Below are 166,193 nucleotides of genomic sequence, written 5' to 3' on the forward strand. Positions count from 1 at the left end.
GAAGTCCGGCATGGGCGTCGCGGGGTTGCGCTCGATGGCTTCCGCTACCGTGCTCAGGCGCACACCTGGCTCATCGGCAAGGGCAGCATACAGTGCTCTGAGAAACGGCGCTCCTCCCTCTGGGTAGAACTCCCATGCGTTCTCTCCATCCAGGATGATCGAGAGGACACCGGGTCTGTCGAGAGCATCGCGGATCGAGCGGACACTGTCCAGGAACTGCCCGACAGCATGTTCTTTTGTCAGGGAGGCATACCAGAAACCTATGGCGTCGGAGAGTCCCCTGTCTCGGAACACCATGGTGACTTCTCCCGCCCTGGTCTGTGCCCGGTAGGGGCGGTACAACACCCGATGCGGCTCGTCAGGGAGCTCCCGCAGCAGAATCTCCTCATCGGTGGCGGTCCAGGAGAAACCCGCGCGAGCGATCTCGGCCACAGCGTTCTGGGACACACTTCCCTCGGAGGGCCAGCACCCGCGCACTCGCTGGTGTAGCAGGTCTTCGACAGTCTTCTTGCCGAGCTCGAGCTGCATGAAGGCATCCTCAGGGTGGCGGAAACCAGGCTGTGGGAACGGAGTGTCCTGAACGGAGCGGGCGACGTCGGTGTCGATGAGGAGGGGGATGATAGGGTGTGCGAAGGGTGACGTCGCCAGTTCGACCTGGCCGGACGCGGCAAGCCTCGCCAACCTGGGAAGGAAGTTTCGCACAAGTTCCTGCTGAGCATTGACAAGGGCTGTGCGGTCCTCCTCGGTATAGTCACGGGATTTCGCCAGAAGTGTCCGATCCACCAGACCTGCCTGGAGGTCAGCGCTGCATGTCCAGGCAAGTATGAACTTGCACTGAAGGTCGCGCAGATCCTGTTCGGACCAGGAGTCGGGAGGCTCGTTCCTCAGACGGTACAGCTCTGTATAGCGGGCGTCGGGGTCGATGATGCGTTCACGGTTGACATCCAAAAACAGGGTGATCAGCCGCATTCGCTGGTCCATGCCTAGCTTTGTGACAGGGGTCGATGTCAGCTCAAGCCACTCGTCGCTGGACCTGCCATGCGCGTATGCGTCAAGCTGTGTCGCCAGGACCGGGGTGATGTTGATGGTGACGTGCACGGCAGGTTGTTCCTCCAGGAGCTCGAGCATCATCGCGTAGTTGCGTGCGCAGTGAAGCCGAGTCCACGGAAGCAGTGCTGTTCCCGACGTGAGATCCTGATACTGTGGCTGGTGGAAGTGCCACAGGAAGCATACAGAGAGCAACTCTGGCATGGTCAGGAGCGTCCGTGTCTCGTTCGGTTTCCGCCAGCTGCGTGTGTATCCTGTAGTATCGCAGCAGGCCACAAGGGCTGGCTTGCCCGGCGCTGAGCAGACATTCCGCGTGCTACACCTCGCGTCCGATGCTGGGGCGCGCAGGCGTATGCATATGAGATTGTCTGTCGGGATCCAATCATCAGGCTCATCGTGGAGGCTGGTCCTCTCAGGCAAGGTACTGCTGGATCATCTTCTCCGTGACGCCGCGATGTTTGGCGACGTCGGCATAGAACCATCCGCTGGTACGTACCGTCCTCTCCAGCGTGGAGTAGTCCACTGCGACGATACCGAATTTCGCGCTCAGGCCCTCGATCCACTCGAAGTTGTCCATCAGGGACCAGTGATAGTAGCGCTGTATATCGATACCGTCTTCGATGAGCCGGCTCACTTGGAGAAGGTGGTCGTAGATGTACCTGGTTCGAAAGGCGTCCTTGGTGTCGGCCGTGCCATTTTCGGTGATGAAGATGGGGGTATGGTAGCGGTCCCAATACTTCTTGCAGACACGATACAGCCCCTCAGGGTACAGCTCCCACCCAAGGTCGTTCTTCTGGCTGTCTTCGCGTACTTCAAGCCTGCCCAGCGGGTTCGCGGACTTGCCGGAACAGTCGACGATGTCGCGCGTATAGTAGTTGACGCCGAGGAAATCGAAGTAGCGACCCTCGCCAAGAGGGTATCCGCCGCCCAGCGGCGAGAGGAACCTTCCCTCGCACATCCCTGTGACAAAAAGCTCCTGGAAAAGCCTTTCGTACATGCCTGCCGCCCACCGTTCGCGACCGTTGCCATGTTTGGGATCGAACAGCCTGAGGTGATTGGCGACGCCAACCATCGTATCATTGTAGCCATTGGAGGCACGCACCTGATGGATCTTGCGATAGGACTTGATGTGTGCCGCGATCATGTTACGAGTGCCCCTGAAGTACTTGGTGATACTGATGTCGCTCGGCGGCCATCCACCCATGACGTATCCCGTCGCGAGGTAGACATTCGGCTCGTTGATGGTGCACCAGTCGCTCACGAGGTCGCCAAGGTTCTCGACGACATAAGCGGTATACCGCTCGAACAGATCGACTACGTCCGGGTTGACCCAGGCACCCGCGTCCTCGAGCCACAACGGGTTTGAGAAATGATGCAGCGTGACAAGAGGCCAGATTCCGGCGTTCACCAGTTGCTGTATCTCGAGACGATAGTGGCCCATGGCGTTCTTATCGAACTGCCCCCGCGCCGGCTCGATGCGGCTCCACTCCAGACTCATCCGATAGGTCTGCTGATGGAGCTGCTTCATGAGTGCAATGTCTTCAGTCACTCTGTTCCAGTGATCGTCAGCTACAATGCAGCTGCTGCCATCCTTGACATGACCGGTCTGAACCCAGCGATACCAGCTGTTGTTGCGATCACCACCCTCGATCTGCAGCGAAGCTGTCGCTGTGCCCAGCAGAAAACTCTCTGGCAATGCAAATGGTTCCATGGTCATACCTCCTTGTCTGGTGCTGCTGCCGTCAGTAGTATGCCTGAATCAACCGGCCGCGCAACTCGCGCCAGGGGCACTCGCAAGACCGTGTGAACGCCCTGCCGCTCTGGGGTTGCAGCTACCCCGTTCACGGTCCATCGAAGGGATACGTCAGGGACGCCGATCAGGGCTTCGCCATCGAGTCGGGCGGTGTCGAACCGCTGGAATGCTATGGAGGTTTCGTGGCACTCGAAGTGTGCGACATCGAGTCCCGGGAACAGATGGGTCGTCGTTCCAAGGAGTTCAACACTGTTCCCCTCTGCCTTTCGGAGGCAGGTCGAATCGAAGGGAAGGAGTTGCAGAGGCTCTCGTCCATCGATCAGGTGCCCATTGTAGTAGTATATACCTGGATCCAGGTTTATCGTGGCAGGCCGGGATCCCAGGTTGGCAGCGACGACGTATGTGGCGTTCTCTGCGTGCAAGGTCAAGCGCCATGCCTCGCCAAATGGTCTGGCCTCGTCGACGGTCTTCGCAGAGAACGGAAACTGTGAAAGATACTGCCTGAGCTGTGCATCTGTATAGGATGAGATGTCGTCTGATGTGAAGACGAGGCCCCCCATTGCCTCGTTCACAAGGAACAGTGTGCGGCGCTGTGCCTCCGTCAGGCTGTTTCCGGTGTCGCGGAGGATGGTGACGTCCGGATCGTTCCAGAAGGCCATTCCGTTCAGATGCCTTCGGCTGATCGTGTTTCGCAGCGCGCAGACTGTCGATACCCGCTCGCGGTAGTGAATCGTCGAGAGCAGGCGGTCCTCCCATTTCAGGGCGACATCTCCGCTGATTCGGCAGAAGTCGACCTGTCCAAATGCAGGGCCGAGTGGGACGCCACATCCCAGAATGAGGTTATCCCCGATGATGTCGCGCAGGAACTGCATGGATTCGGACATGACTTGGCCTCGCGTCTTGCCCTCAGGGGCTTTGCGACAGGCGGCGTACAGGAAGTCGAGCTTGACCAGGTCGAAGTGCCAGGTGTGCAGGACCAGGTTGAAGACATCGCGGAGATAGGAGCGAACGGCCGGGTTCGCCACATCAAGCGAGTAGAAGAAACCGCTCCAGCCCGGGTTGTAACCAGCCTTGACGGGGTTTCCGTGGTTCTCCTTAAGGAACCAGTCGGGATGCTCGCGCAGCAGGTCAGATGTCTCCTCGGCGATGAAGGGGGCCAGCCACAAGCCAGCCTTATAGCCACGCCCGTGGATTGCATCGGCCATAACCCCCATCCCGTCCGGGAACTTGGCGTTGGTTTTCAGCCAGTCGCCGACAGCATGTTGCCACCCGTCGTCGATCTGGAAGGCATCGAGAGGGACCTCGTGGTCGCTGAGAGCGTTGAGGTTGTGTCGGATGATTTCCTGTGTGATGCCCGTGTAGTAGTTGTACCAGCTTGTCCAGCCGGTCAGGGGTGGCGTCCGGAGGCGCCGGAGACCAAGGAGGTCGAAATAGCGGCCGAACGTCTCGCGGTCCGTTCCAGTTCCCACATACACGTCGTACAGGACATATGGTTCAGTTGGTGTGACACCTCCGCATTCCTTCTGGAGTGTGACCCTTCCTGCGGAGGCGGTGACCGTCACCAGCGTGAACCCTGTATGCTCGGCCAGTGAACCAAACAAGGTCAGAAGATCAGGTTCGGTCCGAACGTATCCATAGGTCCAGCCATGGAAACGCCCGGGAAAGCCGGGGTTCGTGACGTATTCGTAATCGCCGTACATGGAACACCGTGAGCGGGCCAGCCTGTTGAGCGAAGGGATACGATCCCTGGGTCCCATCTCACGTGATTCTGTCCACGTCTGGTAGCCATTCACGAAGACGCGGCTGGACGGTGGAACAGCAACGGGGACTCGCAGTTCTGCTGTAAGCAGCTTCACCGTGGTGCGAGGGGTCACGGTGATGGTCCAGTGCTCTCCGGGAGCAGTTGTACTTATGGTCGGCGCAATGACGAGGTCATCATTTTCCGCTGGCCCGTCCAGGTCGAAGTTCAAGGTCTTGACAACTGCCCCGCGACGATAGGTCAGTTTTCCCCTTACATTCTCCATTCTACCCCTTCCTGGTCGTTTCGTGGACACCATCAGCCGCGTGTGTCACATAGAATGCAGGTTCCAAACCAGTCGCTGCCAGGTAGGCGGATTGAACCAAAGCGGTGAAGTCTGGAATCTCGGCCTGCTCGACGAGCGCGATTGCACACCCTCCGAAACCGGCGCCCGTCATGCGGGCTCCCAGACATCCTGGAGTCTGAAGTGCCGCACTTACGATCGCATCGAGATGTGGTCCGGTCACTTCATAGTCATCTCGAAGCGACGCGTGAGACTCCGTAAGCAGTCTCCCGAATGCGGCCAGGTCGCCGGCTGCCAGCACGCGACAGGCCTGTTCCACCCGTACCTGCTCAGAGATGACATGACGTGCTCTTCGCCGTAGCACCGGGTCCGAAACGTGGCACAGTACATCGCTCCATAGAGCGTGGACAAGGCCGTTCCGGGGCGCGTCTGCCCCGAGAAGTTGAAGAACGGCATCGCACTCGGCTCTCCGTTCATTGTACTTCGAATCGGCCAGTCGCCGCTGTCTGGACGTGTTCATGATGACCAGAGCGTGTGCCCCCAGGGCAACAGGCACATAATGGTATTCCTGCGATTCGCAGTCGAGCAGCAGGGCGCAGTCCTCCTTGCCGAGCGCGACGGCGAACTGATCCATGATGCCGCAATTGACCCCGATAAACTGGTTCTCTGCCTTCTGGCAGAGCAGGGCGATGGCCCTGAGGTCGCTCGCGGGGGCTTTCGCGAGTGCGAGAAAGGAAAACGCGGTCAATACTTCCATGGCCGCAGAGGACGAAAGTCCGGCTCCCTGCGGGAGTGTCGTGGTGAACAAGACATCAGTTCCTTTCAGATCGACTCCTTGAAGAAAGAGCTCGCGGAGGACGCCCGCGGGATAGTTCCCCCAGCCACGGGCAGGGTCGGGTTCGATGGGTCGGTCGAGGTCGATCTCGACGGCCAGTGGGTCATCCGATGAGTGGAGTCTGACGAGATGGTCGGAGCGGAGCCGGCAGGCTGCCGCAATCCCTAGCGTGACCGCCGCGGGCATGACCAGACCGCCGTTGTAGTCGATGTGTTCTCCGATAAGATTTGCTCGGCCGGGAGCGAAAAAGGACCGGACCTCATGGTCCCCGGGACCGTAGAGGTGCACGAACTCCTGGGCAAGGAACGGAGGCATGCTCACGGTTTCACTATGGTCTGCTCGAATTTCCTGCATGCTGCCGCAAGAGCCGGTGCAGTGTCCTCCACGCGCAGAGGATTGCATGCTGCCCACGCGCCCATCTCTGAGGAGGCGTAGTATTTCACGGTTGTCTCGCCCCGGAGTGGAGGGTAGAACTCGATGTGAAAGTGATATGACTCCTCGCAGCCGACATCTTCCGGGCTGTTCACCGGTATCTGGTGAATGCACATCATGTATGGGAACCGCCGGGAGAACAAGAGGTCGAACCCTCCTGTGAGGGTCTTGAGCATGCGGGCGAGGTCCGTCCGTTCCGAGGGCGTGAAGTCGAGGAAGGATCCCTTGTGCGCACGGCTCGCGACAAAGACACCATATGGATAGTCGGTGAACGAAGGGATATACGCCACGAAACTCTCGTTCGCCAAGATGACGCGCCGGCCATCCGACACCTCGTCGCGGGTAAGGTCGCAGAACAGGCAGCTTCCATGTTCATCATGCCAGACACGTGCACTCTCCAACTCTGTCCGGATCTTCAACGGGACAAATGGATAGGCGTAGAGCTGTCCATGGGGGTGCCGCATAGTGACGCCGACTTCCTCGCCACGATTCTCGAAGGGAAAGATGTACTTGATGCGAGGATCGCTGGAGAGAATCCGTTGCCTCTCAGTCCAGAGTTCCACCAGACGCGTCAGATGCGTGACGCTCAGGTCGTGGAGACTGACATCGTGCTGCGGAGAGTACAGGATGACCTCGCACTTGCCATAGTTGGGCGCAACCGGCGATAGCTCTGATCCGACTGCGTCGGGTTCGTCGGGATCCGTCGTCAGTGCCGGGAAGTCATTGTCGTATTCAAGAACATCGTAGGTGGACGGGACGTTGCCCGATCCAGGGCAGAAAGGACAGCCATCGGTGCGCAGGTTGGGCCGTTCCTGCCTGTTGCCTGCCACCATCGTCCATGTGCGCAGAAGTGGATTCCATCGTAGTTCCGCCATCGTGGTCCTCCTGTCTCGCTACCGTGCCGCAGCACTGGCTTTTCATCATGCAGTATAGCCTAACGTCTTCATTGGTACAGGCCGGGCGATACTGTCTGCTTGTTCATGCAACCCGTGCAGGCTATACTAATATTATATAATCCAGTATGTGCTGAAGAGGTGGAGGGGATGATGAGTGGAACGGTTCTCGTGACTGGTGGTGCCGGCTACATTGGATCGCACACTGTACGGAAACTAGTACGCAACGACTATCAGGTCGCTGTGTTCGACAACCTTTCCAAAGGGCACCGCTGGGCCGTTCCACAGGATGTCCCGCTTATTGTCGGCGACATCGCGGACACGGCTCACGTCGCGATGACCATTCGGCAGTTCCACGTGACGAGCATCATCCACTTCGCAGCCTTCAGTCTTGTCGGCGAATCGATGATTGAGCCTCGCGCCTACTACACGAACAATGTGATCGGTACACTGCATCTTCTCGACGCCATGCGTGCAACCGGTGTAGACCGCATCGTCTTCTCCAGCTCGGCTGCTGTCTATGGAGAGCCGGCCAGCGTTCCAATAGGCGAGGACAGCGCTTTGGTGCCGACCAATGTCTATGGGCGCACCAAGGTAGTCATCGAGGGAATCCTGCATGACTACATGGTGGCATACGGGCTGCGTTCGGTCTCACTGCGATACTTCAACGCCGCCGGAGCCGATCCCAATGGCGGGATTGGCGAGGACCATGATCCGGAGACGCATCTGATACCTCTGGTGCTACAGGCTGCAGCCGGCCGGAGATCGTCGGTGACCGTGTTCGGAAACGATTACCCGACGGCTGACGGCACCTGCGTCCGGGACTACGTCCATGTGAATGATCTTGCAGATGCCCATGTTCTCGCCCTGGAGTCACTCGAGCGACAGACGGAGGCGATGTATAATCTGGGAAACGGTGAAGGATTCTCCGTGAGACAGATCATCGAGACTGCCCAGCGGATCGTGGGGCACGACATACCGATTCTTGAGGCAGGCCGGCGTGCGGGGGACCCTGCAGTGCTCATCGCCGGCAATCGGCGCGCATGCAGAGAACTGGGATGGACGCCTCAGTTGGCGGACCTCGATGCAATTGTGCGGACCGCCTGGAACTGGGAGCAGCATCGGCCGATCCGCTAGTCATGCATGACGATGATGTCCGGCTCCTTTCCATTTATTCTTTGACCGGCCCAGGTAATGCCGTAGAATACATAGACGGCAAGACGCCAGACCGACCCGAAAACTGATCCTCGGAGGCACGAATGCGTGGCCAGTACGTCTCGTTAGCCATGAACCTCGTCATTGGGCTGTCCTTTTTCCTGTATGGTATGAAACTCCTTGGGGACGGGCTTCAGAAAGCGGCCGGGGACTCTCTCAGACGCATCCTGCAGGCTCTCACGAACAAACCAATTCGTGGAGTGCTGGTCGGTATGGTGGTCACGGGCATCATCCAGAGTAGCGGAGCCACTACCGTCATGGTCGTTGGGTTTGCCAACGCTGGGCTGATGACGCTGAGGCAGGCCATGGGTGTCATCTTCGGTGCCAACATCGGCACGACCATTACAGCCCAGATCATCGTGCTCAAGCTGGACAAGCTTGTGTGGCTCTTCATGCTGGTCGGCGTTATGATGGAGTTCTTTGTCAAGCGCAAGACCAGCAAGGCTGTCGGCGAGGCCATCCTCGGCTTCGGCATCCTGTTCTTCGGCCTCTACTTCATGGCGGACACCCTCGCGCCGCTCAAGGACAGTCAGGCCTTCATCAACTTCCTGGTACGGTTTGGTCAGGTTCCCATCCTGGGCGTCGCGGCTGGAGCCGTGTTCACGGCGCTCATCCAGAGTTCGTCGGTGAGTACCAGCCTCGTCGTGGCCCTGGCGATGAAAGGAATGATCACGCTGCCGTCGTCTATCGCCCTGATCCTGGGAGCCAACATCGGGACGACCGTGACTGCGGGGCTTGCAAGTATCGGTGCTAACATTACCAGCAGACGAGCGGCACTCACACACTTCCTCTTCAACTTCATAGGCACGGTCATTATGTTCCCATTCCTCAAACCGTTTGCCAAGCTCGTGGAACTGACGGCAGTATCTCTGCCACATCAGGTGGCCAACGCGCACACGATGTTCAACGTGATCATGACCATCATTGCCCTGATTTTCATCAACCCGTTCGAGAAGCTGGTTATGCAGCTTCTGCCGTCCAAGGAGAAGGAGGTCGAAACACGGATCGTCCAGTTTATCGACGAGCGAGTACTTGCGACGCCGTCCGTGGCCCTCTCCCAGGCGACGCAGGAGCTCTACCGTATGGGCCGTATTGCATATGAGATGGTGGACAACTGTAGAATCGCCCTCTTCGAGAACCGCATGAACCTCCTCGAGAACGTACTCGGCAACGAGGAACTGGTGAACTCCATGCAGAAGGAGATCACCGGGTATCTCACGAAGATCACCGAACACGACCTCTCCGAGGCACAGGGCACGCGTGTCATGGCCCTGATGCATGCAGTCAATGACATCGAACGCGTTGGCGACCACGCCACCAACCTCGTCGAACTCATCCAGATCAAGGACGACAAGAGGCTGAAGTTCAACAATGGTACACAGGACGATCTGAAGGCTGAGTTTGCCCATGTCCTTGCGACACTGGATGAGGCCATGACAGCGTTGCGCGACTATGACTCCGAGCGGGCCAAGCACGTGAAGGAGATGGAGGACCGCTGCGACCTGATGACGAAGGAATGCATGTTCCGCAATATCTCCAGGCTGAACGCGCATGAGGTGGATCCGCAGGTCGGTGTCATCGTCGTGGATCTGTTCACGAACCTTGAGCGCATCTCAGACCACTCCGACAACATAGCGGACGTCGTCCTGGGCGTGTACTAGGCGTCCTTCGTTCAGGTGTACGGTGAGCCCCTGCCTTGCAGGCGGGGGCTTCTCATTTCGAGAGGGCTCGCGTCGACTGTGTCACAAACTCGGAGAGAGTATGCTCCTGACTTCAGCGAACACTTCGTCGATGTTGCGCTCAATGGATTCCATACCTCGAACGACCTCGCCCATCGTCCCGCGGTTGATAGATACGACTGGGCCGCTGCTGAACTGTGGCAGCATTGCGGCAGGATAGACGGTCAGCGACGTTCCAATGGCCAGAAACAAGTCTGCATGGCGAGCTTCCGATTCCGCTTCATCCATGCCTTGAACTGCCTCGCCGTAGAAGACGATATCCGGCTTGATCACGCCATTACAGCAGTCGCAATGGGGAACCTCCTCAGCGAGAATCTTATGTTTGAGTTTGTCATACGAGTAGCCGTGTCCGCACCCTCTGCAATGCCCCCGCTGAAAGCTGCCGTGGACCTCGATGACATTCCTGCTGCCCGCTTTCTGGTGCAATCCGTCGATGTTCTGGGTGATCACAGACTGGAGCAGGCCTTGCTGCTCGAGTTCGGCCAGGAATACATGGGTCTGTGTCGGCTGGACACGGTCGACCGTCGTCAGGAAGTCACGGGCGAATGCGAAGAAGATGCGGGGATCTGTGTCGAACCAGTCGATGTCGAAGGTCTTCTCGGGATCATACCGGTGGGTCACGTAGAGCCCGTTCGGCCCTCGGAAGTCTGGGATGCCTGCTGCCGTCGAGATCCCTGCGCCGGTCAGCGCAACGATGTGATGCGACTTTTGGATGAGTCCTGCCAGTTTCTGTGTATTCATCATGGTTTTCTTCCTCGCTGCTGCGATGTACAAGACGGAGCCGTTCGGTCCCGGCCTCTGACGTATATGCTACAGTATAGCGTGATGGCTACGTCCGGTTCTGTTCCGGGAACAATAACATTGCCTGCAGGTCTCTTGCGTTCTGCACCGCCTGACCCCGGTGGCAGTTGTTGGTCATGATGAACATCAGCGGAGCACTTGCAGCCATGGTGCGGATGGACGGAAGCATCTGCTCCAGCTCCTCCTTCGAGTAGAGGTAGTCATACCGGAGCTCTCTGCTCGCGCCGAACCAGTTTGGATTGCGTCCGTGCAGCCGGAGATAGGCAACGTCGCTGGTGACGGCCGGGACCAGGGGCAGGAGATTGCGCAATTGCGGCTCGTCGACGGCGACATAGCCGAGGTGTTCCTGCCGGAGGAACGTCAGGGCATCTCCGTTGTGCCAGCTTTGGTCACGGAACTCGATAGACAGAGGCAGTCGGGGCAGCAGGTCGCGGGTCGTCAAGAGGAACCTTCGGTTTTCCGGAGTATCTCGGAACCATGGCGGATACTGGAGGACAACAGTTCCCAGGCGGCCTGCGTCAGCCATCGGTGTCACTGCTTCCCAGAACGCAGTAAACGCAGGTGCCAGGGCGGCGGCGTTCTTGAGTCCCGAGGCCAGGTCAGGGAACGCAGGACGCCCCGGAGCGGCCGGCTTCGTCGCGTTCCATACTTCGTGCGTCATGCTTCGATGTGCCTTCACGGTGAAGAGAAAACCGGGCGGTGTCTTCTGAATGAGGGCCTCAATCAGAGAAATGGCAGGCATGTGGTAGAAGCTGCTGTCCAGCTCGACCGCGTTGAAGCCGAGCGTGCGGGCGTAGTAGACAAGATAGAGCGAGGGGCGCAGGTTGGGAGGGTAGATGACACCTTTCCAGTCAGGGAACGAATATCCACACGTGCCGATACGTATCTCTGCATTCATGGCCACGGTTCCTCCTCGGGCTGCTCTGCCACCATCGCCGGCGGTTCCTCTGTCAGTGTACCGTCCGCTAGCGAATAGTACAGAAGGGCCTCGCGCTCAGGTGGTGCAAGTTTGTTCTTGACCACGCGTACCCGCACCGCAAAAGAAGATGGGTCTCCTTCGTCCATGGCCAGCTGTTCCTGCGTCGTTTTCAGACGCAATGAGGCGAAACTGCGCAAGGCGCCTCCGCCAATGGAAGCAACCGATGCAGGAACAGCCATCAGGTAGCTTCGACTGAGAAAAAGCATGACACAGTGTCGACGCGCGACCAACGTCGTGAGCTTGCGCAGTGTGCGTCCGACCATCTCGGCGCGTGCCATGTTGAACGGCATGCCTACAGGCCGGCGTGACGGATTCATGACGATCGCTGAATCCATGACCAGCAAGTCGATGTCGGCCCGTTCCAGAAGTATGGCGGCCATGTCTACAGCGTCTTCCGCTGTATGTGGTTCAAGCAGCAGAATGTCCCGTGCCGATGGACCAGGGTCCAGTGGCAGTTTGGCCGTCAGGCTGTGTTCCAGATCTATCCAGACGACGGTCAGTCCCAGAGCGGCCGTATTCAGGCAACAAGCCAGTGCAAGAGCCGACTTTCCGGAACTGGCTGTTCCGAACAGTTCCGTGATACGTCCACGCGGATAGCCGCCAATGCCGGTGATGTGATCTATTGCAGGAATACCGCTCCCAAGAACTGTTGTGGGCGCGGTGAACTGTCGGTGAACGATTTCAAGCACATTCCCGGCCAAGGGGGACCTCCTCGACGCCGGGGATGAACCGCAACCCCTCCAGCCGCTTGACGAGTACTGTGGGGCTACCCTCGGTATTCTGAAGTTCGCCGTACAGGCGCATCATGCGGTTCTGCTTGAGCGCCGCCGCGTACCTGCGCTGCGCATCCTCGAACATGACGGCTTCCACCATGCCGTCTTCGTCCTCCAGCGTGATGAAGAAAACGCGTTTTCCGGACTTGGTGGGTGGAGTCTGGATGCGAACGACGACTCCACGTACCCATACGTTGGACCCATGTGGCCATGTGCGCAGCTGAGTACTGCGCAGGGCGGGCGCTCGTGCCTGCACGGGCGTGGGTGCGTCCATGACGTCTGCGGTGGCCAGGTCGAGCAGGACGGCCAGGCTTGCTGATACCGGATAACCGATACCTGCTATCTCCCCCAGGATGACACGTAACTGCAGGTGGGGACTGACATTCATGATGCGTTCGATCTCATCGGGGTCCAGCCCAAGGTCGGTCGCGACCGCCACGGGCGTGCCAAGGTCATCGAAAGCTCCGGCCAGCACCAGGCGCTGCAGGGTTCGCCGGTTGGCCCGTGTCCGGTCCCTGAAGTCGATCACTGAATCGAAGGGTCGTTTCTCCCGCGCGGTCATGATGGAGATCGCGTCCTTTGCGGACAGCGTGCTGAACAGGTTCAGCCCGAGCCGCACTGTCATGCCATGTGCGGTCGTCCGGATCATGCTGCGCGTCACCAGGGGTTTCTCGATCAGAACATGACAGCGGCGTGCTTCGTCCAGCAGGATGAATGGGGGGTAGAACCCCACAGGCATCGCATTGAGCAGCCCTGCAGTGTACTGGGCCGGCCAGTGCGTTTTGAGGTAAGCGGTGCGATATGCCAGCAATCCAAATGAAGCAGCGTGCCCCTTGTTGAATCCGTAGCTGGCGAAGCTCTTGAGCTGGTCGTAGATACGCTGAGCTGTTTCTGGGTCGGTACCTTTGGTGGCAGCGCGTTCCAGAAAGATCCTCTCGAATCGGGCCAGTTCTGCCTTGGGTGTGTGCTCCGTCATGGTGCGCCGCAGAACGTCTGCTTCAGAGAGAGACAGGTCTGCAACGGTATTGGCGACCTGCAGGACCTGTTCCTGGAAGACGATGACGCCATATGTCTCTTTCAGGACCGGCTCCAGGCGTGGGTCTTCGAACGTCATCGGAACCTTGCCGTTTCTCCTGGCCAGGTACAACTTGTCCATGTTCATTGCCATGGGGCCGGGGCGAAACAGCGAAACATTAGCCATGATATCGGTGTAGCAGACGGGCTGCAACTTGAGCAGCAGGTTGCGCATGCCTGGCGATTCAAGCTGGAAAACACCCAGCGTGCGAGCTTCACGCAGCAGGCGATAGGTCGGCTGGTCGTCCATGGGGATGGTCGACAGGCTGATGTCTGTACCTGTTTCGGCCCGGACCATCGCGGTTGCGTCCACTGCGGCGGACAGGGTGCGCAATCCCAGCAGATCCATCTTGACCAGGCCCAGACGCTCGACGTCGTCCTTGTCATACTGCGTCATGAGATAACCAGTACCTGATGGTTCGAGGGGGACCAGGTCAGTGAGAGGGAAGGGGGCTATGATCAACCCCGCCAGGTGGGTAGACAGCGTGCGGGGTAGCCCCATGATGCGCTCGGCCAGGGATATCCAGCGTTCGATGCTCCCATAGGGGAACGTGGCCAGCTCGGGCAGCCTGGCGATGACCTCGCTGATGCGGCGGTGACTGTACCAGGGCAGAAGCCGGGTAGCATCGTCGACTTCTTCTTTGCTGTACCCCAATGCTTTGCCTACGTCGCGAAAAGCACCGCGGATATTATACGTGTTCACGTTGGCTACGCGGCAAACCCTGTCCTCACCATATACGGCAAACAATTCGGACACGACCTCGTCCCGGCGCAATGCGTCGAAATCGATATCCACGTCGGGCAGGCTCTTGCGCCCCTCGTTGAGGAACCGCTCAAACAGCAGGTTGCACTGGATGGGATCGACCTGCGTGGCATCGATGCAGTAGCAGATGATGGAATTGGTTCCTGAGCCACGCCCGGAGTAGGCGACTCCTTTGCGCCGTGCTATTTCGATGATGTCACGTACGATGAGAAAGTACTCATCCATATGCAGGTGCCGGATGATGCTCAGTTCGTGCTCGATGCGCTCCTCCACGGCTGTGGTGACGATGCCGTACTTTTCCCAGGCGCCGGTATAGACGATATCGCGGAGACTGCGTGTCGCCGTTAGTACCGAGCTGGGAGTCTTGAACCCGTCCAGAGGCAGTTCCACCTGGCATTCCGCCGCGACGTGTCCGCTGGCGGCCAGTGCCTCGGGCCAGTCTGCGAACAGTTCTTGCATCTCGTCTGCTCCCCTGAACCAGTTCTCGGCGTTGACGTGGGACTGCCTGCTGCGGGCGTCGACATCTTCCAGCGAACCAATGGCCAGCAGCATCTCGCGTACCTCTGCATCGACGCGGTGCAGATGAGTAACGCCGCCGGTGGCGCAGGCGGGCACACCGGTTTCATCGGATAATTGGCGCATGCGGTACAGCAGGCGTGTGGAGTCGGCAAACATGGGGTTCTGAACGTCGAGATACAGGCTGTTCTGGAAGAGCGCACGCATCTCCTGCAGCAGGCGACGTGCCTTGCGTGGATAGCGTGTCGACAGAGACTGGTAGAGCAGGCTCTCGGGACTGCCATACAACGCGACCAGGTGGCCGGCGTACGGAGCCAGCTGCTCAAGAGTCAGGCCCGGATGGGCGCGACCATGAGCCTGGGCACAGGTCACCAGACGACAAAGGTTGCGATATCCCTCCAGATCGCGGGCCAGGACGACGACGTAATCGTCTGGCTCATCGCTGAGCAGTGTCAGTTCGCTGCCAAAAACAGGAGTGACTCCAGCCGAACGCACCGCATGGTCGAAGCGGATGGCGCCGGCCAGGGTATTGCTGTCGGTGATGGCACAGGATGAGTAGCATAGTTCGCGACTGCGTTGTGCCAGACCTTCGATACGGATGGGGCTCTCATGAAAGCTGAAACCCGTGTGAAGGTGCAGATGGACAAAGGACATGCCGGGCCGCTCATAGTGTCTCTGTCAATCCATCAGCCGGACCATATACCAGTGTCGATGGACGTTGTCTCTCGCGACAGTTGCTATCATCTTGTCGTCGCTCATGATTGTGTAGTAGGTTGCATCCTCCGTATGGTCGGAGGTAAACCGTCCACTGGCCCACATCTTGAGGACACGGTCTACATGTTTGACCTCGCCACGGAAAACGAAGGCGGCAAGACGGCCGTCTCGTTCCTCGACGTAAAGCAACGGCAGCTTGTCAGGCAGGGTTGGTGAGACCTTGAAACCAGATGTGGAATTCATGTATTCCTCCTCAGGACAGATGCTCGCGGACAAGGCCAACAACCTTGCCAATAATACTGACGTCGCTGGTGACAGGAATAGGACGGTACGCGGGGTTGGCCGGCATGAGAAAGATACCGTCATCTCCCTCGCGCAGCTTCTTAACGGTCGCCTCGTCTCCAAACAGTGCTACAACGATGTCGCCATTGTCTGCGGTCTGCTGTTTGTGAACGACGACGATATCCCCGGGTACGATGTGTTCGTCGATCATTGAGTCTCCTTTGACCTTGAGGCCAAAGTAATCGGCAGTTGAGAGCGTCGGTGGGGTGACAAAGATCCACTTCTCGATGTTCTCCTCGGCCAGGATGGGGGTACCGGCCGCGACAGTGCCCAGCACCGGTATCATCAGCGATGGGGTAGCCGGCGTACCCTTGATGAGGTCCGGCTGAGGGAGGTACCCTTTGCGTTCGAGTGTCTTGACGTATACGACGACCGAGTTGAGGGAATTAAATCCAAAGTGGCGCCGTACATCCTCCAAGCTGGGACGGAACCCTGTCTGGCGTGCGCGTGCCTCGATGAATTCCAGAACAGCTTGCTGTTTGCTGGTCAGTTCTTCCATCATCCACCTCCACTGTACTGTAGATACTACATATGTAGTGTATACACTATGCTATAAAAATGCAATAGGTAGGCGAAAGCAAATGATCAGGATGAGAAATGTATGCAACAACGCCGGGCACGTGATGTGCCCGGCGTTGTCATCAACTGACAGGACGTTTGCAGAGGGCTACAGGTAGCGGTTGTACCTCCCTGCGGCACCCTCCAAGTCCAGGCTGATGAAGCACTTCATGATGACTTCCCTCCTACGAGAGCTGTCACTCCCTGAATGGGGTCCGCTCGGAGTTCGTCTGCCACTGCCGAAGCAGCTCTCTGCAGATACTCAGTGCTTCCATGCCCAGCCCTTCTCCGCATGCCGTGAGCAGTCTGGCGATGGTTTCGCGCGAGGTGTCTGTGTCCACACGCATGTTCTGAAGGAACTTGTCCACTGCCATGGCCTGTTTTTCCAGTGGCAGGACGGCCGTCTGGACTTCGGCGATGCGCTTGGCATAGTCGCTGTCGACCGCGGTCACAAAGAGACGGAACGTCCAGAATGCGGAGCTCATGTCGAGATAGTCGGGGTCTCCCGCGGTGTAGGGGTCCGGGTATCCAGGAGCAATTTCCATCATAGCCAGTGGATACCACGGCGTGTAGGGAAGCTCGTCGGGAATCCCGGAGGCTCGCCAGATAGTCACGGACTGTGGCCCAAGGGTATGGCTTCTCAGTTCGGTTACAGAGGATTCCTGTGTGGTCCAGACCGAAATCGGGCGCATGGTGGTCTGAGCCACGTTTTTGTGGAAGCTGCCACTCATTTCCAGAGCCTGCCGGGTAGACTGCCCGTGGGGTGCGACGCAACGCAGGCACGCCATGATATCATCAAGGGACACGAGGTGCTGTGGTGCGCATGAAAACGGCATGTTGTCCAGCGGAAACTCTTGTCCGGTGAGCAGGAAGAGCCCGGTTTGCTGCCGGCTGGTGCTTAATGGAGAAGCATTGATCTGGGGCGGTCCGTAGGCCCTCTTAAAATCGAAAGGTTCTGCCTCTGTGGGACCGTACCACTCGCGCTGTATGGCATGGGTCTCCAGATCCGCCGACGCCAGGAACCGGTCTGTGTTTGCCAAGTCGACCTGACGGGAGATGAAATAGTTTGGCAGGACGATAACCGCATCGTCGGGAACGCGTTCCGCCAGCCATGCGTGACCCCCGGGTATCTGAAGGACCCACGCCTCATGCTGGTCCGCGATCGTGATGATACGAGCATCGCAGTAGCCAAATGCTTCAATAAGTCGGCCAGCCAGCAGGACGCCCTCACGGGCGGAGTGGGCCTGTTCGGCGACCAGTTGTGGCAGGAAGTGACCGATGCCGCCCCGTTCCAGCTCAGGCTGCTCTTCACGTGTGCCTGCGGCACTGTCGCAGCATATGCTGACTCCCTCGCTGTTGAGAAAGCTGTCTGCGAAGTCCTGTCCGACCAGCTCTGTCCAGTCGTAGGCCAGGGTGTCCTCAGGAACAGGAAGTTCCAGAGAGGTGTGTGGCTCGCGGTACAGCAGCGTTCCGTCTCTCAACCGCGTAGCAGCAGGATGTTCACCGGCCTTGACGATGTGGTGACGCACGACCAGTCGGTTCGCGTCATCTTCATTGTGACCGACGACAATGCAACCCGACTGCGATGCAGACCGGCCGACGACAATCGTCGTGCAGTCCAGTTCATCGCCTTCAGGTCCAGACAGGCGCATCAACACTGCTCCAGTGTCCGCAGGGCATCGGCGATACGGGTCAGTCCCTCCTGCACCGTCGAGCGTGGGCAGGCGATGTTCATGCGCGCGAAACCTTCGCCGCCGGGACCAAAGACGTAACCCTCGTCCAGACCGACTCTGGCCTTCTCGCGCAGGAAGTCCGAAAGCTGATGGACGTCCATGCCAAGCGCTCGGAAGTCCAGCCACATAAGATACGTTCCCTCAATGGGCATGACCTTGACCTGTGGCATGTGGTCCTGTACAAACAGGCGGACATACATTACGTTGCCTCCTATGTAGTGCAGCACCTGGGTGAGCCAGTCGTCGCCCTCCCGGAACGAGGCTTCCAGGGCAGTGTACCCGAATGGTGTGACACTGCCCGCGGCTCCGTTGATGCGGTGTTGCATCGCTGCGCGCATCTTGGGGTTGGGAACAATGGTGAAGCTGGTGGCCAGACCCGCAAGATTGAACGTCTTTGACGGTGCCATGCACACGATGCTGTTCTGCTCCAGCTCGGGGCTCAGAGAGGCAAACGGGACGTGGCGCGAACCATTCAGTAGCAGTTCGCAGTGTATTTCGTCGGAAACGACGATCGCATCGTTGGCCAGGGCGATCTCCCCGACAGCCATCAGCTCGTCCCGTGACCAGACACGGCCTACGGGATTGTGTGGGCTGCACAGGATGATCATCTTCGTGCGTGAGGGGCACGTCGACATGCCGGATGTCCGTGGCTGGAAGACGTCTTTCAACCCATCGAGATCCATCACGTACCCGTGGCCGTCCCACTGCAGTTGGTTGTTGGCGACTTGACAGCCATTCTCACGGACGGTAGACCAGAAAGGGAAGTAGACTGGGCTCTGAAGGACGACTTCGTCCCCCGGGCTCGTGAACGTACGTACCGCAGCATGCAGAGCAGGCATGACGCCAGGGGTGAACAGCAGCCACTCAGGATCGACCTTCCACTGGTAGTTGCACCACAGGCGCTGCGTAATGGCCTCCAGGACCGACGGACTTGCACATGAGTAGCCGTAGCACTCGTGCTGGGCACGCCGTATCAGTGCTTCAGTGACCGGTTTTGGTATCGGGAAGTCCATGTCTGCCACCCACATCGGCAAGACGTCCTCACTCCCAAAGACGGTACAGCTCTGATCCCACTTGACGCAACCCGTGTTGTGTCGTTCAATCCCGCGTTCGAAGTCATAGTTCATTTTCCTCTCCTTTTTCCGGTATGCCGCCATCACATCGACGTGTCTGACAGGGGCGACCGTGCCTGCAGGCAATCCATGCAAGTATACCAGCTTTTTTGGCTGGGTGTCACCGTCGGGAAGTTTGGACGTGGCACAGCCCGCTGGACTCTGTGTCGGTCTGTGTAACGACGTTGGCATGTTCGATGACATGAAGGCGTGCGGGTCGACGCCGAAGGAGTTCGATCCCGCAGGAATCCGGAGTTAGAAGCGCAGCAAGCCCGTGACCGCGAAAGCGGTCAGGGTAGAAACTATCGTGATACCGGCGCCCGTGCAAAGCTGCCCCAGTGTGTGCTCCTTGATATTGATCTTGGCTATGGCGACGAGGACGAGCAGGAGGTATGAAATTGCACCTGGCCAACCATACCTGATGGTGATGGCCGTTGCAGGGCCTGATACGCCGGCTGCGTGACCAGAAGCTTTGTAGCGCAGAAGGTTGATGATCACGAGACCGACGACCGTGAACATGTAAGACAGCATCAGCGCCAGGAAGAGACGTGCTTGGCGGAAGAAGACAACCATGACGATGGTTCCGATCATGTAGCCCACGATGCTCAGGACGAAGGCCACCTTGCGTTCACCTTTATAATCGCCAGGGTGGCGCACCATGTGGAACCATGCACTCAGCGGGATGAGGCCGATGCACACGACTCCCGTGAGGCATGCTCCAAGGTTCCGATTCGGTCTGTCCATGAGAAAGAAAAAGACAAACGTCAGAACAGCGACGACAGGTGCGTCCAGGAGGTACGTCCACAAGCGCATTCGTTTTGTTCGGCTCAGCATGATGGCACTCCTTTCTTCACCTCAGACCGTGTTCGGCCAAGTACTTCCTCTCCTTCTCTCGGTGCACGACGGTGAGATGGGTCTTGATCTTTTCCCAGCTGGGACCATCAAGGGGATACCAGCGGAGGATGACTGCGCAGGCGAGCAGAAGCAGGGTAGGCACGAGGAACCATGCTCGCACGATGCCGGCTTCAGCCGAGGCGCTCTGCATGCCCTTTGCCAATGACTGGTCATAGCCTGCTCGTGACAGGAACCCCAGGAAGGTGGCTTGTGCAAGGCTCATGGCAGGCTTGGTGACGAAACTGTTGACACCAGCATACGTGCCCTCGCGCCGCAGCCCTGTTGTATATTCGTCCGCGTCGATGACATCACCATTCATCAGTGGAATGAGGTACATGCCACCGGCAAAGCCCACGCCGATCAACAGAAAGGCGACCATCATCGGAATGAGCTGGTGAGGGGACAGGAGACCGACGATGCACCCGATGCCGAACATGGAAGCGAATACGCGCACGCAGCGTTTGACACCCCAGGCATCACGACGGTTGAGGAATAGCACCAGGCCCAGGACTGCCCCGACAAAGAGCGAGCCAAGAGTGAGGGCGGCCCCCGTGCTCTTTGCGACGCCCATGCTCACCTCGTCATAGTAGTAGTAGATGCCCTGCATGAGCTGGTTCTGGACATAAATGACGGTGAAACTGATGGACTCGAACACGACAAATGACTTGTTGCGGAAGCAGGCACCCAGAGACTTCCAGAAGTTGAACTGTTCCTCTTCCTGCTGGAAGTGGTTCTCCTTGTAGAAGAAGGTGCTGGTATAGATGACCGCTGCCATGAGGATGCCAAGACCGATCATGATGAGTCGGTACGGTGTGGCATCCTGGCCGGGTCCCGGCTGGATGAGTCCAATTGCGATGGGAAAGGCAGTGGAAATGAGGCTGAAGCCGATCTTCCAGATGAAAATGCTGCTTCGTGCCTTGTTGGAGACTGCCATTTCATACGGCATGATGTAGACAGCAGTTGCAATAGCCGTATAGAAGGCATCAAACAGGAACATGCCGATTAGCATCTGGATGAACAATGCCGTCTGATTGCCCTTGAACCCAGGCAGGACTATCCAGAAGACTGCAAAGGCGACTGCGTACAGGGGTGCCCCATACCGGATGTAGGGAATACGGCGCCCAAGTCTGCTCCTGGTCCGGTCGCTGATGTACCCGAACAGTGGGTCGTTGCAGGCGTTCCAGATTCCGAAGAGCAGCCACACGATGGAGGCAAGGCGTGGGGCCAGTCCCATGATGCGCGTGAAGTAGTAGGTCAGTGCTGCGCCTTCGGCGATCGAACAGAGGATAGCGGTGGCGCCGTCAGCCGCTGACACCCAGATGCGGCTGTGGACTGGGACAGACTCTTCGTGAAGCATTTCCCCCGATACAGGTCCTGGAACTTCTCCAGCGCTTTGTATGCTTGCGCTCTCGAGCCCCAGTTGGTTATTCCTCTTGTTTTCCATATCGGCGCCTCCGCTTGTGGGTTCCATCAGACCCCAGGATACGGCTATTATAGCAGCCTAACGGTTTGTGTTACCGGCAAGCACGGGACTTGGCAGAAAAAACGACCAGATGTCAAATCAGCCTGTCGCCTGTGTCCCGCGGCTCCCACGAAACAGGAAGGTCAACACGAACCCTGCGATAAATCCTCCGATGTGTGCCATGTAAGCTACCCCACCCGTGTCTGCTGTTCCGGCAATCGAACCGACACCGCTGAAAAACTGGAGGGCGATCCAGAGGCCAATGACTATCAGCGCGGGTACTTGAACCACTTGTTGGCCCTGCAATACTCTGATCTTTCCCTGTGGAAACAGCAAAACGTAGCCAGCGAGCACACCAGCGATCGCTCCGGAGGCTCCCAGATTCGGTACCTTTGATCCGACGCTGAACGCCAACTGCGCAAAAGTCGCGGCAAGCCCACAGAGCAGGTAGAAGATCGCGAACTTCATGTGCCCGAAACGATCTTCGACATTGTCGCCGAAGATCCATAGGTAAAGCATGTTGCCTCCCAAATGAACCCAGCCGGCATGCATGAACATAGAAGTGAAGAGGGTCAAGAAATCAGCGCCGGGGTTGGCGAGGAAGCGGCTGGGAACGAAAGCCCACTTCATGATAAAGGCGTCACCGCCACTCAGCTCCACCAGGAAGAACAGGACGTTCAGAGCGATCAGGGCATACGTGACCAGCGGAACAGTTCTGCGAGAGGAATTATCGTCACCGATTGGGAACATGAGATTTGCCTCCTTGTTACTCTGGTTGGATTTGTCAAAGCTTCCGTCAAGATGAGTCTAGCATTTTTCTAGGAAAGTGATCTACTCGCGATCAGCCACCCATGAAGTGCAGCAGAGAAAGGTTGGTGCATGCTGTGTTAGCTGCGCAGAGGTCTTATCTTGGCCCATGACTGGATTCGAGATTCAACAGGTATTGCTTGCGCCACAACCCACCACCATAGCCGGTGAGGTTACCATCTGCCCCAATGACTCTGTGACACGGAATGATGATGGCTATTCGATTATCGCCATTCGCTCTTGCAACTGCCCGGACCGCATTGGGAAGACCTATGGTTTCGGCCTGTTCTTTGTAAGAACGCGTTGAACCGTACGGTATCGTCTGCAATGCGGTCCATACTCTTTGCTGAAATGGTGTTCCTGGCAGCACCAGGGGAACATCAAATTCTCTTCTCTTTCCAGAAAAATACTCTTCTAATTGACTGCTCAACCTGTCAAAGTGTTTGCAGAAACCAGGAACACATTCGGCGTTCAACAACTTGCTCAATCTCTCCAATTGGGTCTCCAGCATTCTTCTGTCAACAAATTCCAATAGGCAGATTCCATCATCGGTAGCCCCTGCCAGCATTGGCCCTAAAGGGGTCAAGATCCTTGTTGTCGCAATGAGTTGACTCTCCTGGCTCTTGCTCGGAGAAAAGCCGGTCGTTTTCTTGAACGAGTCTGCAAAACCACTCAACGATTCATAACCAGACTCAAGAGCTGCCCCGGTAACGCTTTCTCCATGCTTGATTCTTCCAAACGCTTGCCCGATCCTCAAGGCACGCAAATATGCCTGGAAAGTCATTTCATGATGTCTCTTGAACCAGTAACTAACGCGGCTGGGATCTAAACCCCTTGCCCGCAAGTCACTATCCCTTAGTCTGATCAATGGATCATCATTGATTTCAGCCAACAGTGGTTTAAGCCAGTCAGGAGCAGCCCCATTATATTCCAGGGGAGTACAGACTTTACATGGCCTATAGCCAGCCAAGAGCGCGTCATGCGCCGAAGCAAAAAACTCGACGTTTGCTCGCTTTGGTTTTCGCGCAGTGCAGGTGGAACGGCAAAATATTCCCGTGGTTTTGACTCCAACCACGAATATCCCCTCGAAATTGCTGTCTCTGTTGACCAACGCCGAATACAATATTTCGCTGTCGGGTAATGAGTGATTCATGGATTCACCTTTCCTCTTCTCAAATGTTGTAGCTTGGACCATTTTGATCCACGGCCATTATGCAACTATTTGAAAGTACCGACAACCGACAACCGAACAATCATTTCTGGGGGTTCGCGGATATACTGAACGCAACCGTTAGACAGCCAATCACCCCTTGCACGATCTACTTGTTAGCACTTTCGACCGCTAGACTTGAGTCCTATCTTCGCCAACAGATCAGGCCGATCTTCCAGCGGGCACAACGATGTCGCTGAACTGCGCTGTTCCTTTTTCGTCCGAAAGACACCAGTAGTCTGTCTTCCTTCATCTCCGTTTTCTCATGAGTTTACGAGGCCAGTTCATCTCCAGTTCAGATGAGTCGATGCGGGACCGGCAGTATTCTGTGATCCTTCACGTACATTTTCAGACGAGTCGACGGAGCCAGCTCACGTGCATTCTAGATGGATCGATGCGAGTTTGCATTTCCTGCTATTCATCTATGATTCTTGAAGGAGGTGGAGAAACTATTATGGAGACAGGTAAAGAAGCAAGGGTCGAATTCAAGAAGGTAGTAAAGAAAGAAGTCAAGAAAGTTGACAGAGAAGTCAAAAAGGCCGGAAAAGAAGTTAAGAAAGCTGGAAAGAAGTTGTAAAGAAGGTTCCTGCGAAGAAAGCAGCGAAACAGTAATTCAAAGAGAAGATACTTAGAAGAGGAATGGCACTTTTGCGCCATTCCTCTTTTTTGTCTAGAAAGATTGAATACACCTTCCCCAGGGGGATTCCTCTCATTCTCTCCTTGGAAGAACATTGTTGTAAGTGTCGAAAGAGTAAAATTGACACAGTAGTAAGATAAGGTCAAAATAGAAAACACAATGGATATATCCAAAGTGACTGATTATCTATACGCGGGCTCCAGAGTCGACAAGGAACATGCCGATGAATTGAAGGTATTCAGTTTTGATCTGATTACTCCCATCTCGACCAAGAAACTGCTGGTGGGGGTTGAAGCAGTCTTTCCCATTATTCAAATCAAAGCGTTTGAAAAATGTCTGCAGACAAGGTAGTTGCTATGGAAAAGAAGATAAAGAAAATCCGCATCATCATTAACCCCGCCGCCGGAACGGGAGGATCAATTCTGCCCGTTTTCAATCTGTCCATGAAAGAAGCTGGCACTAAGTGGGAAGCATCGATCACGCACCAGGCGGGCGACGCGATCAAGTTTGCCAAGGCCGCCGTCAAAGAAGGAGTGGATGCCCTCGCCGTCTACGGCGGGGACGGCACACTCATGGAGGCAATCAGCGGTCTGATGGGATCAGATATCCCTTTGGCCATTCTGCCGGGAGGATCGGCAAATGTCATGGCCGAGGAACTTGGCATCCCCAAAGATCTTAAGGCAGCCTGCGCGCTCATGACTCAAGTTCCGCTGACAGTGAAAACCATAGATGTGGGGCAGTTTGGTGACCGCTATTTCATTCTAGGAATAGCCCTTGGTTTTGGAGCGGAGATGATTAAGGGTGCGGACCGTGAGACCAAGAACAGGATTGGAATCTTTGCCTACTTTCTTTCAGCGGCCACGGCACTGAAGAAAACCAAGAAAGCCGTCTACCATCTGAAAATCGATGGGCAAAAGCACGAAGTTCAAGGCTTGACTTGTATTATTGCGAATGTAGGGAATCTCGGGTTCAGTAACATATCTTACGACAAGCACATAAATGTCAGCGATGGGCTCTTGGACGTTGTTGTCGTACGAAAGGCGAATCTCAGTCTGTTCAAGCTTCTGGCCGTCACCTTACTCAAACGGGAGCGTCCGGACAATTTGGAACTGGTGGAGCACTGGCAAGGCAAAGAGATCAGCGTTTCCTCAAGCCCCAGACAAACGGTTCAATGTGATGGCGAAGTATTGAAAGAAATGCCTCTTCATATCAAGATCATTCCACAGGCGATCAAGGTTTTGGTTCCTAAGAAGAAGGATAACGTCATCGAATAGACGTCTTTACTGAGTGCCTTTTCGGAACTGCGTCTGATAGAGGCTGGCATACAGCCCGCCTTGCGCCAGCAAAGTGGCGTGATTGCCGCTCTCCACAATTCTCCCTCGATCGATGACCAGAATCAGGTCCGCAGCCAGGATGGTGCTTAGCCGGTGGGCTATGACAATGCTAGTGCGTTGTGCCATCACAAAGCCAAGTGCATCCTGAATCAGAGCTTCAGATTCACTATCCAGGCTGCTGGTAGCTTCATCCAGCACCAGAATGCGTGGATTCTTGAGGATCACACGCGCCAGCGCAATCCGCTGCTTCTCGCCGCCGCTCAAGCGATAACCGCGCTCGCCGACGATCGTATCGTACCCTTCTGGGAGCGCATGGATGAATTCGTGAATATTGGCCACCCGGCAGGCCGTTTCGAGTTCTTCCTGGCTGGCATTCAACCGGGCATATTGCAGGTTGGTGCGGATAGTATCGTGAAACAGATACGTTTCCTGGGTGACCATGCCGATTTGCGCCGAGAGTGATTCGAGCGTCAAGTCACGCAGATCGTGACCATCAATGCGAATGATCCCGACAGTTGGGTCATACAGACGGGGGATGAGATACGTGAGGGTCGTTTTACCCGCGCCGCTCGGACCCACTAGTGCTACAAGCTGCCCGGGCGCAGCCCTGAAATTGACGTTTTCCAACGCAGTACTACGCGCTTGGCTGCGCGGGGCAGTTTCCTCGTCCTCAGCGCTTGTCCGTGCCCCCGAGAGAACCGCAGTGACGTTATCCATACTGCCATAGCGGCGGACATCACTGAGTAGGTTTTCGTCACCGGCTTCGTAGTTGAACGAGACATTGTCAAAAATAATCTCACCCTGGATGTTTTGGAGCACAACCGCATCCGGTTTTTCAGCGATATCGACAGGCAGGTCAATCACTTCGAACACGCGCTCAAAGCTGACCATCGAGGTGGCAAACTCCACAGGCGCATTTGAAAGCCCTTGCAGCGCACCATACAGGTTGCCCAGATACGCCCCAAAGGCCACAATTGTTCCGACGGTGAAAGCACCCTTGATGACAAAATAGCCACCCAGCCCATATACCAAGGCGGTGCCCACCGCACTGATCAGACCGATGATTGTTATGAAGATCGATCCAGTAGATGTTCGTTGCACCCCTAGGTCGCGCACCTGCGCTGCCCGTTGGCCAAAACGGGCAACTTCCAACTGCTGGCGACCAAACAGCTTTACAAGCAGTGCACCGCCAATATTGAGCGTCTCGTTCATCATGGCGTTCATCTGCGCGTTGGCTTCCATCTGTCTGCGGGCCATGTCGCGCAGGCGGGTGCCCAACAGGCGCGCCGCTAAGATGAACAAAGGCAGAATCGCCACACTGATCAATGTCAACCGCCATTCGAGTGTCAGCATGATCGTCAATACCGCCGCTGCCTGGATGATCTGGGTGACAATATCGACAACAGTACTGCTGATAGCATCTTGCGCCCCCAGCACATCGTTGTTCAGGCGGCTCATTAACTCGCCAACTTTGGTGTTGGTGAAGAAGCGCAGCGACATGCGTTGCAGATTGGCATACAACCCCAGGCGCAAATCATAGATCAAGCCCTCGCCAACACGCGAGTTTATGCGCCGCTGGTTCACCTTGATTACACCACTCAAAGCTGGGATCAGAAGTAGTGCCATAGCCAGTAGTATCAACCGGCTAACGTTCCCAGCCGGGATGGTGTTGTCAATCAAGTCACGCAAGACGAGCGGTGTCAGCAGCATCAAACCCGTGTTTGCCAGGACCAGCAGTAGCGTACCGCCGATCAGCCAGCGGTAGGGTTTGGCGTAGTGCAGCACCCGCTTGAGCAGTTGCCAGGTAATCTTCGGTTTTTCATCAGGAGCATTGATCATGCCCCGCATACCACTGTGAAATGCCATTGCATAACCTCGTCGGTCTGAAGTCTTTGTTCTGATGATTATCCCACCCTTTGATGGGGTGTCTAGTCTGTGGGACGGGTCCCGTCCTCCCAGGCATCATTACTTGTGACTTCTGGCGACAGAATGACGCATCGGAGGCAAGCATGAGAAGGGATGCTGTAGAGTGCTCCGTGACGTGAGCTCCGAGGCCATGGACAGACTTGAATCAGCCACATAGTGGCATCACGCTCAGAGGCCAACGAGCCTGAAAGGCTCTCCGGCGCCACGACCGGGCGAGGAGAGTCGGTGAGGTCTGAAGGAGGTAATGAAAATGTAGTATTGACGCAGTGGTGGAGATAGGGGGCGAACAGGCACTGGGGCAACCCATCCATGACGCTACCAAGCAAGCTGGTCTTGGAGGCGGTTCTCAGTGCCGGTGACTGTTTTCGGTGAGCGTGGCGTTTCCATTATGGGCGCTCAGGTCTCGTCTAGGGGTAGGATCAGACGAAGGTGATCCCGATTGATATGCGGTCCGGAAGTGGACCACTCGTAGGATGCCGTGGCACCGTGGTAGCTCCCGAGGCCATTCACCCTGAGCAGAACGCTTGACCGTTGTCAGGCGCGCGGGTATGATAGTATCGTGAGCAAAAGAAAGAGCCCGAAGTAGGCCTGTACTATGAAACAACCCGTCCGTTTTGTCTTGACGTTGGTTCTGTGCCTCATTCTGAGTCTTTCGGGTGTACTGGCTGGTACCCCTGCTGCATGGGCAGCAGATACCGGGACCTGGACACAACTGCCGCTGTACGAACGCCGACTTCTGTGTCTTGCCATCGACTCGCTCACCCCGTCCACCTTGTATGCCGGTACTGGTGGTAGTGGCGTCTTCTGCTCCACCGATAGTGGCACCACTTGGACCGCAGTGAATACCGGACTCACCGATCCGTGGATCTGGTCCCTTGCCGTTAACCCCCTCACCCCGACCACCCTGTACGCAGGGACCGATGGTCACGGTGTCTTCCGCTCCACGAACAGCGGCACTACCTGGACCGCAGTGAATACCGGACTCACCAATCCGCATGTCAGCTCCCTTGCCATCCATNNGTGGCGTCTTCCGCTCCACGAACGGCGGCACTACCTGGACGATGGCAAACACCGGGCTTACCAATCCGTGGATCTGGTCCCTTGCCGTTAACCCCCTCACCCCATCCACCCTGTATGCTGGTACCGTAGGTGGTGTCTTCCGCTCCACGAACGACGGCACCACCTGGATCGCGGTGAATACTGGACTCACCGATCTGTGGGTTCTCTCTCTTGCCATCAATCCCCTCACTCCCTCCACCTTGTTTGCCGGTACTGCTGGCAGTGGCGTCTTCCGATCTACCAATAACGGCACCACCTGGACCGCTGTGAATACTGGACTCACCGATCCGTGGATCTGGTCCCTTGCTATCAATCCCCTCACTCCCTCCATCCTGTACACCGGTACTGGTGGTAGTGGCGTCTTCCGGTATGAAGCTATGTCTTCCTATGCGCTCACGACTACTACGTGGCCGTCTGCCGGCGGCTCGATCGAGAGGTCTCCCGATGTTCTGTCGTATGCTGCTGGCACGGTCGTCACCCTCACCGCCATCCCTGCCGCCGGCTACACCTTCACTGGCTGGTCCGGTGACCTCAGCGACACCGCGAACCCCACGACCGTCAGGATGGATGTCAACAAGACCATCACCGCTATCTTCGACATCGACACATACACCCTCACGGTCAACGTGTCCGGTTCCGGGTCAGTCGCCAAGTTCCCGGACCAGGCTACCTACAGCCATGGCACTTCAGTACAACTGATCGCCACTCCTGACGCCGGATGGGCGTTCACTGGATGGACTGAAGATCTCACAACTGTCACGAACCCGGTAACTCTCATTGTGAGCCGCACGCAGTCCATTGTCGCGCAGTTCGAGCTAGTGGCTCCCTCCTTGACATCATCGCTGCGCATCGTTGTCGTTGGAGAGGGGTCCGTCGTACGTTCCCCTGAGCGTGACCTGTTCGACCCGATTGAGACCGTTGAACTTCGAGCGGTCCCAGCCACGGGCTGGACATTCACCGAGTGGACAGGGGATCTAAGTGGTACCATCCCAATGGCACGACTTCCCATGACCAGTTCCAAGGTGGTTGTTGCGGCCTTTGAACAGCTTCCCGAAGAGAAAATATGGAACGTCGCCATCAGTAGTGGAACAAATGGAAAGGTCGCTCCCACGGGGACACAGACGGTGAAGGATGGGGGCATCCTGCGCATCGAGATTCAGCCGAATGCCGGGTATCAGATCGACAAGCTCTTGGTTGATAGCGTATCAGTGTCCTTGTCATCGACTGCAGCCCAGTCCTACAACCTGGGGCCTGTTACAACAAACCGTCAGGTGCAGTGCAGCTTCGTGGCAGTTCCAGTCGTTCCGAAGAGCCGTGTGGTTCGTCTCTCCATCGGATCGACGTGGCTGACGGTGGATGGGCAGCAGACTGGGCTGGACGCCGCCCCCGTGATCCAGAACAACAGAACGCTCCTTCCCATCCGCGCGATCGTGGAAGCGTTTGGCGGAACCATCGAGTGGCATGCAGAACTGCGCGTCGTTACCATGTACCTGAACGGTCACGAAGTCAGTCTCCAGATTGGAAACGGACAGGGATACGTCAACGGTGTGCAGACAGCGATTGACGTATCCGACTCGAAGGTCGTTCCAATCATCATATCCGGGAGGACGTTGCTGCCGCTCCGGTTCGTCGCGGAAAACCTTGGACTTCAGGTGGAGTGGAATCCTGCCACGCGAACCGTAACGGTGCAGGGCTGATGTGTCGCCCTCACTGAGGAAATCTACGAGTTCCGCGATGACTGGTCGGCAGGGATTCCGAGTAGGCGGGACTCCCGTCTAGTATGTGGTGGTACCACCCCAACGGTGTTGGCTGGCCGGCACCGGGGTATGTCAGGGCTCAGGGTACTTGTGACAGGATGCTTGGATGCACGGGGTCTCCAGACATGTTGTCATCTCAGGTGAGCCTCTTGATGAACTCCCCCGCGGACAGAATCTCGAATGGCCGGAAAGGCATCAACTGGCATGTCCGCTGCAGATCGACGCCAGATGTGGCAAGAAGATCTGCGACCACGCTGAGAACACAGTACTGCCGATCGTATGAGTCTCCATTTGCCCAGAGCGTGCCATTCTTGAAGTGCCTTGAAGTGTGTGCATACGAGTACGCCACGTAAGCAGAAGCGAACGAGTGGGGGTTGTTCTTCTTTAGATGAGCTCGAGTCCTTGATGATACCCGACGCGGTTACTCCCAGGATCGAGCGAGACCTGAATTTCGCCCCAACCCTCTTCAAGAACCTGAACGTCTGAATCGGCCCAGAGGAGCGTTTGTTTTGGGTCCTCTGTGATGAAGATGCCAACCACGGGGCTCGTCAACGGGCAGAGGGGCAGGGGCTGAACCATGCGGCCCCTGCCTTGTATGTGTGAGTAGTTCAGTGCAGAATCTGGCGCAAGGCGAAGCATGGGAGCAGACTCCACGTCGGCAGCCTGCTCAACCTCTGTGGAGCAGCTGTTGTATCTTTTTCAGCAGCTGGTCCAGCTCGTACGGCTTGCCCAGGAACCCTTGGACACTGCTCTCTGCGAGCATCTGCTTGACGGTGTCGTTGGAGGTGTACCCGGAGTTCAGCAGGATGGGGACTGTGGGGTCCAGGGTCCGGATGGCGTGCACGATTTCGCCGCTGGTCATGCCCGGCATGGTCATGTCGAGCAGGACGAGGTCGATGTCCGTCGGGTGATCCAGTAGGACCTTTAAGGCTGATGCTCCGTCCGGTGCTGTCAAGACCGTATATCCGCTCCTGCTCAGGAGAGCTTGTGCGACCGCGAGCACGACCGGCTCATCCTCGACCACCAGGAGCGTTCCCCCACGTACGTCCACAGAGAGGGGGCTGGGAGTGAAAGACTGTGTGGGTTCTTCCAGGCATCGTGGCAGGTAGATATCGAAGGTCGCCCCCGAACATATTTGTTCAATGCCCCCGAGGATGTTCTTCCCATCCAGGGGGTGCTTCTGAGGGGTGTTCTTTCCGGCACCATCGGTGGATACTGCCGTGATCCAACCGCCGGCCTGCTTGACGGCACCGTAGACGACGGAAAGTCCTAGCCCCGTTCCGGACCCCACCGGTTTCGTCGTATAGAAGGGTTCAAAGAGATGCTGCATGACCTCCGAAGACATTCCAGGACCTGTATCGGTGACGCTGAGATGGACGAACTCACCCGCGCGCGCAAGAAGATGGTCCTGGACATATTCTTGTCCCACGACTTCGTTTCTGGCCCTGATGGTCAGTGTCCCCTTGCCCTTCATGGCGTCGCGTGCGTTCACTGCAAGGTTGAGCAGGATCTGCGTCATCTGTGACTGGTCCAGCAGGACGTTCCAGACTGTCTGCTCATAGTCGCGGACGATCTCCAGGGTAGCCGGCAGCGACTGCTTCAGGATGTCCAGTGTCGTGTCGATGGCCTCTGCCATGTCGAGGGGCACGGCTGTCACCACTGCCTTGCGGCTGAAGGTGAGTAGGCCCTTTGCCAGGTCGGCGGCCTGGTGGGCGGCGGCCTCCACCGCATTCAGGTTGGCAACCAGCGGGTCGGATGCCGGCAGGTCGCTCCGCATGATGGCCGTGTTGCCCAGGATGCCCGTCAGCAGGTTGTTGAAGTCGTGCGCTACCCCACCTGCCAGCTGGCCGATGGCGTCCATCTTCTGCGATTGCTGCAACTGCGCCTGCAAGGCCACCGTCTCTTCTTCGGCGCGCTTGCGGTTGGTGATGTCACGTACGACCGAGACACAGCCGATGATGGTACGCTGGGCATCCCGCACAGGCGAGGCGTTGACCAGGCGATACCGCAACTCACCACTGAGCGGGAGTCGGACGATCTCTTCCTGGTCAGTGACGGTTTCTCCCTCAAGGGCCCGCAGAGGAGGAGCCTCTTGGACGGGTCGCGGGCTGCCGTCGGGGCGGAACACTTCAAGGCTCTCTGCGAATTGTTGAATATCGGTGTTGATCGCGCTTTTCAGAGAGAACGTCTCGCAGGCTGCAGGGTTCGCCAACGTGAAATGCGCGGTCGTGTCAGCAAACCAAACCTCGTCCGACATGCTGTCGAGCAAGCGGTCCTGCATGTCTTTGTCCGCTTGCACCTGCCTCAGCAGGGACCGGATATCCTCTTCCGCCCGCTTGCGCTCAGTGACAACTGCGCCCACAAGCAAGCCAACGATACAATTGACGATCATCAGCAGTTGTAGTTCGCCCAAGTGTGCGAGGTCGAGTCGAAAAAACCACATCGCTAGCATCACCCCGAAATTCAACACTACGATTCCGGTGGTGACTCCCTTGAAGCCGTGATCGAGGGCAATCCAGATGAGCGGCAAGGTAATAAGATACATGGGCCGAAACTCATCCAGGCCGCGCGCGCCAAAGACCCAGTAGAACATAAACGCGATGGTGAACGCTTGTCCAATGACAGAGAGCGTTGGACGCGGAAATGACCAGCGGGCGGGGGACCTGACCGGCTGTGCTTCCGCAAACTGTTTCAGCCGGGGCATCGCATGGATAAGCAGAAAGGGTGTGATGGTCAGGACGCCGACCGTCTCACCAATCCACCAGATGAAAATCGCGCGCAGGACTTCATTGCGCGGCATATCACTGCTCAAGGCGGAACTCGAAACGGAAAGTACGGCAAGAAGCGCTGAAACAAATACAGCCGTGACAATCAACCAGGTCACGTCGCGCGATTTTCGCAGCTGCCAATCGAAGCGAATTCGGTGGCGCAGGAACGCGGTGGCAACGCCATAAATCGAAGATATAATGAGCGCCCACAATAGAAGCAGGTAGGGGGGTTGAGGCATGTGATAGATGAATACACTGCTAATGAGTAAGGTGATCGTCACAGCGGGTGTGAATCCCTCCCCGAACACCAACAGCAGGGCGTAAGTTAGCCCAGCGGGCGGATACCAGGCGACAATCCCACGGAGTTCTTCAAACTGACGTGAAATAAGGTCGAGAATGATGAACGCGCACAAGTATGCGACAACAATCAACGCAGTGCGCAATAGCGGGCGCGGGTTGCGGCGCGCAAACATGGCGGTCATCCCCGCTTCTCCGCAACCATTTTCAGAAACTCCTTCACGTCAATCGGTTTGGTCAGGCAGGCGTTCTCCCCAGCTGCCAGCAGGACGATCTTGGAATTCATGATGCGCCTTTCAGGGTGAAATAGAATGTCGTACCCTGTCCCACCCGCGCGTTGGGCCAGACGCGCCCGCCGTGGTGGCGGACCTCGGTAATGCCCCTGGCCGTGCCAGCGACTGTGCTTGTGCATATTCTCTGCATTCGCAGCTCCTGAAGTTTCCTTGACTTCGTCGAGTAGCGGTTTGCTTGCCACACGCGCAAAAAATGCGGAGTCCGTACGATTCTGCTCTCAGGATAGTCGTGGCACGGATTGGGTCAAGTGCTCGCATCCACTCACCGAGAATGGACGTGGACTGTCTCTGCAACCTCATGAGAATAGATATGTGAAAGATGACAGAACACCCCTCGTCCTTTGGACCAGGGAGGAGCAGAGGGAACGGAGCTCACGTTGGTCAAGGACCAGGAGTGTCCACTACCTGGACGTGTGCGTTATGGCCCGACCTGCTGGTATGCCCATTCCAGGATCGCGTCGCCTTTCAGCTCGACGATCGTATCAAAGTCAGCACGGACACGCCGTTCCATAGTAGGAGAAGAATCCCTCACAAAATGGGCTTCTTGGTTTCCGAGGTGCCCGGCGTCAACTCAGGATCGCTTCCTGCCGGCCTTTCGTTTCAGTCTTCGCATAAGCATAACGCCCGCGGTACAGGCTCCGGTATTCGAGGATCCTGGATACCTGCTTCGGCTGCAACTGCATCCCTCGCCAAGTCGTGCTTTCCTTGTTCAACGCGTCCGCAATCTCGTGCAGGGTCCATCGCTGGCCTCTCAAGGCGAACACCTTCTTGACGATCTCGACCTGGCGTTCGTCGACGACAAGCTGGTGACCATAAGAGGCATAGCCGAATTGCGGCAGTCCTCCAGAGTATCCTCCTGTCTTGACCTTCTCTCGTCTTCCGCCACTCATGCGCGAGTTGATCCTCGACCGCTCAAATTCAGAGAATGCGCCCATCACCGAACGAATGAGCCTCGCGGTGTCTTGCTCCTATTCTCCCATAGGCTCCGCGACCGAGATCACCTGCATGCCGAGCTTCTGCAATTCGTCCGTGGTCATCAGCTGGAGACGTTCACCGGCTGCTGCGGAGCCATGTGCGCGATGGCATGGCTGTTGCAGCGCCAGTATAGGCTCAGTCACGGGAAGGGGGCACAGAGATTCTCACCGATCCCGACCTGCACAAGGCGATGCTGCTGATGCGTGCGGCATGCATCTCTTGCGACCGCCTGCATCCCGACGACGATTGGGAGTTCCCTGAGTACATGAAAGAGCCGGTGCCGTGACAGGGCACTGAACTTCGCATAACGGTACTGTTGATGACCCTGTCGAAGGACAAAGGTGTCAGGTGGTGGCAATTGTCGGGGATATTGCGAAGAAGTACCATGCTCTAGAGTGAGTCCCAGAGGGGCTCGAGACTACGTGTGGAGATAGGGGGATGAACCACGCTGCCGAACACCCTCGACGACGTCTGAGAGTGCGGTCGTGGACGCCTTTGCAGATGTGTTGTTGAAGGTTCAGTCGCTCAGTGGTCGCCAGAGGCGGACACGCGCGTTGCTCGTGAACACCGAGGTTATGAGGTCGTCGCAGGTATCCCCGTTGTCTCTGGAATCGGCTTGGACGGCACGGCAGAGGTGATATTCCTCGCGCGAGGAAGACAGTGGTGGAAGTACGGAAAGTCTGAATTATGGCAAGACAGAACCCACAGGGTTAGCAGCCACAGATGAACTGCCTGCCCTGCGGGCCAACGCGCAATAATCTATGTGAAGTTCCAAGGCTAGGATAGGCGCAAATTCGTGCTTAGACGTGTACTGTCACTCGGTCTCCGCAAGAAACCATTTTCTCCGTGGGGAGGGTACTTACAGCCCTAGTTCGACCTTCATTTTGTTCAATTCCTCATCTACCGAGGCGGTGCCCTTCGTGGCGTACTTTTCTTCCAATGCTTTTGCTGCGTCAATCGGCTTCATATTCAGGTCAGCCATAGCGTTTGCCTCGTCCAGCATCTTGTTCGCCTTGTCCTCCATGCGGCCAAAAGCGTTCATTGCACCTTCGGTTCTTCCTATGGCCGTGGTGGCCTCATTCAGCGTCTCTTGGGTTTTTGCCACGGTAACCTTGGCCTTGATCATCTCGCGGCGGGATTTCAGGGCGTCAATATCAGACGCGAGTTTATCGTGCATCTGACGCATCTTTACTGCGTTCTCATGGGCTGCTGCATAGGCCGTCATAAGACCCGCGCCGACGTTTTCAAGCTCCTGTTTCTTGGCGATGAACACACGGGCATCGCCTTCGTTTCCAGCCACCAGGGCCTTCTTGGCAAAGTCCGCATACTTAGCAGCCTCTGCCTGATTCTCATCTACCAGACGCTTCGTACGCGTCTCTTCGGCCATAACCCCGGCAGTACTACGCTTGACCTCCGCCAGATCCTCCATCATATCGCGCAAGGACTGGTCGATCATCTTGGACGGATCTTCCATCTTGTCTATCAGTGCGTTGATGTTTGCCTTGATAATGTCGTTAAACCTGTCCAGAATAGCCATTGTCTTGCCTCCTTAGATTTTAATGATCCGGTTTCCCTTGGTTGTCTTCGTACTTCTTCGTGAGTTCTTCCGCCTCCGTATCTCCGAATTTTTCCAGCGGTGTCTTGAGCATTTCCTCCGTCTGCTTCGCCTCCAGATTCTTCTGGTTTATTGCACGTCTCCACCAAGCGAACATTATGATCATCAGAACAACGACGCCCAGAACGACGAACACAATAATCCAGGGCGATCTTGTTACCTCCATGATGCGATCCGCCGCATCGCTGAAGGCTTTGCTGAAGAAGGCCCCTTCCGACAAATTGCTGTCGTAGTAGTACCGATCGACATAATCAAGCAGAATATTCGCGGCCTCGTTGTCAATAACGGTTTTGGCCTGTGTACCACAGACATACCTGTCCATGTAGCTGTTGTCATACTCGAAGAATACCAGAAGCAAATGAGCTTCATCGGTAAATAACTTGTCATACAGACTGTTTGCAGCTTTATCGAGGTCACTGGCCGTGGGAGAATGCGAACCATTGATCGTATCCGTAATATACAGGTAGGGCTGCACGCCGGTCTTCTGATAGAAGTGCTTCAGGCCCGCGAGAAGCTGTGTCTGATTGTCAATCCATCCCAGCTGGTCGGTGTAATAGCCGGTTTCATTCACAGAACCCCGTGGCAGCGCCTTGCGTGCCACGGTAGATTTCATAATCTCCGTACTTCCTCCGGAGCTATTTGAAACAGAGCCTGAATGGGATGCAGTAATCGCAGCGATAGCAATCCCGATGACAATCAGAACGACAATCAGCGTAAGGCAGCCGCATCCCCTTGAACGACCGCCTCCATAGCTGCGTCCGCCACCAAAAGGAACCCCGCTTGGCCTGCTGTTGCCGAGAGAAGGACCTGCAGGACCGCCGCCGAAGAAGCCGCCGAAGCCGCCGCCGAAGGAGTCGCCACTGCGCCTGCTGCCGAAGCCGCCACCGAAGGGTCCGCCGAAGCCGCCACCGCTTCTGCCGCCGGAGGAGTCACCGCTGCGTCTGCTGCCGAAAGAAGGGCCTCCAGAGCTACCGCCGAAGGAGCCGCTGCTGCGTCCGCCACTTGTGGAGCCGCTGCTGCGTCCGCCACTGCTCCTGCTCCCACCACCGGACCCGCCGCTACTTCTGCCACCGGAGCCGCCGCCTCTACCCATTGCTTCCTACCTCCGTTCAGGAATAGATACCTAATTGCAATCTATCATAAGCGTAGAATCATGTCAATTCATACTGCTATTGGCATGGGTGGTTGAGTGCACGTGACGCAGTCTTCTCCACGCATCTATGCTGCAAGCAACAAGGGAACACCGGACCTGCGGTGGAGATGGGGGCGAACAGGCCCTCCTGCGAACCATCGACACTACTACTGCTCAAGCTGATTCTGGAGGCGGTCCACTCCACTTGGGAGAATGGGCGGACTTCTGTCGACAACGCGCTCACCGCATAGAGAGCCGCCTTCTCTATGTAGCAGAGAAGGCGGCCTGCGTGCAGGGAGGCAATGGTCGGTTCACAGCAGGCACCTGCGATGAAGATGTCATGCTCACTCCGTGCGCAATGCCTCCACTGGATCCATTTTCGACGCCATGAGTGCTGGAATGTGACCGCCGAGAACGGTAAGAACCGTGCTGATGGCTATCAGGAGTACAGCCTGCAGTATTTGCAGGTTCGCAACGCCGCTGAGGCCGGTCAGGTGAAGCAGAATGGCATTGATGGGTATGGTGAGAAGCCAGGCAATTGCGATCCCGAGGGCACCGGAGCTTACACCGAGAATGAACGTTTCGGCATCGAAAACACGGGTGATGTCTTTCTTTCTTGCGCCTAGCGAACGCAGAACGCCGATCTCCTTGGTGCGCTCGAGTACAGAAGTGTAGGTGATAATAGAAATCATGATCAGACTGACGATAAGCGAGATCGCAGCAAATGCAATCAGGACACTTGTGATGGCGTCCATGATGCCACCTGTCAGTTTGGTCACCGTACCTGCCAGATCGGTATAGACCACTTGGTCTTTGATAGCTTTGCCATTGTTATACGCGTCGAGGTAGGAGATTACGGCCGTCTTGTCTGCGAAATTCCTTGGATACACCATGACCATGAAGGGAGTAGCGTCGCCGCCGAGGTAGGACAGGAAGGAGGCCTTCGTTTCCTTGTCCATGGGTTGCATGGTGATGACGTTGTTGCTGCTCGCCTTTTGGGCCTTGACGATGGCAGAACTTGCATCACTGTCGACGACCATTTGCGACAGCTCGTCGCTGTACGCGATACCAGATCCGAGGATCCCGACTTTGACGTCCTGCTTCTGACGGACGATGCCGACGATCTTCACTGTGATGCCTTTATCGGAAGCGTACATTGCGTGGTAATCGTTGTTGGGGAGATATGAACCGAATTTCGTCTGGACGTAGTAGTCGTCGTTGCATATGATCTTGAACTCCGTGCCGACGATGTCCGTGAACTTAATGCTGGTCAGTCCCTCAGTCTTGAATCCAAGATCTTTCAGAGCATTGAGGTCAATGGTGTTCTTGGAATCCACGACAAGTACGAGGTCGGTTGCGCTTTGTGGATATACGCCCGCAAGCAAGTCATAGTTCTTGGAAAGATAGGATCCGTCGCTTTCTTTCAGTTCCTTGGGATAGGAAGAAAGCCCGATGCTGCTCATACTTGTCACATTTGCCATGCTTGTCATGGTTGACGCGGCTGTGGCCCCTTGGCCACTGCTCATGGACGCCAGGACGCTGTTGAGCGATACAGGTGTGACCGTGCCATTGACATCCCTCAGCATGTTCATGCCGACGATACGCGTGTATCCGACGTTGCTGCAGATGGTCGGGTCAATCTTGTTCACGTAGTTCATGTACGCGTCAGTGAAGACGTTCGTGTGGACAATCGTTGTTTTCGCCGGATCGGAGAGATAGACCTCGTCAGAATTGGCATCCGCTGTTGTTGTGCCCAGCAGCTTCTCTTTCATGAGGTTCTGCATGGTTGCCACATTTGCGGCATCGATCTCCGCGCTTGACTGTGTCATGATGATCGGGAACTCGGCCATGGTGTTGCCTTGAAAATGGTCTATCTGTGTCTTGAATCCAGTTGAAAGGCTGAGGATCACGGCGATGCCTATGATGCCGATGCTGGATGCAATGACGGTCAACGCTGTTCTTCCCTTCTTCGTCCTCAGGTTGTTGAAGGAGAGCTTCAGCGCCGTCAAGAAGCTCATGCTGGTCTTCTTGAGCGAAAAACTGTCCGGTTTCGGCCTCTCTTCATGAGGGTGGGTGTCGGAGATGATCTTGCCGTCCTGGAAACGAATGACCCTGAGGGCATATTTCTCCGCGATCTCAGGATTGTGGGTGACCACGATGACCAGACGGTTCTTTGCCAGCTCTTTGATGAGGTCCATGATCTGCATGCTCGTGACCGTGTCCAGAGCGCCTGTCGGCTCGTCGCAAAGCAGGATTTCTGGATTGTTGACGAGTGCTCTCGCGATGGCGACACGCTGCATCTGCCCGCCGGATAGCTGGTTTGGCCTCTTGTTCAGATGGTCCGTGAGGTCGACCTGGTCCAGGACCTGCAGTGCCCTTTTTTGCCGTTCCTCCGCCGGAACACCGCTGAGCGTCATGCCGAGTTCGACGTTGGCGACGATGCTCAGGTGCGAGATCAGATTGTAGCTTTGGAACACGAAGCCTATGGCACTGTTGCGATAAGCGTCCCAGTCGTCTTCTTTGAAATCGGATGTCTTCTTGCCCTTGATGATCAGTTCGCCCGAGTCATAGCGGTCAAGGCCGCCGATGATATTGAGGAAGGTTGTCTTGCCGGAGCCGCTCTTGCCGAGAATCGCTACAAAATCTCTCTCGCGGAACGCAACGCTCATGTCATCGAGAGCCCTTGTTTCGGTGTCACCCACGTGGTAGGTCTTCCTGATGTTTCTCAGTTCAAGCATAGCTAGTTTGCTCCTTGTTCTTCATGAAGCCGCGCTTCAGCAGCTCAAGCTTCTGGCGGTATTTCTGCATCGCTTTCTCGCAGTCTGATATGTTCAGGAATACTTCCTCCGTTGCGTCCCGACAGATAGTCAGGAGGATATCAAGCATGTTTGTGAAATCATGCTCGTCGCGCACGTCGAGCATGTTGAAATCGATGAGCGGTTTCAGCTCTTCCAACACATTCTTCGCGCTGGTATCCCTTGGAATCTTGAAATAGAAGCTACTGTCTACCTTGATGTCAGCAAACAGGTTCCTGCAGAAGCTGTTTGCTTCTTCCATGACGAAGCGGATCATGGAGTCGAGAATACCGACGAACGCCGCGAATATGTCGCCATCGCCGGCACGAAGGCTCGCTTTCACTTGTTCGAGCATTAGCCTCTGATAGTCCAGAAGAATGAACCCGAGCATATCGTCTTTGTCAGCGAAGTACTGATAGAAGCTTCCTCTCGGAATTCCCGCGGCTTGTACGATCTTATTGATGGACACCTTGTCAAACGGCGCTCTCGAGAACTCATCCTTGATAGCACGGATGATCTTCTCCCTTTTCTCTTCTGGCAGATTCAGAAACGTAGATGTTGGCAAAACACACCTCTCCCCATGACAACATGTCATATGACAAGCTGTCATTATATGAGACGGGTCGTGGCTGTCAATTGAGGACTTGTATGGAACTTTGTGAACGACAAGACACCTCTAGCTCCCGAATGACGCAACAGGGCGGGGGAGGGGGAGTCGATGGTGGTCGGACGTGTTGTTGGAGACGCAGTATTGATACACGTGATGGAGATAGGGGCCATTGACAGCATTGGCGTCCAGCAGGATGCCTCCTACGGATTGTTGCTCAGCCTGCTGCCGCACCTTCCTTCAGATGCTGAACGACGGCCTTCGAAGCAGAGGAATGCGCAACGACGGAGAAGAGCAAGAGCGTGAGAAACTGAGTATCGAGTACCAGATGCACGCGGTAGGTGGTTCGTCAGCCACTGCAAGTAGCTGAGGGTGGGGTCCGAAAGTTGATGCCCCTCGAAATGTTATCTTGCACTTGAGGAGAAGCCATATGCAACTTCTACCGCAAGGAATCGCAGCAACCCTTCCGCCGCTCTATGCGACAGAAGAAACTCCTGTCGAACAGAGAGTTCTCTATGTCAAGTTCTTCGACCCCCTACACCCAATGGACCTAGTATGCCTGCGAATATGACCCGAAGGAGCGTCTGTTCTTTGGGTACGTCGTCGGCCAGGAGAAGTAATGGGGGTACTTCAGCCTTGAGGAGCTTGAGTCATTGAAGATGTCCGACGGTCTCACTCCCAGGATTGACCGGGACCTGGACTTTCGTCCAGCTCCATTCTCCAGCCTCGTTATCTGAATCATCTTCTCGAAGTGTCGGTCTCTGACGCCCCCCCGTGGACTTGGTGGGTCGAGGCGGAGGGCAGGCCGTGGGGGCTCGGCTGGGTGCTCACCGTCACGGACTGTGCCACCGGCCGGACCGAGGCGGGGCCGTATGCACGAACGCAGAAGTGTACGCGCTTGCTGCACTGGGGTATTGTCTTCGCCGGTACCCAGGTCACGCCCCCTCTGATTGCATGTATTATCATCTGGCCAAAATGTCATTTTGAAAACGCGCTCGAATCTCTATTGATATCACAAAATGTTCACGATATGCTTGTGATATGTCACAGATATATTGATTACTTGAGAAGGTTCTACGCGTATGGTTATACCGTATTGACATTACGAGATCTTGGCAAAAAGGAGATTCCGTACTTATGGTTGCATTGTATCCAGACTTCTACAACGACGTATTTGGCCCAATTATGCAACCTGGCTCCAGTTCACATATGGCTGCGCCGTGCAGAATGGGTTACATGTGTAACTCCCTTTTGGGTGAAGATGTCAAAGAGATCCTTGTCAAGTTGGATACCGAGGGCTCGTTTGCTGGAACATTCGGTCTGATGAATGAAGACCTTGGTATGTTGGCAGGTGCACTGGGGGATCTCCCCGATGATGAGAGGCTTTTCAGCACCAAATCCTATTGCAGAAACAATGGTATCAAGTATGAATTTGATTTCTGCGCTATGAAGGAGAGCCCCCACATCAATGCTGTCAAATTCATCCTGACGGGAGTAAGCGGGAAAACGTCAACCTTGGTCGCTAATTCGACCGGCGGCGGCATGGTGGAAACCGTTCTCGTAAACGGCTATCCCTATACTGGCAAGGGCGACACCTACGTTGTCCTTGTTTTTGACAAGGACAGAAAATTGTCCTTCAAAGAGCTGGCGACACAGCTTGCAGGCAGACTCGACATATTGGAGGAAGGCGCCTCCGATACAGATGATAAGGGCATCCTCTACTGGTATAGAACGCCGGATGACCCCTCCAAGGATTTCCTGAAGGAAGTTGTGGGAGACGTCGATTTTGCCGTTATGAAGCCGGTTCTTCCGGTGATTACCCGGAGGGACAAGAAGGAACAGCTTTTTGACACCGTCACCGATTGGCGCCGTCTCGCCGAGGAGCAAGGCAAGGGCCTTTATGAAGTAGCCCTCGACTACCAGATGGCCGCCTCAGGTTGGACCAGAGAACAGGTCATCGATTACATGAAGAACGTGCGTGCTAAGATGCACCGCCAGACCCACGCCATCTACGATGAAGACGTCAAGCCGTTGGAAACCCCGTATTCCGGATACCATTACAAGCAGTGGTCCGAGTATATCGCGACCGGCAAACGTTTTTCCGGTAATGCGATCAACAAGGCCATCTATTACGCATTGGCTGCCACAACGACCATCCCAGGCGTACATATCGTTCCCGGCCCCATGGGCACTGGCGGGGGATTTGTGTATTCCGCCCTGTGTGCGGTCAAAGAGGAGTTCGGTTATTCTGATGAAGATCTGCTGAAAGGCCTGTTCATAGCGGCGGGAATAGGCGCAATCTGCTATACCCGCACCGGTCCCACCGGCGAGGTCATCGGCTGCACCGGCGAATGCGGCGTCTGCTGCGCTATGGCCGCAGCCGGCGTAGCTGAAATGGCCGGTTCCACCCCTGAGCAGGTTGAAGCCGCCGCCTCACTGGCTTTGCAGACGACTGTCGGCTGGCCCTGTGACCCTATCCCCGGCGGAAAAATGCAGCCCTGCTTAAGTAGAGTCATCACCGTGGTCACCATGGCAATTACCTTCGCGGAATTCGCAAGGTCCGGCAGAGACCCTGTCCTGCCCTTCCACGAGGTTGTGGACGTAGCCGACAAGATTGGCCGAGGCCTTTCCGGAGACCTGCTCTGTACATCTCGCGGCGGTCATTGTGCCGCTCCTACCGCGCAACAATGTATCCAGGCCATCAATGAGTGGCATCGGCAACAATAGAACGCGATAATAAGAGGAGGTAGTCGAGATGGAAGAGATTGTAGGAACCAAGACACACGCCAATTGGCGTAGTAATTTGGGGGCGGTTCTGGCCACGGCGGGCTTCTCTATCGGTTTTGGTAACATATGGCGTTTTCCGTATCTGACCGGCACCAATGGCGGCGGAGCATTCAACATTCGTTGCTGCATATTCCCGCTCGAATGAAAAAATGTGTTGACGTACGCTGTTTGTGACCGGTCGAACGTTAGAAGTCTCGATGGCACTTCAACATTCCATGTATAGGTATTCCTACCATAGTTCCATGCGAAAGTCTTGCTTTGAGTTACAGTCGTACTCGTATACTGAAGCGAGAGAACGTCATGGTGTGCTGATGTCGTTCCCGCAGAACCATAGCTAGTAGGAAAAACGACAAACAGGATGAGAACTAAGACCAGAAACCATACGGTCTTTTTCACAGGACATCCCCTTTTTGTGTTTGTACGGTTAATGACCATCCACCCCCGGCTTCAATAACCTTCTGGATCGCAACCGGAACGTTCGACAGAAGATCATATCCCGTGGCGGCTTCGATAGCGTCAACACTTGTCAGGTATGCCTGCCATTTCGAATCGATGCTGTTGATATTCGGCGTATCGATGGCAATGACGCGGGTGCTTGTTGTAATGCGGCTCAGATCTTTGGTTCCATCAGTCAACACAACCGCTACCTTCCAAATATATGCCGGCACCGTAACGTGTCCGCTATCAATCGTCGTTTGATAACTGCTTGAACCCGTCCCCCCTATGCCGTAGGACCCCATGACGACATAAACTTCATTCCCCTGCGTTACTAAACTACGGAGATAACTCTCGAAGTTATTCCACGTTTGCTGATTATTGGTAGGGGCCTGCGGTATCATGTTCGTCATCAGGAAGGTCGATGAATTGGCGGCAACAGTGGACGTTCTGTCTGCTGATGGACAATTGTGCCCACGATCGAAACCACTGCCGGAATAACCGTTCGCTTGCACCTGATACCAACCAGCAGGGAGGGTGCTATCAGCACGAAAATCATCCTTCCTCGGAGTAGACCCCAACGATGAGCTGCCAACATACCAGCTCACCCAGTTCGGTTCACCACGGTCCCGGTTATAGGACAGAACGTAATACCCGCTGTCCATCAGATAGTTATCGGGAGATGAGCTGCTGTCATGCACGGCATTGCTCGGATTACCCAGGAGCAAATTGCTTCCATCGGCAGGCAATGCAACTGTTGATTTCGAGTAGGTAAGCGTGATCATCCTGGTCATCGCGTCGTATTGAACGTCGATACCCAAGGATTCTGCGACAAACCGGAGAGGGAGCATCGTCCGCCCGTTCGTGATGACAGGCACAACCGCAGAGTTTGCAGCATCGATCGCAAGGGTGGTGCCGTTCAGCGATGCCTGTGGCTTGTCAATCCAGAGGTCGAGAGAATCCTTCCCCAGCGTGGCGGTGACTTTGCGTGTAGAGGACTCCCAGGCAGCGGATCCCCCAAACGCTTCGATGACGGCGCGAATAGGCACTAGCGTCCGTCCTTCGACGATGACGGGCGTGGTTCCTTGAGCATCGATCGGTTGCTGCACTCCGTTGATGGACATGGACGCGTTCCCGATCCACAGCTTGACCGTCGTTGACGACAAGGCCGTGGCTGTCGACGCGCCAAGGAGATCCTTCGACGGGCAACCTCCGGTGAGCTTGAGCGTGCAGTTGCGCGCAGTCTCGGATTGACTCGTGACCAAGTGCGATCGGTCTTGCACAATTCGCTGTTTGCCGGCAAGATTTCCTATGACAGGCGCGGGAAGAAGGGCACGCGCATCCCGTACACGAAGTGGACATACGTCGATTACCTGGGCATCGAGCCGATTCTCGAGTTCGATGAATGGCTTCGCCTGCAGCAAGAACTTGGCACGCGTTCTGACAGGAGAGAGGGGCTTACGTTGCCCCTCTTCGGCAGGACGATCTACTGCACGAAGTGCAAACATCTCCTGAGCGCTCACGGGAGTTCGAAGCGCAACAAGACTGAGTATGCGTGCCAGACCGCCGGAAATGGGCAGAAGGCTTGCGGAGCTCAGTTGTTGGAACACAACCTGCTTCCGGTGTTTCTCCGGAAACTCAGCGAGGAATTGCGCCACTTCGTGCCCAAGTTCGATGGTGCCGACCGGCTGGCTGAGACAGACAGGAAGATCGCCAAGCACGACAGGGACATCACTCAGCTCGAGGGAAGACTTGCGATTCCGGAGGTTTCCGTCGAGAAGGTGAGGGATCGCATTGCCGTGCTCAGGACGTTGAAGCATGAGGCACTGCAGGAACGGGCGGAAATCGAGGAGGAAAAGGCGCAGCTGGAGGAGGTGACGAATGTGCTGGCGAATTTCGAGCCATTCTTTCACAGTCTTGACCGAAAAAGCCAGCTGGAAGTCGTGCATCGATTCGCAAGACGCATCGACCTGGGAGTTACTAACATAGTTATCCACTGGAGATTCTCGGAAAATGAGTACCAGGTGCCTCGGCTGGAAGTCAGTCCCAGAACGAGAAAGAGAGGTGTAAGGGGTCGAGTGGTGGAGATAGGGGGAGTTTACCCATTAGGCGTCCACTTCAATCATCCCGCCAAGGTCGTTTTGGACTCGTTACCTTGTGCCCCTTCTCAATGGGAAAGCTGCCGAAGAAACGGCAGAAGTCAAAGCACAAAACTAAGACTTCTCCAAGAAGGCATTGCGATCGCTAGGTGGTGGTGTGCTGCATGAATGCTTCGTATGCCGCAGCAAGTCTTAACTAGCCAAGCGGTCGTGCCCGTCAGGACGAGTTTAGCTTCGCCCGGGCTGTGGGATGGTGTAGTTCTGTCAGCAGAACGAAGAGGGGGCCTAAAAGGAAGGGTAATTGGCATTTCTCTCGACGTTGTCTTTGGGGACGAGCGGTTTACGGAAGGACTCGACGAGAACCAGCCCAGCGCCCACAAGACTCATGATCGCACCGATGGGATATGCATACATGGCAACTCCCCACGATGCGGCAGCGGGGGCTTCAACATTGGCAGCCAAAAGGAACAGTGCAATCATACCGCACAGTGTCAACACAGAAGCACCGTACATGAATCTGCGGTAGCGGCTCTTGCTGAGGAGAGCGCCGAGTGCCGCCAGTCCGCTTCCGAGTCCAGGAAGGAAGTCGAACGCGAGCAAGAGTGCAAGGGCAAACCAACCAGATACGCGGAGCGTGAGATTGCCGAGTGCAACCTCGATTGGTATCATGGCGAGCTCGACGATGCAAAGGATACGTGACCACACCATGCGCTTGTTCATGGAAACACCTCTTGGGAGAGCCCCGCACCTATGTCGTCTCGACAGTATCATCGGAGACAGGCGCTCTGCGGAGGGACTCGCGGCTGACAAGCACAGCGCCCACACAACTTATGATAAGACCGAGGGGATATGCGAAGCAGAAGATTGCCGACCATGGAGCGCGGGATTTATCATAGAAGACAAGGAGCAGTGCTGCGATCATACCGCACACTGTCAGCACAAGAGCCACATACAGGAACTTGCGGTAGCGGCTCTTGCCGAGAAAAGCGCCGAGTGCCGGCAGCCCGCTGCCAGCAAGAATGAAGGTGTAGAAAATGACGAGAAACAATCCGGGGGCCGGGCCCACCACCCAAAGAGAGCCGAGGAACATCAAAATCACGACTGGCATCATGACAAGCCCGCTGACGCTCACCTGAGCTGACCACCACCGCCTGCGCGTGCTCACCGAGACGCCTCCCAACGCAGGCGTCGGTGCACTGGGGGACTCGAAGAGCACGAGCACGGCACCAGTGAGACTCGCCATCAGGCCAAGCCAGTAGATCTCAGGCAAGTATGTTCTGAACCAGAGGGAATAGGTAATCCACGCCGACACACTAATCACTACAAGTCCAAGTACACCGTACGCGAATCTGCGGTACCGGCTCTTGCCGAGAAAAGCACTGAGTGCGACCAGTCCGCTTCCAGACAACAGGCAGAGCTCAGACATGCTGTCACGACGGAGTCCGATCCAAAACGAACGACCACCGAGTGCACTCACAACGATGCCAGCAATGCACAGGATACGTGACCACAACATGCGCTTGTTTATGGAACCGCCTCCTCCGCTGATGAACACCCGTCTCCTTGGCCTACCGAATTGGGACTAGATGACGGGATTGCGAGACACTTGCTCCAAAATGCCGCGCTAGCACGGCCACATTTGACCAATCGGTCACCGGACTACCAGTGAGAGAGCCACTTACTGCTTACTACCAAGAGTAGTCGCGATCCGCAGAAATGCCAACAGAAACGAGAGAGTAGTATCGGGGCTGTCTCTTGAGTGAAAGACAGCGTGAGTTGGTTCCGCTCAAGTGATGGGGGTTATGTTCGGCACGCCTTCTGCACGGTTACCCCCGGGCCCCGCATGTCCCTCCAGATAAGAATGTGACCCTTCCAAGAGGACATCGACACGACGAACAAGATTGTCCAAGCTTTGAAGTGTGTTGGTGTCCGTGTCCTCGACCATATTATCGTGGGGCTCATCGGGATTGCGGCTTACCTTATGCTGACCGCAGCAGCGGCTTTGTAGGCAGCAAGATAGCGTTGGAGGGTCCCCACGCACTGAGAAGAGGTCTACTGGTTGGAGCCGACGTATGACAGGTTGCGACAACAAGCACGATACGACACGTTCCTGCCCAATACCGCGTACAAGTCAAGGGCTCGTCGTCAATATGAATTATGCATGTGCTGAACGCGCCCGGGCCTTGTCGGCGTGGCTCAATGGCAAGGACTGGACGGCTGATTCACTCGATATCAGACATGCCGCTCTCGGTGGAACACTTTATGCTACGCCTCCAACCGTTCCCTTCTTGCGCTGAGGTCCAGATTATCTTCTAGGTCCCTGGGTAGGTTATCGTTATCGTTTGCGTACTTGGATCCCAGTTAACTGCTGCACCGAGGTTTTTTGCCACAAACCCCAAGGGAAGCATGGTCCTGCCGTTGATGATTTCGGGCACAACTCTGCTGTTGCTTGGGTCAATCGGAGTGTTCACGGCGTTCACCTTTGCAGCATTCCTTCCGATCCAGAGTTCAACAATGCTGCCACCAAGAGTTGCAGCAACCTTCTTCTGTGTTGGATTCCAGACAATTGTTCCGCCGAGTGCTTCAATGATAGCTCTAATAGGAAGCAACGTCCTGGCATCCTTGATGACAGGAGGCGAGTCCAAGGTTCTTGAGACTCCATTAACGGTACAAGCAGACTTCCCAATGTGGAGCACAACTACAGTTCTAGGTACAGACTTGAACACACCGCCGAATGTCCCAGCGTATAGAGTGGCCGTCTTCGTTGGGTCAATGACAAGAGAGTTTACATTAGTGTTGGTTAAGCCAGCATTGAGTTGAGTCCAGGTTCTCCCCCCGTTCGTGGATTTGAATACACCGCCACCAACTGTCTGTCCCTTGTAGGTTCCTGCTGCATAGACTACCTGGGTGTTCGTTGGATCAACAGCAACAGAGTCTGCAATAGTATTAGCTAAGCCAGTGTTCATTTGAGTCCAGGTTGACCCTCCATTTGTGGACTTGAAGACGCCATCGTATGTTCCCGCATAGATTACCTGGGTATTCGTTGGGTCAATGACAAGAGAGCGTACAATAGTCGCGCCCAAGCCAGCTTGAATCCAGGCAGTACCGCCATTGGTTGACTTGAATACACCGCCACCAACAGTCTGTCCATTGTAAGTTCCTGCATAGATTACCTGAGTGTTTGTAGGGTCAATGACAAGAGAATCTACATAAGGGTAGATCAACCCAGCGTTCGTCTGAGTCCAGGTTGATCCTCCATCCGTTGACTTGTACACACCACCCTCACCATTTGGTCCAGAATGAGCACCTGCGTAGACCGTCTGAGTATTTGCAGGGTCTACAGCAAGGGAGTGCACGTCAACATTGGGTAGCCCGGCGTTGCCTCGAGTCCAGGTTGATCCTCCATTCGTTGACTTGAACACCCCGCCACCGAATGTCTTCCCCGTAAAGGTAACCGCTGCATAGACCACCTGAGTCGTCCGTGGGTCTATGACAAGTGAGTTTACTGCAGTATCTGCTAGGCCAGCATTCACGTGAGTCCAGGCTAGTCCTCCGTTCGTTGACTTGAATGCGCCGACATCTGTTCCTGCATAGACCACCTGGGCGTTCGTTGGGTCAATGGCAAGAGACCAGACAGCCCCACTGTACAATCCGTTGTTCACCGGGATCCATCGAGAGGTTTCGTCTGCTCCTGCAATATCCACACCCGATGACGCTTGGAGCAAAGACGAGATCATCAAGAAGCTCAACAAGACTGCGGCACATCTCTTCATCTGGCGCCCCCTGCTTATCCCTTCACATGTCCTATGACCATTGTAGCCTTCTCCTGGAATCTGGCCAATGCAGCATTGACATCAGTATCATGCCTGCCAGGCAAGAGCATCCTCCTCTAGCTTGCTGGGCCGCATCGCAGCTATGTCCTTCCGGCTCTTCCATGTGTCGGGGCGTGCCGCCACCTGTGCTGTCAGTGCGGTGCGTCACAGGGGCGGAATCACGTCAGTTCCCGTAATCCCTGCTCGAGGCAGGGGGCAAGTAGTACGTGTGGAATCGAGTTGCCGCAGTCAATTGGGATCGGAGGATGGGTCACAAATGTAGTACTCATACGTTGGTGGAGCCGAGAGGGATTGACTGGTCGTCACGACCACTTCTGGATGCTCTCATGAGTGCTCTCCACCGTCGGTCGGCCGAGACCGCTGTGGTGTGCGGTCGTCGAGGCAAGTGACGCTGCAGGAAGCGCGTAGACCACCTGTCGTCCTGGACGTCATCGCTCACAACTGTCGAGGCACCGCATCCGCAGACGGCCTGTGTGCTGAAACCGGTACCAATGCGGCTGTCAGGGCCATCCTCTGAATGGAACGAATGGCTTGACAATTGTTGCCTTGCTCACCATACTATTAATAGTGTACTGACCAAGAGCAGTGTCTCGCGATCAACGCCGACGTCCAAAGGAGGCCGTGACGATGAGACCAATCATCCGTATCGTCTTGATCCTTGTTCTGTGTTTCATCGTGATCGTTCCCGGCGTCCACGTAGGTATCCCCTCTGTACGGGCAGCAGATACAGAGACCTGGACACAACTCCCGCTGTACGGAGGTGCGATATTATGTCTTGCCGTCAACCCTGCTGCCCCTTCGACCCTCTACGCTGGCACCTCGGGCGATCTCTTCCGCTCCACGGACAACGGTGCCACATGGAGCGCAGCGAGTCCAGGGATCACTGATCTGTCCGTCCTGTCTCTTGTCCCCAACCCTGTCATGTCCTTTGTCATCGACCCTGTCACCCCCTCCACCCTGTACGCCGGCACGAATAGTGGTCTCTTCCGCTCCACGGACAGTGGCACAACATGGACGGCCGTGAACAGCGGGCTCACGAATCTGGGGGTAATCGCCCTTGCCATCAACCCCGTCACCCCGTCGACTGTGTATGCTAGCACCTGGAATGGTGTCTTCCGCTCCATGGACAGTGGCAGCCACTGGACCACAGTGAACACGGGGTCCGCGAATCTGTCAGTCCGCACTTTCGCCGTTGACCCCATTGCCCCTGCTACCGTGTACGCGGGCGCCTATGATGGTGTCTTCCGCTCCACGAACGGTGGTGGTGTCTGGACAAAGGTGAACACTGGTCTTGGCAATCTGGGGGTCTCCTGCCTTGCCATCGACCCTGCCACCCCCTCCACCCTGTACGCTGCGACAGATGGCGGCGGCGTCTTTTGCTCCACGGACCGCGGCACCACGTGGACCGCCGTGAACACGGGTCTGACCGACCAGATGATGTTTGTCTCGTCTCTTGCCATTGACCCCGTTACGCCTTCCACCCTGTACGCTGGCACGGAGAGTGGCGTCTTTCGCTCGACGGACAGCGGCAGCCACTGGACCGCCGTGAACACGGGTCTCGCCGATCGGGCGATCTTTTGCCTTGCCATCAACCTTGCCACCCCCTCCACCTTGTATGCCGGCACGGGCGGTGGCGGTGGTGGTGTCTTTCGCTCGACGGACAGCGGCAGCCACTGGACCGCGGTGAGCAAGGGGATCGCCGGTCAGTCTGTCCTGTCTCTCGCCATCGACCCTGCCGTCCCTTCGACCCTGTATGTGGGCACCTGGGGCGATCTCTTCCGCTCCACGGACGGCGGCAGCCGCTGGACCGCAGTAAACACGGGGCTCGCCGGCCAGATGATCACGGCGCTTGTCATCGACCCTGCTGCCCCTTCCACCCTCTACGCCGGCACAGGCGCTGGGGTTTTCCGCTCCACAAACGCTGGCTCGACGTGGACCGCGATGAACATGGGCTTTACGAGTCTGGGGGTCTACGCTCTTGCCATCGACCTGGCCACCCCTTCTACCCTGTACGCTGGCACAAATGGCGGCGTCTTCCGCTCCACGGACGGCGGCGTGACGTGGACCGACGTGAACACCGGTCTCACCAGTCAGGAGATCATGGCTCTTGCCATCGACCCTTCTGCCCCCTCCACCGTGTATGCCGGCAGCCACGATGGTGGCGTTTTCCGCTTCACGGACAGCGGCAGCCACTGGACCGCGGTGAACACGGGCCTTACCGGTCAGATGATCTTGGCCCTTGTCATCGACCCTTCCGCCCCTTCCATTCTGTATGCTGCCGCTGGCGGTGGTGGCGTCTTCCGCTCCACGGACAGCGGTACGACGTGGACTGCGATGAACACGGGCCTTACCAGTCAGGTGATCCGGGTCCTTGCCATCAACCCTGCCACTCCCTCCACCCTGTACGCCGGCACGTACGGTGGTGGCGTCTTCTGCTCGACGGACCGCGGCGCGACGTGGACTGCGATGAACGCAGGTCTCGCCAAGCAGGTGATCCGAGCCCTCGTCATCGACCCTGCTGGTCCTTCCACCCTGTACGCTGGCACCGAGGGTCATGGCGTCTTCCGGTATGCATATCCGACCGTCGTCGTCACGCGCCCCACCAACTATGCCCCTGTTGTGCTTATCCTACTCTTCTTTTTGGTCGGTGCCTGCCTGTTTTCGCTCCTTGCTTGGCAGAAGCAAGCCAACAAGAGATCCGGCGTACCCAAAGATGATAAAAGCAGCTAGTACATGCCATAGACGGACAAACATTCCCGCATTCAGAACAAGGAGGACCCACGCCAACATGTTGACGAAGAACCCGGCAAACCAGATGCTTCTTGGATAGGCCCTTGCTATGAACAGGCATACGAGGAAGTCGTAGGCAGAAATGACTGCAAATAGTTCAAGTTGGGTTACGGGAAAGGGTGAATAATCGGAAATCCCAAGTCCGAACAGTAGAGACGACAAAACGAGTCCTGCCAGTCCGAACAGCATGGAGATTCTGATAGCCTTCCTGTCAGAAACGATGTCTTCCGGTTTCTTCGTCCTGTGGTTCATCAACACGACAACACCAGTAATGATCACTCCTAGAAGGAGGAGTCTTAGCAGGAGACCAGGTATTCCCATCGTGTCTCGCCTCCCTTCGTGGTTGGCACTCTCTTCGCATTGCCCGCAGGTCTATCTTGGAGCATTATACCATCAAGAAGCCTGACATGGGTATCACGAAGAAGGAAACCAGGACGAGGACATCCCCCGTGTCAAACCGGCAAACTCTTCAACTAGAGTCATGGAAGGCGCAACAGACGTACGGTCAAGATGTCACATCAGAGTCTCGTGCGAGGATTCTTGCATCTCGGGAAGCCGGTATTGAAGCTCCTGTTGAAGCACAATGTGGTCAGGTGGGGGCGAATGTCGGGGAGAAGCCGCAGAAGTGGCATGCTCCAGAGTGAGTCCCGGAGCTGCTTTAGAGTACGTGGTGGAGATAGGGGCGCTGAACTACGCCGCCGAACACCCCTCAGCCGAACCCGGGAGCGCCGTCGTGGGCGCTCTTGCAGACGCCTTGCTCGGTGTTCAGTCTCCGAGTGGCCACTAGGTTTCGCTGCATCGTTCGTGAGGTATCGGGGTCGGACTGAGTCTCCAGGAACTGCCGTTTACCTGTAGCCTGTGGAAAACTGCTTGACTGTTCAGCAGACGGGCCTTCGCCACACTTTCCAGTGCAACATCGCCCCACGAATTGTCCAATATCGGGCACGCCACGGTAGAACTGCCTGACTGCGACTGCTTCATGGCCCTTCCTCTGGAATGAGGGGGCGACTGATTGCCGCGAGGGCCTCGTGGCTCATTCTGCCTTGTCCGACGAGTTCGTTTCCAGCTCTTCTCACCGCATCCAAGACAGCTTCCCCGTCTTGCGTGACCTTGTCGTCGACCTTCATCGCATCCGAGTGAGGCCTGAGAACTGCTCCCGCGAACTCGACGCTCGCATCTTCGGCTAGCTCCTTGACGATGCGCACGACCGTGTCGCAGTTTTCAACCTCCCGCCACCCACTTGTCGCGACAAGCACGATCTTCTGGATGCCGACGTCTTCACGAAACCTGGCTCGCGTACGCCCTTGGCGTCTCTCCAACTTTGGTTCGATAAGAGGCATGAGCCTGTTGACCACGTTCTGCATGTCACCTGGCAAAGGAACATAGACCGGGGTCGCCAGGATGAGGACATCGGCGGCCTTCAGCTTTGGATAGAGCAATTGCATGTCATCCTGGACACAGCATGCTCCGTGGCCGTCGTTCCAGCAGTACATCACCCCACAGCTGCATGGTTTGACCTTCAAACGGCTCGCATAGACTAGCTCGACTTCAGATCCAGCGTCCGTCATGCCTTGGATGAACGAAGCGAGAACCAAAGCGGTATTCCCCTTCTGCATTTGGGGGCTGCCATTGATCGCCACTGCTCTTATCATGATCGCCTCCCGTGATCACCAAAAACTGGACTCCTGAGAAAGGCTCCACACTCACAGTCTACTGCAATTATACTCGCCTGCAGTGTCAATACGAGAGATCAAAGAAGCATCCACGGAGTCTCTTCACGATTAGGGGGCCGGCGTCGTGGCAGGAGTCTGCTGCTGGGGGATATCGCAGGGAGTAATGGACGGGACGATGACACAGGCATCGCGGACGTTCCTGTCTTGATTGGTCACCATAGATGGACGGAGCGAGCGGTAGTCGGGGAGTTCGAAGGGTGGTACTGGAAACGCAGTATTGATGCGGTCGTGGTGGAGATAGGGGGAACAGGCAGTCCCCCGATCCATCTGTGTCGCTGATGTTGAAGCTGATCTTGGAGGTAGTCATCGGCGTTGCTGACTGTCCGCGCAGGAAGGATAGGTGAAGTCCTCGCAGGAACTCGAGCCCTCAAGGCTCTGGTTAGGCGCATCCGGTGAGGGATAGCCAAATCAAGCTGAACGGACGGTCAAATTCGCAATCTCGAGAGGGCTCCGTATGGCACGACCCCTCCCTTGGCAGATCGCGTCAGACGAGTCCTTCTCTCTTGCTGTTCCATAGACTCCAGGAATCTTGATAGAGGGCGCGAGACCTCCCAGGAAAGGAACATAAGAGATCTGAGTTGTGCAGCAATCTCTTAGAGGGTTGCCTATGATACTTCTTGGCACCTCTCAACTTCAGAACGATCCAGTTTCCGCTTTCAAAATATGTCGTAGAATGTGTGAAAGAGGAGAAGCAGCTTATCAGAGGAATTTGGCAATTGAGAATGCTCCTAAAGATATCTTAATGGGGAGGTGGGAATGAAAACTGATGTCGAATACTTGCGGTTTATGTGGCCCATGAGACACTTTCTCATTAGCTGTGGAGATATAGACGACAAGTCAAACATTATTGCAGCCAGTTTTTGCATGCCTGTTTCAAAGGAGCCCCCACTTATAGCATGCGCTATTGGAACGAAGGCTTACTCCTCAGAGTTAATAGAACGCACCAAGGAATTCATCGTAAATGTCCCCACAAAGGAACTGCAAGCAACGATCTCTTACTGCGGTTACCATTCAGGGCGCGAGCTAGATAAGTTTAGGGAAACAGGTCTAACACCTAAAGCTGCACGGAGAGTAAGAGCCCCAATTATTGAGGAGTGTGTAGCTCATATGGAATGCAAAGTAGTGCAGCAATTTGAGACAGGCGACAAACATCTCTTTATTGGCGAAGTGATCGAGGCATACGCAGACGAAAGGGTTGTAAGAGGAGAAAAGAAGATTGAATATGCTGTAGGCGATTTTCCATCCAAGGTTTATGGCATAAGGTCTAAGAAGCTGTAAGGGTCAAGACTATTCCCTGCTCCATAAACCCCAGGAATCTTGACAGCGGGCGCAGGGACGCCTACATATTCGATGGCTTGGGTGATCTTGTTGGTGGTGTCGATGTCCTCCTTGGAGGGGTCCGTCTCTTATGTGGAGTGACGTGCCGAACCCCTTCCGAGCGATGAGCTGTGAGGCGTACTGAAGATGACACCCGCCCCTGACAGAACCAGTCCATACGGTCTTTGACTGGGAAAGCAGCCCAGATGCGACTGTCCCGTTCCTGTTGGCATTTCTGCGGATCGCGACTACTCTTGGTAGTAAGTAGTAAGTGGCTCTCTCGCCGGTGGTCCGGTGACCGATTGGTCGAATGTGGCCATGCTGACGCGGCATCCTGGTGCGTACATCTCAAGGTTCTGTGATCCGGTCCCGATTCAGTAGGCCAAGGAGTCCCGTGCTCGTCAGCGGGGAGGTGGTTTCGTGAACAAGCGCATGTTGTGGTCACGCATCTTGACCGTCATCGGAGTTGTTGCCCTGTTGATTGGAGCTCTCGATCCTCTGGAAGGTTCGCTCCTCATCGTTCCCGCCACCGCAGTGATTGCCCTCAGCGCTTATCTTGCTAGGAGCCGCTTCCGCCGACTTGCCTACTGGGGCTTTGGACTCACCGCGATCGGCGTGGGCTGGATGTTCATCATCAGTGCTCTCGGGGGGTTCGGCGGCGAGACCGGGCGATCGATGTGGTGGACACTCACTCTTCTGCCGTATCCCGTTGGCTGGATCCTGTCTGTCATTACTGGTGTGCGCCTGTTGATCGAGTGGAACCGATCGCGGGGAATGGAATCCGTCCTGCGCGGAGACTAACTGGCAAGATGACTACATGGTCAAATGTGACAAGAGCGTGTGGTGACCGAAGGTGGACATGTCTGCATCACGAAAGGGTGCATGGATGAACCTGAAAGGACTTCCACTGAGCTCATGGTCTGGGGCCCTAGTTCTCGTCCTTTATCTGGGACTGGTCATGGTATCTTACTCGGCCTACCCATCGTCGTTCGGACCGGGCAATTGGCTCAGCGATCTCGGGGATAAGAGCCTGAACCCCGACGGTGCAGTGTACTATCGCCTGGCACCAATCCTGGCCGGCCTCGCTCTCATGCTCTTCTTCGTAGGACTGAAAGACTGGCATGGAGGCAAGAGAAGCAAGCCGAGAATACTTATGAGCATAGCTCAATCGTTCGGAGTCCTGGGTTCTTTCGCCCTTATCATGACCGGGTGGTTCTCCAAGGACAATCCCGTTCCGCACTTGCGCTGGTCCATAGCAGGTAGTTACATGTGTTTTGGTGCTGTCGTCCTCGTTGGCATTGCACTGCTCTGCTATACAAGTGTGCCAAAACTCTTCAGCATCTTCTGTTTCCTATCGGCAGCTGTTGCCATCACCTCTGCGACCTATCGCAAGGCCCCCTGGCTGGAATGGCTCGCGGTATTCATGTTGATGATCTTCGTTGCGTCGGTGTCTTACCTGACACACAGGCACGTGAACCAAGGGCAGTGAGCACTGAAGCGGATTGACCGGGTCCTAGCTACTCTCTAGAGCCTCCATTCCATCATCCATACGGGCCTGAGATAAGGTCAGGCGAGGTGACAAATACACGATAGATACAGGGCGAACCTGCAGTGGAAAACCGTAACAAGGGAACACGTCCCAGCCACACGTTCGAGGGTCGGGTCTGACAGGTCAAGGATCGGATGCCTTTGTAGTAACCCTTGAGAGAGGAGCGGTCGGGAAGAGGCCTTGACTGGGATGTATCCAGCCGGACCATTTCCTTCACTTGGCCGCTCTGGAAGGCACTTGTTCGCTATGGCAACAGAATCTATACGGTCTCCTTGACACAAGATGGGCTCAAGGTATAGACTTCCTTATACGTCAAGAATCTCAAAGGAGCGCTTCGCATGAAAACAATTCGCATTGCAAATGGGGAGATTCAGGCATCCGAGATTTCACTTGGATGCATGAGACTACCTGGCCTATCTGGCAAGGAAGCGGAAGTTTTTGTTCAGACTGCTTTGGACGAAGGCATCAATTTCTTCGACCATGCAGATATTTACGCCGGCGGTAAGTCTGAGGAGTTGTTCGCACGGGCAATTCACATGAGTCCGGCTGTCCGTGAAAAAATACTGCTCCAGACAAAATGTGGCATATGCCAGCACGATGGAAGCAACATTTACTATGATTTTTCCAAAGAGCATATTCTGGAATCGGTTGATGGCAGCCTAAAACGGTTGAATACCGATTACGTTGATGTCTTGCTGCTCCACCGCCCCGACGCATTAGCAGATCCACAAGAAGTGGCTGAGGCGTTTGATATCCTGCACAACAATGGGAAAGTCCGATACTTTGGCGTAAGCAATGAAAAACCTATGCAGATTGAATTGCTCAACAGGTACCTGAATCAGAAACTCGTCGTCAATCAGCTGCAACTGAGCATTACCAACGCGACGATGATCAGCAACGGCATGAACGTGAACATGCAAAATGACAGTGCCGTTGACAGGGATAGCAGCATTCTCGACTATTGCCGCTTGAAAGACATTACCATTCAGGCATGGTCGCCATTCCAGTATGGTATGTTCGCAGGTGCGTTTCTCGATAATGAGAAGTTCCCGGAACTCAATCTCAAGATCGATGAACTCGCCAAGATCAAAGGGGTGCCGAATACTGCGATCGCTATTGCCTGGATTCTACGCCACCCCGCTAAAATACAGCCCATTGTCGGAACAACAAGCGCGGCTCGACTGAAAGATATCTGCAAAGGGTCCACATTTGAATTAACAAGGCAAGAGTGGTACGAAATCTACCGCGCGGCAGGCAATGTCGTGCCATAAGACATTCCGATGTTGATGCGGCACATGATATTGTGTGATTGAGGAGGCAATAAAGCAATGAACGCCAGTGGACTTATTGACGATCTTGTTGCCAATCTCACTGATTGGCGCGGCGCTACGCTTGCCAGTATCAGGAGGATTATCCATGAAGCTGATCCCGATATAGTAGAGGAGTGGAAATGGATGGGAACTCCAGCATGGTCCCACGATGGGACAGTCTGTATTGCCAATGCCTTCAAGGACAAAGTAAAGCTAACCTTCTCTCAGGGAGCGAGCCTTGCTGATCCTGACAAGCTGTTCAATAACGGACTCACAGGCAAGCAATGGAGAACCATTGACATTTACAAGGACGACAAGATCAATGAGAGATCGCTAAAGGTCCTTATCCATGATGCCGTAGGCTACAATCATTCCGCGGTGCAATCTACAAACCGGCCTCACGCGACACGAGGCGACCCGAAGAAGAAACCAGAGAAGTAGATACTCTAACATCGCGACACCTACGCATGGCTGGACGAACATCCCGATGTTGTATCCAACGTGGAGTTACTAACATAGTTGTGCACTGGCGATTTTCGGAAGACGTGTGTGAGGGGACTCGATCTGAAGTGAGTCCAAAAGCGAGAAAAAGGGGTGGTGGTAGTCGTGTGGTGGAGATAGGGGCGAACAGGCAGTCCTGCGATCCATCTGTGTCGCTGATGTTGAAGCTGGTCTTGGACGTAGTGAAGGGCGTTGCTGCCTGCTTCCACGGGAAGGACTATACGCGTGGTGAGCACTGGATTCCCGGCAAGAGCGAGGATTAGGTGCCGGGGGCCGGAGAGTTGACTCCATTCCGTGGAACGATGATAATGAACACGAAGCTGAGAGTTCTGAGTGCTTGGAGCGAACCAAGCACTCTGTCTGGGCGCACGGGAGTGGCTCGCTCGTTTCGTTCGCTGGTATCGCCTCGTACATCGTCACAGCGCACAACGATTCGTCACCCCTCGCCAGTTCCATACCGGACAGGCAACCGACATCCTGGGGAAGCGACACGCCCTCTACGAAGCTGCGAAGGCCATGAATCCCCTACGATGGACACGACATACCCGGAACTGGACACCACATACCGAAGTCTGGTTGAATCCTGTAAGAGAAACCTTGACTAGAAGCGACAACTATCTTGACACCTACCGCAAGTTACCCTATAACATTATTAAGAAATTCAAAACAGTTGGAGGTAGTCTTATGAGTCTGCTAGTCGCGAAGAACATTACAAAAATATACGGTGGACAAAAAAACGCTAGTTCGATGCAGGCTCTAAACGGTATTGACTTAACCATTGAGGAAGGAGAATTTGTTGGAATAATGGGACCTTCGGGAAGTGGTAAAACGACCCTCCTCAATATATTAAGTGGTATTTTAAAGCCCAATACAGGGGTTGTAGAAATAAACGGAAAATCCATCCTGGAATTGAGTTCCAATGAAATTGCACTGTTTAGAAGACAAAGTATGGGAGTTGTCTTTCAAGATTTCAATCTATTGGACAGCCTGACAATAAGGGAGAACATTGTACTCCCTATGATCTTAGGCAAAAAGGGCCTTGTTGAGATACGGGCGAAAACAGAAGAGGTAATGTCTCTTTTTGATATTGAGTCTATTGCAGAAAAATATCCCTATAACGTTTCGGGAGGGCAACAACAACGAGCTGCAGTCAGCAGAGCACTTGTCAATGATCCTGACATAATCTTCGCAGATGAACCTACGGGTAATCTTGACTCGAAATCTTCAAAGGCAGTTATGGAGTGTTTCGAAAAGCTGACTAATGTACAAAAGAAGACTCTCATGATTGTCACGCATGATCCATTTGCTGCAAGCTACTGTAAACGTATCGTATTTATCAAGGACGGCAGTATCAATATGGAAATAGTCAGCAATGGAGATCGAAGAGCGTTCTTCAATCGTATTCTTGATACGCTTGCTGTTATAGGAGGTGACCGGAGTGAGTCTTAGCAGGATAATTCTCAAGAATATTCGGGCTAACATTCGCAACTATGTTTCCTATTTCTTGTCAAGCAGCTTTTCGATCATGCTATTCTTTATCTATTCTACCCTTCTTTTTAGTGATACTATTGCAACATCACAGGATTACAAGGGACTTTCAAAAATCTTCCTTATGACTCTCGTTGCAATTGTGGCTTTTTCAATTTTCTTCATTAGTTATGCTCACACAACCTTTATGAAATCGCGAAGCAAAGAGTTTGGAGTATTTTCCATTTTAGGAATGACCCGAAATGACCTCATAAGGACAATTCTCATAGAGAATAGCTTGATATTTGCTGCCTCAACGTTGACAGGAATACTCTCAGGAATAGTCTTCTCAAGGCTATTTCAAACGGTTGTGTTCAAAATCCTTGGGATACAGCAGTTTGACTTCAATCTTACAGAAAGGCCCTTCGTTGTGACGATCGCTTCCTTTGCTGCCATTTTCCTATTTGTCATCGTTCAAAGCGCATTCCATATTGCAGGCCTCGACATATCCAGACTGATAACGGAGTCAAAGAGAAACGAAATAGAGACTGGCACCACGCCCTTATCCGGAGTGTTTGGGATCCTTTGTCTGGGGATATCCTTCATACTGCTCCATATGATAACTGAACAAAGCAAAGGACTAGCAGTAAACGGCTATCTGTATGCTTCGTACATTATCCTTCTCTTCACTGGTGTGTACTTAGTGATTTCGGGTTTTTCCGGTATCCTGTTGTCATTTTGGAAGAATAGCAAACTATATTATAGTAACCTGCTTTTCACAAGCGAAATCAATCATCATTACAGACAAGACAAGAGGATAATCTTCGTCTTAAGCATCTTAACTTCAATCGTAATCGTGATGTGTACCACGGCATTTGCATTCTACCATTTGTCCGACGAGTCAGTAAGTGCAAGTCAAAAAAACGATATCGAATATGTACAATTGGGGAACATCAATAAACTGGATGAGGATAAGCTCAATGAAACATTAAGAGACTCAAGTGACACTCTGCTCAACAAAGGGGCTTACGAGTTTATCCAACTTACTCATGGAAATATGAAAGCCGGTATGAGTATTCCTGTCGTATCTGTGGACATTTATGAGGCTGCAATGAATGGAAGAATCGAAATCGAAAAAGGCCATGCATTGATGATTTTGCCTCCATTACAACTTTTTAGTTCCAATGGATTGCAACAAAAACAAGTAGAACTTACAGATGGTTCTCATTCCTTTTCGTATACCATTATGGATTCTGCTCGTTTAGAATGGATTGCCGGAACAGTGGTTTTGCCTTATGAAGAGGCAATTGTCCTGAACAATGATGACTATGCCCTTATGAAGAGTAAAGTCAGCGAAGCCCTTGTTGGAGTCTATCATGTGTTCAATTTCACTGATTGGAAGAATACACAGGGGATAACCAAGGGAATTCGAGATGAACTAGCTAAGGCGAATATCGATAAACAGCTAAGTCCTAAAGAACAAGAATTGTCATTAGGGCTAACTGTCTCTTCAAAGAAGGAAATCTCTGATGTTTTTAGGAAGGGCTATGCGTTATTCATTTTCAGTACTGTATTCATTGGCGTGTTATTTTTCATTGCCTCAGGTGGCATACTCTACTTTAAACAATTCGCAGAACTTGATGCAGCCAAAGTGAAATTCAGAAAGGTCTATAGACTTGGTATAGCAGATAGAGAAATATCTCGTGTCATTTCACAAGAATTTGCATTAAGCTTTTATACACCGATTCTCATAGGCGGAATCATAAGTATTGCCTTGCTTTACCTCTTGATTGATGTTGCAAATGCTCAACATATCCAAGGTGTATTCATATCAACGGGCGTTTCTGTTCTAGCTGGGTACGCTCTGGTTCAATCTCTTTTCTATCTCTTAGCAAGAAGGAACTATATTCGTGGAGTTCTACGAGATATTTCATGAACTTCTACGAATCTGTTTCCATCAGCCCCTCTATTCTACGGAGACAGTTCTCGCGTCTGGTAATTAGGATCTATCTTATTGAAACAAGGCATAGAGAGTGTTATATCTCTATGCCTTTGTGTTTTTAGTCAGCAATTTAGCTTCAAAATGGCATCTATTCCGTCAACTCACCCCTAAAGTCTTTCAACCGACACCTATTTCATCAACTCACCCTACATAAGAAAGTTCAATCGACATCAATTATGTCATCTCACCGCAGTCTGAGATTGTTCTCCTGACCCGACTGTACCAGGCGCTGCACCTAGAGGTGAGCTGGTTCCTTCCCAGCCAGAAGCTCCTCCACAAGGTCAGGACCGGGAGCCACGTCACCAAGGTGTACGACACGGCACAGACACCGTGCGTCAGGATGCTGGCACGGATGGACGTGTCCGAAGAGACAAAGAGACGCCTCTTGGCCACGCGTGCGAAGCTGGACTTGACGAGCCTGCACCATGAGATTCTCCTCTGTCAGGAGCACCTGGACGAAATCGCCAAAAGGAGATAATCCCTGGTCGTCAAGAAACGCGGCAACTACGCGCATATTCTAGATGAGTCTACGGCCTGATTGTTCACGTACATCCTACATGAGTTGACACGGATGGACAAATGTGATAGAAGAATAAAACAGTTGGAGGAATCAATGTCTGCAAATAGCCGTATATTAAATCCTAGATGGGCAAGAACGGGGGTGCTTGGATCTGTTATCGCTATTCCAATTCTTGCTGTGCTTGAGTCCCCGCCTCCGATTGGCTTCGAGACCAGGCCACAAGGTGACGTCTCGCACTTCCGGGTGGCCCTTCTTCCTGGTATTCTGGTCACCGAGACAGCAACTATCCTGCTGGTTTTCAAACGCCCGCAACTTGGGGCAACATTGGCTATCGTCGCAGCTGTTCTCAATATTCTCCAGGTTTTCGGCGGCCAATTGCACCTGATGCAACCCCGAGTTGCGCCCTTTGGCTATTTGATGCTTGAGTACTCGGTTGGATTGTTCGCCATGGCTCTTGCCTATATTGCCTGCACTGTTCATCAGGAAAGGACAAATCAATGAATCTGAAAAAGCTCCCTATGAGCTCAGTGTCTGGAGCCTTGGTCCTCGTTCTCTATGTGGGGTTGGCAAAGATATCCTACTTGCTTTATCCGTCGTTTTTTGGGCCACGTGGGAATTGGCTTAGCGATTTGGGGAGCAATCAGTTGAATCCCCATGGTGCAATTTACTACCGCCTGGCAGGAATTCTGGGCGGTCTCGTTCTCATGTTCTTCTTCATAGGACTAAAGGACTGGTACAAAGGTCAGAAAGATAAGTCGAGAATATTCATGACTATTGCCCAATTGTTTGGAGTGTTAACTTCTCTCGCTTTTGCCATGACCGGGTTCTTCTCTGAGGACAACCTTGTTCCTCACTCATTTTGGTCAGTAACCAATTACATCTGCTTTGGTACTGCCGCATTTTTCGTGGGTTTTGCATTGCTGTATCACAAGGACGTGCCCAGGCTTTTCAGCGTTTTCTGTTTCATATTGGCAATTGTGGACATTGTTTCTGGCGTCTATGGCAAAACTTACTGGCTGGAATGGCTAGTGGTGTTTATGTTGTTAGTATTTGTTGCATCAGTGTCTTACATAACAAATAGACATCTGAAACAAGGGCGATGAGTACTAAACAGCATCGATAGAGTTCTAGGTATTGTATTGAGTTCTTGATACATTATTCATGTAAGACACCAACTCTTTTTTCGTTGGGCTGTCCTATTTGTGTTGTCTCATTTTGGCGCAATATCGTTAGAATCTCTAGTAGCGGGCAAGGTAGGAGGTGGTGGGTTCAAGACCGCCGTAGCTCTCCAATATTCGCATGATGGAACTAGTCATCGTATAATAGGCGACAAGCCGTCATGAACGAGGTGCGAGCGTAATATCTCTATGGGTCGAAGCACGAGAAGTCGAGGATCCTGGACGGGTTCGTGGTCCTGACGCATCTTAACCATTCGTACCGACGCAGCACCCCGAAGGCGAGGGGAGGTGCAGGGCAAGGGTCCCGTGCATCGCCCCCCCGGCATCCGTGTACACGGCTAAGGTTCGTCGCTGTGGACCTGGTGACACATGAAGGCTGTGCAGCCGGAGGAGAGTATGCCTGCGCCCTGGACATCACCGACGTCGCAACAGGATGGACCGAGACCAGGGCCGTGCGGAACAAGAGTCAGGAACATGTTGTCATTGCACTGAGCCGCATACGCAGCAACCTCCCGGCCCTGGTACTGCACTCGGATAAAGGGAGCGAGTTCATCAACGACCAGTTGGGACGGTCCTGCGATGCCCATTGCATCCGCTTCGCGCGTTCCCGTCCCTGGGGGGAATGGACCGACTCTCCTTGACAAGTTCCCGCACTCACGTACAATCATCGACGGAACAGACATTGGCCGATGGCCGGAAGGGAGGAACCTCAATGACTACCTATGAAGAAGTACTTGCTGCAGGGGGCGACTCCTGGATTGCTGCCGACTGAACTCCTGACCTGATCAGTGTCAACGGAGTCTGTCCTGCGTCCGGCAGGTCTGCCGGAGTCCAGTCGTCGTCAGTACAACTCCTCGAGCGCCCTCTCCGCTATCCGTGCGTGGTTTGCCACGCACCCCATGATCCATGTCCATCATTGGAGGTAGAAGAGATGCATTTGGCAGCGCTTGGGTGGGATGACTATTTCTCACGACAATTCGAGAGTCTTGAACGCGATGGGCTCGTACCGGCGCGCATCGTTGAACAGCACAAGAACGGGTACATCGCATATGGGGAGCACGGAGAGTGGCAGGCCGAAGTCACGGGACGATTCCTGCACGTCCTAGCAGGGAGCGTCGGCTTTCCTGCCGTCGGTGACTGGGTAGGTCTCCAGCCGCTTCCGAACGAAGACCGGGCGCTGATCCACGCTTTTCTGCGTCGCAGGACGCAATTTGTAAGGAAGGTCGCCGGCTCGGGCATCGAGGAGCAGGTCGTCGCCTCAAACGTCGACGTCGTATTCCTCGTGACAGGGCTGGATGGCAACTTCAACCTGAGGCGCATCGAGCGCTACCTGACCGAAGCGTGGTCAAGCGGTGCACAGCCGGTCGTCGTGCTCAACAAGGCCGACCTGTGCGACGACGTCGCGGCTTGTATCAGATCTGTCGAGGCGGTCGCCCCCGGTGCCGCCGTGCACGCAGTAAGCGCCGCACGGAACGAGGGCGTGGACGTTGTGCGAAGCTACCTTACTCCCGGACGTACGATTGCATTCCTTGGTTCCTCCGGCGTGGGGAAGTCGACCATCATCAACCGCCTGCTGGGCGAGGACCGCCAGAAGGTGCAGGCAGTCAGTAACGCTGTAGGGAAGGGGCGGCATACGACGACCAGCAGATCGCTCCTGCTTCACCCTGACGGTGGGATGATCATCGACACGCCTGGCATGCGTGAACTCCAGTTGTGGGCGAGCGAAGGCGATGTCGAGCAGAGCTTCACGGACATCGAACTGCTGGCGGGCAAGTGCAGGTTCGGCGACTGCACGCACTCCACCGAGCCCGGATGTGCCGTCACAGCAGCCGTGGAGGACGGTTCACTAGACGAAGACCGATATCGGAACTACATGAAACTGCAGAAAGAGGTCCGACGACTTCAGCGGTTCCAGGAATTGCGGGAGCACACACGGGGAGACGGAGACCTCAGCAGGGTGCACGGCACGAGGCGGACCGTGGAACGGATTCGCGAGCCCATCCGAGGACAGCGCGACTTCGACAGGGTGAGCATTGTGGACAGAGACGAATTATGACACACAAGGAAGAGACCGTCGGACAGACAACATTGGTCGGAGTGGCACGCCGCAACGGCGTGCCACCGGACGACCTCATGGAACCGTCTGGAGGCTGGCTCAACCACATCTACGGGCTCAAGCGCAGGGGCGCGAAGTATGTTCTGCACGTTTCTCCGGCTGCTGTCCGCCCCTCTGAGCTGGTCAAGCCGAAGCGGACTGGATCAGCCACCTGGTTGACGTCGGAATGCAGTGATTACCTATTGAGCGCTTCAAATTCACCTCTCAACATCGAATAGTACAGTGTTCCACTTAGGGTTCCATTCGGATTCTTCTTGTTTTCGCGGAAATGGCCTTCTCTTGTCATTCCACACCGTTCCGCCACGCGGCAGCTCCGGATATTTGTGTCATCGCATTCCAAACGGACACGGTGAGCTTCCAGGTTCTCAAAGATGAACCGCAGCGTCCCTTTGACAGCTTCGGTCACATATCCTCGGCCTTCGTGGTCCACATCCGCGAAGTAGCCGACTTCGAACTCCGGCAGATCCCATGTGATCGGACCGATATAGACTTGGGCGACGAACTCGTCGCTCCTTTTGTCGAAAACGCCCAGAAAGAAGCAATTCCGGGCCACCCAGGCGGCGGCTAGGTTTCGGACCACGATTTCCGCATCTTCTTTGCTCTGGATGTTCATCACGGCATTCTCTGATTCGTATTGCATGAGATGGGCATGATTCTTCTGGCTCATGGTGTAGAACCAGGGACCATCACCAGCCTGATAGCAGCGCAGACAGAGCCGCTCTGTCTCGAAGCGCGCGGGAAGATCAAGAAGTAGTCTATGCACGGAATGCCTCCTCAGCCCTGTTTGGCTGTACGTGCCTGTGGAGAGTGTGGATTGCATGCCATCTCATTCTCCTTTGGAGTCTTCTGTCCTCCGGCGGGGGAGACGGATTTCTTGCTGCAACGAAAGAGCGTCCTGTGATTCATGCGAACCACAGATAGAATGGGTGACAATGATTTCTAGTGGTTCTAGTAATTGCCCCATCGTCTGGCAAACGACAATCGGTGTTTCTCCATCTTCTGTGGCTAGGACTGTTGTTACCGAATATCTTCCAGTGTACCATGCATCCCATACTCCGCACCCCGAGACGATATCCATCTGCCGATCCATGCCTGTCTGGCTTGCGCAAACAAGGCCAGGGAGACAACATCACCCTCAAGTGTAGTATATCGGGCTTAAGAGAAAAGCGAGACGCATCGACCTGGGAGTTACTAACATAGTCATCCACTGGAGATTCTCGGAAGATGAGTGCAAGGTGCCTCGGCTGGAAGTCAGTCCCAGAACGAGAAAGAGAGGTGAAAGGGGTCGAGTGGTGGAGATCGGGGCCTTGAACCGATGTGGCGACATTGCGAAACGGCGCTCGGGTGCATCCAGACTGCTCGAAAGCACAGGACTCGAACACCATGAAGCAGGACTAGCCCCAGCGCCGTGACGCTTGAATCAGTCCGCGTACTTGAATACCTGGCAGCGAGGATTAGTTACCTTTCATCCAGAAGCTGATTATCTGAATGAGACCGAAGTGTCCGTGCTTGGCGCAGGGGGATGCAGAGCGAAATCCTCCATGCTGCGGCCTGGTGTAGCCCGGGATTGTCTGCTTGAAGACTGTCTCGTCCGGAAGTCTATCCAACGACGGCTTCGCTTCTGCGTGCAGGCCGATGCTTGCGGGTTCATGAGCCGGCCGAGAAGAGCGGCGCCAAGTGATGACGGAAGACTAGGGCAAAGCACGATATCACCCGATACTAGCGGGCAGTCCGTGAAATTCAAGAGATGTGCCAAGGACATAGTATCGATGCAATGGGCAGTCTGGCAAATAGAGATGCCAGTTGATCACACATTCTGCAAGTAATACTTCTGCAACATATATCAATGGATATAGAGATTTTCCATTGACGCTTGACAGCACATTTTCCTTTTGCTAATATATCAATGGATAAATAGATATTCATTCAGTTTGCTAGGCAGAGAACGACGGCATACTTACGTATGCCCAAGACGACAACAACACAAAACGCTAATTAATCAGGGCTGAGGCGGGTCGCGTTCGACTCCCCTCAACTTAAGAAGGAAGGGATACGGATGACCGAAAACATGACTGCCCAGTCCGCTAGCTTTGGAATGGGTACAGTGATAACCCACAGAGTCTTCGGAGGGCAGACAGAAGAAGCACTTCAGGCCGCAATAGGGGAAACTGTGAGGCTCGAAAGAATGCTGAGCCGATTTAGATCGGAAAGTGAAATAGGCAGGATCAACAGTTCTGCAGGTATTAGATACGAAAAAGTGAGCAGCGAAACGTTTGAGGTACTATCTGGGGCAGTTGAATTTTCAAAATGCTGTCAAGGCTCCTTTGATGTAACTATTGGGCCTCTAGTTACTTTATGGAACATATACGAAGGTGTATCAGAGCCTCCGCCCAGATCTAGGATAGAAAAGGCTATTCCTCTTGTAGACTATACCGATGTGGCTTTTGACTATCATACAAAATCGGTTGGCCTCAAAAAGGCAGGACAGTCAATTGATCTAGGAGGAATAGGAAAAGGATATGCCGCGGACAAAGTCATAGACGTCTTCAAGAAATACGGTATTTCATCGGCTTTTACAAATTTCGGAGGAAATGTGGCTACTGTCGGGGCTAGGCCTGACGGATCTCCGTGGCGGGTTGGCATCCAGCATCCGCGACAAGAGGACAAATTGATTGGAGTGGTCTCTGTGGTAAACAAGTCAGTTGTTACATCTGGTGACTATCAGCGATACTTCATTGATAGCCATGGAAGGAGGTATCACCATATCTTGGATCCAGCTACCGGATATCCATGCGAAACAGGGCTTGTCAGTGTTACCGTGGTTTCGGACAGCTCTATGGCTGCTGACGCGCTGTCAACCATATTGTTCACAGTGGGGATGAACAGGGGGATTGAACTCCTCAAATCCTTCCCCGGAACGGAAGCAATTCTTATTGATATGAACTTGCTGGTTCACGTTACACGAGCTCTCAGAGACTGCTTTCAGACGACTGAAGGCAGAAGAATAGATGTATTGGATAATTAGCCTGGAGGGTTTACCATGAAGACGGCAGTCATTTCGTACTCATTAACCGGTAACAACGAAGCTTTAGCCAACAGTATCGCTGAAGAACTTGCAGTGGAGCATATCAGAATTACAGAACCTAAACCTCGGACTATGGGTTCAATTGTCCTAGACACGATCTTTAACAGAACACCGCAGGTACAACCAATGTCCAGCAGACTAGAAAACTATGATTTGATCCTCTTTTGTGGACCGGTTTGGCTGGGACAGGTGGCGACACCGCTTCGTGCATACTTGAAGTATCTCAAGACAGATCTACGTAGATATGCCTTCATTTCAATAAGTGGTGGGGCCGATGGCGCGAATACGAAACTGGCAGGTGAGCTGAAGAAAAGAGTTGGGAGAGAACCTATTGCACTCATCGATCTGCATATCGCTGATCTATTGCCTCCTGACCCGAAACCTGTTCGTAAAGATACGTCAGCCTATCGAATAAGTGACGGAGACATTGAGAAACTGACTGGTACAATTGTGAAAACTGTGCGAGAAGCAATTTCGAATTGGCAGTGAGTAGATTGTAGAGTAATAGTGAGGTAGAGATGAAGAGGAGAAGCAAAATGCCAGGATGGATTGTAGCTCTGATAGTAATGGCTGTTTTGGGTATAGGTGGAGGAATCGGCTGGTCGTTTTTAGCCAAGGAGCATAACGAAGCAAGAAATCTCACTTTTGGTGCCATGGACTTCGGTAATCTGAATGACGGCATCTATGTTGGGGAATATGAGGGCGGGATGTACAAATGGAGAGCCAACAAAGTCCAGGTCACGGTATCATCAGGCAAGATTTCTGACATTAAACTATTAAGTTCTTCAGATCCGGGTAACAAAAATGCACAGCAGGATGTGCTCTACGACAGGGTAATCAAAGAACAGTCATTGCAGGTGGATGTCATCAGCGGCGCAACCCTTACATCTAAAGCCTATCTCCGGGCGGTTGAGAACGCACTCAAACAAGCGCAAAAATAGCGGGAATCCACCAATTCTCGGAGAAGTCTGTGCAGGTGAAAGTGACCCTGCGATGATTGACTACATATTCAGATGGTCGAATTGGGATTACTCAGGGATTTGGCAGCTTCGACTGCATTGGTTGCCGAACCGGCAGAATCGGATTTGCCTAAGTAGAACTTAAGAGATCCCCAAGAACTCAGTCTTGCTTTGGTAGCAATTGTCGCAACATCATCAAAAGACTGATGCTCGCTGGAGAAATCCGGCGGGCATCTTCTTCTACCTAATATGAGTGGTGGAGCAGAGGGCGCCCGAACGCCTGACTCCCGTCGCGAGCGCGGCTCTTCAGCTGTAGAAGTGGGGGGGGGGGTCGCTGGTGGTCAATGGGAGATGCCGAAAACGTAGTATTGATACGGTCGTGGTGGAGATAGGGGGGATTGGTGGGTCCTCACGACTCTCTGTTCATGCGCTAGTTAGCGCACTTCGGATGCGGTCGTCGGCGACAGGTTATGGGTGGCGAGAGCAGGTCAACCGGTTGGGAGCCAGGTGGAGGTAGAACAACGGTGGTTGTGTGGCGGAGATAGGGGGCAATCGTTGGGTCTCACGACCACCTGCCGGTCGGTTGTCTGCGATGATTGCGATGATCAATAAGGCGCATTTGCAGCTGATTGCAGAACAAAGAAAGACAGCGCTGTGGATAGGGAGAAAGACGCTCGCGCACCTGTGGACTGCTTGAAGGCGCAGAACTCAAGCACTCTGAAGTACGATCGAGGCTAGGAGGCCGGGGTTTGAACCAGCTCGTGTACTTGAGTACCTGACTGGTCGGATGGGTACTTCACATCGGGGACTTGATCACCTGGCTAGATCTATCTTGGTCAGAGTTCTTCGGTCTCGGAAGCCGGTGGTTTGCACAAGAAACGCCACGGACAACATGGTCAGAAAGCCCGCGTGATTGAGCGCGGTATCTGGAATCGAGCGATGTTGTCAGTGGAGTAGGGTGCTGGCATTCTCGTCAGATTGGGGAAGGGTGTGGCGGGGCGATTGTCAGTCGGAAATGGCGCAAATGTCAGTCTGAGGGCGGCTCTACTCCATTACACCAACAGTGTTACACCAACAGTGTTACACCAACAGTGCAATGGAGATAGAATTGGTCGGAGCTCGCATGCGAATTCTGAGCTGACGAGTCTCGACAACAATTCGGCGACGGTGTGGCCACAAATCGCAAAGAGTCATCGGCGAGACCATAGATTCGGAGGTCGGGCGCACTTTTCGGCAATAGACCCGGGAGATGCAAGACCGGTCCGAGATGCCTAGATCGTATCCGTTCCTGCATCTCTGATCCATACTGCCATGACGGGATCCACGAGGCGCCACTCCTTCTGCTCACGTTCAATGAGGTCCAGTACCTCGAGAGTCTTCATGGCCTTCGCCATGCCTGATGCAGACAGACCATATTGCTGCAGGTATTCGTGTGCCAAGGGCTGCGCCGTAGGATCAATGGCAAGACTGTTCAGCGCCCGTCGCTGGACGGGGGTAAGTCCCATCCACGTGGCTTGGAGGAATGATGTCTCGGAATGGATCAGTTTATTCCATGCTGCATCGATGATTTCGTCAGTGCAAGCGGTCTCTGTCATGTTCCAGATAATGCCTGCGAGCTCTTGGACGTAGATGGGGTATCCGGCAGCACGGTCATAGATGGCAGAAGCCATAGCGGGACTGCACGTCTTGCCAGTATTGGAGAACTTCTGAACAATGTAGGGGACGAAGTCGGCGCTGCCGATCCTATCGAGTGTCAGAAAGGTGGAGCTGCCGTAGAAGGGTCGATTCTTGCCAAACATGTCCATGAGCAGTTGCCGTCGGCTGCCTACATAGACGAAGGAGACGTCTTTCTGCATCGAAATGTGCTCACGCAGCGTTCCCTCAATCCTTTTTGACTCTGGGAGCGTACTTATTTCCTGAAACTCGTCGAACACACAGCAGGCCTTCCTGTGGTTCTTCTGAACGTAGCTGAGCAGACTTGCCATGATATCATCAAGCCCTGCGGCAGGCGATGTCCCGGGCGTCATGGCGGCAGAAACACTCATCTCATTCTGACGTACAGTGAAGGTCACCGTGAAGCTCCCGAACAGGTTCGTAAGGCGTTTCTTGAAACTGCTCGGAGATGCCCCACGTCCGATGCCAGCGATGACCGCTCTTGCCAGCTTCATGACGAAGTCCTGCTCTGAGAGAACAGAGAAGAAGTCGGCATAGACCGTCAGAAAGTCCTGTTCGTGAAGGAGCACAATAGCGCGGCGGGTGAGAGACGTCTTTCCGTAGCGGCGGGGAGAACTCAGAACGACGCTCTGTCCGCTCAGGACAAGATTTTCCAGCTGTGCTAGCTCCTTTGTCCTATCACAGAAATCGGCACCATCCGCAACGGTGGTGATGAACGGATTGCTCGTCCTTGAGCTTCTCTGCATGGCCAATTCCTCCATTACGCGAATAGCGTTACGCCGATAGTGTTACACTAACAGCGTTACACCAATAGTGTAATGACAGAGATGAGTCGCGCAAGTCTATGTGAGGACCCCGCAACAGGCAAATTGCACGGATCCAATTGGTGTGCCCGCGTGTACGACGCCAATCATCGGCGTCCTTGAGCGTGAGAATTGATTTGCAGTCGCACACATGGTTCAGACGGTGACGTGATGGATTCCACAATGTCGGCGGGAAGTGATACACTAAAATGTAGCTGCATGCAGTATTAGGAGGGGGATGGTCTCATGAGTATGCCGTACTGGGAATACTTCTTGGCAATCGAGCAGGATCTGGAGAAATGCACTAGGTACGTCCAATTCGATGTGAGGAACTACAAGGCCTATTCACTGGAATTCGCCAGAATCATCGTGGCTAGCGGAGCCGAATGTGATACCGTCATGAAATCGCTGTGCAACTCCATTGATGATTCCGAAGATCCAGACAGTATTGGCTGGTATTTCCCCATAGTGAGTTCAGCGTACCCCAGGTTCACTGAGTATGAGATCAACATACCGCGATATGGATTGTCCTTCATGCCTTGGAAGGGTTGGTCTCCGACCGATAGCCCTGATTGGTGGAAGAGTGCCTACAACAAGATCAAGCACGAAAGAGACCAGCACTTTGAGAGTGCGAACCTGGAGAATGCCATTCTGGCCACGGCTGCACTCTTGTCCACGTTGCTGTACTACTACGTGCAACTACGGTCGAAGGAGGAGGAGTCAAAGTGGACGACCTTCATCGACATTGACTATCTGCAATCGCCGAGGCTGCTCTCTCCCAAGCACTACGACAGGTTGTGGCAGGGGGCGGATATTCTGTGGGATTACGATATTCTGCGGTAACCAGAGGACAGCCAATCGCGGAAGTCACTCCCATCGAGGAGTTCTGCGGTACGCGCTGTGGAGCGGATTCAGCACCTGTTCTCGTATCAGCGTTCACATGGCAACACTGACACGGTAGTGCTGGCGAGTCGATCGAGCTCGAGAGAAGTGCCGCTGGTGTACCAACGATGTCTGTGGTGGAGGCATGGAGAAGAATGAGCAGAATCATTAGTGAACTGGAACTGGATCAATGGGTCAGGAATCATCCGACGCCTGCAGAGAGCGCGGTTCCGGAGCTTCTGTTGCGTCTCGTCAGACAGTCCTGCCCGGGTGCCATCGAGAGACGCATCCCGATTGGCGACAGCATCGATCAACCTGGGCTCGATGGCATCCTTGTCACAGAGAGTGGTTTTGGCGCTTTCGTACCGAGAGGAAGATCCTGCTGGGAGATTGGGACCGGAGCGGATACAACAGCGAAGGCGACAGAGGACTACTCCAAACGAACCACCGAGAAGAACACGTCGGTTCCGGAGGACATAAGGGTGGAATCGACTTTTGTCTTTGTCTCGCCTCTTTCGGCACAGCGAGGTTGGCGAAGGGAATCCCAGTCAGAATGGCTGGCACAGCGAAGAGAACGGCACGAGTGGGCTGATGTCCGAATCCTTGACGGAACCGGGATTGTTGATTGGCTGGAAGATTTCCCGGAAGTCGAGTTGTGGCTCGCAGGACAAATGGGGATTCATGTTGACCAGATCGAGCTCCCAAGTCAACGTTGGGAGAGGTTGTCTTCTGTTGGCGGCCACCGGCTCGTACCAGAACTGTATCTTGCAGGTCGTGAAGCCGTCTCGATCGCGCTGACAAAGGCGTTTGCCCATGAGCAAAAACAGTTGGAGATTGACACCCATTTCCCCGGTGAAGCAGTGGATTTCGTGTCAGCTTTCATCGCGTCGAAGGAAGCAGGTGGAGAAGAACCGGCGCTTGATCAGTGCCTGATTGTCTCCGGAAGAGAAGCTTTTGACGAGATTGCGGGACTTGAGACAACCAGGGTGTTGGTTCTCGACTTCCCGTTCGGTGACGACAGCACGATGACGTCTGCCATCGCACAAGCAGAATCGAAAGGAAATGTCGTTGTGTATGAAGGAATACCGGGAGGGGAAGAAGACTGGCAAAGGGTGCTTCTGGCGAAGCCACGCAGGCATGCGATTGAAGAGAATCTTGTGAAGGCTGGTTACTCAGAAGAGCGAGCTCGGTTACTGGCACAGCAGAGTGATCAGAATCTGAGCGCTCTGCTCAGGCTGATTCAGGGCGTTGCAGCTACACCCGAATGGTCTCGCAGCGGAGAGGCTGCTGACCTCGCCTTGGCTCAGCTGGCAGGTGGATGGCATGAGGGTTTGCCGGCTGACAAGGCGGCAGTAGAAGAACTGTCAGGCAGGGACTACGCGACCTGGGCGGCGAGACTCAGTGGATCATCGGTCAGCGAAGAAGCCCGATCGTCCGGAAGGGAAAGGTGTGGCAATTCGCCGCACGCTATGAGGGCTGGCGGTGTCTGGGCCGGCTGATTCACGATGAGGATCTTGGCAGGTTTCAGAAAGTCGCCATCGATGTCCTGAGTGAGCGGGATCCGCAATTCGACCTTCCGCCAGACAAGCGATTTGCAGCATCGATGTATGGCAAGACGCTCACGCATTCTTCCGAACTAAGGAAAGGGTTATCGGAGACGTTGGCGCTCCTCGGGAGCTACCCGAACGTGCTTACGTCATGCTCAGCGGGAAGCGCCGAGGGGACCACCACTCTCGTCGTCAGGGACGTTCTGTCAGGGGCAGGTTGGGACCGATGGGCAAGCGATGATGATGTTCTGCCGCTCCTCTCCGAAGCTGCGCCATTGGAGTTTCTAGATGTGGTGGACAAGGCTCTTCGCGTGTCGCCATGCCCTTTCGATTCTGTCTTTGCTCAAGAGGGGAAGGACCTGCTGACCGGAAGGAACTACATGACCGGTCTCCTCTGGGCGCTTGAAGGACTCGCATGGAATCGGGACTACTTCTCAAGAGTAGTGAGCATCCTGGGTGAACTGGCGCAACGCGATCCATCAGGAAACTCAGCGAACCGTGCAGCCAATTCCTTGGTGAGCATACTTCTGCCGTGGCTGCCCCAAACGACTGCTGCACTCGACCAGAAGAGAACAGCAGTTGAGGCCTTGTGCACGGCCCAACCGGGAGTTGCCTGGAGTCTTCTTCTCGCATTGCTTCCATCAACGCGCCAGGCCTCCTGGCCCTCTCACCGCCCTGTTTGGCAGACAGGGTGGATCCCTGACGACTGGCGCAGGGGCGTGACAACACGGGAGTACTGGGATGCAGTGACTACATACGCTGGACTCGCAGTGCGCATGGCGAAAGGTGACCTGCACCGGCTTGCCGAATTGCTGGATCATGTGGACAGTCTGCCGCCCCAGACCTCAGACGATGTACTTGAGTATGTCATCTCGGATGCGGTCAGGTTGTTGCCTGAAGAGACCAGAGTGGACCTCTGGAACCGACTGATGAAGTTGACCGGCGAGAGCATCAGAGCACAAAGATCCCAACAACCAACGGACCAGAAGGTGCTGGAGAAGGTCAAAATGGCTGCAGAGAAGATCGGTCCGGTGTCTCCTTTCTACCGATATCAGCGCCTCTTCACTGACCGAGCACATGAGCTTTTCGATGGTCAAGGAAGCTACGAAGAGCAACGAAAACGCGTTGATCAAGAGCAACAGAAAGCTGTCAACGAAGTATACGGAGCCGACGGCTATGACGGTCTGCTCAGATTCGTCCGCGCTGCCCAGTCGCCGTCCCGGGTCGGATCTGCTCTGGGAGCTTGTGCTGATAGCATGATTGATGCACAAATCCTCCCCTCGTTGTTGGACTCCAAGGATTCTGCGATGGAACAGTTCCTCGGCAGTCTCATATGGCGTAGGCACTTTGTGCTTGGCTGGGAATGGGCCGATGCTCTCGATGTCCGCTCTTGGACCCCCGATCAAAAGGCTCAATTCCTGGCGTATCTTCCCTTTGCGCCAGAAGCCTGGGAACGTGTCTCAAAGTGGTTAGGAGAAGACGAGTCCAGATACTGGATGAAGACTTCCGCGGAACCACGTGAAAGTGACACTGGGCTTGGAGAAGCCGCTGAAAACCTGCTTCGGGTTGGCCGCCCATTGGCTGCCCTGAGATGCCTTGAACACCTAGCCGTCGACAAGAAGGCGGTTGGCGGCCAGCTGGTTGTTCGCACGCTGAATGCAGCTGCGAGCTCCTCCGAGAAGCCCCACCAAGACGATGGATACGCTATCGTCCAGCTGATTGAGGTGCTGCAGAACGATCTCACCGTGGAACGGGCAGATGTTGCCAGAATTGAATGGCTGTTTCTGCCTCTCCTTGAAGGCGGGCAGCACAGAGTGCTTGACCGCGAATTGGCGAAGAATCCCGGCTTGTTCTGCGAAGTAGTACAGATGGCATTCCGGTCTGGGAAGGAGGCGGATGCGCCTCGCAACCTGAATCAGCAGCAGCAGCACATGGCAGAGAATGGTTTTCGACTGCTCACTGAATGGCGAATTCCACCTGGACTGCACGAGGATGGTACATTTCATGGGGAAGAGTTGCTTTCTTGGTGGAACGATGTGAAGGCGAGGTGCGCGGAATCCGGTCGTCTAGAGGTCGCCTTGGACATCGTCGGTCAAGTCCTTGTTCATGTTCCTCCGGATCCTGACGGCTTCTGGATCGACAAGTCTGTTGCGCAAGCGCTTGACCAGAATGACGAGAGCGCTGAGTGCCTTCGTTCCGGGTTTGGCAGCGCAGTGATCAACTCACGAGGCGTCTATTGGGGGAACCCTTCAGGCGAGGATGAAAGAGCCCTGGCAGCCAAGTACCGTCAGCAGGCCAGTGATCTGAATATGGAGGGACTCCCTCGCTTGGCAGCGACCTTGCAGGGAATTGCGAAGAGGTACGACCAGGAAGCGGGGGAAGTCGTGACACGCCATGAGTCGGAAGAGTAGTTGACATGAGGAACCTCCGTTGTCAGACTACCAAGAGAAATGACCGTGGTGTCGGTCTTCCGGCAGCCAATTGTGTAGCCGGATGAATGATCCGTAGAGGAGGGGGTGTCGAAATTAACATGAACTCTGTCGGTTCAGCGGACACATGCGTTGCCGATTTTCGAAAGCGCTGGAGCATGACCCAGGTTCCAGCAGAGGCAATTGAGGACTTTCGAAACAGAGCATTCGGCAGCATCAAGGAAGCCCTCGGAGGCTTGATACTAGATGATTCGTCGATATCGGACGCGTTCCTCCACGCGTTGGGGGAACCGGTGTCATCGGATGATTGGGGGTACATCAACAAGCCGACGGAGACGCCACTCTGGCACGCCCTAGAGCGAAGAACTACGCTTCCCGAATTCGTTCTTGGACTTGAGGTCCTGTTTCACATCGGATTGGATGGTCGCGCGCAACAGGAATTGGCGAGGCTGTTGCGCAAGGACATTGTGGCTTCGGGAGTATCAGTCTCATGTGCCGAGAGCAATGGCTACGTCACTTTCTACCCGGAAGGGGCACGGTTGCTTGACGAGCAGGTCATCAACGCTGATCTCACCTGGCTTGGTGCCTACCCGGAGGCTCTGAAGGCTTTTTCCGAGGCCCTCAGTGTGTACGGCTCGTCCAGCCAGCACAGACACATGCTCGATTGCCTTAGAGTGTGTATTGAAGAGCTAGCTAGGAAGTTGTTGGGGAATGATCTGTCCCTGGAGAAGAACACCGTCGGCTTGTTGGCGCTTCTTGGGCCCGTGCTAAGCAAAGAGACGCGGAACATGACTCGCGTGCTGCTCGACTACTACACCAGATACCAGAACGAACACGTCAAGCACCACGATGACTGGACGCCAGTCGAGGTTGCATTCATCCTGTATCTCACTGCGACGTTCGTCTACCTGCTGATTGCGGCGCGTCGGGAAGATGGCCATGACTAGCAATGCGACCGCATCGTGACCGGATCAGAGCGGACGGTCGGTGCTCAAGAAGCATGTGGGACTGCAGCTGATTGCGTTGCTCTCACGGGACGCTGCTGTGACATCAGACTAGTACTGTTCTGGAAGACCTCGCACGACAATGGCAGGCTACGGGGTTTAAGCGTTGCGTATCGCCATGCTTGAGCGGAAGCTCAATGGGTCCAGCCCGAAATCATCTTGTAGAGGGTGTCAAGGAACCGATTGAGACCGGGTTCGATTAGGACAGCCAGGCGCATAGAGGAACACAGGAGAACTATTGCGGTCACCGTCGCTACGAGTCCAAGCAGCCTCTTGTTCTTGCGGAGAGGACTCCTTCTCACTGCTGGCACGGCAAAGCCAAAGAGTACGACACCGAAAATGGTTGCGGCGATCGGATAGACGAGGAAGTATCTCCATATGTCCCTGTAGTCCACGAAGAAGTCGAGAAGCAGCAACAGGACAGCGAGTGTCAGTATGCCCTTGAACAGCATAACCTTCATACTGTCGCTCTGCGAGGGGAACCGGGTCCACAACTCGACGCACAGGATCAGCACGAGTGTCGTAAACAGAAACGTGACAACATACGCGAACCACCGGATTCCCAGTTGCCCCGTGAAGAAGGAGATGGCAGTGAAGACACCGATGACCTCGATGATCTTCTGGTTAGTCTCTAGGAGCTCCGAAAGAGTGGCAGTCGCGACGGATTTCGGTGCGGCATGATCTGCAACGGTGGTGCCCTGAGAGAGGACTGTCTCCGGCTCGCATTTGGTCGGCGCGGTTAACGGAAGGCTCTCCGGGTCGGGAGCAACTATAGCCTTCTTGGGATTCCGCGTTATCAACGTCGACAAGAGCACCAGAGAGCCAACAGCGGTGACAATACAGCCCAGGCAGGACAACGGCCTCTTCTTGGTCAACTTGCGTCTCCTTGATCGCGACACTGGCCCGCGCTCTGCTCTTATCGGGATTGCCTTCGTGCGTGATCTTCATTAGTATGACGATGAGGTCGCTTTCCACAACTACTGGCGCTGATAGTACTCGTAGTGCTCACGCCTGAGTGTGTCGGACGGAGTGGAAGTGTCTGAAACCGCCCTGACAGACTTGACCTGGGTCGACGTGGTGAGTAGTGGATCTACGATTCTCGAATGTTCAGGATTGATGCCCCTATTGAAGCACAAAGTGGTCGGGTGAGGGCGAGAGCTGGGGAGAAATCGTGAAAGAGTCTTGCTCCAGAGTTAGTCCTAGAGCGGCTTTGGAGTACGTGGTGGAGATAGGGGCGAACAGGCAGTCCTGCGATCCATCGGCATTGCTAATGTTGAAGCTGATGTTGGAGGTGGTCCTTGGTATCTCGTCTGGCGTGACAGAGCGTCGAAGCAGAGATGTGCCAAGTCTTCTGTCCCAGACAATCCAGAACCGAGAACCGTGAGGGACCGACCAGCCAGCAGCTGTAGTCAGGCGACCCCTTTACTGCGTCGTGTACACACTGTGTCCAGCGCCATAGTAGGCTTCATAGACGTGCTGGAACACGGCGGAGGACTTCTGCTCGAACAGCTGTGGCGTGTAGGCCTTTGGTAGGCCCTGGTCCAGCAGCTTCTCGATAGTCACTCGTACCGCGGCTCGGGATTGCTGACGTTTGCGCCAATCAAGCACCAGCTTCGCCTCTTTGAGCGTGACCAGCAGTTTCCGGGCAGTTACCTTCACCTTATCGCGGTCGGCAGCGCCCATATCAATAGGTGGCTTGGTCAAGAGATCGAAGACTGCCAGCTCTTCTTCACTTAGTTGCTCGCTCACGCCCCGTCGTTCTTCCTCGCTCAGCTCCCTGTTGAAAGCATCCAGTTGATGAAAGAACTCCTCGGCGTTGAGACTGCCAGCGTTGTATGCGTCGATCATCGCCTGGAACCGCTCCACATAGTCCATGCGCGTGCGGTTAAGTCGCACCATACCCACGAGTTTCTGTGCCACTGCGCCTTTCAGCTTCTCGTTGAGCGTGCGCTTGTGGCCTGTCTTGAACTGCTCCGCCAGCTTCTCGAAGTCGATCTTGCTCAGGTCGACGAAACGCTCGTAGTCGTCGGCAGCACTTGCCTTGACGACGTAGCCCTCAGCAGCAATCGACTGGTCAAGTAGACCCTCCACATCCTGCATGACCTCAGAGATGTCTGCAGGCGGTATCAGAGCCCGGATCTTGTAGGCAATGACCTCAACGGGATTCACTTCTGCGGCAAACTCCTGCGCAGACGGATCGGGCAGCACGGCCTGGAGAAGACGCTGGACGCTGTTGGCAAGATCAAGATAGCGGCGCTTGACCTCTTCGGACGTGACTAGTGCCTCTACCGCGTCATCAAGCAAGCCGACCCGCGAGAAGCCTTGGGCGCTCTGGATGGCCGTGAGACTCACTCCCCGTTCCTGACACAAGCTACGGGTTTCTGCGAGCGACTGTCGCAATGCCGCCACCAGCGCAGCCTTGTCCTCTACCGGTTTGTCGCCCCCCTTGCCTGCACCATAGATGGCCAGGGCGGCCTCCAGGTTGCGAAAAACCCCCACGTAGTCCACAATGAGGCCGCTCACCTTGCCAGGATAGACCCGGTTGGCTCGAGCGATCGTCTGCATCAGTGTGTGGTTGCGCATCGGCTTGTCGAGGTAGATGGTCGAACAGTTCGGCACGTCAAACCCGGTCATCCACATCGCGCAGACGAACACCAGACGGAAGGGGTCCTCCGGATCCTTGAACTTCGTTTCCAGGTCCTCCTCGACTATGCGTTTGCGGTGTGGACGGATGTCCAGCCCCTTCTCTGCCATATCGGCGATCTCGTTCTGCCCCTGAGAGACGACCACTGCCATGTCTGTTTCCTGCATCCGTGCGATCTGTTGTTCGATCTCCTGTCGAGTAAGATCATCGGCCACAGCCAGCTGTGCCGTCAACTGCGCAATCTTACTAGCCCAGTGCCTCTTCACCTTGTCGTACATGCGAATGGCCGTGGCTTTGTCGATCGAGACGACCATGGCCTTGCCCTGGAAGCCCCGGCCTGTGAAATGTGCCACCAAGTCTTTCGCCACCGATTCTAGCCGATCGTCACGGGTGATCAGGTGGTACTCGCGCGCGAACTCTCGTTCCAACGCCTTCTCCTGGCCCTCATCCAGTTCCGCCTCTTCCAACAACCGCTCCATATCCTCATTGAGGTTGTCATTGACCAGCTGCAGTTCAGGAATGCGATTTTCGTAGTAGAGAGGAACCGTCGCATGATCGATCACCGATTGCTGGAAGTCGTAGACGCTGACATAGTCCCCGAATACCTGGCGGGTCTTCTCCTCGCCGACGATCAGTGGCGTGCCGGTGAAAGCCAGAAAAGAAGCGTTGGGCAGGGCCGTGCGCATGTTCAACGCCAAGGTGTCGTACTGGCTGCGGTGTGCCTCATCCGTGATGACGATGATGTCGCTGCGCTCCGACAGTACCGGGTGCGGTTCGCCTTGTTCGGTGCGAAACTTGTGGATCAGCGTGAACACGTAACGGTGGTCTTCAGTGAGAAGTCTCCGCAGATGCATGCTGCTTTCCGCTTGGGCGTGGGCTTCGGTCACAACCCCAGCCGAGGCGAAGCTCTTGTAGATCTGAGCATCCAGTTCCTGGCGGTCCGTTACCACCACGAAGGTCCAGTTGCCCGGTATCTTCCGTAGTACCTTCTGGGCGAAGAACATCATCGACACGCTCTTGCCGCTGCCCTGCGTGTGCCAGAAGACCCCCAGCTTGCCCTTGCGTTGCCGAATATCGGTCAGCGCTTCCAGCGCGTTATTGACTCCCAGGTACTGGTGGTTCTTGGCCGTCAGTTTGATCAGTCCGCCGCGTACCTCCTGGAAGAGGGTGAAGTTCTCCACCAGGTCCAACAGCCGCGTCGGATCGCAGACGCCACGGAGCATGGTTTCCAGTGACACTTGTCCCGTCTCGCCTTCGCTGTCGATCTTCTTCCATTCGGCGAAGTGCTCCCAGCCCGCGGTCACGCTGCCCACGCGGCTCTCACTCCCATTGGAGAGGATGATCAGAGCGTTGGGCCAGAACAACTGTGAGATCGTGTCCTTGTAGTCACGCAGATTGTCGGCGAATGCGGTCTCCAGACGGCGGTGGGCAGCTTTCAACTCGATGAACACGAGTGGAAGGCCGTTGACAAAGCCCACCAGGTCGGCCCGGCGCGTGTACATCTCCCCGGTGACCCAAAACTGCGAACAGAACAGCAAGTCGTTGTTGGTCGGCTCTTCCCAATCAATTATGTGCACGACTTCTACCGTTTCGCCGTCCCCCTCGGGATTGGGAACAGGGACGCCCACGCCGCTCTTCAGCAAGTGGTAGATCTCGCGGTTGGCAGCCACCAGGCTCATGCGTGAACGGTCACGGGTCAACTCCTCGATGGCCTGATCGATAGCCTCGGGCGATGCATCCGGATTGAGCCGCCGCAGGGCAGGTCGCAACCGTTTGGTGAGAATGACCTCGGCTCGAGTTTCACGACCGAGCGTGCTCGCGCCATGGTCGAACTCATGGTAGGCGTTGAGTGTCTCCCAACCCAGTCCTGCCAGCAGGTCGACGGCGGGCCGCTCTACCAAGGCGTCCTCCGTGTAGCCGGCGGGGCTCATGATTGCGATTCCTTATCAGAGTTTTCAAGAATACTGCGTCCAGTCGCGGTGGTGCGATACCGTTGCTTCGAGCTGCGGGGTTTGTCAGGAATGGTCATCTCAATAAGACCGGCACTTATGAGCGGATTGATGACTTGGTCCCTGAACTTGGTCCTGTTGGTTCGACCGGCAAGTACCAGCAACTCGCCTATTGAACTGTCTTGCAGGCATTTGTCGAGGATTCGAACTTGGTCCCGACTTGGTCCCGACTTGGTCCCGACTTGCGGGGCGGATTCCACCGTCTCATGGGCCTCTTCATGTCCGGCAACAGCAACAATCGGCCGGAACACGGCCGTGAAGAACCCATCCATGGCAAACACCGGTTCTGGATACCCCTGCTCCCTGGCCCCTTCACGCATCCGCCGAATACCCGTACCAGCCTTCTCGATAAAAGCGATGCGGTGCAGCAGATCCGCAATCAGCGGGTTGCGGCGCACGCTCTTGCTTCCGAGATCTTCGGGAAGCATCCCCTTTGGGAGACCGCCGGGACTCGATATTTCGATGCGATCCTCGTAAATCTCGACAAAGACATTGGCTCCCTCTATGAACCAGTCCCGGTGCATGACAGCATTAGTGATGGCCTCGCGCAGTGCGGCCACGGGATATTCTGGAATCTCCTCACGCTGGAGCTTCTCGATCCGGTAGGCCGTGCGGGTGTTGCGCTCGATGAACCGCAGACTGTCCTCGATGTCGGCGACAACGCCCCCGGCAAAATCCTTGCGGTCCAGAATATGAACCTTGCTCGTTCCCATGAACAGCAGACAGGTGACATAGGCCTGATTGAAGAACCGTCGCGGCTCACGGGCAAAGAAAAGCACCCCTGCGTTGTGGAAGAGCAGCTTGCCGCCCGAGCGTTCTGCCGCCTCGATGTTCACCAGGATGTCCTCCACCGAGCCGCCTTGGGAGATCGTGCTCTTCCGCAGCCAGTCGCTGAATTTATCCGGATCGAAATCATCAGGATAGCGGAAGCGCGTGCAAATGGATGAATCGAAGCGGATGGCTCCAACCTGTTGGAAGAGATCACGGATCTCTTCGCGGGAGAGCTTCTGACTCATGGCACCTTGCCGCACGAAGAAACCATCGCTGCATTGCACCGGTTTCGCGTCACTCTCGCGGACCGTCACCGCGGTTACCTCGCCAATGCGCTGAAGCAGGATCTTTATCGGCGGATCGCAGTTGCGGGCAATGTCCTGGATCTGGGCGCGCAACCTGTTGCTATCTGCAATGCCCCGAACAGTACCATCATCCCGGACGCCAAGCAGGATCCGGCCGCCAACGGTGTTGGCGAAAGCAACAAGCTCGCGGGCGAAGGAATCGGACAGCGCTTCCTTGTACTCTAGAGTGACCCCCTCGCCCTCCTGGAGTAGTATGGCAAGATCAGCGGCTGTCATGCTGAGGTCCCCTCGGGAACTGCGATGTCTAGGTCTGCCACGTCTATCTCGCCGGAGACGAGTCGGGGTAGCAGTAGATCTCTGGTACGGCGGAGGATTAGGTTTTGCTGCTGAAGAGTCAGCATAAGCTCCATGAAGTCCGTCGCAGCATGTCCGAACTGCTGAACGATCTCTCGGGGAGGGCAGATCGTAAGGATGCGACTCAGGCCATCATTCGTCAGTGAGCGCTGCGTGGCCCCGGTGCAGTACCGGTCCTTTTCCTGGTGGAATTCCCTTGATGCTATCGTCAGGAACAAGAACGGAAGAGAATCCTCGTCAGCCGCTACGAATCCCGCAAAACCCGAAGAGAGCATAGCATTCGCGGCCAAGGCAGCGTTGGGCCTCGCTACTGCAAGCACTTTGTATGTCTCCTGCATCCGCGCAAACCAGACTGAGTTGAGTAGTGGCTGCTTCTGTGCCCGACTTGGCTTCTGCTTATACGCGTAGTCGACACCGTCGCTGACTATCGTGATTCCATCGATGTCCGCTGTGGCATGGTACCGCTTCGTGCCCACGTAGGGCCCAACGTTCTGATCGATGAAGTTCCAGTTGCCGTTGTCCATCGCGCCCTTCACTTCCCAGCCCTCTGGAATCTGGCCGAGAGGAGAGTCTATGAAACGAGCATCCTGGCCACCAGGATAACGGAACTTGACGAACCACTCGCGGTAGAGATTCTGCGCCATGTCCTCAAGAATCTCGATTCGCCGAAGGTCATTCTCGATCAGACTTTCATAGGGCAAGAGAATGCCGGCGATTTTGCTTTGGTCTGCAACATCCGGTAATGGAAGCTTGATATGAGCGATGCTCTTGAGACTGATAGTAGGCTGTGATGCTCCGCCCACCAAGGAGTCGATCTGTTGCCTGACAAACGGCGTATTGAGACAGCAGTATAGAAAGTACGGGACCGATCTGCCCGGGTCGGGTGTTATGCACACCGTGTTCTGACCCAAACAGAATTCCTGCTCTCGATCAACAAAGCACGAGTTGCCATATGAACCGACTCTTGAGAAGAGAATATCGCTGGCTCGGGGCCTGTGACGTTCGATGAACTCTTGGTAGGTCTCATCCTGAACCTTCAACGTTCTCGACAAGTCGAGGAAACCACGCTTGATGTCCGTCACTCTAACCATGGGATACCCGTCCTCAGAATATGCAGGGGTCTTGTGCAGACAGTCCCACAGGGTAGCAATGGAACCAAGTTCTGCCTCTGGATATGCCATGTTTACCCAACTATCCTTGCCACGTTCTCGGCAATCCGCTCCTGCAACTCAAGGGCCTCGGTATTGAGAGCTTCCAGTTCCTCGTTCTGCTCCTCCAGCCATTCCCTGAAGTCAGAGTGCTCTTCCGCTCGGGTGGCCGCGCCTACGTATCGCGCGGGGTTCAGACACCAGCTCTGTGCTTCGATCTCGGATATCGTCGCGACCTTGCACAGGCCCAGCACGTCGGCATACTTGCGATCAGGGAAGTACTCTGCCATCAATTTCGCGCTGTCGTGCAGCTCCTCTGGCTGCTCTCCTCGGTAGAGTCGGGCAATGTTGGCCAGAAACTCTATCTGCGCCAGAGTCCAGTCGCGGTGAGCACGGTCAATCTGGCGGTAGAGGTGGCGAGCGTCGATGAAGAGCACGTTGTCCGCCCGAACAGTCTTGTGCTTGCTCTTATCCAGGAACCAGAGTGTACAGGGCAGAATCACGGTATAAAAGAAGTTGGGGGCAACTGCTACCATCACATCGACCGCTCGAGCCTCGACCAGTTGCCTGCGAATTTCGAGCTCGGAGCCTCTGGCATCAGCAGCCGAGTTGGCCATGACAAATCCAGCGCGACCGCTGCCATTGAGGGCACTGTAGAACAGCTGGATCCAGAGGTAGTTGGCATTGTCTGCCCTAGGTAGACCAAAGGGAAAGCGCGGGTCGTTCTTGAGCCGATCCTTGTCTACTCCATTCACGTTGAAGGGTGGATTGGCCATGACGAAATCGAACTTGCCGCTAGAATGGTGCAAGTCTTCGTAGTAGGTGTTCCCTTCCCTAATGTCACCAGCTAAGCCATGCACGGCTAGGTTCATCTTGGCCAGACGCACCGTCTCGGACACCTTTTCCTGCCCATAGATACTCAGTTCAGCATTGGGGTTCTTCTTGCGTCCCTCAACGAAGCGCGCGCTCTGCACAAACATGCCGCCAGACCCACTGGCTGGGTCGAACAGGAGACCGCGGTAGGGTTCGATGATGTTGACGATGAGTTGGACGATGGCAGTAGGAGTGAAGAACTCGCCACCCTTTTGACCCTCGCTCATGGCGAATTGGCCAAGGAAGTACTCATAGACCTTGCCGAAGGCGTCCCCCTCAATGTCCGTGGGGATGGAATTCATGGCCTTGAGCAATTCCTTGAGCAGGGCGTTGTCAAAGCGGTTGTAGGTCTTGGGCAGCACGTCCTTGAGGTCGGGGTTCTCCGCCTCGATGGCGCGCATGGCATCGTTAATGGCCGCGCCGATGTTGGTCCCTTCCGGCAGTCGGATCAGCGTCGAGAAACGCGCCGCGTCGGGCAGATAAAGCACGCCTCTTTCCTGATAGTCCACCGGTCCGACCTTCCGCCGGCCGCCGCCTTGACCGGCCAATTCCTTCGCCGCCGACTGGAATTTGTGATCGGCATAGCGCAGAAAGACCAGCCCCAACACCGGGACGGCGTATTCCGAGGACTTCAGCCTGGAATTGGCTCGCAGTTCATCGGCTGCTCCCCACAGGCGGGATTCAATGTTGTTGCCATTATGATTCACGACGCCCCCTCGGTAGATTGGAACTCCTTTGGAGTATAGCACTGCACAGCGGAAACGCGCACATGAGAAGGTCCCACGGAATGGGGATGGAGAGACCCCACATTTGGTCTGGATCTGAGTCAGTCGCTGGTCGGAACGTAGGATCGGAATGGGACACTTACAGACTATACTGGTGCATACGACAACGGGCTTGAGTGTCTGCGGTTGTCTGCCCCGAGTCGCGGACAACGTACCGTCAGGTTCGCTGACGATTCAGGGCTGGAGTAAGGTTCAGCAGAATGCATGGGGCGCGGCAACATCCATTGGTTTCTAGACCGAAGGAGGACCAGTGTTCGGAATTGGACCATTCACGATGCTTGACTGTGCTGATTGCCAGCGGGGACAGTCACTCTCACTGTCCCCCGAAGAAGCCGACCGTTCGCGGAAAGACATGAGAACCTTCCTTGCCAGCAACTGGCGTTGCCCCGTATGCGGCAAGGAATGGTCGGTCCAGGAGGCCATGATCCAAGGATTAATCAGCAGCCACCAGGGCGCTTCAATGAATGTGGTAGGCAACATACTTCTTCATGGAAAGACAACTGTTGCCACGGGGATAGAGAGAGTGGTCGAGCTTGCCCAAGAAGTACCTCTGATTCTTGGCGTGAACTTCACGCCGTGGGGCAAGTATGCCAGGCTTGGTTGGGTTTCAGCCGGTAAGGACAAGTTCATCATTACCAGCTCGACTATTACAGCAACGGCCGGTCAGGATCCGAAGAGATATGCAGGGCTTGGAGAAGAGCTGGACGTAGATTGGATGTTGAGTGGGAGATCGAACTGGAGCAACCTAGACGTTCCGGTCTGGCAAATCGTTCTCATTCAGGCCAGAGAACAGCTGGACCGAAAAGGGTATAGCCTGTCTATTCTTAGCAGCGTCGTCGCTTTGGAGGCCTTTGTGGGCGCAATTATCACCGGCGCGTTTCATGATGCTGGAGTCGAGAAGAAGGTCTCGGATATTGTTTTGGAGCATACATCTGGCATTACCCGAAAGATTGACTCCTTGCTGCCAAGCATTGCTGGGATCTCGCTCAAGAAGTCAGGACTACGAGGCCGCTTGGGAGATGTGATCGAACGTCGAAACGAGATCGTACATGGTGACGTAGCAGAGTCAACAGAAGGGGATGCGCGCGAGGCATTTGAGGTATGCGTGCGCACCATATTTCATCTACTTGTCCAATCCTTGAATGCAGACGCAACACGCTCGGCGAGAGAACAGCGGCTTCGCAGCAAATCGGCTAGTGGAGACCTCGGCATGGAGTCGCGAGCTTGATAATACCTGGGCGTACACGGCACATGGCGCACGGCCTATTGCCGACACCGTATCGTCTTGGTTTCGCCTAGTGTCTCATAGCAGTCAGTGCCAAATCCAAATCGGATACTAGAGAGGCACCTCGTTCACTAGGAAACGAGGAAAACGGAAGGTTCGGAGAAGCTACTTGTCTTTTCGCTTTGCTCGCAGTATATTGCTGTGCAGGCAGAACATCGAGAAACTGGAAAGCGGAGGAGAGAGTGCTTGGCAACTACAGAGCGTACTGCGACGAAAGCAGTCATCTCGAACACGATGGACTCCGTGCTATGGGCCTTGGGGTTCTGTGGTGCCCTGAAGAAAAGACAGGAGAGGCAAACCATGCAATCCTGGAACTGAAACGAGTCCACGGCATTGCTCAGACAGCTGAACTCAAGTGGACAAGAGTGTCCCCAGCGAAACTGGATTTCTACCAAGCGCTCATAGACTACTTCCTCAATACCACATACCTGAACCTTCGGGTACTAATTGTTCCGGACAAGTCTGTGCTGAACCACGCTGCATGGCACCAGACACACGACGATTGGTACTACAAGATGTACTATGTCGCCCTGAAACATGTGCTCCAAAGATGCCTGAGCTGTGATGTCTTCCTAGACTACAAGGACACTCATGGTGGGCCCAAAGTCCGCAAGCTGAGAAAGTATCTCGCAGGCGTAGTCTCGAGTAGCATTGCCGTCCAGACAGTGCGGTCCGATGAAGTCCCCCTGGTGCAACTCGTGGATCTACTGCTCGGTGCCGTAACGGCCGCGAATCGCGGTGACGTAGCCAGCGCCGCGAAGCTTGCACTGATCGAGCAACTTCGCCGGGGATTGCACAGTGACCTGCGAACCGAAAGCAGCTACAGTGCAACGAAGTTCAACATGTTCCTATGGCCCTCGTCTTGAATCGGCTTCCCTGGCTTCCAGCGATGTTGCCGCCGCGAGGATGTGGGCAAACTTGGGAGAACTACTTGATCCCCGTCCTGCGTGCCTACTCGGAAGATTTCGCATCGACTTGTCCACTATGCCACGGGAAGCCGGTGGCTCCGTTTTACCGCCGCAGTCCAAGTGTCTCTGGGTATGAAGGCGGATTCTGGCACCTTGTTACCGATGATCCTCCGATTCCGCATGACCATGATGAGGCACATCGAGTGTTGTCTGAGGATCGTTGCCGAACCATCAAGTGGCCCCGCCCAACCATCGAACACATTGACAGCGGGGTGCCTTTGGTGTGGCTCCAGAGAATCAGCGGAGGAATGAGGACTCATGTACTGCTACGAGATGTTCCCTATTTGGTGGTGCTGGAGGAAGATGTGAACGTCGTCTATCTCACGACCGCCTATCCGGTTACACGTAAACATACGCTGGAGCAGCTACTAGACCGGTACAACCAGTACGGAAGACCATAAAAAAACGCACACCGCAAAGCGGTGGCGTAACTCCTTCTACACATGGTAGATGAGCTACTAGTACTTGTACACCAGTTTTTAGAATTGTCAACTACCACAAGCACCCTCAGCCAATCTGCCTGAGGCACTTCCTCGAGAAGCCAGTCCTTGCGCTCAAAGCATTATGGAAACGGTTCTGCAAGATGAAGGCGCAGAACAGAACTGCCGTGAACATCAACGGTCTTTCACCTCGGCCCATTCAGATCCTAGACTAAGTGCGGTGCTAGGCGCAACCCAATCGCTTCTTCATAATCGTGAGAAAACGTCGAAAAGGGAAGTCGAAGTCTGTGACGTAATTCAAGGTTTACGTTATGGGCGACATACATACGGATACGATAGAAGGTTTTTTGGAGTCTGCTAAAGCGTGGCATTTCAGGAGTCTATCATGCTGTCTCTGACAAGTATCTTCAATCTTACCTAAATAGATACAGTTTCCAGTATGATCACAGAGAAGATAAGACCCCGATGTTTACTACGATGCTCAAACGAGTGTAACCTACTTTTTAATTCGACGACAAACCTTGCCTAAATCACGCTCAGCATCTCTCTTGTTGGAAGGTTGTCCTTGGTCAATGGTTGCCTGTGAAGACAATCCTTCAGTCAATCCATCATGAATATTGCTCGGCAAATATGCGGCTATGTTGTGACCTTTACTTACCTCAAGCCATTGCTGGGTACTAACTCCATTTGTTAAGCCTGGCATTTTATTCTACCTCCGATTTGATTGTCTCACCCTTGATTTTCTTCTGCTGTATTGGTCTGAAGCCATCGGTGCGGGTGATAGTAGCTAAATCTATGGCTCCGCCAACACCCCGTATACCCACTTGCCATGTTTGAATCTTCATAGTAGTTCGTATTAAGAAGATAGATAAGTCAACACAATCCTGTAGTGGCAAGAATTGATAGGGAATCTGTACGCTTAATGGCTTGAGTGCATTTTCCAGGGTAGTGGTTTGGATATCAGATAGGTTTAGTGCTGCTTTTACTAAAGCAACTAAGTTCGGGTCAAACCCTTGTAACAGACGGTCCGTGAATTCCCGTTGTCCACCCCATACAGGTCCAAACATACCTGGGTCGCTATCCCATTCCTTTGGGGTTGGGCCTGACGGGATATCCACTTCAAATACCCGTCCATAGGGCGCATCTTTATCAAATCCACCTACCAAGAAGACTATATCGGGTATCGTCTTGTTCTGAGGCATATTTGCGGCTGTCCACTGAGTCATAAAGAACTCGCTCAATTTCCCTGCAAATTCTGTCACTGACAAACGTTCCTTTGTCTCTTGATTCAATTTAGCTTCAAACTCAGGTAGCAAGCTATGTGCTGTCCGAGGTGCTGCTAAACCAATAGCTCCTAATCCATAGGTAACTGCCGCAACAAAATCTTGCCCCTTCACCTTGAGTAGTTTAGTAGCATTATCGTAACTAGCAGGAAGTAACATAGCTTGCTGTTGAAGTTGACCAGGTTGGACTTGAGTAGTTAATGTTACTCTGCTATCAGCCGCCAAGACTATGCCCTCTGCACCTTTGAAGGCTATACCCAATGACATATTACTCCCCCTTTCTTGCTCTAGCAAAGAGTTTACCATATAACTATATCACAGATTTCTCAACACTGTCTCGTTTAATCTCGTTTCTAACCCAAGCCCTACCTACTCTGGTGGAATAGTTACAAAAGTGATGGACTGTCCGTGGATGCAAGGCGTGACGTCGGGTATACGGTGGGGCCGGACCGGAAAGCCAAGCGGTGATGACGTAGGATCGCAGCGCACACGTCCGGGAGGTGACATTTCCCGGTCTGCATGCATAGCAGGGCGGCCTCTCGCATGGGCTGCCCTTGTTTCTTCGCTGGTACTGTCCCGGGAGATGTCGCGCCCGCTTCTAAGGGAGTGCCAATTGATGAGATCAGCACCCAGAGGTATGCTGATATGGTGAAGGGTCTCCTTGAAGGGGCCCGGACTGCACACCCATAAAGACAGGGAAAGGGTTCGGAGGCTGACAGACACGCGGATTCGTTGCGCCCATCCTATCCTAGCGGAGCAGGAGACTAGGCCGTCACAAGGAGGCATGACATGGCAACTTGGCTATTTCAAGGGAATCCGAAGTTATGGGATATGAACAAAGACCTTGAGCAGCACAGGAAGACTGCGTGGGACGTTCGACAGCGCAGCCTCCTTGGGCAGATGCACGTTGGTGACTCCGTCTACCTTTGGAGATCAGAGGGAGGAAGGACGGGAACCGGAGGCGTGGTAGCTCATGGAGTTCTGACAAGTGAGCCACGTTCACGCATCGGATATGACTATCCGTGGGTCCGGCTAGTTCTTGACGACGTGCGTCTCACCGAGGAAATCGGAGCCCTTCCGAGAACAATACTCGTGCTGGATGCAGTGCTGGCGAAATTGGGCGTCATTGTCATAGCTCGGCGCACGAACTATCGCCTCACCAGCGAGCAGGCACGCACTCTCGACCAGCTCTGGCTCGCTCGCAGGCAATACTGATCTGACCCGAGGCGCACCTTCTGCTCTGCTCACCAATCTATGAGGAAGGAGGTCTCTCACAGGGACCGCTTAGTTCTATGTCCAGCGGAGAATCGGGCGCTATGCCTACGCGAAGACTGAAACGAAACGCCAGCAGGAAGCGATCCTGCACTAACGGCGGACACCTCGGGAAACGAAGAAGCCCGTCTCTAGGGCGACAAATTGAGTCGCCACATATGCCATTTGGTCAGCACATCTGCAACTGCGTTGCAGCATATGTGGGTTCGGCGAGACACTCCTCAGCCGGCCCGTCCGGCTATATGCAATTCACAATTGATGCTACAGTAGTTCTCAGACATGGGGGAACCGAAGCTTTTTGGACACAGTCGTCGAGGGAGGCAACATGACACGTAAACGCAGCAATCAGGAATACGCAGACATAGTTCTGCGTATTCTCTACACAAAAGACATTGGAGTGAGGGTGCGCGGGATGGATGATCTCCTGCGACTCGCAAAGTCCAAACTTGACAATGCCGACGAACGTACGCTCATGAATATCGTGGGGTCTTCTGAGGGCCTGTTGGGACAAGGGCTTGTTGATTGTAAGACCCTCGAGGGGAATGGAACTGGAATCGTCGCCATCAGAAACATCGAACTGACAAACGCTGGCCGAGAATACGTCAGCCGGAACTTGCCATCGTCCAAGATGCATGCACTGTTAGGGTGGGTGACAACCAATATTCTCGGAGCCTCAATTAGCACAGCAGTTGGAATGCTGGTCGGATGGTTCCTCAGAGGGTTGATTAGGCCGTAGGCGCCTACTCTCAAGAACTTGGCAGCGTGCGTTTGTCGCGTGGTAAGCAAGAATACGATGGCCGTACCAGCAGGTTGCCGGACACAGTGATAACTGCTCTCTACTATTGGGCCCATTCCTTCAGTAAGGGTCTGGCGCTTGTTGAACTCAACGGGAAATGGGGTTATATCGACACCAAAGGGGCCCTCGTCATACCGGGTGTCTATGACAAAGTGTGTGGCTTCTCGGAGGGTTTTGCGTCGGTCAAACTCAATGGCCGATATGGTCGTATCGACACGAAAGGGAACGAGGCGCCGATGTCCGGATCCAGGGCAGAATACTATCTTAGGGAAGGAATGGAGTAGCAGTTGGGACCCAGTGCTGAAATCAAAGCCGCTTCCTCGTTGTGACCAAGGCGGCCCTCAGATTCGTTCGTTGCGCAAGTGCCATTTCCTGGAACGGTTTGCTAGCCGTGTTCTTCCTTAGAATTCTCCTTTATCGTGAGCATCTTTTGGGGATCGGCCTATTCTGGCTAACAAGTAGTCAATGCTCGTGCCGAAGGTCTCCTCGCACGAACGATAGTAGCGTTCAGTGATCCGCTTCCTGGGCATATCCTGCACATAGCGGGCAGGATGAACAAGATTCCTTAACTCTCGAACCACAACCGCATAATCGCCAATGCCTGCTTTCTTGCTGCTCCATTGTTCGCCGTAAGTGAGTCCTGATGGCAACCATTCCATTTTGCGGGCAATGTCCACGAGGTCAAATAACCCCCAGTCGACGACGGCAAGCTGCTTCTTATGACTTCGCGGTATAAGCTCAACCGGGATATCATCATAATAGCAGTCGCATATTGCCAGCAAGGCGCCTTCCAAAGCAGCGCCGATCATCATGCAGGCAGCAAGGTGCACCGGCAGTGGCACATTTCTCGGCTTGCCTCTTGTAGACTCCTACAACCCGCAGCAGTTCGTTATACTGGTCATCCGGCATGACGAGCTCGGATGGTTGCGTGCCTTCAGTCAAAGGCTGGGGTTTAGGGTCCAGTTCGTTAGGTCCTTCCATAGGTCATGCCTCCCCCAGCATTGACTCTTCCTCTCCCTAAACTCGGGAGAGTGTGGCTTGGATCTTCTTCTCGAAGCGAGTGATCAGTTCATGGTTAGCCGCGACCAGCGACTAACCGGAACGGCTCGAGCCATCATATCGAACTCTGTGCCAGGATTGCGAAACAGTCAGCCCCACGTACGTGCACTCATCGTCTTGTCAGATAAGTTTTCTTACGTAGGAGAGCTTGTACTACCGCGGCAACCGGTACCGTATCGTCAGCGTGGCTCCATTCCCTTTCGGTGGCTCGGCGACGAGGATATCACCACTCTGCATGGCTTGTCTCATGACGCTGCAGCAGATCGGCATGCGATGATTTGGCCCCGGATATCCTCCTACCCTCCGGTGTAGGTCACCAGACGTCATGTCGACGTACCCACCTCGAGAAGAAGAAAAGATGCTGTAGAGCTCACTTCGAAAGTCGTCTGCATTTGGCATATGCTCCCCCAGAGATTGACATGAGACGTATCTACTTCACATGCTAGCTACCTTGGCCTCATCGTCAAGCAAGAGTGGGGTCAATTCCAGGGAGTCTTCTGAAACGGCACTGCACTTTGGCCGTAAGTGAGCGATTCTAGCCCCATAGCGGAGATCTCAACGTATCTCGTGCATGGCAACAGGGTACGACATCAGAATTGACCTGAAATCGACACAGGACATCGAAGACCCGCTCTCTCCAAGGAAGTGCGCAGCTCTCCAGAGTGGTCTTGACAGGTCAGTTGACTGTCCTATTCTGTAATTGTACGACGCGGTGATTTATTAAGGCTACTTGCATCCGCGGGTTCTACAAATGTGCTAAACGCCGGGACAGGAGTTGATGTTCTGACCTTGCTTTGGCGCGCAAGGTTTTTTGCTTTTCCTGGACTGCACTGCAGTCCGGCGGCGATTTATGGCAACTTGCAGCCGCCTCACCAACCTGCTAAAAATGCCGTGGCTCCCTTGCCACGTCTTTGCGGCAGGGGAGCCGTTTTCGGTTCTCCTGGTGAGACTCGCTGCACCTGATGACACAAGGAGGCAGTGACATGCACCAAGAACCGAGATTCTCCGCGACGTCCACGAACCAAGGTAGTGCGGCATGATCTCCCCGGACACGTCTGTCGTTCTGCCGGGACCATGGCCACATCCGCCGGTGTTCCCGTATCTGGTAACAAGGCTTGTGGCAGCACTGTACCATGTGATGGTTCTGCCGACCATCGGCGAGGAAGCTCTGCTCGCCGTCGCTATCTCCCAAGCATTGGCCAACGAGCTGGATACCTGTCTCGTCCTGGGGCCTGACCGTTGTATCTACCTTACAAATGGTCAGTGCCGCCTTTCGAGCAGCATCCCCACCGACGGGATACTCATGACGGGAAGTCTCAAGCCTTCACGTCGCGTCAGTGCCTGGATGCCAACAGATGCAACGTATCCCGCACGGGTGGCCATCCTAGCCGAATCCATCAGCAGCCATCCCGTCTCAGGTGCCATCATGGGCGACCTCACGAAGGGTGGGAGGCAGGCAACTGCCGAGGACCTTACGAGACTCGGTGGTCTCGATGCAGGTGCTCCAGGGGTTCCAAACGGGCTGGTGCTGTGCCCAGTCTGTCACGAGTATCACGGTGAGTGTCTGGATCCCAGTCCGGTCTTCCAGGGACGCGAGATGACCGTGCACTGCCTCTGTGACAACGGGAACAGGTGTGCACGGTGTGGTGGTCGCCTGTCCGAGCGCAAGCTCAACGCCAACTACTACAAGCCGGCGGATGGCAACATCTGGCACGTACCCGGCTTCGCAGCTCTCGGTCACCAATGTGTCCCTGGGGACGCCATGGTGTCCTAAATGAGAGCCGCCAAGAGGACCGGAGCCTGCTGGGCGGCCATGGCACGTGTGCTACTGGGATGATGCCGTTGAATCGGATGATTAGCGTCAGAGAAGACAAGGAGGCCACGAGACATGAGAAGATGGATACTGGAGCGCATCCTATCGAACATGTACGACATTGAGGCCGTCATTGGCTACCGCCTTGCTCCGGATTGCCCCTACATCATCATTGCGACGTTTACCGATCGGAGAGATGCGGACGTCTTCATGGCCGCCGCGGACAGAAGTATGGAGATCGGTACCTACACGCTTCTCAACATTGAGGACTAGGAGGTCCCTATGGATAGCAGCGCAAAACGTAACGCGGCTTCAGATGACCTGGGTGAGCTGTTCGAGCGGACGGTTGGCGACCCTGCCGAGATGGGGTTCATCAAGGCCATCGACCGGAAGTCGTTGACGTTCAACTATGCGGACGTCGTGACCGATGAACCCAGGGTGGCGAAGATCACCCCGGCCGACGTCATCGACTACTACTGGAACTACCGGGGGAGCCATGGGTTCGAGGCCAGTGTCCGTTACCTCGGGTCCAAGATGCTCGGGGACTGGCGCCCCATCGATGAACTCGCGAGCATGTGTCTGGAATGGTTCAAGGTCTCCTGCCGGTCTGAAATGGAACACGCTGCAGCCAAGCACGGCATGACACTCATCTCCTAAGGAGGCGGAATCATGGGAGACCGTATCTCGATTCAATTCCAAACTGGCCAAGAGCGTAGCGTGACTTTGTTCTCACACTGGGGTGGGGAGACGATGCCCAGATACGTCCGTCAGTTCGATGCAGAAGTGCTCAAGAAGTGCAGGGGAGACAGCTATCCCCTGGACTGTATGGAACCGAACACCGTTATGGTTGCCTTCATTGCTTGGCTGTTTCGTGGCGCGGAGAACGACGAAGTCCCGACTCATGGTTACTACCTCGGGAAGGATAGAAGCGACGGCGACAATAGCGACAACGGCAACTACGTCTATGCGTGCGTTCCGGACAAGGGCATCATAGCCATAACGATCGAAACAGAAGACTGGGCCACGCATGTTTGGACCGCAGAAGATGCACCCGAAGCCATGGACACAAGAAGGGGGATCACATGACTGAAGAAGGAAAGCTATACATCCCTATGAACAGCTCGGCTAAGCTGATGGTTGAAGGCGAGGAAGAGAGGATCGAGCATCAGAAACGCCTGGATCTCATCGAGCTCGAGATCAACAAGATTCAGACTCTTCCCGCAGGGTACTGGCCTGACGAGTGGCGGAAGCATCTGGGCAGACTCTCGACCTGTGGTGCTGCGCTTCTCCACCTGATGGTCGACGAGGAGCAAGCACACGCGTTCGACAAGCGTGCCTACGAGGCTGTCGATGCCATCGAGGAGGTATTCCGGGACATTGAGACAGCCACGTTCACGATAACCAAGGCTCCCCCGGCGAAGGACGATGTGGCCGCCGAACGGCACAGGTTCTCGTCGTAGAAAGAACTGGTACGGGCGCTATCGTCCGTTCGGTTACCAAGGAGTCGTATGTCGCCTGTTCACCTTGATCGCTAGGGAAACCGTGCCTGCCAGGACTACTTCAGCTTCACGAGGGCAGGGATGGTGTAGCTCTGTCCGAAGAACGAATAGGGGGCCTAGAAGGAAGGATACATGGCATCCAGGATAACGAACAGGACTAACAGAGCTGTCGTCAGGAAGGCGAATAGCCAGAGGACGCGGTGCCGGCCCTTGCCGAGAAAAGCGCCGAGTGCCACCAGTCCGCTGCCGATTACAGGAAGAAGGAGCATGGCGAGTACGAGTACGCTGGTGACCCCACCATATCGCCAGTTGTAGCCATGGAGGGCGTACCCGAAAAGCAAGACAGGCATGCTTGTCATCACGACAAGCCCCATGATGCTCAGGATACGTGACCACAACATGCGCTTGTTCATGGAACCGCCTCCTGGGAGAACTGTCACTCCCGCTCTTACGTTGCCTCGACGTTCTCCTTGGGGACAGGCGGTCTGCGGAACGACTCGACAATGACAAGCACAGCGCCTACAAGACTCATGATAAGACCGATGGGATATGTCAACGCGACAAATACCCACCATGGAGCGGCGTCAACATAGAAGTTGAGCGCAAGGAAAACGGTGGTCAGACCGCACACTGTCAGCCCAAGAGCCCCATACAGGAGTTTGCGGTGGTGGCTCTTGCCCAGAAGAGCCCCGAGTGCTGCCAACCCGCTGCCAGCAAGAATGGAGACATAAAAAATGATGGAAATGAGCGACTCCAAGAGTGACTGGTTCGGTGCCACCTCAACCGGTGGCAGCTTTCCGCCCCCCCACATCCCTAGGCCGACGAACGTGACAATGTCGATTGGCATCATGGCAAGCCCGATGACGCACAGGATACGTGACCACAACATGCGCTTGTTCATGGAACCACTTCCCAGGAGAAACGGTCGCTCCCACCCTTAGGTTGCATCGACGTTGTCTTTGGGGATGAGCGGTTTACGGAAGGACTCGACGAGAACCAGCCCAGCGCCCACAAGACTCATGATCGCACCGATGGGATATGCATACACGGCAACTCCCCACGATGCGGCAGCGGGAGCTTCAACATTGGCACCCACAAGGAACAGTGCAATTATGCCGCACAGTGTCAGCACAGAAGCACAGTACATGAATCTGCGGTAGCGGCTGTTGCCGAGGAAAGCGCCGAGGGCCACCAGTCCGCTTCCGAGTCCAGGAAGGAAGGAACCCGCGAGCAAGAGTGCGGTGGCAAACCAACCGGATACGCGGAACGTGAGATTGGCGAGTACAACCTCGATTGGTATCATGGCGAGCTCGACGATGCAAAGGATACGTGACCACACCATGCGCTTGTTCATGGAACTGCCTCCCGGGAGAGCCCTCTTCTAGGTTTCCCCGACACTGTCTTTGGGGGTACGTGGTCTGCGGCAGGGCTCGACGATGACAACCAGAGCGCCCACAAGACTCATGATCCCACCGATGGGATATGCGTACGTGACAAATGCCCACCGTGGGTTGGGCCCGTTGATTGACTCAGTCAATAGGCCGAGGTAGACGAAGAAGCCTACGATCAGACCGCATGCTGTCAGCACGAGAGCCGCATAGAGCAACTTGCGGTAGCGGCTGTTGCCGAGAAAGGCGCCCAGTGCCACGAGCGCGCTTCCAGGAAGAGTGAGCCCGGTGAGCAACAGCCAACGAGGAGATCTGGGGTCGAACACGCCAGTGAAGACGTCCATGGCAGTCCCGATTGCGAGCGCGCCGGGCAACAAATCATGATAGTATCCGGTGCTCAGGGTATCGACGACGTACACGATAGCCCCGCCCGCCATCATGACAAACCCGACGACACACAGGATACGTGACCACAACATGCGCTTGTTCATGGAACCACCTCCTGGTAGAAACGGTCGTTCCCGCACCTATACTGTCCCGACACCATCCTGGGAGACAGGCGCTCTGCGGAAGGACTCGATGAGGACAAGCACAGCGCCCACACAACTCATGATCAAACCGATGGGATATGTGAAGCAGAAGACTTCCCACCATGGAGCGGCCAGATAAGTGTACTTGTCCATGAGGACGAGCGTGGTGGTCAGACCGCACGCGGTAAGCGCAAGAGCAACATACAGGAATCTGCGGTAGCGGCTCTTGACGAGATAGGCGCCGAGTGCGGCCAGTCCGCTTCCAGCAAGCATGATGGCGCCAATGAGAGCACAAGGAATCAGGTTCCACCCATCCTGCCGCCACACCTTCTGAAGCGGCAATAGAAGCCAACCGATCACATACGGGAATACGGGGTAGTCACTCTTGACGAGATAGGCGCCGAGTGCCATCATGGCAGGCCCGACGAAGGTCACCGTGCGTGACCACCATCTCCGCGTGTTCATCGGAACGTCCTCCGCATAGAGGAACTCAAAGAGGACGAGCGCGGCACCGGCGAGACTCGCCCCCACGCCGATAGTCCAGACCAGATGCAAGGGACGCGCTGGAAACACAGGCTCGGCCGCAGAAATCTCTGGCCACCAAGAATACCTGTCCTCCAAGACCCAAAGCGCAATCCGCGCCGACAGCCCGATGGCTCCAACTCCAAGCGCACCGAGCACGAGTGCTCGGTGCCGGGTCTTGCCGAGAAAGGCACTGAGTGCCACGAGTCCGATTCCAGACAACACGTACAGCACAGACAAGCCCTCTCCGGGCTCAATGATACCTAGTAGAATCGCAACGATGCCGGGGAGCACCAGGATACGTGACCAGGATCTGCGCTCATTCATGGAACCACCTCCTCCGCAGACAAGTACGCGACTCCTCGGGCTAATGACTCGGGACTACATCACAGAACCTTGAGCTGCATATACCCGCCTGCCGCATCAGCACGGCCACATTCGACCAATCGGTCCCCGGACCACCGGCGAGAGAGTGACGCACTACTTACTACCAAGAGTAGTCACGATCCGCAGAAATGCCAATAGAAATGGGATGTGAGCATACGGGCACTTCATGTAGTCGGCACCATGATGGAAATGCCCTGCTGATAGTACAGAGACTGTGTGTGCAGCACGTCTGCGGTTGGGTCACCCGCAAGGGCCCCGTATGTCACTCCAGATAAGAGACGGACCCCAGCAAGACACGAGGATCTCCTCGGCTAGTTGAAGACCGACCCTTTCGGGACTTCTGTGCTCCACGTCGACCAGGTAGATGTGCCCGCCGTCGAGATTCCCGGAGTCTATGGAGCAGCAAGGAAGAAGGGGGTTCTCTGACGCGATTTGCAGGGGGAGTCGTATCGTACGGCATGCCTCCCGAGACTGCGAATCTGACCGTCCATTTGACCTGCTTTGCCTATGCTTCTCATGGAACGAGCTCGTCTCTGGCCTGAGGATGCTCCGATCGGTCCAGGTTTACTCGGTGAGGGGAAACCCAAAGAGGAAGAAGGAGACGTAGGAGGGGAAACCTTAAGGAAGAGGAAGGTGCAGAGGATCCCAGAAGATATGGGATGGGATCAGGGTACTCGTCTGTACTGGTCTGAGCTTTCCTGCTGTTGGGCTCCAGCACCCGCAGGGCGACCGAGTGCTCTGCTCCGGATTGACCAGGTGGTCAATGTGAGTCGGTCCGCCCCACTGGTTGTTTCCAAGGATCATAGCACGGTCCAGTCATTCTTCTCGTTGAGGATCGACTTCTCTCTAGTCGACATCTTCGCAGAAACAAGTTATCCACAGGCCTTTGCAGAGTGCGCTTGTGATCGGGGTCGTAGCTTGCCACGTTCGAAAACTACCGTTTGCGGAGGATGAAACGAGAGGCAATCGTCAGCAATCATCAGCATGTGCCGGTTTCGCCCATGTTCGCTTCTCTCGCTCATCTCGATTGTTAAGTGATTGCATGTCCATGCCAAGGCAGGAAGCGTCGACTTTGTAGTGCATTCCCTAACATATGCAGCATGCATAAACGGCATGCATAAACAGCGGCTCTGGGGGCATGCGAGGCTGAGCACGCACTTGACATCTCTGTGCTTGACAGAAAAGTACTTGACATCCACGTACTTGACCTCTACGAGTATGACCCCTACGTACTGGACATCAATCCGATAGGCCTGACAATAGGCTCATGAAGATAACATTGAAGTCGAAGGTCAGCACGCTCGAGGGGTACAGCTACGGCGAACGCGAAGCCGGGAGTACCCTCAGAAACACTCTGCCGCCGCCACGAGCGAAGACTAAGACTTCACGTCCCGGAGACCACCCGCATAGCCATTCTGCATCTGGTGTCCCCCTCGTCGATCCCGGCACGACGAGTAGAATACGGAAATGAGCTCGTCCCTGAGAGGGCCGTCATGAGGGTCGAGGCTCCGTTCGTCCAGGTTCCCTTCTCGCTCTTCCGCGGTGAAACAAAACTCAATGGGACTGCAAAGATCGTCTGGATTGCCCTAGCGACCCGTGCCAATGAAGAGGGGCTGTCCTATCCATCCATGAAGACCCTGTCAGTGGATGCTGGAGTTCCTGAGCGGACTGTTTACAGGGCGCTCGACATCCTTAAGAAGAGCGGATGGCTCAAGATGACGGGACGCAATGGCAGGCCGTCTCTTTACCGTCTGATTGTCCCCCATGTCCCTCATTGGCTCAAGAGTGGGGACGTTTTCATGCCTTTACAGAACGCAGCCTCTATGCCGTCTTCAAGTACTACCCCTGTCATAGTGGCAGAGGTAGACCGTCAAAGTGGCATCCATACTGATTCTACGGTATCACCCCTGCCACCCAGGCAGGCCACTCCTGCCACAGTGGCAGACAATCCATATCCAGTATCTATATCCAATAAGACCAATCGAGGGATTTCTGGAAAAGGGAATGAACCCAAGCAAAGACAAACCGCAGACTTTGCAGCTTCATTCGATTATGTCGAAGGCCGGTTCGTCCTGGGCGCAGACGCCCGCCGGAAACTGGAAGAAGACCATCCGAACGTCGACCTCAATGCGACCCTGAAGCAGATTGAAGCCCGGGTCCTTGGCAATAAGAGAGCGCAGCCTATCAAGAACGTCCTGGCCTACCTGGAGACGTGTCTGTCGAAGCCCGGAGGCTGTGTCATAAAGAAGGGTGCGCTCGTTACCTTGAATGATGGCAGTTCCCTGCGCGTGAAGACGTACACCACCGATGAGCTGGAACAGGTCGAGCAGAGGGAAAAGACCCGGGAGACGAGGCCCCTCAGCAAGGCCGAGGAAGAGGTGCTGTCGAAATGGAGGAACCGATGAGCGACGACGCGCAGGTCGAAGTCAAAGTTCCATACGACGAACGTGCCGAGACAGCCTTACTAGGGGACTGCCTGAGCGACGACAAAAAGAGTTCCTGCTATCTTCAGACGAAGACTGAGATTGCAGCCGACGACTTCTATCTGACGGAACATGTCGACATTGCCCGTGCGATCGAGGCCGTTGTCAGCTCCGGGAAACGAGCGGACCCTGTCACGGTTGGCGCGGAATTGACGAAGCAGGGCAAACTCGACTCAGTTGGAGGATATGCCTATCTCCAGAAGCTTATCGACCTCCACTATACGGACGCCGACAGCGGAACCTATGCCGATATCATCAAGGACATGGCGCGGAGGCGTAGCATTGCTCGAGCTACCCGAGATGTCTACGAACAGAGCTTCAACCTGGCTATTCCGCTCTCTTCTCTGCGCGAAGCCCTGTCTCAGGTTCTGGTCGACGGGAGTGAGACGAGAAGCCGGAAGATGTTCGACTCGTGCCAGGAAGAACTGACTCGAGTGGTGGACAGGGAAAAGCTAAAAGAGGAGCGGGAGTCCTCGCCAAGATCACGGATCAAGGCTCTCGACGAGATCATCGACAGGTTCCGTCCTGAGAGACTGGGGATCCTTGCAGGTGCGCCCAGTACTGGCAAGTCTTCCCTTGCTGGCTGGATTGTGCTCAAGAATGCTGCCTCCGATCGGCACATTCCCTGCGGGTTCGTTTCCCTCGAGATGCCGGAGGGAGAGGTGCTGCAAAGGCTGGTCGCCGGGGAAGCTGGAGTCGAGAACGGGGAGATCGACCGTCCGAACGTGAGCGATCAGACACTGAAGGCATACCAGACAGCACTCAACACGCTCTCCAGCCTCCCTGTCTATATTGTCGACTCAACTAGGTGCCAGGCCACAGAGGACGAGGTCCTGAACATGGTCCAGCTGATGGCGGTCGTCGACGGCTGCAAGTTGATCGTCGTCGACTATCTCCAGCTGATTCACTCGACAAAGGGAAACGTGACCAGAGCAGAGGAGCTTTCCCGTCTCGCAGCCCGTCTGAAGACGACGGCTGTGCGCCTGGGTGTCTACATCCTCGCGGTGTCCCAGGTCTCCCGGGAGGCTGTCAAGCAAGGGAACGCGTTGACGATGCAGGACCTCAAAGACTCGAGCGGACTCGAGCAGGCAGCGGACGACATCATCCTCCTGTCAGAAGCGGACGGATCGACGGACGAGCGGGGAATCCTGCTTTGCATCGTCGACAAGCATCGCTCCGGGAAGAGGGGCCGCTGTGGGGTCGAGTTCGACAAACAGCATCAGACATGGAGTTCGACGGGTGGCGCGCCCGCTCTCGAGGAGGGAAAGCATGACCGGGCATAGAGCCTATGGCTGGGAAGCCTTGAAGTCGGAATACATTACGAGTGGAGACGACATGACGCTCTTGTCCCTGGCTGCAAAGGCTGGAGTCTCCCTGAAACTTCTCTCCCGTCGAGCGGAAGTGGAGAACTGGGAATGGGTACAGGCCCGCTATCGTCAGTGCATGGGCTGTGTTCAAGAGACCGACATCCCGGAACGCAGGAGCGCCCGCCGTGTTTGACGTTCTGTGGACTAGGACCAGACGAAGGCCACTTCATTGCGAGGGTGAAGGTCAGCCATGAATCGGCAGCTCAAGTCCGAACTTAGCGAAGGCCTTACTGAGTTTCTGCTGGCCGTGATTGTCCAGGAAAGCAGACGAAGTGCGAGTGTCGTAGGGTTGGTGTGTGGAAGCGACGGCCAAGATACACCTGTCATGCAGGGAGTGGAACCCATCTCTACGGAAATCTGTATGGAGAGGCGATCGGTCGATGCAACCAAGTCTTAGCATGATCACGAATCAGGCGAGTCATCGTCTGAAGTGACTCAGGAAGACATATGATGATGCGGGTGTGCTCTGGCGAAGATGGACGACGAGGCGTTAGCGGGTTTGTCACCCTGTACGTTATGTTTGTCCAGACGGGCATAGGTCTTGCACTAGTGTGGAATGCCAGATATCCTTGTTTAGAAGAAGTGTGGTCTGTTCCACGTGATGACGCAAGGAGCGACTTCGCATGAGTTCACAATCGACTGAATGGGCTTCCACAATGCATGCTAAAGAGACTGATAGCATACGATGCGCGATCTACACGCGGGTCAGTACTGCAGAACAGGCCAGCGACGGTGTGTCGTTGGAGATGCAGAGGAACCATGCGGAAGCGTTCGCTGTAGCCAAAGACTGGCCTGTATACCAGTGCTATGAAGACGCCGGCTGGTCCGGCGGCAAGATTGAGAGACCTGCGCTCAACCGAATGATGAAGGATGCCGAAGCGGGCAGATTCTCTGTCGTCCTCGTCTACAAGGTTGACAGGCTCTCAAGAGTAGTGCCTCACTTGTTCGCACTCTGTGACAGACTGGAGGCCCACAATGTGGGATTCGTCTCTGTCACACAACCCTTCGATACCACGACTGTAGCGGGGAAGATGATGTTTGGAATGCTGGCCGTTATCGCTGGATTTGAGCGGGGTCAGATCATCGAGCGAACGGTGGACGCTGAGGCGCGAATGAAGGAACTGGGCACCTTGGTCTGCGGACCGGCTCCATTCGGCTTCAAGCACGAAGACAAGAAGCTACTGTATGACCCTGAGACTCTCCCGGTTGCGAAGGAGATCCTGCGCCGTTCGGGATCCGGTGAGCCTGAACGGAAGGTTGCACATAGCCTAGGGTTGACGCGCGACCAGGTACGCTCGGTGCTGCACAACTCACTGTTTGCCGGGAAGATTGCCTATGACAAGCGCGGCAAGAACGGTACGCGAGTTGGATACAACAAGTGGACCTACGTGGACTACGCTGGCATTGAACCGATTCTCGAATTCGATGACTGGCTTCGTCTGCAGCAGGAACTTGCCCTTCGCTCTGATAGAAGTGAAGGGTCAACGCTGCCCCTCTTCGGTAGGATGATCTACTGCACGAAGTGCAAACATCTCCTGAGCGCTCACGGGAGCTCGAAGCGCAACAAGACCGAGTATGCGTGCCAGAGCGCTGGAAACGGGCAGAAGGCCTGTGGAGCTCAGTTGCTGGAACACAACCTACTTCCGGTGTTTGTCAGCAAGCTCAGCGAGGAGCTGTGCCACTTCGTGCCCAAGTTCGATGGTGCCGACCGGCTGGTCGAGATCGATAGGAAGATCGCCAAGTACGACAGAGACATAACTCAGCTCGAGGGAAGACTTGCCATTCCAGAGGTTTCCGTTGAGAAGGTGAGGGAGCGCATTGCTGTGCTTAGGACGTTGAAGCATGAAGCACTGCAGGAACGGGCGGAAATCGGGAAGGAAAAGGCGCAGTTGGAAGAGGTGAAGAATGTGCTGGCGAATTTCGAGCCATTCTTTCTCAGCCTTGACCGTGCAAGCCAGCTGGAAGTGGTGCATCGATTTGCGAGACGCATCGATCTGGGAGTTACTAACATAGTTATCCACTGGAGATTCTCGGAAAATGAGTGCAAGGTGCCTCGTCTGGAAGTCAGTCCCAGAGCGAGAAAAGCAGGTGTAAGGGGTCGAGTGGTGGAGATAGGGGGGCTCGAACCCCCGACCTCCTGCATGCCATGCAGGCGCTCTCCCAGCTGAGCTATATCCCCACGTCTTGGAAACGAACAGTCAAAGTATATCGGGAAGGTCCGGAGTGTCAACCGCAGAAATTGCCATTCGCGTTGCTGGCTGGTCGTGCTACCATGAGTCTGTAACCGAAGACGACTGAGAGGTGAGACATGCGGGCAGTGGTGCAACGAGTGAGCAGTGCGTCGGTCACCGTGGACGGCAAAGACGTTGGGCATATTGGAGCAGGGTTGCTCGTGCTGCTGGGTGTGGCTCCCGACGATGGCCCTGACGACACGGCATTCATGGTGCGCAAGTTAAGTGGCCTGCGAATCTTCGCAGACGCAGACGGTCTGATGAACCGCTCGGTGTCAGACATCAAGGGATCCTTTCTCGTCGTCAGCCAGTTCACGCTCTATGGAGACGCGACTCGTGGGAACAGGCCCAGCTTCACGGGTGCTGCTCCGGGAGCGTATGCAGATGAGGTCTATCAGGACGTATGCAAAGGACTGCGGAACCAGGGATTCGACGTGCAAAACGGAGTCTTCGGGGCGCACATGGAGGTCAGGCTGGTGAACGACGGTCCGGTCACCATCATCATCGAGACGGACAGCCGCAAGAAGCGAGTGGAGTAACGCGGACAGCTTCGTAAACGAGAAGCCGGGGGCAATCGCCCCGGCTTCAATCAATGTTGGTACAGACCTGACGAACTAGCGCGACGCGTTGGCGCGAGCGACAGCCGTCTCCATGACCGCGAAGGCTTCTTCCAGCTGCTCGTCGGTGATCTCAAGCGAGACGAGCATGCGAATGCAGTTGCCATAGATGCCTGAGCCAGCGACAAGAACGCCGTTGTGCAGGCTTTCCTTGATGATCTGGCCGTTCAACTGAGTCGCGGGTTCCCGCGTCGTGCGGTCCTTGACGAACTCAAGGGCCTGCATGGCGCCCATGCCACGGACATCGCCAATGATCTCGTACTTCTCCTTCCAGGCATCCCAGTGACTGCGAATGAGCTTGCCAAGGGCAACAGCGCGGTCGAGCAGATGCTCGTCCTCGATGATGTCGATGACTTCGCTGGCCGCACGGCATGCAACAGGATTGCCGACGTACGTGCCACCGATGCTGCTGCCTGGCAGCTTGTCCATGATGTCTTTCCGGGCGATGACTGCTGACAGCGGCATACCGGCTGCCAGGGATTTGGCTGAGCAGATGATGTCCGGGACAACGTTCCAGTTCTCGATGGAGAAGAACTTGCCGGTACGGCCCACACCGGCCTGGATTTCATCGACGACGAGAAGGATGCCGTACTTCTCGGAGACCTCGCGCAGCATCTCGAGGAAACCATCAGTCGGGACGCGGAATCCACCCTCACCCTGAACGGGTTCGACGACGAAGCATGCGACCGTCGAAGGGTCAACGTAGGTCATCAGCAGCTTTTCCCACTCGTCAATCCTGATGGACGGATGATAGGGGGTGACGAATGGCATGCGATAGACGTCCGGCGCGAAGGGGCCAAACCCATCCTTGTAGGGCTTCGCCTTATGCGTCATGGTCATCGTGAGGAGCGTGCGTCCGTGGAATGCACGGTCGAACACGACGACGCCGGTCCGGCCGGTGACATGGCGGGAAATCTTGACGGCGTTCTCGATGGCCTCGGCGCCATTGTTGAACAGAGCTACCGACTTCTCGAAGTCGCCAGGAGCGAGTCTGGCAAGCTTCTCGCAAACGGTGAGGTACGGCTCGTATGGGACTGACGTGAAGTCCGTGTGCAGGAAGTGATCCGCCTGATCCTTGATGGCCGCGATAACACGAGGATGCGAGTGGCCCACCGCCATGCAGCCCCAGCCGCCGGTAAGGTCGATAAAGGTGTTGCCGTCGACGTCGGTTACCAGTGCTCCATGTCCTTCAGCGATCCAGGCGGGCGACAGAGCGTCGCACATTGGTGCCGCAACGACCCTGGCCTCCCTCTTGGCAAGCTCGATGGATTTCGGTCCAGGGATTGCCGTCTTGAGTGATATGAACGTTCCCATGAGAACCTCCCTTTCCTCCTCGACGAAAACGGCTTCATGCTTCGCGTTCTCGGGTACTCTCAGGATATGGAGGCGGCGACCCTTGTCAACGAAGTCCGTACCGATGTCCGGTCTTGGACCCATTTCTGAGCTTTTCGGTCCTCTCCTTTCCGTGTGCGGGCGTTGTCTGGCCCTCGGAGAGACATATTGTCTGTCTCCTGTTTCGGACTATCATTGGGTAGTCTCCGGCGCGCATTAGATGCCGGTCGAGCTGCTCTAGATCATGAATGAGGAGGCCTGACTATGCTCATACTGGGACACAGGGGGGAGCCTCGACTGGCTCCCGAGAATACGGTGGCTTCGTTCGCGCTTGTACGCAACGATCTGGACCACGGTGTCGACGGTGCCGAATGCGATGTTCAGATGACGAAGGACGGAGAACTGGTTGTCATCCACGACGAGAAGGTCGACAGGACCACGGACGGCCATGGCTGGGTGAAGGATTTCACACTGCAGGAGATCCGTAAACTCGATGCTGGCGTTCGGTTTCCCGGACCCTTGCACCACGAGCCGATTCCTACAATGCGGGAAGTCTTCGAGGTCTTCGACGGGACACGGGCGACGCTCAACGTCGAGCTCAAGAATTCGGAGATCGCGTACGCGGGGATGGAGGAACGACTGCTGGAACTGGCAAGCAGGTACTCGTTGAATGTCGTCTACTCTTCATTCAATGTCCAGAGCATGGGAGTCATCCGGAAGCTGGACGCCAAAGCACGGACTGGGCTGCTGTATGCACCGTGGCTGATCAAGGCTCCAGACGTGGTCGCAGCTGCTCGTGAGCAAGGCGCCAACGCAATCCATCCGTACGTTCTCAACACCCTCGACGGGCTTATTCGTGAAGTACACGAGGCTGGTCTGGCAATTGCGCCATGGACCGTCGACCTGAGCGTGCTCGTGCGTCATTTTGTGGCCTCGGGGGTCGAGACCGTCATCAGCAATGACCCGCGCATGGCGGCGGAGGCTGTTGCCGGAGAGAGGGGATGATGCTTGATCTGATTGTTCGTAACGCGAGGCTCCGTGTGAGTGGGCCGCTGATCGACATTGGCGTCCGGGACGGTCTGTTTGTGGGCGTTCAGCCCAGGCTGCCTGCGGAGGCGTCAGAAACCATCGATGCGGCCGGATGTTTCGTGACACCTCCGTTTGTCGAGTCGCACGTCCACCTCGATACGACGCTCACGGCGGGCGAACCCAGATGGAACGAGAGCGGAACGCTGTTCGAGGGGATCGAATGCTGGTCCGAACGGAAGGCGCTGCTCACCGAAGAGGATGTCGTGCGTCGTGCCACAAAGGCGATCGAGTGGCAGGTTTCGCATGGTATCCTGCACATCCGGTCGCATGTAGATATCTGTGATCCGAAGTTGACTGCGCTCCGGGCGCTGATCGAAGTCAGGCGCGTCATGGCGCCATTCGTCGACATTCAGCTGGTGGCGTTCCCGCAGGACGGTATTCTGGGGTTCGAGGGCGGGGCAGTGCTGCTTGAAGAGGCCCTGCGTCTTGGTGCGGATGCTGTTGGAGGGATCCCTCACTATGAACTGACACGTGAGGACGGTGTCGAGTCTCTGAAGATCATCTTTGCGCTGGCTGAGAAGTATGGGAAGCTGATCGACGTGCACTGCGACGAGATCGACGATGAACAATCTCGCTTTGTCGAGGTCATGTCGGCTCTGGCTCTGCGTACGGGGATGCGCGACCGGGTTACCGCAAGCCACACAACGGCCATGCACAGCTACAATGGGGCGTATGCATCGAAACTCCTGAGATTCTGCGCAAAGAGCGGCATCAACTTCGTCGCGAATCCCCTGGTGAACATCCACTTGCAGGGACGGTTCGACACGTATCCCAAGCGGCGTGGTCTGACGCGGGTCAAGGAGATGGCGGCCATGGGCATCAATGTCAGCCTTGGTCATGACGACATTCTTGACCCCTGGTATCCAATGGGGACCGGGAGCATGCTGGACGTGGCACATATGGCCGTGCATGTCGCCCAGATGACGGGACGGGAGGAAATGCGTTCCGTTTTTCACATGGTAACGGATGCCGGAGCTCGTACGCTGCACGTTCAGGATTCCTACGGCATTGAGGCGGGCAAGCCGGCTGACCTGGTTATTCTGGATGCTCTCGACGAGCTGGATGCCTTGCGACGACAATCCGTCGCCCGAGTTGTACTGAGCAAGGGAAAAGTCGTCGCACGAACGACGCCGGCCGAAACCACCGTTTTCCTGCAGGGCACTTCACATCCGATCGACTACCTGCGATAGCGAGAACAGTAGACTGGATTCCAGGTTGTGCGACCAGACAGCTGGCTCACCCAAGAGCCGGCTGTCAGCATTCCGAGGCAGCGAGGGCGCTAGAGGCCCAGTGATAGCTCGAACTGCGAGACAGTCATGATCTCCACTCCCATGGCAGCCAAGTCTCTGAGGTTGGACAGCTGGATCTCGTCCGTCTGGGACGCAGTGGCATCTGAGAGTACGGTCGTTGCATAGTCCAGCGAGAGAGCGTCGTTTGCTGTCGCACGTATGCAGTTGGGAGTCTGCACGCCGGTAAGGATTAATCTATGGGTGCCGAGCCGGCGCAGGAGCGCGTCAAGGTCGGTCGCGAAAAATGCCGACCATCGGGTCTTGACGACAGTGAAATCCCCGGAGGTGGGCGCAAGCTGAGGCAATTCTTCTGCTCCGGGAGTTCCGGCAACCAGAAACCCTCCCGTCTCCGCGAAGAGCGCTCGCCGACTCTGGTCGACGTCTATGCCCGTGGCCCGATGCCGGCGCGTTGCATGGATAATCGACGCATTGGCGGACCGAGCAGCTTTCAGTGCTCTCTGGAGATTCGGTACCATAGCGGGGCCGCCTGCAACAAACAGCGGCGATGCCGGAGACAGAAAGTCCTGCTGCATATCGATGACAAGTACTGCAACATCAGTAATGTTCACTGGTTCCTCCTCGGCAGGCCACAACTATGTGGCCAGTATATGCGTTTTGGCTCGCCACTCCACGTGAACATTATGCATCCTTGCAGTTTTTCGTTGCATAACTATAATTCGCTTACCGAAGAAAAGACCGAAGGAGGTGCAGCTTTGCCCTTCAGGAAAGGAGCCGTATGATTCTTGTTCAGGGAGGTACGATCCTCACTGTCACGGACGGCGTCACCGAGGGCCATTCCAACTACCCAGCCAAGTACCCGCGGATCTCACTGGGCCTTCTTGTTGGTCGCGGCATCTCTCCTGAGCAGGCTCTTGGGTCCGTCACAAGCGTTCCAGCCGGGACCCTTGGGCTCGACGGGTATGGCGAGATACGTTCTGGGTCTGTCGCTGACCTGGCGTTGTTCAAAGCGCAGCCATGGGAGCCCGAAGGAGTGACCGAACGCACGTTCGTCGGTGGAAACGAGGTGTACGCTCGCTCGTAAGCCGGTAAGAGCAAGGGCCCCGGAAGGGGCCCTTGCTTCTCTCGAGGACTTGCCGCCGACGCTAGGGCGTTGGCGGCAGATTGTTGTCTCGATAGTGGTCCATGAAGCGGTCGCGCATGCCATTGGCATAGTTGCGGAGCCGTTGCCGTTGCGCCCGGACGTGGAACTGATTGCCCTTGATGAGGACTGAGGCTGCAAGGGCGACGACGATGACGTAGTCAGGATACCACGGCTTGTGGAGGACAATCCAGATGGCGGCAGGGACAGCCCCAATTGCTGAGATGAACGGAGAGAAGTGCACCTTGGCTTTAATACGGGGAACGAGCTTCCAGATGACACCGGCGATAGCCGCAAACGGAAGTGCCCACAGGATCGCCACCGGGTATCCCTGCAGCAGAATCCCCAGGGTTGTCGCGACACCGCCTCCACCTCTGAACTGGAAGAAGACTGGCCAGTTGTGCCCGACGATGACGGCCGTGAACGAGACAATCGGGACCCACGAGGGGATTGACATGGAATGTAGGACGAGGCTGAGCACATAGCCCTTCATGACATCAAGCAGCCCAACAGTGAGGCCATAACCCCAACCATACTGGCGGACACTCCCCGAAACGCCAGGGTTGTCCTTCAGTCGAATATCCTCGTGTTTGACCAGGAAGCTGAGGACAAGGCCCCAGCAAATAGAACCCCACAGGTACGATGTCAAGACCAATGCCCCGTACTTGAGCCAGATGTTCATCAGGATCCTCCTGACCGTTACTCGATGTCTGAATACATTACCAGCGATTCGCTCCCACTCGCAGCCTCAGTTTATATCAATGTTCCGGCTTGTAAAGCAGGCTCTTGCCGGTATACTTTTCTGCACGCTGCGCTGCGCTCGCCCAGCGATGACCATCGTTGTTTCTGGTGTTGCCTGTGATGCCACAGTTGTCGTGGAGGTCGTATGGGCTTCTGGACAGTTTTCGTTATTGCGGTGGGGCTTTCGATGGACGCGTTCGCCGTGTCTGTGGCGAACGGGTGCCGGATAAAGCGAGTGACTCTGCGCGATGCGTTGTGGTCAGGCTGGTGGTTTGGTGGGTTTCAGATGCTCATGCCCGTGCTGGGCTGGCTCGGGGGCCTCGTGCTCAGAGACCTTATCCAGAGCTTCGGCCATTGGGTTGCATTTGGTCTTCTCGTGTTCGTCGGCGGCAAGATGCTTGTCGAAGCCGTGCGTGGTGGAAAACATGAGGGCGAGGGCGAGGCAGAGAGGCGCAGCACGCGCGACATGCTGGTCCTTGCCATCGCTACAAGTATCGACGCTTTGGCGGTTGGTCTGAGTTTGTCGATACTGCGAGTATCGATCTGGTGGCCTGCCTTGCTTATTGGGTTGGTGACATTCGCGTTCTCGCTGGCAGGCACTCTCCTGGGTTGCACCGTCGGAAAGCTGGTCAAGGGCAAGGCTGAGATTGTGGGTGGCCTTGTCCTTATTGGTATTGGGATCAGGATATTACTGCAGGGGTTGCACTAGAACGGATCGCTGCGCAAAGAAAGGAGACTTACATATGGCACATACGTTGTTCAATGATGAGTACAAGTATCACATCAAGGTGAAGCAGGGTGATGTTGGCAGGTACGTTCTGTTGCCTGGTGACCCCGGTCGCTGCGAAGTCATCGCCAGGTGGTTCGACAACCCGGTGAAGGTTGCCCAAAACAGGGAGTATGTCACATATACGGGAACTCTCCTGGGCGAGAAAGTCTCGGTGACGTCGACCGGAATCGGAGGTCCATCGACCGCCATTGCAGTCGAAGAACTCGCGATGGTCGGCGCGGAAACATTCATACGCGTCGGAACGTCAGGCGCAATGCAGCCCGCAATCGGCGTTGGAGATCTGGCGATCGTCACAGCTGCGATCCGCGACGAAGGGACGACCAGGCAGTACATGCCCATCGAATTTCCGGCAGTCGCCGACATTGATGTCACGCTAGCACTCAGAGCTGCGGCCGAAAAACTGGGTCTTACGTTTCACCTTGGTGTATCTCAATCGAAAGACTCGTTCTACGGCGAGGTTGAGCCTGACCGCCAGCCACTTGCAGAGGAGTTGAACGCGCGTCGCAGGGCCTGGATTGCCGGCGGAGCCGTGTGTTCGGAGATGGAGGCTGCCACAGTGTTTGTGGTATCGAGCATTCTTCACAAGCGTGCCGGTGGCGTCATGCTCATCGTCAACAACCAGTTTGCAGAGGGCGGACACGAATCCCATCATCCGATATTGGACCGGCTCATATCGACCGGAATCGAAGCGATCAAACTGCTCATCGAAGAGGACCGTGTTGTCCGTCGCTGAGTAACGTTTCTGCGTAGGAATCGCAGGCCCTGGGTTCGATGCCGGGGCCCATTCCGACGCTGGGATAGACTGCAGTTCTTACTCTGTTTTTCGCTCGGCTGGGATGTAACCGTCCCCGCTTCCGTCGGTCTGTCGTGGCCCAATACCACAACTAATCCGCGCTTGTTCCGCTGAGTTGAAAAGACTTCTTCAACGCTATCAACGACAGCCTGGTGACGCCGCTATGTGGCGTCAACTATCTCGAGAGCCGGTCAACCGCCTCCCAGGAACGGGATGATGAAAACCGTATCTTCCTCCTGCAGTTTGGTGTTGTAGGGCCTACGCTGTCCGTTGACAAGCACGAAGCCTGCACGGTCGCGGTCAATGCCCAATGCTGCAAGCAGGCCGGCGACATCTGTTCCGGTCGGCACTTGGACTTCGTGCAGGTCTCCGACCTGATCGGCGACAATGGCATGCAGTTTGAGCTTTATGAGCATCCAGTCCCCTCAACAGTCGTAATACAGCTCGAATTCTTTGGGATGAGGCAGGCGGCGGAGCGCTTCTGCTTCGTTCTTCTCCTTGTAGGAGCAGAACGCTTCAACAAATGCAGGAGGGAAAACGCCGTCTCGTGTCAGGAAGTCACTGCCACGTCTCAGGGCTGCGAAGGCTTCGGAAAGCGAGGTCGGAAGCACCGGAATCCTGCGGACAATTTTCTCGGGTAGTTTCTCAATGTCCCCTGTGTATGGGCCGAGATGAAGCGCTGTCGGGTCCGTTTCCTTCTCGATGCCATCGAGTCCCGCAAGAAGCATTGCGCTAATGGCGAGGTAGACGTTGGTCGTGGCATCCGGGGGGCGGAACTCGATGCGTTTTTCTGCCGCCGTATCCGCATAGATGGGGATGCGAACCGCCGCGGTGCGATTGCCCAGCGAGAAGAACGCCCGGATGGGGGCCTCGAATCCCGGAACGAGCCTCTTGTAGCTTATCGTAGAAGGGTTTGTGATACCGAGAAGAGCCGACGCGTTGCTGAGAATGCCGCCGATGTAGTGAACGGCGAGCGGCGACAGGTCGTAGGGTTCTCCTCCCTTCTGGTAGAACGTTGGTTGTCCTTTCTTGGTCAAATATTGATGGAAGTGCATTCCTGTCCCGGCCTGACCGGCAATCGGTTTGGGCATGAAGGTTGCCGTCATTCCCATCTGCCGGGCAAGATTCTTGGCGAAGTACTTGATCTTCTGCGACGCGTCGCCCATGGCGCGTGGCGTGCAGGGCATAACCTCAAGCTCGATCTGGCCGGCTTCCCCGGCCTCATGATGGTGATAGCGGACGGTTACCCCGACATTTTCCAGCATCTGAACGAGTGTGCTTCGATAGTCGAAGAGGCGGTCGAGTGGCTGCTCTGCATGGTATCCTCGTCCGTGGCGGATCGCGTAGCCCTGGAGTTGTGAGTTGTCGAGCGATACCGTGCTGCCCGTTTCTGCGCTCTCGATCGAGAAGAAACAGGTGGTCTCCGAGGACTTGAAATCGACATTCTGGAAGACATAGAACTCGAACTCGGGGGCAAACCAAGCCGTATCGGCATACCCTTTGGACTTCAGCAAGGCTTCAGCCTGTTCTGCGATAAATCGAGGGTCGAGGGCAAAGCGTCGATGGGTGTGGGGCTCAAGGATGTCACAGAAGACTGCAACAGTAGGGACTTTGGCAAATGGGTCCACGAACGCTGTCGACCGGTCCAGACGCAGGAGCATGTCGCTGCGCTCAACCGACGCGAATCCAGGGATGCTGGAACCGTCGAAAGCCACCCCCTGAGTCAGGAACCGCTCGTCGACGCGGGACAGAGGAACCGTCACATGATGCAGGCCGCCGAACAGGTCCGTGAATTTCAGGTCGACCTGAGCGATCTCGTGTTCTCTCGCGTAGTTCAGAAACTTCTGAAGCGTTTTCATACCTCTACCTCCAGAGAAGCTGCCGGCTGGACGTGATCCGCGGCGCGACACTAACGTGCCATGAGGTGCGCCGCTATTGTATTCTGCCTGGCCACCAGAGCCCGAATGTCAATATTCGTGAACTGGCCGTTCTCGATGAGAACCTTGCCGTTGACCATGTTGAGACTGACCTGCTTGGCGTCGCACATGACCGGTGCTGTGAAGGGGTCGTGCAGGCCGCCGGCGAACTCGAGAGTGTCGAGATCCCACATGATCAGATCGGCCGCTTTCCCGACCTCGATGCTGCCGATGTCCGAGTCCATGTGTAAGACTCGGGCGCCGCCCATGCTGGCCATAGCCAGAGCTTCGCGCGACGTAAGTGCGCCGGCTCCGTATTTCACCCGCTGGAGCAACATCGCCAGGCGTACCTCACCGATGAATGAACTGGTATCGTTGCTGGCACTGCCGTCGACGCCCAGGCCGATGCGCATGTTTGTTTGCTTCATGACCGTCACGGGAGCGATGCCGGAGCCGAGGCGCATATTGCTGGCAGGGCAATGGGCCATGCCGCACTCATGCTCGGACAGCTTGCAGATGTCGGCGTCGGACGCCCAGACGATGTGGGCGAACCAGGAGCGAGGAGTAAGCCAGTTGACCTCCCCCATGTAGTCGACTGGACGGAAGCCAAATGTCTGGAGACAGAATTCTTCTTCATCCTGTGTTTCGGCAAGATGCGTATGGATGAGCACATCCTCTTTCTCGGCCAGAGCTGCCGTCTGCTTCATCAGGTCTGTCGTGACTGAGAAGGGGGAGCACGGGGCCAGAGCAATGCGGGTCATTGCATACCGACTGCGGTCGTGGTACTGATGGATGACACGTTCGGACTCCGCCAGAATCTCCTCATCCGTCTGCACTACGCTGTCAGGAGGTAGTCCCCCATCTTTCTTGCTGAGCGACATACTGCCACGTGTGGGATGGAAGCGCACGCCGACATCGCGAGCCGCACATATTTCAGCGTCGATGATAGCGTTATTGCCATACGGATACAGATAGAGGTGGTCGGTCGTCGTCGTGACGCCTGTCTTCAGCATCTCGCAAATGCCGATCTGAGCACTTGTATAGACAGCCTGTTCGTCGATGTACTTCCAGTGTTCATAGAGGAACGTCAGCCAGTCGAACAGCTTGGCATGTTCGACCTGAGGAACGTTCCGAAACAGCGTCTGGTAGAGGTGATGGTGGGTGTTGACGAAGCCCGGCATCATCAGCATGTGCTGGCCTGAGACGACGCGGTCCGCGGGAGTATCAAGGACAGGTACCCCTGTGCCAATGGACGTGATGACATTGTCGTCGACGACCACATATGCATCTTTGAGTTCCTGTCGAAGAGCATTGCCCGTCATCAGGAAGGCGATGTCTGTGATGAGTGTTCGCATGAACAGCCTCCGTTAGTTCCTTTCTATTGTACCGCCATTGGGGCCGCAATCAACGCGCAGTCCGCTTGCTTCCATTGCCACAGCATCTTGCTATAATCGGAACAGAATATGTTGTCGTGACAAGGATAGGAGGTCGCATGAAGCACATCATCGTCAAGCCTGAGAGTTGTACGGGATGCCGTTTGTGCCAGCTCACATGCTCGGCCCAGAACTTCAGGCTCAACACACACAAGTCTGCTCGCGTGGGGATCGTGCCCCGTTTTCCAGAGGGCTATTTCGAGGTTCATCTCTGCAACCAGTGCGGTGTCTGCCAATCTGCATGTCTGGTTGAAGCGATTCTTGTCGATGCGAACGGAGCCTATGTGATCGACGATTCCAAGTGCATCGATTGCGGAGCTTGTGTAGACAGCTGCCCGCAGAAAGCGATCTTCAGGTCACCCGCAAGTCCGCATCCCTACATGTGCAATCTTTGTGGGGCCTGTGTGCCAAACTGTGCGGCGCAAGCTCTGAGTTGGGAGGAAGAGCGATGATAAATGGTTATGGTGGCTCGATACTGCGTGTCGACCTGACCACTAGGTCGGTCAAGCGAGAGCCCGTGACGCCCGAGTTGGCTCACGATTGGCTCGGCGGTCGTGCATGGATCGCAAAGTACATGTATGAGGAGCTTCCTGCGGGTGTGGATCCGCTCAGCGCAGCAAACAAGGTGTTTGTAGCAACGGGGCCTCTCTCGGGTACGTTGTGGCCTTCCAGTGCCAAGATTGTGTGGGGCACTAAGTCTCCGCTGACGGGAGGCTACATCGACAGCAACATGGGTGGCCTGATCATGGCGGAACTCAAGTACGCTGGCTTGGACATGATCATCCTTGAGGGTGCTTCGGCAATCCCGGTGTACCTCTGTATCGAAGACGACAAGGTCGAGGTACGTGACGCCTCCGGCTACTGGGGCGAGGGTTCCGTTGACACTGAGTACGCACTGAAGCGCGATCTCGGGGAGGACTTCCAGATTGCGACTATTGGCCCCGCTGGCGAGAATTTGGTGAAGTTCGCATGCATTACCCATGACGTAGGACGTCAGGCAGGCCGAGGGGGAATCGGGGCGGTTCTGGGCTCAAAGAAGCTCAAGGCAATCGCTGTGCGTGGAACGAAGCCAATCCCGGTCGCTGACATCGAGGGCCTCCGGAAGCACACGACCTCCGTCATCGACTTCATCAAGAATACGGCGTTCTTCCCGACCTTCTCCAAGTATGGCACGACGGATGTCACGGACTGGTGTGACAGCGTCGGAGTCATCCCTGTCAACAACTTCCAGCATGCGCAGTACCCCAAGAAGGACCGTATCAATGGCAAGTACATGCGAGAGCAGATATATGTACGCGACAAGGGCTGCTATGCGTGTCCTCTGGGCTGTTCCACCTACACATATTCGAAGAAATACGATGTCCATGTCGAAGGCCCCGAGTACGAGACGATCGGTCTGATGGGCTCCAATCTCGGCATGGACAGTATCGAGGAAATTGCCGTGCTGAACGCCGATGTCGACAATCTCGGCATGGACTCCATCTCTTCTGGATCGGCGGTAGCTTTTGCGATGGAACTGTATCAACGGGGGATCTTGACAAAGGAAGATTTCGGTGGATTGGAGATGACATGGGGAAACGTGCATGCTGCACGCGCATTCCTGAGGCTCATCGCTGCTCGGCAGGGTATCGGGGCGACATTTGCAGAAGGAGCTCTTGCTGCTGCGCGCATCATCGGCAAGGGTACTGAGAAATATGTCGTTCAGGTAAAAGGACTGGACTATTCCGCCTATGATACACATGCTGCCCCTGCCATGATGCTTGCATACATGACCTCAGACATCGGAGCCCAGCACACACGCGCCTGGGCGATCGTCCAGGACATCACCATGGGGCGCGGCTCCACTGAAGGGAAGGGACAGGTGGTCTATGATTTGCAGCACCTGCGTCCTCTCATGGAAGTGCTGGGCGTCTGTCGCTTCCCGTGGCTCGAGGTGAAGGTCCCCTGGGAGGACTACGTCACCGCGCTGAACCTGGTCACTGGACAGCACTACACGACGGAGGGGCTGTTCGCCTTCAGCGAAAAGGTGTGGAACCTGACGCGAGCGTTCTGGACCCGTGAGGTCGATGGGTTTGGACGTGCCTGGGACCAGCCGCCGGCCAAAATGTATGAGGAGATGCCTGATGGGCCCACGAAGGGCGCTCGCGTGACGCAGGAGATGGTGGACCAGCTCCTTGACGGTTACTACCAGGCGTACCGCTGGGATCAGAACGGCCTGCCGACAGCCCAGAGGCTGCGTGACGTCGGTCTCGGTTCTGTGGCAGACGATCTGGTGAGGCGGGGACGGATCTCAGACTGAGTCCCTGTGTGAAGCTGGAATCCGAAGACGCCCAGGCAGATACCTGGGCGTTCATCACATTGCGAGAGTGGAGTGTCGGTCTACTTGCGAGCCACCGCACCGAAGAAGATCTGCCAGGCAAGCGCTGACTTGGCGACGAGTGAGAGGAGGACATACATGCGTTCGCCGAAGATGTAGTCGCGCCACTTCCCAACCTTCCGGTACTGCAGGACCATGTTGATGGCGAAGCAATTGAAGAAAACGAAGATAGTGCCAAGGATGTAGTAGACGAAGGTGGGGATTGTCCCTGTTGCGCTGGCTGCAGCACTGAAGAAGTACATGCAGATGACGACCCAGGGGACCAGGCCGACGATCGAGCCGAAGATGAACGATGTCCAGTTAGTCCGCGCCGTCGTCTGGTTGTGCAGTTCCATCATGAGTCCGAACAGGTTCATGGCTGCATTGAGGAAGAAGATCATGATGGCGCTGGAAAGGTCGTACATGCCGGACAATTCGGCGATGATGACGATCATGACGGACGAGCTCAATGCGTACTCATACCATCGGATGTAGTTGATGCCATGCCGCAGGTTTGCCTTGTACCAGTCAAACACACCGGGAAAGACGGTCACAAAGTGGGCGATCGCCGACAGCAGGAGAAACACGGCAATTGCCGGACCCAGTCGAAAGGTGCCAAGTGTTGCCGGAGTAGGGACGGGCATTCCTCCTGGCCCGCCCGCCTTGAGATAGTCGGTCGTGATGGGTACTGTCAGTCCCTTCCCCCAGCCGAGAATGACGATGAAGATTGCCTGTCCAAGGTGCAGAAGACCCATGAGGCCGTTGTAGATGCGCAGCCGGTTGAGGTCATACGATGAATGCTGTGATTCTTGTCTGTCTCCCCCCATTGCTTGCCTCCTAATGTTAGAAATACTAAGAATACTATTACGATGATTATAGTAAACCATGAAATCTTTGTCAAGGGGGATGTGCAGAACTGTTTTCACTGGAATGGTGCCGAAGGAGGGAATTGAACCCACACGGGTGTTACCCCGGCAGATTTTGAGTCTGCTGCGTCTGCCAGTTCCGCCACTTCGGCACGGCCCTATTATACGTGCGGGCCGAGAGCTGTCAAACTGGTGCTCACACCGCAGCAGGCTGGCACCGGCTCCTATGCACAGCGGCTTAGATTCGTATAATGGCTTTATGGATGACATGCCGAAGCTCGCACAGACTATCGATCAGGTCGTGGCGGGGCGAACCGACCTGTACGAGTCCATTGTGCGCTACTATGAGGGATTCGTCTTCTCGGTGGCCCTTCGCGTGACCTTCGATCGTGATCTGGCCTATGACGTCACACAGGAGACCTTTCTGAAGTTGTACAGGAGCCTCTCCAAGTTCCGGGGGCAGTCGCGGCTGTCGTCATACTTGTATCGCATTGCCACGAATGCCGGCATCGACGCCGCGCGCAAACGGTCCCAGCACCCGGTGAGTTCCGGCGATGCCCAAGCTGATCTGCTGACGGTCGAGGCTCCACAGACTGCCAGCGATGGTCCAGATAGAGAAGAGGTCAAGTTCGCTCTTCGAGCCGCTTTGCAGAAGATCGACCCTGTGTTCAGGGCGGCCTTTGCCCTCGTCGACCTGGACGGCCTGAGCTATGAAGATGCGGCCTTCAGGCTCGGAGTTCCAGTGGGGACCGTCAAGAGCAGAGTATTCCGTGCCCGTGGTGAGCTGCGTAAACTCCTGTCGGGAACCTTGGGGCGTTGAGCACGTCTTATGGATGGTGACAAGTGATGAGACATGACATGAGAATAACCAGTGAGATAATGATTGACAACGAGGAGCCCCTTGAGCTGTCGGCGGCCATGCGGAGCGAAGTATCCGAACTGTTTGCACCGATGGATCGCTCATTGGCCGGCTCCGTCACAGCCGTCATTGGCATGCGCCGCTCGCGTCGTCGCCTGCTTCAGGGCCTATGGCTTGGATTCTCGCCAGTCATGGCGATTGTCATCGTAGCGGTGCTGTATGTCGGTGGTGCCGTCCTGCCGCGTACGCTGTCACTTGCCACATCAGGCGCAGCACTACTCGCTCCGAATCCAGAGTTCCGCATCGCGGACGCTACTCCCAAGGGGTTTTTCGGCTCTCAGGGCAGCGCAGTTCTTGGAACTGCGCCATCCTTTCGCGTCATGCTTGAGGGCGATATCGCGCGCAGGCAGCTCCTGGCAATGTGGCTTAGAGTCAGGCATGTGGATGCAGCGCTTGAACTCGAGACTGCCGTTCGAGGGAGCGAGGTCACCTTGACGCTGGAGCCTGATGAGGTCCGAACATTCGCTTCCCTCATGGCGCTTCATGGGTTCATCGGGCAGGAGCCTTCAGGTCTCCATGTAGTTGCGCGCTTTTCACCGGAGACGTGGGCGTCCAGCCTGGGCACTTCGTCGTTGGTCATCTGTCTTATTCCATGAACACTTGGCGCTCGCGCGCCCATTCCGGATAGGGAGGCACGTATGACTAAATCTCCGAGAGTATGTCGTTTCTTTGCGCTGATTCTCGTCGTCGCTGTCATGGGGATGGGCGTCAGCGGATGCGCGAAGCGTGCTGCTGTCTCGCCCGGGTTCAACAGTGCGACATCCGGTAGCGTCCAGAACAAGGGTACTTCGGTTGGGGCCGCTGGCACGGAGTCCTTGGCTCCGGCCGTAACCACGACGGCCGATCAACAGGCCTTGACGGACCGCAAGATCATCTTCGACGCTAGCCTCAGCCTTGACGTCGTCGACGCCGAAAAGGCCTTCACTAGCTGCGAGGCCCTTGCTGCAAAGTACGGCGGTTTCGTGGCAGAGTCATCGCTCCAGAAATCGGACACTCAAGTGCTTGCGACCGCCGTACTGCGCGTGCCTTCGGCAAGAGTGACTCAGCTCATGAGCGATCTCGCCGGGCTCGGCACTGTTACGAGCCGCAGCAGTGGTTCGGAGGACGTTACCTCGCAGTACATCGACATCCAGGCACGCCTCAAGGTCCTTCGGGCAGAAGAAGAGCAGCTAGTAGGATTCCTGAAGAAAGCGACGAATATCAAGGATATGCTGGCAGTTCAGGAACAGCTGGGTTCGGTTCGCACGGAGATCGAACAGTACGAGGGGCAACAGCGCTATATGGACAACGCCACGTCGCTCGCTACGGTCACTGTTCAGCTCACACAGACGACCGAGGCCTTCGTTGCCCCCCGAGGTTTTGGATCGGCGTTTGTCCAGTCCCTTGCCCGGTTTGGACACGGACTGGCTGCCTTCTGGACATGGCTTGGCGGCTCTGCCGTCTTCATAACTTTCTATGGACTTCTCATCTGGGCACTTGCATGGATTATCCTCAGGCTGAGGAAGCATCGCTCGCACAGGAGCCTGCCACCGCAGAACTGACCAAACGACAGATCGCCCTACCACTAGCCGAGGCTCCAGGGCCTCGGCTTTCTGCATGTTCCCTCCACCCTCAGCGAGAGAACGCTTCCAGAAGAGAGGCTCCATGCCGACCTGAGAGTATGAATCTTGCGTACAGACTCAAGCGACCTATAGTTAAAGCGTGGCTAAGAGGAATCTATTCGGAACGGACGGTGTCCGAGGTGTCGTGAACACCCAAATCACGTCCAAACTTGCCTTGTCCCTGGGAGCGGCTGCATCCATTTACTTCGATGGACGCCTTGCTCAGCGGACAAATCGTACGATTGCCATCGCATGGGATCCACGTGTCTCGTCGGAGATGCTTGCCGCGGCACTCGGTGCCGGCTTCATGGAGACGGGTGTGTCCGTGGACTACCTGGGAGTATTGCCGACACCGGGACTCGCCCTTATTCTGGCTCGTGACACACGGTACATGGCGGGTGCCATGATCTCCGCGTCACATAATCCTCCGGAGTACAATGGGATCAAGTTCTTTGGCCCTGGGGGTCACAAGTTGGCAGACGCTGACGAAGAGACGATCGAGGGCAACCTTGGTCTCGTCGAACTCGGCAATCCTTCAAGAGTGCATGGTGACGAAGTGGGTGGCGCTCACAGAGTCGAGAATGCGCGCGAGGAATACATGGCCTTCGTGAGGCAGAATAACCCAGGGCTGTCGCTCGAGGGGATCAGGATCGTGGTCGATGGCGCTCATGGGGCAACAAGCTATACGACACCGGCGCTGCTGCGGCAGTTGGGTGCGCAGGTGATCGAGATGAACACAGACCAGGATGGCAAGCTCATCAACAAGGACTGCGGATCCACACATCCTGGCGCCGTGGCTACGCGGGTGGTGGCTGAGAAGGCGGATGTGGGCGTCGCCCATGACGGTGACGGCGACCGGGTCATCATGGTCGACCGCATCGGGCGCCGTGTCTCCGGAGATGTCATGTTGTACGTCATGGCTCTGGGATTGGCGGGAGAGGGCCGACTCACCGGAAACACGGTCGTCGGAACAGTTCTAACCAACCTTGGTCTGGAGAAGGCACTGGAACCTCATGGGATCAGGCTCGAACGGACAAGCGTTGGAGACCGCTATATTCTGGACCGCCTGAACGAGGGCGGTTTCGTGCTTGGCGGCGAGGAATCGGGACACATCATCAATATGTACCAGAACGTGACGGGCGATGGTCTGGCGACCACCCTGGCAGTGCTGGGATATCTTGTCAGGACTGGGCGCGACCTGTCAGAGATTGTCGACGAGGTCGAGCTGTATCCTCAGATTGCCGAGAATGTCAGGGTGAAAGACAACTCCATTGCTTCATGTCCGGAGTTTGTGGCTGCGGTCGAAGCGGCGCGCATGGAGTTGGGCAATGCTGCCAGACTTGTCGTGCGGCCCTCGGGGACAGAACCCCTGGTGCGGATCTTCCTGGAGGGCAAGGACACTGAACGTCTGACGGCGCTGGCAGACCGGCTGAAGTGCGTCCTGTTGTCGGCTAGTCAGCAAGGAGAGGAGTGACATGTGTGGAATCATCGGGTACGTTGGGCCTCGTAAGGTAGTCCCTGTCATCATCGAGGGTCTGCGCAAGCTCGAATATCGAGGGTACGACTCCGCAGGCATGGCCATTCTCGAGAAGGGGGAGCTGGTCGTCGTGAAGAAACGTGGCAAGCTCAAAGCTCTCGAGGAGGCCATCGAGGGGAAGGAGTATACTGCCACCACCGGAATGGGACACACGCGATGGGCCACGCACGGCAGGGTTGAGGACAGGAATGCTCATCCACACGTGGATTGCAAGGGCGCGATCGCCGTTATCCACAACGGCATCATCGAGAACTACCAGGTACTCCGAGATGGTCTGATCGAGAAAGGGCACGTGTTTGTGTCCGAGACCGACACTGAGGTCATCGCTCACCTTATGGAGGAGCAGATCGACGCAGGCGCGGACCTGCTCGATGCAGCGCGGAAGACTGCTTTGCAGCTCGACGGAGCCTTCGCGTTCCTCGTGCTGGCCAAGGCGTTCCCTGGTCGTATCGTGGCAGTCCGCAGGTTATCCCCTCTGGTGCTCGGCGTTGGCGTTGGGGAGATGATTCTCGGTTCGGATACCCCGGCACTCCTGGAGTACACGCACCGGATCATTCCACTGCACGACGGAGATATCGTCGAGATCAACGACAAGGGATACGCGTTCTATTCTCTTGAAGATGGGCACGCTTTCGATCGGACGCCAATGACCGTTCAGTGGAATGCCGCCGCCGCCGAGAAGCAGGGCTACAAGCATTTCATGTTGAAGGAAATTCATGAACAGCCGGTCGTCATCAGGGATACGCTATATGGACGGATCGATATCGAGAGTGGACACGTGGAGCTGGAGGAATTCCAGGGCCAGCCGGTTCCCGACCATATCTCGATTGTGGCCGCAGGGACGTCGTACCATGCATCGCGCGTAGGCAAGTACCTTCTGGAGGAACTGGCGCGTATCCCGACCGAGGTGAGCTTCAGCAGCGAGTACCGCTATCAGCGACCCATTGTTCGTCCAGGGACGATGGGGATTGCTGTCACGCAGTCGGGAGAAACGATTGACACGCTCGCTGCGCTTCGGCTTCAACGGAGTCTTGGTGCCAAGGTTGTCGCCATCACAAATCGACCGGAGAGCACCGTTTCGCGCGAGTCGGATGTGACGTTCGTTACTCAGGCGGGCCTCGAGATCGGCGTTGCAGCCACGAAGTCGTTCATGGCCCAGCTCATTGCTTTCTATCTCATAGCTCTCAATTTTGGACAGCGCAACGGCACGCTCGATGCAGAGACGTCAGCGCACTATGCGTCTCAGCTGTCCAGTCTCAGCCAGAAGTGTGAGCAGGTGCTCGAATATGCCGGCATCATGGAGACGATCGCGCGCAAGTTCTACAAAGTCCATGACATGATTTATGTTGGGCGCGGTGTCAACTACCCCATTGCATTGGAGGGCGCGCTTAAGATGAAGGAGATCAGCTATATCCATGCAGAAGGATACGCTGCGGGAGAACTCAAGCATGGTCCCATTGCCCTGCTGGACGAGGACGTGCCCGTGGTGGGCATCCTTCCCAAGGGAGCGCTGTACGAGAAAATCTACTCGAATCTGCAGGAGTCCATCGCGCGCGATTCCCCCCTGGTGGTATTGGCCGACAGGAAGGACAAGAGAGCACAGGCCATCGCTACGGACTTCATCCCGATGCCGCCGGTCGAAGAGTTGTTCTCTCCGGTCATCTACTCGTTGCCGCTTCAGCTACTGGCGTACTACACTGCTGATGGCAAGGGCCTGGACGTGGACCAGCCGCGAAATCTTGCCAAGAGCGTAACGGTGGAATAGTTGAGCTCTGAGACCTGTTTTGTGAGGCGCTGAGCCAAAGGCCGGCCTTGTACAGGGTTGGCCTTTCTGCTATACTTGCCGACGTGCGCGCCCGTGGCCCAACTGGATAAGGCGATGGCCTCCGGAGCCGTAGATTACAGGTTCAAATCCTGTCGGGCGCACCAGCAGCGTGACGCTGCATCCAAATCGGCCTCGAAGCTCTTCGGGCGCGATTGTCTTGTCTCCCGCGGCGCAGACTGTGTCAAAATGAGCTAATGACACACTTTAGAGAATTCATGCGCAGGGATACATGCCTGTACATGGCCCCTTTAGTGATATATTGCAAGAATAGCTTGTTTGCATTTTGAGGGAGTGGTCGTTATGGGTAGAAAACTGTTCTGCGAAATATCACCGACAACGTATGAGATATCTGTCTTCAAGAACATATTGGTAAGAGATGTGAAGAACATCTTTTCTTCTCAAGAATTCGCGACCAGCAAAATGGATGCCCTGTTGCCTGTCTTGATTTACAGGAACAAGTCCTTAATGCGTAGAGTGCTTGGGAATGTTGATCCTCTGCTACAGGAAAATAAGGTGCAAAACCTGGGTTTGTCCGCCCCGAAGGTTACGAATGTCCTCATCCGTCCGGGACAGATTTTTTCCTTTTGGAAGCTGGCCGGAAGGTGTAGCAAGAAGGAAGGCTATAGGAAGGGGCTTGTTATTAGTTCCGGAAAAGTGTCTGAAGGAATCGGTGGGGGAATGTGTCAATTCACAAACCTGATCCACTTCATAGTATTACATTCACCCATGGATATTGTCGAACACCACCATCATGATGGAATGGATCTGTTCCCCGATTTTGGCAGGCAGATTCCTTTTGGAACAGGAACATCAATCATGTACAACTACCTGGATTATCGCTTCAAAAACAGTACAGATACTACATTTCAGCTCATTACATATGTTACAGACAAGTACTTATGTGGAGAACTACGTGCGAACAAGCCTTTGGATGCCCGATATCATATTAGGACGGAAAATGAGTATTTCTCAAGGGAAGGCGATACTGTGTATAGAAACGGTCTCGTTTTCAGAGAACAAATAGATGAGAAAACGGGCAATCTTCTCCTAAAGGAACTAATTAAGAAGAATCATGCGATGGTAATGTATGATATCGATGATAAGAAGATTGTTCACGATGCAAAATGAGTGTTTTACGGTAGCTGCATCCAAATGAGCAATAAGGACAACCTCCTTCTGGTCTCACAGCCTCTCACATTCTGTGGTCTACAGCAGTAGCATCTTCTCTCACGCTGCAAATGCAAAGCGCGGGCGACTAGTCCAGTTGTTCTTCTTGGGCCAACACTGACCACACGCTCGACCAAGCAGGCCAAACCAATAATACCGAGTATTGGTTCCAGGGATTTGGAGAGTAGGCGCCGAGGAGACATCCCCGCAACTATGAATGGCGGCGACTCGTACGTACTTCTTGTCGTGAGGGCTTTGTGGCGCGTCGGTTGTTGTCGTTGGTGCTTCGCTCTACTATTTGGCTGAGTCTCGACAATTCCGCGAGCAAGAGCTTCCATCTGGATTCGCCCAGGTGCACCAGACTTCCTTTTGAGGAAATGACTTCCTCCTTAAGCTGTAAACATGCGGGAAGAACGGTGGCTCCAAATCTTGAACCGTCAAAACTTCTTCCTCTGTGGGGGTCCGTGGCCTAGTTGTGCCAAGCCTGGACTTGCTCAGAGCCGGTCCCAGTTGGCCAAGGGGTGTCTGAAAGGCCATGTTCTAGCGAAGTCACCGTTCGAGGCGATGCGGTCGGCACCAACGATGACCTTGGTGATCCTCTGATGCGACAGCAAAAACCCCCAGAATCAATCAGAAGCGAAAATGGGGAAGAAACCTTGACTTTTCCCAATAATTCTGCTAGAATAAATTAAAGAAAGGAGGAAGTTCTGGAGTATCAATTGCAACCACATTTTTGAAGTCAGGATGTCATCATGTCTCCTTGAGGAGTAGTGATGAACGACCCAAGAGTGGATTTCGTCAAGCAAGTGCTCGACCAGTATGCGCATTGGTTTGAAGAGCCCGGTCGTATGGATCTGGCCCAGATGACCAGCAAGAACTACCCGTATTCGACGCTGTTCTCTCCGATTCAGGTGAACCGACTGACATTGAAGAATCGCATCGTGATGGGCCCGATGGGCAATATCTCCATGGCCGAAGAGATGGGCCGCCCCAGCAACAAGATGATTCAGTACTTCGCCGACCGCGCCCGCGGCGGCGCCGGACTGCTTACTTCTGGTCTCGTGCCTATTTCGCAGGCCGTTGACCCCACGGTCACGGAGCGTGGCAACAAATCCTATTTCCCGCGCATCGACAGCTCACGCACAGTCTTTTCTGGTTGGCGCGACTTGGCCGAATCAGTACACGCCTATGGCTGTCGTTTCTTCATCCAGCTCACCGCAGGTCTTGGCCGTGTGGGCTCGCCCGAGTCGCTGCTAACCAAGTTCAGAATGCCGGTCTCAGCCTCCTGGAACCCCAATTTCTACATTCCGGGAATTCCCTGCCGGCCCCTGACTGACGGCGAATGCCGCACCATCATCAAAGCTGCCGGGCAGGGCGCAGCAGACGCCAAAGCCGCCACTATTGACGGTGTCTATTTGCACGGCCATGAAGGCTATCTGCTTGAGCAAATGACCAACCCCGCCTTCAACCGCCGCAAACTGGGCCGCTTCGCCAACTGGCAGAATTTCGGCCTGGATATGGTCAAAGTGGTTCGCAAACGCGTTGGACTCAACTTCCCCATCATGTACCGTATCGACCTCTCGCTGGCCTTGAATGAAACGTACGGCAACCGCATGGACACTGTTGCTTCATTGAGGAAATTCAAGAAAGAACGTACTGTTGCGGAAACCCTCGAGTACATGGTCAACCTTGTTAAGGCTGGGGTCGATCTCTTTGATGTGGATCTCGGTTGTTATGATAACTGGTGGCTTCCTCATCCGCCCAACTCGATGCCCTCCGGTTGCTTCCTGCCGGTTTCTCGACTTGTCAAAGAATGGTTTGCACGCGAAAAGGTGCTCAGCAACGCCGGTCTTCCCGTGCCTATCGTGGCCGTTGGCAAGTTGGGCTACCCCGATCTGGCCGAGCAGGCGCTGCGTAACGGCGAATGCGACATGATCATGCTGGCCCGTCCGCTTCTGGCGGATGCTGAATGGCCGAACAAGGCTTACGCCGGCAACGTAATGGATATTTGCCCGTGCATTGGTGACCAGGAAGGCTGCATCAATGAATTCGTCGAGGGCGGACATCTACAATGCTCGGTGAACCCGCGGACCGGTTTTGAAGATGTCTATGTGCGCGAGCTCGCCCCTACGTCTTCCCCCAAGAAGGTGGCGATCATTGGTGCCGGCCCTGCCGGTATTCTTTGCGCCATCACTGCTGCTCACCGCAGACATAGAGTAGCGCTTTTTGAGAAGACCGATCGTGTTGGTGGCATGCTCGTCCCTGGATCAGTAGCGAAGATCAAATATGAGGTCAAGAACTACCTGGTTTACCTGGAGCATCAGCTCAAAGCCTGCCAGGAGAAATATGACCTTACCGTTGAGCTCAACAGCGAAGTCACCCCTGAGTCATTGAAAGGCAAGGGCTTCGATACCGTGGTGGTAAGCGTGGGCGGCAGCGCCGTCACGCCCAGGCTGCCCGGTGTGGAACAACAGAATGTCATTCAGGCCATTGACCTCTTCCGCAAACCGGAGCTGGCCGCAAAGGCGCGGAATGTGGTCGTGGTCGGCGCCGGTGCTGTGGGCTGTGAAGCGGCTCAATTCCTGTCTGCTGAGCTGGGCAAGAAGGTCACGGTGGTTGAGATGCTGCCCACCATCATGCCCGGCTTGTGCACTGCCAATCGTGGACATTTGATTCACGAACTTGAGAATCTGGGCGTGCTATTGTGGAACTGCACCAAACTACTATCTATTGAGGGCAACAACGTCAAGTTGGCACGCAACGTTTCTGCCACCGTGCCTGATCCCTATGTCACGTGGACGCCGCTCCTCCCCGAGAATATCAGCAATCCGTTCGCCAAACCGATCAAAGAAGAGATCGAAGAACAGACTATACCAGCAGAACTGGTCGTGCTGGCCATGGGCCTGCGCTCTGGACGCGCCTTCTACGAAGCCTGCGTAACCACGCAAGCCGCCCCTGAGGTCATCCAGTTGGGTGATACATTCCAAATTGGCCGCGTCTTTGAAGCCGTCAAATCTGGGTCTCTAGTCGGACGCAACCTTTGAGGATAAGGAGAATCATGACTGACTCTAAGATGAATCTCACTCCTGAAGAACAAGCCATCCTCGATGGAAAACAGGGCTCGGTGCTTGCCAAGGCGATGAAATCTGTTGTCCTCTATGGCGAGGCTTTTGGCGCTGGCAAACTGGTTGATATCGTGGGTGACCAGCATATGGTGACCTCTTTTGGCGCCAACACCATCAAACCCTACTTCTCCATGATGGATGAGTTGATCCATGCCGGGCTGAAAACGCGCCATCCCTTCACTGTGGATCCCCGCCCGATCGAATACGAAGCCGTCAACGTGAACCCGCTGCAGAAGCTGGTCAACAAACTGGTCTTCGGCAAACAGGCTGATTATGAAAAGCAGTTGAAGGCTCTGGGTCTCAGAAATGGGAATGCTTTCACCTGCACCTGCTATCTCCCCGAAGTCGGCAACACTCCCAAGAAGGGCGCGATGTTGGCCTGGTCTGAGTCTTCTGCAGTAGTGTTCGCCAACTCTGTACTGGGGGCACGTACCAACCGTAACTCGTCCGGCATCGACATTTTGTGCGCCATTCTGGGAAAAGCTCCTTTCTTCGGGTTCTTGACTGATGAAGGCCGCCAAGCCACCTGGAAGATCGAGATCAAGACCAGCAAGCGTCCGAATGCTCAGCTTCTTGGTAGCGCCATCGGCCTCAAGGTGATGGAAGCAGTCCCCTATATTACTGGTCTGGATCGCTTCCTTGGCAAAGAACTGACCCCTGAAGTCGAAGCCTTTCTCAAAGACATGGGCGCGGCCACCGCTTCGAATGGAGCCGTCGGTCTGTATCATGTTGAAAACGTGACCCCCGAGGCCAAAGAGTCTGGTGACAGACTGCTGGCCAAAGGCTACAGGACTTACGCGATCGATGATGCCGAGCTTGAACGGGTGCGTGCCAGTTACCCGGTGCTTTGGAGCAACCTGAACGCCGTTCCAAGACGGGCCTTCATCGGCTGCCCGCACCTCAACCATTACCAGTTGCAGAACTGGATTGAGCGCATTTCCGGTGTCCTCAAAGAACACGGCCTGACGCGCACGAAGATGCCAGTCGCCCTTTCTACGGCCCCCGATATTGCCGATCTCTTCCGCAACGACCCGGCAATACGGGCAAAACTGACTGCTATGAATATCTCGATCACCACCATCTGCCCGTTGATGTATATGAATAACCCATTGTGCGCGAGAGAACCCATCGCCACCAATTCGAACAAACTGCGCACCTATTCCACTGCGCGCTTCTTCCTGGATGACGAGATCGTCGAGCTGATGTGTACCGGCTCCGTCAGGCAAGGAGAGAAAACAGCATGAGCAGAACATTTAAAGGACGCCCCCTCCTCGCTGGCGCTTGCCAGGGCGAAGCCTTGGTCACTCACGGCGGATTGAACACTCTAGCCTCCTACGAGAGGGCCCTGGTCTTGCATAGCAAGAATGCAGTCTGTTCTGACCAGAACAACCCTGACCTGTACAAGAAAGATATGGCCGGAAAGATCATCTGTCTGCCGCAGACGATCGGCTCTACGACTGGCGGCCTTGTGTTGATGACAGTCTGCAGCGTGGGCAGCCAGCCCAAGGCGCTGCTTTTCGCCAATCATATCGATTCACTGGCTGCGGCCGGCGTGATCCTTTCAGACATCTGGGTGGGCAGACGCATCGTCGTCGTTGATCAACTTGGCCCGGACTTCTTATCCGCGGTTGAGAGCGGCCAGACGATTTCGATTGCCGAAGACGGAACTGTAACCGCGAGCTAAGGCATACCACACAAGAAATGCCAGGGTGTGACTATTCTCAAACACACCTTGGCCATGTTTGGGTCACTCATACTTAGTTCTCGAATGCCGATTCTGGCAACTCAATGCTGTTCGTCCGACCTTTGACTAGCATGGGCAGAAGCAGGAGACTGTCCATGAGCTTCAGAGCTGGTCGACGTGGCACTGCACGTACTCGCGGCAATGGCAGCCAGTTTGGTCAGTTCATGGAGGATTCGCTTCCAATCCAAGTCTTTCGGGTGCATCAGCCTTGATTTGTCTTCAATCTCCTGCGGTAGCCTGTGCCGTTCACCTCCTCGTGCGGAGTTCTATTGCTGACAGGGGCATCTCTCACTGGCGGAGTTGCCGATTCGGGATCGATGCAGCTGTCAACTGGATACTGTCGACTGAGAAGCCTCAGGCACTTGCCCGAGGTCTTTTGTGTGTATAATGAGGGCCGTTACTGTCGATGCATCCAAGGAGTAGCCGTGAAGAAGCTTGTCATAGCAGAGAAGCCGAGTGTGGCCGAGCAACTTGCTGCGGTCATCGATCACTGCAAGAAGGGCCGTGACTATTACGAAGGCGAACACTACATAGTCTCGTGGGCAGTAGGTCATCTTGTTGGATTGGCAGAACCCGAAGACTATAACAAGAAGTACAAGCAATGGCTGCTGTCCTACCTGCCGATCATCCCTGAGGCGTTCAGGTTCTCTGTTCTCGAGGGTGCTGAGGCGCGTTTCAACGCACTCAAGAAGCTGATTGTTTCCAAAGAAGTGGACGAAGTCATCAACGCGTGCGATGCAGGTCGCGAGGGAGAGTTGATCTTCCGCAACATCTATGCACAGGCCGAGGGGAAGAAACCTTCATCACGCTTGTGGCTGTCCTCTTACACAGATGAGAGCATCCGTGATGGATTCAAGCACATCCGTCCCGAATCTGGATATGATGACCTGGGCAGGGCGGCGCTGGCCCGTTCTGAGGCAGACTGGCTGGTCGGTATTAACGCCACCCGGGGACTGACGAGGCGCAACGGGTCGCTCGTAACGGTAGGGCGTGTGCAGACACCGGTTCTGGCGCTCATCGCGAAGCGCGAGAAGGAAGTGCAGGCATTCACACCCGTGCCCTATTTCGAGGTCGAGGCCGAGTTCAAAGTCACGCCGAACGGTGAGCCCACCTATTCAGGACTGTGGCATCGGGGATCCGAGAGCAGACTCACAGACCAGACAGCCGCCCAAGCTGTCGCCACGAAGTGCTCGGGGCACAAAGGGGTGGTTGCGTCGGTTGCTCAGAAAGAGAACCGCATGCAGGTACCCTATCTGTATGATCTTGGACTGCTGCAGCGAGAAGCAAACGGGTTGAACGGTTTGAGCGCGAGCCGCACGCTCAGGGCAGCACAGTCTCTCTATGAAGAGAAACGCGCCATAACGTATCCGAGAACAGACAGCAAGTATCTGCCCAAGGCGCTTCGCAAGGAAGTCGTTACGGTACTCGGCGATCTGGGGGCAGGGGAATACGCCCCGTACGTGCAACATGTGCAGCGTGAGGGATGGAAGATGCGGTCCTTCGTGTTCAACGACGAGAAAGTCAGCGACCACTATGCCATTATTCCGACTGGCACGCGGCTGAACCGAAGCACACTCTCTCATGACGAGAGCGTGGTCTATGACCTCGTTGTACGCCGGTTCCTCGAACAGTTCTACCCTGAAGCAGTTCTGATGCTTACCCGTGTCGAGACAGTCGTCGAGGGCGAGACATTTGGAAGTGACGGTAGAGTCGTGAAGTCCTCGGGATGGTTGGAGGTCGCCCCACGCGAGGCCGACAGCAAGGACTTGCCAGATCTGAAGGAGAAGCTGAGCGTCCAGGCGTTCAGGGTTGAGAGCGAACGCAAGCTGACCAAGGCTCCCCCGCGGTTTACGGACGCGTCCATTATTGCTGCCATGGAGACGGCAGGGAAGCTGGTCGATGACGAGGAACTGGCGGAGGCAATGAAAGAACGCGGCCTGGGGACTCCTGCCACACGTGCAGAGATCATTGAGAAGCTTATCCGAACCGGCGTGGTCGAGCGGAAAGCTCGGAGCCTCGTCGCCACAAGGCGTGGTGTTGACCTGATCGATCTCCTTGAGGCGATCCAGCTGTCGGACCTTGTGGCTCCAGACCTTACCGGTGACTGGGAAATGAGTCTGCGCAAGATAGAGAAGGGGTCATTGGACAACGTGGAATTCCTGGATCGTATTGAGGTCTTCACGCGGCAGATGATCGAGAAGATCAAGGGGTACGAAGCTCCCACGCAGATCGGCATCGAGTCGGCGGAACCACTGGGTGCGTGTCCTATCTGCGGCGGCAACGTGCTTGAGCGCCCTGCATCGTACGTCTGCGAGCACCACGGCCGCAAGAAGACGGACTGCAAGTTCAGCATCCCCAAGATGATTCTCAGACGCTCCATCAGTCGTGAAGAGGCCTTACAGCTTATGATCGACAAGAGGACGGGGATGCTCGACGGATTCGTGAGCAGGCGCGGGTTCAAGTTCAGTGCGCGGCTTCTGCTCAAGCCCGACAACAAGCTGGAATGGGAGTTTGCTGAGGGATCGGGCGGCAGTTCTGCTGCTACCGAACCTGTCGTCAATGAGGAGCCTCTGGGTCGTTGCCCTGTGTGTCAGGGTTCAGTGGTGGAAACCACAGAGCACTATCGGTGTGCTGTAACTGACTGCCATTTTCAGATGAAGCGAGTCTATGCTGGCAAGACCATTGACCGTGAGATGGCCCGAAACCTGCTCGAGAAGGGTAAGACAGAACTCATCGAGGACTTCGTGTCAAAGTACAACAGGCCGTTTTCAGCGTATCTGAAATTTGGGGACAAGGGCAGAGTAGAGTTTGAGTTTCTGAACAACGGACCACGGACGGGTAGGCGAGCGACCGGTCGCGTAGCAAAGGCAGGAACCTCAACAACGAAGACAACAAAGGAAGCGGCCTCCACAACGAAGACAGAGAAGACAAAGGCTGCCGCAACGAAGAGAGGGACCTCCGCAAAGAAGGCAACCCCGAAGACATCCAAAGCCAAAGGCGGTGCATCATGATTCCATTCAGTGCGATTTTCAGTGTCGACTTCTTCTTCAGTCTTGGCTACGTGGTCCTGACGATAGCGGGGCTTGTGCTGGCAATCTCCTACAGGCGATCTCAGGAAGGGAAGGTTAGTCTGTTCCTCCTGCTGACGACCGCGCTGGTAGCCACATACTATACCATACAGTGGCTGTTGAGCAGCTTCGTTTCCTTCTATGTCAGCAACTATGCGGCATCCCATCCTGATTTCCAACTGGCCACATGGGTGAACTTGGATCTGACCATCCTGTTCACTGCTCTGAACTACGCGTTTATCGTGACGCTGGTACTGACTGCCTGGTTTGCAGTCAGCAAGACTCGTGCAGAGAGTACTGTCCTTACTCAGGGTCCCGAGGAAACGAGTCCTGAGGAGCTGACCTCCGAATCCGCTCTGGATGTCGAGCAGTCCGGGACGACCGGCGACAGTGTTGCTCCCGCCGAACCGTCCGTTCCTGGTCCCGAAGCATAGTCCGTGGACCGCGAGGGGCTGTATCAGATCATCGTCGAGAGGACACCGTCGCGGAACCTGATCAACCATATGCTCGCTGTCGAGGCCATTATGCGTGGCCTTGCAGTGCACTTCCATGAAGACGTCGAGAAATGGGGTCTGGCCGGGCTCGTCCATGACATCGACTATGCTGAGACCAAGGACAAGCCAAACATGCACAGTATTGTCGGATCAGAGCAGCTGCATCTGATGGGAGTGTCTGAGGACATCTGCTATGCGGTGCGCGTTCATAACGCGCTGCATGGTCTGCCGCGCAAGAGCATGATGGACAAGGCATTGTACGCTGCGGACCCATTGTCCGGTCTCATTGTCGCGTGTGCTCTCATTCAACCGGAGAAGAAGCTTGCACCGATTGATACGGACTTTGTCATGGTTCGCTTCAAGGAGAAGCGTTTTGCCGCTGGAGCAAGCCGTGACCAGATGCTTGCCTGTCAGGAGATGGGACTCGATCTATACAAGTTCGTTGCCATCGGCCTGATTTCCATGAAGGAGATCGCCGCAGAAATCGGCCTCTAGAGTAGTTTCACCAGTCCAATTGACGACCGACGCCCGCCTTTACGGCGGGCTTTTTGTTATACCCAATAGGGGTATACTTCATTGGTAAGTAGTCTCGTATGTTCTGTGCAACGGACACTTGCCGAAATGTCATCACAATGCGGAGGCATATCGATGTCGTTGAACGCAGAAGAGTTGTTCTCAGAACGGGCGCTTGGTTTTAGACCATCCGAGATTCGGGAGCTCCTCAAACTCGTCGACAGTCCGGAAATCATCTCATTGGCCGGAGGGATGCCGGACGATCGGTTCTTTCCCATCGACCGAGTTATCGAAGCAAGCACGTTTGCGCTCAGGGAATATGGCAAGAAAGCTCTCCAGTATGGGTCTACCGAGGGTATCAAGAAGCTGCGTGTTCTACTCATGGATCGCATGGAGAACGAGGGTGTCAAAGGCATCGATCTGAACAACGTTATCGTCTCCACCGCCTCACAGCAGGGTCTCAGCCTGGTGGCACAGGTTTTCGTGAATCCGGGTGACACCATCGTCGTGGAAGAGCCATCCTATCTCGGAGCAATCCAGGCCTTTGGAAGCATGCAGGCGGAGTTCTGCACAGTTCCGCTAGACAAGGACGGCATGCAGATGGACATCCTTGAGGACAGGCTCAAGGATCTGCAGAAGGCGCACATCCGTCCAAAGTTCGTCTATACGGTGCCCAACTTCCACAACCCTGCCGGTGTCACCATGACGCTGGAACGGCGCAAGAAGCTGATCGAGCTGGCTCACACGTATGATCTGCTCATTATCGAAGATGATCCATATGGGGAGATTCGCTTTGAGGGTGAGTCAATTCCCTCGCTGCTGGCATTGGGCGGCAAGGATCGTGTCGTAGCATTGCGCACGTTCTCGAAGATCAGTTTCCCCGGGCTTCGTCTGGGGTGGATCGTTGCGCGCGAAGACATCATGAGCAAGATCATCGTTGGAAAACAGGCGGCGGACCTTTGCTCTCCGGCCATGACTCAATACATAGCGTATGAGTTTGTCAGTCGTGGGTGGCTGGATGACTATGTTGATGTCGTTCGGCGCGAGTATCCCAGGAAGAAGAATGCAATGATCTCCGCTCTTGAACGGTATTTCCCGGCCGGCAGCAGTTGGACTGACCCTCAGGGCGGTCTGTTTGTATGGGTGAAGGCACCGGAGAGTATCGACACCGCTGCGATCTTCCGCGAGGCGATCAATGCCAAGGTTGCGTATGTTGTGGGCATTGCCTTCTACCCTCATCGGGACGACAATTGCCATATGCGGTTGAACTTCTCGGCCGTGGATCCCGAGCACATCACCGAGGGGGTCCATCGCCTGGGTGACTTGCTGAAGTCGAAGATCTAGCAGCCGGTCGAAGCAGACGTGCAACAACCCCTGCCCGCGTGTCGCGTGGCAGGGGTTGTTTAGCTTCTGCGGAAGGCAGGACTAGGTGTGGCGGAAAACGGGGCAGATGTCTCTGTAGTCGCAGGAGAAGCACTTGCTGCTTCGTCTTCCACGAAAATCACCCTGAAGAATCCTGTGGGCGGTTGTTGCCAGAACCTCTCGGGACTTGGCAATGCAGTTCTCTGCTCCTTCGTCCATCTCCGCCTTGAGGTTTTCGCGGAGATAGTACGTCTGAAGGATGAACCGCTTGCCCTGGAACTCTTCCAGCTGACTCAGTGCGGCAGCATACAACGCTACCTGAAACCGATGAGATGTCAGTGCCGACGCTTGTCTCGGCCTCGCGGACTTGTAGTCGACGATTCGCAGCACACTATCATTGACTCGATCGATTCGGTCCACGATACCCGTGAACGGGATGCCGTCAAGTTCCGTGTTGATGAGGTGTTCCGCATAAACCATTTGTTGCCACGTGGACTGGAAAACCGGGAAGAATGCCGTAAGCACGCGCAGGGCCTGACACCGTTTCCTGTCTTCATCACCGGGGTCAGCATACCCCTCTGTCAGCCAGTTCTCGTCCAGAAGCCGGGAAAGAGAAGTGGGGAAGAGGGCTGCATCATCTCCGTACAGCTGCCCGTCTTCTCCCAGGTGACATGACAGCAGTTTCTCGAGGACCGCGTGGATGCTCTTGCCATAGCTGAAATACCAGTGAGAAGGCTCCTGGATCTTCTGAACATACTTGAGCTCGAATTTCCTGGGGCACTCGTTATACGTCGATACCCTTGAGTAACTCAGCGGTTCTGTAAGCGCGTTTTCCAAAGCATCTCCACCTGTTTTCGAGTCTGCTCGACGTCCATCGTGTTGTCGATGACGACGTCGGCGTACGCCAGTTTCTGAGCCAGAGGCATCTGTGCTTCAATTCGGCTGATGGCTTCGTCGCGTGCAAGATGATCGCGCGTCATGAGGCGTTCCAGCTGTTCATTCTTCGATGCTTTCACAACCCAGATCTCATCGACCAGGTTCTGCCAGCTGGCCTCGATCAAAATCGCCGCGTCAAGGACCACGACGGTTGATGTTCGGTGAAGGATTGCGATCTCATTGGCGACCAGTCTCGTCATAATGGGCATCATGATATCGTTGAGTTCCTTCAGGAGATCGGGGTGTCCGAAGACAAGATTGCCGAGGAGGTGGCGGTTCAGCTGGTTTCCATCGAAGATACCATCGCCAAAGGCAGACCGTACTTGCTCAAGCGCCCCTTCAACGTTCTCGGCAAGGACGCTCTTGCCCACTGAATCCGCGTCTAGCACCGCTGCTCCGTACTCCCGTAACATGCCGGAGATCATGCTCTTGCCAGAGGCAATGTTGCCGGTGAGTCCAACGTCGATACTCATTCGAGGTCCCGCAGGTTCGAGCCGCAAGAAAGGTGAGTCACGAGGGGGATCGCAAGGTGTATCGCTGATTCCATGGACCTCTGCATCATCCCGCGGACACGCTCGAGTTCGTCGGGTGGCGTGTCGACGACGATTTCGTCGTGTACCTGAAGGACCATGCGTGCCTTGAGAGGCTGAAGGTCCTTGCTCAGTGATATCATGGCCATCTTGATGACGTCGGCGGAGCTCCCCTGGACGACGGCGTTGAACCCTTGCCGAATGGCTTCCTGTCGCTCCATGTTGTTGCGACTGTTGATGTGCGGGACTCTCCGCAGGTGTCCAAGGATCGTCTTTACATAGCCATCGCGCTGGGCTGCCTCGACGACATGGTCACGGTAGTTCCGGATGCCGGGAAACCGTTCCATGTAGCGTTCGATATATTGTCGAGCTTCTTCGCCACCGATGCCGAGCTGTCGTGAGAGACCATATGGTGAGATGCCGTAGATGATGCCGAAATTGATGGTCTTGGCACGCTTTCGCATCTCGGGGGTCACGGCTGATTCTGGAACGTCGAAGACCTGCGAAGCCGTGTGCAGGTGAATGTCTTCGCCCTGGGCGAATGCGTTGCAAAGGTTCGCGTCCGCAGAAAGATGCGCAAGCATCCTCAGGTCGATCTGGGAGTAGTCTGCCGAGACAAGGACCCAGCCGTCGTGACTGGGTATGAACGCCTGTCTGATTTCGCGACCGACCTCGGTTTTGGCCGGGATGTTCTGCAGGTTGGGGTCGACGCAGCTGATACGTCCCGTCGAGGTGCCGGTCTGGAGGAAGGTGGGGTGGATCTTCCCATCCGGCGCAACATATCGCACCAGCGAATCCGCATAGGTCCCCTTGATCTTGGTCAACTGACGGAGCTCCAGGATCAGGGGAATCACTGGATGTTCGTTCTGGATTGCTTCCAGAGATTCGACGTCGGTGCTCAGACCTGTCTTGGTTTTCTTGGTCGGTGCAAGTCCCAGCACGTCGAAGAGGAGCGTGCCCAGCTGTTTTGGAGACTGAAGGCTGTAGTCGTGCGTTCCGACGAGCTCGTACGCTCGGCGCTCCAGCTCAGCAATACGAAGGCCGAGCTTTGCTCCGAAGGTTCGCAGGTAAGCGGTATCTGTGCGTATGCCTGCCATTTCCATGTCTGCGAGCACCGCTGCAAACGGAATCTCCATTTCGTTCAGGGTACTCGTGAGACGTGATTCCTCGAGAGCTGTGTCGATGGGGTAGGAGACCCGGTAGACAAGATCGGCCAATCCATCGGCAGTGGAGGTATCTCCAGCTAGTCCCCATGCGTCACCGATGCGGTCAAGGCCCCAGGCTTTCTGGTCAGGATCCAGCAGGTACTGCGCAAGCATGATGTCACGGATGGGGGCAGGAGCGACCAGGCCAAATGGTGCCAGGGTGTGACAGAGTCTCTTGTAATCGTAGACGTAGGTCATGGACAGACCGGCCGAATGCAGGGCATCGGCAGGCGAGCCGAACATGGCGTCGATGTGCGTCGACGAAGCGTTGTCCCTTGTTCGACGGGCCACCGTGAACCCCTGTCCTTCGACATCGGGCACGACAGCCAGGGCCGTTCGGTCATCGAAGACTGCGTTTGTGGCTTGTGGAGGACGCGGAGCGAGCAGTTCGCGGCGAGGGCTGGGCCCGAAAAGATCGCCGCGATGGTCCGGTATCGGCGCCACCGCAAGCGATGGCATGCCGAGGACCTTCGATGCACGCCGGCTCAGTGCCACAAACGACAGCGTCTGGAACAGCTGAGCACTCTGCTCAGCGTCCGGGGCGCTTCGCGCCAGGTCAGCGAGTTTGGTCGGTTCGTCCAGGTTCAACTGGATCGTAACGAGCGAGCGGTTGCGCAGGATGAGGTCCCGATTCTCGGCAAGCAGGGTCCTGTAGCGTTCGGGACCTCCGTTGTCGAGCAATGCTTGAACTGAACCGAACTCCTGAACCAGTTTCAGGGCGGTCTTGTCGCCGACGCCGCGGACCCCGGGGATGTTGTCGGACGAGTCACCTTTGAGCGCTTTGACATCGATCAGTTGTGGGGCTTTGAGTCCGAACTCCTGGAGGATTGTCGCGGGGGTATACTCCCTGATCTCCTTCACTCCCTTGACTGTAATGCGCACCGACGTGTTGTCATCTGTCAACTGGAGCAGGTCGTTGTCTCCGGAATAGATGATGCAAGGGACCCCCGCCTGGCCAGCGACCTTGCTGTAGATGCCAATGAAATCATCCGCTTCGAACCCATCTTTTTCGCGTGTGACGATCCCCAGCGAACGGATGACTTGCTTGAGGTTGACGAGCTGACTGACGAGTTCGTCGGGCATGGCCTCTCGATTGGCCTTGTACTCTTCGAACATCTCGTGGCGATAGGTCGCTGCCTTGCGGTCAAAGAAGACACCCAGGTACTGTGGTTGAAGCTCCTCGATGATGGTCAGCAGCATCGTCATGGTCCCCAGAATCGCTCCGGTAGGGACGCCAGTGGCGGTGCTGAGATGGGGCATAGCGAAAAAAGCCCGGTACAGAATCGAACTCCCGTCGACAAGCACTACTCGGTTCGTCATATGCTCATTGTATCAACGTCTCGGGTCGGGCGCAACCCAGCAGCGTGAGCCGCGAGTGAATATGGAGATACAGCCGGTCTGATTGAGAGACAGGTTCGATGGCGAATCTGTCGTGAGAACCTGAACCGTCCCGGTAGAAGTGTCATACGCAAATCCGGGAGAGTTGGGTGGAAGCGGCGTTGTGGGGCTTGACCTTCCGACAAGAGCGGCTGTGACCAGCGCCATTGAGGGGCCAGACTGGCTGGCGTTTCCTGCCTGGATGGTCGTGCCACCCACCTCGACGCAGACCATCTTACCATTATCGAGCGATGCAATAGTTTGTTGGAAGCGAGTGTCGAGCCCAGGAATGGGGGTGCGGGCGTACTGGGAGGGAAGATAGACGTGGCTCGGGGTTAGTAGTCCGAACAATGCGTCCAGCTGGTCTGGGAGGTCTGCAGGAGACCCTGCGACCACGACGACGTCCAGCGTGTTTACACCGAGTGCTGCGAGTGCATGAGCCACCCGGTCCGCTGCTTTGGCGTCAGTGTCGAACAGACAGAGCCACGTGCCAATGCCCCGGCTGCGGACAAGGATGACGCTGCCCTGATCAACGACAGGGAAGGTCACACGCGTGTCAAACGGGACAGCACCGAACACCCAGACAAGTAAGACCAGGATGGCCGCCACAGCCACGGGGGCTCCCGCGTGGTGCCGCCGACTGAGTCTTGGCCGGTTGTCCACGGACAGGATGATGACCCCGAACAGAATCCCCAGGGAAAGGAGCAGGAATGGTGAAGGTGCAGGGACATTGCGGTGTGACCCGGGGAAGCGCCCGAGCAGCTCAAGACAGCCAAACAGGACACTTGAGACGGCGTTGATGATGGGTGCGAGCAGTGCCGCGAACGACGGGATCGTAAGGAGTAGCGCCGACCATGCGAGGAGGCCTATCAGCAGCAGGGAGACCGCAGGAATAGCTATAACGTTTGCCAGAAGGGCAATCGGGGCGACGACATGAAATGCTGACACGGCGAGTGCCGCTGCGGGTAGAGACGCTCCGATCGTCGAACAGAGAGATGAGAGGAGTCCCCGGGCGAAGCGGCCAGTGGCTCGAACAAGGTGGGACAGAGGTTCGCCGATAAAGCACAGGCCCGCGACCGAGGCAAACGACAGCTGTAGTCCGATGTCGAAAACGGAGGCAGGATCAATTACCGTGAGAATGAGTGCGGCCCAGGAAAGCGATGCGAGCCTGCCAGTATGTCCGCCGAACATGCGGGTCACCGTGAAAACACACAGCATCACGAACGCTCGATCGGCACTCAGGGGGAAATCAATGAATGCCAGGTAGACGAAAGTGGCGACCAGTGGAGCCAGTGTCCTGCCGATACTTCTCTCCGAGAATATCAGACCAAGGAGGATCGACATTACGGCGAAAACCAGTGAGAGGTGAAGCCCGGATATGGCGAGCAGATGGCTGGTACCAGTGATGGAGAAGAGATGGCGGTCCACTGTTCCGAAGAGTCTGCGGTGAAGGAGAAGTTCTTCGAGGAATCCGAACGCTCTGTAGCTCAACACCGGCCGTGCGCGGAGCTCGATGAGGTCTCGTGCGCGTCCCGTCAATCGACCCCACCATGATGCAAGAGAATGGCCGGGAAGGGCCTGGATGTCTTGTCCGAGATACAGCGCCGGTGGTGGCGGACCGAGCCGTTCCTCTCCAGGATTGAGAGCTGGACTGGTTGTGCCGATTTTCCCCGAGACACGTATTCGTTGACCAAATGTTGGACCAGTGCGTCGATCAGGCATCTGTACCTGCACGGTTACCGGGCGGCCAATGGGGATGCCGTCTGCCGTTACTACCGACATCTCAAACGTCGTGCCTCCGGTGCTTCGTGCTACAGAAGGCGTAAGGGCTGTGCCTGTGACAACCGAGGTATCAGGGGGGACCTGCCCGGAGGCAGAAGACTGAATGGCTCTCCTTGCCATGGCAAACGACGGCCAGAAGAGAGAGAGTGCGAGCATGACACGGATGAGATTGAGCCGCGGGTGTCGAGTTTGTATGAGATAGACTGCTCCCAGACCAGCCAGAGCAGCAAAGGTAAGTATTGCCGTAGCTCCTTTGGTTCCAGCCGACAGAGCCCCGGCTACGACCGTCAGGGCTACGAGCGTGACGAGTCGCAGTCTTATCACGACGACTAAAGGGTGATGAGGGATTTCAGGTCTTCGTAGGTTTTGGTGCCGATGCCCTTGACGTTCTGAAGGTCTTCAAGTCGCTTGAACAAGCCGTGCTGCGCCCGATAATCCAGGATGGCTTGCGCTTTCGCCGGCCCAATGCCAGGAAGGGTATCGAGATCGGCCAGTGTTCCGTGGTTGATACTGATTCGTGCATGGACGCTTGAGGAGGGTGACGTGGAAGACACGACGGTGCTCGCGCCATCTGGTGACTTGACCGGGACAGTGACTTGTTCACCATCCTCCAGGCGAGCTGCCAGGTTGACCGCAATGAGATCAGCGTCGTTCGTGGCACCTCCGGCGGCCGCCACTGCGTCCCGGACAATGGAGCCTTCTGGCAGCATATAGACAGCTGCATGGAGGACGGCACCAGTCACATACACGTTGATGGAAACGGGGACGGTGGGCGCGACATCCGCTATCGTCGGGTCATTGACAATCTGTGGGAGCGGGTTGGGCGTAGGTTTGTAGAGGCGCGAGCCGACAAACAACCCGGCTCCCGTTCCCAAGGCGAGAACAGCGACAATCAGGACGATTATCTGATGCTTCGACAGTCTTTCCATTACAGTGGAGACTCGCTCGTTGTCGAGCGTGCAGCCTCCCGCCTCCTTCGTCGGCGTTGAATGATTTCGGTTCCTAGCGGGAGCCCCCCATGACTGTGAGAAGATCGTACAGTTCCAGGAAGTCGGTAACCATTCCCTCGGTCTGCTGAGAAATTGGAGTCTCAATGATCCTGACAGGGGTGCCTGTCGCGATCATTGAGAAGGCCTCTGTCACGTCGGTGTTCTGATGGCGTACGCACCCGTGCGATACGTCCTTGCCGATGCTGAACGGCTCGTTCGTTCCGTGTAACCCATATGAAGGGAGCGAAATGCCGATCCAGCGAATCCCCAGGCCGTTCGTCTTATCGCGAAGGTACGGGGCGTGCACCTTGCCTTCCCAGTGCCAGTTCGGGTCGACTTGCTTCTGAGTCACCTTATATACGCCGATGGGTGTGGCGCTTTCGCCGGTGGTTCCGGTCGCGTTCGGGAATGCGAGAGTGCCGTCTACGGTTCTCAGAAGAGTGATGTGGAATGATTTGTCGACGAGAACCTCACTGGCTGTGGCGCCTCGGGCCGACGGTATGGCCACAACGGCAAGAGCCACGGCGAGGGCTACAATGCAGAAGAAAAGCGAACGACGGTAAGCTTTCATAGTGACTCCCATTATAGACAGCATTGGCCTGATGGCAACGAGGCCGGAACGACAGGTAAATCAGAAGGGCCCCTTGCGGGGCCCACAATGTCCAAGAAGCGCTTCAACAGCGCAAGAAACAGGATGTCTTCTCGCCAAGTGGTGCGGGGAGAGGGAGTTGAACCCTCACGACCTTGCGATCACTAGGACCTGAACCTAGCGCGTCTGCCATTTCGCCACCCCCGCCTGAAGGGCTTGAGACTAGCGCTCCAGAATGACCGGGATGACGATAGGCCGCCGGTGCGTTTTGTCGTATATATATTTAGCCGAGAATTTGCGTAAGTCAAGCTGCAAATCAAGCGTCGTGCCTGCATCCTTATTGCGATGGGTCACTATGTAGGTCTTCATCTCGCGAGTCAGGTCCATCAGGATTGCGTCGTCGTCGGTCACAACACCCTTCGTCACGATTTCCGGACCGGCAAGGATCTTTCCTGTCATCCTGTCAATGCTTACGACTGAGACCAGAATGCCGTCTTTGGCCAGGCGGGCGCGGTCAGTGAGGATAGGACTATCGGGCAACCCCAGGGCGAGACCGTCGATCAGCAGTCCTTCGGCGGGTATGCGCTTGAGCGTGGTCAGGTGTTCACTGTCTACCGTGAAGCACTGGCCGTTTTCGAGAATGAAGACGTGTGAGCCCGGGATACCGACGCTCTCGGCAAGGCGCTTGTTCCAGAGAAGATGCCGGTACTCCCCGTGAACTGGCACGAAGAACTTGGGACGCGTCAGCGAGAGCATCAGCTTGAGGTCTCCCTGAGCGCCATGGCCGGACACGTGGACCTTGTCCTCTCGGCGGTAGAACACGTTGGCGCCTCGGCGGAACAAGTTGTCGACCGTGCGAGCTACCATCTCCTCGTTGCCCGGGATCGGATCTGCAGACAGAACGACGGTGTCGCCCCTCGTGATCTTCACGAAGTCGTGTTCGCCGCGAGCAAGACGCGACAGGCCGCTCATGGGCTCGCCCTGAGTTCCGGTCGTGACAATAAGCATCTTGTCCTTGGGGACGCTCCCCATCTCATCCTGCTGGACGAATATGTTCTCAGGCATTTCCATGATCTTGACCTTGCGGGCTACCTTGACGGAACTGATGATGCTCCGACCGTCCACAAAGACCTTGCGACCCTGAGGGGCAACCGCGTCGATAATCTGCTGAATGCGGTGGATGTTGCTGGAGAACGTGCTGAAGATGATACGGCCCTTGGATTCGTGTACAATGCTGTCGAATGTTGACCGCAGGTCGCGTTCCGAACCCGCGAAACCCGATTCCTCGGCATTCGTCGAGTCCGACAGAAGCAGGAGTATCCCCTCGCGCCCGAGGGCGCTGAACTTCTGAAGATCGATGGGCTTGTCGTCGACTGGGGTCTGATCGATCTTGTAGTCGCCCGTGTGAAGAATGATTCCTTCGCTCGTGCGGATGGCAATGGCCATGCTCTCGGGCACCGAATGGGTAACGCGAACGAACTCTACGTCCATGTTGCCTATCTTGATGCGGTCGCCTGCCTGTACTGCTCTGGTTTCGTAGGGCTTCATCCGGCCAGGGATAACGTCATCGATGATTCCGAGGGCGAACTTGCTGGCATAGATTGGTGCGCGGACATGCTCCAGTGTGTAACCGAGTGCTCCGATGTGATCCATATGCGAATGAGTGATGAGGATTCCGCGGATCTTGTCCTTGATCTGGTCGAGGTAGTCCATGTTGGGGATGACATAGTCGATCCCCTGCATGTCGTATTCGGGGAACTTGAAGCCCGCATCAACAATTACTGCATCATCATTGACCTCATAAACGGTCATATTCTTGCCAATCTCCCCGAGACCTCCAAGGGGAGTAATGCGGATGATGTCGTGGTGTCGGGTCGTGTGTTCGGTGTGTTGCGATTGTGTTTTAGTCATAACCATAGTGTACCCACTTTGTTAGCATTGAAAAGCAATGCATTGTGGAGAGTCGTGTCAACCGTCAGATTCCCTAGTATCCTGCGTCGTTTCAGGGAGTGTCTCAGACCGTTCGGGAGGCACGGAACGGACCGGAGGCCGGCGCCTGAGAATCACTGAGGCGATGATCCCCAATAAGATAATCGTGATGTCCGTCCACTGGTTTGGGGTCAAGCGCAACACGTGGACGGGAATGTAGCGGAAGAACTCTACGACGAAGCTGGCAGCGCCGTAGAGGTAGAGATACCAGATGAAGACTTGGCCATCATAGTGTTTGTGTTTTCGGACGACCCAGAACAGAACGGCAAACACGAGAAAGCCGGAAGCGGAGTTGAACAGCTGGGCCGGCCAGATTCTCTGATTGAGAAGATCGGACTGGGACGAGGGGTTGGTGAAGATGACTCCAAGCCACGATGTCGTAGCTGTTCCGTTGCAGCAACCATTGAGCCAGCAGCCGACCTTGCCGATACCGAAGGACAGGGCAAGCAGCGGTGCCACAAGATCAGCCATGCGCCAGAATCCCATCCGTCGACGCCGAATGAAGAAGTGAGCAGCGACGACACCGCCAAGGATGCCTCCAAAATAGGAGAGCCCCCCTTCCCAGATCGCAAGGATACGGAGGGGATGGGCGAGATACCACACGACATTCGGAGACGTCATAATCCAGCCGATGCGAGCTCCCAGAATGCCGCCGATGACGGCGACGATGGCCAAGTCCAGTACATCATCAGTGTTGATGCCCTGGTGTCGTGACTCGATGTAGACGACGGTGATACTGATGGCGATCGAGACAGCGATCATGATACCATACCAGCGAATAGTGAGGCTTCCAATGACAAGAGCTATGGGATGCATTGGTTTCTCCTTTGTTGGTTTGTGAGCCTGCGACATCGGGATTATACTGCTAAATAGTGCAGTTGCTAGTCTAACTCGCCTCGACTCGTGATGATGCAAGACGCGATTGAATACAAAGGGGACATCACGGAGATCAGTGGAAGTTCGCACAACAATTCTAGAGATGGCCATTATGAATGACAGAGCAACAGTCATTGCGACACTGAAACGGGTACGTGACCCCGAAACCGGCGTGGATATCGTAACGGAAAGACTGGTTTACGGTTATACGGCCAACGAACTGGTGACCGAGATATGGATGAGCTTCACCAGTAACACACCCGTCTGCTTTTTTTGCAAGGCTATTGCCTGGACACTCATCGAGAAGATCTTCAACAGGATCGTTGAAGAGTTGCAGGAAGAAGGATACAAGAATGTCAGAGTAGTCGACGCGCTCAATCCAAGAATCTATTACAGGAGTATGTGACACAGATTTGAACCTTCGCGTTGCGTTGACCGCTTTGCGGTGCTATAACCTCAAGTATGGAAGACACGCAGCGCATATTCCAGGGGTTTGAACCGTCGAGCCTGGATGAGTTCGTGGGTCAGGTTGCGGTTGCAGGGCCTGGTACACCGCTTCGGAAATTCGTCAGTGATCGCGTACCGTTCAGTGCGATCATCTGGGGTCCTCCGGGGTGTGGGAAAACGACGTTTGCGCGGCTGGTGGCTGCACAGTTGGGCGAGGTGATGGAGTACGTGACTGCCGTCTCGGCGGGCGTACCTGAGTTGCGTCAGATTGTGGCTCGCCATGCAGGGCGTCCCTTCGTTCTGGTCGTAGACGAAGTTCACCGGTTCAATCGGGTTCAGCAGGACTTCCTTCTGCCCATGCTGGAAAACCGACTGATGACATTTGTCGGCCTTACGACGGAGAGTCCCTACGCTACATTGTCGCCTGCTTTGCGCTCGAGGATCTTCATGTTGCGATTTGGACCACTGACCACGGCCGAGATCACCCACGTTCTCACTCAGGGATGTGAGAAAGCAGGCATGCAGGTGAGTGCGACCGTGTTAAGTCGCGTGGCGGCCTTCAGTTCGGGGGACGCGCGCGTCGCCATCAATGCTCTGGTATGGTTGTACCAGTCGGGGAGCCTCGTAGACGGAGCAGATCTGAATGAGTTGCTGAAAGAGGTTCCAGTAGCCAAGAACTTCGAGCAGGAACACTATGACCTCGCCTCTGCATTCATCAAGTCGATGCGTGGTTCTGATCCGGATGCTGCGCTGTACTACATGGCGCGCATGATCGACGCAGGAGACGACCCTCTCTTCGTGGCTCGGCGCATGATCATCTTCGCGGCAGAGGACGTCGGCCTGGCGAATCCGTTTGCCGTTGTGATGGCGACGGCGGCGTATGATGCCGTGCACGCGGTGGGGTTGCCTGAAGCAATGCTGAATCTGACAGAGGCTGTTATCTACCTTGCGGGGAGCCGCAAGAACAATTCGGTACTGGGTGCCATGCGTCGTGCGCGGGACCTTGCACAGCAGACGAAAAACGTTGATACGCCAATTCAACTCAAGAACAGTCGTACAGGCCAGGCATTGTACAGATATCCACACAATTTTCCGGGCAACTGGGTGGATCAGGAGTACTTTCCTGACGAGGTGCATGATCGGGCCATCTATCTGCCCACCGGAGCCGGGTACGAGCGTGTGATCGTCGGGTACTTGAAATTGCTTCGTGCGAAAAAGCCGGAATAGGCACAGAGGAGTCCGATATGCAGAAAGGATACTGGGAGGATGGCAGCAAGCTTCAATTTGACGGAATCGTGACGGCAACCGCGGAGACGGAGCATGGCATTGTCGTCCGATTCGAAAAAACGTACTTCTATCCTGAATGTGGTGGCCAGCTCGCGGATGGAGGAACGGTCTGTGGTACGACCATCCTGGACGCGCAGCAGGATGATGTGGGCCCATATGTCCTCCTGCCTCCAGGATCCTCTGTGGACGTCGGTCAGCAACTGTTCTGTGTCGTCGACGCTGAGAGACGTGGCCGGCATACACAACTGCATTCCGCGCAGCACATTCTGAGCAGGTTGCTTGATGACAAGGGCATCCGGACGCTGTCCTTTCACATGACCGAAGAGGAAGCCAGCATCGAGATCGAGGCCACAGCAATCAGCGATAGCGTCCTGATGGAGGTCGAAGACGCCGTAGAACGTGCCATCTGGCGATGTCTTCCCGTCGAAACGTTGTTCGTCGAAGCGGCCGACATCGCTGCCTACGACGTGCGCAAGATGCCAGAGCTTGCAGGTGGACCGCTTCGCCTTGTCCGAATCGGGGATCTGGACACGAATCCGTGTGGCGGGACCCACGTTGCGTCGACCGGCGAGATCGGTGCGTTTGCCATCGTACGAACGGACAGAGTGCGTGGCAACACTCGCCTCTACTTTGTTGCAGGGCGAACAGCGACGGCCTGCTACCGGCGAAACGAAGCTGTGCTTCGGGAGATCGAACAGCAGCTGACATGTGGACTTGACGATATCTCGACTTCGGTTGCGAGGTTGCAGCAGCGCGACCATGACGCGGCCAGGCAGGTCAAAGGTCTGCTGGTTATGGCTGCGGACGAGGTTGCTCACCAGGCTCTGGGCGAAATCGCCTCACATGGTGTTGCCGTGATGGTTCTCGACGGGGTCCCTGCCGAACTCGCTCGCATGGTGACAGCCAAGTTGACTTCGGCCCCTGGTCCACTGTGCGTCCTCATCTACCCCGGCGGCGGCACTGACGGGCAGTTCGTCTGCTCGGTGCCAACCGGAAGCGAGGCTTTGCTGGCGACCTTCGGTACGCGGATGAAGGAGTTCTTCGGCGCCAGATTGGGCGGTGCGGGAAGAGTCGTTCAGGGAAAGGTCGACACACATATAACTGTGGATCAACTGAAGCCTCTTCTGATGGCAAAATAAGCATTGCCGGCGAGCAAACGGTAGTTTGTTGATTGCATCGGCGTTCCAACTACACTGGTGACGGAGGTGGTTTTCATGAAGATGTGGCGTTGCACTGTTTGTGGGCTTCTGTACGAGGGGGGAGAGCCCACCTTCGGCAGTTCTCAGTCGCGGAGGTCAGAGTGCACGTGAACAAGAACAAGTGGGGATGACGAAGCCTGTCCCGGTGCCGAGGTACTGCCTGGATATGGCTGGTGAACACTACACTCCCGGACCGGTCGAGTAGCCGGCGGGTCACTTCGAAAAGGAGAGGGATATGGGATCCATCATGGAAGCATCGCTATTCACGCGTAAGATCGAAGCTGAGATCACCAAGGAGGTCGAACGCCTGAAGTCAGAAGGACACAACCCCTCACTGAGCGTGATTGTGGTTGGCAACAGCCCGTCGACAATGGTCTACTTCAAGAACATGTCACACAAGGGCGTGGAACTCGGGTTCTATGTTGAGCTCCGGAAGATCGATGAGTCAATCGGAGCTGGCGAGGTACTTGAGCTCATCCACAAACTGAACGACTCGAAGGACGTCGACGGTATCCTAGTCGGGCTTCCCTTGCCAAAGGAATATGATGTAGATTCGGTTTTGCACGCTATCAGTCCCAACAAGGATGTCGATGCTTTCCACCCCTTCAATATGGGGCAGTTGATGATTGGCAAGCCTCACTTTGTCCCGGCTACCGCAAGATCGATCATCTCCCTCCTGGAAAACTATGGCGTTCGCATCCAGGGCAAGAACGCGGTCGTTGTGGGTCGCAGCAACATTGTGGGCAAGCCAGTTGCCTCCCTGCTGCTTCAGCGTGACGCTACTGTTACAGTATGCCACTCCAAGACCGTCGACCTTGCCAAGTACACGCGTGAGGCAGATATCTTGATCGTCTCAATGGGGAGACCCAGAGCGATTACGGCTGACTACGTCAAAGAAGGCGCTGTCGTCATCGACGTGGGCATCAATGACGTCAATGGGAAAATCGTAGGTGATGTCGATTTCGAGGGCGTTCGCCCAAAGGCATCGCTGATCACACCAGTGCCTGGTGGAGTCGGTGTATTGACGACCCTTATGCTGTTCGACAATGTCCTGAAGGCGGCTCGGTTCAACAGCGACAAGCACTGACTCGGCGAGAGCTGACTACCAGTCGTAGATGCTTCCGGCGTCCACCTCCGTGAGCGACCCGTCAGGGTTCTTGAGAAGGAGGGCGCCGGCTCTTGACAGCCCAGCCACCCGGCCCGACTCGCGCTGATCGTTGAATTCCACCGTGACGAGTTCGTCCCGCAAGGCGAGATTGGCGTCCATCCAGGGACTGAAGGTGTCAAAGCCACGCAGAATGAGTGTATTTATGTCCAGTTCCACCATGTTCAGGACGCTTGCACAGAGGTGCTGCAAGTCGATGCTATGCCCCAGTTCTTCTCTCAGCGAAGCCGCGCGCGGCAACTGGTCCGGGAGTACGACATTGTTGACGTTGATGCCGATGCCCACCAGCAGGGTTGTCGTTTCAGACTGAACGAGCGTCTCACCAAGGATTCCGCAAACCTTGCGATGTTTGACCAGCAGGTCATTGGGCCATTTCAGAAGTGTGTGAACGCCGGTTTCGGTCAACACGACGCTTGCCACGGCGTGAGCTGCCGCCATTGCGGACTGACGTACGGTCTCCGCCGACGGTACGGCTAGGGCCAGCGTGAGCCACAGACCTCCTGGTGGTGAATCCCAGCTCTTGCCACGTCGCCCTCTTCCCTTCGACTGTGTCTCGGCAATGACGGCGAATGGAAGCAAACGACCATCCAGTGCGATCTGGCGCGCAGTGTCCTGCGTCGACACTATGTTCACGTAGGTGAGGAGTTCCATGGATCCTCGCGGATGGCGTCCAGGAGTTCACCGACGTGGCGGGGCGCGTCCGTGATGAAGACGCTTGCTCCACGGTCGACGAGACGGGTCAACACGCTTGCTCTCGTGCTCATGGAAAGCATGGCGATGTCTTGTTGTCGCACAAGGACGGCATCCAGCCGAGGAAGACCGACTAGAACCAGGGGTCCGGAGACTGTGTCGGAGGGACCGTGGTGAAGCATGGCTGTTATGAACAGCCTTTCAGCGCCAACACCAGCCGACACGAGTTCCTCAATGAAATCTGCTGCCCCTTCGTCGGTGCACATAGCCAGGACCGGTCCATCGTTGCTGGGCGGCCCGCAGCCTTGTTGAGCAATGACGGGCATTCCAGGTGCCAGCGTGATAGGCTGGCTATTCGGGACCCACGCTGCAACGGGGCACGCAGCAGTGCCGACAAGTCGTTGGGCCACGTCCTGTACCATGGAGATGTTGGAACCCATGACCACGAGAAAGTCCGATCGCTGCTCGAGGAGATTCCACGCGAGAGCAACGGCGTTAGCCGCGTGATCGTGGACCCCCGGCGGTTGCAGGTCGCAGTCGACCAGGCCTCCGATAGCTACGTCGCCACGTGGGCCAAACCAGCTCCTGGCGGGGTGGGCTGCTGCAAGTCCTGCAAGCAGCTTCAGCTGGTTCGCAAGGTCTGACAGCTCGAACGGCTGCTGTTTCAGGATGTCGGCAAGTCGAGCGTACTGGGAGAGTGTTCCCATCACAATGCAGTCCACGCGTCCTGCTTCCATGCGCAGAGCCCCGGATGGAACGGCGACCTCGCCCCCCTTGGCAAGCATCTCCTGTTTCAGGATGTTGGCAGCCTGCGGGAGCAGGCCGTTCACTCGTATCACAAGGAATACCGCTTTGCCTGCCATGAGATCGGCCCCGGCAGAGTAGCACCCCAGAGCATTCAAAAGATCATGAGCCTGCTCAATGGTCGACATATGCAAGAGTGAGAGTTCCACAGTCGCTCCTTTCCGTCGCGACTGATCTATCTCAACCGCGGCCTACAAATTGTATTCTCCTGCGTCGGGACTACAATAATAATGGTCAAGATGTCTATTCTGTAAGTCGGGAGGAATGGAATGAAGAAGCGCCTGTCAGTTCTGCTCAGCGTGATTCTCATACTGGGCCTGGTGTTTGCGAGCTTCCCGTTCAAGGTAGCCATGGCTGCCACGACAGTGAAGATAACCTTGCTCGAGACAAGTGACGTACACGGGGCCATTTACCCGTATGATTACTTTAAGGATGCGCCCGCGAATGGCGGACTCGCACAACTGTCCACACTGGTCAAAGGTGTCAGAGCTGACAACCCCAATACGCTGCTCCTGGACGACGGCGACAACCAGCAGGGCACACCGCTCACATACTACTTCAATAAAGTCGACACTACCTCGCCGAACCCGATGATCGCAGCCATGAACATCATGGGATACGATGCCATGACAGTGGGCAACCATGAGTTCAACTATGGGCTCTCCGTCATCGACAAAGCCCGGTCCGAGTCCAAGTTTCCCTGGCTTTCGGCCAACATCTACAAGGAAGATGGCACCAACTACTTCACACCGTACATCGTCAAGACGGTTGCCGGCGTCAAGGTTGGCATTCTGGGCCTGACGACCAAGAACATTCCGAACTGGGAAGTGCCCGCGACTATTAAGGGTCTGGTCTTCAAGGATACGGTCGAAGAGGCCCAGAAGTGGGTCAAGGTTCTCAAGGACACCGAGAAGGTCGACCTTGTGGTGCTCTTGGCACACGAGGGGTTCGAGAACGATATCGACACGGGCAAGGACCTTGGCACGTCAATCGAAAACCAGTGTTATGCCATTGCGACGACGGTCCCCGGTATCGACGTCATGTTGACCGGGCATACCCACCTGTCCATTCCGGGCAAGACGCTGAACGGTGTCCTTGTCATGCAGCCAAAGAATGCAGGCGTGGAGATCTGCAAGGCAGACATTACGATGGAACAAACTGACACCGGCTGGAAGGTCGCCACGAAGACCGGGATCAATCTTCCTGTGACTTCGGCCACCGTGGCTGATCAGGCCATTCTCGACGCGACCAAGACACAACATGAAGCGGCTGTCAATTATATGAAGCAGCCGATTGGCGAAGCGACAGGAGATTTCACCGGCGCTACGTCTCGGACTGAGGACAGTGCCATCGTGGATCTGATTCAGAAGGTCCAGATGAAGTACGCCAACACCGATCTCTCGCTCGCAGCCATGCTGCCGGGCGTTGCCCCCAGTTTCAAGAGCGGCCCCCTGACGGTCCGCGACATGTATTCACTTTATATCTACGAAAACACGTTATTTGCAATCAGCGTGACCGGACAGCAGATCAAGGATGAGCTTGAATGGTCTGCGAAGTACTTCAACACCTACGACTACAGCAAGACAGCGACCAGTCTGATCAACTCCACTGTGCCAGGCTACAATTATGACATGCTGCAGGGAGCCGACTACGTGATCGATATCACCAAGCCGGTCGGGCAGCGCATCAGTGGCCTGATGTATCATGGCAAGCCCATGGATATGACCGCAACATACACGCTGGCTCTCAACAACTACCGCGCGGGCGGGGGCGGATTCCTTGGGTTCAAGGGCTCACCGATTGTCTACCAGTCCAGCGATGAGATCCGCAACCTGATGATCCAGTATGTCAAGGATGCGGGGACAATCGACCCGACGGTCGACAACAACTGGCAGCTCGTGCCGGACTATCTCGATTCACAGTACCGTGCAGCCATCGATACACTCAACAGGCAGAGCGCGCTCAGCGAGTTCCCAGCAGGGGCATTTGTGCCCAATTCCACAGCTACTCGCGGTGATCTCGCAGCGATCATTACCGGGTCCTACGTCTCGATCAGCAGTCGCACTCACGGAAGTTCGTTCGTCGACGTAGCCGGCGATAGCTGGTATGTCCGAGCGGTCGGGACTGTTGAAGCTCTCAAGTTGATGAACGGGACGTCGGCCAGGACGTTCGCGCCCGATGCTCCAGTCACGACCGAACAGGCAGTCGTTACGCTCATGAGAGCAAGTGGATATGGATACGAAGCTTCGAGGTACGATCTTTGCGCGCAACCTCTTGACAAGGTTCCGAACCTGTTCCGCAACGTCGACGGCACGTGGAACTGGGCGGCCCTGGCGGCAGACACGAAGAAGAATGGTGGAGCGACCATCAACATGCGTTCTGGACAGTCTCTCGGCGGTGTGGAGATGTACGCTATCGCTCTTCCCGTGGCCCCTGGAATGGTCGTCAACGGTTATCCTACCGGTGGCGATCTCAAGGCATTTACGATGAAGAATGCCAAGTGGCTGCTGGACCGCACAGGGTATGCCCTCGGCACATGGTACTACGAGGGCAAGACCTATATCGACGTGAGTACGACGATCCCGTGGAGAGACTACGCCGTGACACTGGGCAGGGAATATGACCAGATCTCCATCTACGATCTTGCCAACTTCGAGGAGATCCCGACCGCCGGCACCGGCGGGAAGTCCGGCCAAGTGCCCAATATGAACCTTATCATCTCGGACTGGGCTCTGCCATACGTGGCGTTTGCGGAATCGAAGGGATTCATTACGGCCGAGCAGGCCACTGCCCCGAAGCATCAGCTTACGAGGGGCGAACTGGCCGACATGGTCGTGAAGATGCGGTTCCCGACGGTGGTCATCTTGCACACCAACGATTTCCACGGCAACCTGGTGCCAGTGATCGATGCCAACAAGAACAGCGTCGCTGGGGCGGCTCGTGAGGCTACCATCATCAATAGTGTGCGCAGCACGTTTGGTCAAGACCACGTTCTGCTTGTGGACGCTGGAGACGCAATCCAGGGTGTCACGATAGCCAACATGTTCCAGGGTAAGAACGTGATTGAGGTCTACAACGCGATGGGCTACAACGTGGCGACGCTCGGCAACCACGAGTGGGACTACGGCCAGCAGGTCTTGAAGGACCGGATTGCAGAAGCAAAATTCGACTATGTGAATGCCAACGTGACGGGCGTGAACCTTGGCTGGAAGTCGAATGTAATCAAGAATGTGGACGGGATCAACATCGGGCTGTTCGGTGTCATAACATCCGACCTTCCGATTATTGTTGCGCCTTCAAGCCTGACCGGCGTCGGTGTCGCGGATCCGATAGCGACAGCGAAGGACCAGATTGCTGACCTGAAGGGGCAGGGAGCGCAGTACATCGTTGCCCTGAGCCATTGTGGCTATGAGAACGGCGGCGCCCCACTGGACCCTGCTATCGCTGCGGGTGCCCCCGGCATCAACCTGATTATCGGCGGTCATTCCCACACGGTCCTGAAGACAGCGGCAATGGTCGGCAAGACGATGATTACTCAGACCGGCACAGCCGGTGCATACGTCGGCAAGGAAGTCATCGACTTCACAACATATCAGGGGAAGGTTACTAGACAGAGCGTCTCATATGAGCTTGTGCCAACAGTAACCTCTGTTCCCGAAGACCCTGCTATCAAGGCCATCGTCGATGGATACAACAACCAGCTGACAGCGAAGCTGAGCGTTGTCATCGGCAAAGCTCTTGTGACGCTTGACGGAGAACGGGCTGACGTTCGTACGAAGGAAACCAATCTGGGCAACTACGTCGCCGATTGGATGCGTATCTCCACGGGTGCAGATATCGCTTTCGAAGACGGTGGCAGTATTCGTATCAGCATTCCTGTCGGTGATGTCACGGTAGGTACCGTCTACAACGTGCTTCCGTTCGACAACATCTTGGAGATTCTTGAGGTTAAGGGTTCCACACTCAAGCTCGCTCTGGAGAATTCCGTCAGCTCCTATCCTGCCCAAGGGGGCTGGTTCGCCCAGATATCTGGATTCAGCTTCACGTTTGATCCGTCCAAGCCAGTGGGTTCGCGTGTCGTGAGCATCACGAAAGACGGCAAGCCCATGGACATGGACGCCATATACAAGCTCTGCGTACAAGACTACACAGCGCTTGGCGGTGATGGATATAGCATGCTGGTCGGAACAAAGATCGTCTACAAGACCAGCGAATGGAACCGGGATGGTTTTGTCGCCTACATCAAGGCGAACCCGGAGATGACTGCGACGGTCGACGGTCGAATCACTGTCGTCAAGCCGTAGCAGATTATCGACTGATTCGTCAGGGGGGCCGGCAGTCGCCGGCCCCCCGTGTTTGACGAGTGTTGCACATCTGCCGAAAGGAGAGACAATCCATTCATGAACACAGTGAAGACGATGACACATGAGCAGCTGGAACGTCTTCGATCCGCTTTGACTGCTGGTGGGGCCATCGAGGATACCGAGTTGCCCGCAGGAGCGTCTTTCCTCACCAGGAGCGAGGGTTCGGTCGTCACTGCCTATCACAGCGGCAAGGTCCTGTTCCAGGGGCAGGCCTCTGAAAAGCAGGTTCGTCTGGCTGAGGAAATTCTGGCTTGTGACGAACCGGCGAGCAAGGGTCTCGAATTCCCGATCGTCGGAGGAGATGAATCTGGCAAGGGGGACTTGTTCGGTCCGCTTGTCGTCGCTGCGTTTGCCGCTTGCGACGAGTCAGAGCGACGGGATATCATACAAGCGGGGGCACGGGACTGTAAGCTCATGACAGATGCGGAAGTGCGTACCGTCGCGACAAGGCTGAACAGTATCGGTGTATCGAGCATCCGCATCCTCATGCCCCAGGAGTACAACTCGCGCTACGCGCGTGTGCGCAATGTGAATGTCTTGCTCAATGAGGTCTATGCCGAGTTACTGCTCGAATTGGCAACCGCGTCGAAGGCTCACACAGTCATCCTGGACAAGTACGGTGGACGAGCAATGGCACTCTGGAAGGCTCCGCAGAGTTTCCGTTTCGTGGTGGAAACGCATGCAGAACGGTATCCTGAAGTAGCTGCCGCTTCCGTACTTGCCAGGGCCGCGTTTCTTGACGGTCTCGAACGTACGGCAAGGGACAGTGGAGTCGTCAGGCTACCAAAGGGAGCTTCGATGGAAGCGCAGACGTTCATGAGGCGCCTGGCGTCAGACAAGGGCAAGGACGTGCTTCGGTCGGTCGCGAAGGTGAATTTCGCTCCCGTGAAGTCGTGCCTCGAAAGCCTGTTCTAGACGGGGTCAGTGATTGTCGCTTGGTTGACAACACTACCCGGCCAGATAGTATATATGCTGATTTCCGCAGTGAAACCTTCATACGAGGAGACGCCTGATGTTTAAACCCGTACTACCTGCCGACAAGGTTGTCGAACAGGAGGTGGCCACCATCCGGTTCTGGGAAACCGGTCATGTCTTCGAGAAGTCGCTCGAACTGAGCAAGGATAAGGAGCGCTTCGTTTTTTTCGAAGGGCCGCCGACCGCCAACGGAAGACCCGGCGTGCATCATGGTTTGGCCCGTGTTTTCAAGGACACGGTTCTGAGGTACAAGGCAGGTACAGGCTACTATGTCCCCCGCAAGGGTGGTTGGGACTGCCAGGGTCTGCCCGTGGAGATCGAGGTCGAGAAACGACTCCACATCAGCGGCAAGCAGCAAATCGAGGAATACGGCGTCGAAGCATTCGTGCGGGAGTGCAAGAGCAGCGTTTTCACATATAAGGCGGAGTGGGAGAAGATGACCAGCCGCATCGGTTTCTGGCTGGATACTGAACATGCGTATGCGACCTACACCAACGACTACATCGAATCGGTCTGGCATATCCTCAAGACCTTCTACGACAAGGGGTTGCTGTACCAGGGGCACAAGGTCGTCCCCTACTGTCCGCGCTGTGGAACGGCTCTCTCGATGCACGAGGTCGCGCAGGGCTACAAAAACGTCACCGAGGAGACAGTCTTCGTCAAGTTCTCGCTGACGTCAGATGGACTGGAGGGTGTCAAGGCGCTGGTCTGGACAACGACGCCGTGGACTCTGCCGAGCAATGTCGCGCTTGCGGTCAACCCGGGGGTAGAGTACTCGGTCGTCGAACTGGAAGGTGAACGGTATCTGCTGGCCTCTGCACGGTTGGCTGCCGTGTTTGGTTATGATGCTGAACATGTGGTACTTGTGCGCACATATCTCGGAAGCGAGCTTGCGGGGATTCGATATGAGCGTCTCTACGACTATGCCAGTGTCGAGCCCTGGGAAGAGGTACGTGGATGGCGCATTGTCACCGCAGACTTCGTGACGACGACGGACGGCACAGGCATCGTCCATCTGGCGCCTGCGTTTGGCGAAGACGACCTCAACATTGGACTGAAAGAAGGACTTCCGTTCGTGCAGCTCGTAGATCCTGCCGGAAAATTCACGTCTGAAGTGACACCGTGGGCTGGCAAGGACGCCAAGGGAAGCGACCCGGATATCCGGCGTCAGCTCAAAGCTGACGGGAAGTTGTTCAAGACGGAGAGGATCGAACACGACTACCCCTTCTGCTGGCGATGCGATACACCTCTTCTCTACTACGCCAAGGACTCGTGGTTCGTCCGCACGACGGAGTTCAAGGACCAGATGATTGCGAACAATCAGGAGATCATCTGGTACCCCGACCACATCAAGGACGGGCGATTTGGCAACTGGCTGGAGAACATCAAGGACTGGGCGCTGTCCCGCGAACGTTACTGGGGAACTCCATTGCCCATCTGGATCTGCGATTCCTGTGGACACCAGCATGCGGTAGGTTCCATTGCTGAACTCAACGAGATGGCTGTCAATCCGGATCCCAAGGTCGAGTTGCATCGTCCCTATGTGGACAAGATCGAACTGCGGTGTCCGGTATGCGGTAGCACCATGCACCGTGTCCCAGAAGTCATCGACGTCTGGTTCGACTCTGGTTCGATGCCATATGCACAATGGCACTATCCATTCGAGAACCAGGGCGAGTTCGCAAAGATGTATCCAGCCGACTTCATCGTTGAAGGAATTGATCAGACACGTGGGTGGTTCTACACCCTTCACGCTATCTCCACAGCCCTCAACGACAGGCCTGCGTTTAAGCGTTGCATGGTGCTCGAACTGGTGCTGGACGAGAAGGGCCACAAGATGAGCAAGCATGTCGGCAATGTCATCGACCCCTGGAGTATTCTCGACAAGCAGGGGGCAGATGCGTTCCGATGGTCACTGTATACGAGCACTCCACCCTGGTACCCGAGACGGTTCGGGCCAAACGTAGTTGCCGACGCTCTGAAGAACTTCATCATACCACTTCGCAACGTCTACAGTTTCTTTGTGTTGTACGCCAATATCGACCACTTCGATTCGAAGGTTGCCCAGCTGCCATTCGACCAGCGGCCAGAACTGGACCGGTGGCTTCTGAGCCGATTCCAGGTGCTCGTCCGGGATGTGCATGCAGATATGGAGGCCTATGATATCAATCCGGCGACGAAGCTCATCCAAGCTTTCGTCGAGGAGCTCAGCAACTGGTACGTGCGCCTGAGCAGGCGGCGTTTCTGGAAAAGTGAAAACGATGCTGACAAGCTGTCGGCGTACGAGACGCTCTACAGGGTCCTGGTCGACCTTGCCAGACTGTTGACGCCGTTCACTCCCTTCATGTCGGAGGAGATCTACCAGAACCTCGTCCGTTCGGGCGATGTCGAGGCCCCACTTTCTGTGCACTTCCTCGACCTGCCGGAATTTGACGAGTCTATGTTCAACCCACACCTTACGGGTGCGATGCAGGCGGTCATGGACGTCGTGTCCCTGGGAAGATCAGCAAGGAAGCAGGCGGGCGTCAAGACCAGGCAGCCACTGAGTGCAGTGACTGTTTACGTCCACGACGTGCAGGCTCATGAAGCGCTGGTTTCCCATGCCGACATCATCCGCGATGAGCTGAACGTCAAGTCTATTGCCGAAGCGACTCACGCTGCGGACATTGCCGAGTTCACGCTCCGGCCCAACCTCCCAGTCCTCGGCAGGAGGGCCGGGACATCGATCCCCGCCATCCAGAAGGCACTGGCTGTAGATCCAGAGAGAGTCTATGCCGAACTTGAGAGCACTGGCCAAGCTTCTCTGGATCTGGATGGAACGGCATTCCTGCTGACGAAGGATGATGTCATCAGCGCGGTCTCAGGGAAAGGTGGACTGTTCGCAGCGTCGACGGCAAACATTGTCGTGGCGGTTGACCCTACTGTCACGCCGGAGTTGCGAGCTGAGTGGTATGTGCGCGAGGTCGAGCACTTTGTTCAGGGACAGCGCAAGGAAAAGGGCTATCAGGTGACGGATCGTGTACGACTTGCTTTGACGTGTACCGATGCTGCAGTGACGGCCGCACTCACCGCTGCGGCGCACGACATAGCCCAGGAAGTCCTCGCAAACGCGGTGACGGTGCTTACTGGTCCGGTCGAGGACGGCGTCGAGGCCTTGGAGCTTGAAGGTTCGAAAGTAGCCTGCTGCCTGGAACAGTAAGGGCGTTCCGGCAGGTGCAGCACGTTCGCTTTCCCGGTAGAGTTTCCTGTCTTCAGCAGGAACTCTGCCGGGGGTCTGTTTTCATCGAGAACAACTCGGTTATGGTTGGTTGGTCACCGCACACTCGGCACTGATGGTCGCGTTCAAGTGGCACGAGCTCGAAGCGATTGTCCTCTCCATCCATGAGCAGCAGCTTGCCGGCCAGCCAGTCTCCGCACTCCACAATGTACTTGAGCACGTTCTGTGCAACGATGGAACCGATGATGCCGGGAGTGGTGCCGAGAATGCCGCGAGATCTCTCCTCGCGTGCCATGGCAGCAGTAGGAGACTTGGGGTACAGACAGCGGAAGCAGGCTGTTGTTCGCGGGATGACCGTGAATGCCATGCCGTGGAGGTTGCTTACCGCACCGACAAACAACGGCTTGCCAAAAAGGACAGCAGCATCCGAAACGAGATATCGCGTGCTGTAGTTGTCTGTGGCGTCGACGACCATGTCGTAGGCGCTAAAGAGAGCATAGGCGTTGTCTGGATCCAGTCGACTGGGATAAGCCTCGATACGTATTTCCGGGTTCAGTGCCACCAACCGTTCCTTTGCGACAAGAGCCTTGGGTTGACCGATGTCTCCCGTGGAGTAGAGCACCTGCCGGTTCAGGTTGGACAGGCTCACGATGTCTCCGTCGACCACTCCTATCGTACCCACTCCAGCGGCAGCGAGGCACAGCAGGATCGGGGAGCCGAGTCCTCCGGCTCCCACGACCAGAACAGACGCTTTTGCCAGCTTCTCCTGTCCCTGAGGACCGACCTGTTTCATCCATAGTTGACGTTCGTAGCGACCCTCGGCGGGGACTCCGCACGACGACGCTCGCACGTGTTTCGATGAAGTCATGTTGTTGCCTCCTCCGGCACGAAGAGTGCATGTAGTCCGAACGGTAGCGCGCAGGGAAGCCATGCGCGGGCTTGTTCGGTCATTGTCGCAGCATCCAGAATCAGGACAAACGAGCGCTTTGCCAGGACATCGAGTACGATAGCCAGCAGCCAGCCTTCTCCTTCTGGACCGTCCGCAGCAGCGGGAACAAAAACTGGAGCGCCCGGGAAACAATTGTCGGATGACCACTCGATGAATCGCCCGGTCATCACGTCGGAACGGCACAGCCGGTCGATCGGTTCGCCTGTTCTCGTTGGTCCCGCCGCGAACAGAATGGTGTGCGGGCGCGTCGAAAACCGGGCGTCTATCATGCAGAACTCTCCCGGCGGGCACCTCAGTGGTGAGCAGACGACCCGCTTGTGCTCCACGTCGATGACAAGACGAGTCGCCAGCGGAGCGGGAAAGTCGCCTGCAGGAACCTCTCCATGGTCGAAAGCTAGAGCGTCGAGGATACTCGGATCCGCATAGGCGGCAAGATCGACGATGATCTGATCTCCATCGTCCCAGGCATTGATGTGGTGGAGTGTGAACAGTGGGCGCGTGGAAAGTGTCGTCTTCAGTGCACCTGTCCTTCGGTCGACGACCAGGACCCTGCTTCCTCGCCCCGCATCCCAGACGTAATTTCGCAGGTACGGACGTCTGGATGAGCTCAGGGAGCGCGGATATGCCGTGAAGGGTCCTTCGACGAGAACGACCCATCGTGGCGTTACACTGAAGGAGTGCATGTATCCAAGGCGCGAAGACGGGACAGTACAGAGGCGTCGCGTCCTTCCTTCAGGACTGGTGACTGTAATGACGTATGCGGCAGGATCCCCATTGCAGAGCGACAGGTCGAAGCGCTCTCCGGTGAGCCGGTCGAAGACGGGGTGTGGCGAGGAGGCACAGCATCTGTGCAGGTGGGCCCATCGCCTTGTGCGTATTGTCGCCAGGGTCATGGGATCGATCAAGATGCTCTGTGGCGTATCGCCGAGAGCCTCGAACTCGTTTCTCCAATGCATGATGTTCATGTTGGTGTTGTCGTCGGAGAGATGACTGCGCCAGTGGACGGACGGGGAGTCGAAACCACCAGCCGGCAGGGCGTCTTCCAGCAGGGCTCGATGATACCAGGAACTTGCAAGAAAGCGGTTGCTGCAGGTGACGCCATGTGGTCCGAAGGTTACTGATGAGAGGAGGGCAAAGCCATCCAGCCAATGCCCAACAGTGTGACCCCCAATCTCGAACCTGCCGGGGCCGATTCTGTACATGGTGCCGACGAGGCCGGGAGGAATAATCCCCGTGACGCTGAGGGGTACGCTGGACACTTCATCGAGGAGCGAAGTGAAACCAATGCTGTATTTGGGCATATATCCTGGGTTCATGGCCGCTTGAGAGCACGGAGAAATGTGCGAGATAACAATGACTCCAGCATCTGTGTCATGCTGGCGGAGAGGGTGGGATTTGAACCCACGAACGAGGGAACCCCGTCACCTGCTTTCGAGGCAGGCGCTTTCAACCGCTCAGCCACCTCTCCGTTTGGACCTGATATGTACAAAGAACTGCTGCAGGACAGCTTCGGCATCAGCGCGCAATAAACCAGAAACCACCTCCGGAGCATATCCAAAGATTGACCGCGTAAGCATGTTGCCATTGCTGCCGACTGCTCCATTGTCGAAATCGTACGCTGAGAACACTACCCGCTGTACCCTCGCAAGAGCTATTGCGCCAGCACACATTGGACACGGCTCAAGAGTAACGTACAGGACGCATCCGTCCAACCGCCAATCTTGCAGACGCTCGGCACTGGAGCGCAACGCAAGCATCTCAGCATGTGCCGTTGGGTCTTTGGCGCTCTCTCGCATGTTGTGTGCGGAAGCAAGCAACTCACCAGTCCTTGTAACAACACATCCCACAGGGATATCTCCTTCATCAAGGGCACGCCTGGCCTCGTCAAGTGCAAGGAGCATGCAATCAACATCAGTGAGAGCCATGTCAGGACTGGTGCGCCCGACAGGAATCGAACCTGTAACCTACGGTTCCGTAGACCGTCACTCTATCCAGTTGAGCTACGGGCGCGCAACGATGATTGTAT

At 55.6% G+C, this 166,193-nt stretch carries 138 protein-coding genes, 6 tRNA genes and 2 pseudogenes; 73 read left to right on the forward strand and 73 right to left on the reverse strand.

The features are described from left to right. From SMC7_RS05715 to galT, 5 genes are all read right to left on the reverse strand, one after another. Positions 1-1,251 (reverse strand): glycoside hydrolase family 57 protein (locus tag SMC7_RS05715; RefSeq protein ID WP_207798729.1); only part of this gene is annotated, 1,251 nt, incomplete at its 3' end. Between the two features lie 208 nt (positions 1,252-1,459). Further along, positions 1,460-2,758 carry a glycoside hydrolase family 1 protein gene (locus tag SMC7_RS05720; RefSeq protein WP_119089395.1) on the reverse strand — a complete coding sequence of 433 codons (1,299 nt, stop codon included), beginning with the start codon at positions 2,756-2,758 and terminating at the stop codon, positions 1,460-1,462. Positions 2,759-2,760: 2 nt separating this feature from the next. After that, positions 2,761-4,824: a glycoside hydrolase family 36 protein gene (locus SMC7_RS05725; RefSeq protein ID WP_165845178.1), complete on the reverse strand. Its 2,064-nt coding sequence runs from the start codon at positions 4,822-4,824 to the stop codon at positions 2,761-2,763. A 1-nt stretch (position 4,825) separates the two neighbouring features. After that, positions 4,826-6,031, reverse strand: coding sequence for a galactokinase (locus SMC7_RS05730; protein ID WP_207798730.1), 1,206 nt, complete (start codon positions 6,029-6,031; stop codon positions 4,826-4,828). Beyond that, entirely contained in the window at positions 5,995-6,984 is a 990-nt protein-coding gene (galT, locus tag SMC7_RS05735; protein WP_119089398.1) for a galactose-1-phosphate uridylyltransferase, read from the reverse strand. The genes SMC7_RS05730 and galT overlap by 37 nt, the downstream gene beginning before the upstream one ends. Before the next feature lie 171 nt (positions 6,985-7,155). Between galT and galE the strand changes: the two genes are divergently transcribed. Both galE and SMC7_RS05745 read left to right on the forward strand, forming a co-directional pair. Next, on the forward strand, positions 7,156-8,139 hold the full coding sequence (galE, locus tag SMC7_RS05740) for a UDP-glucose 4-epimerase GalE (protein ID WP_119089399.1): 984 nt from the start codon (positions 7,156-7,158) through the stop codon (positions 8,137-8,139). A gap of 122 nt (positions 8,140-8,261) precedes the next feature. Beyond that, entirely contained in the window at positions 8,262-9,878 is a 1,617-nt protein-coding gene (locus tag SMC7_RS05745) for a Na/Pi cotransporter family protein (protein WP_119089400.1), read from the forward strand. Positions 9,879-9,959: 81 nt separating this feature from the next. Here SMC7_RS05745 and SMC7_RS05750 read toward each other — a convergent pair whose 3' ends face one another. The 12 genes from SMC7_RS05750 to SMC7_RS07550 all read right to left on the reverse strand — a co-directional run bounded on the left by SMC7_RS05750 (position 9,960) and on the right by SMC7_RS07550 (position 23,637). Beyond that, on the reverse strand, positions 9,960-10,700 hold the full coding sequence (locus SMC7_RS05750) for an SIR2 family NAD-dependent protein deacylase (RefSeq protein ID WP_119089401.1): 741 nt from the start codon (positions 10,698-10,700) through the stop codon (positions 9,960-9,962). A gap of 85 nt (positions 10,701-10,785) precedes the next feature. Continuing rightward, positions 10,786-11,655 carry a DUF72 domain-containing protein gene (locus SMC7_RS05755; protein WP_126850738.1) on the reverse strand — a complete coding sequence of 290 codons (870 nt, stop codon included), beginning with the start codon at positions 11,653-11,655 and terminating at the stop codon, positions 10,786-10,788. Further along, positions 11,652-12,437, reverse strand: a complete 786-nt coding sequence (locus SMC7_RS05760) for an ATPase domain-containing protein (RefSeq protein WP_165845179.1) — start codon at positions 12,435-12,437, stop codon at positions 11,652-11,654. Before SMC7_RS05760 ends, SMC7_RS05755 begins: the two co-directional genes overlap by 4 nt. Next, positions 12,418-15,516 (reverse strand): DNA polymerase III subunit alpha, encoded by a 3,099-nt coding sequence (locus SMC7_RS05765; RefSeq protein ID WP_119089404.1) that lies wholly within the window; start codon positions 15,514-15,516, stop codon positions 12,418-12,420. The genes SMC7_RS05760 and SMC7_RS05765 overlap by 20 nt, the downstream gene beginning before the upstream one ends. A 24-nt stretch (positions 15,517-15,540) precedes the next feature. Then, positions 15,541-15,819 carry a hypothetical protein gene (locus SMC7_RS05770; protein ID WP_119089405.1) on the reverse strand — a complete coding sequence of 93 codons (279 nt, stop codon included), beginning with the start codon at positions 15,817-15,819 and terminating at the stop codon, positions 15,541-15,543. 10 nt (positions 15,820-15,829) lie between these two features. Continuing rightward, on the reverse strand, positions 15,830-16,417 hold the full coding sequence (lexA, locus tag SMC7_RS05775) for a transcriptional repressor LexA (RefSeq protein ID WP_165845180.1): 588 nt from the start codon (positions 16,415-16,417) through the stop codon (positions 15,830-15,832). A 256-nt stretch (positions 16,418-16,673) separates the two neighbouring features. Further along, the gene (locus tag SMC7_RS05780; protein ID WP_119089407.1) at positions 16,674-18,128 is read right to left on the reverse strand and encodes a C69 family dipeptidase; all 1,455 of its coding nucleotides are present in this window, start codon (positions 18,126-18,128) and stop codon (positions 16,674-16,676) included. Further along, positions 18,128-19,336 carry a MalY/PatB family protein gene (locus SMC7_RS05785; RefSeq protein WP_119089408.1) on the reverse strand — a complete coding sequence of 403 codons (1,209 nt, stop codon included), beginning with the start codon at positions 19,334-19,336 and terminating at the stop codon, positions 18,128-18,130. The genes SMC7_RS05780 and SMC7_RS05785 overlap by 1 nt, the downstream gene beginning before the upstream one ends. Before the next feature lie 240 nt (positions 19,337-19,576). After that, positions 19,577-20,155: a hypothetical protein gene (locus SMC7_RS05790; RefSeq protein ID WP_119089409.1), complete on the reverse strand. Its 579-nt coding sequence runs from the start codon at positions 20,153-20,155 to the stop codon at positions 19,577-19,579. Positions 20,156-20,171: 16 nt separating this feature from the next. Next, on the reverse strand, positions 20,172-21,659 hold the full coding sequence (locus SMC7_RS05795; RefSeq protein WP_165845181.1) for an MFS transporter: 1,488 nt from the start codon (positions 21,657-21,659) through the stop codon (positions 20,172-20,174). 117 nt (positions 21,660-21,776) lie between these two features. Continuing rightward, a complete protein-coding gene (locus tag SMC7_RS05800; RefSeq protein ID WP_119089411.1) occupies positions 21,777-22,427 on the reverse strand; it encodes a rhomboid family intramembrane serine protease in 651 nt (216 codons plus the stop codon). Positions 22,428-22,581: 154 nt separating this feature from the next. Further along, positions 22,582-23,637 (reverse strand): bifunctional transcriptional activator/DNA repair enzyme AdaA, encoded by a 1,056-nt coding sequence (locus SMC7_RS07550; protein ID WP_119089412.1) that lies wholly within the window; start codon positions 23,635-23,637, stop codon positions 22,582-22,584. A gap of 511 nt (positions 23,638-24,148) precedes the next feature. On the opposite strand from SMC7_RS07550, the gene SMC7_RS07555 reads away from it, so the two are divergent. Beyond that, on the forward strand, positions 24,149-24,271 hold the full coding sequence (locus SMC7_RS07555; protein WP_279386263.1) for a hypothetical protein: 123 nt from the start codon (positions 24,149-24,151) through the stop codon (positions 24,269-24,271). 416 nt (positions 24,272-24,687) lie between these two features. Then, complete coding sequence (locus tag SMC7_RS05815) at positions 24,688-25,605, forward strand: diacylglycerol/lipid kinase family protein (RefSeq protein ID WP_165845182.1); 918 nt, start codon at positions 24,688-24,690, stop codon at positions 25,603-25,605. A 6-nt stretch (positions 25,606-25,611) separates the two neighbouring features. Here SMC7_RS05815 and SMC7_RS05820 read toward each other — a convergent pair whose 3' ends face one another. Next, on the reverse strand, positions 25,612-27,531 hold the full coding sequence (locus SMC7_RS05820) for an ABC transporter ATP-binding protein (RefSeq protein ID WP_119089415.1): 1,920 nt from the start codon (positions 27,529-27,531) through the stop codon (positions 25,612-25,614). A 1,121-nt stretch (positions 27,532-28,652) separates the two neighbouring features. Here SMC7_RS05820 and SMC7_RS05825 point away from each other — a divergent pair. Next, the gene (locus SMC7_RS05825) at positions 28,653-30,347 is read left to right on the forward strand and encodes an InlB B-repeat-containing protein (protein WP_165845183.1); all 1,695 of its coding nucleotides are present in this window, start codon (positions 28,653-28,655) and stop codon (positions 30,345-30,347) included. A 444-nt stretch (positions 30,348-30,791) separates the two neighbouring features. On the opposite strand, the gene SMC7_RS05835 is transcribed toward SMC7_RS05825, so the two are convergent. From SMC7_RS05835 to SMC7_RS05865, 7 genes are all read right to left on the reverse strand, one after another. Further along, complete coding sequence (locus SMC7_RS05835; RefSeq protein WP_126850740.1) at positions 30,792-30,986, reverse strand: hypothetical protein; 195 nt, start codon at positions 30,984-30,986, stop codon at positions 30,792-30,794. A gap of 88 nt (positions 30,987-31,074) precedes the next feature. Beyond that, positions 31,075-33,657, reverse strand: coding sequence for an MASE1 domain-containing protein (locus SMC7_RS05840; RefSeq protein WP_119089419.1), 2,583 nt, complete (start codon positions 33,655-33,657; stop codon positions 31,075-31,077). Positions 33,658-34,331: 674 nt separating this feature from the next. Continuing rightward, a complete protein-coding gene (locus SMC7_RS05845) occupies positions 34,332-34,655 on the reverse strand; it encodes a recombinase family protein (RefSeq protein WP_165845184.1) in 324 nt (107 codons plus the stop codon). A gap of 944 nt (positions 34,656-35,599) precedes the next feature. Then, the gene (locus tag SMC7_RS05850) at positions 35,600-36,277 is read right to left on the reverse strand and encodes a PspA/IM30 family protein (protein WP_119089421.1); all 678 of its coding nucleotides are present in this window, start codon (positions 36,275-36,277) and stop codon (positions 35,600-35,602) included. A gap of 19 nt (positions 36,278-36,296) precedes the next feature. Beyond that, positions 36,297-37,448: a hypothetical protein gene (locus tag SMC7_RS05855; RefSeq protein ID WP_119089422.1), complete on the reverse strand. Its 1,152-nt coding sequence runs from the start codon at positions 37,446-37,448 to the stop codon at positions 36,297-36,299. 383 nt (positions 37,449-37,831) lie between these two features. Next, positions 37,832-40,225: an ATP-binding cassette domain-containing protein gene (locus SMC7_RS05860; protein WP_119089423.1), complete on the reverse strand. Its 2,394-nt coding sequence runs from the start codon at positions 40,223-40,225 to the stop codon at positions 37,832-37,834. Then, positions 40,218-40,847, reverse strand: a complete 630-nt coding sequence (locus SMC7_RS05865; protein WP_165845185.1) for a TetR family transcriptional regulator — start codon at positions 40,845-40,847, stop codon at positions 40,218-40,220. The genes SMC7_RS05860 and SMC7_RS05865 overlap by 8 nt, the downstream gene beginning before the upstream one ends. A 1,278-nt stretch (positions 40,848-42,125) precedes the next feature. On the opposite strand from SMC7_RS05865, the gene SMC7_RS05875 reads away from it, so the two are divergent. Beyond that, the gene (locus SMC7_RS05875; protein WP_165845186.1) at positions 42,126-43,616 is read left to right on the forward strand and encodes an L-serine ammonia-lyase, iron-sulfur-dependent, subunit alpha; all 1,491 of its coding nucleotides are present in this window, start codon (positions 42,126-42,128) and stop codon (positions 43,614-43,616) included. A gap of 28 nt (positions 43,617-43,644) precedes the next feature. Beyond that, complete coding sequence (locus SMC7_RS05880) at positions 43,645-43,821, forward strand: hypothetical protein (RefSeq protein ID WP_119089427.1); 177 nt, start codon at positions 43,645-43,647, stop codon at positions 43,819-43,821. A gap of 247 nt (positions 43,822-44,068) precedes the next feature. Here SMC7_RS05880 and SMC7_RS05885 read toward each other — a convergent pair whose 3' ends face one another. Further along, positions 44,069-45,394, reverse strand: coding sequence for a DNA/RNA non-specific endonuclease (locus SMC7_RS05885; RefSeq protein WP_207798731.1), 1,326 nt, complete (start codon positions 45,392-45,394; stop codon positions 44,069-44,071). Here SMC7_RS05885 and SMC7_RS07385 point away from each other — a divergent pair. After that, positions 45,389-46,378 carry a hypothetical protein gene (locus SMC7_RS07385; protein ID WP_207798732.1) on the forward strand — a complete coding sequence of 330 codons (990 nt, stop codon included), beginning with the start codon at positions 45,389-45,391 and terminating at the stop codon, positions 46,376-46,378. The two genes, SMC7_RS05885 and SMC7_RS07385, sit on opposite strands and share 6 nt — an antisense overlap. 117 nt (positions 46,379-46,495) lie before the next feature. Here SMC7_RS07385 and SMC7_RS05890 read toward each other — a convergent pair whose 3' ends face one another. After that, positions 46,496-46,930, reverse strand: a complete 435-nt coding sequence (locus SMC7_RS05890) for a hypothetical protein (RefSeq protein WP_119089429.1) — start codon at positions 46,928-46,930, stop codon at positions 46,496-46,498. A gap of 28 nt (positions 46,931-46,958) precedes the next feature. After that, on the reverse strand, positions 46,959-47,765 hold the full coding sequence (locus SMC7_RS05895) for a hypothetical protein (RefSeq protein WP_119089430.1): 807 nt from the start codon (positions 47,763-47,765) through the stop codon (positions 46,959-46,961). 327 nt (positions 47,766-48,092) lie between these two features. On the opposite strand from SMC7_RS05895, the gene SMC7_RS07630 reads away from it, so the two are divergent. Then, the gene (locus SMC7_RS07630; protein ID WP_119089431.1) at positions 48,093-48,218 is read left to right on the forward strand and encodes a JAB domain-containing protein; all 126 of its coding nucleotides are present in this window, start codon (positions 48,093-48,095) and stop codon (positions 48,216-48,218) included. Positions 48,219-48,522: 304 nt separating this feature from the next. On the opposite strand, the gene SMC7_RS07455 is transcribed toward SMC7_RS07630, so the two are convergent. Next, entirely contained in the window at positions 48,523-49,983 is a 1,461-nt protein-coding gene (locus SMC7_RS07455) for a copper amine oxidase N-terminal domain-containing protein (protein WP_207798733.1), read from the reverse strand. Positions 49,984-50,670: 687 nt separating this feature from the next. Between SMC7_RS07455 and SMC7_RS05910 the strand changes: the two genes are divergently transcribed. After that, on the forward strand, positions 50,671-52,773 hold the full coding sequence (locus SMC7_RS05910) for a WD40/YVTN/BNR-like repeat-containing protein (protein WP_119089432.1): 2,103 nt from the start codon (positions 50,671-50,673) through the stop codon (positions 52,771-52,773). Here the strand turns inward: SMC7_RS05910 and SMC7_RS07270 are convergent. The 3 genes from SMC7_RS07270 to SMC7_RS07275 all read right to left on the reverse strand — a co-directional run bounded on the left by SMC7_RS07270 (position 52,672) and on the right by SMC7_RS07275 (position 54,833). Then, positions 52,672-53,154 (reverse strand): hypothetical protein, encoded by a 483-nt coding sequence (locus SMC7_RS07270; RefSeq protein WP_126850742.1) that lies wholly within the window; start codon positions 53,152-53,154, stop codon positions 52,672-52,674. The genes SMC7_RS05910 and SMC7_RS07270 overlap by 102 nt on opposite strands. A 656-nt stretch (positions 53,155-53,810) precedes the next feature. Then, a complete protein-coding gene (locus tag SMC7_RS05920) occupies positions 53,811-54,485 on the reverse strand; it encodes a flavodoxin family protein (RefSeq protein ID WP_207798734.1) in 675 nt (224 codons plus the stop codon). A 129-nt stretch (positions 54,486-54,614) separates the two neighbouring features. Next, complete coding sequence (locus tag SMC7_RS07275) at positions 54,615-54,833, reverse strand: hypothetical protein (RefSeq protein ID WP_126850743.1); 219 nt, start codon at positions 54,831-54,833, stop codon at positions 54,615-54,617. A gap of 489 nt (positions 54,834-55,322) precedes the next feature. Here SMC7_RS07275 and SMC7_RS05925 point away from each other — a divergent pair, with 489 nt between their 5' ends. The 8 genes from SMC7_RS05925 to SMC7_RS05955 all read left to right on the forward strand — a co-directional run bounded on the left by SMC7_RS05925 (position 55,323) and on the right by SMC7_RS05955 (position 62,646). Next, positions 55,323-55,844 carry a flavin reductase family protein gene (locus SMC7_RS05925; protein ID WP_119089434.1) on the forward strand — a complete coding sequence of 174 codons (522 nt, stop codon included), beginning with the start codon at positions 55,323-55,325 and terminating at the stop codon, positions 55,842-55,844. Between the two features lie 459 nt (positions 55,845-56,303). After that, complete coding sequence (locus SMC7_RS05930; RefSeq protein ID WP_119089435.1) at positions 56,304-56,684, forward strand: hypothetical protein; 381 nt, start codon at positions 56,304-56,306, stop codon at positions 56,682-56,684. Positions 56,685-56,769: 85 nt separating this feature from the next. Then, on the forward strand, positions 56,770-57,372 hold the full coding sequence (locus SMC7_RS05935; protein ID WP_126850744.1) for a hypothetical protein: 603 nt from the start codon (positions 56,770-56,772) through the stop codon (positions 57,370-57,372). Positions 57,373-57,770: 398 nt separating this feature from the next. Then, on the forward strand, positions 57,771-58,703 hold the full coding sequence (locus SMC7_RS05940; RefSeq protein ID WP_119089437.1) for an aldo/keto reductase: 933 nt from the start codon (positions 57,771-57,773) through the stop codon (positions 58,701-58,703). Between the two features lie 57 nt (positions 58,704-58,760). Then, a complete protein-coding gene (locus tag SMC7_RS05945; RefSeq protein WP_119089438.1) occupies positions 58,761-59,183 on the forward strand; it encodes a DUF1801 domain-containing protein in 423 nt (140 codons plus the stop codon). A 167-nt stretch (positions 59,184-59,350) separates the two neighbouring features. Continuing rightward, on the forward strand, positions 59,351-59,506 hold the full coding sequence (locus tag SMC7_RS07390; RefSeq protein WP_165845189.1) for a hypothetical protein: 156 nt from the start codon (positions 59,351-59,353) through the stop codon (positions 59,504-59,506). A gap of 421 nt (positions 59,507-59,927) precedes the next feature. Next, complete coding sequence (locus SMC7_RS05950; protein ID WP_119089439.1) at positions 59,928-60,692, forward strand: ABC transporter ATP-binding protein; 765 nt, start codon at positions 59,928-59,930, stop codon at positions 60,690-60,692. Continuing rightward, positions 60,682-62,646 (forward strand): FtsX-like permease family protein, encoded by a 1,965-nt coding sequence (locus SMC7_RS05955; protein ID WP_119089440.1) that lies wholly within the window; start codon positions 60,682-60,684, stop codon positions 62,644-62,646. Before SMC7_RS05950 ends, SMC7_RS05955 begins: the two co-directional genes overlap by 11 nt. Before the next feature lie 301 nt (positions 62,647-62,947). Here the strand turns inward: SMC7_RS05955 and SMC7_RS07280 are convergent, their stop codons facing one another. Then, positions 62,948-63,226 carry a hypothetical protein gene (locus tag SMC7_RS07280; protein ID WP_126850745.1) on the reverse strand — a complete coding sequence of 93 codons (279 nt, stop codon included), beginning with the start codon at positions 63,224-63,226 and terminating at the stop codon, positions 62,948-62,950. A 99-nt stretch (positions 63,227-63,325) separates the two neighbouring features. Here SMC7_RS07280 and SMC7_RS05965 point away from each other — a divergent pair, with 99 nt between their 5' ends. The 4 genes from SMC7_RS05965 to rsgA all read left to right on the forward strand — a co-directional run bounded on the left by SMC7_RS05965 (position 63,326) and on the right by rsgA (position 66,466). Continuing rightward, a complete protein-coding gene (locus tag SMC7_RS05965) occupies positions 63,326-63,733 on the forward strand; it encodes a hypothetical protein (RefSeq protein WP_119089442.1) in 408 nt (135 codons plus the stop codon). After that, positions 63,730-64,335, forward strand: a complete 606-nt coding sequence (locus SMC7_RS05970) for a hypothetical protein (protein ID WP_119089443.1) — start codon at positions 63,730-63,732, stop codon at positions 64,333-64,335. The genes SMC7_RS05965 and SMC7_RS05970 overlap by 4 nt, the downstream gene beginning before the upstream one ends. A 428-nt stretch (positions 64,336-64,763) precedes the next feature. Continuing rightward, the gene (locus SMC7_RS05975; protein WP_119089444.1) at positions 64,764-65,051 is read left to right on the forward strand and encodes an integrase catalytic domain-containing protein; all 288 of its coding nucleotides are present in this window, start codon (positions 64,764-64,766) and stop codon (positions 65,049-65,051) included. A 290-nt stretch (positions 65,052-65,341) separates the two neighbouring features. Beyond that, complete coding sequence (gene rsgA / locus SMC7_RS05980; protein WP_119089445.1) at positions 65,342-66,466, forward strand: ribosome small subunit-dependent GTPase A; 1,125 nt, start codon at positions 65,342-65,344, stop codon at positions 66,464-66,466. 235 nt (positions 66,467-66,701) lie between these two features. Here rsgA and SMC7_RS05990 read toward each other — a convergent pair whose 3' ends face one another. After that, positions 66,702-67,289 (reverse strand): GNAT family N-acetyltransferase, encoded by a 588-nt coding sequence (locus SMC7_RS05990; protein ID WP_165845190.1) that lies wholly within the window; start codon positions 67,287-67,289, stop codon positions 66,702-66,704. Positions 67,290-68,582: 1,293 nt separating this feature from the next. On the opposite strand from SMC7_RS05990, the gene SMC7_RS05995 reads away from it, so the two are divergent. Genes SMC7_RS05995 through SMC7_RS06005 form a run of 3 tightly spaced genes read left to right on the forward strand, consistent with a single transcriptional unit; the run spans position 68,583 to position 70,552 of the window. Beyond that, positions 68,583-69,551, forward strand: a complete 969-nt coding sequence (locus tag SMC7_RS05995; RefSeq protein WP_119089448.1) for an FAD:protein FMN transferase — start codon at positions 68,583-68,585, stop codon at positions 69,549-69,551. A gap of 15 nt (positions 69,552-69,566) precedes the next feature. Continuing rightward, positions 69,567-70,100, forward strand: a complete 534-nt coding sequence (locus SMC7_RS06000) for a flavodoxin family protein (protein ID WP_119089449.1) — start codon at positions 69,567-69,569, stop codon at positions 70,098-70,100. A 47-nt stretch (positions 70,101-70,147) separates the two neighbouring features. After that, positions 70,148-70,552: an FMN-binding protein gene (locus SMC7_RS06005; protein ID WP_207798735.1), complete on the forward strand. Its 405-nt coding sequence runs from the start codon at positions 70,148-70,150 to the stop codon at positions 70,550-70,552. Positions 70,553-71,841: 1,289 nt separating this feature from the next. Here the strand turns inward: SMC7_RS06005 and SMC7_RS06010 are convergent. Beyond that, positions 71,842-72,990: an AAA family ATPase gene (locus tag SMC7_RS06010; RefSeq protein WP_119089451.1), complete on the reverse strand. Its 1,149-nt coding sequence runs from the start codon at positions 72,988-72,990 to the stop codon at positions 71,842-71,844. A gap of 303 nt (positions 72,991-73,293) precedes the next feature. Between SMC7_RS06010 and SMC7_RS06015 the strand changes: the two genes are divergently transcribed. The 4 genes from SMC7_RS06015 (at position 73,294) to SMC7_RS06035 (ending at position 78,852) form a co-directional block, all read left to right on the forward strand. Next, positions 73,294-73,890: a hypothetical protein gene (locus SMC7_RS06015; RefSeq protein WP_119089452.1), complete on the forward strand. Its 597-nt coding sequence runs from the start codon at positions 73,294-73,296 to the stop codon at positions 73,888-73,890. A gap of 194 nt (positions 73,891-74,084) precedes the next feature. Further along, positions 74,085-75,428 carry a hypothetical protein gene (locus SMC7_RS07400; protein WP_243620311.1) on the forward strand — a complete coding sequence of 448 codons (1,344 nt, stop codon included), beginning with the start codon at positions 74,085-74,087 and terminating at the stop codon, positions 75,426-75,428. Beyond that, complete coding sequence (locus SMC7_RS06030; RefSeq protein ID WP_119089455.1) at positions 75,377-77,887, forward strand: hypothetical protein; 2,511 nt, start codon at positions 75,377-75,379, stop codon at positions 77,885-77,887. Before SMC7_RS07400 ends, SMC7_RS06030 begins: the two co-directional genes overlap by 52 nt. Before the next feature lie 86 nt (positions 77,888-77,973). Further along, a complete protein-coding gene (locus SMC7_RS06035; RefSeq protein WP_126850746.1) occupies positions 77,974-78,852 on the forward strand; it encodes a hypothetical protein in 879 nt (292 codons plus the stop codon). A gap of 191 nt (positions 78,853-79,043) precedes the next feature. On the opposite strand, the gene SMC7_RS06040 is transcribed toward SMC7_RS06035, so the two are convergent. The 5 genes from SMC7_RS06040 to SMC7_RS06060 form a co-directional block, all read right to left on the reverse strand. Further along, positions 79,044-79,784: a hypothetical protein gene (locus SMC7_RS06040; protein WP_119089457.1), complete on the reverse strand. Its 741-nt coding sequence runs from the start codon at positions 79,782-79,784 to the stop codon at positions 79,044-79,046. Between the two features lie 547 nt (positions 79,785-80,331). Next, positions 80,332-83,484, reverse strand: coding sequence for a type I restriction endonuclease subunit R (locus SMC7_RS06045; RefSeq protein ID WP_119089458.1), 3,153 nt, complete (start codon positions 83,482-83,484; stop codon positions 80,332-80,334). Then, positions 83,481-84,914, reverse strand: a complete 1,434-nt coding sequence (locus tag SMC7_RS06050) for an ATP-binding protein (RefSeq protein ID WP_119089459.1) — start codon at positions 84,912-84,914, stop codon at positions 83,481-83,483. Before SMC7_RS06050 ends, SMC7_RS06045 begins: the two co-directional genes overlap by 4 nt. Next, positions 84,911-86,173: a restriction endonuclease subunit S gene (locus SMC7_RS06055; protein WP_119089460.1), complete on the reverse strand. Its 1,263-nt coding sequence runs from the start codon at positions 86,171-86,173 to the stop codon at positions 84,911-84,913. The genes SMC7_RS06050 and SMC7_RS06055 overlap by 4 nt, the downstream gene beginning before the upstream one ends. A gap of 2 nt (positions 86,174-86,175) precedes the next feature. Further along, positions 86,176-87,720: a type I restriction-modification system subunit M gene (locus SMC7_RS06060; protein WP_119089461.1), complete on the reverse strand. Its 1,545-nt coding sequence runs from the start codon at positions 87,718-87,720 to the stop codon at positions 86,176-86,178. Positions 87,721-88,048: 328 nt separating this feature from the next. Here SMC7_RS06060 and SMC7_RS06065 point away from each other — a divergent pair, with 328 nt between their 5' ends. The 3 genes and pseudogenes from SMC7_RS06065 to SMC7_RS07635 form a co-directional block, all read left to right on the forward strand. Continuing rightward, positions 88,049-89,026 (forward strand): hypothetical protein, encoded by a 978-nt coding sequence (locus SMC7_RS06065; protein WP_119089462.1) that lies wholly within the window; start codon positions 88,049-88,051, stop codon positions 89,024-89,026. A 239-nt stretch (positions 89,027-89,265) separates the two neighbouring features. Further along, entirely contained in the window at positions 89,266-89,949 is a 684-nt protein-coding gene (locus SMC7_RS06070) for a DUF3800 domain-containing protein (protein WP_165845192.1), read from the forward strand. A gap of 841 nt (positions 89,950-90,790) precedes the next feature. Then, positions 90,791-90,912, forward strand: a pseudogene (locus tag SMC7_RS07635) (transposase); the annotation flags it as partial. Positions 90,913-91,195: 283 nt separating this feature from the next. Here SMC7_RS07635 and SMC7_RS06085 read toward each other — a convergent pair. Further along, positions 91,196-92,035 carry a hypothetical protein gene (locus tag SMC7_RS06085; RefSeq protein WP_165845193.1) on the reverse strand — a complete coding sequence of 280 codons (840 nt, stop codon included), beginning with the start codon at positions 92,033-92,035 and terminating at the stop codon, positions 91,196-91,198. Between the two features lie 528 nt (positions 92,036-92,563). Between SMC7_RS06085 and SMC7_RS06090 the strand changes: the two genes are divergently transcribed. From SMC7_RS06090 to SMC7_RS06100, 3 genes are all read left to right on the forward strand, one after another. Beyond that, on the forward strand, positions 92,564-92,989 hold the full coding sequence (locus SMC7_RS06090) for an EVE domain-containing protein (protein ID WP_119089466.1): 426 nt from the start codon (positions 92,564-92,566) through the stop codon (positions 92,987-92,989). Between the two features lie 382 nt (positions 92,990-93,371). Continuing rightward, positions 93,372-93,782: a hypothetical protein gene (locus tag SMC7_RS06095; RefSeq protein ID WP_119089467.1), complete on the forward strand. Its 411-nt coding sequence runs from the start codon at positions 93,372-93,374 to the stop codon at positions 93,780-93,782. An 86-nt stretch (positions 93,783-93,868) separates the two neighbouring features. Next, positions 93,869-94,126: a WG repeat-containing protein gene (locus SMC7_RS06100; protein WP_165845194.1), complete on the forward strand. Its 258-nt coding sequence runs from the start codon at positions 93,869-93,871 to the stop codon at positions 94,124-94,126. 117 nt (positions 94,127-94,243) lie between these two features. Here the strand turns inward: SMC7_RS06100 and SMC7_RS06105 are convergent, their stop codons facing one another. After that, the gene (locus SMC7_RS06105; protein ID WP_165845195.1) at positions 94,244-94,684 is read right to left on the reverse strand and encodes a hypothetical protein; all 441 of its coding nucleotides are present in this window, start codon (positions 94,682-94,684) and stop codon (positions 94,244-94,246) included. A gap of 1,253 nt (positions 94,685-95,937) precedes the next feature. Here SMC7_RS06105 and SMC7_RS06110 point away from each other — a divergent pair. From SMC7_RS06110 to SMC7_RS06130, 5 genes are all read left to right on the forward strand, one after another. Further along, entirely contained in the window at positions 95,938-96,675 is a 738-nt protein-coding gene (locus SMC7_RS06110) for a hypothetical protein (protein WP_119089470.1), read from the forward strand. A gap of 114 nt (positions 96,676-96,789) precedes the next feature. After that, positions 96,790-96,987, forward strand: a complete 198-nt coding sequence (locus SMC7_RS06115; RefSeq protein ID WP_119089471.1) for a hypothetical protein — start codon at positions 96,790-96,792, stop codon at positions 96,985-96,987. Between the two features lie 9 nt (positions 96,988-96,996). Then, positions 96,997-97,371, forward strand: a complete 375-nt coding sequence (locus SMC7_RS06120; RefSeq protein WP_119089472.1) for a hypothetical protein — start codon at positions 96,997-96,999, stop codon at positions 97,369-97,371. A gap of 93 nt (positions 97,372-97,464) precedes the next feature. Next, positions 97,465-97,800 carry a hypothetical protein gene (locus SMC7_RS06125; protein WP_126850749.1) on the forward strand — a complete coding sequence of 112 codons (336 nt, stop codon included), beginning with the start codon at positions 97,465-97,467 and terminating at the stop codon, positions 97,798-97,800. After that, on the forward strand, positions 97,797-98,174 hold the full coding sequence (locus tag SMC7_RS06130; protein ID WP_119089474.1) for a hypothetical protein: 378 nt from the start codon (positions 97,797-97,799) through the stop codon (positions 98,172-98,174). The genes SMC7_RS06125 and SMC7_RS06130 overlap by 4 nt, the downstream gene beginning before the upstream one ends. A gap of 155 nt (positions 98,175-98,329) precedes the next feature. Here SMC7_RS06130 and SMC7_RS06135 read toward each other — a convergent pair whose 3' ends face one another. The 5 genes from SMC7_RS06135 to SMC7_RS06155 are packed head-to-tail and all read right to left on the reverse strand — an operon-like array spanning position 98,330 to position 100,980. Continuing rightward, positions 98,330-98,626, reverse strand: a complete 297-nt coding sequence (locus SMC7_RS06135) for a hypothetical protein (protein ID WP_119089475.1) — start codon at positions 98,624-98,626, stop codon at positions 98,330-98,332. Between the two features lie 35 nt (positions 98,627-98,661). Further along, positions 98,662-99,114 (reverse strand): hypothetical protein, encoded by a 453-nt coding sequence (locus SMC7_RS06140; protein WP_119089476.1) that lies wholly within the window; start codon positions 99,112-99,114, stop codon positions 98,662-98,664. A 36-nt stretch (positions 99,115-99,150) separates the two neighbouring features. Continuing rightward, positions 99,151-99,567, reverse strand: coding sequence for a hypothetical protein (locus SMC7_RS06145; RefSeq protein WP_119089477.1), 417 nt, complete (start codon positions 99,565-99,567; stop codon positions 99,151-99,153). A 27-nt stretch (positions 99,568-99,594) separates the two neighbouring features. After that, positions 99,595-100,092, reverse strand: a complete 498-nt coding sequence (locus SMC7_RS06150) for a hypothetical protein (protein ID WP_119089478.1) — start codon at positions 100,090-100,092, stop codon at positions 99,595-99,597. A gap of 36 nt (positions 100,093-100,128) precedes the next feature. Continuing rightward, complete coding sequence (locus SMC7_RS06155) at positions 100,129-100,980, reverse strand: hypothetical protein (RefSeq protein WP_119089479.1); 852 nt, start codon at positions 100,978-100,980, stop codon at positions 100,129-100,131. Positions 100,981-102,533: 1,553 nt separating this feature from the next. Here SMC7_RS06155 and SMC7_RS06160 point away from each other — a divergent pair. The 4 genes and pseudogenes from SMC7_RS06160 to SMC7_RS07640 all read left to right on the forward strand — a co-directional run. Continuing rightward, positions 102,534-103,445, forward strand: coding sequence for a helix-turn-helix domain-containing protein (locus SMC7_RS06160; RefSeq protein WP_119089480.1), 912 nt, complete (start codon positions 102,534-102,536; stop codon positions 103,443-103,445). Further along, on the forward strand, positions 103,442-104,806 hold the full coding sequence (locus SMC7_RS06165; RefSeq protein ID WP_165845196.1) for a replicative DNA helicase: 1,365 nt from the start codon (positions 103,442-103,444) through the stop codon (positions 104,804-104,806). Before SMC7_RS06160 ends, SMC7_RS06165 begins: the two co-directional genes overlap by 4 nt. Then, entirely contained in the window at positions 104,793-105,023 is a 231-nt protein-coding gene (locus tag SMC7_RS06170; protein WP_119089482.1) for a hypothetical protein, read from the forward strand. The genes SMC7_RS06165 and SMC7_RS06170 overlap by 14 nt, the downstream gene beginning before the upstream one ends. 523 nt (positions 105,024-105,546) lie before the next feature. Further along, positions 105,547-106,005 (forward strand): annotated as a pseudogene (locus SMC7_RS07640) (recombinase family protein); the annotation flags it as partial. Positions 106,006-106,527: 522 nt separating this feature from the next. Here the strand turns inward: SMC7_RS07640 and SMC7_RS06185 are convergent. Next, entirely contained in the window at positions 106,528-106,911 is a 384-nt protein-coding gene (locus tag SMC7_RS06185; protein WP_119089484.1) for a hypothetical protein, read from the reverse strand. 82 nt (positions 106,912-106,993) lie between these two features. Then, positions 106,994-107,069 (reverse strand) — tRNA-Ala (locus SMC7_RS06190). 129 nt (positions 107,070-107,198) lie between these two features. On the opposite strand from SMC7_RS06190, the gene dtd reads away from it, so the two are divergent. Then, the gene (dtd, locus tag SMC7_RS06195; protein WP_119089485.1) at positions 107,199-107,660 is read left to right on the forward strand and encodes a D-aminoacyl-tRNA deacylase; all 462 of its coding nucleotides are present in this window, start codon (positions 107,199-107,201) and stop codon (positions 107,658-107,660) included. Between the two features lie 75 nt (positions 107,661-107,735). Here dtd and SMC7_RS06200 read toward each other — a convergent pair whose 3' ends face one another. Beyond that, a complete protein-coding gene (locus tag SMC7_RS06200) occupies positions 107,736-109,175 on the reverse strand; it encodes an aspartate aminotransferase family protein (protein ID WP_207798737.1) in 1,440 nt (479 codons plus the stop codon). Positions 109,176-109,334: 159 nt separating this feature from the next. On the opposite strand from SMC7_RS06200, the gene SMC7_RS06205 reads away from it, so the two are divergent. After that, positions 109,335-110,075, forward strand: a complete 741-nt coding sequence (locus SMC7_RS06205; protein WP_119089486.1) for a glycerophosphodiester phosphodiesterase family protein — start codon at positions 109,335-109,337, stop codon at positions 110,073-110,075. Then, positions 110,075-111,349, forward strand: a complete 1,275-nt coding sequence (codA, locus tag SMC7_RS06210; protein ID WP_119089532.1) for a cytosine deaminase — start codon at positions 110,075-110,077, stop codon at positions 111,347-111,349. The genes SMC7_RS06205 and codA overlap by 1 nt, the downstream gene beginning before the upstream one ends. Positions 111,350-111,438: 89 nt before the next feature. On the opposite strand, the gene SMC7_RS06215 is transcribed toward codA, so the two are convergent. Further along, positions 111,439-112,017, reverse strand: coding sequence for a cysteine hydrolase family protein (locus SMC7_RS06215; protein WP_119089487.1), 579 nt, complete (start codon positions 112,015-112,017; stop codon positions 111,439-111,441). 167 nt (positions 112,018-112,184) lie between these two features. Here SMC7_RS06215 and SMC7_RS06220 point away from each other — a divergent pair, with 167 nt between their 5' ends. Then, positions 112,185-112,490, forward strand: coding sequence for an amidohydrolase family protein (locus SMC7_RS06220; protein ID WP_119089488.1), 306 nt, complete (start codon positions 112,185-112,187; stop codon positions 112,488-112,490). Positions 112,491-112,551: 61 nt separating this feature from the next. Here the strand turns inward: SMC7_RS06220 and SMC7_RS06225 are convergent, their stop codons facing one another. Next, on the reverse strand, positions 112,552-113,229 hold the full coding sequence (locus tag SMC7_RS06225; RefSeq protein WP_119089489.1) for a glycerol-3-phosphate acyltransferase: 678 nt from the start codon (positions 113,227-113,229) through the stop codon (positions 112,552-112,554). Between the two features lie 204 nt (positions 113,230-113,433). Here SMC7_RS06225 and SMC7_RS06230 point away from each other — a divergent pair, with 204 nt between their 5' ends. Beyond that, positions 113,434-113,997, forward strand: coding sequence for a manganese efflux pump MntP family protein (locus SMC7_RS06230; RefSeq protein WP_119089490.1), 564 nt, complete (start codon positions 113,434-113,436; stop codon positions 113,995-113,997). 34 nt (positions 113,998-114,031) lie between these two features. Then, entirely contained in the window at positions 114,032-114,811 is a 780-nt protein-coding gene (gene udp / locus SMC7_RS06235) for a uridine phosphorylase (protein WP_119089491.1), read from the forward strand. Between the two features lie 251 nt (positions 114,812-115,062). On the opposite strand, the gene SMC7_RS06240 is transcribed toward udp, so the two are convergent. From SMC7_RS06240 to SMC7_RS06250, 3 genes are read right to left on the reverse strand one after another with little or no spacing between them, the layout of a single operon-like run. Further along, a complete protein-coding gene (locus SMC7_RS06240) occupies positions 115,063-115,287 on the reverse strand; it encodes a MoaD/ThiS family protein (RefSeq protein ID WP_119089492.1) in 225 nt (74 codons plus the stop codon). 9 nt (positions 115,288-115,296) lie between these two features. Then, positions 115,297-116,730, reverse strand: coding sequence for a type I glutamate--ammonia ligase (gene glnA, locus SMC7_RS06245; RefSeq protein WP_119089493.1), 1,434 nt, complete (start codon positions 116,728-116,730; stop codon positions 115,297-115,299). 50 nt (positions 116,731-116,780) lie between these two features. Next, positions 116,781-118,142, reverse strand: coding sequence for an 8-oxoguanine deaminase (locus SMC7_RS06250; protein ID WP_119089494.1), 1,362 nt, complete (start codon positions 118,140-118,142; stop codon positions 116,781-116,783). Positions 118,143-118,279: 137 nt separating this feature from the next. Here SMC7_RS06250 and SMC7_RS06255 point away from each other — a divergent pair, with 137 nt between their 5' ends. Further along, the gene (locus SMC7_RS06255) at positions 118,280-118,672 is read left to right on the forward strand and encodes a 4Fe-4S dicluster domain-containing protein (RefSeq protein WP_119089495.1); all 393 of its coding nucleotides are present in this window, start codon (positions 118,280-118,282) and stop codon (positions 118,670-118,672) included. Further along, positions 118,669-120,519 carry an aldehyde ferredoxin oxidoreductase family protein gene (locus SMC7_RS06260; protein ID WP_119089496.1) on the forward strand — a complete coding sequence of 617 codons (1,851 nt, stop codon included), beginning with the start codon at positions 118,669-118,671 and terminating at the stop codon, positions 120,517-120,519. Before SMC7_RS06255 ends, SMC7_RS06260 begins: the two co-directional genes overlap by 4 nt. 80 nt (positions 120,520-120,599) lie before the next feature. On the opposite strand, the gene heR is transcribed toward SMC7_RS06260, so the two are convergent. Further along, positions 120,600-121,403 carry a heliorhodopsin HeR gene (heR, locus tag SMC7_RS06265; protein ID WP_119089497.1) on the reverse strand — a complete coding sequence of 268 codons (804 nt, stop codon included), beginning with the start codon at positions 121,401-121,403 and terminating at the stop codon, positions 120,600-120,602. 104 nt (positions 121,404-121,507) lie between these two features. Next, positions 121,508-121,594 (reverse strand) — tRNA-Leu (locus SMC7_RS06270). 116 nt (positions 121,595-121,710) lie between these two features. Here SMC7_RS06270 and SMC7_RS06275 point away from each other — a divergent pair. From SMC7_RS06275 to SMC7_RS06340, 14 genes are all read left to right on the forward strand, one after another. Further along, on the forward strand, positions 121,711-122,262 hold the full coding sequence (locus SMC7_RS06275; protein ID WP_165845198.1) for an RNA polymerase sigma factor: 552 nt from the start codon (positions 121,711-121,713) through the stop codon (positions 122,260-122,262). A gap of 38 nt (positions 122,263-122,300) precedes the next feature. Further along, a complete protein-coding gene (locus SMC7_RS06280; protein ID WP_126850750.1) occupies positions 122,301-122,957 on the forward strand; it encodes a hypothetical protein in 657 nt (218 codons plus the stop codon). A gap of 42 nt (positions 122,958-122,999) precedes the next feature. Next, on the forward strand, positions 123,000-123,902 hold the full coding sequence (locus SMC7_RS06285) for a DUF4349 domain-containing protein (RefSeq protein ID WP_119089500.1): 903 nt from the start codon (positions 123,000-123,002) through the stop codon (positions 123,900-123,902). A 160-nt stretch (positions 123,903-124,062) separates the two neighbouring features. Beyond that, positions 124,063-125,436, forward strand: a complete 1,374-nt coding sequence (glmM, locus tag SMC7_RS06290) for a phosphoglucosamine mutase (RefSeq protein ID WP_119089501.1) — start codon at positions 124,063-124,065, stop codon at positions 125,434-125,436. Position 125,437: 1 nt separating this feature from the next. After that, positions 125,438-127,264: a glutamine--fructose-6-phosphate transaminase (isomerizing) gene (gene glmS, locus SMC7_RS06295; RefSeq protein WP_119089502.1), complete on the forward strand. Its 1,827-nt coding sequence runs from the start codon at positions 125,438-125,440 to the stop codon at positions 127,262-127,264. An 87-nt stretch (positions 127,265-127,351) separates the two neighbouring features. Continuing rightward, positions 127,352-127,428: transfer RNA gene (locus SMC7_RS06300), tRNA-Arg, on the forward strand. Between the two features lie 196 nt (positions 127,429-127,624). Further along, positions 127,625-128,452 (forward strand): VanW family protein, encoded by an 828-nt coding sequence (locus SMC7_RS06305; RefSeq protein ID WP_119089503.1) that lies wholly within the window; start codon positions 127,625-127,627, stop codon positions 128,450-128,452. Between the two features lie 812 nt (positions 128,453-129,264). Continuing rightward, complete coding sequence (locus SMC7_RS06310; protein ID WP_165845200.1) at positions 129,265-131,535, forward strand: FAD-dependent oxidoreductase; 2,271 nt, start codon at positions 129,265-129,267, stop codon at positions 131,533-131,535. A 14-nt stretch (positions 131,536-131,549) separates the two neighbouring features. Further along, positions 131,550-132,860, forward strand: a complete 1,311-nt coding sequence (locus SMC7_RS06315; protein WP_119089504.1) for an aconitase X — start codon at positions 131,550-131,552, stop codon at positions 132,858-132,860. Beyond that, the gene (locus tag SMC7_RS06320) at positions 132,857-133,300 is read left to right on the forward strand and encodes an aconitase X swivel domain-containing protein (protein WP_119089505.1); all 444 of its coding nucleotides are present in this window, start codon (positions 132,857-132,859) and stop codon (positions 133,298-133,300) included. Before SMC7_RS06315 ends, SMC7_RS06320 begins: the two co-directional genes overlap by 4 nt. Before the next feature lie 485 nt (positions 133,301-133,785). Further along, a complete protein-coding gene (locus SMC7_RS06325) occupies positions 133,786-136,371 on the forward strand; it encodes a DNA topoisomerase 3 (RefSeq protein ID WP_165845201.1) in 2,586 nt (861 codons plus the stop codon). Then, positions 136,368-136,862 carry a hypothetical protein gene (locus SMC7_RS06330; RefSeq protein WP_119089507.1) on the forward strand — a complete coding sequence of 165 codons (495 nt, stop codon included), beginning with the start codon at positions 136,368-136,370 and terminating at the stop codon, positions 136,860-136,862. The genes SMC7_RS06325 and SMC7_RS06330 overlap by 4 nt, the downstream gene beginning before the upstream one ends. 3 nt (positions 136,863-136,865) lie before the next feature. After that, the gene (locus SMC7_RS06335) at positions 136,866-137,417 is read left to right on the forward strand and encodes an HD domain-containing protein (protein ID WP_119089508.1); all 552 of its coding nucleotides are present in this window, start codon (positions 136,866-136,868) and stop codon (positions 137,415-137,417) included. 153 nt (positions 137,418-137,570) lie between these two features. After that, positions 137,571-138,779, forward strand: a complete 1,209-nt coding sequence (locus tag SMC7_RS06340; protein WP_207798738.1) for a PLP-dependent aminotransferase family protein — start codon at positions 137,571-137,573, stop codon at positions 138,777-138,779. An 81-nt stretch (positions 138,780-138,860) separates the two neighbouring features. Here SMC7_RS06340 and SMC7_RS06345 read toward each other — a convergent pair whose 3' ends face one another. From SMC7_RS06345 to lgt, 9 genes are all read right to left on the reverse strand, one after another. Beyond that, positions 138,861-139,634 (reverse strand): RecB family exonuclease, encoded by a 774-nt coding sequence (locus tag SMC7_RS06345; protein WP_119089509.1) that lies wholly within the window; start codon positions 139,632-139,634, stop codon positions 138,861-138,863. Next, on the reverse strand, positions 139,607-140,206 hold the full coding sequence (gene coaE / locus SMC7_RS06350; RefSeq protein WP_119089510.1) for a dephospho-CoA kinase: 600 nt from the start codon (positions 140,204-140,206) through the stop codon (positions 139,607-139,609). Before coaE ends, SMC7_RS06345 begins: the two co-directional genes overlap by 28 nt. Continuing rightward, positions 140,203-142,788: a DNA polymerase I gene (gene polA, locus SMC7_RS06355; RefSeq protein WP_119089511.1), complete on the reverse strand. Its 2,586-nt coding sequence runs from the start codon at positions 142,786-142,788 to the stop codon at positions 140,203-140,205. The genes coaE and polA overlap by 4 nt, the downstream gene beginning before the upstream one ends. Positions 142,789-142,800: 12 nt before the next feature. Then, positions 142,801-144,951, reverse strand: a complete 2,151-nt coding sequence (locus tag SMC7_RS06360; RefSeq protein ID WP_119089512.1) for a ComEC/Rec2 family competence protein — start codon at positions 144,949-144,951, stop codon at positions 142,801-142,803. 5 nt (positions 144,952-144,956) lie between these two features. After that, a complete protein-coding gene (locus tag SMC7_RS07505) occupies positions 144,957-145,556 on the reverse strand; it encodes a helix-hairpin-helix domain-containing protein (RefSeq protein ID WP_119089513.1) in 600 nt (199 codons plus the stop codon). A gap of 73 nt (positions 145,557-145,629) precedes the next feature. Next, positions 145,630-146,187: a L,D-transpeptidase gene (locus SMC7_RS06370; RefSeq protein WP_165845202.1), complete on the reverse strand. Its 558-nt coding sequence runs from the start codon at positions 146,185-146,187 to the stop codon at positions 145,630-145,632. Positions 146,188-146,326: 139 nt separating this feature from the next. Then, positions 146,327-146,412, reverse strand: a tRNA-Leu gene (locus SMC7_RS06375). Between the two features lie 15 nt (positions 146,413-146,427). Next, positions 146,428-148,122, reverse strand: a complete 1,695-nt coding sequence (locus tag SMC7_RS06380) for a ribonuclease J (RefSeq protein ID WP_119089515.1) — start codon at positions 148,120-148,122, stop codon at positions 146,428-146,430. A gap of 51 nt (positions 148,123-148,173) precedes the next feature. Continuing rightward, positions 148,174-149,010 (reverse strand): prolipoprotein diacylglyceryl transferase, encoded by an 837-nt coding sequence (gene lgt, locus SMC7_RS06385; RefSeq protein ID WP_165845203.1) that lies wholly within the window; start codon positions 149,008-149,010, stop codon positions 148,174-148,176. 172 nt (positions 149,011-149,182) lie between these two features. On the opposite strand from lgt, the gene SMC7_RS06390 reads away from it, so the two are divergent. The 4 genes from SMC7_RS06390 to SMC7_RS06405 all read left to right on the forward strand — a co-directional run bounded on the left by SMC7_RS06390 (position 149,183) and on the right by SMC7_RS06405 (position 153,090). Next, positions 149,183-149,476 carry an iron-sulfur cluster assembly protein gene (locus SMC7_RS06390; protein WP_165845204.1) on the forward strand — a complete coding sequence of 98 codons (294 nt, stop codon included), beginning with the start codon at positions 149,183-149,185 and terminating at the stop codon, positions 149,474-149,476. A gap of 56 nt (positions 149,477-149,532) precedes the next feature. Further along, positions 149,533-150,744 (forward strand): replication-associated recombination protein A, encoded by a 1,212-nt coding sequence (locus SMC7_RS06395; protein WP_119089517.1) that lies wholly within the window; start codon positions 149,533-149,535, stop codon positions 150,742-150,744. 17 nt (positions 150,745-150,761) lie between these two features. Further along, entirely contained in the window at positions 150,762-151,943 is a 1,182-nt protein-coding gene (locus SMC7_RS06400; protein WP_119089518.1) for a hypothetical protein, read from the forward strand. Between the two features lie 295 nt (positions 151,944-152,238). Continuing rightward, positions 152,239-153,090, forward strand: coding sequence for a bifunctional 5,10-methylenetetrahydrofolate dehydrogenase/5,10-methenyltetrahydrofolate cyclohydrolase (locus tag SMC7_RS06405; protein WP_119089519.1), 852 nt, complete (start codon positions 152,239-152,241; stop codon positions 153,088-153,090). 15 nt (positions 153,091-153,105) lie between these two features. Here SMC7_RS06405 and SMC7_RS06410 read toward each other — a convergent pair whose 3' ends face one another. Together SMC7_RS06410 and SMC7_RS06415 are read right to left on the reverse strand one after the other, a co-directional pair. Next, a complete protein-coding gene (locus SMC7_RS06410) occupies positions 153,106-153,819 on the reverse strand; it encodes a biotin--[acetyl-CoA-carboxylase] ligase (protein ID WP_119089520.1) in 714 nt (237 codons plus the stop codon). After that, the gene (locus SMC7_RS06415; protein ID WP_119089521.1) at positions 153,798-154,811 is read right to left on the reverse strand and encodes a hypothetical protein; all 1,014 of its coding nucleotides are present in this window, start codon (positions 154,809-154,811) and stop codon (positions 153,798-153,800) included. The genes SMC7_RS06410 and SMC7_RS06415 overlap by 22 nt, the downstream gene beginning before the upstream one ends. A gap of 120 nt (positions 154,812-154,931) precedes the next feature. On the opposite strand from SMC7_RS06415, the gene SMC7_RS06420 reads away from it, so the two are divergent. The 3 genes from SMC7_RS06420 (at position 154,932) to ileS (ending at position 163,200) form a co-directional block, all read left to right on the forward strand. Continuing rightward, positions 154,932-158,966 carry a 5'-nucleotidase C-terminal domain-containing protein gene (locus SMC7_RS06420; RefSeq protein ID WP_119089522.1) on the forward strand — a complete coding sequence of 1,345 codons (4,035 nt, stop codon included), beginning with the start codon at positions 154,932-154,934 and terminating at the stop codon, positions 158,964-158,966. Positions 158,967-159,062: 96 nt separating this feature from the next. Continuing rightward, complete coding sequence (locus SMC7_RS06425) at positions 159,063-159,941, forward strand: DUF3378 domain-containing protein (RefSeq protein ID WP_119089523.1); 879 nt, start codon at positions 159,063-159,065, stop codon at positions 159,939-159,941. Positions 159,942-160,038: 97 nt separating this feature from the next. Further along, positions 160,039-163,200, forward strand: a complete 3,162-nt coding sequence (ileS, locus tag SMC7_RS06430; protein ID WP_119089524.1) for an isoleucine--tRNA ligase — start codon at positions 160,039-160,041, stop codon at positions 163,198-163,200. 52 nt (positions 163,201-163,252) lie between these two features. Here the strand turns inward: ileS and SMC7_RS06435 are convergent, their stop codons facing one another. The 5 genes from SMC7_RS06435 to SMC7_RS06455 all read right to left on the reverse strand — a co-directional run bounded on the left by SMC7_RS06435 (position 163,253) and on the right by SMC7_RS06455 (position 166,177). Next, positions 163,253-164,086 (reverse strand): HesA/MoeB/ThiF family protein, encoded by an 834-nt coding sequence (locus SMC7_RS06435; RefSeq protein WP_119089525.1) that lies wholly within the window; start codon positions 164,084-164,086, stop codon positions 163,253-163,255. Further along, positions 164,083-165,483, reverse strand: a complete 1,401-nt coding sequence (locus SMC7_RS06440) for a carotenoid oxygenase family protein (RefSeq protein WP_119089526.1) — start codon at positions 165,481-165,483, stop codon at positions 164,083-164,085. The genes SMC7_RS06435 and SMC7_RS06440 overlap by 4 nt, the downstream gene beginning before the upstream one ends. Positions 165,484-165,544: 61 nt before the next feature. Further along, positions 165,545-165,635: transfer RNA gene (locus tag SMC7_RS06445), tRNA-Ser, on the reverse strand. After that, positions 165,622-166,092, reverse strand: a complete 471-nt coding sequence (locus SMC7_RS07645) for a nucleoside deaminase (RefSeq protein WP_119089527.1) — start codon at positions 166,090-166,092, stop codon at positions 165,622-165,624. Before SMC7_RS07645 ends, SMC7_RS06445 begins: the two co-directional genes overlap by 14 nt. 8 nt (positions 166,093-166,100) lie before the next feature. Then, a tRNA-Arg gene (locus SMC7_RS06455) sits at positions 166,101-166,177 on the reverse strand. Positions 166,178-166,193: the final 16 nt, after the last annotated feature.

The sequence above is a fragment of the Candidatus Cryosericum terrychapinii genome (genome assembly GCF_003570925.1).
GTDB classification, from domain to species: Bacteria; Caldisericota; Caldisericia; order Cryosericales; family Cryosericaceae; genus Cryosericum; species Cryosericum terrychapinii.

Coding starts and splice junctions, on each gene's coding strand:
- SMC7_RS06005 (WP_207798735.1), top strand. CDS start 70,148: ATGCCAGGATGGATTGTAGCTCTGATAGTAATGGCTGTTTTGGGTATA.
- heR (WP_119089497.1), bottom strand. CDS start 121,403: ATGGGGGGAGACAGACAAGAATCACAGCATTCATCGTATGACCTCAAC.
- SMC7_RS05720 (WP_119089395.1), bottom strand. CDS start 2,758: ATGGAACCATTTGCATTGCCAGAGAGTTTTCTGCTGGGCACAGCGACA.
- SMC7_RS05890 (WP_119089429.1), bottom strand. CDS start 46,930: ATGAACAAGCGCATGGTGTGGTCACGTATCCTTTGCATCGTCGAGCTC.
- SMC7_RS06220 (WP_119089488.1), top strand. CDS start 112,185: ATGATTCTTGTTCAGGGAGGTACGATCCTCACTGTCACGGACGGCGTC.
- SMC7_RS06305 (WP_119089503.1), top strand. CDS start 127,625: ATGGGTAGAAAACTGTTCTGCGAAATATCACCGACAACGTATGAGATA.
- SMC7_RS06425 (WP_119089523.1), top strand. CDS start 159,063: ATGAACACAGTGAAGACGATGACACATGAGCAGCTGGAACGTCTTCGA.
- SMC7_RS06280 (WP_126850750.1), top strand. CDS start 122,301: ATGAGAATAACCAGTGAGATAATGATTGACAACGAGGAGCCCCTTGAG.
- SMC7_RS05730 (WP_207798730.1), bottom strand. CDS start 6,031: ATGCAGGAAATTCGAGCAGACCATAGTGAAACCGTGAGCATGCCTCCG.
- SMC7_RS05745 (WP_119089400.1), top strand. CDS start 8,262: ATGCGTGGCCAGTACGTCTCGTTAGCCATGAACCTCGTCATTGGGCTG.
- SMC7_RS07550 (WP_119089412.1), bottom strand. CDS start 23,637: ATGAATCACTCATTACCCGACAGCGAAATATTGTATTCGGCGTTGGTC.
- glmS (WP_119089502.1), top strand. CDS start 125,438: ATGTGTGGAATCATCGGGTACGTTGGGCCTCGTAAGGTAGTCCCTGTC.
- SMC7_RS05825 (WP_165845183.1), top strand. CDS start 28,653: ATGGCAAACACCGGGCTTACCAATCCGTGGATCTGGTCCCTTGCCGTT.
- SMC7_RS06115 (WP_119089471.1), top strand. CDS start 96,790: ATGAGAAGATGGATACTGGAGCGCATCCTATCGAACATGTACGACATT.
- SMC7_RS05875 (WP_165845186.1), top strand. CDS start 42,126: ATGTGTAACTCCCTTTTGGGTGAAGATGTCAAAGAGATCCTTGTCAAG.
- glnA (WP_119089493.1), bottom strand. CDS start 116,730: ATGAAAACGCTTCAGAAGTTTCTGAACTACGCGAGAGAACACGAGATC.
- SMC7_RS06015 (WP_119089452.1), top strand. CDS start 73,294: ATGAGTATGCCGTACTGGGAATACTTCTTGGCAATCGAGCAGGATCTG.
- SMC7_RS07555 (WP_279386263.1), top strand. CDS start 24,149: ATGGAGACAGGTAAAGAAGCAAGGGTCGAATTCAAGAAGGTAGTAAAG.
- SMC7_RS06170 (WP_119089482.1), top strand. CDS start 104,793: ATGACCGGGCATAGAGCCTATGGCTGGGAAGCCTTGAAGTCGGAATAC.
- SMC7_RS05840 (WP_119089419.1), bottom strand. CDS start 33,657: ATGACCGCCATGTTTGCGCGCCGCAACCCGCGCCCGCTATTGCGCACT.
- SMC7_RS06125 (WP_126850749.1), top strand. CDS start 97,465: ATGCCCAGATACGTCCGTCAGTTCGATGCAGAAGTGCTCAAGAAGTGC.
- SMC7_RS06095 (WP_119089467.1), top strand. CDS start 93,372: ATGACACGTAAACGCAGCAATCAGGAATACGCAGACATAGTTCTGCGT.
- SMC7_RS06250 (WP_119089494.1), bottom strand. CDS start 118,142: ATGCGAACACTCATCACAGACATCGCCTTCCTGATGACGGGCAATGCT.
- SMC7_RS06275 (WP_165845198.1), top strand. CDS start 121,711: ATGCCGAAGCTCGCACAGACTATCGATCAGGTCGTGGCGGGGCGAACC.
- SMC7_RS05855 (WP_119089422.1), bottom strand. CDS start 37,448: ATGGGTAGAGGCGGCGGCTCCGGTGGCAGAAGTAGCGGCGGGTCCGGT.
- SMC7_RS05755 (WP_126850738.1), bottom strand. CDS start 11,655: ATGAATGCAGAGATACGTATCGGCACGTGTGGATATTCGTTCCCTGAC.
- SMC7_RS06420 (WP_119089522.1), top strand. CDS start 154,932: ATGAAGAAGCGCCTGTCAGTTCTGCTCAGCGTGATTCTCATACTGGGC.
- SMC7_RS06090 (WP_119089466.1), top strand. CDS start 92,564: ATGGCAACTTGGCTATTTCAAGGGAATCCGAAGTTATGGGATATGAAC.
- SMC7_RS06440 (WP_119089526.1), bottom strand. CDS start 165,483: ATGAACCCAGGATATATGCCCAAATACAGCATTGGTTTCACTTCGCTC.
- SMC7_RS06340 (WP_207798738.1), top strand. CDS start 137,571: ATGTCGTTGAACGCAGAAGAGTTGTTCTCAGAACGGGCGCTTGGTTTT.
- SMC7_RS07505 (WP_119089513.1), bottom strand. CDS start 145,556: ATGGAAAGACTGTCGAAGCATCAGATAATCGTCCTGATTGTCGCTGTT.
- SMC7_RS06395 (WP_119089517.1), top strand. CDS start 149,533: ATGGAAGACACGCAGCGCATATTCCAGGGGTTTGAACCGTCGAGCCTG.
- SMC7_RS05790 (WP_119089409.1), bottom strand. CDS start 20,155: ATGCTGAGCCGAACAAAACGAATGCGCTTGTGGACGTACCTCCTGGAC.
- lgt (WP_165845203.1), bottom strand. CDS start 149,010: ATGCATCCCATAGCTCTTGTCATTGGAAGCCTCACTATTCGCTGGTAT.
- SMC7_RS06055 (WP_119089460.1), bottom strand. CDS start 86,173: ATGGCATATCCAGAGGCAGAACTTGGTTCCATTGCTACCCTGTGGGAC.
- SMC7_RS06315 (WP_119089504.1), top strand. CDS start 131,550: ATGACTGACTCTAAGATGAATCTCACTCCTGAAGAACAAGCCATCCTC.
- SMC7_RS06140 (WP_119089476.1), bottom strand. CDS start 99,114: ATGAACAAGCGCATGTTGTGGTCACGTATCCTGTGCGTCATCGGGCTT.
- SMC7_RS05820 (WP_119089415.1), bottom strand. CDS start 27,531: ATGGCATTTCACAGTGGTATGCGGGGCATGATCAATGCTCCTGATGAA.
- galT (WP_119089398.1), bottom strand. CDS start 6,984: ATGGCGGAACTACGATGGAATCCACTTCTGCGCACATGGACGATGGTG.
- SMC7_RS05920 (WP_207798734.1), bottom strand. CDS start 54,485: ATGATAAGAGCAGTGGCGATCAATGGCAGCCCCCAAATGCAGAAGGGG.
- SMC7_RS05815 (WP_165845182.1), top strand. CDS start 24,688: ATGGAAAAGAAGATAAAGAAAATCCGCATCATCATTAACCCCGCCGCC.
- SMC7_RS05835 (WP_126850740.1), bottom strand. CDS start 30,986: ATGGTTCAGCCCCTGCCCCTCTGCCCGTTGACGAGCCCCGTGGTTGGC.
- SMC7_RS05850 (WP_119089421.1), bottom strand. CDS start 36,277: ATGGCTATTCTGGACAGGTTTAACGACATTATCAAGGCAAACATCAAC.
- SMC7_RS05795 (WP_165845181.1), bottom strand. CDS start 21,659: ATGGAAAACAAGAGGAATAACCAACTGGGGCTCGAGAGCGCAAGCATA.
- SMC7_RS07645 (WP_119089527.1), bottom strand. CDS start 166,092: ATGGCTCTCACTGATGTTGATTGCATGCTCCTTGCACTTGACGAGGCC.
- SMC7_RS05940 (WP_119089437.1), top strand. CDS start 57,771: ATGAAAACAATTCGCATTGCAAATGGGGAGATTCAGGCATCCGAGATT.
- SMC7_RS05725 (WP_165845178.1), bottom strand. CDS start 4,824: ATGGAGAATGTAAGGGGAAAACTGACCTATCGTCGCGGGGCAGTTGTC.
- codA (WP_119089532.1), top strand. CDS start 110,075: ATGCTTGATCTGATTGTTCGTAACGCGAGGCTCCGTGTGAGTGGGCCG.
- SMC7_RS06050 (WP_119089459.1), bottom strand. CDS start 84,914: ATGACAGCCGCTGATCTTGCCATACTACTCCAGGAGGGCGAGGGGGTC.
- SMC7_RS06230 (WP_119089490.1), top strand. CDS start 113,434: ATGGGCTTCTGGACAGTTTTCGTTATTGCGGTGGGGCTTTCGATGGAC.
- SMC7_RS06155 (WP_119089479.1), bottom strand. CDS start 100,980: ATGAATGAGCGCAGATCCTGGTCACGTATCCTGGTGCTCCCCGGCATC.
- SMC7_RS06255 (WP_119089495.1), top strand. CDS start 118,280: ATGAAGCACATCATCGTCAAGCCTGAGAGTTGTACGGGATGCCGTTTG.
- SMC7_RS06310 (WP_165845200.1), top strand. CDS start 129,265: ATGAACGACCCAAGAGTGGATTTCGTCAAGCAAGTGCTCGACCAGTAT.
- SMC7_RS06400 (WP_119089518.1), top strand. CDS start 150,762: ATGCAGAAAGGATACTGGGAGGATGGCAGCAAGCTTCAATTTGACGGA.
- SMC7_RS06225 (WP_119089489.1), bottom strand. CDS start 113,229: ATGAACATCTGGCTCAAGTACGGGGCATTGGTCTTGACATCGTACCTG.
- SMC7_RS06045 (WP_119089458.1), bottom strand. CDS start 83,484: ATGAGCCCCGCCGGCTACACGGAGGACGCCTTGGTAGAGCGGCCCGCC.
- SMC7_RS07270 (WP_126850742.1), bottom strand. CDS start 53,154: ATGGGAATACCTGGTCTCCTGCTAAGACTCCTCCTTCTAGGAGTGATC.
- SMC7_RS06285 (WP_119089500.1), top strand. CDS start 123,000: ATGACTAAATCTCCGAGAGTATGTCGTTTCTTTGCGCTGATTCTCGTC.
- polA (WP_119089511.1), bottom strand. CDS start 142,788: ATGACGAACCGAGTAGTGCTTGTCGACGGGAGTTCGATTCTGTACCGG.
- SMC7_RS05780 (WP_119089407.1), bottom strand. CDS start 18,128: ATGCGCCTGTCTGGACCTGAAGGCGATGAACTGGACTGCACGACGATT.
- SMC7_RS06435 (WP_119089525.1), bottom strand. CDS start 164,086: ATGACTTCATCGAAACACGTGCGAGCGTCGTCGTGCGGAGTCCCCGCC.
- SMC7_RS05860 (WP_119089423.1), bottom strand. CDS start 40,225: ATGCTTGAACTGAGAAACATCAGGAAGACCTACCACGTGGGTGACACC.
- SMC7_RS06320 (WP_119089505.1), top strand. CDS start 132,857: ATGAGCAGAACATTTAAAGGACGCCCCCTCCTCGCTGGCGCTTGCCAG.
- SMC7_RS06410 (WP_119089520.1), bottom strand. CDS start 153,819: ATGGAACTCCTCACCTACGTGAACATAGTGTCGACGCAGGACACTGCG.
- SMC7_RS07455 (WP_207798733.1), bottom strand. CDS start 49,983: ATGAAGAGATGTGCCGCAGTCTTGTTGAGCTTCTTGATGATCTCGTCT.
- SMC7_RS06390 (WP_165845204.1), top strand. CDS start 149,183: ATGAATGACAGAGCAACAGTCATTGCGACACTGAAACGGGTACGTGAC.
- SMC7_RS07280 (WP_126850745.1), bottom strand. CDS start 63,226: ATGCGCGTAGTTGCCGCGTTTCTTGACGACCAGGGATTATCTCCTTTT.
- SMC7_RS05845 (WP_165845184.1), bottom strand. CDS start 34,655: ATGAGTGGCGGAAGACGAGAGAAGGTCAAGACAGGAGGATACTCTGGA.
- SMC7_RS06000 (WP_119089449.1), top strand. CDS start 69,567: ATGAAGACGGCAGTCATTTCGTACTCATTAACCGGTAACAACGAAGCT.
- SMC7_RS05935 (WP_126850744.1), top strand. CDS start 56,770: ATGAACCTGAAAGGACTTCCACTGAGCTCATGGTCTGGGGCCCTAGTT.
- SMC7_RS06150 (WP_119089478.1), bottom strand. CDS start 100,092: ATGAACAAGCGCATGTTGTGGTCACGTATCCTGTGTGTCGTCGGGTTT.
- coaE (WP_119089510.1), bottom strand. CDS start 140,206: ATGAGTATCGACGTTGGACTCACCGGCAACATTGCCTCTGGCAAGAGC.
- SMC7_RS05970 (WP_119089443.1), top strand. CDS start 63,730: ATGAATCTGAAAAAGCTCCCTATGAGCTCAGTGTCTGGAGCCTTGGTC.
- SMC7_RS06370 (WP_165845202.1), bottom strand. CDS start 146,187: ATGAAAGCTTACCGTCGTTCGCTTTTCTTCTGCATTGTAGCCCTCGCC.
- SMC7_RS06165 (WP_165845196.1), top strand. CDS start 103,442: ATGAGCGACGACGCGCAGGTCGAAGTCAAAGTTCCATACGACGAACGT.
- SMC7_RS06205 (WP_119089486.1), top strand. CDS start 109,335: ATGCTCATACTGGGACACAGGGGGGAGCCTCGACTGGCTCCCGAGAAT.
- SMC7_RS05925 (WP_119089434.1), top strand. CDS start 55,323: ATGAAAACTGATGTCGAATACTTGCGGTTTATGTGGCCCATGAGACAC.
- SMC7_RS05910 (WP_119089432.1), top strand. CDS start 50,671: ATGAGACCAATCATCCGTATCGTCTTGATCCTTGTTCTGTGTTTCATC.
- SMC7_RS06260 (WP_119089496.1), top strand. CDS start 118,669: ATGATAAATGGTTATGGTGGCTCGATACTGCGTGTCGACCTGACCACT.
- SMC7_RS05995 (WP_119089448.1), top strand. CDS start 68,583: ATGACCGAAAACATGACTGCCCAGTCCGCTAGCTTTGGAATGGGTACA.
- SMC7_RS06130 (WP_119089474.1), top strand. CDS start 97,797: ATGACTGAAGAAGGAAAGCTATACATCCCTATGAACAGCTCGGCTAAG.
- lexA (WP_165845180.1), bottom strand. CDS start 16,417: ATGGAAGAACTGACCAGCAAACAGCAAGCTGTTCTGGAATTCATCGAG.
- SMC7_RS05800 (WP_119089411.1), bottom strand. CDS start 22,427: ATGTTCCCAATCGGTGACGATAATTCCTCTCGCAGAACTGTTCCGCTG.
- SMC7_RS06010 (WP_119089451.1), bottom strand. CDS start 72,990: ATGCAGAGAAGCTCAAGGACGAGCAATCCGTTCATCACCACCGTTGCG.
- SMC7_RS06160 (WP_119089480.1), top strand. CDS start 102,534: ATGAGGGTCGAGGCTCCGTTCGTCCAGGTTCCCTTCTCGCTCTTCCGC.
- SMC7_RS06200 (WP_207798737.1), bottom strand. CDS start 109,175: ATGGGTCCAAGACCGGACATCGGTACGGACTTCGTTGACAAGGGTCGC.
- SMC7_RS06135 (WP_119089475.1), bottom strand. CDS start 98,626: ATGAACAAGCGCATGTTGTGGTCACGTATCCTGAGCATCATGGGGCTT.
- SMC7_RS06110 (WP_119089470.1), top strand. CDS start 95,938: ATGATCTCCCCGGACACGTCTGTCGTTCTGCCGGGACCATGGCCACAT.
- SMC7_RS06120 (WP_119089472.1), top strand. CDS start 96,997: ATGGATAGCAGCGCAAAACGTAACGCGGCTTCAGATGACCTGGGTGAG.
- SMC7_RS05770 (WP_119089405.1), bottom strand. CDS start 15,819: ATGAATTCCACATCTGGTTTCAAGGTCTCACCAACCCTGCCTGACAAG.
- udp (WP_119089491.1), top strand. CDS start 114,032: ATGGCACATACGTTGTTCAATGATGAGTACAAGTATCACATCAAGGTG.
- SMC7_RS06405 (WP_119089519.1), top strand. CDS start 152,239: ATGGGATCCATCATGGAAGCATCGCTATTCACGCGTAAGATCGAAGCT.
- ileS (WP_119089524.1), top strand. CDS start 160,039: ATGTTTAAACCCGTACTACCTGCCGACAAGGTTGTCGAACAGGAGGTG.
- SMC7_RS06330 (WP_119089507.1), top strand. CDS start 136,368: ATGATTCCATTCAGTGCGATTTTCAGTGTCGACTTCTTCTTCAGTCTT.
- SMC7_RS06145 (WP_119089477.1), bottom strand. CDS start 99,567: ATGAACAAGCGCATGGTGTGGTCACGTATCCTTTGCATCGTCGAGCTC.
- SMC7_RS07275 (WP_126850743.1), bottom strand. CDS start 54,833: ATGGATCGGGGGACTGCCTGTTCCCCCTATCTCCACCACGACCGCATC.
- SMC7_RS05965 (WP_119089442.1), top strand. CDS start 63,326: ATGTCTGCAAATAGCCGTATATTAAATCCTAGATGGGCAAGAACGGGG.
- SMC7_RS06035 (WP_126850746.1), top strand. CDS start 77,974: ATGATCCGTAGAGGAGGGGGTGTCGAAATTAACATGAACTCTGTCGGT.
- SMC7_RS06240 (WP_119089492.1), bottom strand. CDS start 115,287: ATGCTCATAAAGCTCAAACTGCATGCCATTGTCGCCGATCAGGTCGGA.
- rsgA (WP_119089445.1), top strand. CDS start 65,342: ATGCATTTGGCAGCGCTTGGGTGGGATGACTATTTCTCACGACAATTC.
- SMC7_RS05880 (WP_119089427.1), top strand. CDS start 43,645: ATGGAAGAGATTGTAGGAACCAAGACACACGCCAATTGGCGTAGTAAT.
- SMC7_RS05945 (WP_119089438.1), top strand. CDS start 58,761: ATGAACGCCAGTGGACTTATTGACGATCTTGTTGCCAATCTCACTGAT.
- SMC7_RS06380 (WP_119089515.1), bottom strand. CDS start 148,122: ATGGTTATGACTAAAACACAATCGCAACACACCGAACACACGACCCGA.
- SMC7_RS05785 (WP_119089408.1), bottom strand. CDS start 19,336: ATGAACTATGACTTCGAACGCGGGATTGAACGACACAACACGGGTTGC.
- SMC7_RS05750 (WP_119089401.1), bottom strand. CDS start 10,700: ATGATGAATACACAGAAACTGGCAGGACTCATCCAAAAGTCGCATCAC.
- galE (WP_119089399.1), top strand. CDS start 7,156: ATGAGTGGAACGGTTCTCGTGACTGGTGGTGCCGGCTACATTGGATCG.
- SMC7_RS07400 (WP_243620311.1), top strand. CDS start 74,085: ATGAGCAGAATCATTAGTGAACTGGAACTGGATCAATGGGTCAGGAAT.
- SMC7_RS05765 (WP_119089404.1), bottom strand. CDS start 15,516: ATGTCCTTTGTCCATCTGCACCTTCACACGGGTTTCAGCTTTCATGAG.
- SMC7_RS05950 (WP_119089439.1), top strand. CDS start 59,928: ATGAGTCTGCTAGTCGCGAAGAACATTACAAAAATATACGGTGGACAA.
- dtd (WP_119089485.1), top strand. CDS start 107,199: ATGCGGGCAGTGGTGCAACGAGTGAGCAGTGCGTCGGTCACCGTGGAC.